We start from the raw sequence: 227,853 nt of genomic DNA, 5'->3' as shown, positions 1-227,853 counted from the left end.
CTCCGCCTCGCTCAAACATCTCGCCTTGCACGGCGCGGGCGATCTCGCCGACCGCCGGGCATCATTCGCCGCCGCGATGGCCCTGCCGGACGGGGCCTTCACCCTGACCGCCCACACCATCGCCGGACGCACCCTGCTCGCCCGGCTCGGCGCGCCAACCGCAATCTGGCAATCCGGTGCCGCCCCGCTGGCCATCGAGTATCGCGACGATGCCGGGCGCGGCTCGCTCGACCTCGATGCCGATCTCACCCCGGTCGCCCTCGCCCTGCCCCGGCTCGGCTGGCGCAAATTCGCCGGACAAAAGGGCGCCGCGCGGATCGGGCTCGATCTGCGCCACGGCAGCCCGGTCGGGGTGCGCCGGATCGACGTGACCGGCCCCGCGCTCGCCCTGCACGGCATCAGCGAGGGCCGCACCCTTGCGATCAGCGCCGCACGGCTCGGCGGCACCTCGGCGGATGGCAGCCTGACCCCGCCCGCCCGTCCCGGCGCGCCGTGGCATCTGGTGCTGAACGGCCCCATGCTCGACATCGCCGCCGCGCTCAACGCCGTCAGCCCAACCCCCGCACCGCCGCCGCATGCCGCCCTGCCGCCCGGGCCGTCATCCTCCCTGCCGTGGCGAATTACCGCAGGCTTCGCCCGCCTCCGCCTTGACAAATCCCCCGCCCCGCTGCTCGGCGCGGTGCAACTCGACGCCACCGGCAACGAGGCCGATCTGCTGACCGCCCACGGCACGATCGGCACCGGCACCAAACGCACCCGCTTCGCCCTCACCCGCCCGGCGGGCGACCCCGCGATCAATCTCACCGCGAACGATGCCGGCGCCCTGTTCGCCGCCGCCGGCACCACCACGGACATCGCGGGCGGCAAGCTCCATCTCACCACAAAAACCCGGGGTGCCACCACCACAGGCCGCGCGGTGATGACCGGCTTTCGCCTGCGCCACGCCCCGGTGATGGCCAAGGTGCTGCAGGGCCTCACCCTTTACGGCGTCCCGGCGGCGCTCTCCGGGCCGGGACTCGCGATGACCAGGCTGGTCGCCCCCTTCACCGTCACCGGCCCGATCGTGCGCCTCGGCAGCGGACGCGCCCATTCCTCCTCGATCGGCTTCACCGCGACCGGCAGCATCGACCTCGCGACACGGCGCTACGACCTCTCGGGCACCATCGTCCCGGCCTATCTGCTCAATGCCCTGCTCGGCAAAATCCCGCTGGTCGGCAAGGTGTTCAGCCCCGAAAAAGGCAGCGGCCTGTTCGCCGCCCGCTACAGCGTGTCCGGCCCCTTCGCGAAACCGAAAATCTCGGTCAACCCGCTCTCGGTGCTGACCCCCGGCATCCTGCGGGAGCTTTTCGGCGACGACATGAAACGCGCCAAACCCGCCCGCAAGCCCGCCCGCAAGCCATAACGTATAGGGCATGAACCGTCCCTAATGATTGACTTGCGGCGCAGGCACCAATAGATCATCCAACGGTCACACACCTGCATAAACACCAACCGAACGGTGAACCCATGAAGCTCCTCGTCCCCGTCAAGCGCGTCGTCGATTACAACGTGAAGGTCCGGGTCAAATCCGATCATTCCGGGGTCGAACTCGCGGGCGTCAAAATGTCGATGAACCCGTTCGATGAAATCGCGGTCGAGGAAGCGGTCCGTCTCAAGGAAAAAGGCATCGCCACCGAAATCGTCGCGGTCTCGCTCGGCATCGCCGCCTGTCAGGAAACCCTGCGCACCGCCCTCGCCATGGGCGCGGATCGCGGCATTCTGGTCGAGACCGACGCGGAATTGCAGCCCCTCGCCGTCGCAAAACTGCTCAAGGCCCTGGCCGACCGCGAACAGCCCGGCCTCATCATCATGGGCAAGCAGGCGATCGATGACGACATGAACGCCACCGGCCAGATGCTCGCCGCCCTGCTCGGCTGGCCGCAAGGCACCTTCGCCAGCAAAATCGCGATCGACGGCGAAACCATCACCGTCATCCGCGAGATCGACGGGGGGCTGGAGACCATCGCCTTGACCCTCCCCGCCGTGGTCACCGCCGACCTCCGCCTTAACGAGCCGCGCTACGCCTCGCTGCCCAACATCATGAAGGCGCGCAAAAAGCCGATCGAGACCATCAAACCCGCCGATCTCGGCATCGATCCGGCCCCGCGCCTGACCACGCTCAAAGTCATGGACCCGCCGAAGCGGCAGGCCGGCATCAAGGTCGGCTCGGTCCACGAACTCGTCGAAAAACTCCGCAACGAAGCGAAGGTGATCTGATCATGTCCCAGGTTCTGGTTCTGCTCGACCACGATTCCCACGGCATCAAGCAGCCCGCCCGCAGCGCGGTCGCCGCCGCCGTCAAACTCGGCACCGTCCATGCCCTGATCGCCGGCGAAAACCTCGCCGAAGCCGCAAAGGCCGCCGCCGCGATCGAAGGCGTCGCTAAGGTTCTGGTCGCCGACAACGCCGCCTACGCAAATGCCCTCGCCGAGCCGCTGGCCGACCTGCTGGTCAAGCTCGCCCCCGATTACAGCCACATCCTCGCCGCCTCCACCGCGATCGGCAAGAACGTCATGCCCCGCGCCGCCGCCCTGCTCGACGTCCAGCCGATCAGCGACATCTCCGACGTGATCGACGCCGACACCTTCATCCGCCCGATCTACGCCGGCAACGCCCTGGCCACGGTCAAATCCTCGGACACCCGAAAACTCATCACGGTCCGCGCCGCGAGCTTCGACCCCGCCCCCGCCACCGGCGGCACCGCCCCGATCGAGGCCATCGAATCCGGCACGACCAACGACAAATCCAAATTCGTCAGCGCCGAACTCTCGAAAAGCGAGCGCCCCGAACTCACCGCCGCCCGCATCGTCATCTCCGGCGGCCGCGGCATGCAGAACGGCGATAATTTCACCAAACTGCTCGACCCGATCGCCGACCAACTCCACGCTGCGGTCGGCGCCTCGCGCGCGGCGGTCGATGCCGGGTTCGTCCCCAACGATTATCAGGTCGGCCAGACCGGAAAAATCGTCGCCCCCGACCTCTATATGGCGGTCGGCATCTCGGGCGCGATCCAGCATCTCGCGGGCATGAAGGATTCCAAAGTCATCGTCGCGATCAACAAGGATGAAGACGCACCGATCTTCCAGATCGCCGATTACGGCCTGGTCGGCGACCTCTTCACCATCCTGCCCGAACTCCAGAAGGAACTCGGCTGACATGAGCAGTCCCACGCCAATCCAGCGCGTCGGCATCCTCGGCGCGGGCGCCATGGGCAACGGCATCGCCCATGTCGCCGCCCTCGCCGGGCTCGATATCGTCCTGGTCGACACCGCCCGCCCGGTGCTCGACAAAAGCCTCGCGACAATGGCGAAAAACCTCGCCCGCCAGGTCGAAAAATCCACGATCGACGCCGCCGCGCGCGACGCCGCCCTCGCCCGCATTACCCCCTCGACCACCCACGACGCCTTCGCCACCTGCGACATCGTGATCGAAGCCGTCCCCGAACGCGAAGACATCAAACGCGCGGTCTACGCCCAGATCCTGCCCCATCTCGCGCCCCACGCCATCCTCGCCTCCAACACCTCCTCGATCTCGATCACCACCCTCGGCACCGCCAGCACCATCCCGGACCGCTTCGTCGGCATGCACTTCTTCAACCCGGTCCCGATGATGAAACTGGTCGAAATCATCAGCGGCCTCGCCACCTCCAGACCCACGCTCGACGCCGTCGAAGCCCTCGCCGCCCGCATGGGCAAAACCACCATCCTCGCCGCCGATTTCTCCGGCTTCATCGTCAACCGCATCCTGGTCCCGATGATCAACGAAGCCATCTTCGCCCTCCACGAAGGCATCGGCACCATCACCTCGATCGATCAGGGCATGAAACTCGGCGCCGCCCACCCGATGGGCCCGCTCACCCTCGCCGATTTCGTCGGCCTCGACATCGTGCTCGACGTCATGCGCGTCCTCCACCACGGCCTCGGCGACGACAAATACCGCCCCTGCCCGCTCCTGATAAACTACGTCGCCGCCGGCTGGCTCGGCCGCAAAACCGGACGCGGCTTCTACGATTATTCAAGCAATCCGCCGGTCCCAACGCGGTAGATACCGGGATATAGTTAAGGAAGTTCTTCTTTTTTGAAAAAAAGAAGCAAAAAACTTCTGTAATCTGATGCACGGGCGCACGAGGGTCACGGACCAAACGAAATCAGAGTTTTTTTGCTTCTTTTTTTGCAAAAAAAGAAGCCTTCCCTACTCCCGCCCCCGCCACTGGCTCAGCACCACGCTGCCGATGATCATCGCCCCGCCAACCACCTGCCCCACCCCGAACACCTCCCCGAACGACGCCCCGATCACCCCGGCCCACACCGGCTCCAGCGCATAGATCAAAGTGGCCCGGTTGGCCGGCACACTCCGCTGCGCCCAGTTCTGCGCCACCATGATGAACGCCGTCACCAGCCCCATCCCCAGCACCGCCAGCACCGGAAACCACGCGAAACTCACCATCGCCCCGCCCCGCACCGCCTCGGTCCCGAGCGACAGCACCGCCACCGTCACCAATTGCACCAGCGCAATCCGCCGCGGATCGGTCAACCGCGACGACCGGCTGATCAGCACGATCTCCACCGCCGCCGCAAACGCTCCGCCCAGCGTCAGCCACTGCCCCGGCCCGATCGTCACATGCCCGAGCGAAACCCCCGAAACCAGCACCAGCCCGACAAACGCAAGCACCACCCCCGCCAGCGCCACACCGCCCGGACGCCGCCGAAACACAACAAACTCCAGCAACGGCACCATCGGCACATAAAGCGCGGTCAGAAACGCCGACTCCCCGCTCGCCACCGTCTTAAGCCCCACCGCCTGCAACCCGTAGCCGAAATACAGCACCAGCCCGACCACCGCCCCGCCGATCAGCTCCCGCCGCTGAAACCCCGCCGGATGCGGCCGCACCACCAGCGCCACCACCACCGCCGCCACCCCGAACCGCAGCCCGACAAACGCATAAGGCCCGATGAAATGCAGCGCCGTCCGCGTGACCAGAAACGTCCCGCCCCACAGCACCGTCATGAACATCAACACCAGCACCGGCGACGGCAACCGCCCGCTCTCCATCCGCACACTCATGCCGCCATCAACGCGAACCCCCGCGCGCCCGCAAGCCCGCCCCCGCGCAACCCTGCTCACGCCCACGAACCCACCCGACAGATTGTTTCAAAAAAAACCGTTGCATATTCCGAAAGCATTATCTATGCGTCACAAAAATTCCACATAGAGGGCGTACAAGATGCCGTTCGACGGAACCGTCGCCCAATTGCGGGCACTGGTCGACAACGTTTTCATCCGCCCGTCCCCCCGCTGGGACCCGCGAACCCCCGAACGCGCGACCGACATACCCCGCTCCGTCACCATCCTCGCCATCGCTGGAGCCCTGATCATCACCGCCGCCGCAACCATCGGCTTCGCCCTCGCCATCGGCGCATAACCCGTCTTTATCCACCCCCCTGCATCCAATCGCGCCTCGCCCTCGTATTACCGTCACAACTCCCCGACGGAGCAATCCCTGCGCGCAACGATGCCGAAATGAACAGTCCAGACCTCACCAAACCGGATTTTTCATTCACCCTCCCCTCATCATGACTTCAACTCCCGCCCCCTTGCGCGCCCGCCGTAACCCCTAAACTGTATCAGGAACACCCATGACCAAATTCCGCACCACCCTCCTCACCGGCGCCATCACCCTCGCCATCGGCCTCGCCGCCGCCACCCCCGCCCAGGCCGCCTCCAGCTATTACCACGATTTCGGCGGCAAACCCGGCATCACCGCCCTGATCAACCAGTTCGTCGGCAACGTCGCCGCCGACAAACGCATCAACTTCTACTTCGCCCACACCAACATCCCCGCCCTCAAAGCCGCCCTCGTTGAACAGGTCTGCAACCTTGAAGGCGGCCCCTGCACCTTCGACATGAGCATGCGCGCCATCCACAAAAACATGGGCGTCACCCAAAACGCCTTCAATGCCCTCGCCGAAGACATGATCCACGCGATGGACGAACAACAAATCCCTACCGCCGCCCAGAACAACCTCCTCGCCAAACTCGCCGCGATGGAACCCGAAATCGTCACCAAATAACCCCCGCCTGACCGAAGTTTAACCCACCCCCCGGCCCGCACGCCCCATATCTGCGGTCCCGGGGGATGGGCGAAACCGCACGATCCCCAGCCAGACCTCAGGGAGATCGCGCGTGACCACCACCCCACCCCCCCTGCGCCGCCACAAGGCACAGGGGCTGTTCCGCCTGACCGTCCCAATCGCCCTCGCACTCGCCGTCCCACCCTGCGCCCACGCCTACCCCGCCCGCTCCGGCATCATCGACGGCCCGAAAGCCTGGACCCAATATCGCGGCGGCCCCACCCACAACGCCGTCTTCGCCAACCCCCACCCCACATCCACAACCACCGCCCCCAGCTTCCCGGTCGGCGGCTCGATCGCCTCGAACCCGGTCATCGTCCACGGCCGCCTCTATATCGGCAACATCACCGGCCGCACCAAAGGCAGCATCACCGCCTTCACCGTCGCCACCGGCAAACGCTTCTGGCAAACCAAAACCCCCAACCAGGTGATGTCCGACATCGTCTACGCCAACGGCATCCTCTACGCCGGCTACGGCAACAAATACTTCGACGCGCGGGATGTCCGTGGCACCGGCCACAGCGGCGTCCTCGCCCTCTCCGCCCGCACCGGCGCCATCATCTGGAATTTCCCCACCGCCGGCGAAGTCATGCCCACCCCCGTCATCGACAACGGCATGATCTACGTCGCCACCGGCGATGGCCACTTCGACGCGCTCGACGCCCGCTCCGGCCTGCTCGACTGGCACCTCCGCCTCCCGGAATGGGACAGCATGTCCTCCCCCGCCCTCGACGGCAACCGCATCTATGTCGGCGCCGACAACAGCCTCGTCGCCATCAACCTCGCCCACCGCTCCATCGCCTGGATGTTCATGGATTACGGCTCCTTCACCGATATCCCCCCCGCCGTCGGCCCGGATTCCGCAGGCAAAACCCGCATCGTCATCACCGCCGTCAAATCCGCAGGCCAACTCACCCGCGAGGAACGCGCCACCTACCACATCACCAACCAGCCGCGATTCCAGTTCATCTACGGCTTCAACACCATGGGCATCTTGCTCTGGAAAAACCTCCTCGGCGGCGGCCCCCAACAAACCGGCGACACCTCGGGAACCCCCACCATCGCCGACGGCAAAGCCTTCGTCGGCAGCCCCTACACCATGAGCGTCTACGCCTACAGCCTGAAATCCGGGCGAAAACTCTGGCAAAACCACCTCGGCACCGGAGTCAAAGGCGCCCCCGCCATCCTGAACCACAAAGTCTACGTCGCCGACATCCACGGCGACATCCACATCCTCAACGAAACCACCGGCGCCACCGAAAAAACCATCCCCCTCGCCGCCACCTCAATCTCCCCGGACGGCCCCGTCATCATCAACAACCACCTATTCGCCGCCGGCCGCAACGGCACGATCTATACGGTGAAGATCGATGGGGCGAAGTAAGGAGGAAAGGAAGCAAGCGCTTCTTTTTTGTAAAAAAGAAGCAAAAAACTTTCTAACGGCCATGTGCAGGCAGCAGCCCTGCTTTCCGTTTGATACCGATGGAAGGGGATAGGGACGTTGACCGAAAATTAGGGAGTCATGACCTGATAAGCTGATGATCATCTTGCCTTCTAAATGCAATATCTGATAGGTGGGTGAAAAATTGGAGGCTTATATTTCATGTCGGGAAATGCCGAAATTATTCTCAACGACGTGCTTGAAGCAAAGCGATCAGAGATCGCACCCGAAAAATCTCCGAACGAATACTTTGAAATTTTTACCGCTGAGCAGGCGGTGAAGGAATTTGAACTTTCATACGAAGAAATTGAAAACGGTATTGTTGACGGGGAACACGACGGTGGCGTTGACGCCATCTACACGTTCATGAATGGTGAATTGGTTGACGAAGAGATTTCATTTCAAATCCCCAAGAAGGCACCCGATGTCGAACTTATAATTATACAAAGTAAGTCTGCTAACGGATTTTCTGAATCTGCGTTAAACAATCTTATTTCTGCCTCACGTCACTTGCTATCTTTATCAGAAGAATACGGTAATTTGCCTCAATATAATAGTGAAGTGAAAGCAAAAGCGGATATTTTTAGAAAGACCTATCGACGGCTTGCCGCCAAATTTCCGACCCTCAAAATCAAATACATTTACGCAGCTAAACGATCTACAGGGGATGTCCACCAGAACCTTCGGTTAAAAGCCGATGAACTCAAGCAGGTTGCGCGATCGTTGTTCGAGGAGGCAGTAGTCGAAGTACTTTTCTGGGTAACCATTCACACCCCCCCTTTCTTGCCTCGAATGAAGCGTTAGCCAACGGCCGGTAAAATGTCGAAAGGCTGGGCTTGCTTTTCCACCCGAACCGGACTCTACGATTCTGATGCCCCGTCAGAGAATCCCCGGCCTGAAAGACATTAAACGTACTGATTTATCTGCGATGTCGCGCGTCGAGCTTGAAGAACTGACCTGGGATTTACATGAATTGGCGCGAGCGCTGGCAAACCATGCCGGCGAGGATTCAACAACCAGTTCCCGTCCGCCTTCCAGCGACAATCCCTACCGGCGTAACACCAAGAGCGGGCAAAGTTCTGAGCGCTCCGACCGGGACGACAAAACCGATGGGGGTGGTGGTTCCGCGCCGGGCGGCAACGCTTCCGCCGGCAACCCTGGACCCAAGCCGGCCGGCAAACGGCCAGGGACGAAAGGGTTTTGGCGCCGGTTGCCGATTATAGTCAGCGGTGAACTCCTGCATGCGCCGACAGCGTGCGACGCATGCCGTGCAGTTTTCGGATCTTCCACCGTCTCGCAAAGCCGCCAAGTCAGCGCTCATCTGAGCTTTGAACTCACCCGCGGCGACATGAGCCTTCATGTCGCAGCCACGAAACATTGCTATCTGGCGATACGCTGCGACTGTGGCCACGAGACCATCGCACGCCCCGCAACCGGACTGTGCTCACATGTCGAGGGGCGCCGGCGCGACCTGCTGATGAGCGAGCGCTGCCTGGTTGGCCCGATGCTCGCCACCTTCATCGCGGCGCTGTCGCTGCGTTTCCGCCTCTCGCGCGTCAAGATCGCTGAATTCCTGGCTGACTGGCTGGGCGTTGAGCTCGGGATTGCCACCATCGAACGCTGCATTCACGAATTCGGTCTGGCGAGCGAACCCGTGGTCGAGCAATTGATCGAAGATGTGCGTGCGGCTGACATCGTCCATCTCGACGAAACCCCGTGGTATCAAAAGGCAAGTCTGCTGTGGCTCTGGGTTGCGGTGACGGCAACCACGATCGTCTATCGGATCGGCAGCCGCAAGCACTGCGAATTGGCCGCGCTGATCGGCGAGGCCTTTCTGGGTTGGCTCGTCACCGACGGTTACGGTGCCTATCGCGATCATCCACGCCGCCAGAGATGTCTGGCGCACCTGATCCGTAAGGCCCGCGCGCTGGCAGAGGGGCATTACGGCGCGGGATCAGGCTTCGGCAGCGATCTGGTCCGCGATCTGCGCCGCCTGATCGAGCGCGTGCATGACGGCGACGACCCCGCCGCCATCAAGCGCCTGACCGCGAGCATCAAATGGAACTGTCAATGCAATCGCCATGAGATCGATGCGAAAGTTCGCGGGCTGGCAGGTGAAATCCTCAATGACTGGGACGCAGTGGTCGCCTTCGTCGCCGATCGGGATTTACCGCCCACCAACAATGATGCCGAACGTGCGCTCCGCCACGCGGTGATCTCGAGGCGCATCAGCTTTGGCACGCGATCCGATGAAGGGAGCCGGTTCTATGCCGCCGCGCTCAGCGTCATTGACACCTGCCGCAAGCGTGGCACTGATCCATGGGCCTATGCCTGCGCCCTCATCACCGCCGCACGAGCTAACAATCTGCTGCCCACAATCCCTGCCCAGGTAGCGGTCTGACCCGGGGGGTGTGAACGGTTACTTTTCTGGGGTGCACGAGATCTTTTAACACTTGCACAAACGCGGCCAACTCAATCCTTTAATATGAAATTCGTGCAATCTCTAAATGGGACGAGCGGATATATTTCATTAGTCAAACTATCTGATTTTTATAAATTTTTGTGCGGCGGTGGAAACGCAGTTCGGGCGGATCTTTTCGAGGCCAATGTTCGAGATTATCAAGGATCAACTGAGGTAAATGATGAAATTGAAGAGACCCTTAAAGGGAATAAGGAAGATGATTTTTGGTGGTTTAATAATGGCGTGACAATAATAGCTTCGCGAGCAAATTCGTCTGGTTCAATTATCACTGTAGAAAATCCGCAAATTGTGAATGGACTTCAAACGAGCTCTCAAATCTCTCTTTATTTTCAGGAACATCATGAGGATGACCAAAGGACAGTAATGGTTAAAGTTGTTGCGTCGGAAGATGAAGAAATACGGGATCGGATAATTAAAGCTACAAACAACCAGAATCCTGTGCTCCTTGCCTCGCTTCGGGCAACTGACAAGGTTCAGAGGGATATTGAGCACGTTCTCAAGATGAATGAATTATTTTACGATAGAAGAAAGAATTTCTACAAGAATGAGGGTAAGCCCGTAAACAAAATTGTTAGTATCAATCTCTTGGCGCAGGCAATGATGACACTTTTTAGAGGAGAGCCAGACAACGCCCGTGCCAGACCGTCATCTCTCATCAAAGATAACGATGTTTAGATTGAGCAACCTGATGTCTGGAAAATAGGGCGAGCGGGGGTCAGGCATCCTGGTAGTCCCACTTGATGTAGCCCTTGGTGTCGGCGGCCCATTTTTCATCGATTTCGACGAGGACGGCGCTGACGAGGCGTTCGAGGGAGGCTTCGTTGGGGAAGACCCTGATTTTGGTGGTGCGGCGTTTGAGTTCCTGCTGGATGCCGCGTTCCATGGGGTTGGAAGTGCGAAGCCGGCGCTGGTGGGGTTCTGGCAGTGTGAAGACGGTGAGGCCTTCGGGGATATTTCGTTCGAGCCAATCGGCGAGCTTTGGTGCGGTGTCGCGATAGGCATTGACGAGGGTTGTGAGAGCGATCTGGGCAGCGGCGAGGGAATTTGCGTTCCAGACGGTCCGGAGTTCTGCGCCGATGCGTTTGCGGATGGCGTGGTTGGGGGCGTGGTGGATGGCGTTTTGGGCGAGGTGGAACTGGCATCGTTGCCAGTGTGCGGCGCCGAAGACGGCGCGGCGTGCGGCGTGCAATCCGGCATGGTCATCGGAGACGATGAATTCGACGCCTCGCAGGCCACGCTGATGGAGGCTTTCGAGGAAGGCACGCCAATGGACTTCGGCCTCGGAAAGGGCGACCGAGACGCCGAGGACACGGCGGCGTTCATCGGGTCCGATGCCGATGGCCGAGAGCACGGCGGCATCGCGGACGACGCCATTATCGCGCATTTTTTCATATCTGGCGTCGAGGATGAGGTAGCGGATCTCGGCGAGGGGTCGGGTGCGCCAGGCGGCGAGTTCGTCATCGAGCAGCTTGCTGGCGCGGCTGACCTGAGCGGAGGAGAGGCTTTCGATGCCGAATTCGCGCATGACGGCCTCGACGTCGCGGGTGGAGACGCCTTTGATGTACATTTCGGCGACGGCGACCATGACGGCGCGGACCGAGCGTCGGCCGCGTTCGAGGGACTGTGGGTAGAAGGGTTCGCCCACGTGACCGGCGGTTTTGGGGACATCGACGGTGATCGACCCGGCCGGGGTATCGATCCGCTTGGGCTTGTAGCCATTGGCGTAACCCTGACGATCGGGGTTGCGCTCGTAGTGACTGGCGTGGAGGAAGCGTTCGCGCTCGATCTGCATGGCGAGTTCGAAGGTCCTGGCAAATACCGTGGCGATATCGCCTGCGCCGTTTTCGATCAGATGTTCCAAAAGTGCCTCGATAATCGTATCCTTTTTGGCGTCCATTCATCGGTCTCCATGTTGGTGTGAACAACTGCATGGAATACCAGAATGAACAGCCCTTGCCGGGGCATGCCCCGGCAAGGGCACCAACTCCCAACCCAAAATGAATTTCCAGACGTCAGGTTACACCACCGATGTTTATAAATCCCTGTTCTCAGGTGATTTCGATTTGGATGCGTATGTAGTCGCCGCCAATGCAATTAGAAGGGTGGAGACTGCCTTACGAGAAAGTAATGGATTAACGGCGAGAGACAAGAACAATATTAGATTTTATGTTTTATACTGGTTAATTGCCTACGAGGCCCAATCAATAGCACTCACACATCAGAAAGTGGCCTCGTTGAAGGGTAAAATTTCAGATGAGAGCATAATTTCAGCAATTTCGTGCGTGAAGGAACTCTTTTTCAAGAATGGGAATACCGATCAGATGGCGAAAGGGCCAAAATTTAAAGAGATAATTAAAAACGCAGTGAAGGATAGAATTTCGCTGACTCATACTACTCATCGGGATAGCCCGTAGCCAAACCGTGCCCAGCACCGCCGGGAGCGCGATCGCCTGAGGTGCCATGAAACAAATCAGCACCATCAACGGCGCGAGCGAACATGGCGCCCGCCAATGGATCAGCGCCGAAAGAACCAGCGCCACGACGCCCGACCCGGCCAGAAACACGCCCTTCCGCCCCAGCGCCAATACCGCAACGCCTTGGCCGCCGGATCAGGCTCCGTCCTGATCGGAGGATGACAAATTGCACGAAACGTGGTGTTTCTCACATCGTGATCCGATCGAGACACCCGGTCATCTCAGGCAGGTGTATGATGAAGAAAGCGTACCCCTATATAAATAGTGCCGCTCTGATCCTGTTATCGGGCATGACGGTCTCGCGAGCCGGGGTCTTCTACCATATCATCGGCGTCGGCTTCATCATCAGCGCAGCATTGATAACCATCGGCACCGTGATGTCGTCCGTCCGGAAACCTGACAGCGCAGCAGGATATCAGCCGTAAAGCAACGCACCCCCAGGAAAACCGGGCTATATCGAATCAACCGCAGTCAGGCGGTGCGAATTCCGCCGGGTTCGAACCGCCGGGCGATCGGGTCATGATGCCCCGCGAGGGCACAAAAATCATCATCGAGCCCATCACCAAACCCGCCGCCCTCATCGAGATGCTCGCCGCATGGCAACGGCAACCACCGCTCGAACCGCAAGACCAGTTCCCCGAAATCGAGGATCGCCCCGCCACGCCGGAAACCATCTTCTGAGCGGTTATCCACCTCCCAAAATTCCCTCTTTCTCACCCCCCGCCTGACATGCTGTTATGCGGGCGTGACAGAAACCCCCACCCTTTCCCTGACCGACCGTTTCGCCGCCATCATCCGCGGTCTCCGCAACGATGTCTGCACGCGCGGTTTTCAGACCGGCCTGAACCAGCTCCTGCTCGCCCTTATCTCCACCCGCCTCACCCGCATCATCGAGCGCTTCGCCGCCATCGTCAGCCGCGACCGCGCCAACCCCGCCCAACCCGCCGAAACCCCCTCACGCAAACCCCGCCCCACGCCGAAACGCGAGCCCGCGCCCTTGCGCCTGCCCTATCATTTCGCGTGGCTCCTCCGCCTCGTCCCGCCCACCATCACCCAGGGCAACGCCGCCGTGAATGGTCGCATCGGCATCCAATCCCTGCTCGACGACCCCGAACTCCTCGCCCTGATCGCCCGCAACCGCGCCGCCGGCCGCCTGTTCCGCCCGCTCTGCCACATGCTCGGCATCCAGCCCCCACCCCTCCTGCGCCGCCCGAAACGCCCGCGCACCCCAAACCCAGCCCCGCCCGATCCAAACCTGACCGACCCCACTCCACCCATCAACCAGCCCCGGCGCCGCAGCCCCCGCGCCGCACCCCGCCCCTCACCCTTCCCATCCAAACCGCGCACCCCGCCCGCCTGGGACCAGCAACTCGCCCTCCACCAAATCCTCGCCACCCGCGATTTTCAGTTCTGACCCCCAACACCCACCCGCGCCCACTTCATTACGATATCATAACAAAATCGGCATGGTTTCACAGCCCCGCCCGCCAGATCACCACCCGCGCCGCCCCATGCTCCCGCACCGCCAGCACATCGATCCCTTCCAGCCCCTCCTCGCCCCGCCCGAATTCCGCGACGATCAAAGCCCCCGGCGCAATCCATCCCGCCGCCCCCAGCGCCGCCACCGCCAGCGGCACCAGCCCCTTGCCATAAGGTGGATCGAGAAACACCAGCTCATGCGCCGTCCCGCGCGGCGGCATCAGCGCATCGCACCCGAACACCGAAGCCACCCCGCCCGCCTTGCACGCCGCGATATTCGCCGCAATCACCGCCAGCGCCGCCCGATCCCGCTCGATGAACCCGGCCCGCGCCGCCCCGCGTGACAGCGCCTCCAGCCCCAGCGCCCCCGACCCGGCGAACACATCGAGCACCGCCCGCCCCTCGACCGCCCGCTCCGCCCACGGCGCATGCATCAGCATATCGAACACCGCCTGCCGCACCCGCCCGGCAGTCGGCCGTGTCGTCTCTCCCCCCGGCGCCGCCAGCACCCGCCCGCGCCACGCCCCGGCAATGATGCGCGGGGCGGTCTTCATTTATCCCTTGGCAATTGCTCGCGCAGCACCTTGCCGGTAATCTCCGCCACCGCCCCGCGCTCCAGGCTGCCAAGCTGAAACGGCCCATACGCCACCCGGATCAACCGCGTCGTCTCCAGCCCCAGCGCCGCCATCACCCGGCGGATCTCGCGGTTCTTGCCCTCGGTAATACTCACCGACAGCCACGCATTGGCCCCCTTCGCGGAATCGACCTCGGCGGTGATCGGCCCGTACCGCACGTCATCCACCACAATCCCCTGCTTCAGCGCCGCGAGCTTGTCGGAATCGACCATGCCGTACACCCGCACCCGGTAGCGCCGGTGCCACCCGGTGGTCGGCAATTCGAGCCGCCGCGCCATCGCGCCATCGTTGGTCAGCAGCAGCAACCCCTCGCTGTTCAGGTCGAGCCGCCCGACACTCACCACCCGCGGCATATCAGCCGGCAGCTTCTCGAACACGGTGGGCCGCCCCTCGGGATCGCGATGCGTGGTCAGCAGCCCGTCCGGCTTGTGATACCGCCACAACCGCGTCCGCGCCGGCTCCCCCACCGGATTGCCATCGACCAGAATGACATCCCCGGCGGCAACGAAGGTGGCGGGGTGCGCAACGATCACCCCGTTATGAACCACCCGCCCCTCGCCGATCATCCGCTCGGCATCCCGCCGGCTCGCAACCCCGGCCCGCGCGAGATACTTCGCAATCCGCTCGCCCTGCCCGTCCTTCGCCTGATACAACCCCTTCTCGGTCATGCCGCCGCCCCCACCAGCGCGGCGAGGATGCGCCCATCCCCCGGATCGATCAGAAATTCCGGATGCCACTGCACCCCGAGGCAGAACCGGTGAGCCTGCGACTCCACCCCCTCGATCACCCCGTCCGGCGCACGCGCATTCACCACCAGCGCGGCACCCGCCTCGCGCACCGCCTGATGATGCGATGAATTCACCCGCATCGTGGCCACCCCCACGATCCCGGCGAGCCTGCTTCCCGCGACGATCGCAATCTCATGCCCCGCCTCATCGCGCGGGTTCGGCTGCTCATGCGCGAGCGCCCCGGCCACCTCATCGGGAATATGCTGGATCAGCGTGCCCCCCAGCGCCACCGCGAGCAACTGCTCCCCGCCGCAGATCCCCAGCACCGGCATGTCCCGCGCCAGCGCCCCGCGCAGCAGCGCGATCTCCGCCGCCGTCCGCCCCGGCTTGAGCGCGACACTCTCATGCCGCCCCGAAGCCCCGTACAGCGCCGGGTCGACATCGAACGCCCCGCCGGTCACCACCAGCGCATCGATGGTATCGAGGTAGTCCCCCGCCAGCTCCGCCAGGTGCGGCAGCGCCACCGGCACCCCCCCGGCATCGGCCAGCGCGTCCATATAGTTCTGCCGGATCGCATGCCAGGGAAATTTCGAATAACCGCCCGGTGCCTCGGCATCCAGGGTCAGGCCGATGATCGGGCGCTTTGTCATATCCGGAGCTAGACCTGTTGCCGAGGTCAAGGCAAGAGAGCGCATGACCCCGATGGAGCGCGCCCTGATCGAAGCGGCCAGCGCAGCCGCGCGCGGCGAGATCCCGGTCGGCGCCGTGGTGACCGATGCCGATGGCGCAATCCTCGCCGCCTGCGGCAACGAGGTCGAAGCGCGGTCCGACCCCACCGCCCATGCGGAGATCCTCGCCCTCCGTGCCGCCGCCGCGCGGCGAGGTGGGAAATTTCTGCCGGGTTGCACCCTCACCGTCACGCTGGAACCCTGCCCGCTCTGCGCCGCGGCGATCTCCCTGTTCCGGATCGATCGTCTGATGTTCGGCGCCTACGACCCCAAATCCGGCGGCATCGAGCACGGGCCTCGGGTTCTGGCCCATCCCACCTGCCATCACCGCCCCGACATCGTGGGCGGCGTCGCCGAGCGGGAGTGCGCCGAGCTGATCACCGGCTTCTTTAAAAATCTTCGCAACCCGGCAAATTCTGCCGGGCGTTAACCGGATACTTACCTTCATCGGTCATTCTGCCCCTGCGACAAAATCGTCGCGATAGCAGGATGAACCCATGCCGCTCTCCACCCCGCCGCACGGACCCCGCAAAGCCGGGTTTCGCGCCTGATGAACAAGCTGCTCGAAAACCTGCGCGCGCTCGGCCCGGTCAAACTCGGTGCCATGGCCGCCGTCGCCGTCGCGGTCACCGCCCTGATGACGATGCTCGCTCTGGTCGGCGGCCCGAGCCCGAACGCCACCCTCTATGCCGGCCTCGGCCTCAAGGACGCCGGCAACATCGCCACCGCGCTCACCACCGCCCATATCCGCTACGCCCTCGCAGGCGATGGCCACACCATCATGGTCGAACCGGCGGCGCTCGACCGCGCCCGCCTGCTGCTCGCCCAGCACGACCTCCCCGCCGGCAGTTCGAGCGGCTTTGCCATCTTCGATCACCAGAACCCCCTCACCGGCTCGGACTTCCTCGACCGGATCGATGAAACCCGCGCGATCGACGGCGAACTCGAACGCACGATCGACCTGATCCACGGCATCCGGTCCTCGCGCGTCCAGGTCGTGCTGCCACGCCAGGACGATTTCAGCCTGCGCGCCGCCCCGGCCCAGGCCAGCGTCATGCTCTCCCTCGCCGGCGCCGCCCCGCTCGACCGCGAAAGCATCGATGCGATCCTCAACCTCGTGGCCTCCGCCGTCCCCGGCCTCAAGCCGAACAACATCTCGATCGCCGATGACCGGGGCGACCTGCTCGCCCAGGCCGGCCGCAGCGACGGCGCGATGCTCGACGCCCGCGATGCCCGCCTCAAACGCGATACCGAGCGCCACCTCACCGATCAGGTCCGCTCGATGCTCGATGCCGCCCTCGGTGCCGATCAGGTCAAGGTGGTCACCTCGGTCTCGATGAATTTCGACCGCACCGCCCAGACCGCGACCAGCTTCGACCCCAACGGCCAGGTCGTGCGCAGCCAGCAGCAGAGCCGCACCCAGTCCGATCGCACCACCAACCGCGACAACACCGTCTCGGTCGCCAACAATCTCCCCGGCGGCACCTCCGCCAAGGCGACCCCGCAGCGGACCGACAAGGAAACCAAATCGGACCAGACCACCAATTACGAAATCAGCCAGACGGTGAAGCACACCATCCACGCGACCCCCGAAATCACCCGGATCAGCATTGCGGTCATGCTCGCCGATGTCGCGAGCAAGGGACCGAAGGGTCAGCTGATCGACCGGCCACGCTCGGCGGCGACGATCGCCCGGATCAAAACCCTGGTCGAATCCGCCATCGGCTACGACAAGGCGCGGGGCGACGTGGTTGATGTCCAGTCGATGCCCTTCGCCGCGCCCGGCACCGGCCTCGCGATGCCGCACCGCACGCTGATCGAGCGCGTCATGGCCAGCGGCCTCGTGCTCCCGCTGCTGCGCCTCATCATTCTGGGACTGGTCGGACTCGCTGCCCTCCTGATCGTCTTCCGCCCGATGGTGCGCCGGATCACCGAGCACAAGGAAGCCACGACCCCGGCGCTGGGCGCCGAGGGCCAAACCATGCTCGCCGCCCCCGGCATTGAGCCGGTGGACAGCCCGATCCGCGCCATCGTCGACCTGATCGACCGCAGCCCCGAGGACAGCGTTGCCGTGATCCGTGGCTGGCTCAGCCGGGAGGAAGCGCGGTGAGCGAAGCGATCAGCCAACTTTCCGGCGCCCAGCGTACCGCCATCCTGATGCTCGCCCTCGGCGACGAATACGGCGGCAAGCTGATGGCGATGCTCAAGGACGATGAAATCCGCGAGGTCTCGCGCGCCATGGTCGGCCTCGGCAAGATCGGGCCGGATGTGGTCGACCAGCTCTGCGCGGAATTCGCGTCGAGTCTCGGGCGCACCAGCGCGGTCTCCGGCTCGGCGGAGGCGACCGAGCGGATGCTCCGCGCCATGCTGCCCTCCGAAATGGTCAACCAGATCCTCGAAGACCTGTACGGCCCGGCCGGGCGCAACATCTGGGACAAGCTGGCCAAGGTGAACGAATCCGTCCTTGCCGACTACCTCTGCCACGAACACCCCCAGACCGCCTCGATGGTGCTCTCGCGCCTCGCCGCCGACCATACCGCCCGCGTCATCGCCCTGCTGCCCGAGCCGCTCGCGATCGAGATCGTCGAACGGATGCTGACCCTCGGGGGCGTGCAGCGCGAGGCGGTCGATGATGTCGAACGCACGTTGCGGGCCGATTTCATGGCCAATCTCGCCTCCAGCGCCCAGCGCGATCCGCACGAAAAAATGGCCGAAATCTTCAATGCGTTCGACCGCAACGTGGAATCCCGCCTGATCGCCGCCCTCGAAGCCCGCAACGAGGAGGCCGCGCAGCGGATCAAGTCGCTGATGTTCACCTTCGACGACCTCGTCCGCCTCGCGCCCCAGGATGTCCAGACCCTGCTTCGCGCCGTGGAAAAGGAACGCCTGCCGATCGCGCTCAAGGGCGGGTCGGACCGCATCCGCGAGCTATTCATGCGCAACCTGTCGGAGCGCGCCGGAAAGATGCTGCGCGACGACATCGAGGCCCTCGGGCCGGTCCGCCTGCGCGACGTGGATGCAGCACAGCTCGCCATCGTCGCGACGGCGAAAGACCTCGCCGCCCAGGGCGAAATCGAAATCGGTACAGGAAAGGAAGACGACCTTGTCATCTGAACTAACGAACCCGACGGATCTCGCGGCCCAGCCCCGCACCCTCGCGGAACTGCCGCTCGCCGCCTCGCCCGGACGGGCAGGCACCGAGGACACGCCGCCGCGCACCCCGCGCGATCTCGAAGCGGTCTATGATATTCCGGTCCTGGTCAGCGCCGTGCTCGGCCGTTCGACCATGCAGGTCAGCCAGCTGCTCAAGCTCGGCCGGGGGGCGGTGGTCGAACTGGACCGCAAGGTCGGCGACCCGATCGATATTTTCGTCAACAACCGCCTGATCGCCCGCGGCGAGGTGGTGATGATCGACGATGTCAAGCTCGGCATCACCATGACCGAAATCGTCAAATCCGACCGTGGCGGCTGAGCGGCAGCCATGCGCATTCTCATCATCGGATCGCTGCTGGGGGAACTGGGCATCGCCGCCCGCATCGCCGCATCGCGCGGTGCGGTGCTCGATCAGGCCGATACGGTCGATATCGCAATGCGCGTCCTGCGCCAGGATGCACGGATCGACCTGATCATCTGCGACGTCAGCCGCGACCTCGCTCGGCTCATGCGCCAGCTCGCCGCCGAGCGCTTCACCATCGCGGTCGTGGCCGCCGGCGCGGAGGACGATGGAGACGCCGCAGTCGCCGCGATCAGTGCCGGTGCGCGGGACTATCTGCCGCTGCCGCCCGATGCCGAACTGATCGCCGCCATGCTCGCCGCCGTCTCGCTCGATCGCCCGCCCGCCCTCGTGGCGCGCGACCCGGCAATGACCGCCCTGCTCGCGCGGGCCGAACAGGTCGCGCAATCGACCGCCTCGATCCTGATCACCGGCGAGAGCGGCACCGGCAAGGAAGTGCTTGCCCGGTTCATCCACCAGGCCTCGCGCCGGGCGCGCGGCCCGTTCATCGCGCTCAACTGTGCGGCGATTCCCGAATCACTGCTCGAATCCGAATTGTTCGGCCATGAGAAAGGCGCGTTCTCGGGAGCCATCGCGCGGCGAACCGGAAAGTTCGAGGCCGCGCATCAGGGCACGCTGCTGCTCGATGAACTGGCCGAAATGGATATCCGCCTCCAGGCGAAACTGCTGCGCGCCCTGCAGGAGCGCGTGATCGACCGGGTGGGCGGCGAGCGTCCCGTCCCGGTCGACGTCCGCATCCTGGCCGCGACCAACCGCGATCTGCTTCGCGCGGTCGATGCCGGCACGTTCCGCGAGGATCTGTATTTCCGGCTGAACGTCGTGACATTGCAGATCCCCGCCCTGCGCGACCGGCCCGGCGACATAGCACCGCTCGCGCGGCACTTCGTCGATCATTTCGCGCGCCTCAACGAGGTTGGCCCGAAACATCTCACCGAGGGCGCGATCGCGCGGCTGATCGAGCAACCCTGGCGCGGCAACGTCCGCGAACTCGAAAACGCGATGCACCGCGCTGTCCTGCTCACGTCGGGCTGCGCGATCGGCGCCGAGGATATCGGCGCGCTCACGCGACAGGGCCACACCGCTGTCAGCCCGAACGCAGCGGAGAGCCCGATGCCCGATGCGCGGATCGGCTCGCTGGTCGGGCAACGGATGGTCGATGTCGAACAGCGGTTGATTCTCGAAACGCTCCACCATTGTCTCGGCAACCGCACCCACGCCGCGACCATCCTCGGCATCTCGATCCGCGCCCTGCGCAACAAGCTGCGCGACTACGCCGCCCATGGCGCGGCGATCCCCGCCCCGCATAACGGCGTCGCGGCATGAGTGCCAGCATCAGCCGCGATACCGTGATTGCGCAGATGAAACGGTTCCGGCCGGGTTCGGATATCGGCCTCGCCTTTGCGGTGGTCTGCATCATCACCGTGCTGATCGTGCCGCTGCCGCCATTCCTGCTCGATGTCGGACTGTCGCTTTCGTTCACCATCGCAATCCTCGTGCTGATGGTCGCCCTGTTCATCCGCAAGCCGGTCGATTTCACCAGCTTCCCCACCGTGCTGCTGCTCACCACCCTGCTGCGGTTGTCGCTCGATGTCGCCTCGACCCGGCAGATCCTGTCGCACGGCAGTGAAGGCGTCGATGCCGCCGGCCATGTCATCGCCGCGTTCGGCGGGTTCCTGATGGGCGGTGATCTGCTGATCGGGCTGATCGTGTTCGCGATCTTGCTCGTGGTCAATTTCATCGTGATCACCAAGGGCTCGACCCGCATCGCCGAGGTCGCGGCCCGCTTCACGCTCGATGCGATCCCCGGCAAGCAGATGGCGATCGACGCGGAGATGAGCTCCGGCGCGATCAACGAAGCCACGGCCCGGCGCAAGCGCCACGAGCTCGAACAGGAAAGCGGGTTCTACGGCGCGATGGACGGTGCCGCCAAATTCGTGCGCGGCGATGCGATCGCGGCGCTGATCATCACCTCGATCAACATCGTCGGCGGGTTCGTGATCGGCGTGGTGCAGAAGGGGATGAGCATCCACGATGCCGCCTCGGCCTTCACCACGCTGTCGATCGGTGAGGGCCTGGTCTCGCAGATCCCTTCGCTGCTCGTTTCGGTGGCGGCGGGGATCGTGGTGACCAAGGGATCGGGCGAGGGCAGTGCCGATACCGCGCTGGTCGCCCAGCTCAGCCGCTCGCCCAAGCCACTCGGCATCGTCGCGGCGGCAGCCCTCGCCCTCGCGCTGGTGCCCGGCCTGCCCTTCATACCGTTCGCGATGCTCGCCGGCCTTGCCGGCTGGGCCTCGTGGTACCGGTGGAACCATCCGCCGGCGGCGGAAACCCTGCCTGAGACGGCAGTGGAAGTCGCTGCCGAACCGCCGATCACCGATGCGCTGAAGATCGACCAGATCAGGCTCGAACTCGGCTACGGGCTGCTGGTGCTGGCCGGTGGCGACACGCCGCGCCTGACCGAGCAGATCAAATCCCTGCGCCGGGCGATCGCCGGCGAAATGGGCTTCATCCTCCCGGCGGTCCGCATTCAGGACAACATGCAGCTCGCCGCCGATTCCTATTCGATCCGGATCAAGGAGATCGAGGCGGGTTCGGGCAAGCTGCGCGCGACGCAGCTGCTCGCCATGACCGCGAACGGCGCGCTGCCGGACCTGCCGGGCGAGCGGACCACCGAACCTGCGTTCGGCCTGCCCGCGATCTGGATCGATCCGTCGGAGCGCGAGCAGGCGCGGGCGAAGGGCTGCACCGTGGTCGATCCCGCCAGCGTGCTCACCACCCACCTGACCGAAATCGTCAAGGACAACATGGCGGAAATGCTCTCGTTTGCCGAAACCCAGAAACTGCTCGACGAGTTGCCGCGCGAGCAGCAGCGCCTGGTGACCGAGCTGATCCCCAGCCAGCTGACGGTGGGCGGGGTGCAGCGGGTGTTGCAGTCGCTTCTCGCCGAACGGGTTTCGATCCGCGATCTGCCGACCATTCTGGAGGGAATCCACGAGGCGTGCGCGATGCAGACACGCGGCATCCCCGCGATCGCCGCCCATGTGCGGATGCGGATGGCCCGGCAGTTGACCGATGCGCATATCGGCCCGCGCGGCTATCTGCCGCTCGTGGTGGTCGGGCCGGAATGGGAGGCGGAGCTGAACGAGGCGCTGGTCGGCCCGCCGGATCAGCGCCAGCTCGCCTTGCCGCCGGGACGGCTCTCGGACCTCATGCGCCGGATCACCCAGGTATTCGAACCGATCGCCGCCGAGGGCGAAACCCCTGTCCTGCTCACCAGCCCGGCGCTTCGGGCGCATCTGCGCGCCATCATCGAGCGGATGCAGCCCGCGACGCCGGTACTTGCCCAGACCGAAGTGTTTCCGCGTGCGCGGATCAGAACCCTTGGAGCCCTGTAGATGAAAATAAAGCTGATCCGCGCCGCCACGATGCGCGCGGCCCTGACCGAGGCCCACCGGCTGATGGGGCCGGATGCCCTGATCCTGGAGAGCCGGAAAGTCGGCGTCGGGATCGAGATCTCCGTCGCGGTCGATCCCGAGGAGACGCTCGATCATCGCGAGCAATGGCATGAGGCACTCGCCTTCCACCGGGTGCCGGCGGACCTGGCCGGGCGATTGCGGCGGGTGCCGCCGGACCGGGCGGTCGCGGACACGTTCCGGTTCGGCGCGGTCGATTTCAACCGGCCGTTATTGCTGGTCGGGCCTCCGGGTGCCGGCAAGACCATGACCACGGTGAAGCTCGCGACCCGGCTGGTGCTCGACGGGATCAGGCCGACGGTGATCAACGCCGATCAGAACCGTGCCGGTGCCTCGGCGCAGCTTGCCGCGCTCTGCCGGATTTTGCGCGCTGATTTCATCGATACCGCGACCCACGAGGCGGGTGGATCACGGGCGCGGCGGCGGCGACCGACCAGCGCGACCTTGATCGACCTGCCGGGGATGGACCCTTTCGACGATCAGGAAATGACCACGCTTCGCCACATGATCGATCAGGTGCAGGGCGTCGCGGCGCTGGTGATGCCTGCGGGGCTGGACGCGCAGGACAGCGCCGAGATGGCCGAGCGGTTTCACGCCGCCGGAGCCACCATGCTGATCCCGACCCGGCTAGACCTGACCCGCCGGCTCGGCGGCATGGTCGCCGCCGCCGCCGCCGCCCCGCTCGTCTTCAGCCATGCCGGCACCTCGGGACGGATCACCGAGGCGCTGGAACCGATGACGCCGCAGTTTCTCGCCCGCCGCCTGCTCGACCACAACCGGCCGGCGGGTCATGCCCATGCAGCGTGAGATGGGCGGTGCGACAGCGGACCCCTCATTCATCGCGACCCTGGTCGGCACAGAGGATGCGGGACCGGCTCCCGCATCGGGGCCGCAGCCGCGCCGGGTCGCTCTGGCGTCCGGCAAAGGCGGCGTCGGCAAGACCTGGCTGAGCCTGACCCTCGCACAGGCGCTCAGCCATCGCCGCAAGCGCGTGCTGGTGTTCGACGCCGATTTCGGGCTCGCCAATGCCGACATCCAGATCGGCCACCTGCCCCGGCAGGATCTGGGTGCGGTGATCCGCGACGGGGCCGACCTCGCGCAATGCATCGTCCCGATCGAGAGCGGCGGTTTCGATCTGATCGCCGGGCGCTCGGGCTCAGGGGCGCTGGCCGGGGTGTCGGCCACGATGATCGCGGATGTGCTGGCACGGCTCGCCAAGGTGGCGGCGGGGTATGACTGGGTGCTGTTCGATCTCGGCACCGGGGTCGATGCCGCGACACGCCAGATCGCGGCCCATGCCGACATCGTGGCATTGATCACGACCGAGGACCCTTCGAGCCTGACCGACGCCTATGCCGTGCTCAAACTGCTCAAGCGCGATCGCAGCGCGGCGGGCCTCACGGTCGATGCGCGGATCGTGGTCAATCAGGCGCGGTCGGATACCGCCGGGCGGCGGGCGCATGCGGCGCTGGCGCGGGCGGCGCGCGGGTTCCTCCGGATCGACCCGCCGCTGCTCGGCATTATCGGGCTGGACGAACGGGTGGCCGATGCGATCCGCAGCCAGCAATTGCTGATCGGGCAGTTTCCCAATTCCGACGCCGCAACCAGCGTCGCCGCCATCGCCCGCCGCCTGGTGGGACGGTGAGGCGGGAGATCAGCCGGAGTTGGAGGGCGCCGGGTCTGCCTGCGCGCGCGCGAGCGGATGATGCGCCTCGACCAGCTTCTGCAGGCGCTCGGCGAGGATATGGGTGTAGATCTGGGTGGTGGAGATATCGGCGTGGCCGAGCAGCATCTGCAGGCTGCGCAGATCCGCGCCACGCGCGAGCAGATGCGAGGCGAAGGAATGGCGCAGCACGTGGGGCGAGACGCGATCGGCCTCGATCCCGGCGCGGCGGGCGATGCGCTTGAGCAGCAGGGCGAATCCCTGCCGGGTCATGGCGGTGTCGGGGGTCTGGCCGGGAAACAGATAGCGTGTGCCCCGGACATGGCCGTCCCGCAGGGTCGCGGCGGCGGTTCGCGCGGCGGTGGACAGAGGCACGATGCGCTCGCGCCCGCCCTTGCCTTTGATCAGGAGCATCACGGCATCGTCGGACAGGGCGCTGGCGGGCAGAGCGAGCATTTCCGAGATCCGCATGCCCGAGGCGTAGAGGATTTCGAGGCCGGCGCGGGCGATCTGGCCCTGCCGCCCCTCGACCTCGCCGGAAGCGGCGAGCATGGCGTCGACCTCGGCCTCACTCAGGAAGCGCGGCAGGGAGCCGGGCAGGCGCGGGGCATTCGACAGCGCGGTGGGGTCGTCGGCCCGTTGGCCGTTGCGCAGAAGGAAGCGCTGGAACTGGCGCAGCGAGGAGAGCCGCCGCGCCTGGGTGCGCGCGGCGAGGCCGCGGGCGGCGATATCGGTGAGGAAGGCGGCGACGACATCCGGGTTGGCGGTCGCGGGGGCGGCACCATGGGCCGCGCAGAAAGCGGCGAATTCCGCGAGATCGGCCTGATAGGCCATGATGGTGTTGCGCGCGGCGCCACGCTCGGCAGCCATCGATTCCAGAAATGCCTCGATATGTCGCTCTATCGCCATCTGCCGAGTGTGGTAAGCCGCGCGGACCATGCTCGACAAGTCCGACAGCCCCCGGAACGATCAGGCCGATGCCGCAAGGCCCGGTGAGCGGCGCAGCATCGTGCTGGTCGGGCTGATGGGGGCGGGCAAATCCGCGATCGGCAAGCGGCTCGCGGCACGGCTGGACCTGCCGTTCCACGATTCCGACCATGAGATCGAGGCGGCGGCGGGGCTGAGTGTCGCGGATATTTTTGAGCGCCACGGCGAGGCGCATTTCCGCGCCGGCGAGCGGCGGGTGATCGCGCGGTTGCTCTCGGGCGGGCCGATCGTGCTGGCGACCGGCGGCGGCGCGTTCATGGATGCGGCGACCCGTGCCCTGGTGGCGGCGCGCGGAATTTCGGTATGGCTGCGCGCGCCGGTGCCGGTGCTGCTGCGCCGCGTCGCCGGGCGAACCCACCGGCCCTTGCTCAACGCCGGCGATCCCGCCGAGATCCTGCACCGGCTTTCGGCACTGCGCGCGCCGGTCTATGCCGGGGCGGACATCATTATCGACAGTTCCGAGGACCCGCCCGAAATGACCACCGACATGACAATGGCCGCACTCGAACGCTTCGCCCCGCCACGAACCATCCGGGTCGATCTGCCCGGCGAGGCGTATGACGTGGTGATCGGGCGCGGCATTCTGTCCGGTGCGGGGGCGCGGCTGGCTACGGTGCTGCCGCAGCGCCGCGTGATCGTGGTGACGGATGAAACGGTGGCCGCAGCGCATCACGCAACACTCGCCGCCTCGCTCGACGATGCCGGGATGGCGCATGAAACGCTGGTGGTGCCGCCGGGCGAAGGTTCGAAATCGCTCGCCCGGTTCGCGGCGCTGATCGAGGATGTTCTGGCACTCAAGCCGGAGCGCCAGACCGCGATCGTGGCGCTCGGCGGCGGGGTGATCGGCGATCTGGCCGGGTTCGCGGCGGCGGCGGCGCTGCGGGGGCTGCCCTTCGCGCAGATCCCGACCTCGCTGCTCGCCCAGGTGGATTCGAGCGTCGGCGGCAAGACCGGGATCAATTCGCGCCATGGCAAGAACCTGATCGGCGCGTTTCATCAGCCGCGCCTCGTGATCATCGACAGCGAGACGCTGGCGACCCTGCCGCGCCGTGAAATCGCGGCGGGGTATGCCGAGATCGTCAAGGCCGGGCTGATCGCCGATGCCGATTTATATGAGTGGTGCGAAGCCAACGGCGCGGCCATGCTGGCGGGCGACCGGGCGTTGCAGGAAACCGCGATCGCCAGGGCGGTCGCGTTCAAGGCCGGGGTGGTGGCGGCCGATCCGCACGAGACCGCAAAGGCCGATGGGCGCGCCCTGCTCAATCTCGGCCATAGTTTCGCCCATACCTTCGAGGCCGAGACCGGGTATGGCGCGGCGCTGCTGCATGGCGAGGCGGTGGCGATCGGGCTGGTCTGCGCCTTCGACCTCTCGGCGCGGCTCGGGCATTGCGATGGGGCGATCGCCGGGCGCGTGGCGGCGCATCTGGCGGCGGTCGGGCTGCCGCACCGGATCGCGGGATGGCCGGCGGAGGCTCTGCTTGCGCACATGCAGCGCGACAAGAAGATGCGCGACGGCAAACTCTCCTTCGTGCTGGCGCGCGGCATCGGTGCCGCCTTCACCAGCCGGGAGGTTCCGGAACGTGCCGTGCAGGAAACGCTGATCTCGTGCGGCGCGGGTTGAGTATAATCGCGGCATGTACACCCCGCCCGCCTTTGCCGAGGACGATGCCGGTATTCTGGCCGGGATCATGCAGGCGGCACGGCTGCCGATCCTGATTTCGGCCGGAACCGGGGGGATCGAGGCGACGCATCTGCCGCTGACATGGCAGAACGCGCCGGCCCCGCATGGCCGCCTGATCGGGCATCTGGCGCGGGGCAATCCGCAGTGGCGCGCGCTGCGCGAGGGTGCTGCGGCGATGGCGGTGTTTCAGGCCCATGATTTCTATGTGTCGCCGAACTGGTATCAGACCAAACGCGAGACCGGCAAAGTGGTGCCGACCTGGAATTACGAGGCGGTGCATGCCTACGGCACGGTCGAGATCATCGAGGAGGCGGCGCGGCTGCACGCCATCGTCGCGGCGTTGACCGACCGGCACGAGGCGCGGCAGACGCGGCCCTGGAAAGTGGACGACGCGCCGGATGATTACGTCACTTCGCAGCTCAAGGGGATCGTGGGCGTGGTGATGATGATCGAGCGGCTGATCGGCAAGCGCAAGCTCAGCCAGAATCGCCCGGAAGCCGACCGGCGCGGCGTGGTCGCGGGGCTCGATGCGGCGGGCGATGCGGTTGCGGCCGATCTGATGCGGGGGCTCGAATCAGCGGTGGATCGACCTGCCCCAGAACCCAGCCCTCGACCGCGCGGATGACCGGGTCGGGCGGCATGCCGTCCGGCGCGCCGCGGATGACCCGGATGACCGACAGGACGCCGAGCAGGCTGTCGAACCGGTCCTCACCGTCGGGGGTCGCGCCGAAACCCTGGGTGATCCCGGCGGCCAGTGCGGGTTCCGGCGTGGCGTCGAGCGCGTGCATGACCGCCATGATCGGGCCGGACAGGGACGCGCGATCGGACTGGCGGCGCTTGCTGCGGGGGCGTTGCAGGCCGAGCTGGACCAGCGCTTCGGCGGGATAGGTTTCTGCGAGGGCGACGGTGCCGGGGGCGAGCAGCGCGTTGAACGACCCCTCATAGGGCCAGATGGCGACCGGCTGCTTCTGCACGAAGGCGGGGAGCAGGCAATCGCGCCACGCGGCGAGGGCGGCTTTGCCGCACTGGTTGGCCCCCATGGTCCAGAACAGCGCGGCGCCGGCAGGGCGGTTGGCGGTGCGCAGGTCGACGGCGCGATGCAGGGCGCTCGTGTCCGCGAGGCCGAGAGCGGTGGCGAGGCGGGCCATCTGACCGGCACCGGCAACGCTGGAGCGCGGGTAGAATGGACGGTCGAGGCTGACATCGTCGATCGTGCGGCAGGGCTCGAACAGCGGCAGATCGGGGTGGAGGCCGCGCAGCCAGTCGGGGAAACTCGTGATGCCGATTTTTGCGGCATAGGCGCGCGGCAGGCCGAGCGGGAAATCGACCCCGAGGGCGACGGGTGCGCCGTTCGCCGCCGCGCGGAGGCGGGCGATCAGGGTCTGCGGTTCGGCGACCGGCTCGGGGGCGGCGAGATGCCAGCTTCCATCAATGCCGCGTGCCGTGGTGATCCAGCGTTTGCGGGGATCGACGCTCCAATCCGCATGTGCGGCCAAGGACCCGGCGTTTTGTAATATTGCAGACATGGACCGGTTGTTCATTGATCGTTAATTATTATTTCGGATAAGGAGACATGAACCGGATGGAACCACGCTATCGCCCGCTTGCCCAGGCCCTGCATTGGCTGATCGCGCTCACGGTGATCGGGCTTTTGATCGTCGGGCTGCTGCTGCATTACGATGTGCTGCCCAAATCTCTCCGCCCGACGACGGCGATGCTCCATATGAGTTTCGGGCTGATCATTCTGGCCTTGATGGTGCTGCGCGTGGCGGTTCGGCTGAGCGGGCAAGCCCCGCCATTGCCCGGCAGCGTGTCGCCCGCGATCCGCATGGCGTCGGGGACGACGCAAATTCTGTTCTATGTGCTGCTGTTCGCGATGCCGGTATTCGGGGTGCTGTTCGTCGAGGCTCATGGCGGCAAGGTGCCGTTTTTCGGATTGTTCGATCTGCCGACGCTGGTGAGCAAGAGCAGGACGATCCACAGCGATTTCGCATTCCTGCATTTCTGGGGTGGGATTACCCTGCTCGTGCTGCTGGTGCTGCATGTCGGCGGTGCGATCCGCCACCAGATGCGCGGGGAGCGGATTCTGATTCGGATGATGCCGCGCCGGTCACGCTGAGGGGATCTGTTGCGATAACCGCCCCCCGGTGCGGAGCGGTTCGATCCGTTGCGCCCGGCCATCGGGTCCGGTCTCGATCACCGCGCCGCAGATCGTGGCGTCGCCATCCGCCGGGTGGAGGCGCTCGCCCGGCATCTTGCGGGTGAAGCGCGCGATCGCCGGGGCTTTGCCCATGCCGATCACGCTGTCGTAATCGCCGCACATGCCGACATCCGACATATAGGCGGTGCCGCCGGGCAGGACCTGATGATCGGCGGTGGGGCAATGGGTGTGGGTGCCCAGCACGGCGCTCACCGCGCCATCGAAAGCGTGGGCGAAGGCCATTTTCTCACTGGTCGCCTCGCCATGAAAATCGACCAGGATCGCCGCGTGGGTCACGCCGAGCCGGGCGCGCGCGAGGATGGTTTCGGTGGCGCGGAACGGGCAGTCCATCGGGTCCATGAACAGGCGGCCCATCACCTGCACGATCAGGATACGCCGGCCGTTGGCGAGCGTGATATCGACCGCGCCCTCGCCCGGCGTGCCGGGGGGATAGTTCAGCGGGCGGATCAGGCGTTTCTGCCGGGCGATGTAGGGGATGATCTCCTTGCGGTCCCAGGAATGATTGCCGAGCGTGATGGCATCGGCGCCGGCGGCAAAAATCGCATCCGCCATATCCGGCGCGAGGCCGAAACCGTGCGAGGCGTTTTCGGCGTTGACGATCGCGACGTCGATCTTGAGGTCGCGCCGCAGACCCGGCAGGGCCGCGACCACGGCATCCCGCCCGGTCCGACCCATCACATCGCCCAGAAACAAAATCCGCATGACCGCTCCTTGTCCGCCGTCGCGGTAAGCGGTCCGGCGGGTTTGGGCAAGCGCGGGGTCAGGTGGATTCGAGGACGTGCAGGACGCGGTTCGCGATGAGGTCTTTAGAGCGGGCCGCGAAGGCGGCCATGTGCGGGGTCGCGGCGTGGGCGGCAAGCGCCTCCCTCGTCGTCCAGGTTTCGATCACGACGTAGCTGTCGGGTCCGATGGAGGCGTTGCTGATCGGGTGGTCGGTATCGATGGCGGGGAGGTATTGCAGGCAGCCTTCCTCGGCATGCACTTGGGGCAGGACGGCGCGGAAGGCCTCGAGCAGTTCGGCGCGCTTGCCGGGTTTGGCGGTGATGGTGGCGAGGACGTGGATCATGGCGGCTCCGGTTCAGTGATCGGCGCTGGCGCGGTCGAGCGTTGCGATGTCGGCGGGGGTGAGGCGGAGGGTTGCCGCCCTGATCAGATCGTCGAGCTGGGTCGTGCTGGTCGCGCTCGCGATCGGTGCGGTGATGCTGGGCCGGGCGATGAGCCAGGCGACGGCGACCTGCGCCGGGTTGGCGCGGTGGCTGGCCGCAATGTCGTCGAGGGCGGCGAGAACCCGCCTTCCTTTCGGGTCGAGGTATTTTTTGACCCCCTCGCCGCGCGGGCTGGCGGCGAAATCGGCCTCGTTGCGGTACTTGCCGGTGAGAAACCCGGCGGCGAGAGCGAAGTAGTTGATCACGCCGAGATTTTCCGCAACGCAGAGCGGTTCGAGCTCGGCTTCGTAGGCCGGGCGTTCGAGCAGATTATAGTGCGGCTGGAGCGATTCGTAGCGCGGCAGGCCGAGGCGCGCGCTGGTTGCGAGGGCGTCCCTGAGGCGGGGTGCGGTGTAGTTCGAGGCCCCGATGGCGCGGACCTTGCCCTGTTCGATCAGGCCGGCGAAGGCGGTGAGGGTCTCTTCGAGCGGGGTTTCGGCCTCGTCGGCATGGGCCTGGTAGAGGTCGATCACGTCGGTCCGCAGGCGTTTCAGCGAGGCGACGACGGCGGCTTCGATGGTCGGTTTCGAGAGTTTTTTACCGTCCGCGCCGGTCATCATGCCGACCTTGGTGGCGATGATGAGTTTGTCGCGCCCGCCGCGCTGGGCGAGATAGTTGCCGATCACGGTTTCGGATTCACCGCCCTGATGGCCGGGGACCCAGGAGGAATACATGTCGGCGGTATCGATCGCGGTGAGGCCGGCAGCGATCATGTGATCGAGCAGACGGAACGAGGTGGGTTCGTCGGCGGTCCAGCCAAACACGTTGCCGCCGAACATGATCGGCGGCAGGGACAGGCCGGAATTGCCGAGTTGCTTGTGGTTCATGCTGGGTACCCCGATTGTTGTGTGCGCAACATGGTCAGGCACGCGGGTCACGGCAAGCCGGGGTCATTCCGGCTATTCGACCAGACGGATCGGCGCCAGATCGGGCCAGCGGTCGATCGGGTCGGGGTTTTCGGAAGGGGCGGTGCCGCCGAAATGGCGGATGATGCCGGCGACGGCGTTGAGCGCGGTGGTGACCGCCCCTTCGGCCCAGCCGGCGGTCCAGGAGATGTCATCGCCCGCAAGGAAGATGCCGCGATGCGCCTCCGGCAGGTCCGACTGGATGAAATGGCTGAACAGGCGGCGCTGGTAGCGGTAGTGCCCGGGCAGGTTGGCCTTGAACGCGCCCATGAAATTGGGATCGGATTCCCATGAGACCGTGATCGGCGCGCCGATGATATGCCGGGCGATATCGAGCGTGGGGTAGATCTGGCGCAGGCTGTGCAGCATCAGGCGGACCCGGTCGTCGAGCGGCAGAGCAAGCCATTTCAGCGCATCGTCGCTCCAGGTGTAGGATAGGCAGATCACCCCGGGTTTGTCGGCCCCGTTGTCGAGCAGGTAGGTGCCGCGGGTGAGGCGGTCCGACAGGGTCATGCTCAGCGCGTGCTCGCCGCTCGCGGGGTCGATATCGCGCCAGAACGGGCGATCGACCATGACGAATGTTTTCGAGGATTGCATGTAATGGGTGCGTTCCATCGCCATCCAGAGATCGTGATGGAACAGGGATTCGGCGCAGTCGATCCGGGCGGAGAGCAGCCAGACCTGACAGGTGACGATGACGGCGTCGTATTCGGCGGTGGTGCCGTAACGGTCGGTGATCGCGAATTTTCGCGCGGTGCCGGGCGCGATTTTCGCGACGCCGGGTTTCGGCACGTGGTTGTGCAGCGAGGCGAGCGAGGTGCCCCGGGGCCAATGGGACATGGTTTCGGGCGCGAGCGACCAGAGGCGGCGGGGCAGTTGTTCGACGCCGCCGACCACGAGCCGGTGCTCGTCATCCGCACCGGTTGCGACGACGCGGAGAATTTCGAGGATCGAATTGGGGAAGTCGGTATCCCAGCCGCCGGTGCCGAAACCGACCTGACCGAACACTTCGCGGGCGCGAAAGCCGAGCTCGCGGAAGGAGCGGGATTTGGCGATGAAGCCGGAGAAACTCTCCTCGTCGAGGTTTTCGACCAGATGATGCCAGAGGCGGCGGATGGTCGCGGTGTCGCGATGGCGGATCGCGGTGGTGAGTTCGGTGTAATGGGCACCTTCCTCCAGTGCTTCGGCCCAGGCGCGTTCGACTTCGGTGAAGAGTTTGGGAAGATCGTCCTTGGTGCGGGCGTAGTGCCGGATCCCGGCAAGCTCGATCACGGTGGATGGCGTGTCCGGCGCCAGGGGGTTGGGGAAACCGACGGTTTCGATACCGACCTTGTCGAAATAGTGGAACAGGGCGCGGGAGGAGGGTGGAAACCGCATCGCGCCGAGTTCGGCATAGGCCCCTGCCCCGTCCTTGAACGGTTCGGAGCGCAGGCGACCGCCGATCCGGTCGCTTTCATACAGGACCGGCTTGAGACCGAGCTTCATCAGCTCGTGGCCCGCGACGATGCCGGCGATTCCCGCACCGATGATCGCGATTTCGGTGCCGTGCGCGGCGGCGGGAAGCTGACCGAGACCGGCCCGGTGGGACAGGAACTCATCATAGGCGAAGGGGAAATCGGGGCCGAACATGGTGACCGGCGCGATCATGTCGCGAGGCTCCGGTAGAGAGGCGCGCGGCGATCGGCCAGGAGCGGATCGCGGGCACGGATTTCGGCCTGATGCGCGGGATCGATCGTGGCCGTGATCAGCGCGGGACCGTCGGCAGCCTTGGCGAGCACCGCGCCATCCGGCCCGCAGATCGAGGATTTGCCGATATAGGCGAGCCCGTCCTCGCTGCCGCAATGGTTGGCGTAGGCGATGAACACCTGATTTTCATAGGCGCGGGTCGGGATCAGGTGATCGGCCACGATATCGTAGGGCGGCATCAGCGCGGTCGGGACCAGAACGAGGTCGGCCCCGGCGATGGCGAGGGCGCGGGCGGTTTCGGGGAATTCGATGTCGTAGCAGATCGCGAGACCGAGCTTCAGGCCGCGCCAGGAAACGACCGAGAAGCGATCGCCCCGGAGGCTGAACATGGCGCGGTCGAGCGCGCCGAACAGATGAATTTTCCGGTAGATCAGGAGGATGTCGCCGGTGGCATCGATCAGGGCGGCACTGTTGGCGATGTGTTCATCCGCGCGTTCGGGAAAGCCGAGGCAGATCGCGGTGCCGTGGGCGCGGGCGATGGCGCGGAGGCGATCGAACGTTTCATCGTCCGGCGTCATCGCGAGGCTGCGGGCGCGGGCGGCGCCGAGATTGTAGCCGGTGCAGAACAATTCGGGCAGGACGAGCAGGTCCGCCTGCGCGGCGCGGGCCCGGCGCGCGGTGGCATCGAGCAGGTCCAGCGCCGCTGCGGGATCGGCGAAACATCCCGCCGTCTGGCTGATCGCGATGGTCAGGGTCATGGGCAAGGCATAGGAGCAGGCCGGGGCGGAGGCAACGCCCCCGCCGGCCACGGATCGGTTCGGCAGCGTCACATCGCGTTGAGGACGAGATGCGCGCCGCGCCGGCTGACGGCACCCATGCGCGCACCGTGGCTGCCCGAGGCCATGATGATGTCGCCGGGGGCGATCAGGTCGCCGGCTTCGGCGAAATAGGTCTCGCCATCGAGCGCGGCCAGTTGTTCCTCGCCGGCGCGATAATGCCAGAGGGTGAAGCCGTTCGCGTAGGCGAGGACGGAAAGGTTGCGCAGGTTGAATGCCATGTAGGTCTCCTTGGGATTGCGGGTGGAATTTCGCTCGTTTCTAAGAACTTAGTCCTAGCGTGGGGAAAATTTTTTCGGGTGCCGGGTCAGGCCCGAGGTCGAAGCCGGCGACGATGCCCTGCCGGCGGAGCGTGTAATCGAGCACGAACATCGCCTGCTGCCACTGGTGCCAGTCGCTGCGGTCGGCGCGGCGGGGCCGGGGTGGCGGGCGGCCGCGATCGCCCCAGCGGCGCAGAACCTCGGCGTGGACCACATCGATCCGGCCCGCGCGATAAAGGCGCTGGAGGCAGACGAGGATGGTTTCGGGCCGGCAGGGTGCGGCAGCTTCGAGCGGCGAGGGTTTTCCGGCGCGTCGTGCGGCGAGACAGGCGGCGGTCCAGAGCCAGGCGCGCTCCGCCGAGGTGAATGGTTTGATTTCGTTCGGTAATTCCGCTGAACGGGCGGCGCCGATATCGAAGGGCATGGGGAACTCCGTGTGAACATAACAAGAACAAGTTAACCGGAGGTTGTGGGCTACGCAAGCGAAAAACGGAGTTTGTTCCTAAAAAATACTTCCCAAGATGGCAGAATCCGTTAAGAACAAGCGGATGCGACACGAAGATATCTGGCGGGCGATCGATACACTGGCGGCGGAACGGGGGTTGTCCACCTCGGGTCTGGCCAAGCGGGCGGGACTCGACCCGACCAGTTTCAACCCCTCGAAACGCCGGACCAACGAGGGCAAGCTGCGCTGGCCGTCGACCGAGAGCATCGCCAAGGTGCTGATCGCGACCGGGGCGGGGATCGATGCCTTCGCCGGGCTGGTGCAGGGGGCGCGGGCTTTGTCGCCGCCGCGCGCGGGAGCGCGGCGGGTGCCGGTGATCGGGCTGGCGCAGGCGGGGCAGGACGGGTTTTTCGACGATGGCGGCTATCCGACCGGGGGTGGCTGGGATCATGTCGCGTTGCCGCGCACCGAGGCGGCTTTGGCCGACGATCCGCACGCGTTCGGCCTGACGATCCATGGCGAATCGATGGAGCCGGTGTATCGCGAGGGGGACATCATTGTTGTGTCGCCCGCCGCCCCGGTGCGGACCGGTGACCGGGTGGTGGCGCGCACGGCGGAGGGCGAGGTGATGGCCAAGGTGCTGACGCGGCGCAGCGTCAAGCGGATCGAGTTGAGCAGTTTCAACCCCGAGCACCCGATGCGGAGTTTCGCCCCCGAGCAGATCGTCGCGATCCACCGGATCGTGTGGGCGACGCAGTAGAGGCGCGACGCGGCGGGGGATTGCGCCGGACCGGCGTTTCGGTATGCAGGCGCCATGCGATTGCCGATGCGCCATCTTCTGGGGATCGAGACTCTGCACCCGCGCGATATCTCGGCGTTGCTCGATCTGGCGGAAAGCTATGCGCTGCTCAACCGCTCCGGCAAGACCCGGCGGGACGTGCTGCGGGGGCGGACGCTGATCAATCTGTTCTTCGAGGATTCGACCCGGACCCGCACCAGTTTCGAACTTGCGGGCAAGCGGCTGGGCGCGGATGTGATCAACATGTCGGTCTCGACCTCGTCGGTCTCCAAGGGCGAGACCCTGCTCGATACGGCGGCGACGCTGAATGCGATGAATTGCGATCTGCTGGTGGTGCGCCACAAGGCCTCGGGCGCGCCGGCATTGCTGGCGCAGAAGGTGGATGCCGCGGTGATCAATGCCGGGGATGGCATGCACGAGCACCCGACCCAGGCGCTGCTCGATGCGCTGACGATCCGCCGCCACAAGGGAACGCTGGAAGGCCTGACCATCGCGATCTGCGGCGATATCGCGCATTCGCGGGTGGCGCGCTCGAACATATTGCTGCTGACCGCGATGGGCAGCAGGGTGCGGGTGGTCGGGCCGCCGACGCTGATCCCGTCGGGGATCGAGCAGTTCGGGGTGAGCGTGTTTCACGATATGCGCGAGGGGTTGCGCGACGCCGATATTGTTATGGCGCTGCGGTTGCAGACCGAGCGGATGAGCGGCGGAATGATCCCGAGCGCGCGGGAGTTTTTCAGCTTCTACGGGCTGGATGCCGCGAAGCTGGCATTCGCGAAGCCGGACGCGCTGGTGATGCATCCGGGGCCGATGAACCGGGGTGTCGAAATCGACAGCCAGGTGGCCGATGACGTCACGCGCTCGGTAATCCGCGAACAGGTCGAGATGGGGGTGGCGGTGCGGATGGCGGTGCTCGATGTGCTGGCGCGGACGGCGCTGCGCAATGCGTGACACGCTGATCATCGGCGCGCGGATCATCGATCCGGCCTCCGGGCACGATGCGGTGGGCGATTGCCTGCTGCGCGGCGGGACGATCGCGGATTTCGGGGCGGGGCTCGGGCGGCCCGAGGGTGCGGCGATCGTGGAGGGTGCGGATTGCGTGCTGTGTCCGGGGTTGGTGGATGTGCGCGCCTCGCTCGGCGAACCGGGGTTCGAGTATCGCGAGACGATCGGCTCGGCGGCGCTGGCGGCGAGCGCGGGCGGGATCACCACGATCGCGGTGCTGCCGGACAACGCGCCGCCGACCGACGATCCGGCGCTGGTGCGGGCACTCGCGGGTGCGGGCGAGGCGACCGGGCGGATCACCATCGCGCCCTATGGGGCGGCGACGCGCGGGTGCAGGGGCGAGAGCATCGCGGAATACGGGCTGCTGCGGGCGGCGGGGGCGATCGCGTTTTCCGACGGGGCGCGGGCGATCGGGTCAGCCGGGTTGATGCGGCGGGCACTGTCGTATGCGCGCGGGTTCGGGGCGATGATCGTGCAGCATCCCGAGGAGCCGAGCCTGGCCGCCGGCGGGGCGGCGACCTCGGGGGCGCGGGCGACGCTGATGGGGTTGCCGGGGATACCGGTATGCGCCGAAGCGATGATGGTGGCGCGCGATATCATGCTGGTGGAATTGACCGGCGGGGCGGTGCATTTCGCGCATGTCTCGACCGGGGCGGCGCTGGCGCTGATCCGGGCGGCGAAATCGCGCGGGCTGGCGGTGAGTTGCGATACCGCGCCGCCCTATTTCGATCTGAACGAAACCGCGATCGGCGATTTCCGGAGCTACGCCAAGCTGTCGCCGCCGTTGCGGACCGAGGACGACCGGCTGGCGGTGGTGGCGGCGCTGGCGGATGGCACGATCGATGCCGTCGCTTCGGATCATCAGCCGCGCGATGCCGATGACAAGCGCCTGCCGTTTGCCGAGGCGGCGCCGGGCGGTGCGGGGCTCGCGACCTTGCTCGCGATCACGCTGGCGCAGGTGCAGTCCGGTGCGTTGGGGCTGAATACGGCGCTGTCGCTGCTGACCGATCGTCCGGCGCGGCGGTTCGGGCTGGGGGCGGGGCGGATCGCGAAGGGAAGGCCTGCCGATCTGTGCCTGTTCGCGCCGGACCGCTCCTGGCGGATCGAGGCGGGCCGGCTGCCGGGCAAGGCGCAGAACACGCCGTTCGACGGGCGGGCGGTCGAGGGCGTGGTGGTCGGGACCTGGAAAGCCGGTGTGAGGGTGTTCGGATGATCGTTCTGGCGGCATTGGCGGGTTATCTGCTGGGGGCGGTGCCGTTCGGGCTGATCCTGACCCGCGCCGCCGGGCTCGGCGATGTGCGCAAGATCGGCTCGGGCAATATCGGGGCGACCAATGTGCTGCGGACCGGGCGGAAAGGGCTGGCGGCGCTCACGCTGGTGCTCGACGCGCTGAAGGGCGTGGTCGCGGTGTTGCTGATGCACAATGAAGGGCGCTGGCTGGTGGTGATCGCCGGGTTGTTCGCGGTGATCGGCCATCTGTATCCGGTGTGGCTGCGCTTCAAGGGCGGCAAGGGGGTTGCGGTCGGACTCGGTGTGTTGCTGGCGCAGGCCTTCGTGGTCGGTCTGATCGCCTGCGCGGTCTGGCTCGGCATGGCGGTGTGGCGGAAATATTCCTCGCTCGCGGCATTGACCGCGTTTGCCACTGCGCCGGTCGTGGCGCTGATACTGGGCGATGGGCCGGTGGCGCTCGGGGCGGTCGTGATCGCGGCGTTGGTGGTTTACAAGCATCGCGCCAATATCGCGCGGCTGCGTGCCGGGACCGAACCGCGGATCAAGCTCGGGGCGTGATCGACCGGGTCGCCCTGCTGCGGCTGATCCGCACCGAGGGGGTCGGGCCGCAAACCTACCGGCGCCTGCGGGCGCGGTTCGACACGCCGGAAGAGGCGCTGGCCGCGATCCCGGCGCTGGCGCGGGCCGGCGGGCGGGCGAAGGCGCCGTTCGTGCCGAACGCCGGGGATGTCCGGCGCGAGATCGACCGGTTCGATACGCTTGGCGCGACGTTGCTGTTTTTGGGCGAGCCGGATTATCCGAAGCTGCTGGCGCTGCTGCCGGATGCGCCGCCGATGATCGCGGTGCTCGGCGATGTCGCCATTCTGCACAAACCCATCGTCGCGGTGGTCGGGGCGCGCAATGCCTCGGTCAATGGCTGCCGCGTTGCCGCCGATATTGCGGCGGAGCTTGCGGCGTCCGGACGGCCGATCGCCTCCGGCCTCGCGCGCGGGATCGACGCGGCGGCGCATGTCGCGGCGTTGCGCACCGGCACCACGATTGCGGCGATCCCCGGCGGGTTGGACGTGGTCTATCCGCCCGAGCACAAGGCGCTCCAGGCGGAGATCGCCGAGCGCGGCGTGCTGATCGCGGAAGCACCGCCGGGGACCGCGCCGATGGCGCGGCATTTTCCCAAGCGCAACCGCATCATCGCCGGGCTCGCCCTCGGGGTCGTGGTGATCGAGGCCGCCCTCCGCTCGGGCAGCCTGATCACCGCGCGCTATGCGCTGGATTACGGGCGCGAGTTGTTCGCGGTACCGGGCTCGCCGCTCGATGCGCGGGCGCGCGGCACCAACGATCTGATCCGGCAGGGCGCGCATCTGACGGAATCCGCCGGGGACGTGCTGATGAACCTGCCGGACCGGCCCGGCGCGCTGTTCGCCGATACGCGGATCGCCCCGGCCCCGCCCGGCTTCGCTGAACCGGTAGCTCTGCTCGAATCCGGCGCATCGGAGCTGGATCGGGCGCGGCGCGACATCCCCAGGTTGTTATCCGCCAGTCCGGTCCCGGTTGACGAATTGGCGCTGCACTGCCAGTTCTCCCCGTCCGCCCTGGTTGCCGTGCTGATGGAACTGGAACTCGCCGGACGGATCGAGACTTTGCCTGGCAATAAAATCGGGCTGCTCCTCGCCCCCTGAACTGGAAAAATCTTCCGAGATGAACGCAATCGTCGTCGTCGAATCACCGGCCAAGGCCAAGACGATCAACAAATATCTCGGCGACGGGTTCACCGTGCTGGCCTCGTTCGGCCATGTCCGTGACCTGCCGGCGCGGGACGGTTCGGTGCGCCCGGACGAGGATTTCGCGATGTCCTGGGAAGAGGATGCGCGGGGCGACAAGCAGGTGGCGGCGATTGCCAAGGCGCTCAAGGGCGCCGACACCCTGTATCTGGCGACCGACCCGGATCGGGAAGGCGAGGCGATTTCCTGGCACGTGCGGGCGATGCTGGAGGCGCGGCATTCGCTGAAGGGCAAGATCGTCCGGCGGATCACCTTCAACGAGATCACCAAATCGGCGGTCCAGGCCGCGATGCGGGCACCGCGCGAACTCGATACCCCGCTGATCGAGGCGTATCTGGCGCGCCGGGCGCTGGATTATCTGGTGGGGTTCACCCTCTCGCCGGTGCTGTGGCGCAAGCTGCCCGGCAGCAAGTCGGCGGGGCGGGTGCAGTCGGTCGCGCTGCGGCTGATCTGCGAGCGGGAAGCCGAGATCGAGGTTTTCCGCAATCGCGAATACTGGACGATCGAGGCCGGATTCACCACGCCGGGCGGGGCTCCGTTCCATGCCCGGCTGACCCATCTGAACGGCAGGAAGCTCGATCAGTTCGATCTGCCGAACGAGGCGGCGGCAATGGCCGCGAAGGCTGCGGTCGAGCGCGGCGCGTTTTCGGTCGTCGCGGTCGAAAAAAAGCGCACGCGGCGCAATCCGCCGCCACCCTTCACCACCTCGACGCTCCAGCAGGATGCCTCGCGCAAGCTGCACATGACGGCGCAGCAGATCATGCGGACGGCGCAGCAGCTTTACGAGGGGGTCGAGATCGGCGGCGAAACCGTGGGTCTGATCACCTACATGCGGACCGATGGCGTGCAGATGGCGCGCGAGGCGATCAATGCGGTGCGCAGCCAGATCGGCACGGCGTTCGGGACCGAATATCTCCCCGCCGCGCCGCGCGAATACCAGACCAAGGCCAAGAATGCGCAGGAAGCCCATGAGGCGATCCGCCCGACCGATTTCACCCTGACGCCGGAGCGCGCGGCGCGCCACCTCAATAACGAGCAGGCACGGCTGTATGAGCTGATCTACAAGCGCGCTCTCGCCTCGCAGATGCAATCGGCGGAGCTCGACCAGACCAGCGTCGATATCGGCGACGGGTCCGGCACGGTGTTGCGCGCCACCGGCTCGATCCTCGCGTTCGACGGGTTTTTGAAACTCTATCGCGAGGAACTTGAGGACAACGCTGAGGACGAGGACTCCCGGCTGTTGCCGCCGATGGTCAAATCCGACCCGCTGAACCGGGGCAAGGTGACGGCGGATCAGCATTTCACCCAGCCGCCGCCGCGCTATTCCGAGGCGACACTGGTCAAGAAAATGGAGGAGTTGGGGATCGGGCGGCCTTCGACCTATGCCTCGATCCTGACCGTGCTGCGCGAGCGGAATTACGTGCGGATGGACGCGCGGCGGTTCATTCCCGAGGATCGCGGCCGGCTGGTCACCGCGTTTCTGGTGAGTTTCTTTGGCCGTTATGTCGAGACCGGGTTTTCCGCGGCGCTGGAGGAAAAACTCGACGAGGTCTCGGACGGCAAGCTCGACTGGCGCCGGGTGATGCGGGATTTCTGGGTCGATTTCTCGAACGCGATCGACCAGACCAGGGATTTGAAGATCGGCGATGTCATCGATGCGCTCGATGAGGAGTTGGGGCCGCATTTTTTCCCCGCGCGCGAGGACGGCACCGACCCGCGTGTGTGCCAGGCCTGCGGCACCGGGCGGCTGGGCCTGAAGCTGGGCCGCTACGGTTCGTTCATCGGCTGCTCGAATTATCCGGAGTGCCAGTACACCCGCAAACTCGCGATCGACGGCGCCGAGGACGGCGGCGATACGCTGCGCGACGGCATGAAGGTGCTGGGCGAAAACGCCGATGGCATTCCGGTCACGCTGCGGCGCGGGCCTTATGGCCTGTATATCCAGCTCGGCGAACCCGATCCGGAGGACAAGAAGGCCAAGCCGCGCCGGGCGGCGCTGCCCAAGGGCGTCACCGGCGATGATCTGACGCTGGAACAGGCGCTCGGCCTGCTGTCATTGCCCCGTGTGGTCGGGGTGCACCCCGAGACCAAGGCGGAAATCCAGGCCGGGATCGGCCGGTTCGGTCCCTATGTGAAGATGGGGCCGATTTTCGCCTCGCTCGATAAGGACGACGATGTTCTCGCGGTCGGTCTGAACCGGGCGGTGATGGTGCTGGCCAAAAAGCAGGAAGGCATTCGCGAGCTGGGGCCGCATCCGAAAGGCGGCGATCCGGTGATGGTGCGCAAGGGGCGGTTCGGGCCTTATGCGCAGCACGGCAAGACCGTGGCCAACCTGCCGCGCGGTACCGAACTCGATACGATCACCCTCGATGAAGCGATCGCCCTGCTCGCCGAGAAGGGCAAGACTTTGGCACCGAAGGGCAAAAAGGGCGGCAAGGCACCGGCGCGGAAACCGGCCGCCGAGGGGGGGGCACCGGCCAAAGCGGCGGCCCGCCCGAAACCCACGGCAAAACCCAAGGCCGCGCTCAAAGCGAAAGCGAAGCCCGAACCCAAAGCCGCGAAAGGCTGACCCTGCGATCGAGCCGCTGGCGGCTCGATCGGGTCGGGTGGATCGGCTGCTGGTTCAGCGCTTGCAGAACGTGCCGATCTGCGGGCCGCCGTTCAGGCAGCCGTTGGATTCGACGGCGAATACCTGGGTCTGGTTGTTGTTCATCACCACAACCTGATGGTTTTCGAGCTTGTAGGTGCCCTGGGTGGTGGTTCCGGCGACCTGGACCTGAACCTCGGTTGCGGAGATGAAATCGAGGGTCGCGCCGACGATCGGGCTGGTCGATTGCGCGACATAGGTGCCGCTCATGTGCCGGCCGCAGGCGGCGAGCGCCAGGGTCATCAGCAGGGCAACCGGCAGGATCGATAGTTTCATAAGCGATTCTCTTTCAGGACAGGGGGAGTACGCAACGGGCGGCCAACCCGCCCGGCAGACGGCTCACATGGGCATTCACGGTTTGGTGAAAAAGGGGCGCTCAGCCGAGATGGTGTTCGACGGCGGCGGCCATGGTGCCGGCGGCGCGGAGGATCATGGTCCGATTATCGGCCTTGACCTCCATCGACCGGACCATCAGCGGCCTGGGATCGCCGATGCGGTCGAGTTCGCCGCGCATATAGATGATCAGATCGCTGACCTTGTGGACCGAGCCGATGAACACGTAGCGTGCGCCAAGCTGCCGGGCGGCGGCGATGACGCAACTGCGGCAGGTCGAGGGATGCTGGTAATCGTGGGCGATCGCGGCGATCCGGCGGCGGCTTGCCGGGCTGTCGATCACCGTGACCTTGCCATCGGCCGCGATCACCTGCGCCATGCGCGCCGCCCCCTCGGCGAGCCAGCGCTTCTGGTCGGCGACCACGAAGGCGCGATGGTCGGCCGAGGTGTCGAACAGGTCGAACGCCTCGATCACCAGTCCCGGTCGCGCCGGGGGTGGTGCCGCGATGGCACTGGTGCCGGTACCCGCGCCGATCAGCGCCGTTATCGCGCCGGCCAGCACCCAGCGCAGAGGTTTCGTGATCGGCATGACGTCACCCACCCGTGATTGTATCGCGAAGGCGAGGCTAGGCGGCACCGGGCAGTACGGCAAGCCTTCATTCGAAAGGGTCGAACGACGATGACGCAGCGGTGAACAAGGCGGCTTCGGCCTCCCGGCGGCGCAGCAGGCCGGGCAGCACCACGCCACCGGCGTAATCCCAGCGCACGAACTGCGCGGCGGCACCGGCATAGTCGCCCTGATTGAGCAAGGTCAGCAGGGTCGAGCGTTCGAAATTGCCCGCTCCGACATTGTAGACGAAATCGGCCAGAGCGGCCTGCTGGTTGACGTCGAGCGGAACGGTGACCACGGCGTTGACCTCGTCGAGCGCGCTGGTGAGGTCTCGCTCCACCATCGCCAGCGCCTGATCCCGGGTGACCGGCGCGGTATCGGCGCTGACCGGATTGCCCCAGGCATCGACGGTCGAGCCATAGCCGATCGACCACACGCCGCCGGGGTCGCGATAGGGTTCGGCGCTGAACCCCTCGAACGGTTCGACCAACTGGGTGGCGGCGAGCTGGAGCGGGTCGGACGAGAGCGGAAAATCCATGGAACAAGCCTCCTTACGATGAGAAATCGACTTGCCACGAGGCCGGGGGGGTGAGAAACCTCCAATGCAACCTGTGAGTGCATCAAATGATCGAACATGATCGCGCGCCGCTGGACGCGTTCAGGATGGCGGCGATGACGGCGGACCTCGTCAGCTTCGATCTGTTCGACACGCTGGTGCAGCGGGCGGTGTGGCGGCCGGAGGATCTGTTCGCGCTGGTGGCAGCCTCGATGACGCCGCCTGCGGATCGTTGGTTTGCGGCGGCGCGCGGTGCCGCCGAGGCATCGGTGCGGCGGCAGGCGGGTGGGCGGGAGATCACCCTTGCCGCGATCTACGACGTCATGCGGCGCGAGGCCCCGCCGGGGTTCGACCCCGATGCGGCGATGGCGCGGGAGGTCGCGCTGGAGATCGAGGGTGTGGCGGCGGACCCGCTGGTCGCCGAGGTGTTTCGCGCCGTGGTTGCGGCGGGACGGCGCGTTGTGATCGTGTCGGATATGTATCTGCCGCGCGCGGCGATCGAGGCGATGCTCGAACGGGCGGGAGTGGTCGGGCATCGGCGGCTGTATCTGTCGAGCGACACCGGCCTCACCAAGGCAGGCGGGACGGTGTGGCCCGCGATCCGCACGGATTTCGGATTGGACCGGGAGGCGCGGATCGTTCATTGCGGCGATCATCCGGTCGCGGACGGCACCATGGCGCGGCGGCACGGCGTCACGCCGTTTCTGCTGACCCCGCCCGATCGGCGCGGGGCCGCAACCCGCTATCCGCCGACCGGCGACGCTGTGGCCGACCTGCCGCATGGGTTGCTGCGCCGTGCACTGGCCGCCGATCGGGGCGATCCGTACTGGCTGACCCTTGCCTATCTGGTCGTGGCCCCCGCCGCGATCGGGATGGCCGGGATGATCCATGCCAAAGCGCGGGCCGAACACCGCCGCGTGTTTTTTCTGGCGCGCGACGGGATGGTGTTTCAGAAGGCCTACGAGGCGGCGTGGCGCGGCGCGGATATGCCGGAATCATCCTATGTCTGGTCGTCCCGGCGCTGCCTCAACCTCGCATCGATCACGACGCTGGAGGCGGCGGATCTGGATTTTCTGACCTCGGGCGTCAGCGAACTCAGGGTGGCGGATTATCTGCGGCGCGCCGATCTCGACCCGGGGGCCGACGAAGTCGCTGCAGCGCTGCGGCGGCAGGGGGTGAATGAGGCGACCAGAGTGACCGGGGCCGGGCCACGCGCGGCGTTGCGGGCGGTCTTCGCCGATCTGTCCGGCGCGATCGCGGCGCGCGCGGCGATCGAGCGACGGGATCTGCTGGTGCATCTCGATGCGCTCGGGCTGTTCGACGTGAAATCGCTGGTGGTCGATCTCGGCTGGCACGGCTCGCTGCAACGCGCTTTGCTGCGCTTGGGCGCGGCGGCGCGGGGGCAGGCGCCGGATATGGCAGGGGTGTATCTCGGCACCAGCTCGGCGCGGGTGAAGGGTTTGGCCGCCGAAGGGTTTCTGTTCACCGACGGAGCCCCGGCAGCGGCGGTGGCGGCGACGGTCGGCCGGTCCTACGAGGTGCTCGAATTACTGTTCTCGGCCCCGGAATCCGGGATCAGCCACATCGCCTGCCGCGATGGCGTGGCCTTTCCTGTGCGGATCGAGCAGGCGGAGGAAGCGCCGCGCCTTGCGATCGCCGCACTGATCCATGAGGCGGTGATCGATGTCGCGCGCGCGATGCGACCGTATCTCCGCCCCGAGCACGTTGCGATGCTGCGGGGTATCGCCTTGTCCCGGTTGAGCGCCCTGCTCGAAAACCCTGACCGGCACGATGCGGCGCACTTTGCGTTGGTGCCGCATGCCGAGGGGTTCGGCGTTTCCTCCTACCGGCCGATCGTGCCGCCATCCTCGCGCCTGCCGCTCGCGGCGGCGCGGGCGGCGCGCACCGCCTTCTGGCCCGCCGGGTTCATGGCACGGCTCGACCCCGGCTCGCGCTTCGCCGTGCGCGCGATCAACAGGGTGCATCGGCGGATCAGCGCCACAGCGTGATCACCAGACCGCCGGCGCAAATCAGGCCGCCGCCGATCATCAGCGGCAAATCGGGGCGGATGCCGTAGCCGAACCGGTTGACCAGCTGGGCGACGATGAAGAACAGCACGACATAGACGCCGAGCACCCGCCCGAAATCCCACGGGGCGAGATTGACCACGATGCCGTAGATGGCGAGCACGAGGGTGCCTCCGATCAGCCACCAGAGCCGCGCCGGTCCCGACGCGTGCAACCCGTTGCGCATCAGCGCATCGCCGGTGACCTCAAGCGTGGCTGCGACCGCGAGCAGCAGCAGGATGACGGCAAGCCTCATCCGGCATTCGTGATGATGTCGAGCGCGGCCTGCAGCATGTAGGAGGCGGCGGCGGCATCGACCCGGGCGGCGCGCTTGCCGCGTGAGACATCGGCTTCGATCATCGCGCGGTTGACCGCCGCCGAGGACAGGCGTTCGTCCATCATCGCGGCGGGCAGGCCGGTTGCGAAGGTGATCGCGTGGGCCCAGTCGCGCGCGGCCTGGGCGGCGGGGCCGAGTGTGCCGTCCATCGACAACGGCAGGCCGATCACCAGCGCGGTGGCACCCTCCTTGGCCGCGATCTCGCGGAGGGTCTGCGCCATTTCGGCGAGTTTGCCGCGCTTCATGGCGCCGTAGGGCGACGCGAGGCGGCGGCTGACGTCGGAGAGGGCGATGCCGACGATGCGGGAGCCGGGATCGAGCCCGATCAGGCGGGCGTTGCGCGGCATTGCTGCCACCAGGTCGGTCAGGTTGAACAGTGTCATGGTCGCGTTTATGATCCAGACCGCACAGAAACCCAAGGGATGCCCATGTCGCTCGACCCCGCGACGGTTCGCCGTATCGCGAAACTCGCCCGTATCCGCCTCGATGACGAGGAGGTGCCGCGCCTCGAAGGCGAACTCAATGCGATACTCGGTTATGTCGAGCAATTATCCGAGGTGAATGTCGATGGCGTGCAGCCGCTGTCGGGCGGCGCGCAGATGGCGATGCGGCTGCGCGAGGACGCGGTGACCGACGGGAACTATCCCGAAAAAATCCTGGCCAACGCGCCGGACCGGATCGGCAATTTCTTTGCGGTCCCGAAGGTGGTGGAATGAGCATGCTGGATCTGAGCATCGCCGACGCGCTCGATGCGCTGGCGGCACGGAAAATTTCGGCGGTCGAGCTGACCGAGGCGCATATCGGCGCGGTCGAGGCGCTCAATCCCCGGCTCAACGCATTCATCACGATGACGCCGGATGCGGCACGCGCGCAGGCGCGGGAGGCCGATGCCGCGCGGGCGGCGGGCGATGCCCCTGCCCTGTCGGGAATCCCGATCGCGATGAAGGATCTGTTCTGCACCGAGGGCGTGCGGACCACGGCGGGATCGAACATTCTGGGCCCGTTCGTGCCGCCCTACGAGAGCACGGTTTCGGCGAAATTGAAGGCGGCGGGCGCGGTGATGCTCGGCAAGGCCAATCTCGACGAGTTCGCCATGGGCTCATCGAACATCACCTCGGCCTATGGCGCGGTGGAAAACCCCTGGCAGCGCGCGGATGGGGCGAAACTCGTCCCCGGCGGCTCCTCCGGCGGTTCAGCGGCGGCGGTGGCGGCGCGGATGGCGATGGGCGCGACCGGGACCGATACCGGCGGCTCGATCCGCCAGCCGGCGGCGTTCACCGGCATTGCCGGGATCAAGCCGACCTATGGCCGGTGTTCGCGCTTCGGCATCGTCGCGTTCGCCTCCTCGCTCGATCAGGCGGGGCCGATGGCGCGCACGGTCGAGGATTGCGCGATCATGCTCGGTGCGATGAGCGGGTTCGACGAGCGCGACAGCACCTCTGCCGATCGCCCGGTACCGGATTTCCGGGCGGCCTGCGCGCGCGGGGTCAAAGGGTTGCGGATCGGAATTCCGAGCGAATACCGGGTCGAGGGCATGGCACCGGAGATCGAAAACCTCTGGCAGGCGGGCATCGACTGGCTCCGGCAACAGGGGGCCGAAATCGTCGATGTATCGCTGCCGCACACAAGATACGGCCTGCCGGTCTATTACATCGTGGCACCGGCCGAGGCGTCCTCGAACCTTGCGCGCTATGACGGTGTGCGGTTCGGCGCGCGGGTGGAGGGCGAGGATCTGATCGACCTTTATGAACGCACCCGCGCCGCCGGGTTCGGGGCCGAGGTCAAGCGGCGAATCATGATCGGCACCTACGTCCTCTCGGCGGGATATTACGACGCCTATTATCTGCGGGCGCAGAAAGTCCGTGCCCTGATGCTGCGCGATTTCGATGAGGCGTTCGCGACGGTCGATGCGATCCTGACGCCGACCGCGCCCTCGGCGGCGTTTGCGATCGGCGAGAAAATGGACGATCCGGTAACGATGTATCTCAACGACGTGTTCACCGTGCCCTCGAACCTCGCCGGGGTTCCCGCCATGTCGGTCCCGGCGGGGCTTGATGCGCGGGGTCTGCCGCTCGGGCTGCAGGTGATCGGGCGACACTTCGACGAGGAAACCGTCTTTGCGGTAGCCGCCGCGCTGGAACGCGCCGCTGGGTTCACCGCGCGGCCTTTGGTGCGGGCGGGAGCGGCGTCATGAGCTACACGATCGAGGGGGCGACCGGGCCGTGGGAGTTGGTGATCGGGCTCGAAGTCCACGCCCAGGTGATTTCCAACTCGAAACTGTTCAGCGGGGCGGCGACCGATTTCGGCAGCGCGCCGAACACCCAGGTCAGTTTCGTCGATGCCGGATTTCCCGGCATGCTGCCGGTGATCAACCGCGAATGCGTGGCCCAGGCGGTGCGGACCGGGCTGGGGTTGAACGCGCAGATCAATCTGGTCTCGCGGTTCGACCGCAAGAACTACTTCTATGCCGATCTGCCGCAGGGCTATCAGATCAGCCAGTATGAGCACCCCATCGTCGGCATGGGCACAATCGATATCGAGCTGGAATCGGGCGAAACCCGCTCGATCGGCATCACCCGGCTGCATCTGGAGCAGGATGCCGGCAAGAGCATGCACGATCAGCACGCGAGCAAATCGCTGATCGACCTCAACCGCTCGGGCGTCGCGCTGATGGAGATCGTGAGCGAGCCGGACATGCGCACACCGGAGGAAGCGGGCGCGTATATCCGCAAGTTGCGGACGATCCTGCGCTATCTTGGCACCTGCGATGGCAACATGGATGAAGGTTCGATGCGCGCCGACGTCAATGTCTCGGTGCGCAAGGCGGGTGAGGCCTTCCGCACGCGCTGCGAGATCAAGAACGTCAATTCGATCCGCTTCGTGATGCAGGCGATCGAGGCCGAGGCGCGGCGGCAGGTGGAAATCTGGGAGTCGGGCGGCGAGGTTATGCAGGAAACCCGGCTGTTCGATCCGGCGCGCGGCGAAACCCGCTCGATGCGCAGCAAGGAAGATGCCCATGACTACCGGTATTTCCCCGAGCCGGATTTATTGCCGCTGGTGCTCGACGAGGCATGGGTCGCGACGCTGAAAACCCGGCTGCCCGAACTGCCGGATGCGAAGCGCGCCCGGTTGATGCAGGATTACGGAATTTCGCGCTACGAATCCGCGATTTTCGTGATGGAACAGGTCACCGCCGATTTCTTCGAAACCGTCGCCAAGGGCCGCGATGCCAAGCAGGTCGCGAACTGGATGCTGGGGGATTTTTTCGCGGCCCTCAACCGGACCGGACGCAGCATCGAGAACAGTCCGGTGAGTGCGGCCAATCTCGGCGCGCTGCTCGATCTGATCAAGGACGGCACGATCAACGGCAAGATCGCCAAGGACGTGCTCGAACTCATGGTCGAGACCGGCGAGGAACCGGCAGCCATCGTCGAGGCGCGCGGCTTGCGCCAGGTGACCGATACCGGAGCGATCGATGCGGCAATCGATGCGGTACTCGCCGCCAATCCCGACAAGCTTGCGGAATACCGATCGGGCAAGGATAAACTGTTCGGGTTTTTCGTGGGGCAGGTGATGAAGGCGATGGCGGGCAAGGGCAACCCGGCGTTAGTGAACGAGGCGTTGAAGGCCAAGATCGGCGCGCCGTCCTCATGATTTCCATGCTGCGGCGTTTTCTGCTGGCGGCGATCCTGCTGACACCGTTTGCGGCATCGGCCGCGCAACCGGTGGTGCGGGTGACCGGTCTGGTGCCGCCGCTGGCTTTCACGATGAAGGATGCGAGCACCGGCAAGACCGTCACCGCGGCCGATTTCCACGGCAAGGTGGTGATGCTGTATTTCGGCTACACCAACTGTCCGGATGTCTGCCCCGATACGCTCTACAAACTTCACCAGATCTATCTGAAACTCGGTGCGGCTGCGGCGAATACGGTGTTCCTGTTCGTCACGGTCGACCCCGCGCGCGACACCTTGCCGGTGCTGAAAAAATATCTCGCTCTGTTCGACCCGCATTTCGTCGGGCTGCGCGGCAGTGCCAATCAGGTCTATCAACTGACACGGCGTTATCGTGTGGTGGCATCCGTGCATCCCTCGCCGGACCCGGAAAAATATCAGGTCGTGCATTCGGCGTTGATCTATGTTTTCGGACCGCACGGCAATGCGCGCTTCATCATCCCCGATCTCGGGCTGAACCAGCACCCGGATTATGCTGCGCTCACCAGCGATCTCGCCAAGCTCGGCACCACACCCCAGAAGCGCGGGCTGCTGACATGGCTGGCGCGCCTCGGCTGATCTTCAGCGACAGCAAGTTTTTGCTTCTTTTTTACAAAAAAGAAGCCCTTCCTGACTTCAAACCCGATCCGTCTCGACCAGATGGCGCAAATCCCGGGTAATCCCGGCGATATCCGGCGCTTTCGCGGACAGTCCGGCGCAGATGAACTCCGCCTTGCCGTGCCGGTTGAACACATAGGCGGCGGCGGTGTGGGTGACGGTATAATTCGCCGGGTTCGACGAGGGATGCACCGAGAACCCGGCGTGGTATCGCGAGGCCAGTGCCTGTAGTTCCGCGTGTGTGCCGCGCAGGCCGACGAATTCCGGCGTGTGATAGAGGCCGATATATTTCGCGAGGACCGGCAGCGTATCGCGCAGCGGATCGACCGTGACGAACAGGAACCGGACATCCCCGGCTTTCGCGCCCAGCGATTTCAGGATCTTGGTCATCTCGTACAGGGTCAGCGGGCATACATCGGGGCAATTGGTGTAGCCGAAATAGAGCATTACGATCTTGCCGCGATAATCCGCCGCCGTGACGGTTTTGCCGGTTTCGGCATCGGTCATGGTGAAGGCGAGGTCGGGCAGATGCCCGCGCATATCGATATCCTGCGGGTCGAGTTTCCATTTCTGGTGACAGGCGGCGAGCAGCGCCAGACTGCCGCCACCGGCAACGCCCGCGAGCAGGCGACGGCGGTTGGTCATGGCGTGCCCGCAGGCAAGGTGGCCAGATAGGCAGCGACAGCCGCGCGTTCCGGACCGGTCAGGGCGTGGGCGATATTTTTCATGACGTAGTTATCCCCCATCCGGCCCGCCGCGATCGCGTGAAAGGCGGCCAGTGTCGTCGCCACCGGCAGTCCGGCGATGCGGGGCGCGCCGATCGACCGATTGCCGGCAAGGTCAGGACCGTGACAGGCCATGCAGGGAAGAACGCCATTGGCCGTGCCCTGAGCGACGATGGTGGCCCCTGATGGCGATCCGGGGTTCGGGGCGGCGGCACAGATCACGAGCGCGGTGCCCGCCAGCAGGATCGCGCGGATCATCGACCGGCCGGTTTGCCGTCCGCACCGTAAACCTTGAACGGAACAGCGAGGGCGGGCGCATTCTGGAACGAGAGGGTGACGGTCACGGTCTCACCGGGCTTCATCTTCGGTTGCATGCACATGATATGGTAGGCGCCCGGGGAGAAGCTGAACGATCCGTGCGCCGGTATCGTGACGTGATCTACCATCACCATCCGGTCGACACCACTGCGGTTCACGCTCTTGTGCAGCATCGCCATACCGCAGGCCGGGGTCTGCACCGCGTCGAGCACCACAGATTTCGCCCCTTCATTGTGCAGGATCACGAAGCCACCCGCCGGGATCTGCGGCAACAGGTAGCGAAACCATCCGGTGCTCGCCGTGATCGGGCCCGGCGCCGCCAGAGCGAGGCACGGTGCCAGCAGACCCACACCGATGAGCCCGGCACGGCGGGCGAAACAACGCGTCATTCCATTTCCACCACGAAATCGCTCCCTCATTGCAACGCCAGCACATGCCCGTTGCTGGTCGCCAGAATCACGCCGCCCGATGTGCCGGTGCCGACGACCGGATCGGTGACCACCGATCGGCTGGTATAATGCCATTTGAGCGTGCCGGTCGATGCCGCGTAGGCGGCCACGGCATGATCGCCGATTTTCAGCACGATATCGTTACGCCACGGCATCGGGCGGGAGAACGGCGTGCCACCCAACGGGGCATGCCAGATCCTTTTGCCGGTCGCCGCGTTCACGGCGAGCAACTCGCCGGCTCGATCCGCCACGATCACCGCTTTGCCGTGCACCAGCGGTGCGGCGGTGGCATAATCGGCCATGACGTGCTGCCACAGGACATGACCGGTCTTGAGATCGAGCGCATAGAGTATGCGGTCGTTGGAAACGGCATAGACCCGGCCACGATCGATCACGACCGGATGATCGATCGCGCCACTGGTGGCAAAACTCCAGGCGGGTTTCCCGGTTGCCGCGTCATAGGCATGCACGGTGCCGCCCCGATTGCCGGCGATCACCAGGCCATCACCCACGACCGGCGCGCTGACGAACGCGTATCCGGTGTGTGCGGTCCAGCGCGGGGCACCGGTTTTCGCATCGAGCGCGTACAGATCGTGATTGGCCGAGCCGAACACGACCAGCCCCGCCGTGGTCACGGGCGAGGTGAGGCGCGCACCATCCCCCTTGAACTGCCAGATCCGGCGGGACGGCATGGCGCCGACCGGCGCGAAGGCATACAGGCTGTGCCCGTCGGTCTGCGCGAAAACCAGCCCGTCGCCGACATGCGCGTCATGGCTGCACATGCATTCGGGCGGCTTGTTGCGGGTATATTGCCAGACCAGCGCCCCGGTTCTGGCATCGAGCGCCCGCATGAAATGGGTATCGCCGATATCGGACGCGACGAACACCTGCGTCTGACCCACGGTGGGTGAAATCGTGATGGCGCCGCTGGTTGCGTACCGCCATATGATGTGACCGGATTTCGCATCGAGCGCGAACACGTTGGGGCCGGTACTCTGCGTGCTCGTCACGTAGATTTGTCCGCCACCGATCCGGGGCGTCGCATAGACCGGCTTGGCGAGATCGGCTGACCACATGACATTGGGCACCGTCGAGGCCAGTGCCACGCACGGTATCAGGCTCAGGCCAGCCAAAGCGTAAATCCATCGTAAGCCGGGTAATCGTGGGCTGGACATCGGATCGTTCCTTGCGAAGGGTTCCGGAATAGGTGCGGCGGCACCGCGCGATGCCTTCATTTTCCATCGGTTAAACCTTACCATGTGTCAAGGATACCGGCTTGACCCGCGGCGGTCCCTCGCCCATGCCGCTCAGCCATGAAGCCAGCGACCCAAGCCACGATCATCATCCTTGCCGCCCTGCTGATCCGATTGCTGTTCGCCGCCGCGATGGGGCTCGGCATCGACGAAAGCTACATGGTCTCGGCGGCACATACCTATCAGCTGTCATATTTCGACCATCCGCCGATCTCGTGGTTCATGGAACTCACGATCCAGCGACTGACCGGGCTGCACTCACCCTTCATCGTGCGGTTGCCGTTCGTGCTGCTGTTCGCGGGAACCGGCGCGCTGATGTATGGGCTGACCAACCGCCTGTTCGGGGCCCGTGCGGCGGTGTGGGCAGTGGCGGCGTTGAACATCTCGCCGGTCTTCGCCATCGCGTTCGGCACCTGGGTGTTGCCGGACGGGCCGCTGGATTTCTTTCTGGTCGCCGCCGCCTGGGCGCTGGCGCGCGCCGTGGGCGTGGCCCGACCGGACCATGACGCCGAACCCGAACCGGAATTCTGGCCGCTCGCGGGTTTGCTCGCGGGTCTCGCGATGGATTCTAAATACAATGCGGTATTGAACCTGCTCGGTGCGCTCGCATTCCTGATCTTCGATGCGCGGGGCCGCCGCGCGCTCGCCAGCGCCGGTCCCTGGGTCGCCTGCCTCATCGCGCTCGTGGTCTTTTCGCCGGTGCTGATCTGGAATGCGCTGAACCACTGGGCCTCGTTCGGCTATCAGGGGGCGCGGGCCACCGGGTTCGGCATCCACCCGCTGCGGCCCTTCATCGTCTGGCTGGGCGAGGCGGTGTTCATCGCCCCCTGGATTTTCGTGCCGATGATCGCCCTGCTGATCGGCGGGTTCCGGCGCCATGCGGAGCGCCGGGCCCGGTTTCTGTCCTGGCTTGCGGTCATCCCGATCGTGCTGTTCTCCGCGATCGCGTTCTGGTCCTCGCGCAAGATCCTGTTTCACTGGGCCGCGCCGGGTTACCTGATGCTGTTCCCCGCTCTGGGGGACTGGGCATCGCGCGCGACGGAGCGGGCGCGGCGACGCCTTGCCATGGTGGTGTGGGCCACGGCGGCAGTGCTGACCGCTTCGGTGATCTTCATCGGCGCGGAGTTGAACTTCGGTATCGTGCCCGGTTTCAACCGGCTGTTCGGGCTCGGACACTCGCCGGAGTTGCAGGTGATCGACTGGCGGAGCTTCCGCACCGCGCTGATCCGGCGCGGCGATCTGGCGAAGCCGGACATGGCGGTGGCGGCGCTGCGCTGGTTCGATGCCGGCAAGATCGCCTATGCGCTCGGCCCCGATGTGCCGGTGACCGTATTCGAGGGCGACAAGCATGAATTCGGCATCACCACCCCGCCGCAATCGCTGATCGGGGACGATATCCTGATTGCCGCGATGCCGGGTGACGAGGCGGATATCATGAAGCGCTACGCCCCCCGTTTCCGTACCATCACGGTCGCGAAACCGATCGATATCACCCATCATGGCCGCGTCCTGCTGCAGATTCCGATGCTGCTGGGGCACGATCTGCAATCCTGGCCGACACCGGAGGGGTGATCGACGTTTCGCTTGATCGGGCATTCGTCCTGCCCATCTATTACGATATGTTACCCGATCTTGCACCCGACCACGCGCTGTTCCTCGATATGGACGGCACCCTGCTCGACTTCGCGCCGACTCCCGCCGAGGTGATCGTGCCGCCCGGCCTGCCCGCCCTGCTCGCGGATCTGGCGGCGCAACGCGAGGGCGCCATGGCGATTTTGTCGGGCCGGACCATGGCGGATATCGACGGCGTGACCGGAACCATTCTTCCGGCGGGAGCCGAGCACGGATTTCTGTGCCGGGACGCGGCGGGCGTGATCCACCGCCCGATCACGATTTCGGCCAACCGCCCCGAGTGGCGCGCGGCGCTGCACGACGCCGCCGTTCGCATGCCGGGCGTGGCGATCGAGGAAAAAACCTACACGCTGGTCGCCCATTTTCGCCGTGCGCCGGAACAGGGCCCCGCGTTGCGCATGCTGATCGAGCATTTCATCGAGGGCGAGCCCGATATCGAAATCCTGCCGGCGAACATGGCGTGGGAAATCCGCCCGGTCGGCGCCGGCAAGGGTCGGGCGCTCGACTGGTTCATGCAGCAGGCCCCGTTCAGGGGCCGCGTGCCGGTGTTCGTGGGCGACGATACGACCGACGAAGCCGCCATCGACGCGGCCAACGCACGCGGCGGGTTCGGATTGCACGTCCATCGCGATTTCGACGGCACCACCGCATCGGTCCGCGCGTGGCTCGCCCGTGCGGTGAAGGGGGTGCTGCGATGAGCCGCCTCGTCATCGTTTCGAACCGCGTGTCCCTGCCGACCGAGCGCGGCGCGAAAGCCGGTGGTCTCGCAGTGGCGCTCGCCGAGGCGATGACGCCGGGTTCCCTCTGGTTCGGCTGGTCCGGCAAGCGTGCGACGGCGACCTCCGAGACCGCGACAATCGCCGAACATGGCGGCCTGACCTACGCCACGATCGATCTGAGCGAGGCGGATTACCGGCGCTATTATGTCGGGTTTTCCAACGGCGCGCTCTGGCCGCTGCTGCACTACCGCACCGGCCTGCTGGATTTCAAACGCGATGATTACGAAGGCTACCTCACGGTCAACGAGGCGTTCGCCGACCGCCTGAAACCCCTCCTGCGGCCGGATGACATCATCTGGATCCACGACTACCAGTTGCTCACTCTGCCCGAGGCGCTCCGCCGGCGCGGGGTGACCAACCGGATCGGATTTTTCCTGCACGTCCCGTTCGTGCCGCCCGCCGTGCTGCATGTGCTGCCCTCGGCTGCGGTTCTGGTGCGCGCCCTCGCCGCCGCCGACCTGATCGGGTTCCAGACCCATGGCGACCGGATGAACTTCCTCGAATCCGCCGCCTCCTGCATGGGCGTGCGGCCCGAACCCGACCACAGCTTCATCCATAACGGCCATCGCACCGAAACCACCGTCACCCCGATCGGGATCGACGCCGACGGGTTCACCCGCACCGCGCGACGTGCCGCCGGCATGGCCGAGACCAAGCGGCTGATCGAAAGCCTGGTCGGCCGCGCCCTGATCATCGGGGTCGATCGGCTCGACTATACCAAGGGCCTGCCGCAACGCTTCGATGCCTTCGGCCAGTTGCTGCACCGTTACCCCGAACATCTGCGCCGGATCAGCCTGCTCCAGATCGCCGCCCGCTCGCGCGAGGATGTCGATCGTTACCAGTCACTCCGGCGCGAACTCGACCGCAAGGCCGGTGACATCAACGGCGCCTATTCCGATTTCGACTGGACGCCGCTGCGCTACATGACCCGCACGGTCAATCGCAGCACCATCGCGGGGTTCTACCGCCTCGCCCGCATCGCTCTGGTCACGCCGCTGCGCGACGGGATGAACCTGGTCGCCAAGGAATTCATCGCGGCCCAGGACGCCGCCGATCCCGGCGTGCTGGTGCTCTCGCGTTTCGCCGGAGCCGCCGAGGAACTCACCGAGGCACTGATCGTCAACCCCTACGATGCCGATGCGGTGGCCGATGCCATGCATGCCGGGCTGGTCATGCCGCTTGAGGAACGCAAGGCGCGGCATACCGCCCTGCTCGGCAAAGTGCGCCGCACCACCGCCGCCTCGTTCTGCCGCGACTTTCTAGCCCGGCTCAAGGCGATCGAAATCGACGCCTGACAGCGCGGCCCGCATATGATCGGGCACCGCCGCAACCGCCGTCACGAGCGGGTCAAGCGGCAGCATCAGCCGCCGCGCCAGCAGACACAGCCCCCTCCCCGCCTTGCCATAGACCGGATCGCCGATGATCGGATGCCCCATCCCAGCACAATGCACCCGCAGCTGATGGGTTCGCCCGGTCCGGGGCGATAATTCCAGCACCGCCCGCCCCTGCGCCGCCGCAATCACCCGCCAGTCGGTCACCGCCGGTTGCCCGCCCGGCCCGCCGACCATGCGCCAGCCGGTCGGGTCGGTCTGCTTGCGCAACGGCACCGCGATCGTTCCCCCCGAAGCCTTCGGCACGCCCTGCACCACCGCCCAATAGATCTTGCGCACCGCGTGGGCCGCGAACGCCTTCTGCAAGGCAATCAGCGTCGTCTTGCGCCGCGCGATGGCGAGGCATCCCGCCGTATCGGCATCGAGCCGATGCGCGAGCCACGGCCCGTCATGCCCGCGCCGCCATTGCGGAAAGAAATCCTCGACACTGGAACCCCCGCGCGGCCCGGCATGACAGGCGAGGCCCGCCGGTTTGTCGATGATCAGGAGGTGGGTCGACTGGTAGAGGATGGGGGGGATCATGGTGGCGAGGGGCAAGACAGAAAGCGCTTCTTTTTTGTAAAAAAGAAGCAAAAAACTTTTTGCAGTTGGGCCGCAGGGGGTTTCAATGCCGCAGTCCCAAAGGAGCAAAGTTTTGGAGCAAAGTTGTTTTGCTTCTTTTTTTCAAGAAAAGAAGTCTTACCCGTCCCGCCTCACATCCGCTTGACAGTATAAACCTCTTCCAACACCGCAACGATCGCATTGCCATGCTCCGCATCGCGCGCCTCGATCATGATTTCCAGATGAGCCGCCTGCACCGTCGGCGAGGCGAACAGGCGCTGATGCACCACTTCGATAATATTGCCGCCATGATTGCCGATCCGTGCCGAAATATCCGCGAGCACGCCCGGACGGTCCGGGATTTCCATCAGAATCTTGAGAATCCGCCCGTCGCGGAGCAGGTTGCGCAGCAATGTGTTCGCGAGGGTGCGGGTATCGATATTGCCGCCGCAGATCGGCAGAGCGACGGTCTTGCCCGCGAACCGGTCGGGATAGGTCAGCACCGCCGCCAGCCCCGCCGCGCCCGCGCCTTCGGCGACAAGTTTGCCGCCTTCGATCAACAGCGCGATCGCCTGTTCGACCGCGGATTCCGGCACCACCAGCATTTCGGTGCCAAGCTCCCGCAGGATGGCGAGTGGCCGCTGACCGATGTCGCGAACCGCAATTCCTTCGGCGATCGTGGCCCCGCCGACCGTGATCGGCTGTCCGGCCAGCGCCTGAGCAAAGCCCGAATAGGCCTCGACCTCGACGCCGAGCACTGCAAGCCCGGGCCGCCTCGCCTTCGCCGCAGTGGCGCAGCCCGCAAGAAATCCCCCGCCGCCGGTCGGCACCACCAGCATGTCCAGATCCGGCGCATCCGCCAGGATTTCGAGCGCCATGGTCCCCTGCCCCGCGATCACCGCCGGATCGTCATAGGGATGAACGAACACGAGACCTTCGGCAGCCGCCAGTTCATGTGCATGATCCGCCGCCTCGGCGAGGGTTTCGCCGTGAAGCACCACGCGCGCGGCCCAGGCACGCGTGCGCATCACTTTGGTGGTCGGGGTGAAACGCGGCATCACGATGGTCGCGGCGATCCCCGCCAGTTGCGCGTGCCGGGCGACCGCCTGGGCGTGATTTCCCGCCGACATCGCAATCACGCCGCGCGCGCGCTCAGCCTCGGTCAGCAACGCGATCCGGTTGGCCGCACCACGCTCCTTGAACGCGCCGGTTGCCTGCAGATTTTCCAGTTTCAACAGCACCCGCGCCCCGGTCGCGCGCGAGAGCGCATCCGAATACACCAGCGGCGTGCGCTGCACCGCCCCGGCGATGCGGTCCGCCGCCGCCTCGATATCCTCGATCGTGACCAAAACCCTAGCCGAACCGGACGGTGATGATCTCGTAACTCCGGTCGCCGCCCGGTGCCGGCACCGAAACCGTATCACCCGGCTTCTTGCCGATCAGCGATTTCGCAAGCGGCGAGGTCACCGAGAGCCGGCCCTGCTTGATATCCGCCTCGTGCAGCCCGACGATCTGATACCGCACCTGCTTTTCGGTCTCTTCATCGATCAGCTCGACCTGCGCGCCGAACTTGATGGTGTCCCCTGTCAAGGTCGCCGGATCGATCACTTCGGCGGCGGAAATGATTTCCTCCAGCTCGGCGATCCGGCCCTCGATGAACGATTGCCGCTCCCGGGCCGAATGATACTCCGCGTTTTCCGACAGATCGCCATGGCTCCGGGCTTCGGCAATCGCGCGGATGATCGCGGGGCGCTCCTCGGATTTGAGGTGGCGCAACTCCGTTTCGAGATTGGTCAGTCCGGGCCCGGTCATCGGGAATTTTTGCACGGCGATTCCTTAAAGTCTTTTAAACAGCAGGCAGTTGGCATAAATGCGCGCACCGCGACCGGAAAGTTCCAGCCACGGCACCAGTCAGCTCGGTTGGATAAAATACGACTGAAGCGGCGCAACTTCAAGACTCCCCGCCGCCAAGGCTGCTATGGCGTGGGATGCCGCCCGCGCCCCCGCGATGGTGGTGAAGTGCGGCACTCCATGCGTCAGCGCCGAGCGGCGAATGTCGAAACTATCCGCCACGGTCTGCGCGCCCGATGCCGTGTTGATCACGAGCTGCACCTCGCCCGAGCGGATCGCATCGACGCAGTGTGGCCGGCCTTCCAGCACCTTGTTCACCGCCCGCGCCGCAATTCCGGCGTCCGACAGATGCGCCGCCGTCCCCCGCGTCGCCAAGATGGCGAACCCGAGATCGACGAAGCGCCGCGCAATTGAAACGATCGCCGCCTTGTCGCCATCCCGCACCGAGAGCAGCACCGTCCCCGCGCGCGGCAGCTTCACCCCGGCGCCGAGCTGCGCCTTGGCGAAGGCGCGCGCGAAACTCGCATCCAGCCCCATCACCTCGCCGGTGGATTTCATCTCCGGCCCGAGCAGCACATCGACGCCGGAAAACCGCGCGAACGGAAACACCGCCTCTTTCACCGCGACATGGCTGCGCATGATGGTGTCATCGAGGCCGAACGACGCCAGCGCCTCGCCCGCCATCACCCGCGCGCCGATCTTGGCCACCGGCACCCCGGTCGCCTTCGCCACGAACGGCACGGTGCGCGATGCGCGCGGGTTGACCTCCAGCACATAGACATTCTCACCCCCCGCCTGGTTGAGCTGAATCGCGAACTGCACGTTCATCAGCCCGACCACGTTCAGCGCCTTGGCCATCGCCTCGGTCTCCGAGCGCAATTCCGCCACCACGGCGGGCGACAGCGAATAGGGCGGCAGCGAGCACGCGCTGTCGCCGGAATGAATCCCGGCCTCCTCGATATGCTCCATCACCCCCGCGACATACACGGTCTGACGATCGGCGATGCAATCGACATCCACCTCGATCGCATCGTTCAGATACCGATCGATCAGCACCGGATTGGTGCCCGAAACGATCACCGCCTCGCGCATATACCGCCGCAGATTGGGCAGATCATACACAATCTCCATCGCCCGCCCGCCGAGCACGTAGCTTGGCCGGATCACCACCGGAAACCCGATTTTCTCGACGATCGCCTCAGCCTGCTCCGCCGAGCGCGCAATGCCGTTTTCCGGCTGACGCAACCCGAGCGATTTCAGCAAAACCTGGAACCTCTCACGATCTTCGGCAACATCGATCGCATCGGCAGACGTCCCCAAAATCGGAATTCCGGCATCCTCCAGCGCCTGGCTCAGCTTCAGCGGCGTCTGCCCACCATACTGCACGATGCAGCCGAGCACCGTGCCGTTCTGCTGCTCGCGCCGGATCAGCGCAATCACATCCTCGGCGAACAGCGGCTCGAAATACAGCCGGTCCGACGTATCGTAATCGGTCGAAACCGTTTCGGGATTGCAATTGACGATGATGGTCTCATACCCCGCCTCGCGCAGCGCATAGGCGGCATGGACGCAGCAATAATCGAACTCGATCCCCTGCCCGATCCGGTTCGGCCCGCCCCCCAGAATGACGATCTTCCGCCGGTCGGTCGGGTCGGCTTCGCAATGCGGCACGCCGAACCCGCCCTCATACGTCGCATACATATACGAGGTGGCGGAGGCGAACTCGCCCGCCGTGCTGTCGATCCGCCGATACACCGGCACCACGCCGAGGGCGGCGCGTTCCGCCGCAATCGATGTCTCCGCGCGTTCCGTCAATTGTGCCAGCCGCTTGTCGGAAAATCCCAGCGCCTTGACCGCCCGCAGGCCAATCGCGTCCTCCGGCAGACCCTCGCTCGCAATCCTGCGCTCCACCGCGACGATTTCCGCCATCTGCTCCAGAAACCACGGATCGAATTTCGACGTCGCGTGAATATCCGCAATCGACAGCCCGGCCCGCAACGCCTGTGCCGCGATCAGCAACCGATCCGGACGCGGCGTCGAAAGCGCGGCGCGGAACGCATCATGCGTGCCATCCCCCGGCGCCTCGACCTCATCGAGCCCGGACAACCCGGTCTCCAGACTGCGCAACCCCTTCTGCAACGCCTCGGCAAAACTCCGCCCGATCGCCATGGCCTCACCGACCGACTTCATCGCCGTGGTCAGCAACGCCGGCGTGCCCGGAAACTTCTCGAAGGTGAAACGCGGGATCTTGATCACCACGTAATCGATCGTCGGCTCGAAACTCGCCGGCGTCACCTGCGTGATATCGTTGCGCAACTCATCCAGCGTATATCCCACCGCCAGTTTCGCCGCGATCTTCGCGATCGGAAACCCCGTCGCCTTCGAAGCCAAAGCGGACGAACGCGAGACCCGTGGGTTCATCTCGATCACCACCATCCGCCCATCCGCCGGATTGACGCCGAACTGCACGTTCGACCCGCCGGTATCCACCCCGATCCTGCGCAGACACGCAATCGAGGCATCCCGCATGATCTGGAATTCCCGGTCGGTCAGCGTCAGCGCCGGCGCCACCGTCACGGAATCACCCGTATGCACGCCCATCGGATCGATATTCTCGATCGAACACACGATGATGCAATTATCCGCCGCGTCGCGCACCACCTCCATCTCGTATTCTTTCCACCCGAGCACGCTCTCCTCGATCAACACCTCGGTGGTCGGCGACGCATCGAGGCCGCTGGTGACGATTTCCAGAAACTCCTCGCGGTTGAACGCAATTCCGCCCCCCGTGCCACCCAGCGTGAACGAGGGCCGGATCACCGCCGGCAACCCCACCAGTTCCAGCGCCGCCCATGCCTCCTCGATCGAATGGGCGATTGCACTCTTCGGCCCCTCGATCCCGATCTCGGCCATCGCATCGCGAAACTTCAGCCGATCCTCCGCCCGGTCGATCACATCGGCCTTGGCACCGATCAACTCGACCCCGTGCTTGTCCAGCACCCCCGATTTCGCCAGCGCCATCGCGGTATTCAACGCCGTCTGTCCGCCCATGGTCGGCAACAACGCATCGGGCCGCTCCCTGATGATGATCTTCTCGACCATCTCCGGCGTGATCGGCTCGATATACGTCGCATCCGCCAGATCGGGATCGGTCATGATCGTCGCCGGATTCGAATTGACCAGCACAACCCGATACCCCTCCTCGCGCAACGCCTTGCACGCCTGCGCCCCAGAATAATCGAACTCGCAGGCCTGACCGATCACGATCGGACCGGCACCGATGATCAGAATGGATTTCAGGTCAGTGCGCTTGGGCATGGTTAGTCCTTGAGTTAGACGATGAAGATAAGCAGCAGGGCTCTGCCCTGCACCCGCTGGGGCCTTAGGCCCCAGACCCCATTAGTTTGAGGATATTTCAACTCATCATGGAACGAACAAATCGAATTACCGGCCCCAATTTTTCAATGACATTAGAGGCGGCTAATTTTACTACTTCACTTGCAATTTGGGTAACTAGAAATCTGATGGTCTTATTATTCTGTGCAATTTCAATAAAACTAGATACGTGTAGCCGCGGACCTAAAATCAGATCTCTAATGTAATCAATTTCTTTGGAGACTTGCATACGCTCTTCTCGATTTGCAAATAAACTGTTCGACTTTTTAATTTCATCTGATAAAATAGCAAGTGCTTGCTCCGCTTCTTTAACTTCCTGTAGATTTTGATCAATGGTCAGAAACTGTTTTACATCAAGAACTTTGCTCGAATTAATTAACGAATACGCGAATTCGGCACCATCGGGCGTAAACTCCCACCAAGCCGACCTCCCTTCGTCGTCAAACTCCTTAGTTATCAGGCCTATTTTTTCAAAGCTCTTTAGTTTAGCTTTTATAATCGCTGGACTGAAATCACCAATATTGTACGAAGTCAAGTGAGATGCAATTATGGCATCAAGATTTTGTTCTTTAGTAAAAATTGTTAGGGCTTTAAAAACTTCACGTTCAAGAGATGTTAACTCATAATTTGGCTCGCCGGTCTCTTCATCATATAATGGTGACATGGTTTGCCTTTATGACAGTATTTCTTATGGTATATCTAACGTTACAAGAACGCAGAACTTAGGTATCATCACGAATAGGCAGCTAAACCGCGTATCTACGGCAACGAATGCAAAAATGTCCGTAACAAAATTCATGATCAAGTTATACAAAGTTTACCCGGTTATACACAAATCTCCGTATAACCCCGTAAACTCCCTATACTTCCTCCATCATCGCCGTGAATCGCCCGAACAAATGCCCCGCATCGGACGGTCCCGGACTCGCCTCCGGGTGATACTGCACTGAAAAACAACGCTTCCCGACGCACGCAATCCCCTCGTTCGAACCATCGAACAGGCTCCGATGCGTCACCACAACGCCTTCCGGCAAGGAGGCCTCATCAACCGCAAACCCATGATTCTGGCTGGTGATCTCAACCTTGCCGGTCGCAATCTCCTGCACCGGTTGATTAGCCCCCCGATGCCCGCGCGCCAGCTTGTACGTCGTCCCCCCCAGCGCATGGGCGAGCAACTGATGCCCGAGGCAAATACCAAACAGCGGCACCCCGGCATCGAGCACGCCACAGATCGCCGGTACCGCATAAGCCGCCGTCGCCGCCGGATCGCCCGGACCGTTCGACAAAAACACCCCATCCGGCCGATGGCGTAGAATATCCTCGGCGGAGGCCGTCGCCGGCACCACGATCACCCGGCACCCCGCGCTCGCCAGATTGCGGAAAATATTGCGCTTCGCCCCGAAATCGACCGCCACCACGGTATGGCGCGGTGCGGACTGCCGGCCGAACCCCTGCACCCGGTCCCAGACCGTCTCGGTCCACTCGTAACTCTGGGTGCACGAGACCTCACGCGCCAGATCCATCCCGGCCAGACCCGGCCACGCCCGCGCCCGCGCAACCAGCGCATCGAGATCGAACTGGCCATCCTGTGGAAACGCGATCAACGCGTTCGGCGGCCCGTCATCGCGGATCGCGCGGGTCAATCCCCTGGTATCGACCCCGGCAATCCCGACCAGCCCCATGCGCTGGCACCAGCGCGCCAGCCCTTCCGCCGCCCGCCAGCTCGACGGTACCGTGATGTCCCGGTTGATCACCAGCCCGCGCGCAAAGGCGGTAGTCGCCTCGACATCGGCCCCGTTCGCCCCAACATTGCCGATATGCGGAAAGGTGAAGGTGATGATCTGCCCGGCAAACGACGGATCGGTCAGGGTTTCCTGATACCCGGTCATCCCGGTCGAAAAACACAGTTCCGCTGGCATCCCGTCGCTGAATGCCCCGAAGCCGCGGCCCCAGAACACCCGCCCATCACCCAGTACCAGCGCCGCCGTCGCCGCCTCGGGCCGCGCGGACACTGCATCGGGTGCCGAGCCGCCCGGCAGATCGTGCAAGGTCAACCCGGTCGCCGCCAGCACCGCGGGCCAGTGACGGGCCGGAATCGCACCGGCACTGCGCCATTTGCGGACCGCCTCGGTCGAAACCATGGTAAGCCGGGCTGCGGCCTCGGCCCCGCCCAGACGATCGATCAGTTCAGCAATGGATTTTGGCATGATTTTGCGGTAGTGCCGGAAATTAAATCCGGGATCAACCGAAAAATGTCCCGACGATGCTATGCCGGAATTTATTTCCGGACCCTGAAAGGATATTGCGATGAGTGAATTACGTGCCCGCCTTCAGGCCGACCTCAAAACCGCCATGCTCGCCCGGCAGGCTTTGACCGTCTCCACACTGCGCATGGCCGCCGCCAAACTGCGCATGGCCGCCGCCAAACTGAAGGATACCGACATCGCAGCCCGCCCGAAAGGCATCGAGGCGGTGCCGGATGACGAGATCATTGCGATGCTGCGCGGCATGGTCAAAACCCGCCGCGAGTCGGAATCCCAATACCGCCAAGGCAACCGCCCCGACCTCGCGGACCAGGAAGCCGCCGAAATCGCCATTCTCGAAACCTACCTGCCCCAGACCCTGCACGGCTCGGCGCTCGATGCCGCGATCGATCGGGCCATCGCGGCGAGCGGTGCCGCCTCGGCGAGGGACATGGGCAAAGTCATCGCCGCGCTGAAATCGGCTCACGGCACCGCACTCGACATGGCCTCCGCCTCGGCGGCGGTGAAGGCGAAACTCGCCGCCCTATGAGCCTGCCGCCCAATTTTCTCGATGAACTGCGCGCCCGCACCCCGCTGGCCCCGCTGATCGCGCGCAAGGTCCGGCTGGCGCGTTCCGGCCGCGACCAGAAGGGGTGCTGCCCGTTCCACAACGAGAAATCGCCGTCGTTTTATGTCTATGACGATCATTATCATTGTTTCGGCTGTGGCGCGCATGGCGATGCGATCAGTTTCGTCATGCAGAACGATGGGGCGGGCTTCATGGAAGCCGTCGAGCGCCTTGCCGCCGAAGCCGGGATGCAGGTGCCCAAGCCCACCCCCCAGGCCGCCGAGGCCGAGCGGCGCGAGGCCGATCTGTCCGAGGTTCTGGCCGCCGCCGCCGCCGAATATCGCCGCCTGCTTCGCCTGCCGCAGGGCGCGTCTGCTCTCGCCTATCTGCGCGGGCGGGGGCTGAGTGACGCGACGATCGAGCAGTTCGGTCTCGGCTGGTCCGGCGAAGGGCGGGGGGTGATCACCGAGGCGCTTGGCCGCCAGGGCATCACGCCGGGCCGGATGATCGAGGCCGGGCTGCTGAAAGCCACCGAGCGCGGTCCGGTCGATTATTTTTTCGCCCGCGTGATGTTCCCGATCCGCGACCGCAGGGGCCGGATCATCAGTTTCGGTGGCCGGGTGCTCGGCGACGGCCAGCCGAAATATCTCAACGGCCCCGAGACCGACCTGTTTTCCAAACGTCAGACCCTCTACGGCATCGATCTCGCGCGATCCGCCGTGCGCAGCGGCGCCACTCTCATCGTGGTCGAAGGGTATATGGATGTCATCGCCCTGCATCAGGCCGGATTTTCCGGTGCGGTCGCCCCGCTGGGCACCGCGCTGACCGAGCAGCACCTCGCCGAATTATGGCGGATCTCGCCTCGCCCGCTCCTGTGTTTCGATGGCGATGCCGCGGGGCGGCGGGCGGCGTTGCGTTCGACCGAACTGGCGATCAGGGCGCTCGCGCCGGATCGCGGTCTCGCGGTTCTGGCGCTGCCCGACCGGGACGACCCCGACAGTCTGATCCGCCGCGAGGGCGCGCAGGCGTTCAAGGCGCGGATCGAGACGGTTCCGCACCTCGCGCAGACCCTGTTCGACATGCTGGCCGACGGGGCCGATCGGGCGACGCCCGAGGGTAGGGCCGCGTTCCGCAAACGCCTCGAAGCCGTGGCCCGCAGTATCGAGGACAAGTCACTGGCAGGGGAATACCGCGCGGCCATGATCGATCGCCTGTATGCCGAGCGACGCCAGGGATTCCAGAAAGCCGGTCCGGGCAAATCATCGCGCCAGAAATCCCCCCATGTTTCGCTTCCGCGACCGGCGATCGACACCGAAACGACGGTCGGGCGCCGCGCACGGCTGCTCACCGCAATTTTACTTTGCTATCCATCGATGTTGCCCGATCTAGAAGAAGCATTCGGTCTGCTCACCCTTCCCGATGATTGCGCACGGCTGCGCGATTCGATGTCCGAGTGGTTTCATGGTGCCGAGGCCCTTGACTCTGCCGATCTGCTCAACCATTTGACTTCGTCGGGTCTTCGAGATGTGGCGGATCGGGTGATATCGCTCTTTCCGCAGCACACCCCCGAGACCGACCCGGCTGCGATGGCCGAGTTGGAAGCATCTTGGTACGGGATTTACGGGCTCATGAACCTTGGCTGGTTGCGCGAACAATGCGCCGAGCAGAGCCGACGCTGGCAAGAGGAGCCGGAACCCGAAGTCTGGAATCGCCTGGTTTCGCTGACGCGCGCCCTGAAACGGGCCGAACGCGGCGAAGCCGACAGCGATGCCGTTTTTTAACCGAATGATCTGCGATTTATCTCTCGCCTTGGAGACTGATGCATAATGGCTCTGAAACCCGCCGCCGCCGAAACCGCCGTTCCTGAAGCCGAAGCCGACAGCCCCACCCTCGATATCCAATCGGCGGCGTTCAAGCGGCTGATCGCGAAGTGCAAGGAACGCGGCTACATCACGTTCGATGAACTCAACGCCGTGCTGCCCTCGGACCAGAACAGCTCCGAGCAGATCGAGGACGTGATGGCGACGCTCAGCGAAATGGGCATCCAGGTCGTCGAGGGCGAGGAAGCCGAAGAAACCGAAGCCGCGCCTGCCGCCGAAAAGGAAGAGGAAGCCGCCGAGGCCGACGAGGAGACCCCGGCCGGCAATATCAGCGAATCGAGCGGCAGCCGCACCGACGATCCGGTGCGGATGTATCTGCGCGAGATGGGCACGGTGGAATTGCTGTCGCGCGAGGGCGAAATTGCCATCGCCAAGCGGATCGAGGCCGGGCGCGACATGATGATCGGCGGGCTGTGCGAAAGCCCGCTGACCTTCCGCGCGATCATTTCGTGGCATGAGGCGCTCAAGGACGGCAAGATGCTGCTGCGCGACGTGATCGACCTCGAAGCGACCCAGGGCGGCGGCGATGCGGGGTTCAATCCTTCGGCCCCCGTGGTCGAGGAGGTCGATGACGAGGAGGAGTCCGAAGGCAGCGGCATGTCGCTTTCCGCGGTCGAGGAAAAGCTCAAGCCGGAAGTGTTCGAGACCTTCACGGAGATCGAGAAGCTCTACGAGAAGTTCATGAAGCTCCAGCACAAGCGGCTGGACGCACTGAACGCCGGCGAGGAGGCGAGCACGCGCTCGGAAAAGACCTACGAGAAGCTGCGCGACGAACTGGTCGCGAAGGTGCAGCAGGTGCGGCTCCATGCCAACCGGATCGAGGAGCTGGTCATTCAGCTCAAGGAACTGAACCAGCGGATGAACGGGCTGGAAGGCCAGATGATGCGGCTGGCGGAGAGCTGCAAAGTGCCGCGCGACGAGTTCCTCAAGGCCTATCGCGGGCGGGAGATGGACCCCGGCTGGCTCGATGACGTGGCGAAACTGCCGGGCAAGGGCTGGAAGCTGTTCGTGCCGCGCTTCGGCACCCAGATTACCGATCTGCGAGCGCAGATCGGGCGGATCGCCGCCGAGGCGCAACTGCCGATCGAGGAATTCCGCCGGGTCTATTCCACCGTTTCGCGCGGCGAGCGCGATTCGACGCGGGCGAAGAAGGAAATGATCGAGGCCAATCTGCGCCTCGTGATTTCGATTGCCAAAAAATACACCAATCGCGGCCTGCAGTTTCTCGACCTGATCCAGGAGGGCAATATCGGGCTGATGAAGGCGGTCGATAAATTCGAGTATCGCCGTGGCTACAAGTTCAGCACCTACGCGACCTGGTGGATCCGCCAGGCGATCACCCGCAGCATTGCCGATCAGGCGCGGACGATCCGGATTCCGGTGCATATGATCGAGACGATCAACAAGCTGGTCCGTACCTCGCGCCAGATGCTCCACGAGATCGGGCGCGAGCCGACTCCGGAGGAACTCGCCGAAAAGCTCGGTATGCCGCTCGAAAAAGTCCGCAAGGTGCTCAAGATCGCCAAGGAGCCGATCAGCCTCGAAACCCCGATCGGCGACGAGGAGGACAGTCATCTCGGTGATTTCATCGAGGACAAGAATGCGATCATTCCGCTCGATGCCGCAGTTCATGCCAATCTGCGGGAGGCGGCGACGCGGGTGCTGTCGTCGCTGACGCCGCGTGAGGAACGCGTGCTGCGGATGCGCTTCGGGATCGGCATGAATACCGATCATACCCTTGAAGAGGTCGGCCAGCAGTTCAACGTGACGCGCGAGCGGATTCGCCAGATCGAGGCCAAGGCGCTCCGCAAGCTTAAACATCCCTCGCGCAGCCGCAAGCTGCGGAGCTTTCTCGAAGACTGAGGGCGCGCCATGCTCGATTATGCCCAGGCACGACCCGGTGAGGCGGTGGACCGCACGATCGTGACGGTGACGTTCATGCGGCTCGATCGCAAGCCGCCGGTGGTGTGGGCGCCATTGCCCGAGGGGGCGGCGATCGAGCTGGTTCGCCCGATCGATGTGGCGCGGTATCGCGACCTTTACGATCGGGTCGGGCAGAACTGGCTGTGGTGGCTGCGGCGGATGATGCCGGACGATATGCTGGCGCGGCTGCTCGCCGATCCGGCGGTGGCCATTTATGTTCTGACGCTCGATGGCGTCGAGGCGGGGTTTTTCGAGCTCGATGCCACCTCGTGGCCCGATGTGAATTTGAGTTATTTCGGGTTGCTGCCCTGGGCGATCGGCAAGGGGGTCGGGTTTTCGTTGCTCGGTGCCGCGATCGAGCGGGTGTTTGCCGGGCCGGTGCGGGGGATGACAGTGAATACCTGCACGGCGGATCATGCCCGGGCCTTGCCGAATTATCAGCGGGCGGGATTTCGCATTATCCGCCAGATCAACGAGGTGTGGGATATTCCGCGCCGGTTGGGGTTCGTGGTGCCGGAACGGTTGCTCACCCGAGCTGGATGACGGCGGCGCCGCAGGCGACGATGCCGATGGCGAGGAGGCCGCGCCGGCCGGGATTTTCACCGAGGAACCACCACGCGAACAGAACGCCGAACAGCAGCGCGGTTTCGCGCAGGGCGGCGATGCTGCCGATGGTGGTCTGGGTCATTGCCCACAGGGCGAGGGCGTAGGAGGTGACCGAGCAGGCGCCGCCGCCGAGGCCGCGCAAGATCAGGGCTTTGGGGCCGAGGCGGAACAGGCGGCCGAGGCGGAATTTCAGCAGGATGAGGGCCGATGGGATTGCGGGGAGGACGAAGGTCCAGAGCGCATAGGAAATCGGCGCGTGGGAGAGGCGGGCGCCGTAACCGTCGTTCAAGGTGTAGCCGGCGATGATGGCCGCGTTGGCGAGGGCGAACAGGACCGCGCGGCGTTCGCCGGGTTCGCCGCGCGGCTGGGCGAGGAGGATGACGCCGGCGGAGATGGCGAGCAGGCCGATCCAGCCATGCCAGCCGAGGCGTTCGCCGAAGGCCAGGGCGGCAACGGCGGCGGTGAGGGCTGGGGCGGTGCCGCGCATGATCGGGTAGGCAAGGCTGACGGCACCGGCGGTGTAGGCTTCGGCGATGAGATAATAATAGAGCAGATGGAAGGCGGCGGAGACCGCGAGATGGGACCAGGAGGCGCGCGCCGGTACTGCCAGAAAGGGCAGGAAGATCGCGCCGCACAGTGCGGCCCCGAGGAGAACCGCGACGGTTGCCGCCCGACGGTCCGCCCCGCCGCGGATGCCGACATTCCAGGCGGCGTGGAGGGCCGCACCGATCAGGACTGCGCCCAATGCCTCGACGGGGATTGCGGCGTGGATCATCAGAGGCGCGGGCGCGGCATGGCGGGACGATATCAGAGCGGGTGGGGCGGGTGAAGCGAATGCTTGCGATCCCTGCTATTCGTTTTGTTATCGTAACGATATGGGCGTGCGAAAGCGTGGGTGTGGGGCGTGATTTTTGATTTTCCGGCGGGGGTGCGGCGGCGGAACGGCGTTCGACCGGGATGCGGTGAGGAGGGTGCGCGGGACTGTGGGGAGCGTGGTTGCGCGGGGTGGGGAACGGCACGCGCGGTTTCCCCTGCCCGACACTGCGCGGCGGGGAAATCGGCGCGGGGGTGCGTGAGATGGGGTTGTCGTTGCTGGCACGGTAGGCTGCGAGGCGGCGGCAGGTGAGGTTGAGCACGCCGGTCGTCAGGTTGCCGTCAGGGTATTGCGCCGCGAGAACCGCGAGGAGTCCTTCGAGGATCTCGATGATCCGGCCGATCACATCGGCATGGGTAAGAGGGTGAGACGGCGCATTGCTGGACACGCACCCTATTCATCACAGGGGGTGGGGGGTGAGAAAGCGTAGTGAAGGGAAGAAGGGCTACTTTTTTGAAAAAAAGTAGCAAAAAACTTTTGTTAGTTGGGGCACGGGTGTTTCAGAGGGCACGGGCTCAGATTCAGAGAGTTTTTTGGTTCTTTTTTGCAAAAAAGAACCCTTTTTTCCCTTGCCTTACCCTCCCTCAATTGCTTCCCTCCCCGCAATAACGCAGGGCCTCGTTAGAAGGAGTTAATATGATGTGGGGATGGCTTCAGCGCGTCAGGCGGAGGTTGCACAAAGTGGCAGGCCGGGATGAGCGCAAGGAGCGTGATCTCGCTTGGTTGGAGCGGAATGAGTTGCGGCGGGTGTTGCCGCGTTATGCGATCGGGCGGGGGAGTTATGGCAATCCTTCGGTTCAGTTCGAGGATGAGGGGGGTGTGCTGGTGGTCGGGCAGTTCTGTTCGATTGCGGAAGGGGTGCAGATATTGCTGGGGGGCGAGCATCGGGCCGATTGGGTGACGACGTATCCGTTCAATGTGAGGCTGCGTTCGGCCTGGGGGATTGCGGGGCATCCGCGATCGAAGGGGGATGTGGTGATCGGGCATGATGTGTGGGTGGGGATGGATGTTGTGATCATGTCCGGCGTGACGATCGGCAATGGGGCGGTGATCGGGGCGCGGGCGGTGGTGACGCGGGATGTGCCGGCTTATGGGATTGTGGCGGGGAACCCGGCGCGGCTGGTGCGGTATCGGTTCGAGGCGGAGACGATTGCGCGGTTGCAGGCGCTGGCGTGGTGGGATTGGCCGGATGAGCGGATCGAGCGGTTCGTGCCGCTGATGTTGAGCGGGGATGTGGCGGGGTTTTTGCGGGCGGCGGGGGGATAGGGTTTCGGGATACCCTTCCCCCGGCGCTGTGGGGTTAGAAGACCAGCCCGAATTCCATGGTGGCGACGACCTGGTTGGTGCCTTGCCCGGCATTGCCGAAGCCGGCGGCGGGGGTGCCCTGGTCGAGCAGGTGGACGTAGCCCATGTTGAGCCGGGCGTAGAGGTTGCGGTGCTGCCAGGTGGGGGCGATGGCGAGGCCGACGAGCTGGGCGTTGGGGGCGACGAACCAGGCATCCTGCGCGGCGGAGCCTTTGCTGGTGGCGTATTCGACCCAGGCACCGAGCGAATAGGGCGATTTGGCGAATTGGTAGTCGGCGAAGACGGCGGTTGCGAAGTTGCTGGTGGTTTTGGGGATATCGTCCGACACGCCGCCGGAGGTGGCGAATTCGTAGCGGTGGAGGGGTTTGGCGTATTGGTATTGGGCTTCCGGGGTGAGCGAGAGGCCGCCGTGGCTCCATGTGTACCATGCGCCGATCAGGTTGGAATTGACGGCAGCCAACTGGCCCTGACCGCCGACGCCGTTGGCGCCGCCTGCGCTTTCACCGCCGCTGCCGTAGGCGAAGGCGTTGGGGCCGGTGACGCCGAGGGCGACGCCGCCGTAGAGGTTCAGGCTGTTGCTGGCGTCGAAAGTCTCGGTGAGGAGGAATTGGAGGTAGTTGAACACGCCGGTGTCGTAGCCGTCGCCGAAGACGATGGTGCCGCTGAATTTGCCGTGGTTGTAGACGGCGGAGATGCCGCGGCTTTCGCTGTTCTGGACGGCGGCGATGACGGTGCGCAGGGCGACCGGGTTGTTCCAGGCGAAGGCCGATTCGTAGCCTTCGACCGAGTTGACCTGCCCGACCGAGATGTTGAAGGCTTTGCTCGGGGCGAGGGTGATGAAGGCGGCGCGGATGGGGCCGGTGGTGTAGGCGTTGCCGTTGATTTCCTTGGGCCGATTGGTGCCGAGGTTGATGTTGGTATATTCGGCGGCCTGCAGGGTGAACTGGATGAGTCCGGTGGGCTTGCGCATCTCGATCATGAAATCGTCGATTTCCGCGCCGACCGATTTGGTGCCGGCGACGCTTTGGCCGGAGTCGGTGGCGGTGCCGGATTGGCCGTAAAAATAGCCATCGATGCCGGCGGAGATTTGCAGGGGACCGAGGGGGCCGCCATCGATGTTCTGCCAGGACGGGCCGTTGAGGGCGGCGGCGGTTGCGGGGTGGAGCATGAGGAGGGCGGCGCCGGTCGCCATGAGGGTTGCGAGGCGCGGGCCTGAGGTGGTTTTTTGCATGTGAAGCTTCCTGTTTCGATATTCCTCGGCGGCTATATCGATGGGGTGGGGTCACAGGAAGGTGAGAGGGGGTTGGTGGGGGTGGGATTTACAGGTTTTTACATGTGGCGGGGACGATGGCGATGGACGCGGGTCGAGGTCATGCCGGATGCGATCTTGGAGACGGCGGCGGGGGTTTGAGGCTGGGGGTTTTCCGTAACGGGGAGGCTTCGAGGTTTTTGAGGAGTTGGGCCGGCGGCGTGGCGATCCGTTGCGTGATGGCGGGATCAGCGGATTGGACGCATTGGTCGGATGAGATTGTTGGGCTTCGCAAGGGCTCTGCCCAACCTACGCTTGCTGGACATGTATCGGGTTGTGAAGAGATGGACGTTGGACGAGGACCGGTTGCTCCTATTTTTTTTATGTCGTTAGAGGCCGGACGCCGATATTGCCGCATAACGCTTCGGATGTCATAATCAATAAATGAGCCAGCGACCAAGGGGGACAACGCTTGCAGAATTTTTACCCCTCGGAACCGCTGAGCGCAAACTACTAACTGCTGTTGCGGCCGGTGAGATTGCGCAATTTGAAACCGCGCTTCCTATATTATCTGACGAAACGAATACTATTCGTGCCGAATACATAAGATTTCTTGCAGTTGGCGGCGATGAAAATACTCCCATTCATGAGAAGGGAATCTGTATTTCTGGTGGCTGTATCATAGGGCTTCTTGACCTCCAATGTACATCAATAAATTTTGGCATTTTATTGCTAAACTGCCGCATATTTGAAGAAATTATTCTTAATGATTCGACTGTCGTTGGACTGTTGAATTTTCAAGGAAGTAGTATAGCGGGATTGAAAGCTGATAGAATCAGGTGCTCTGCTGGCCTGTTCCTGCGCAATGGTTTCCTTTCGAGGGGAGAAGTCCGTCTATTAGGCGCACATATAGTCGGCGACTTTAACTGCCGACACGGATTTTTTATCGAAGGTCCAACCGGCATTTCGATCAACGCTGACGGAATTGACGTTAGCGGTTCTATATATTTTGATGATGGTTTCGTTGCTGCAGGTGCTGTCCGGCTCCTAAGTGCCAAGATTGGTGGAAGTGTTTCCTGCAGACGGGGTGTTTTTAATAATCAATTAGCTATGGACGGAATTAATGTTAGGCGTAACGTCGATATCGACCAAGAATTTGTGGCAGCAGGAGAAGTAAGATTACTAGGGGCTCATATTCAAGGTGATTTGTCTTGCAGACTTGGTTTTTTTAAATCCGCGGGTATTGCGCTAAATTGCCAGTCCATGCGTGTCAACGGAATTTTGTTCTTGGATGAAATACGCGTGCCGAACGGCATCATTTTTTTGGGCCAAGCGGCTGTACGCACATTTTCAGACGATAATAATTCCGCGACGACCCAAAGAATCATTGATGGATTTACCTATTCCACACTTGAAAGTCCCCGATCCTCGGACGCTGATGCATGCATCAGGTGGCTTGAGACACAAATTGTCGTTGACAATCCGCAAATTAATTTAGCGACGACTTTTAGACCTCAACCATGGCTGTGTCTTACCCAACTTCGACACTTTGCCCTTCACGCGCGTGAAAAAGTCGCAGAATTCCGCGAGTTTTTGAACGGCCAGACAAAATGTGGTGCTAAACACGTGAGGTTGGCAGGAATAGGTTGATGATTTTTTCTTGACTCATGCCGATTCGGCATGGTGCTCTGCCTTATCGTAGGTCAGCAGCCATGTTCATCCGTGTCAAGAAGATCGGTCAGTACGAGTATCTCTACCTTGTCCAGAACGTCCGCGAGGGTGGTCGCCACGTTCAGAAGGTCATCAGCACGCTTGGTCGGCGCGACGATGTCGAAAACTCTGGCTTGCTCGATGGCCTGATCGCGTCGGCCGCCAGACATTCGCGGCGGTCGATCGTGCTGTCGCGGTTCTACCGGGGCGAATTGGCAGAACTGCGACGACGCAGTATCGGCCCCGATCTGGTGTTCGGCCGACTTTGGCAGGAAACGGGGTGTGCCGGGAGTCTACGCCAGCACCTCGCTGATCGGCATTTCGGCTTTGATGTCGAGCGCGCAGTCTATCTCACCGTCCTGCATCGGCTGATGGTATCGGGATCCGACCGCCGTGCCGCGTCATGGCGGGAAACCATCGAGGTGCCCGGCGCAGACGGGATCACCCTCGATCACGCCTACAAGGCGATGGCCTGGCTCGGTGAGCCGATCGCCCCGGTCACACCGGATGATGCCCGGGAGAGATACCAGGCGGAGGTGATCGAGGAGGCGCTGTACGCACATCGACGAGCGTTGTTCGGCGCGGCGGTCGTCGCATTCTTCGACACCACCTCGCTGTATTTCGAAGGGCGTGGTGGTGCGACACTCGGGCAACGCGGTCACTCGAAGGATTATCGCCCGCAACTCAATCAGGTCGTGCTGGGGATCGTGCTCGACGAGAACGATCGGCCGATCACCTCGTTCCTGTGGCCAGGCAACACGACCGATGTCACCACGCTGCTCCCCGTGGTCGAACGGCTGCGATCGCGCTTCGGCATCAACCGCGCCTGCGTCGTCGCGGATCGCGGCATGATCAGCGCGGCGACGATCGCCCAACTCGAGGCGCAGGGTATCGACTACATCCTCGGGGCCCGCGAACGGTCCAGCAAGGAGATCCGCGACACGGTTCTGAATGATGACGGGGTCAGCGTGCCGCTGATCATCCCGCGTCAGAAAGGGGCAACCGAATTGGCCGTGAAGGAGGTGAAGATCGCCGGTCGCCGCTACATCGTCTGCCGCAATCCCGAGGAGGCGCGCAAAGATGCTGAAACACGTGCCAAGCTGCTGAGCGATCTCACCCGCAAATTATCCCAGGGTGACAAGGCCCTCGTCGGCAACAGCGGGTATCGACGGTTCCTTGTCGCTCCCGACGGCGCCGGCTTTGCCATCGATCCGGCAAAGGTCGAGGCAGACGCTGCCTTCGACGGGCTGTTCGTGCTGAGAACCAACATGAAGCTCTCGCCGCTCGCGGTGGTCCTGCGTTATCGCCAGCTCCTCTCGGTCGAGCAAAGCTTCCTGGCCAGCAAGACCTTGATGGCTACCCGCCCGGTTTACCACCGCACCGACGCTGCGATCCGCGGGCATATTTTCTGCACGTTTCTCGCCCTCATTCTCCGGCATGAACTGCTTGCGCGTCTCGCGAAACGCAAAGACCCCATGCCAGAATGGCAGCAGATCATCGATGACCTCGCCGATCTCAGCGTCGTCGACGTCGAACAGGACGGTCGTCGAGCCCGGCTTCGAACTGCCCCACGCGCCAGCATCGATCCCGTCTGCCGTGCCGTCGGGTTGAGCCTGCCACCCGTGTTCCAGGAGATGCCATCATCCAAATCACGTGAACCCGCCACCTGAATTCCTGTGGTGCCTAAAACTCAAAACGGCCTCTATCCCGTTGTAATATCACTTTATTTTTTTCGTCACTGTGGAAGTTGGGTCTTAGGAACGTTTTGCGGACATCTGGGCACTATGAAGTTGCTCGCGAAATTGGCATTGGATTTGAGCGCCGCAAACGGCAGTGCGGTTTGATCGGTGGAACCTCGAAGACGTCGGCTTGGTGGTGTCCTCGTCCGATCTGGCCGGCTGCCCGATTTATCTATCGGGGATTATCCGAGGTACTTCATTCCTTGCCTATCCGGTTGTCACCCACACCCACTAAATGTGGGGTGGGCCCATTCCCCGGAATACAGCCCGTCAAAGGTCGGAGCGGCTGCCCCGCCCGCGATTGCGAGCAGCGAGCGGAACGCGTTGAAGGGATAGAAGCGTCGATTGAACCGAAATGTGAATTCGTTGAGGTAGGCTTGTAGATGCTTGGCGCTGACCCCGTGATGGATGCCGTCGATCCAGGTCTTCAGATTGGCGAAAACCAAGTGAATGATCGGCAGGAATTCTTCCGCGACCTCCGGGTCAGCGCATTCAGCAATTGCGTGGTGGTCGAATCCCCGCTTTCCGAGGCTAGTGTATCCGCTCCATTCGTCGGTGACGATCAGCGATCCAGGAGCGACGGCCTTTTCGATGAATCCACAGAGCGAATGAGCGCTACGGTCGGGGACGACAGCGAGACGAACACGTCCCGCGTAGCGACCGTCTTTACGTCTGTCGAGTTTGGTTCCCGGCTTGCGGTGGCGCACCTCTACGGCGCAAGAGACGAGAACCTTGTGATGGACGCCCCGGCCTGCGCCACGGGTTCGTCCTCCGACCCAGGTTTCATCCACTTCAACATGTTCTTGCGGCTTGCCGCCAATCTTATCGCGCTCGGGGCGCACCATCCCAGCGCGCAGCTTATGAAGGATGCCGAAGGCCGTCTCATAGCGCGAAAGGCCGAGTTGCCGCTGAAATTGGACCGCCGACATTCCTGGCGTTTGACTGGCGATCAAATAAGCCGCCCAGAACCAGATCGACAACGGTGTGTGGCTGCGCTCCATAACGGTCCCGGCCATCAGGCCAACGTCTTTGCGACAGGCTCGGCAGCGCAGCACGCCGGGGCGCGCCGCGAAACGGAATGGTTCGCCGATAACGCCGCACCACGGGCAGGCAAACCCATCACTCCACCGGGCCTTTTCGAGATAATCGGCGCACGCCGCGTCGTCGGGGAAAATGCGCTGGAATTCCGGCAGAGACTGGGGGAAAGGCAGATCTTCACGAGCCAAGGTATTCATGGCTGGAACTAGATCTAGTGGGTGTGGGTGTCAAACGGATAGGCAAGCTTCATTCTTGCTACGGCGGTCTGGTTGATTATGGCTATCGACCACTTAAACTAGTATTTATTTCAATTTTTGTCTGGCTGATCTGCACCGGGTTTTACTATGTCGGGGCGAATAACGGCGCCTTTGCACCGAGCGATCCGATCGTCTTTCAGAATCCGGCCTATGCGTCCTGCCGTCCGCCGCTGGATAAAAATCCTGTCTGGACGCGGTGCAAGTCACTGCCGCCGGAATATACGGAGTTTTTCCCACCTATGTACTCGCTCAACGTATTGTTGCCCGTAGGAGACCTAGGCCAAGAGTCAAGTTGGGGGCCGATGACGCCGAGGGTTGTCGAGGCGGATGGGTTTCGAATGAACCTGGGGCTAATCATGCAAATATGTGTTTGGTTTGAGACGTTATTTGGTTGGGGTGCAAGTCTTATTCTGGTGGCGGTTATATCGGGATTGACCAAGCGCGACGATTAATAATTTTTGCTTCATTTTATAAAACACGTTCTTGCTTGAGTATTACAAAAGGAAGGCGGATTACGCTTGCTTTTCCGCCCTACGGTTGTTGCATTATTGAAAGTTTTTGCTTCTTTTTGCAAAAAGAAGTCTTTTGCTTTTTCTTGATTTTGAGCCGGAATCAGCGCCGCGGTCATGCGGGGATCAGGGCGCGGGCGACGATTTCTGGTTCGCGGGCTATGACGCGCAGGTAGGCCATGGCGGGGGCGTCGGGTTGTTTGCGGTTTTGTTCCCAGTCGCGCAGGGTGCCGATCGGGATTTGGTAGCGGGCGGCGAATTCGGTTTGGGTGATGCCGAGGCGCTGGCGGATCAGGCGGGTGATGGCGGCGGCGGTTTGGGCGGCGGAGAGGATCGGGGCGGCATCCGGGTTGGTGGCGATTTCCCGGGCGATATCGTTGTCGGTCTTGGCGTCCTGCGCGGGCCAATCGATGGCGCGCAGTGATGTTTCGATCAGGTCTTGGGTGACTTTTACGATAGCCATAGGCGTTGCTCCTGGCGGCTCGCCTTGCGAACCGAGATGATCCTATAGGTTTCGCCGCGCATCGTGGTGGTGCAGACAAAGAGACGGCCGGCGATCAATCCGAAGGCGTTGACGCGGGTTTCGCCGTAGTTCTGTCGATCGTCGATCGTTTTGCCCACGGCGTTTTCGAGGATGACGGCACCAAGGGCGAGCGATATGCCGTGTTTGGCGATATTTGCCGCGTCCTTGGCATCGTCGAACTCGATATCCATTGTGACTTATACGGCTTATCCGTAGAACAAGCAAGGTGAGACGCGGGACGCGCGGTCGGATCGATGGGTTGCCGCCGATCCGACATCGCGAAGGGAGATGAGGCAGGCTGGTTTGTTACACTGAAAAATACTTTGCTTTCGGGTTGAGCACGACGATGGCGCTGGTGGATTGTTCGGGGTGGAGTTGGTGTTCGTCGGAGAGGGAGACGCCGATGCGGTCTGCGGCGAGCAGTTTGAGGAGCTGGGACTGGTCTTCGAGGTTCGGGCAGGCGGGGTAGCCGAAGCTGTAGCGGGAGCCTCGGTAGGATTGGGCGAGCATTTTTTCGATGTCGCGGTCGTCTTCCGATGCGAAGCCGCATTCGGCGCGGATGCGTTTGTGGGTGTGTTCGGCCATGGCTTCGGCCATTTCGACTGAGAGGCCGTGCAGGTACAGGTAATCCTGGTAGCGGTTGTCTTCGAACCATTCGCGGGCGATTTCGGAGGATTTCTGGCCCATGGTGACGATTTGCAGGGCAATGACGTCGCGTTCGGGGTCTTCGATGTCGCGGAAGAAGTCGGCGATGCAGTCGCCGTCTTCGCGGGGTTGGCGCGGGAGGGTGAAGCGGGCGATTTCGGTGGTGCCGTCGGGCTCGAACAATATGAGGTCGTTGCCCTGGCCGGCGGCTTTCCAGTAGCCGTAGATCGCCTGGGGCTTGAGGATGTCCTGGGCTTCGCAGAGGGCGAGCATGCGCTTCATGATCGGGCGGAGTTCCTGGCGGGCCCAGCCGAGGAATTCGTCGAGGGATTTGCCCTGTTTGCGGAAGCCCCATTGGAACTGGAACAGCGAGCGTTCGTTGATGAAGGGGACCAGGGCTTTGGCCGGGGTTTCGATGACGCGGGCCCCCCAGAAGGGCGGGGTGGGGATTGCGAGGTTTTCGGTCAGGCGGCGGCGGCGGAGTTGGGCCGCGTTGATGTCGACCGGGGCGAAACCGCGGGTGTCGGCCTGGCCGAGTTTGCGTTTGGTGTTGCGGGATTTGCCTTTGCGTTTGGCTTGCAGGGCGGCGAGGTAATCGTCGAACGCGTTGCCGGTGACTTTGTCCATCAGATGCAGGCCGTCGAATGCATCGCGGGCGTAGGCGACGCGGCCGCCGGCGTAGGCGGCGACGCAATCATCCTCGACGTAGTTGCGGGTGAGCGCGGCACCGCCGAGCAGGACCGGGATTTCGAGGCCCTGGCGGGTCATTTCCTCAAGGTTTTCGCGCATTATGACGGTGGATTTGACTAACAATCCGGACATGCCGATGGCGTGGGCGCGGTGTTCCTTTGCGGCGGCGACCATGTCGGCCAGGGGGACTTTGATGCCGAGATTGACGACGCGGTAGCCGTTGTTGGTGAGGATGATGTCCACGAGGTTCTTGCCGATGTCGTGGACGTCGCCCTTGACGGTGGCGAGGACGATGGTGCCTTTTTCCTGGCCGGCGACGCGTTCCATTTTCGGCTCCAGATAGGCGACCGAGGCTTTCATGGTTTCGGCGGATTGCAGGACGAAGGGGAGCTGCATTTTGCCGGCGCCGAACAGCTCGCCGACAACTTTCATGCCGTCGAGCAGGATGTTGTTGATGATGTCGAGCGGTTTGTGGGTTTGCAGGGCATCGTCGAGTTCGTCGGTCAGGCCTTTGCGGTCGCCGTCGATGATGCGGTCCTTGAGGCGGCCTTCCACGGTTTCGGCGCGGGTTTTTTTGGTCGCCTGGGCGGCTTTGCGGTCGGCGAACATGGCGAGGAGTTTTTGCAGCGGGTCGTAGTCTTCGCGGCGGCGGTCGTAGATGAGGTCTTCCATGACCTCGATTTCTTCGGGCGAGATCTGGTGCAGGGGGCGGATTTTACTGACGTGGACGATGGCGCCGGTCATGCCGGCCTTCACCGCGAGGTCGAGGAAGACCGAGTTGAGGACGGCGCGGGCGGCGGGGTTGAGGCCGAAGGAGATGTTGGAGAGGCCGAGGATGATCTGGATGTCGGGGAATTCGTCGCGGATCAGCTTGATGCCTTCGAGGGTCCATTGGCCGAGTTTGCGGTCGTCCTCGTTGCCCGTCGCGATGGTGAGGGTGAGCGGGTCGATCAGGAGGTCCGACTGGGGCAGGCCGTATTCGCCGGCCATGGCGACGAGGCGGCGGGCGATTTCGAGTTTGCGTTCGGGTTCCTTGGCCATGCCGACTTCATCGATGGTCAGCGCGATGACGGCGGCACCGAATTTTTTGGCGAGGGCGAGGCGTTCGCGGGCGATGTGTTCGCCGTCCTCGAAATTGATCGAGTTGATGATGGGTTTGCCGCCGTGGAGTTTGAGCGCGGCTTCGATGACCGGGGTTTCGGTGGAGTCGATCACTAACGGCGCGTTTACCGAAGATGTGAATCTTGTGATGACCTCGTTCATTTCGAAAAGCTCGTCGCGGCCGACGAAGGCGGTGCAGATGTCGAGCGCGTTGGAGGCTTCGGCGACCTGTTCGCGGCCCATGGCGACGCAGCCATCCCAGTCGCCGTGTTCCTGGAGTTCGCGCCATTTTTTCGAGCCGTTGGCGTTGCAGCGCTCGCCGATCGAGAAATAGGAGTTTTCCTGGCGGAGCGGGGTGGTGCCGTAGAGGCTCGCGACCGAGGGGACCCAGTGGGATGTGCGTGCGACCGGGGTGGGGCGGGGGTTGCCCAATCGGGTCAGCATGGCGTTGAGGGCTTCGATATGGGGGATCGAGGTGCCGCAGCAGCCGCCGACCAGGTTGATGCCGTCTTCGAGGACGAAGCGTTCCATCCAGGAGGCGAGTTCGGCGGCGCCGAGCGGGTAATGCGTGGCGCCGTCGACCAGTTCGGGCAGGCCGGCATTGGGCTGGATCGAGATCAGGCCGGGCCAGTTTTGCGAGAGGTAGCGGACGTGTTCGGCCATTTCCTGCGGGCCGGTGGCGCAGTTCAGGCCGATCAGGGGGATGTCGAGCGCGTGGATGACGGTGCTGGCGGCGGCGATGTCGGGGCCGACCAGCAGGGTGCCGGTGGTCTCGACGGTGACCTGGACGAAGATGGGGATGTCGCGCTTGAGTTCGGCGCGGGCGAGTTTGGCGCCGTTGACGGCGGCCTTGATTTGCAGCGTGTCCTGGCAGGTTTCGATCAATATCGCATCGACCCCGCCATCGATCAGGCCGCGGCATTGCTCGGCGAGGGCGGCTTCCAAGGGATCGTAAGCGATGTTGCCGAGGCTGGGGAGTTTGGTTCCCGGTCCGACGCTGCCGAGGACGTAGCGGGTGCGGCCATCGGCGAAGGTTTCGGCGGCTTCGCGCGCGAGTTCGGCGGCGGTGCGGTTGATCTCGCGGGCGCGGCTGCCGAGCTGGAATTCCTCGAGCGTGATCGGCGAGCCGCCGAAGCTGTTGGTTTCCACCATGTCGGCGCCGGCTTCGAAATAGCTGCGGTGGATTTCGCGGATCAGGTCCGGGCGGGAGAGGTTGAGGATTTCGGTGCAGTTTTCCTTGTCCCAATAGTCGCGCTCAACATCGAGGGTGAGCGCCTGGACGCGTGCGCCCATGCCGCCGTCGCAGAGCAGGACACGGTGGCGCAGGGCTTCGAGCAGAGGGAGTTTGGTCATGATGTCTCGTAATATAGGAAGAGGCGAACATTTCCAATCGGCGATGAACAGGGAGGGTGGGATGCGGATCGGGGTGGTGGTTGGCGGGGCGGTGACGCCGGGGGATGCGGTGCTGGTGGCGGGGGATGCGGCGGTGACGGAGGGGGTGGCGTGCGAGCGGTTCCGGCTGGCGGCGAACCCGTTGCACGGCATCGGGTGCGCGTGCTGCGCGCCGCGCGGGCCGGCGGCGGAGGCGCTGGGGCGGCTGTTTCTGGCGCGGGCGCGCGGGGTGGTGCCGTGGTTTTCCCGGGTCGTGGTTGTCGCGGATACGACGGGGGTGGCGGCGGTGCGGGCGGCGCTGGTGGGGGATGCGGTGACGATGGCGCGGTTTTTCGAGACGGACCCGCCCGCTGAGGGGGGCCGCTAACCAGTCCACCTGACTGACCGGTAGTTAGTTATGTTGACATTCTGATAGTGTTCCCGTATCGTTCCTCCCGTAACCTGGGAGATGAGCGATGGGCGAGCGACGCAACTGGACTGAGACGGCTGACAATACGATCCGGCAGATGCGGGCCGGGGGGGCGACGTGGGCGGCGATCGGGGATGTGCTCGGGCTGTCGCGCAATACGATCATCGAGCGGGGGCGGCGGATTCAGGCGGTGGGCGGGCCGGTGCCGGTGCGCAAGCCGGTGCGGCTGCCGGAGGATGATCCGAACCGCGAGCCGCTGCGGGCGGGGCATCCGATTTCGTGGGGGATACTGACGCGCGGGACGGTGCTGGAGGGGGTGGCGTTCGTGCCGCTGGCCGATGAGGGCGGGGAGTGCGCGCGATGAATGTGGTGCGGGCGCAGTCGGTCGGGGCGGTGTTGGGGTCGGGGGTGACGATGCGGGCGGCGATCCGCCCCTGCCCTGCCGTGAGCCAGGCGGATCGGCCGGCGGCGGCGCTGATCGCGCGGCTGGAGGAGGCCGGGACGACCCTGCTGGCGATGCCTAATACCGGGTATTCGCCGCATCTGCGGGTGACGCGCTACGAGGTGGTGCACAGCGCGCTCGATGCCTACGGGTGGGAACCGGCGCGGGTGCGCGCGGCACACCCTTCCGGGGCGGCGATCGACCGGATGGACGAGGCGCTGGGGTGGCTCGCGATCATTCCCGAGGAGCGGTTCGTGCTGCGGCGGATATTGGGGGCGCGGGCGCTGACCCATCCGCTGACCGGGCGGTATCTGTTCCCGTGGCGGCGGCTGGGCAGCGTGCTGGGGGCCGATCATAAATCGGTGCAGCGCTGGCACAGGGATGGGGTGGCGATTATTTTGTCGGGGCTTGGGTAGGGTTGGGCAAGAATGAAAATTCTAATGAGTGTCCCTAAAAAGCTTAAACTTTCTTTTTTGCCAGAGCCGAAGCCCTCCGGCGTTCGTGTCGATTCCCATTTTTCGTACTTTTGTAGGGGGTTCGCTTCTGGTTGGGTATTGGCTTTTCTTTCAAATTTAGTATTTTTTTATATTTTTTCTGCTCTTCATTGAGTTTTGATAATTCGGATTGAATCTCAGCGTCCGTCGATGTCTTCGCTTGAATTTCGTGTACTATGGTTGTGAGGGCATTTAATTGTGCCGCCGTAACCATTCACACCCCCCCTTTCTTGCCTCGAATGAAGCGTTAGCCAACGGCCGGTAAAATGTCGAAAGGCTGGGCTTGCTTTTCCACCCGAACCGGACTCTACGATTCTGATGCCCCGTCAGAGAATCCCCGGCCTGAAAGACATTAAACGTACTGATTTATCTGCGATGTCGCGCGTCGAGCTTGAAGAACTGACCTGGGATTTACATGAATTGGCGCGAGCGCTGGCAAACCATGCCGGCGAGGATTCAACAACCAGTTCCCGTCCGCCTTCCAGCGACAATCCCTACCGGCGTAACACCAAGAGCGGGCAAAGTTCTGAGCGCTCCGACCGGGACGACAAAACCGATGGGGGTGGTGGTTCCGCGCCGGGCGGCAACGCTTCCGCCGGCAACCCTGGACCCAAGCCGGCCGGCAAACGGCCAGGGACGAAAGGGTTTTGGCGCCGGTTGCCGATTATAGTCAGCGGTGAACTCCTGCATGCGCCGACAGCGTGCGACGCATGCCGTGCAGTTTTCGGATCTTCCACCGTCTCGCAAAGCCGCCAAGTCAGCGCTCATCTGAGCTTTGAACTCACCCGCGGCGACATGAGCCTTCATGTCGCAGCCACGAAACATTGCTATCTGGCGATACGCTGCGACTGTGGCCACGAGACCATCGCACGCCCCGCAACCGGACTGTGCTCACATGTCGAGGGGCGCCGGCGCGACCTGCTGATGAGCGAGCGCTGCCTGGTTGGCCCGATGCTCGCCACCTTCATCGCGGCGCTGTCGCTGCGTTTCCGCCTCTCGCGCGTCAAGATCGCTGAATTCCTGGCTGACTGGCTGGGCGTTGAGCTCGGGATTGCCACCATCGAACGCTGCATTCACGAATTCGGTCTGGCGAGCGAACCCGTGGTCGAGCAATTGATCGAAGATGTGCGTGCGGCTGACATCGTCCATCTCGACGAAACCCCGTGGTATCAAAAGGCAAGTCTGCTGTGGCTCTGGGTTGCGGTGACGGCAACCACGATCGTCTATCGGATCGGCAGCCGCAAGCACTGCGAATTGGCCGCGCTGATCGGCGAGGCCTTTCTGGGTTGGCTCGTCACCGACGGTTACGGTGCCTATCGCGATCATCCACGCCGCCAGAGATGTCTGGCGCACCTGATCCGTAAGGCCCGCGCGCTGGCAGAGGGGCATTACGGCGCGGGATCAGGCTTCGGCAGCGATCTGGTCCGCGATCTGCGCCGCCTGATCGAGCGCGTGCATGACGGCGACGACCCCGCCGCCATCAAGCGCCTGACCGCGAGCATCAAATGGAACTGTCAATGCAATCGCCATGAGATCGATGCGAAAGTTCGCGGGCTGGCAGGTGAAATCCTCAATGACTGGGACGCAGTGGTCGCCTTCGTCGCCGATCGGGATTTACCGCCCACCAACAATGATGCCGAACGTGCGCTCCGCCACGCGGTGATCTCGAGGCGCATCAGCTTTGGCACGCGATCCGATGAAGGGAGCCGGTTCTATGCCGCCGCGCTCAGCGTCATTGACACCTGCCGCAAGCGTGGCACTGATCCATGGGCCTATGCCTGCGCCCTCATCACCGCCGCACGAGCTAACAATCTGCTGCCCACAATCCCTGCCCAGGTAGCGGTCTGACCCGGGGGGTGTGAACGGTTACGTGCCGCCTGCATGGCCATAGTTTCTACGTTGACACGATTCGAGGAACCCATATCGCAATACTGAAGATATAAGCTTATAATTGCAACCAAAAGAGCGGGAATACCCCATTTTAACGCAACGCTTATAATATTTGCAAATGATGGATCAATTTCATTTGCTTTTTCGGTCGCTTCATCAGCGGTAATTTGTCCATTTTTTGCTTGCTCAGCAATATTCTTGAATTTGTTGATGTTGATTGCATTGCTCGCTCGGAACGCGGAAACAGCGTCGCCAATGAAATCGTATGTGCCATCAACAGAATTAGCTAATTTGCCGCACTGGGGGCACGGCTCCCTACAGTTTTCGATTGTAACATTTGTCGAATTTACGAACCGCATTGCACGCGACCGAAACTCTAGACCGCACGACGGGCATCTCATAATTATAGACATCCACGCATTTTAGCGGTCGGCTACCGGATGCGTAAAGAGCTTCGAGCCACCCTTCTTGCCCAACGTCGCGCGGCGGGTTAAGGCGCGCCATCATTTTTGTAGATCGAGTGGGTATTCATGAAGCAGCAGGCGAATCTCATCCGCGCTGGCCAGGTCATCGAGCATGACGGCAATCGCTGGACCGTGCTCAAGCAGCAGATCATCACGCCGGGCAAGGGTGGCGCGTTCATTCAGGTCGAGATGCGCAATCTCAAGACCGGCAACAAGACCAACGAACGCTGGCGCACCGCCGATACCGTCGAGCGGTTGATGACGGATAATCGTGACTACACCTATTCCTACACCGATGGCGACAATCTGGTGCTGATGGACGGCGAGACCTTCGAGCAGTTTCTGGTGCCGGCGGATCTGCTCGGCGATCAGTTGCCGTTTTTGCAGGATAACATGCCGGTGGTGGTCGATCTGGTCGAGGGCGATCCGGTCGGGGTGCATCTGCCCGCGACGGTGACGCTCGAAATCGTCGAGGCCGATCCGGTGGTGAAGGGGCAGACCGCCTCGTCGTCCTACAAGCCGGCGAAGCTCGCCAACGGGGTCAAGACCATGGTGCCGCCCTTCGTCGAGGCCGGCGAGCGGGTGGTGGTGCGGACCGAGGACGCCAGCTACGTCGAACGGGCCAAGGGCTGACCCGGCGCGCTGCCCTGTAGCGGGGCGGCGCGGAAAGCTTCGCGGTGGATCGCGGTGTGGGCGATGCCGTCGGCGGTGATGTAGCCGCGATACATGCCCGATGAGTTGAAATTCAGGGTGGGGGCGCCGGTTGCCCCCAGAGCGATCAGGCCGCCATCGCCGCCGTGTTCGGCGAGGCTGGCGATGACATCGGCTGCCGCCATGTCGATCGGTTCGCCCTTGTAGCGCATCCGGGCCGAGATTTCGGCGGCGGCGGTGTAGCGGATGAAAACCTCGCCGGTGCCGGTGCAACTGATCGCGCAGAGATCGTCGGCGTAGGTGCCGCCCCCGATGATCGGGGTGTCGCCGACCCGCCCGCTGCGTTTGCCGGTCATGCCGCCGGTCGAGGTGGCGGCGGCGAGATGGCCGGTGGCGTCGCGCGCCACGGCGCCGACCGTGCCGTGGCGATCGGCGTCCGACCTTGTATCGGGCGCGCCGGAGGCGCGGCGGGCGAGTTCGCGGTCGAGAGCGGCGCGGCGGTTCGGGGTTTCGAACCAGGCGGGGGATTCGAATGCGAGACCGGCATCGCGCGCGACGCGGTGGGCACCTTCGCCGATCATCAGCAGATGGGAAGTGGTTTCCATCACCGCGCGGGCGGCGCGGACCGGGTTGCGCGGGCCGCAGATGCCGGCGACCGCGCCGGCCCGGCGATCGGCGCCGTTCATGATCGCCGCATCCATCTCGATCGTGCCGGCATCGGTCAGGACCGCGCCGTGACCGGCGTTGAACAGGGGATCGTTTTCGAGCGCGCAGACCGCTTCGGTGACGGCATCGAGCGCCGCGCCACCGGATTGGAGGACCCGCCAGCCGGCGGCGAGGGCGCGGCGGAGGCCGTCGTGGCGGGCGGTGGTCATGGCTTCGGTGAGGTCGGCGGCGCGCATGGTGCCGGCGCCGCCGTGGATCGCGATCGATATGCTCATGAAAACCTCCTTGATCGGGGCGCGGCCGTGGTTGCCGCTTGCGGCATGCTGCGCCACAATGAGGCGGCGAAATCAATGGGGGGAGCGACATGGCTGACGATCTGCTGGTCACGCATGAGGGCGCGGTGCGGGTGCTGACACTCAACCGTCCCGACAAGCTCAATGCGTTGAACCCGGCGCTGCATGAGGCGCTGGCTGGCGCGTTCGCGGCGATCGAGGCGGACGAGACGGTGCGGGCGGTGTTGCTGACCGGGGCGGGGCGCGGGTTCTGTGCCGGGGCGGATCTTGGCCAGAATATTGGCGGGGAGATGCGGGATCTCGGCGCGTCGATCGATGCGCATTACAATCCGCTGGTGCGGCGGATGCGCGGGCTGGGCAAGCCGGTGGTAGCCGCGGTGAACGGGGTGGCGGCGGGCGCGGGAGCCAATCTGGCGCTGGCGGCGGATATCGTGGTCGCCTGCGACTCCGCGACGTTCACGCAGGCGTTCATCCGGATCGGGCTGATGCCGGATGCGGGGGGGACGTTTTTTCTGCCGCATCTGGTGGGCGATGCGCGGGCGCGGGGGCTCGCGATGCTGGGCGAGACCGTGACGGCGCGCGAGGCGGCGGCGATGGGGATGATCTGGCGCTGCCTGCCGGATGCGGGATTTGCCGAAGCGGCGCTGGCGCTGGCGGCGACGCTGGCGGCGAAACCGGCGCAGGCGATCGCGGCGATGAAGGTGGCGTTCAACGCGGCGTTCACCAATGGGCTCGATGCGCAGCTCGACCTTGAGCGGGATTTGCAGCGTGGTCTGGGGCGGACGGCGGATTTTGCCGAAGGGGTGCGGGCTTTTGCCGAGAAGCGCCCTGCCCGCTTCAACGGCGGATCGTGAGCGGCGCGATCAGGCCCAGGGCCAGAGCGAGAGCGCCGAGGCCCGCGAAGATCGCGCGGGCACCGATGCCGGCATGGAGCAGCGCGGTGAGGAGCAGGCTGGCCGCGAGCATGGCGGCCGCGGAGATGATGTTGGTGCCGGCAACCGCGCGGGCGCGGGCGTTGGAGGCGGACCAGGCCTGAACCGCGGCGAAGCTCGGCACCGCGATCAGCCCGCCGCTCGCCGAGATGACGAACAGCACGGCGAGCATGGCGATGAAATGCGCCGGTGTCGCGAGGGAGGCAACCGCGAGCGCGCCGATGCCGACCATGATGGTACCGAGGCGGGCGGGCTTGAGGGAGATGGTGCCGTGCATCATTTTGGCAGCGAGGAAACTGCCCGCGCCGATGCCGATGCAGAAGATGGTGAGGCCGAGGGTGACCGCGTCCGGGCCGCGATGGAAGGCGGTTTTGGTGATCACCGGGAGCAGGGTGAGGCTGATGATCCCGGCGAACCAGAACCAGGTGTTGACCAGGGCGGCGTTCCAGAGATCGCGCGTGCTGCGGAGAACCCGGATCAGGTCGCGCGCGGCGGTGTAGGGGTTGGCGTTCAGCCGGAGGTTCGGCTGGGCGGCGCCGGGACGCGGGATGAGGGCGGCGGCGCCGAAAGCGAGCAGGGCGAAGCCCATGACGATGATGCCGAGCACGAGTGGCGCCCGGGCCCCGAGCAGGCCACCCACGGCGGTGCCGAGCAGGATGGCGGCGAAGGTTGCGAAATCGACCAGGGCATTGGCGAGCGGGAGCTGGGGGGTGGGCAGCAGGTCGGGCAGCAGGCCGTATTTCACCGGGCCGAACAGCGAGGCGAGGATGCCGAAGGCGAGCAGGGCGGCGAACAGGATCGGGATGGATTGCAGCAGGAACCCGGCGACGGCGAGGCCGGCGGCGGCGATTTCGACCAGTTTCACCCTTGTGGCGACGCCTGCCTTGTCGAACCGGTCGGCGAGTTGGCCGGAAATGCCGGAGACGAACAGCGAGGGGCCGACGAAAGCGGCACCGGCGAGGGCGACGAGGGCGGACTGGCCGTGCAGCCGGTAGAGGATGAGCACCGCGAGGGCGGTTTTGAGGAAATTGTCGTTGAAGGCGGCGAAGGCCTGACACCAGAACAACGGCGCGAAGCGACGGCTCAGGAACAGGGAGATCGGGCCTTCGCGCGGCGCGACGGTCAGTTTATTCCCCGGGGGCTTTGAGGTCGAGCGCGAGGGCGTGCAGGCCGGATTTGAATTCGGCATCGAGCGCTTCGTGGACCGCGCGGGAGCGGGCAACGCGGGTCTGCCCGGCGAACCGGGCGGAGACCATGGCGAGGCGGTAATGGGTTTCGCCGACATCGGGCGCGTGGCCGACCTGTTCCATGCGGTGGGCGTGTTTGGCGTGTTTGTGGCTGTCGTCCTTCAGTTCGAGCGCCTCGGGGGCGAATTCTGCGGTGAGGATGGCGTGGATGCGTTCGGTGCGTGTGGTCATGGGTGGAATGTGCGCTGATCGCGGATGGTTGCCAAGTCGGCGGCAAAGGGCAAATTAGGGGTCATGCCGACGCCGCCGTTTTCCCGATCGACCCGCCGCGTGCGCGCCTTTGCGCCCGACCCCGATGCGCCGGGGCGCGAATGCGATATTCCCGACTGCCACAAGGCGGGGGATTACCGCGCGCCGAAATCGCGCGATCATCTGCGGGATTATTACTGGTTCTGCCTCGATCATGTGCGGGCGTACAATTCCGGGTGGGATTATTACAAGGGCATGAGCCCGGGCGAGATCGAGGCCAATCTGCGCTCGGATACCGGGTGGCAGCGCCCGACCTGGCCGCTCGGGCGGAATGGCGGGATCGGCGAGGCGCTGGAGGCGGAACTGGCGGCGTTCGCCGGGATCGGGCGGGCGCGGGCGACGCCGGAGCCGGAACGGGCACCGCCGGAGATACGCGAGGCGCTGGCGGTGCTGGGGCTGGACTGGCCGGTTTCACGCGATGCGGCGCGGTCGCGCTACAAGGAACTCGCCAAGCGGCATCATCCCGATGCCAATGGCGGGGACAAGCAATCCGAGGAACGGTTGAAGACGATCAACCTCGCTTACGCGGCGCTGCGCGGGCATCTGCCGGTCGAGGCGCCGGCGGGGGTTTGACGCGGCAAGCGGCGCGTTTGCGCGGGCGCAGTGTTACATGTTTGCAACATGACATAATTTAGCGACGACGTCCAAATTCGTGATTATTGCGATTGTTACTTAAAACTCCTTTTGTTTTCATAGTCTTATTCCATTGCCACGATGATAGTGCAGCATCGATGGCCCGAACATTTTGATTGCATATGCATGCGTTTCGGCGAATGTGCGGGATGTCGCCTGGACATTGTGAGCCACCCACGATTCACCAGCCGGGCGATGATCAGGGGAGGGTTTGATGAATCGTTCGAGACTCATGGCCGGTGTTGCGGTCGCTGTTTTCGCCATGTCGGGCAGCGCTTACGCCACTGACGGGTATTTCCAGACCGGTTATGGCCAGCAGGTGGTCGCGATGGGCGGGGCATCCGACGGTGTCGTGACCGGTGCGATGGGCGGGGCGGATAATCCGGCCAGCATTTCGTTTGCCGGGGAGAGCTTTTCGATCGGCGGGACGTTTTTCGTGCCGCATCGCAGCGCCAGCCGGATCGGGAATGCCTATGGGCTGAACGGGGCGACGACCAGCAAGGACGATAATTTCCTGCTGCCCGATATCGGGTTCAACGCGCCGATCAATGATAACTGGTCGTTCGGGATCACGATTTACGGCAATGGCGGGCTGAACACGGATTATCCGGACGGAACGCTGAAATGCCCGAACCCGGTGACCGGGGCGGTCGGGCCGGGGAATCTTCTGTGCGGGTCGGGGCATCTCGGGGTCAACCTTGAACAGTTGATCATCGCACCGTCGCTTTCGTACAAGATCGCGCCGAATTTTGCCGTCGCGGTGTCGCCGCAGATCGTTTACCAGATGTTTTCGGCGGAAGGGCTGCAGCCGTTCCAGCCGCTGTCGATCCATCCCAATTCGGTGACCGATCGCGGGGGTGACGGCTCGCTCGGGATCGGCGTGAAGGTCGGTGTATTCTGGCAGGTGACGCCGCAGCTCTCGTTGGGCGCGACCTATTCGCCGCAGGCGGACATGGAGCGGTTCAAGAAATATGCCGGGCTGTTCGCGGGGAATGGCGAGTTCAACGTGCCCGCGAATTATTCGGTCGGGTTCGGGTATCATGTGACGCCGCAATTCCTGGTGGCGGCGGATTACCAGCGGATTTTCTATGCCAATGTGCCCGCGATCGGAAATCAGAGCTTCGCGCAGGCACCGCTGGGCTCGCCCAACGGGCCGGGGTTCGGCTGGCGGAGCATCAATGTCTATAAGGTCGGGGTGAAATACGCGGTGACGCCCGCGATCACGGTGATGGGCGGCTATACCCATTCGCAGAATCCGGTGACGTCCCAGAACGTGACGTTCAATATTCTGGCACCCGGCGTGGTGGAGAACCAGGCTTCGGCGGGGTTGACCTATCATTTGACGCCGCAGAACGACGTGACCGTGACGTATTTCCATGCGTTCAACAACACGGTGAGCGGGCCGACCAGCCCGTTGCTGCCGGGTGGCGGGACCGACAAGATTTCGCTGGAGGAAAACTCCATCGGCATCGGGTTCCTGCATCATTTCGGGGCACCGGCATCTGTTGCGGCACCGGCACCTGAGCCGGTTCCGGTTGCGGCCCCTGCCCCGGCACCGGCGCGGACCTATCTGGTGTTCTTCAACTGGAACAAGGCCGATCTGACGCCGCGGGCGACGCAGATCGTCGCGGAAGCCGCCGATGCCTCGCGGACCACGCATGTGACGCGCCTGAACGTCAACGGGTATACCGATACCTCGGGCAGCCCGGGCTATAATATGAAGCTGTCCTACCGGCGCGCGGATAACGTGGCAGCGCAGCTGGTGAGCGACGGGGTGGCGAAAAGCGACATCGTGATCAAGGGGTTCGGCGAGACGCATCTGCTGGTGCCGACCGGGCCCGGTGTGCGCGAGCCGCAGAACCGGCGCGTCGAGATCATTCTGCACTGAACTGGCTGCACTGAACTGATCTGATCTGCGGGATGCGGCTGGTGCCGCATCCCGGTTGCACCACAAGACCCGCAAAAGGGTCGTTTTTCAGGGAGTTTGAAATGGAGAGATCACACCTCGTGACGGGTGCCGCCTTGTTTATGGCCGGTGCCATGGGCGTTGCCGCCGCGCAGGGCACGGCGCCTGCGGCAATGGCGGCGAAGCCGGTGTTCATGTCGCCGCAATGGGCGACGCAGCTTTGCACCGCCTGGAACCGGACACCGCAACTGACCAAGGGGCTGGGCGGCGGCTGGGCGCAAAATACCGGGGCCAAGCGCTACAAGATCATCACGCTGTCGGATTCGATCTGCAAGGTGAGCGCGCCGATCGAACTGAAGATCGCGCCGAAGAACGGGTTGGCGGAATGCATCTATGGCGGGGCGCTGACCGCGACATCGCTCGACTATAGCCATGATTATTCGATGTGGGCGACGACGGCGAACTGGATGGACATGGGCTCGCCAATGACCGCGATGATGTTCGGGCGGCTCAATTTCAAAGGGCCGAAGCTGGAGGCGATGCGGAATATGGGGCCGTTCGGCGGATTCCTGCATCTGGTGCCGACGGTGCCGGCGAGTTTCAAATACTGCCCGCCGAAGGGGCCGGGACTGCCGAACTGACGGCGACGATGAGGTGAGGCTGCGGGGGCGGGCGCGACAAGCCCGCCCCTTCGGTTTATGATGCCGGGATGGCCGGTACCCACGAGGTTCTGAATCAGGCGGGCGAGCCACCCGATTACGACGCGTTCGGGCGGGATGCGGCGCTGGGTTCGGCGGTCGCGGCGTTCGGGGCGGGCTGGGCGTTGGCGGATTTGACCCGATGCGGGGGGCGGATCGGCTCGGGGCATATACGGGCGCGGGCGTATGAGGCCAACCGCTACACGCCGGAATTGCGGGGCTTCGACCGGTTCGGCAACCGGATCGACGAGGTCGCCTATCATCCGGCGTGGCACGAATTGATGGGAATGATCCGCGCGGATGGGTATCATGCGCTGGCGTGGACCGCCGGGCGGCCGGGCGCGCAGGTGGCGCGGGCGGCAGTGGCTTATTTATGGGGTCAGGGCGAGCCGGGCGTGTGCTGTCCGCAGGCGATGACCTATGCTTCCTTCGCGGCGCTGCGCCATGCGCCGGAGGTGATGGCGCGGTTTCGCGCGGGGGTTCTGTCATCGGGGTATGATCCGCGACCGGCGCCGCCGGGGGAGAAGCTGGCACTGAGCGTCGGTATGGCGATGACCGAGAAGCAGGGCGGTTCGGATCTGCGGCAGACCCAGACGGTGGCGCGGCCGCTGGGAGGGCGGTGGGCGATCACCGGGCATAAATGGTTCTTTTCGGTCCCCGCGAGCGATCTGTTTCTGACGCTGGCACGGACCGGGGCGGGGGTGAGCTGTTTTCTGGCGCAGGGCTGGCGCGATGACGGGGCGCGCAACGGGGTGATGATCCAGCGGCTCAAGGAGAAATGCGGCAATCGGTCGAACGCATCCGCCGAGGTCGAGTTCGACGGGCTGGAGGCGGTGATGATCGGCGAGGATGGGCGGGGGATTCCGACCATTATCGAGATGGCGCATCTGACCCGGCTGGAATGCGCGATCGGGGCGGCGGCGCTGATGCGGCACGCGACGTCGCTCGCGGTGTTTCATGCGACGCGGCGGCGGGCGTTTCAGCGGGCGCTGGTGGATCAGCCGGTGATGCGAGCGGTGCTCGCGGATATGGCGCTGGAGGCCGAGGCGGCACTGTGGCTGGCGATGCGGGCGGCGGCTGCGGTGGATGCGGCGGGCACCGAGGCGAGCGAGGCGGCGCTGGCGCGGGTGATCGTGCCGGTTGCGAAATACTGGAACGGCAAGCGGGCGCCGGGGTTGGTGGCGGAGGCGCTGGAGTGCCACGGGGGCAATGGGTTCATCGAGGAGCATCCGATCGCGCGGCTCTATCGCGAGGCGCCGCTGAACGGGCTGTGGGAGGGGGCGGGGACGATCATCTGCCTTGATGTGCTGCGCGCGCTCGGGCGGACGCCGGGGGCAGGTGAGGCGCTGATGGCGGCGCTGGCGCCGGGGCGTGGGGTGGATCGGGCGCTCGATGAGATGATTGCGGCGATCGGGGCGGCGGTGGGCGCACCGGTCGATGAGGTGCGGGCGCGCGGGTTGGTCGAGCAGATCGCGCTGGCGCTGAGTGCGACGCTGATGGTGGTTCATGCGCCGAGGGTGGCGGAGGCGTTCATCCGGGCGCGGATCGGGGGGCGGGGACTTGCTTATGGCGCGCTGCCGCCCGATGTGCCGCTCGGCGATATTCTGCGCCGTGCGGCGATCATTCCGACCGATTGAGGATCAAGCGATGAGCCAAGCCGAGATTGCCGATTACGGCGCCACCCGGGATGGGGTGATGGTGCGCCGGATGGTGCTGCGCAATGCGCGGGGGATGAGCGTCGGCGTGCTCGATTATGGCGGGGTGATCACGGATGTGAACGTGCCGGACCGCAATGGCGTGATGGGCAATGTGGTGCTCGGGTGCAGCAATATCGGGGATTATCAGACGAAGAGCTCGTATTTCGGGGCGCTGCTCGGGCGGTATGCCAACCGGATTGCGGGGGCGAAATTCAGCCTGGATGGCGAGGTGTTTCATCTGCCCGCGAATAACGGGGCGAATACCCTGCATGGCGGGCCGAAGACCGGGGCGACGCCGAATTTCGCGCATCGCGTGTGGGAGATCGTGCGCGCCGAGGCGCAGGCGGTGACGCTGCGGCTGGTAAGTGCGGATGGCGATAACGGGTTTCCGGGGACGTTGACCGTCGAGGTCACCTATACGCTGGGGGCGGAGGATGCGTTGCGGATCGATTACGCCGCGCGGGTCGAGGGGCGGGCGACGGTGCTCAATTTGTCCAACCACACTTATTTCAATCTGGCGGGATCGGGCAGCGCGCTGGATCATGAGGTGATGATCCCGGCGGGGCATTTTCTGCCGACCGATGCGGCGCAGATTCCGACCGGGATTCTGCTTTCGGTGGCGGGAACGCCGATGGATTTTCGCACGCCTCAGGTGGCGGGGGCGCGGATACGGGATGAATTCGAGCAGATCGTGCTGGCGGGCGGGTATGATCACTGCTTCGTGCTCGACAAGCCGGGGGCGGCGATGGGACTGGCGGCACAAGTGCGGGATGCGGGTTCGGGGCGGGTGCTGACGATCGAGACCGACCAGCCTGCGGTGCAGTTTTATACCGGGAACAAGCTGGATGGGACGATACCGGGCAGCCATGGCGCGTTGATCCGGGCAGGTGACGGGATGGCGTTCGAGACCCAGCATTTTCCCGATGCGCCGAACCGGCCACATTTTCCCTCGACGCGGCTCGATCCCGGGGAGGAATTCCGCTCGACCACGATCTGGCGGTTCGGCATCAGTGCCTGAGAACATGACGGGAACAAATAGTTAATAAATCCTTTCCTGATGCGTTGCTGTTCTGTTCTCTTCATGCAAAACTTATACTCGACGAGTCGCGATTCGGCGATTAGAGTAACTTCGCGTTAAAGTTGCGTTTCCCACACGCTTGAGGAGTTGATTGATGGAAAAGAACAAGGCTCTCGACGCCGCCCTGGTGCAGATCGAGCGGGCGTTCGGCAAGGGCTCGATCATGCGGATGGGGGCGCGGCCGGGGAATGAGGAAATCGATACGATTCCGTCGGGTTCGCTTGGGCTGGACCTTGCGCTCGGGATCGGCGGGTTTCCGCGCGGGCGGGTGATCGAAATCTACGGGCCGGAATCCTCGGGCAAGACGACTTTGGCGCTCCATGCCATCGCCGAAGCCCAGAAACGCGGCGGTACCTGCGCCTTCATCGATGCGGAGCACGCGCTCGATCCGATCTATGCCCGGAAACTCGGCGTCGATGTCGATAACCTGTTGATTTCGCAGCCGGATACCGGCGAACAGGGGTTGGAGATCGCCGATACGCTGGTGCGCTCCGGCGCGATCGACGTGTTGGTGATCGATTCGGTCGCGGCCCTCGTGCCGCGCGCGGAACTGGAGGGCGAGATGGGGGATTCGCATGTCGGGCTCCACGCGCGGTTGATGAGCCAGGCACTGCGGAAACTGACCGGGTCGATCTCGCGCTCGAAGACCATGATGATCTTTCTCAACCAGATCCGGTTGAAGATCGGGGTGATGTTCGGCAATCCGGAAACCACGACCGGCGGCAACGCGTTGAAATTCTATGCCTCGGTCCGCATGGAAATCCGCCGGATCGGCGCGATCAAGGATCGTGAGGAAGTCACCGGTAATCAGACCCGCGTGAAAGTGGTGAAAAACAAACTCGCGCCGCCGTTCCGGCAGGTCGAATTCGATATCATGTACGGCGAAGGCATATCGAAGGTCGGGGAACTCATCGATCTCGGCGTGAAGGCGGGAATCGTCGAGAAATCCGGCGCCTGGTTCAGCTATGACAGCGTGCGCGTGGGTCAGGGACGGGAAAACGCCAAGCAGTTCCTGCGCGATCACCCGGATATGGCCGCCGCCATCGAAAAACGCATCCGCGAGCAGGCCGCCGTGGTCGAAAAAGCCATGATGGTCGCACCGACCGAGACCGAGACGGCTGAGGCGGCTGAGTGAGGCAAGGCCGGGGGGCGCTGCCCCTAGAACCCTTTAGTTTGGGCTGAGGGATTCCAAAGGCTCCGCCTTTGGCGGGGTCGAGGGGCAGCGCCCCTCGCCTTCCTTACCCCACCCGCCCCACCTTCGGAGTATCCGATGAGCCGATCATTGACGTTTGTTCTGGGAGGCGCGCGGTCGGGCAAGAGCCGGTATGGTGAGGGGGTGATTGGCGGTTTGGCATCGCCGTGGTGGTATGTGGCGACGGCGCAGGCGTTCGACGATGAGATGCGCGAGCGGATTGCGGTGCATCGGGCGCGGCGGGATGAGCGGTGGCGGACGGTGGAGGCGCCGGTGGAACTGGCGGCGGCGTTGGCGGCGGCGGGGGATGCGCCCGTGCTGGTGGATTGCCTGACGTTGTGGCTGACCAATCTGATGCTGGGGGATTTCGACATCGAGGCGGCGTTTGGCGGGTTGGAGGCGGCGCTAGCGGCGCGGCTTGCGGCGACGGTGCTGGTGGCGAGCGAGGTCGGGTTGGGGATCGTGCCGGAGACTGCATTGGGGCGCCGGTTTCGGGATGCGGCGGGGGTGTTGCATCAGCGCGTGGCGGCGCGGGCGGATCGGGTGGTTTTCATGGTGGCGGGATTGCCGCTGGTGGTGAAGTGAGGGCGGCATGAGCGAGGACGAGGTGCGGCATCGGGAGAAGATGGCGAAGCGCAAGGCCGTGCAGGATGAGGAGGTGGCGGGCAAGACGATCGAGAAAGGTTTGTTGATCGTCAATACCGGCAAGGGCAAGGGTAAATCGACCGCGGCGTTCGGGCTGGCGTTGCGGATGCTGGGATATGGGCGGCGGGTGGCGGTGGTGCAGTTCATCAAGGGGGCGTGGGCGAGTGGCGAGCGGGCGGCGCTGGCGCGGTTCGGCGAGATGATCGAGTTTCACACCATGGGCGAAGGGTTCACCTGGGAGACGCAGGATCGGGCGCGGGATGTGGCCTCGTGCCGGCGTGCGTGGGAGGTGGCGGCGGGGTTGCTGGCACGGGACGATATTGCGCTGGTGATTTTCGATGAGCTGAACATCGCGCTGCGTTATGATTATCTGGCGGTCGATGAGGTGCTGGCGGCGATTGCGGCGCGGCCCGCGGCGATGCACGTGGTGGTGACCGGGCGGAATGCGAAGCCGGAGATGGTTGCGGCAGCGGATCTGGTGACCGAGATGGCTGCGGTGAAGCATCATTTCGCCTCCGGGGTGAAGGCGCAGGAGGGTATCGAATTCTGATGGCTTTACGCGGCGGTGCGTCTCTGATGTTTCAGGGCACCGGATCGAGCGTGGGGAAATCGACGCTGGTGGCCGGCCTCGCGCGGGCGCTGACGCGCCGCGGGCTGCTGGTGTTGCCGTTCAAGCCGCAGAACATGTCCAACAATGCGGCGGTGACGCCGGAGGGTGGCGAGATCGGGCGGGCGCAGGCGTTGCAGGCGCTGGCGTGCGGGGTCGATCCGCATGTGGATATGAATCCGGTGTTGCTGAAGCCGCAGAGCGAGGTGGGGTCGCAGGTGATCGTGCAGGGGCGGGTGTTCGGCACGGCGCGGGCGCGGGACTATCAGGCGATGAAGCCGCAATTGCTGCCGTATGTGATGGAGAGTTTCGCGCGGCTGCGGGGGCGGGCGGATATCGTTCTGGTCGAGGGGGCGGGCAGTGCATCCGAGGTGAACCTGCGGGCGAACGACATTGCCAATATGGGATTTGCCCGTGCGGGCGACGTGCCGGTCGTGGTGATCGGGGATATCGACCGGGGCGGGGTGATTGCCAGCCTGGTCGGGACGCAGGTGGTGCTCGATCCGGCGGATGCCGCATGCATCGTGGGGTTCATCGTGAACCGGATGCGGGGCGATGCGGGGTTGTTCGCCGAGGGGATGGCGCTGATCGCGGCGCGGACCGGGTGGCGCGCGCTTGGGTTGGTGCCGCATTTCGAGCGGGTGCGGGCGTTGCCGGCGGAGGATGCGGCGGATCTGGCTGCGCGGATGGCACCGGTGCGGGCGGGGAAAGCGCTGCGGATTGCGGTGCCGGTGCTGCCGTATATCGCGAATTTCGACGATCTCGATCCGTTGTTCGGGGAGAGCGAGGTCGAGCTGACATTTCTGCGGGACGGGGCGGCGCTGCCGGTGGCGACCGACCTCGTGGTGCTGGCCGGATCGAAGGCGACGATTGCGGATCTGGCGGCGTTGCGGGCGTTCGGGTGGGAGGCGGATATTCTGGCGCATGTCCGGCGCGGGGGACATGTGCTTGGCCTGTGCGGCGGGTATCAGATGCTGGGGCGGCGGATTGCCGATCCCGACGGGATCGAGGTCGTGGCATCGGAGGTGGCGGGGCTCGGATTGCTCGATATCGAGACCGTGCTGACCGGGGACAAGCGGTTGACGGCGGTGCGCGGCAGGCTGGTGGGCGCGGATGATGCGGTGGTCGCGGGGTATGAAATGCATGGCGGGCGCAGTTTCGGGCCGGGGGTGGGCGCACCCTTCGTTCGGTTCGACGATGGCCGGGTCGATGGGGCGCGATCGGGCGATGGGCTGGTGAGCGGGACTTATGTGCACGGGCTGTTCGGTGCTGATGGCGCGCGGGCGGCGATGCTGCGGCGGTTCGGAGCGGTGGCGGGGGCGCGGGATCATCGGCGCGAGATCGAGGATGCGCTCGATGCGCTGGCGGATCATCTGGAGGCGCATGTCGATATCGCGGGTTTGCTTACGCTCGCCAGATGATCAGGGTGAGGAGCCAGAGCAGGAGGATTTGCAGGATTGTGGCGCGGCGGAACAAGGCGAGGGCGCGGGCGATGTCGTCGGCGGTGGCGTCCGGCGTGCCGCTGCCCATCCAGGCATCGTCGATGGTGACCGTGCCGTAGGTGCGCGGGCCGGCGAGGCGCAGGCCGAGGGCACCGGCCATGGCGGCCTCGGGCCAGCCGGCGTTGGGCGAGCGGTGGCTCGCGGCGTCGCGGCGGACCGCGCGGAGGGCGGCGGCGGCATCGGTGCCGGGATGCAGGGCGGCGGCGGCGATGATGAGGAGGGCGGCGAGGCGCGAGGCGGGGAGGTTGATGAGATCGTCGAACCGCGCGGCGGCCCAGCCGAAGGCTTCGTGGCGCGGGGTGCGATGGCCGATCATGCTGTCGGCGGTGTTGGCGGCCTTGTAGGCGGCGAGTCCGGGCAGGCCGAGCAGGGCGCACCACAGGATCGGGGCGATCACGCCATCGGAAAAGTTTTCCGCGAGGCTTTCGATCGCGGCGCGGGCGACGCCGGCATGATCGAGGCTTTCGGGGGCGCGGCCGACGATGTGGGAAACGGCGGCGCGGCCATCGGCGAGGCTGCGGGCGAGGCCGCGTTCGACGGCGCGGACATGGGTGGCGAGGCTGCGCGAGGCGAGCAGGGCGCTGGCGAGCAGAGCGATCAGGAGCAGGGCGAGGGCGCGGGGCAGCAGGACGAGGCTGGCGGCCTGAAGGACGGCGGCGGGCAGGATGGCGGCGAGCAGGATCAGGATGAGGGCGAAGGCACCCATGAGGCGGCGGGTTGCGGGCGGGGCGGAGGGGTGGTTCAGGCGGTGATCGAGCCGGGCGATCAGGCTGCCGATCCAGATCACGGGATGGCCGATCAGGCGGAAGATCGGGTCGGGGTAGCCGGTGATCGCCTCGATGGTGAGGGAGAGCGCCGCGAGCGGCACGGTGATCGGTAATATCATGGACAGGGGCGGCGGGGACGAGGAGATGGGGTCATTGGGCGGTGATAACACATCGGGCGCCGAGGGGATCGGCGGGGCGATACTGCATGGCGGCCGGCTTGAGGCGGCGGCGATGCGGTATCCGGCGGCGCGGTTGCCGTGGATCGATCTGTCGACCGGGATCAATCCGGTGGGGTATCCGGTGCCCGAATTGCCGCCGTCCTGTTTCGCCCGGCTGCCGGAGGTGGAGGCGGTGCTGCGGCTCGAAGCGGTGGCGGCGCGCGCCTATGGCGTGGCGGATGCGGCGATGGTGGCGGCGGCGCCGGGGACGCAGAGTCTGATCGATCTGCTGCCAAGGTTGATTGCGGCGCGGCGCGTTGCGGTGGTGGGGCCGACCTACGCCGAACATGCGGCGTCCTGGGCGCGGGCGGGGCGTGTGGTGCGCGAGATTTCCGCGCTCGACGAGGCGGGGGATGCCGAGGTGGTGGTGGTGTGCCAGCCGAACAATCCGGATGGGCGGGTCGTGCCGCGCGGGGCGTTGATGGCGCTCGCCGATGCGATGGCGGTGCGCGGCGGCTGGCTGGTGGTGGATGAGGCGTTCGCCGATCTGGCCGATGGGGTGGGGTTGGCCCCTGCCCTGCCGCATCCGGCGATCGTGGTGCTGCGCTCGTTCGGCAAGACCTATGGACTGGCGGGGGTGCGGCTCGGGTTCGCGCTTGCGGCACCCGCAATGGTCGGGCGGGTGCGGGCGGCGCTCGGGCCCTGGGCGGTTTCCGGGCCGGCGATTGCGGTGGGGACGCTGGCGCTGGGGGATCGGGCCTGGCTTGCGGCGTCGCGGGAGGCGCTTGGGCGCGGGGTGGCGCGGCTGGATGCGATGTTGGAACGCGCTGGGTTCGATATCATCGGCGGGACGCTGCTGTTCCGGCTGGCGGCATCGGAGACGGCGGGACGGTGGTTCGAGCATCTGGCGGCGCAGGGGATACTGGTGCGGGGGTTCGAGCGGCAGACGGCGTGGCTGCGGTTCGGGATTCCGGCAGATACCGGCGAATGGAACCGGTTGGATGACGCATTGCAGCAATACAAGGGTTGAATCATGAACAATTGTTCGTGATGACGGGCAGTTGCCAAAATATTCTCCTTCATGAATAACAGGTGGAGGACTAGTTCACTTGTATCGGTATCAGAACCGCGACTTTGGTTTCGGCGTCGGTATTTCGTGATAATCTGCTCTTGCTGTGTAAATATTTGTAAATTGGAGGAAGTGTCTATGGACAAGCCAAGATATCTGCCGCTGCCGCGGTCTGGTCTCGCATGTTCTGCGATTGTGCTTGCGCTGGTGATGTCGAGCACGGGGATCGGGTATGCCGCAAGCGGCAGCCATCCGGACAAGGACAGCACGACGCCGAAGCCGACATTGGGGACTTCGCAGGGCACCACCCCGTCAGCCGCCGCCAACAAGCAGGAGGCGGCGCTCGATCCGAACAATCCCTATGCGCGGCTTTACATTCCGCAGAACGCGCCGACCGGGGCGGATGCGCAGATCCCGCCGGATGGCTGGACTCATGCGTACGGCAAGCCTTCGCACAATGCCGCGTTTCCGGTGCCTGCCAGCGCGCCGGCCTGGATCAGGAACGGGGTGAAGTGGAATTTTCCCGAAGCGCGGGCGTGGCCGCTTTCCGACAATGAGCCTTACGGGGCGAAGATTTACGGAATTCGCGAGGCGCTGCCGGTGCAGACCCAGTTTTATGGCAATGCGCTCGGCGTGGCGTTCGCCAAGGGCGTGGTCTATGCTGAGAGCGACGACATGTTCGCCTATGCGATCAATGCCCAGACCGGCAAGCTGATCTGGCGCACCAGCCCGGTGGGCAACTACCTGATGGGCAATCCGGTTGTCGTGAAGAAGCTGGTCTATCTTTCGGCGGGCAGCGTGAGCTTCAATTTCGCCAATGTGGTGGCGTTCAAGAACGACCCCTCGAAGGCGGCGCGCGGGCTCGATATTTCGTATAACGGGGTTTATGCGGTGAGTCGCAAGACCGGCAAGCTGAAATGGTATTTCGCGACGCGCGGCGAAGCGATGCCGACGCCGGCCTATGACAATGGCAAGCTGTTCATCACGACCGGCACCGGCAACGCCTATGCGATCGACGCCGAGACCGGCAAGCAGGTGTGGAAGAACCACCTCGGCGGGATTGCCAACATGTCGAGCCCGGCGGTTTACAAGGGCCATGTATTCGTTGCGATGTCGGTGAAGCCGTATCTCTACAGCCTCGATGCCAAGACCGGGAAAGTGGCCTGGAAGGGCACGATTCCGAAGGCGGCCAATACCGGGATGGGCGATGTTTCGCCCGTTGTTTCCGACGGTGTGGTGGTGCAGGACGCGGTTTCCGACGTGCGGACGACCAACGGCAAGGGCACGATGAACACCACCGTGCGCGCCTGGAACGCGAAGACCGGCAAGGTGTTGTGGACCGACAAGATGGGCCGGGGGCCGAAAGTTCCGGCGTTCAAGGGCGGTGTGCCGATGGTGCATGACGGCGTGGTTTATGTCGGCAGCCCGGTGACTTCGGATTATGTTGCGCTCAACCTCAAGACCGGCAAGCAGCTCTGGCGCTGGAATGTGCCGAATGCGGGTCCGGCGGGTGCGGCGCGCGGGGCGCCGACCTATTACAAGGGCACGCTCTATGTCTCGACCGGGCCGAGCGTTTACGCGCTCGATCCCAAGACGGGCAAGGAGATCCACAGCGTGCACGTTGGGGGGCGGTTCGGGATCGTGAGCCCGGCGATCATTGGTGGGACGGTGTTTCTCGGCAATTCGTGGGATTGGGTGAACGCGCTGCCGCTGCACGACATCAATCCGAACTACAAGGGCTGAGCCTACCCACCCCGCGCCCTGCGGAAGGGTCTGGACGGATGATATGATATGTCATATCATCCGTTCGGATCATTTCGGGGCGTGGGGTATGGCGGATTTTCGGGCGGCGCTGGTGCTGGCGGTTTTGGTGGCGGGCACTGGGTGTGCTCTGGCCTCCGGGCCGATCAAGGATGGGCCGATCAGGGCGGTCGGGATTGAGAATGAATATGCCAATGTGATCCAGCAGATCGGCCGGCGGTATGTTGCGGCCAGTGCGATCGAATCCAATCCCAACACCGATCCGCATAGTTTCGAGGCGAGCCCGCGCGTCGCGCAGCAGATCGCGGGAGCGGCGCTGGTGGTCGAAAACGGCGTGGGGTACGATAGCTGGGCGGACAAGATCATTGCCGCGGCACCCGATCCGCACCGCGTCGTGATCAATGTGCAGCATCTGCTGGGTCTGCCGAATGCCACGCCGAATCCGCATTTATGGTATGCTCCGACCACGATGCCGGTGGTCGCGAAGGCGGTGGCGGCGGCGCTGGGGCGGATGGCGCCGGGGCATGCGGCGTATTTCGAGGCGAATGTGGCGAGGTTCGATGCGTCGCTGAAGCCGTGGTATGCGGCGATTGCCGCGTTCAAGGCGCGGTATGGCGGCACGCCGGTGGCGGTGACCGAGCCGGTCGGGGATTATATGCTTGAGGCGGCGGGGGCGGATATCGAGACGCCGTTCAGCCTTCAGGCCGCGATCATGAACGGGACCGATCCCTCGCCGCAGGATGTCGCGACGCAGAATGCGCTGTTCAACGCGCATAAGGTCAAGGTGTTCGTCTATAACCAGCAGGTGACCGACCCGCTGACCGCCTCGTTTCTGGACCTGGCGCGGAAAGATCATATCCCGGTCGTGGGGGTCTATGAGACGATGCCGACACCGGGGTATGACTATCAGTCATGGATGCTGGCGGAAGTTCAGGCCCTGCAACGGGCGGTGACGGCGGGGATTTCAACCCAGTCGTTGCTGGGCGGCAAGTGAAGGGTTCTTTTTTTGCGCTCCTCAGGTCAGGAGGCGACGGCCATAGAGCGCCCATGACCCGAACCAGCGAAAGTTTTTTGTTACTTTTTTCAAAAAAGTAGGTCTTCCTTAACCATGCTCAACGTAAACTCCCTCTCGGTCAGTTTTTCGGGCCGCAAAGTGCTCGATCAGGTCGGGTTCAGCCTGCCGCAGGGGTCGTTCTGCGGGCTGATCGGCTCGAACGGTTCGGGCAAGACGACCTTGTTGCGGAGTATTCTCGGCCTGGTGAAGCCTGAGGGTGGCACGGTGGCGACCGGTGGGGGCGAGGTTGGATATGTGCCGCAGAAGATCCAGCTCGATCCGTTCATGCCGCTGCGGGCACGGGATGTGGTGGCGCTGGGGATGGACGGGCACCGGTTCGGGTTGCCGCTGCCCTCACTTGCGCGACGGCGCGCGGTGGATGCGATGCTGGCGGCGGTGGATGCGACCGGTTTTGCCGACCGGCGGGTGGGGGATTTGTCGGGCGGGCAGCAGCAGCGGATCATGATCGCGCATGCGCTGGTGCGCGGGCCGAAGCTGCTGTTGCTGGACGAGCCGCTCGCCAATCTCGATCTGCGCAGCGTGGCGGAAGTGGTGGCGCTGTTGCACCGGTTGTCGTTCGAGCAGCGGATCACGGTGTTGCTGTCGGCGCACGACATGAACCCGCTGCTGCCGGTGATGGACCGGATCGTGTATCTCGCCAACGGGCGCTCGGTGAGCGGCAGCGTGGGTGAGGTTGTGCGGGGTTCGGTGTTGAGCCGGCTGTATGGCTATCATATCGACGTGATCAGCGTACATGGGCGGGTTCTGGTGGTGGCTGCCGGGGGCGAGAACGGGCTGGATGCGGATATCGCCTGTGCGCCGGTGCATGTGGCGCAGATCCCCTGAATGCGGCTGAGGGAGGGCGGATGATCGGGGGTGGATTTTTCGGCAATGGGCCGGTGCAGGTGGCGCTGCTGATCGGCGGCGGGGCGGCGGTGGTTTCAGCGGTGGTGGGGGTGTTCACCGTGATGCGCGGGCAGTCTTTCGCGGGGCATGCGCTGGCGGATATCAGCAGTGCCGGCGGCTCGGCCTCGCTGCTGCTCGGCATTCCGGCTCTGGCGGGATTTCTGGCGATGGCGGCACTGGGCGCGGGCGGGATGGAGATGATCGGCGCGCGGCAGATCCGCGAGCGGGATCTGGTCACCGGCATCGTGCTCGGGGCGGGGCTCGGGTTGACCGCGCTGTTCCTGTACCTCGATATCAGCACGACGAGTGCGAGCGGGGCGGCGAATACCGTGATGTTCGGCTCGATGTTCGCGATCGCACCTGGCACCGTTCCGTTTGCGCTGGGTGTGGGGGCGCTGGCGCTGGCGGTGAGCGTGGTGTTGTACCGGCCCCTGCTGCTGATTGCGATCGATCCCGATCTGGCGGCGATCCGGGGTGTTAACGCGCGGCTGCTGGGGCTGCTGCATCTGCTGGTGCTGGCGGTTGCGGTGGCACTGTCGGCCATGACGATCGGGGCGATTCTTTCGACGGCGCTGCTGATCGGGCCGGCGGCGGCGGCGCTGCGGGTGGCGACGCGGCCGGTCTGGGCGATCGTTCTGGCGGTGACGATCGGTCTGGTCGCGACCTGGGGCGGAATCGCGCTGGCCTATGACAGTTTCTACTGGACGCCCGGGCATGGCTGGCCGGTGAGTTTTTTCGTGGTGGTGATCGTGGTTGCGAGTTATGCGGCGGCCGGGCCGGTCGGCGGCGCGCTGGCCAGGCGGCGCGCGACCGCCCTGCCCGCTCCGGTCTCCGGTTTCGAGCCGGGCGGCTAAGATGTTTTCCAGCTTCATGGTCAATACCTGGATCGTCGCTTCGATCGTCGCGGCGACGGCGGGGCTGGTCGGGTTTTTCGTCGTGGTGCGCGGCTCGTCCTTTGCGGCGCATGCGCTGCCGCTGAGCACGTTTCCGGGTGCGGCGGCGGCGGCGTGGCTCGGGATCAACGAGATCGCGGGGCTGGTGATATTCGCCCTGCTCGGGGTGATCGGGATCGATGCGCTCAGCAGGCGTGGCCGGCCGGAAGTGGCGACGGCGCTGACGCTGGTGTTGCTGCTGGGGCTGGGGACGCTGTTTCTCAGCCAGACCGCGGAATATTCGCAGGAGGTCTATGGCCTGCTGTTCGGGCAGATCCTGGGGATCGGGGCACGGGATATCGCGCCGATCGCCGTGGTCTGTGCGCTGGCCGCCGGGGCGATCGTGCTGCTATTCCGCCCGTTGCTGCTCGGCTCGGTCTCGCGGGAGCTGGCGCAGGCGCGCGGGGCGGCACCGGGACGGCTCGATCTCGCGTTTCTGATCATTCTCGCGATGGCCTCGGCGGTGGCGCTGCCGGTGGTGGGGGCGCTGCTGGTGTTCAGCCTGATGGTGGGGCCGGCTTCGGCGGCGCGGAACCTGACCGATCGGCCGGGACTTGCGCTTGGGCTTTCGGTGATGCTGTCGCTGATCATCGGGTGGGCGGCGATTGCGCTTTCCTATGTCACCAACTGGCCGGTCGGGTTTTTCGTCGGCGGGTTCGGGGCGGTGGCTTATGCGCTCGGCCGGTCGGGGCTGCGGTTCGGGGTGGTCGGGTCCGTGAGGGCCTGATCAGGCGGCGCGGGTCAGGCCGCGGCGCAAATGGCGCACAGGCCGGTGACTTCGACGATGATCGATTCCGGTTTGAAGCCGAGTGCGCTGGCGGCGGCTTCGAGGGCGTGGACCACGGCGTGATCGTCCCGCTCGGCGACCGCGCCGCAGCGACGGCAGATATAGAACTGGGCGGCGTGGTCGTGATGATCGGCCTCGATGCAGGGGATGAAGGCGCTGAGGCTTTCGACCTTGTGGATCAGATCGTTCGCGAGCAGGAATTCGAGGGCGCGGTAGATGGTGGCGGGGGTCGCGGCCTTGTGGGTGGCGCGGAACCGGTCGAGTAATTCGTAGGCGGTGACCGGCTTGTTCGCTTCGAGGATCAGGCCGAACACGGCGCGGCGCTGGGCGGTGAACTGGGTGCCGCGCCGGGTGCAGGCGGCGGCGGCATGGTCGAGCCGCTGGTCGATCCGGGGATTGGGGCGCGGGCCGATCATGGTGAGTTCATCGCCCGAAAACGGTCACGCGCCGTGATATCTGTCATCATTCACGTATAAGTCAGTGTGGCGGCGCTTGCGAATCGGCCATTGCATCTGTGGCGGGGTGGGCAATGTCTGCCATTGCGTGCCGAATATGATCGGCCCGGCCAACTAAAAAAACGCCGCCCCGAAGGACGGCGTTTCTCTGATACGATGATCGTCAGTCTCAGTTTTCGCCCTGAGCCTGCTGGTTGCGGCGACGGATCGCGGCACCCAGGATGTCGCCGAGCGAGGCACCCGAATCCGACGAACCGAAATCGGCCATCGCCTGCTTGTCCTCGTCGATCTCCTTGCCCTTGACCGTGAGCTGCAGCTTGCGCGAGGCGCGGTCGACTGCGGTGATCTTGGCGTCGATCTTTTCGCCGACGGCGAATTTATCGGGGCGCTGATCGCCTTTGTCGCGGGCCAGTTCGGCACGGCGGATGAAGCCGGTCAGAACGTCGTCCACCTTCACTTCGAGCCCGTTGGTCTGGACCGCGGTGATGACACAGGTGACGATCATGCCTTTGTGGACCCGATCGAGCACGCCGGCGGCGGGGTCTTCCTCGAGTTGCTTCACGCCGAGGCTGATGCGCTCTTTCTCGACATCGACATCGAGCACCTTGGCCTTGACGATATCGCCCTTGTTGAACTTCGCCATCGCCAGTTCGCCCGGCTCGTCCCACGAGAGGTCGGACATGTGGACCATGCCGTCGATTTCCGGGGCGAGGCCGATGAACAGGCCGAACTCGGTCATGTTGCGGATCTCGCCTTCGACCAGCGAGCCCACGGGATGTTCGTCCATGAACTGTTCCCACGGGTTGCGCGAGACCTGTTTGAGGCCGAGCGAAATCCGCCGCTTGCTGGCATCGACGTCGAGCACCATGACCTCGACTTCCTGGCTGGTCGCCACGATCTTGCCGGGGTGGGCGTTCTTTTTGGTCCAGGACATTTCGGAAACGTGGACCAGGCCTTCGACGCCCGGTTCGAGCTCCACGAACGCACCGTAATCGGTGATGTTGGTGACGCGGCCGGTGACCTTGATGCCGGGCGGATATTTGACGTCAACGCCTTCCCACGGATCGGTCTCAAGCTGCTTCATGCCGAGGCTGATGCGCTGGGTGTCCGAATTGAAGCGGATCACCTGCACGCGGACCGGCTGACCGATGGTCAGCGCCTCGGCCGGGTGGTTGATCCGGCGCCATGCGATATCGGTCACGTGGAGCAGGCCATCGACGCCGCCGAGATCGACGAACGCACCGTAATCGGTGATGTTCTTGACCACGCCGTCGAGGATCTGGCCTTCCTTGAGGCCCTGGATCAGCTCCGAACGCTGTTCGGCGCGGGTCTCTTCGAGGACCGCGCGGCGGGAGACGACGATGTTGCCGCGCGCGCGATCCATTTTCAGGATCTGGAACGGCTGGGACATGCCCATCAGCGGGGTAACGTCGCGCACCGGCCGGATATCGACCTGGCTGCCCGGCAGGAACGCGGTCGCGCCGCCGAGATCGACGGTGAACCCGCCCTTGACGCGGCCATGGATGATGCCGTTGACGCGGGTCTGTGCCTCATGCGCGCGTTCGAGCGCGGTCCATGCTTCCTCGCGGCGGGCCTTTTCACGGGAGAGGACGATCGAGCCATCCTTGTCCTCGTAGCGTTCGATGAAGAGGTCGAACACATCGCCCGGCTTGACTTCCTGGCCGCCGAATTCCTTGAGCGGAACCCGGCCTTCGCTCTTGAGACCGACATCGACCACGACGAATTCGTCGTCGATGCGGGAGACGCGGCCTGACACCACCGAGCCTTCGAAGCCGGTGTTGCTGCCGAGCGTGCTGTCGAGCAGCGCGGCGAAATCGTCAGTGCCGGTGTATTGGTCTGCGCCGTGCTGGCGCGCAACGGTTGCGATTGAACCCATGAAGCGGTTTAAATCCTTGAAACGAGACCACTTGCGCGGCCGGTTTGGTATGCGGGCGATGAAGCCTCGACTGCCCGGGGGACCGGGTGGATTGCTGGGCGTTCCGGTAGTGGGAACGAGCCGCGGACAGAACGCCCGCAGCTGATGGGAGAGATACGCACATCCGCAGCAAGGCGCAAGCGCCGCGGGCCGATTTCCGGCGGTTCCGGCAGGGTTTTTCACGCGGTTTGCGATGTTCAGGGGGTTTTCCCGCGCGGGACCGGCGCAGAGGCTTCGCGCCACCGAATCACATGCTATAAGCCCGGCCCGATGACGCACGCGCACCCCCAGACGATTCCGCCCGCTTCGCACCCCGCAATCGGGTCGCCCCGAGGCCAGTCTGCCCCATGCCAGTCTGCGCCATGCCAGTCTGGCCGAGGCCGGTCTCCCCGCTGGATGAGTCTTGCCTTGCTCGTGCCCCTGGCGCTGGGCGGCTGCGGGCTGTTCGGCGGGTCGGCCCATACCGGCAAGGGCGGCAAGGGCAAGGAAGCCAAGCCGCTCGCGTCGGCCGGGACACTCTATTCCAACGGGCTCGCCTATCTGCAGAAGGGCGAGAACAAGAAAGCGTCCGAGGCGTTCAACGCGGTCGAGACCAATTACCCCTATTCGACCTGGGCGACCCATGCGGAATTGCTGCATGGCTATGCCGAATTCCGCCGGCAGAATTTCGATTCCGCGGTGGGGGCGCTCAACCGCTTCATCGAATTGCATCCGGCAAGCCCCGATGCGGCCTATGCGTATTATCTGAAGGCGCTCTGCTTCTATGAGCAGATCGAGGGCGTGCATCACGACCAGACCTTCACGCTCGAAGCAGTGCAGGCGCTGCAGGATGTGGTCACCCGCTTCCCCGACAGTGCCTATGCGCGGGATGCCAGGGTGAAACTGCGGCTGGCGCAGAACCGGCTCGCCGGGCATGAAATGGCGATCGGGCGGTTCTATGAGCGGCAGAACCTGTATCCTGCCGCGATCCATCAGTTTCAGATCGTGATCCAGCAATATCAGACCACGACCTTCGTGCCCGAGGCGCTGGAGCGGCTGGTGGAATGCGATCTCGACCTCGGGCTGGTGCCGGAGGCGCGGCGAGCGGCGGCGGTGCTGGGGTATAATTATCCTGGCTCGCACTGGTACAAGCTCGCCTACGACAAGCTCGGCGTGCATCATCTACTGAACGGGGCCACCCCACCGCGTAAATCCGGCGGGTTCCTGTTCGGGCTGCTCTGAGCCGCGCGCCGCGGTCATGATCACCGCGCTGTCGATCCGCGATGTCGTGCTGATCGACCGGCTCGATCTCGGGTTCGATGGCGGGCTGGCGGCGTTCACCGGCGAGACCGGGGCGGGCAAGTCGATCCTGCTCGATGCGCTCGGCCTGGCGCTGGGGGCGCGAGCCGATGCCGGGCTGATCCGTACCGAGGCGGCGCAGGCGGTGGTGACCGCCTCGTTCGCGGTGGCGGCGGACCATCCGGCGCAGCGATTGCTGGAGGATCACGGGATCGAGGCGGGGGACGAGATCCTGCTGCGGCGGATCGTGGCGCGGGATGGGCGTTCGCGCGCGCTGATCAACGATCAGCCGGTGGGTGTGGCGCTGTTGCGGCGCGTGGCGGATCTGTTGATCGAAATTCAGGGGCAGCACGCGCAGATCGGCCTGTCGGACCCGGCGACCCAGCGCGCGATGCTCGATGATTACGGCGTCGATCGGGCGCTGCGTGATACCGTGGCTTCGCTGCACGGCTCCTGGCAGGCGGCCGAGGCGGCGCGGACGGATGCTGAGATTGCACTGACCGAGGCGCTGCGCGACGAGGATTTCCTGCGCCATGCCGTCGATGAACTCGCCGCGCTGGCGCCGCGCGAGGGCGAGGAGGATGAACTCGCGGCCGCGCGTCAGTTGATGCAGGGGGCGGAGCGCCGGGCCGAGGCGATCGGCACCGCGCTGGGCGAGCTGGCGCCGCGCGAGCGGCGGTCGAACGGGCCGGGGGCAATGTTGCGGAGTGCGGCACGGGCGCTGGGGCGGATTGCGGCGGCGGAGCAGGGAATGGTGATCGGCCAGGCGCTCACCGCGATCGAACGGGCCGAGGAGGCGCTGGCCGAGGCCGAGACGCTGCTGTCCCGCGCGGCGCACGAGGTGGAGGGCGACCCGCGCGGGTTGGAGGCGATCGAGGAGCGGTTGTTCGCGCTGCGGGCCATGGCGCGCAAGCATGGTGTCGTGCCGGCTGAGCTTCCTGCCTTGCTGGAACGCTTCATCGCGCGGCTTGCCACGCTCGATGCCGGCACCGCTTCGTTGCAGCGGTGCGCGGCGGCAGCGGCGGCGGCGCGGGGTGAATACGTGGTGGCGGCAACGGCGCTGAGCGCGGCGCGGGACCGGGCGGCGGCGCGGCTGGCGCGTGCGGTCGGGCAGGAATTGCCGCCGTTGAAGCTGGACCGGGCGAAGTTCAGCGTCGAGCGGATCGGCCTGCCGGAGGCGCAATGGGGCGTGCGCGGGGCGGATGCGGTGCGGTTTCTGATCGCGACCAACCCCGGTGATGCGCCCGGTGCGCTCGACCGGGTGGCTTCGGGCGGCGAGTTGTCGCGCCTGCTGCTGGCGCTGAACGTGGTTCTGGCCGGGGAATCGCCGGTCGGCACGCTGATTTTCGACGAGGTGGATAGCGGCATCGGCGGGGCGACCGCGGCGGCGGTGGGTGAACGGCTCGCGCGGATCGCGCAGACCACGCAGGTGCTGGTGGTGACGCATTCGCCGCAGGTGGCGGCGCGGGCGGCGACGCATTTTCAGGTCGCGAAATCGGTGGGGCGCAGCCGGGCGCAGACGCTGGTGCACCGGCTGGATGCGGCGGCACGGCGCGAGGAGATTGCCCGGATGCTGGCTGGCGAAATGGTCACCGATGCGGCGCGCGAGGCAGCGGCGAGCCTGCTGGGGGGCACATGAGCGAGGCGCGGCGGCAGGAACTGGCCGAACTGCTGGCGGCGGCGGACCTCGCGTATCATCGCGACGACCAGCCGATCATGGACGATGCTGCTTATGATGCGTTGAAGCGCGAGGCGGCGGCGCTGGGGGTGGCCCCGGAGACCGTGGGAGCCGCGCCTGCGGCAGGCTTCGAGAAGGTGCGGCATCGCCAGCCGATGCTCTCGCTCGACAATGTGTTCGACCCCGGCGAATTTGAGGCATTCTGCACGCGGATCCGGCGGTTTCTCAATCTCGGTGCGGCGCCGCTGCGCTTCGTGGCCGAGCCGAAGATCGACGGTCTTTCGATTTCGCTGACCTATCAGGATCGGGTGTTCGTGCGTGGGGCGACGCGGGGGGACGGGGCGGTGGGCGAGGATGTCACCGCCAATCTGCGCACACTCGATGAGTTGCCGCTCAATCTGCCCGATGATGCGCCCGATTTCATCGAGATACGCGGCGAGGTTTATATGACCAAGCCGGATTTTCTTGCGCTGAACCAGGGTTTGCAGGCGCAGGGGTCGGCGCGGCAATTCGCCAACCCGCGCAATGCGGCGGCGGGGAGCCTGCGGCAGCTCGATGCCCGGGTGACGGCGTCGCGCCGGTTGTCGTTGTTCGCTTATGCGCGCGGCGAGGCCAGCGCGCCGGTTGCGATGACCCATGCGGATTATCTGGCGACGCTCGAACGCTGGGGATTCCGGGTCAATCCGCTGGCGCGCATGGTGAGCGAGGCCGAGGCGGAAGCGTTTCAGCAGGAAATGGCGGCACAACGGGCGGGGCTTGATTACGATATCGACGGGGTGGTGTTCAAGCTGGACGATCTGGCGTTGCAGGACCGGCTCGGCTTCGTCGGGCGGGCGCCGCGCTGGGCGGTGGCGTGGAAGTTTCCGGCCGAACGGGCGATCAGCGTGCTGCGTGCGATCACGATTCAGGTCGGGCGGACCGGGGCATTGACCCCGCGTGCGACGCTGGAGCCGGTGAATGTCGGCGGGGTTCTGGTCAGTCACGCGACGCTGCACAATGAGGACGAAATCGCGCGCAAGGATATACGGGTGGGCGATACGGTGGAATTGCAGCGGGCGGGGGATGTGATTCCGCAGATCGTTGCGGTGCTGGCGGATCATCGGCCGTCAGAGTCGGTGGCGTTCGTGTTTCCGGATCATTGTCCGGTCTGCGGTTCGTTGGCGATCCGGCCCGCCGGGGAGGTGGTGCGGCGGTGTACCGGCGGGTTGATCTGTGCGGCGCAGGTCGTGGAGCGGCTGATCCATTTCTGTTCGCGCGGGGCGTTCGATATCGAAGGCATGGGCGACAAGACGGTTGAGGCGTTTCACGCGCGCGGCTGGCTCGCTACCGCTGCGGACGTCTTCGATCTGCCGGGCCGGGCCGATGAGATCGCGGCGCTGGAGGGGTGGGGTGCGACCTCGGCGCGGAAACTGGCGGCGGCGATCGAGGCACGGCGGCGCGTTCCGCTTGCGCGCTTCATCTACGCGCTTGGAATCCGGCGGGTGGGCGAGGCAAATGCCCGGCTGCTGGCGCGGCATTATACATCTTATCCGAACTGGCGGGCGCAGATGGAGGCGGCGGGGGAAATCGGCTCGGATGCGCGGCTGGAGCTGGGGTCGATCAGCGGGATCGGTCCGTCGATCGCCGAGGAACTCGCCGGGTTTTTCGCCGAGCCGCATAATCGCGGACAATTGGATCGGCTGGTGGCGCGGCTCACAATCGAGGATGAGGTCGCGGCGGCGGCGGCGGGGCCGCTTTCGGGCAGGACGATCGTGTTCACCGGAACACTCACTGCCATGACCCGCCCGGAAGCCAAGGCGCGGGCAGAAGCGCTGGGGGCCAAGGTGACGGAGACGGTGTCACGCAAGACCGATTACGTGGTGGTCGGGGAGGATGCCGGGTCGAAGGCGGTTAAGGCGGCGGCGCTGGGCATTGCGGTGCTGAGCGAGGCCGCATTCCGTGAGATGGCGGGTTTCGATCCGTAGGTGCCGGTGGTTCAGTGGCGAAGGATGCGTTCGAGTGCTGCGGCCTGTTCGGGCCATTGCGGCAGGCTGCGCGCGTGGTTCCAGGCGATGGCGCCCATTTCGGCGCGCAGGGCCGGGCTGAAGATCAGGCGGCGCAGCGCCTTCGAGAACTGGGCGACATCGTCGACCGGGGCGACGATTCCGGCACCGACCACGACCAGATCGCCGGCGGCCCCGCCATCGGTGATCGCGACCGGAAGGCCACGGGCCATGGCTTCGGCGATCGCCATGCCGAAGCCTTCGAAACGGGTGGCAGATGCGAACAGGTCGGTTCGCGCCCATAGCGCGGCGAGTTCGGCACCGGCGGCGGCACCATGGCGCTCGACCCGATCGGTGAGACCCAGCCGGTCGATCAGATCGACGATTTCGGCGGCATAGGCGGGATCGCGCGGCTCGCCCGCGAGGATCAGGTGCCAGTTGAGATCGGGCAGCAGCGCGAGGGCGCGCAGCAGCACATCGTAACCCTTGCGGTAGGTCAGGGTGCCGAGGCTGAGGATGGTGCAGGGAGCACCGAAGGGTGCATCGGCGTCGATCGCGACCTGGGGCTGATGATCGGTGCCGGGGACCAGCACGTGGATCCTGCTCGCCAGCACGCCGAATTCGCTCGACAGCCGCTCCGCGATCGGGGTGCTCGCCGCGATGACACCGCGAAATTTTGGCAGCATCGTTGTTTCGAGTTGCTTGAGCTGATTGCGCCGCGCTTCCGGCGTGCCGGGTTCCAGCGCGGTCGGGTGGTGGATCAGGGCCAGCGCACCGCGCGCCTGAAGGCCGGGCAGCGCGGCCAGAGCCAGTTCGAAGGCGGAACCTTCGACGAGGATGGCTGCCGCGTCATCGAACCGGTCCGCCAGTGCGGCCTTCGCCGGTGTTTCCAGCGCGATCACCTCAGCCTCGCCACCCATATCCTGCCATGCGGCGAGCAGGCGACGGTGATAGAACGAGGCACCGGATACCGCTTCGAACGGGGCGGCCGTGATCAGAACGAGACGCATGGTGTCGGGAATGCCATAGCCTGCCGCCGGTGACCAGCGCGGCCGGCGTGGCCGGGTCATGCACGGACGGCAAGCGCCATTGGAGTCGTGGCTCGGCCATAGCCGGTGCTGCCGCTCCGCCCGCGATAAGGAGTGCCGTCGGGGCACGGTTCGAGCGCCTGGACGATGGTGGAGATGACGCGTTGCTGGGTGCCGATCGCCTGCTGGAGCAACATCCGGTTTTGGTCGATCGCGCGGTCGAGCCGCCGTCGGACGCCGGCAAATCGGGCATGGTCGCGACCGGCTTTCGCAGAGACCTCACTGGCGCAGACTTCGACCGTCCCGATGGCCGCGCGCTTGCGGGCGGCGAGGTCGCCGCTGGCCCGGAAATCGGAGCGCGACAGGGCCAGATTTTCCTCTTCGAGGATTTCAGCCAGCGCGGCCAGAGCGGTGAGGATGGCAGGGTCGGGTTTCGGGGCGGGAGTCATCGCGTGGTTCCTGTCGGTGTCGTTGCGTGCATGGTCAGTTTGGGCGTCGCGGCGGACGAAGCGGCCTTCGGTGCGGCGAGCGCTGATTCGATCATCGGTTTGAGGCCGAGACCACCGCGCGCTTCCATCGATTTCGCGATCGCATCGATCAGGAAGGGCTGGAAATGCTTTTCGACCGACCCGCCGCCGAAGGGGGCATCTGCCTTGCCCATGGTGGCGAAGATCGGTTTGAGGAAGGCCGCGATCGCCATCGATTCGAATTTGTCGGCGGTCGCTGCGGCAGATCCCGCTGTTGTCGGCATCAACTTGGGGGCCTGCGCCGTTGGCACTATCGGGACTGGCAGGATCGTGCCGCTCATTGGACGATCAACTGGGCCTGCAGCGCGCCGGCCGCCTTGATCGCCTGGAGGATGCTGATCATGTCGTGCGGGGCGACGCCGAGGGCATTCAGGCCGGAGACCAACTGCCTGAGGCTGACGCTGCCGTGAAGAATGTCCATTTTCTTGCCTTTGCCCTTGTTGACCGAAATCGTTGTCTGCGCGGTCGAGACGGTTCGCCCGTTCGAGAACGGGGCAGGCTGGCTGACCACCGGCGTATTGGTGACCTGCACCGTCAGATTGCCCTGAGCGATCGCGACCGTGCTGATCCGGACATCCGCTCCCATGACGATGGTACCTGTCGCTTCATCGACCACGACGGTTGCCGGGGACGAGGGTTGTACCCGGAGATCCTCGATATCGGCGAGATCCTGCACCACGTTGCGGCCTTTGAGATCGAGGGTGATGGTGCGGGGATCGTCCATCGTTGCGATACCGGGACCGAGATCGGCATTGATCGCCTCGGCGATTCGCTCGGCGGTGGTGAAATCCGGGTTGCGCAATTCGAGCTTCGGCGTGGTTTCGGAAGCGAGGTTGAAATTCACCGATCGTTCGACGATGGCGCCGTTGGTGATGCGCCCGACCGTGGGCACGCCTTGGGTGAAGGTCGAATTCGCACCGCTCGCCTTGATCGCGCCGGTGACGAGCGACCCCTGCGCGACGGCGTAGACCTGACCATCCGCACCCAGCAGAGGCGTGACCAGGAGGGTGCCGCCGGTCAGGTCCTTGGCGTCTCCGAGGGCCGAGACCGTGACATCGATCTGTTCGCCGCTGTGCGAGAAGGCGGGAAGGTTGGCCGTGACCATCACGGCGGCGACATCCTTGGTCTGCAGGCTCGCGGCTTGATCCTCGGTGTTGACGCCGAGCCGTTCGAGCATGCCGATCAGGGATTGGCGCGTGAAGATCGCGTTGTTCAGCGAATCGCCGGTGCCGTTGAGCCCGACCACGAGCCCGTAGCCGATCAACTGGTTATCCCGGATGCCCTGGATATCCGTGATATCCTTGATGCGCACCTGCGCGCTGGCAGGGGCGCAGGCGGCGAGGATGCTGCCGCACAGCAGGGCCATGATCAGGATGATCCGGCTGAACGACCCGTTTTGGGGCGATGAGGGAGAGATTTTTTTGCTCACGGGCGAAGTATCGCAGGCAAAAGTTAACACTTTGCAGCTAAAGCTCGGAAATCGTCGATTGCGGTCGGGAAAATTCTGTCTCGGATCTGATCGTCGTTCCGGCTAGTCGAAGGAAAGGTAGAACAGCATGACCCGCATCACCGGCCTTGGCCGCATATCGGCGATCCGCAACGCCAAGGGGACTGCACAGGCGGTCGCGGGCGGATTTCGGGTGGCTGAAGGGGGGTCGGCCCTGCCGCTGGCCGCGACCAGCCCGCTCGGCGGGCTGCTGGCGGTGCAGGAAGTCTTCGGCAGCCAGACACGCGATCGGGCGGCGCAACTCTCGGGCGAAACGGTGCTCGGCGCCCTCGGCGGGTTGCAGGCCGCATCGATGGCCGGGAATGATGGGCAGGCGCTGGCGCACCTGCACGACGCGGTGGGGGCGATGATCGAGCCGGACGATCCCGCGTTGCGCCGGATCATCGGCGCGATCCGGCTGCGCGCGCGGGTGGAACTGGCACGGTATCGGGCGATCGGCGCTCCGGTGTGACGGCTCGGTGAATTGAGCGTCACCGGGCCTTGGCGAGGGCTTTGGGTGAAGCTATAAGCCGGCCCAGCGTGCGGCCCAAGGCGATCTCCTGATGGCCGGCTCGCAAGAGGAGCTCATTCTCATGTTGATTACGCTCGCCCCGGATTACGTTCCGAGCGAAGACGAAGAGTTCATGAACCCGATGCAGATCGAATACTTCCGCCAGAGACTGTTACGGTGGCGGCATGATCTGCTGATGGAAGCCAACGGGACTTTGGCGAGTCTTTCGGAAGGCGGAATACTTGAGCCGGATATTACCGACCGCGCGAGTGTCGAGACCGACCGGGCGCTGGAATTGAGGACGCGCGACCGTGCCCGCAAGCTGATCGGCAAAATCGATCAGGCGACAGCGCGAATCGAGAACGGCACTTACGGGTATTGCGAGGAAACCGGCGAGCCGATCGGGCTCAAACGCCTGATGGCGCGACCGATCGCCACGTTGTCGATCGAAGCGCAGGAACGCCACGAACGCCAGGAGCGGGTTCAGCGCGACGACTGAACCGGCCCGCTCATTCCGCGCGCGGGATGAGCAGGGTTGCGGTGGTGCCCTGGCCTTCACGGGTTTCGAACACGAGGTCGCCGCCCGATTGCATGGCGAATCCGAACACGGTGGCGAGGCCGAGGCCGCTGGATTTGACGTTAACCTTGGTGGAAAAAAACGGCTCGCAGGCGCGGGAAGCTACATGCGTGGTCATGCCGGTGCCGTGATCGATCACGCTGATCGCGACGTAATCACCGGGGATCGCCACTTTGTTGTGGGTCGGGCGTTCGTGGCGGACATTCGCGGCGTGCAGCTGGATGCGGCCCTGATTGTCCATCGCGTCACGCGCGTTGAAGGCGAGGTTGAGCAGCGCGATTTCGAGCTGATCCTGATCGCAATGGATCTGCCAGATATCCTCGGGGCACTCGGTGGCGACGAGGATATGCGGGCCGATTGCATGGCGGATCAGTTCGGCGGCATCGGCGAGGAACGGGGCCGGTTCGATCGCCACCGGCATGACCTGCTGGCGGCCGGAAAAGCCGAGCAGGCGCTGGGTCAACCCCGCCGCCCGGCGGGAGGCGCTGCGCGCACCTTCGAGGTAGGACGCCGCGGATGCATGGTCGTTCTGCGCGAGGCGAACCGCGACCATGTCGAGGTTGCCGATGATGCCGGCGAGCAGATTGTTGAAGTCATGCGCAAGGCCACCGGCAAATTCGCTCAGGGCGAGCATCTTTTCGAACTGGCCCAACGCCACGCCCCCGGGCAGATCGCTGTGGCGGGCGACATCAGAATCCATGGGGCGCCGAGCCGGACTTCGAGGCGACGGGGCGAGCGCATCCCTGGTTGACGGGTGGTTTGAAAATCACGTCAGGCGGTCTCCGCAGATGAATGGAACAAGATCACAGTATTCCGTAACGAGGACGAAACTGAAATGTTGTTCTCGAATTAAATTTTGGTGATCCGCAAACGTAACTACAAGGGGGTCTTGATCCCCGGATGAGGCGCGACCCTTCAAATGTGAAGAGCGCGCCCGTCCACGGCCAGCGCCGCCTCCTTGACTGCTTCGTTCAGGGTGGGATGAGCGTGGCTGGTGCGGGCGACATCTTCGGCGGAGGCACCGAATTCGATGGCCATCACCAGTTCGGCGATGATCGTGCCGGCGTCCGGCCCGATGATGTGGGCGCCGAGCAAACGGTCGGTCGCCTTGTCGGACAGGAGTTTCACGAAACCGTCGGTATCGCCCATGGCCCGCGCGCGGCCATTGGCCATGAATGGGAATTTGCCCACTTTATAAGCAATTCCGGCGGCTTTCAGTTCCTCCTCGGTCTGGCCAACCGAGGCGATTTCCGGCCATGTGTAGACCACGCCCGGGATGGCGCCGTAATTGACGTGACCCGCCTGCCCGGCGAGAATTTCAGCGAGGGCGACGCCTTCCTCCTCGGCCTTGTGGGCGAGCATGGGGCCTGCGATCACATCGCCGATGGCGTAGATGCCCTTCACGTTGGTCGCGAAATGCGCGTCGGTCACGACCCGTCCGCGCGCGTCCGTGCTCACCCCGATCGCGTCGAGTCCGAGATTTTCGGTATGGGCGCGCCGACCGATCGCCACCAGCACGACGTCCGCAGTGAGGGTCTCGGCCGTGCCGCCTGCTGCGGGTTCGAGAGTGAGGGCGACGCGTTCACCGGCGGTGTCCGCCTTGGTTACCTTGGTGCCGAGGCGGAATTTCATGCCGGATTTGGTCAGGATTTTCTGGAAGGCGGCCGCGATTTCGCCATCCATCGTCGGGACGAGCCGGTCGAGGAACTCCACGACCGTTACTTCGGCTCCAAGACGGCGCCAGACGCTGCCGAGTTCGAGCCCGATATAGCCGCCACCGATGACGACGAGGTGCTGCGGCACCTGCGCGAGCGCGATGGCGCCGGTTGAGGTGACGATGCGGGTTTCATCGATCGCGACGCCGGGCAGCGGCACGCTCTCGCTGCCGGTGGCGATGACGATGGACCTCGCGGTGTAGCTTTCGGTGCCGACCGTGATGGTATCCGCCGTCTTGAAGCGGGCTTCGCCCTTGAGCCAGGTGACTTTGTTTTTTTTGAAAAGGAATTCGACGCCCCTGGTGTTCGCGGTGACGACTTCGTCCTTGTGGCCCATCATTTTGGGCAGGTCGAAACGGACATCCCCGGCGATCACGCCATGTGCGGCGAAATCGTGCCGGACGGCGTGATAATTCTCGGATGATTGCAGCAACGCCTTGGACGGGATGCACCCGACATTGAGGCAGGTGCCGCCGAGGGTCGCGCGTTTTTCGACGCAGGCGACCTTCATGCCGAGTTGCGCGGCACGGATGGCACAGACATAGCCGCCGGGGCCGGCGCCGATGACGATGAGGTCGAACTGGTCAGACATGGGGCGGTCCTTCAAGGAAGATGTTCTTTTTTGTAAAAAAGAACCAAAAAACTTTCATGTTATCTATTCGCGCCCCGGCATCGCCTGATCCAACCGCGACCGGCCGGGAGCTTGCCTTCTAGATTTCCAGCATCAACCGGCGCGGATCCTCGATACTTTCCTTCACCCGCACGAGGAACGACACGGCTTCGCGCCCGTCGATGATCCGGTGATCGTAGGAGACCGCGAGATACATCATCGGACGGATTTCGACCTTGCCGCCGATCGCCATCGGGCGGTCCTGGATTTTGTGCATGCCCATGATGGCCGACTGGGGCGGGTTGAGGATCGGGGTCGACATCAGCGAACCGAATACGCCGCCATTGGTGATCGAGAAGGTTCCGCCGGACAACTCGTCGAGCTTCAAGGCGCCGTCCCGGGCGCGCTTGCCGAAATCGCTGATGGCGGCTTCGATTTGAGGAAAGCTCATCTGGTCGGCATCGCGCAGCACCGGGACGACGAGGCCGTTGGGGCTCGATACCGCGATGCCCATGTTGACGAAATTTTTATAGACGATGTCATCGCCGTCGATTTCGGCATTGACCGCCGGAAACTCGCGCAGGGCCGCGACGCAAGCCTTGACGAAAAAGCTCATGAAGCCGAGGCGGACACCCTTGTGCTTCTTTTCGAACGCGTCCTTGTACTCGGCGCGCAACGCCATGACGGCGCTCATGTCGACCTCGTTGAAGGTCGTCAGCATGGCCGCGTTGTTCTGGGCTTCCTTGAGCCGGGCGGCGATGGTGCGGCGCAGCCGGGTCATTTTCACCCGTTCCTCGCGGACATCATCGGTACGGGGCGGCTTGGGGGTCGCAGGGGCGGCTGCGGGTTTCGGCTTTTCGAGGACGCTGAGCACGTCGCCCTTGGTGATCCTGCCATCCTTGCCCGAGCCGGTGCCGATCTGGGCGGGTTCGAGCTGTTGCTCGGTCATCAGCTTCTGCGCGGCGGGAAGCGGCGCGTGGCCGCTGCGGGCGACCGGGCCGGATGGCGAAGGTGGTGGGTTGACGCCCGCTGTGGGAATGGCTGCAGGCTTGGCCTCCGGCGGCGCGGCGCTCGCGGTTCCACCGGCGACGATGGTGCCGAGCAGGGCACCGACCTCGACCTCGGCCCCCTCATCAGCCGCGATCGCCTCAATCGTCCCGGCTTCGGGCGCGTTGACTTCCACCGTCACCTTGTCGGTTTCCAGTTCCACGAGCGCTTCGTCGCGCTCGACCCGTTCGCCGACCTTCCTGATCCAGCGCGCGACGGTTGCCGTGGTCACGCTTTCGCCCAGAGTGGGAACCTTGATTTCGGTGGACATGTATGACCTTTTTACTGTCTCAGTTTCAACTGTCTCAGTTTCAGATGCCGAGCGCCTGCTTGACCAGCGCCGCCTGTTCGGCCGCGTGGGTACGTGCCAACCCGGTCGCCGGGCTCGCCGCCGATTTCCGCCCGACATAGGCCGGGCGCTTTGCCGTCATCGTCCCCCCCGTGCACTCGAGCACCTGCTCGATCCGCCGGTCGAGGAAATGCCAGGCCCCCATATTCTCGGGCTCCTCCTGGCACCAGATGATTTCGGCATTGGTGTAGCTCTCGATCGCCGCCTTCAGGGCCTTTTTGGGGAACGGATAAAATTGTTCGAGCCGGACGATCGCGACATCGGTCATGCCGCGGTCGCGCCGTTCCGCCAGCAGATCGTAATAGACCTTGCCGGCGCACAGCACCACACGCCGGATCTGTTCGGCAGGCGCGATCGGGTCGATTTCGGCGATGACGGTGCGGAACGCCGAACCGTTGCTCATTTCATCGAGGGTGGAGACCGCGAGCTTGTGGCGCAGCAGCGATTTCGGGGTCATGATGATCAGCGGCTTGCGGAAATTGCGCTTGATCTGACGGCGCAGGGCGTGAAAATAATTCGCCGGGGTCGTGATGTTGCAGACCGACATGTTGTTTTCGGCGCAGAGTTGCAGGAACCGCTCGGGACGGGCCGAGGAGTGTTCCGGCCCCTGCCCTTCGTAACCATGCGGCAGCAGCAGCGTGAGGCCCGACATGCGGAGCCATTTGCTTTCGCCGGCCGCGATGAACTGGTCGATGATCACCTGCGCGCCGTTGGCGAAATCGCCGAACTGGCCTTCCCACAGCACGAGGGTACGCGGGTCGGCCACCGAGTAGCCGTATTCGAAACCGAGCACGCCGGCCTCGGACAGCAGGGAGTTGAAGATCTCGATCCGGGCCTGATCGTCGCGCACGTTGTTGAGCGGAACGTATTCGTTCTGGTTGACCTGATCGATCAGGACGGCGTGGCGCTGACTGAAGGTACCACGCTGGCAATCCTCGCCGGACAGGCGAACCCGGTGGCCTTCGAGCAGGAGCGAGCCGAACCCGAGCGCCTCGCCGGTCGCCCAGTCGATCCCGGTGCCGGACTCGATCATGTCGCGCTTGGTGTCGAGCTGGCGGGCGATTTTGGGGTTGAGATCGAAGTTTTCCGGCGGGGTAGACAGCGCCCGCCCGATCTCGCGCAGGGTTTCGAGCGGGATCGCGGTGGGTTCCTCGGTCTCGCCCTCTTCATCGCGGGAGGCGTTGAGGCCGGCCCAATGACCTTCGAGCCAGTCCGCCTTGTTCGGCTTGTAGCCGTTGGCCTGCTGATAGGCGGCTTCGAGCGTTGCGACGAAATCCTGATGCATCCGGTCGGACTCGGCGATGCTCAGCGTGCCCTCGGCGGCGAGCCGGTCGGCGTAGAGGTTGCGGGTGGTCTTGAGCGCCCGGATCGCCTGATACATCAGCGGCTGGGTGAAGGCGGGTTCGTCGGTCTCGTTATGGCCGTGGCGGCGGTAGCAGACGAGGTCGATCACGACGTCCACCGCGAATTTCTGGCGGAATTCGGTGGCCAGACGCGCGACGAACACCACGGCTTCGGGATCGTCGCCATTGACGTGGAAGATCGGCGACTGGACCGATTTGGCAACATCGGTGCAGTACATGCCGGAATAGGCGTGTGCCGGGAGCGTGGTGAAGCCGATCTGGTTGTTGACCACGATGTGAATGGTCCCGCCGGTGCGGTAGCCGATGAGTTGGCTCATCGCGAGGGTTTCGTACACGAGGCCCTGGCCGGCGAAGGCAGCGTCCCCGTGCATCAGAATGCCCATGACCGAGCGGCGGTCCCGGGTGTCGCCGGCGCTGTCCTGCCGGGCGCGGACCTTGCCGGCCACGACCGGATCGACCGCTTCGAGGTGGGAGGGATTGGGTTGCAGCGAGAGATGGACCTGATGCCCCGCGATCATCACATCGGTCGATGTGCCGAGGTGGTATTTGACGTCGCCGGAGCCCTGGACGGCATCGGGCTTGAAGCTCTCGCCGCCGAATTCGGAGAACAGCGCGGTAAACGGCTTTTTCACGATGTTGACCAGCGTGTTCAGCCGGCCCCGATGGGGCATGCCGATCACGATTTCGGCGACACCCGCCCGCGCGCCCGTTTCGATGATGGCCTGCAGGGCCGGGATGGTGCTCTCGCCGCCTTCGAGACCGAATCGCTTGGTGCCGACGTAGCGGCGCTGGCAGAAGGTTTCGAACCCTTCGGCTTCGGTCAGATGCTGGAGAATGGTGCGCTTCTCGGACGCGGAGAACGCGCCGCGCCATGGGGCACCCTCGATCCGGCGCTGGATCCAGGATTTCTGCTCGGGGTCCTGGATATGCATGAACTCGACGCCGATCTTGCCGCAATAGCTCTGGCGCAGGATCGCGATGATCTCCCGCATCGTCGCGGTTTCGCGACCGAGCACCATATCGATGAAGATCGGGCGATCGAGATCGGCTTCGGTGAAGCCGTAGCTGGCCGGGTCGAGCTCGGGGTGATGGCCGGGCTTTTTCAGGCCGAGCGGATCGAGATCGGCTTCGAGATGGCCGCGGACGCGATAGGCGCGGATGAACATCAGGGCGCGGAGGGAATCGATCGTTGCCTGGCGGGAGACCGGTGGCTGCGGCGTGGTGCTGGCCGGGCTCGCGCGATCGAAATCGGTCGGGCGCGGTGCCCAGGACGCTCCGACGGCATCGGTCAGGACCGATCGGGTGTCATCGCCGAGCGAGGCGAACAGGGACGCGAAATCGGGATCGACACTCTCAGGTGCGGAAACCCATTTCGCGTAGAGATTGGCGATGAAGGCCGCGTTGCCGCCGTTCATCGCCGTTGCCAGAATATCCACACCAGCCATATCAGAAATCCTTCGGCCGCGACCGGCCCGGCAATAGTCACCCCTGGCGCTCAAGGGCGGGTTTCACAATAGATCAGACTGACATAGTGCACTTTCTCTTGGCGGTGCACCGTAACCGCAACGGGCTGGAATGCTTTCGGCGCATGAATGCCTCCCCTAGGATTGCAAAGCCTTCACCATCGTGCTGCCCAGCGATGCCGGACTGTCCGCGACATGGATTCCGGCGCGTTTCATCGCGTCGATCTTCGCGCCTGCAGTGTCCCGCCCGCCGGAAATCACGGCACCGGCATGGCCCATGCGACGGCCCGGCGGGGCGGTGACGCCCGCGATGAAACCGACCACCGGCTTTTTCACGCTGTGCCGCGCCAGGAATTCCGCCGCTTCGATCTCGCTCTGCCCACCGATTTCCCCGATCATGATCATCGCTTCGGTTTCATCATCGCGCAGAAACATTTCCAGAACGTCAATGAAATCGAGTCCCTTGACCGGATCGCCGCCGATTCCGACGCAGGTGGACTGGCCGAGCCCGGCCGTAGTGGTCTGGGCGACCGCCTCGTAGGTCAGTGTCCCGGAACGCGAGACGATGCCGATCTTGCCGCGCCGGTGGATGTGACCGGGCATGATGCCGATTTTGCAGGCATCCGGAGTGATGACGCCCGGGCAGTTCGGCCCGACCAGGATCGATTTCGAGCCGGTCAGCGCCCGATGCACCCGCACCATGTCGAGCACCGGAATCCCTTCGGTGATGCACACGATCAGACGGATTTCGGCGTCGATCGCTTCGAGGATCGCATCGGCGGCGAAGGGCGGCGGCACATAGATCGCGCTGGCATCGGCGTCGGTTGCGTGCTTCGCCTCGGCGACGGTGTCGAACACCGGCAGATCGAGATGCCGGCTGCCGCCTTTGCCCGGCGTCACCCCGCCCACCACTTTGGTGCCGTAGGCGATCGCCTGCTCGGAGTGGAACGTGCCCTGCGCCCCGGTGAAGCCCTGGGTGATCACGCGGGTTTCGGCATTGACGAGAATGGCCATTATGCGGCCTCCTTCACGGCGGCGACGATTTTCTGGGCGGCATCCGCCAGATTGTTGGCGGCGATGATCGGCAGGCCGGATTTGCCGAGAATATCCTTGCCGAGCTGCACGTTGGTGCCTTCGAGCCGGACCACGAGCGGCACCGAGAGCGAAACTTCGCGCGCCGCCGCCACCACGCCCTCGGCGATCACGTCGCAGCGCATGATGCCGCCGAAAATATTGACCAGAATCCCCTCGACGTTCGGATCGGACAGGATAATCTTGAATGCGGCGGTGACCCGCTCCTTGGTCGCGCCGCCGCCGACATCGAGGAAATTGGCCGGCTCGGCGCCATAGAGCTTGATGATGTCCATGGTCGCCATCGCCAGGCCGGCGCCGTTGACCATGCAGCCGATCGATCCTTCGAGGGCGACGTAGTTCAGGCTGTGCTTCGCGGCTTCGAGTTCCTTGGGGTCCTCCTCGGCCTCGTCGCGCAGTTTTTCGAGATCGGGATGGCGGAACAGGGCATTGTCGTCGAAGCTCACCTTGGCATCGAGCGCCACGATCTCGCCCGCGCCGGTCACCACCAGCGGGTTGATTTCGACGATCGCGCAATCGAGGGCGATGAACGCCTTGTACATGGCGCTGACGAATTTCGCGAAGGATTTCTGCTGGGCCGCATCGAGCCCGAGGCCGAAGGCGAGCTTGCGGGCGTGAAAGCCCGAGATGCCGCTGGCGGGATCGACCGCGACGCGGATGATTTTTTCCGGATGGTGCTCGGCGACCTCCTCGATCTCCATGCCGCCTTCGGTGGAAGCCATGATCACGATTTCGGATTTCGCGCGGTCGACCAGCAGCGACAAATAGAGTTCGCGCTTGATGTCGCATCCCGCCTCGACATAGACGCGGCGGACGACGCGGCCCTGCGGGCCGGTCTGCCGGGTGATCAGGGTGTGGCCCAGCATGGCTTCGGCGGCGGCACCGACCTCCGCGGTCGATTTCGCGATCCGGACCCCGCCCTTGCCCTGCGGATCGTCCTTGAAATGGCCCGCACCGCGGCCCCCGGCATGGATCTGGGATTTCACGACATAGACCGGACCGGGCAGTTTCGCGGCTGCCTGGGCCGCTTCCTCGCCGCTCCAGGCAATATAGCCGTCGAGCACCGCGACGCCATAGGATTTCAACAGTTCCTTGGCCTGATATTCATGTATGTTCATGGGATTCCTGTACGGTGGTCATTGGCCTGTCATCAAAAAACATTCGCGCTTTACTATGCTTGCTCATGTCCTGGACCCGTCGGAAAGCGGCCTAGACCAAGCCGCGACGCCGCGCAACCGCCTTGGTCATGTCAGGTGACTGAGGGCGAAATAGGCCTCGCTGCGCATTTCCTCGAGTCGCGAAACCGTGCGCTCGAAAATCGATGCGCCCTCCCCGGCGGTGTACAGCGCCGCAGGTTCCGCTGCCGCCGAGGCATAGAGTTTGACCCGATGTTCATAGAGCGCGTCGATCAGGGTGATGAACCGGCGCGCCTCGTCGAAATTATCGGGCGACAAGGCGGGAATCGCATCGATCAGTACGGTTTCGTAGTGGGTCGCGAGCGCCAGATAATCGCCCGACCCGAGATTCTGTGCACACAGAGCCGCGAAATCGAAGCGGGCGACCCCGTTGGCGGCACACGGCACCGGCAGTTTGCGCCCGAACACGGTCAGGCTTTCGGGCTGGGGTGTCGCCCCGTCGGTGAGGCGGGCGAACACATCGTCGAGCGCGCGCTCGGCCATCCCGTTGGCCGGAACATACCAGTTACGCACGCCGCGCACCCGTTCGCGCCGATAATCGCGCCCGCCATCGAGCACCAGCACGTCGAGATGGCGCTTGAGCAGGGCGATGAACGGGGCGAAGCTCTCGTAGCCGGGTTTGTCGCGGTAGAGATCGTCCGGCAGGGTGTTCGATGTCGCGACGATGACGACGGCGCGGCTGAACAATGCCTCGAACAGCCGCGCCAGGATCATCGCATCGCCGATATCGTGGACCTGGAACTCATCGAAGCACAAAAGAGCCGACTGATCGGCAATCATGCCGGCCAGAGCGGTCAGCGCATCGGTTCCGGGATGATCGGTGCGCATCCGGTGCAGGGTCGCGTGGGCTTCCTGCATGAACTCGTCGAAATGGACCCGCCGCTTGCGCGGAACGTCCGCCGCGTCGAAAAACATGTCCATCAGCATCGACTTGCCGCGCCCGACATCTCCCACGAGGTAGAGGCCCGAGGGATAATCCTCCGGCACTTCATCGACGCGCTTTTTGTTGAGCAGGCGACCGAGCCAGCCATTTGGCGGGGCCTTGGGATGCGGGTCGTAGCCGCGCAACCGCCCCCATAATTCATGCAACCGCTCCGCCGCCCGCCGCTGTACCGGGTCGGGCTGGATCACACCTTCGTCGATCCGGGCACGGTAGGCCGACATCACATCGGTCTGCGGCCGCTCTGTGACATGAACGAGCATGAGGTGCGGGGCTACTGCAATTCATACCGCAGCGCAACATGCGCCGGGGTCATGGCCGTTGGTTGCCGGGCGGGGGGATCGCGGTTAAGCCCTGTCGAGGTTCTGGTTCCAGCATACGAGGGATGGCGAATTTGTTCGATCTGCGTCGCACGGCTCCGCTTGCGCTTGGCTTGTTGTTATCCGGCTGCGGGGTGACCCAGGGGATCTTCGGCGGCGGCCATCCCAAACTCGGCGAACCAACGCCGGCGAAACCCGTCATCGGGTTCGCGGTGGCCCCGGTGCCGCAGGCGGCGCTCGCGGCGCGGCGTATCCTCGCGGAAGGCGGCAATGCGGCCGATGCGGCGACGGCGGCGGGGTTCGCCCTCGCGGTCACCCTGCCGTCGCGCGCCGGTCTCGGCGGCGGTGGCGCCTGCCTGATCGATCTGCCGAAATCCGATGGCGGCACCGGCATCGCCACGTCTCTGCTGTTCCCGCCCGGCGCGCCTCCGGGCGGCAATGCATCGGCATCACGTCCGGCGGCGGTGCCGCAGATGGCGCGCGGCCTGATCGCGATGCAGGCGCGCTACGGGCGGCTGCCGCTGGCGACCGACCTCGCCCCCGCCGAAGCGATGGCGGGCGGCGGCGTTGCGGTGTCCCGCGCTCTCGCCGCCGATCTCGGCGTGGTCGGCACGGCCTTGGTCGCCGATCCCGCCGCGCGGGCGGTGTTCGCCGGTCCATCCGGCCAGATGCTCGCCGCCGGCGACGTGATGCACCAGCCCGACCTCGCGGCGACGCTGACGCAATTGCAGTCGAGCGGCGTGCTCGGCTTGTATCGGGGCCGGCTTGCCGAAAAATTCGTCGCCGGGGCCGATGAGGCGGGCGGGGGGCTGACCATGGCTGATCTGGCCGCCCTGAAGCCGCAATATGCCCGACCGGTGACCCTGGAGCGGTTCGGCTATCACATGGATTTCATCCCCGATGCCGGAGGGCTCGGCGCGGCAGCCGGGATCGAGGCGCTGGCCGCCGATCCAGCGGCGCTCGCGCAAGCGGAACAGAGCGCGCTCGCCGCTGCCCAGGCCGCACGCCACGGCGCTGCGATGGACCGGCTGCCGGCCTCCGCGAGTTTCGCGACTCTGGATTCGCGAGGTGGGGTGGTCGGCTGCGCCACCACGATGAACAATCTGTTCGGCACCGGGCGGATCGCACCGGGCACCGGCATTTTGCTGGCGGCATCGCCCACCGGCATCACCCCGCCCTTGCTTGCCGCAGGACTCGCGACACGCGACGGCAAATTCCGCGCGATCGCGACCGGGTCCGGCCAGCAGGGCGCGGCCATGGCGGTCGCCGCCGGGCTGGCGAATGCGGTGCGGAGCGACGAGCCGATGCCTCAGCCGGTTCCGGCACCGGGACGGGCGAACGTGATCGGCTGCGCCGGCCTGCTGCCGGGCGCACCGAAAACCTGCGCCGCCGCGGCGGACCCGCGCGGGTTCGGCCTCGCGATCGGATCGAACTAGCCGCGTCATGGCGCTGAAAGCCGGCGTGGGGGCGCGGGTGCCGCCGTTCCTGGTGATGGATGTCATCGCGGCGGCGAATGCGCTGGCGGCGAGTCCGGCGGCGGCGGACCGGCGGGTGATCCGCATGGAGGTCGGCCAACCGGCGGAAGGCGCGCCGGAGCTGGTGCGTGAAGCCGTCACCCGTTCCCTCGCGAGCGGAGTTCCCCTTGGCTACACCGAGGCGCGGGGTCGCGAGGATCTGCGCTCGCGCATCGTCACCCATTACGCCGACTGGTACGGGCTCGCGGTCGATGCTGGCCGGATCGCGATCACCGCAGGGGCCTCGGCGGGTTTTCCGCTCGCCTTTCTCGCGGCGTTCGAACCGGGCGACACCATCGCGTTGACGATCCCCTGTTATCCGCCCTACCTCAATATCATGACAGCGCTGGGCCTGCGCCCGCAATTGCTGCCGGCGACCGCCGCGAACGGATTTCAGCCGACCGTCGCGATGCTTGAGGCGCTGGACCCGCCACCGGATGGGTTGCTGATCGCCTCCCCTGCCAACCCGACCGGCTCGATGCTGGCACCGGATGATCTCGCCGCCCTCGCGCGCTACTGCCACAACGCGGGCATCCGCCTGATCAGTGACGAGATCTATCACGGGCTGACCTTCGGCAAACCGGCGGCGACGGCGGCGAGTTACAGCCCTTCCGCCATCGTGATCAATTCGTTCTCGAAGTATTTTTCGATGACCGGCTGGCGGATCGGCTGGATGGTACTCCCCGAGGATCTGATCCGCCCGGTCGAATGCCTCGCCCAGAATTTTTTCATCTGTGCGCCGCATATCTCGCAGATCGGCGCGCTCGCGGCGTTCGACTGCCATGACGAATTGCAGGCCCGCCGGGAGCGGTTCTCGCGCTCGCGCGAAATCCTGCTCGAAGCCCTGCCGCGCGCCGGGATCGACCGGATTTCCCCGGCGGATGGCGCGTTCTATCTCTATGCCGATATCGGGGCCAGGGGCTGGAACAGCACCGCGTATTGCCGCCATCTGCTCTACGATCATCATGTCGCGGCGACTCCCGGCCATGATTTCGACCCGGCGCACGGGGAGGATTTCGTCCGGTTTTCCTATTGCGCGAGCGAGGCCGATATCACCGAAGCCGTGGCGCGGATCTGCCGCTGAGCCCCGGCGGGAGATCGATCCCCGTCGCCTGATCGCCGACCCGGTGGCGACCCGTTGGGCAACGATCATACGATCTGACTTATAATGTCTATTTCCGCTGTGGCGCGGGCGCGATCGCCCATAGACCATGCGCATGGCGCCGCTCAAAGCGCTCATCAATAAAACGGCGACATATCGCTGCGTCTCTACAGGAAACCCGTTACCCGGCTCGTCGATCGAACACGGCTTCAACGGGATGAGAAAGGGAATTCATGTCCAATAACGCGACCAGCAACGCCATCGATGCCTGGCTGCCGCCGGGCCGCCTGCTGACCCTCGGCCTGCAGCACGTGCTGGTGATGTATGCCGGTGCCGTCGCGGTGCCGCTGATCATTGCGGGCGTTGCGCATCTGAGCACGGCTCAGACCGGATATCTGATCAGTGCGGACATGTTCTGCTGCGGCATCGGCTCGCTGCTTCAATCGGTCGGGCTCGGCCCGTTCGGCATCCGCATGCCGGTGATCATGGCGGTGACCTTTGCCGCTGTCGGGCCGATGATCGTGATGGTCGGCGATCCGGCGCTCGGTCTGCCCGGCATTTACGGGGCGACCATCGCCGCCGGTTTCATCGCCATCGGACTCGCCCCGTTCGCGAGCCGGCTGCTGCGGTTCTTCCCGCCGCTGGTGCAGGGCATCGTGATCACCGCGATCGGCTTCAATCTCATTCCGGTCGGCATCAACTGGGCGGCTGGGGGCGTCGGCAATCCGCATTACGGCGCACCGGTGTTTCTGATCGTCTCGCTCAGCGTGCTGCTGTTCATCATGGTGCTCGCGAAATACGGCAGGGGTTTCATTGCCAACATCGCGGTGCTGCTGGGGTTGATCTTCGGGTTCATCGAAGCCGTGCTGCTCGGGCGGGTGTCGCTGCACGGCATCGGCAAGGTCGGCTGGTTCGGGGTGATCACACCGTTCCATTTCGGGCTGCCGACGTTTCATCCGGTCGCCATCGCCACCATGGTGGTGGTCATGATGGTCACGTTCATCGAGTCGAGCGGCATGTTCATGGCACTCGGGATGATCGTGGACAAACCTGTCAATGACAAGGATATCCGCCGCGGGCTTCTGGTGGACGGATTGGCGACCGTCATCGGCGGCACGTTCAATTCGTTTCCCCATACCTCGTTCTCGCAGAATATCGGGCTGGTCGGGATCACCGGGGTGCGCAGCCGCTGGGTGTGCGCGACCGCCGGGGCGATTCTGCTGGCGCTCGGGCTGATTCCGAAAATGTCGTTCATCATCGCGTCGATCCCGCAATTTGTGCTCGGCGGCGCGGGGATCGTGATGTTCGGCATGGTGATGGCGACCGGCATCCGGATTCTGCATACGGTCGATTTCGAAAAACACCAGCATAATTCCTACATCGTCGCGATCAGCCTGGGCATCTCGATGATCCCGGTGGTCGCCGGGAAATTTTTTCATGCCGTGCCGATCGGGCTGCAACCCTTCGTCCAGAGCGGGATTTTTCTGGCGGCGATCTCAGCCGTGCTGAGCAATCTGTGGTTCAACGGAGCACCGCGCGGGCCGCGCCCGGCCGGGCACGAAGCCGCGGGCCATGCCGGCGTACCGGCTGCCGAACCCGCCGTCACTCCGCTGCCCTGATCGTCCCGTTCAGCCCTCATCATCGAGAAAGCCAGATCATGATCGTCTTTCATCAGCGGCATCCCCGCGCCCTTGCGCTCGCTGCCGCCCTTGTCGGCATCCTGCCCGCGATCGCTTCCGCCCAGACCACGCCGCAGACCACGCCGCAGTCCGAAGTCGGACCGCTCCACGCCATCGCGGCGGCGGAACAGAGCCTGCACCAGTCGGGTATCGACATCACCGGCTATTACGAAGGTAATCTCTACGCCAACGTTAGCGGTGGCATGAAACGCGCCAATGTCTATTTCAGCGATCTCGCCTTCGGGGCGAATTTCGACCTCGCGAAGCTCGCCGACATCCCGGGCGCCACCATCGATTTCTCGATCGACTCCAGGTTCGGCGGCTTTCCGCAGGGGGTGAACGACCTCACCGGCAGTTCGGTCGGCTTCCTCGGGGGCGCCGGGCCGGACAATCATACCCGGCTGACCCAGCTTACCTTCGGCCAGAAACTTGCCGGAGGGGCGTTCTCCTACGTCGTCGGCCGGACCACGTTGGCGAATTACTTCGGAACCTCCTCGCTGTATTGCCAGTTCGAATCCTCGCTGTGCAGCAATCTGGTTCCGTTCAACTGGTCTGCCGACAGCAACGAGCCGTTCTACCCGATCGCGGTCTGGGGCGGAGAAATGGAGCTTGACCCGACGCCGCGGACCTACATGAAACTCGGCGTTTCGGAATCCAACCCGAGCCAGTATGGCGGCGGCGGCTTTCCGTGGAACGATGGCTGGTCGTTCCAGGGTGCCACCGGAGCGTTCGTACCGGTCGAATTCGGTTACACCACAGAGGCCGATGGCAGCTCGATGCCGGGGCGCTACGATGTCGGGTTCTATTACGACAGCTCCGACTTCGCCGATGCCCGGTACACCGCAACAGGCGGCAAACTGGCGTTCGCCGGTGGCAATCCAGCGCTCGACGGCGCGCAGAGCGTCATCTATCTGCAGGCGCAGCAGGTCTTGTGGCGGGATGGCGCGGCCCGGCGGCTCTGGGGGTTCGCGGCCGGTCAGTTCGCGGTCGAGGGCCACGCTCCGGTCACTGCCTATTACCAGATCGGCGCGGTGATGCAGGGCACGTTTCCCGGCCGGCCCCATGATACCGCGGGGATTTCGGCGGCCTATTACGTGTTCAATCCGCGCGTGACCGGTGCGCTCGACGATACGATCGCGGCGCATGGCGGGGCCGAACATATGTCTAACACCGAGGAGATCTTCGAGGCCAATTACGGCATCGCGTTGTGGCACGGCATCGCGCTGAAACCCTATATCGATGTGACGCTGAACCCCGACCAGTTCCTGTTCGACATTCCGGTGCCGAACCCGAACATCCGCCACGCGGTCGCGGTTGGCACCCAGCTGAATTTCGGCTTCTGAGATGCGCCGCTGGATCAAAACGCCGCTGGGCGGCATGCCGCAGGGCGCGGAGGCCGGGCTCGTCATCGAAGACGCCATCATCGCCGAACTCATCGCGCCCGGCGAGGTTCCGGCAGCACCGGTCGATGAAGTCTTCGATGCGTCCCGTCACGTGGTGCTGCCCGGACTGATCAACACGCATCATCATTTCTACCAGACCCTGACCCGCGCCTTCGCCCCCGCCCTCGATAAAAAACTGTTCGACTGGCTGGTCGCGCTCTATCCGGTATGGGCGAGGATCACCCCGCATGCCTTCCGCCTCGCCTGCCGGATCGCGCTGGCCGAACTTATGCTCTCGGGCTGCACCACCGCCTCGGATCATCACTATCTGTTCCCCGCGAGCCTGCCTGATGCGATCGATATCGAAATGGAGGAAGCCGCCGCACTCGGCATGCGGGTGGTGCTGTGCCGGGGCTCGATGGATCTCTCGGAGGAGGATGGCGGCCTGCCGCCGAAATCGGTCACCCAGCGGATCGACGTCATCCTCGCCGACGGCGAACGCCTCGTGCAGCGCTGGCATCGGCGCGGCCCGGGCGCGATGACCCAGGTGGCACTCGCCCCCTGTTCGCCATTCTCGGTCTCGGCGGATCTGATGCGCGAGACTGCCCGTCAGGCCACGGCACTCGGCGTCCGGCTCCATACCCATCTTGCCGAAACCGAGGATGAAAACGAATTCTGCCTCGCCCGGTTCGGCAAGCGCCCGCTCGATTACGTCGAGGAACTCGGCTGGCTGACCGACCACACCTGGTTCGCCCACGGCATCCATTTCACCGCCGCCGAACAGGAGCGCATGGGCCGCGCCGGAATGGGTGTCGCGCATTGCCCGACCTCGAACATGCTGCTCGGCTCGGGCCTGTGCCCGGTCTGTGCGATGGAGCGGCGCGGCGTCGCCATGGGGCTCGGGGTCGATGGCTCGGCCTCGAATGACGGTTCGAACATGATCCAGGAATTGCGCCAGGCCCTGCTGCTGCAACGCGCGCGCGGCGGCATCGGTGCCGCCGGATTCGCCGACCCGATCCGCTGGGCAACCGAAGGCTCGGCGAACTGCCTCGGGCGGCCCGATCTCGGGCGGCTCGCACCGGGGATGCAGGCCGATCTCGCGCTGTTCACCCTCGATGAAACCCGCTTCTCCGGCGCGGGCGATCCGCTTGCCGCCCTGATCGTCTGCGGCGCCCACCGGGCCGACCGGGTGATGATCGGCGGGCAATGGCGGGTGATAGATGGGGCGATCCCCGGACTCGACCTTGCCGGGCTGATCGCGGACCACCGTAAGGCGGCGCGGCAGGTGCAATCGGCGATCTGAACGCCCGCGATCAGCGGATCAGGATCGCCCGGAAATCATTGACATTGGTGCGGGTCGGGCCGGTCACGATCAGATCGTCGAGCCGGCTGAACACACCATATCCGTCATTATCGATCAGCGCCGCCACCGGATCGATCCCGGCGGCGCGGGCGCGGGTCAGTGTGTCGGGATCGAGGCGCGCGCCGGCATTATCCTCGGTACCGTCGATCCCGTCGGTATCGCCTGCGACGGCGTAGATCCGGGGGTTGCCGTCGAGCGCGACGGCGAGGGCGAGCAGGAATTCGGCGTTGCGCCCGCCCCGTCCCTTGCCGCGCACCGTCACCGTGGTTTCGCCCCCCGAGAGCAGGATGCAGGGGGGCGATGCCGGATGACCACGCTCGGCGCAGCTGCGGGCGAGCCCGGCCATCACCCGCGCGACTTCGCAGGCTTCGCCTTCGATCGCATCGCCGAGAATGAGCGGCGTGACCCCGGCCTCGCGCGCGATGGCGGCGGCGGCTTCGAGCGAGCGGAACGGCGTTGCGATCATCACCGTGCGGGCGCGGTCGAACGCGGGATGCCCCGGCTTGGGGGTTTCGGAGGCCGGGTCGGCCAGCCAGGCGGCAACGGCAGGCGGCGGCTCGATCGCGTAGCGGCGCAGGATCGCGCTGGCCTCGGCGCTGGTGGTGGCATCCGGCACGGTCGGGCCGGAGCCGATCACCGAAGGATCGTCCCCCGGCACGTCCGAGATCAGCAGCGTCACGATCTCGGCAGGTGCGGCGGCGGCGGCAAGGCGGCCACCCTTGATCGCCGAAAGGTGCTTGCGCACGCAATTCATGTCGTGAATCCCGGCACCGCTGCGCAACAGCGCGCGATTGACCGCCTGCTTCGCCGCAAGGTCGATCCCGGGCGCGGGGAGCGCGAGCAGGGCCGACGCTCCGCCCGACATCAGGCAGAGCACCAGATCGTCCGCAGTGAGACCCGCGACCATCGCGAGCATCCGCGACGCCGCACGCTGCCCGGCATCGTCGGGCACTGGATGCGCGGCTTCGACCACCTCGATCCGCGCGAGCGGACCGACGCCGTGGCCGTAGCGGGTGACCACGAGGCCTTCGAGCCTGCTCGACTCCGGCCAGTGCCGTTCGACCGCCGCCGCCATCGCCGCCGCCGCCTTTCCGGCACCGATCACGATGGTGCGGCCTTTCGGCGGGGGCGGCAGATGCGGCGGCAGGCAATGGCCCGGTAACGCCGCCTCGATCGCGGCGGCGAACATCCGCTCCAGTACGTCGGGCCCGACCGGCGCCATGACGCGCCTCAGACCGCGCCGATCTCGTGATTGGCGAGGCGTTCGAGCACCCGGACCATGCCGGAATGATCCCATGCCGCACCACCGGCGGCGCTCGCCGCGTTGAACAACTCCTGGCACGTCGCGGTATTCGGCAGGCTGACCCCGAGTGCGCGCGCGCCGGACAAAGCGAGGTTGAGGTCCTTCTGGTGCAATTCGATCCGGAATCCCGGCGTGACGTTGCGGGCGATCATGCGTTCGCCATGAACCTCCAGCACCCGCGAATTGGCAAAGCCGCCCATCAGCGCCGCGCGCACCCGCGCCGGATCGGCCCCCGCCTTGGACGCGAACACCAGCGCCTCACCCACCGCCTCGATGGTCAGGGCGACGATGATCTGATTGGCGACCTTGGTGGTCTGGCCATCGCCATTGCCGCCGACCAAGGTGATGTTCCTGCCCATTTTTTCGAAAATCGGCCGCACCGTCTCGAAGGTCTTTTCCGGGCCGCCGACCATGATGGTCAGGCTCGCCGCCTTGGCCCCGACCTCGCCGCCGGAGACCGGCGCATCGAGGTAGTCGCACCCAAGGTCGTTGATTCGTTTTGCGAATGCCTTGGTCTCGATCGGCGAAATCGAGCTCATATCGACCACGATCTTGCCCGGAGCGAGCCCGGCGGCCACGCCGGAATCGCCGAACAGCACGGTTTCGACATCGGGCGTGTCGGGGACCATGGTGATGATGATCTCCGCTGCGGCGGCGAGCGCTTTGGCGTCGTCGCAGGGTTTCGCCCCTTTCGCGATCAGCGCGGCGCTTTGGCGGCTGGATTTGAGAACATGCAGTTCATGGCCGGCGGCGAGCAGATGCTCCGCCATCGGTTTACCCATGATGCCGAGGCCGATGAACCCGATTTTACTCACGCGCCATGCTCCTTGCGATAAAGGTCGATCCAGCCGAGACCCGCTTCGGTCGTGGTGGCGGGCTTGTATTCGCAGCCGATCCAGCCATCGTAACCCAGCTCGTCGATCCGGCGAAACAGATAGGCGTAGTTGATTTCGCCGGTGCCGGGCTCGTGGCGGCCGGGATTGTCGGCGAGTTGCAGATGGCCGATCCGGGCGAAATGGGTCTCGATGCTGCGGGCGAGATCGCCCTCCATCACCTGCGAATGATAGATGTCGTATTGGAGGCGCAGGTTCGGCGCGCCGACATCCGCGATGATCGCGAGCGCCTGCGCGCTGCGATTGACGAAAAACCCCGGAATATCGCGCGTGTTGACCGGCTCCAGCAGAAGCATCAGGCCGGCTTTGTCGAGTTCGGCAGCCGCGAATTTCAGGTTCTCGATCAGGGTGGCGCGGGCGATGTCGGCGCTCTCCGTTGCCACGATCCCCGCCAGGCAATTGACCTTGGGGCAGCCGAGTGCCGTGGCGTAGTCGATCGCCCGCGCGACCCCGGCGCGGAATTCGTCGCGCCGCGCGGGATCGCAAGCAATGCCGCGCTCGCCGCCTTCCCAGTTGCCCGCCGGAAGATTGTGCAGGATCAGGCTGAGACCGTTATCGGTGAGCGCCGATTTCAGTGCGTCCTTGCCGAAGGCATAGGGGAACAGAAACTCCACGGCATCGAATCCCGCTTTGCGCGCGGCGGCGAACCGGTCGAGGAAGGGTAGTTCGGTGAACAACATGGTCAGATTGGCGGCAAAGCGGGGCATGGGATCTCCGTGCTGGTTGGTCGCGGGCGCTCAGGATTTTGCGGTGGTTTCGAGCGGTCTCGGGTCGGTCCGCCCCATCTCCTGGCTCGAACGCAGCGACAGATTGGGATCGAGGCAGAGGATTTCCTCGAACTCGTTGACCGCATCCACCTCGGTACCCATCGCGATGTTGGTGACCCGTTCGAGGATGAATTCGAGCACCACCGGCACCTTGAACTCGTCCATCAGCGCATGGGCGCGGGCGAAGGCGTCCTTGAACTCGTTGGGGCTTTTCACCCGTATCGCCTTGCAGCCGAGCCCTTCGGCCACCGCGACGTGATCGACACCGTAGCCCCGCACATCGTCCTGATCGGGACCGGCATTGATGTTGTCGAAGGCGAGGCTCACCTCGAAATCCATCTGGAAGCCGCGTTGCGCCTGACGGATCAGGCCGAGATAGGAATTGTTCACCACGACATGCAGATAGGGCAGCTTGTGCTGCGCGCCCACCGCGAGTTCCTCCAGCATGAACTGGAAATCGTAATCGCCGGAGAGGGCCACGATGGTCTTGTCCGGCAGGGCGGCGCGCACGCCGAGCGCCGCAGGCAGGGTCCAGCCGAGCGGGCCGGCCTGACCGCAATTGATCCAGTTGCGCGGCTGATACACCCGCAGGAACTGCGCCCCGGCAATCTGCGACAGGCCGATCGTGGTGACATAACAGGTATCTCGCGGCAGAATCTCATTCATCTCCTGATAGACCCGCTGCGGCTTGAGCGGCACCTGATCGAAATGCGATTTGCGCAGCATGACCGATTTGCGGTGCGCGCAATCACCGGCCCAGTCCGTGCGGTCCGGCAGCTTGCCCTGCGCCTTCAGATCGCGCGCCACCGCGATGAACTGGTCCAGCGCCGCCCCGGCATCGGACACGATGCCGAAATCCGGGCCGAACACCCGGCCGATCTGGGTCGGCTCGATATCGACATGGACGAATTTCCGCCCCTTGGTGTAGGTTTCGACCGAGCCGGTATGGCGGTTGGCCCAGCGGTTGCCGATGCCGAGGACGAAATCGGACTCAAGGAAATTGGCATTGCCGTAGCGGTGCGAGGTCTGCAGCCCGACCATGCCGGCCATCAGCGGATGATCGTCTGGGATCGTGCCCCAGCCCATCAGCGTCGGGATCACCGGAACACCGGTGAGTTCGGCGAATTCCACCAGCCGGTTCGCGGCATCGGCATTGATGATCCCGCCCCCTGCGACGATCAGCGGACGCTGGGATGCGTTGAGCATCGCGATCGCCTTTTCCGCCTGCCGCCGCGAGGCCGCCGGACGGTGGACCGGCAGAGGCTCGTAGGTCTCGTCATCGAATTCGATCTCGGCCATCTGCACGTCGATCGGCAGGTCGATCAGCACGGGTCCGGGCCGGCCCGAGCGCATGATGTGGAAGGCCTGCTGGAACACCATCGGCACCAGCGCCGGTTCCCGCACGCAGACCGCCCATTTCGTCACCGCCTTGGCGATGGTCTCGATATCGACCGCCTGGAAATCCTCCTTGAACAGCTTGGCTCGGGGCGCCTGGCCGGTGATGCACAGAATCGGGATGGAATCCGCCTGCGCCGCGTACAGCCCGGTGATCATGTCGGTTCCCGCCGGACCCGACGTACCGATGCAGATGCCGATATTGCCGGGTGCGGCCCGCGAATAGCCATCGGCCATGTGCGACGCGCCCTCGACATGGCGGGCGAGGATGTGGCGGATGCCGCCATCCGCCTTCAATGCCGCATAAAGCGGGTTGATCGCCGCACCGGGTACGCCGAACGCGGTATCGACCCCCTCGCGCCGCAGCACACGCACCGCCGCCTCGATCGCTCTCATTCTTGCCATGACCGTTTTCCACCCTTGTCGTTCGTCTCGTCCCGCAACCTCGCGCGCCGAGTCCCGATTTGCAACATCGTTTTCACGATACGGAATCGACGGGGAATAACGAAACAGGATCAATAGGTTAAATTGTTCCATCCCGTGGTGGCGCCCGGAGGATGCCACCATCATAAGCGGCGGCTTATACGATCAATTTCGCCTCCGCATGCCGATTGTTCTTGATTACCCTGGCACTCGCGTGCCCCAATCGGGTCATGCGCGAACACCGTCAACAGACGCAGGGCATGATGCAGCAGCGTATCAAATTCCATTTCGACGGCCGCATCGTCGCGGTCGATGATCAGCCGATCACCCGCACCGTGCTGGAATGGCTCCGCGCCTCCGCCCACCGGACCGGCACCAAGGAAGGTTGCGCCGAAGGGGATTGCGGTGCCTGCACCGTCATCGTGGCGGAACGCGCCGGGCCGGATGCCCCATCTTCAGCTATGCGGACATCCGGCATTCGGGCCGGTGGCCTGATCCTGCGCCCGATCAACGCCTGCATCCGCTTCCTGCCGACCCTGCACGGCAAGGCGCTGCTGACCGTCGAGGATCTTAGCCGCATGACCAGCGCGCCGCTCCACCCGGTCCAGCAGGCGATGGTCGATTGCCACGCGTCGCAATGCGGCTTCTGCACGCCGGGCTTCGTGATGTCGCTGTTCGCGCTCTACGTGAACCACATGACGGCGGGCACCAGGCCGGACCGTGCCGCGCTGGCCGATGGGCTCGCCGGAAATCTCTGTCGCTGTACCGGCTACCGCCCGATCCTCGATGCCGGCGAGCGCATGTTCACCCTGCCCCCTGCCCTGCTCGATACCGCCCCCATCGAAGCGTCTCTCGACCGGATCGCGGCGGAAACGCCGGAGATCTTCACCTATGCGGCCTCCGGCACCCCGACCGTCGCGACCGGACCCTCTCGCATCGACCATTTCACCGCACCCCGCACCGTCGCCGCCCTCGCCACGCTCTATGCCCGAACCCCCGGATCGCGCCTGCTGGCCGGTGCCACGGATATCGGGCTGTGGGTCAACAAGCAGTTCCGCGATGTCGGCGATCTGCTCTATCTCGGCGATGTCGCGGACCTGCGCATGATCGAACACGATGGCGACACGCTGCGGATCGGCGCCGGCGTGCCGCTCGAAGATGCCTGGGGCGCACTGATCGCGCTGATCCCGGACGTCAGGGAAATGGCGGTGCGGTTTGCCGGCCCGCCGGTGCGCCACGCCGGAACCATGGGCGGCAACATCGCCAACGGCTCGCCGATCGGCGATACCGCGCCGGTGCTCATGGCGCTCGATGCACGCCTGATCCTCCAGCACGACGAGGAAACCCGGTCGCTCCCGTTGAGCACGTTCTATCACGACTACATGCGCAACGATCTCGCCCCCGGCGAGTTTCTCCGCGCGATCGAAATTCCGCTCCCCGCCCCCGGCACGCTGATCCGCGCCTATAAAGTATCGAAGCGGTTCGATTGCGATATCTCCGCCCTCAGCTGCGGTCTCGCCGTGGTGCTGGAAGGCGGCACCGTCCGCCACATCCGCATCGCATTCGGTGGCATGGCAGCCACGGTCCGGCGTGCCCGGAAGACCGAGGCGATCCTTCAGGATGCGCCATGGTCCGAGGAAAGTGTTCGCGCCGCCATGGCGGCGCTGGAACAGGAGTTCGCACCCCTATCCGATCTGCGGGCATCGAGCGCCTACCGCATGCGCGCGGCGCGCAATCTGCTCTGGCGCTTCTGGCTGGAAACTCGGCCCGAGCGAAGCAGGCCCCCGTCGGCCACCCGCGTGCGGCAGTTCACCCTGGCAGGTGCGGCATGAACCGGGATGTCCGTACCCTGCGTCAGCCGGGATTTGCCGGCCATATCCCCCTCGCGCTCGGTGCGGCGGAAGCGGAAGCGATGGCGGCGGGCAATCGGGTCGGCATCAGTCCCGCCCATGAATCGGCCCATCTGCATGTCGCCGGGGCCGCGCCCTATACCGATGACATCCCCGAACTCGCCGGCACGCTGCATGCCGCACTCGGCCTGTCCCCGGTCGCGGCGGGAACATTGCTCGGAATCGATCGCGACGCCTTGTGCGCCATGCCCGGCGTGGTCGCGGTCTTCACCGCCGCGGACATTCCCGGAGCCAATGATTGCGGGCCGGTCTTCCATGACGACCCGGTGCTCGCCGAGAGCGATCTGCGTTATCTCGGCCAGCCGATCGCCCTGATCGTCGCGACCGGGCGCGACCTCGCACGGCGCGCGGCGGCGCGGATCAAGGACTTCCTGACCATCGAACCCGCCTCCCCGGTGCTGACCGCGCGGGAGGCCTTTGCGCGCGGGGATTCGCTGCTGCCGCCCACGCACCTCGTGCGCGAAACCGCGCCGGGCGCGCTGGATCTGGCCCTGCGAACCGCGCCCCATCGCCTCGATGGCCCGTTCAGCCTCGGCGGGCAGGAGCAATTCTATCTGGAGGGGCAGATTTCCTACGCGCTGCCGACCGAAAACCAGGGAATGCGGGTCCATTGCTCGACCCAGCACCCCAGCGAGATGCAGCATCTGATCGCGCATGTCCTCGGCTGGCGCAGCCATCAGGTGCTGGTCGAATGCCGGCGGATGGGCGGCGGGTTCGGCGGCAAGGAATCGCAATCCGCCCTGTTCGCCTGCGCTGCGGCACTCGCCGCGGCGCGGCTCGGTCAGCCGGTCAAGTTGCGGCTCGACCGCGACGATGATTTCCTGATCACCGGCCGCCGCCATCCGTTCGACTACGACTATCAGGTGGGGTTCGACGATGCCGGGCGCATCCTCGCGCTCGATGCCACGCTGATCGCCAATGGCGGCCACTCCGCCGATCTGTCGAGTGCGGTCATGACCCGCGCGCTCTGCCATCTCGACAATGCCTATTATTTGCCGGAAGTCGCGATCCACGGCTTCATCGCGCGGACCAACACCCAGAGCAACACCGCATTCCGTGGCTTCGGCGGCCCGCAGGGAGCGCTGCTGATCGAGATCATCATGGACCGGATCGCACGCACTCTCGGCCACGATCCGCTCGCGGTGCGCCGCGCCAATCTCTACGGCACCCACACCCGCAACGTCACACCCTACGGCCAGACGGTCGAGGACAACGTGATCGCCCCGATCATCGCCGATCTCGCCCTTAGCGCGGCATACGACCGGCGGCGTGCTGACATCGCAGCGTTCAACCGCGACAATGACGTGCTGAAAAAAGGCATCGCCCTGACCCCGGTGAAATTCGGCATCTCGTTCAACGTGCCGCATCTCAATCAGGCCGGCGCGCTCGTCCATGTCTATGTCGATGGCAGCGTGCTGGTGAACCATGGCGGCACCGAGATGGGTCAGGGTTTGAACACCAAGGTGGCGCAGGTCGTGGCCGATGCGCTCGGCATCGGCTTCGACGCGGTGCGGTGCAGCGCGACCGATACCTCGAAAGTCGCCAACACCTCGGCCACCGCGGCTTCGACCGGGGCCGATCTCAACGGCATGGCGGCGCGCGACGCGGCATTGACCATCCGCAACCGGCTCGCGGACTTCGCCGCCGCGCGCCATGGCGGCACGCCGGACGCCGTGAAATTCATCAACGATCAGGTGATCATCGGCACCACGGCGATGGACTTCACCGCACTGGTCCGCCAGGCCTATGAAGCGCGGGTCCAGCTCTGGAGCGACGGGTTCTACGCCACGCCGAAAGTGCACTGGGACCCCAAGGCGCTGAAAGGCCGCCCGTTTTATTATTTCGCCTACGGTGCGGCGGTCAGCGAGGTGATCATCGACACGCTGACCGGCGAGTTTTCGCTGCTGCGCGCCGATATCCTGCACGATGCCGGGCGCTCGCTGAACCCCGCGATCGATATCGGCCAGATCGAGGGCGGGTTCATCCAGAGCATGGGCTGGCTGACCACCGAGGAGCTGGTCTGGCACCCGGCGACGGGCCGCCTGCTGACCCATGCGCCGAGCACCTATAAAATCCCGACCGCGAACGACTGCCCGGATGCGCTGCACACGCGGCTGTTCGACAATCCAAATGCCGAGGCGACCATCCATCGCTCGAAAGCGGTGGGCGAACCGCCGATGCTGCTGGCATTCTCGGTCCTGCTCGCGATCAGGGATGCAATCGCGGCCTGCGGCGGCACCGACGCCGATCCGCCATTGCGCGCCCCGGCGACCCCGGAGGCGATCCTCGATGCGATCGTCGCAGTTCAGGGCGGCGCGCCGTGAGTCTGGCGGTGCCGTCAGGCGTCTGCGTCGAAATCCGCACCGTGCTCGGCTCCGCCCCGCGCGAGCCGGGCGCGCTGATGCTGGTGCGGGCGGACGGGATCGAAGGCACCATCGGCGGCGGCCAGCTCGAATTCGTCGCCATCGAACGGGCCCGCGCCCTGCTGGCAGTCTGGCACCGGCACGGTACCCCGCGCGATGACATCACCGAAACCCGCGCGCTCGGCCCGCATCTCGGCCAATGCTGCGGCGGGGTGGTGGTTCTGGCCTACCGCCCGTGGTTCGAAGCCGTGCTGCCGCCGCCGCACCCACGGTTTCACCTGCAACTGCATGGCGCGGGGCATGTCGGGCGCGCGCTGGTCCGCATCCTTGCCGCAATTCCCTGCACGATCGACTGGATCGACAGCCGTGTCGACGCCTTTCCGCCCGCGCAAGGCGACACCGTTGCACGGATCGAACCGCATATCACCGACGACCCGGTCGCCCGGGTCGGTCGCGCCCCGCCCCGCAGCCTGTTCCTGGTGATGACCCACAGTCACGCGCTGGACGCCGCGATCACCGGCACCGCCCTCGCACGCGGCGATGCCGGCTATGTCGGCCTGATCGGCTCGGCGACCAAGCGCGCCCGTTTCGAACATCGCTGGCGGCATCAGAGGCTTTCCGATGAGGCGATCGGGTCTCTGATCTGCCCGGTCGGCCTCCCCGGCATCGCGGGCAAACAACCCGAAATCCTCGCGGTCGCGATCGCGGCGCAACTGCTCAGCCATGCTCCCACACCCGATTCCGCGCGTAATCCCTCGATGCCGAGCACCTCGCACGCGTGCAGCGGCTGCGGGCCCGACCTGATCTGCCCGGCGCACGGGCATTGATCATACGCGCCCGCTTATGACCATCATTTGCGCTGCCGGCGGGCGCGCCGATGGCTCAATCTGATCGCGCCTACCAAGGGAGACGCTCATGACCGGCCTGACCACCCATATTCTCGACACCGCCAAAGGCCGCCCCGCGCCGGGCATCACGGTGCGGCTGTACCAAGCCGCCGCGCACCAACCGCTCGCCGAAGCGGTGACCGATGCGAGCGGTCGCGCCCTGCTGGTGGCCGACGACGCGGACATCCTGCGTGCCGGTATTTACGAACTGACCTTCGCGGTGGGGCCGTATTTCGGAATCAACGAGGCCGAACCTGCGTTTCTCGACGACATCGTCCTGCGTTTCGGCATCGATCCGGCGCAGCCCCACTACCACATCCCGCTCCTGGTCTCGCCCTGGAGCTACACAACCTACCGCGGAAGCTGACCCAAATGCTGACATATCTGACCGGCTGGGCGATGGCCCTGCTGATCTGGCTCCATGTGATCGCCGCGATCGCGTGGATCGGCGAATCGTTCTATTTCGTCATGCTCGACAACAGCCTGCACCCGCCTCACGAAGACGAGTCGAAGCGCCGCGGCGTGTTCGGCGAGATGTGGTCGGTCCATGGCGGCGGGTTCTATCACGCGCAGAAATACCTGGTCTCGCCACCGAAAATGCCGGACGATCTGCACTGGTCGAAATGGAAATCCTACGCCACCTGGCTCTCGGGTTTCTCGCTGCTGACCGTGATGTATCTGCTCCAGCCGGGCACCTACCTGATCGATCCCTCGATCGCGCATCTGACTCCGCTCGCCGCAGCCGGCGCGGTGATCGCCTTCCTCGCGGTGGGCTGGATCGTCTATGACGCGGCATGCCGCCTGCTGGGCGGGAACGATCTGGTCCTCGGCGTGGTGATCGCGATTTTCGTTGCCATCGCCTGCTATGTTTCGACCCATCTGTTCGCACCGCAACCGGCCTTCCTGATCGTGGGCGCGATGCTCGGCACCATCATGACCGCCAACGTGTTCTTCATGATCATCCCCGGCCAGCGCAAGATGGTCGAAGCCCTCGCGCGCGGCGAAACCCCGGACCCGCTGCCCGGCAAGCGCGGCAAGCAACGCTCGGTACACAACACCTATTTCACCCTGCCGGTCGTCTTCGCGATGCTCAGCAGCCATTTCGGCATGCTCTATGCGGGGTCGGCCAGCTGGATCAATCTCTGGCTCGCGATGATCGCGGGCGCGCTGATCCGCCAGTATTTCGTCCTGCGCCACACCGGCAGGCAGGATTGGAAACTGCCTGCGGTCGCGGCGGGTCTGTTCCTCGTCGTCATCATCCTGGTCGCCCCGGCGGGGATCACCCGCCCGGCGCGCGCCGCCGATGGCCCGGTGGTCAAAACCGCTGCCATCATGCCGATCATCGAAGAGCGCTGCTCGAAATGCCATTCCGCTCACCCGACCCTGATGGCGAGCGCCCCCGCCGGTCTGATGTTCGACACTCCGGCGGAGGTGCACCAGCACGCCGGGCTGATCTATCAGCAGGCGGTCCAGGCCAAATCGATGCCGCCCGGCAACATCACCCATATCACCGGGGCCGAACGCGCCCGGATTGCGGCATGGTACCGGAGCGGCGCGCAATGAACGCGGCGCAGACCGAAGCGGACGCGCTGATCGACCGGCTCAACCGCATGAACCGCGCCGATTTCATCGACACGCTTGCCGATATCTACGAGCATTCGCCCTGGGTCGCCGAACAGGCGGCCTCATTGCGCCCCTTCGAAACAACCGAGGCGATGGCCGCAACGATGCAGACCATCGTGCATCGCGCCAGCGCTGAGACGCAAATGGAGCTGCTGCGTGCGCACCCCGAACTCGGCCGGGGCGGCAACCTCACCACCCACTCCAACAGCGAACAGCGTTACGCAGGGTTCGACCGGCTGACCCCCGACATCGCGGAGACTCTCGCCGCACTCAACCGCGCCTACCGGGCGAAATTCGGCTTTCCCTTCATCGTCGCGGTGCGCGGTCAGAAAGATTCGCTCGCGATCATCGCCCAGATCGAACGCCGCCTCGCGAACGACCCGGATACCGAAGCCGCAACCGCGATCGATGAAGTCGGCAAAATCGCGCGCTTCCGGCTGGACCGGCTGAGCCAACCGGAGCGCTGAACCAACGACGCCCGGAAATTCAAAAGAACAGGAAACCAACCAAGGAAACGTCACCATGAAATCCAACGATCTGCTTACCGTGGAATCGAAGGGCATCGCACGGGTCGAACCCGAGGAAGCACACGGAACCCCCCGCGCCCTGTTCGGATTATGGGCCGCGGTCAACGTCGAATTCGCGACCATCACCACCGGCGCGATCGCGACCGGCGTGTTCGGACTATCCGCGCGCGATGCCATCCTCGCCATCGTGCTCGCCAACCTGATAGGCTGCACCTTGCTCGCCTTGTTCTCGACCTACGGCGTCGAATACGGACTGCCGCAGATGATCCAGTGTCAGGAATGGTTCGGCAAGCCGGGCAACCGCTTCCTGTCCTTCCTCAACTTCCTCAGCGGATTTTCCTGGTTCGCGGTCAATACCGTGATCGGCAGCTACGCACTGCACGCGACCATCGGTGTTGCAATCGATCCCGCGATCGTCGCGCTGACCGTCGTGCAGGTCTTCATCGCCCTGATCGGGCATGATTTCATCGTCGCCGCCGAACGCTGGTTTTTCTATTTCCTGATCGCGGTCTTCGCCATCCTCACCGTTCTGTCCTGGCTCAACATCACCCACGCGCCGCTGCCCAACCCGAAGAGCCTTGCCGAAGTCGGCGGGGCCTCCGGCGCGTTCCTGCTGACCGTCTCGATCATGCTCTCCTGGCTCGGCGGCTGGATCATGTATTCGTCGGACTACACCCGCTACCTGTGCTATCGCGACAACCGGCCGCAAATGAAACGCCGCGTCTTCATCAACACCTTCCTCGGTGCCTTTATCTCCTGCGTCTGGCTGGAATGTCTCGGCGCGTTCATCGGGGCCACGGTCCAGTTGAATTCCCCGTCCGATCTGTTTACCGCCTGGATTCCGGCGTGGTTCCGGCCCCTGCTGATCGTCGCGGTCATCATCGGCACGGTGAGCCCCAATATCCTCAACATCTATTCCGCCTCGCTCTCCGCCCTCGCCACCGGCATCCGGCTCAAACAATATCAGGCTGCCCTGCTCACCGGCGCGGTCGGTCTCGCCCTCGCGCTGTTCGGCCACGATAATTTCTACAAGCATTACGAGCTGCTGCTGTTCTTTCTCGGCTACGTCATTTTCCCGCGCGTGCCGGTGATGATCATCGGGCATTTCTGGCCCCGCCGCGCCCGCTGGCCGGGACTCGCGGTCGGGCATCTCGGCTTCGCCGCCTGGCTGATCGGGGTCGTGTGCAGCGTGCCGTTCTTCAACCAGTATCCGCTCTTCGTCGGCTCCTTCGCCCGCGCCTGGCCGCAATGCGGTGACATCTCGTTCTTCGTCGGTGCTGCGGCCACCACCCTCGCCTATCTGGCGCTCACCGCACCACGCCACGCCGCCGCCCACGCCGAACTGCCCTCCAGCGCATCCCCCACCTATGAATGACCCCATGATCTCGGCATTGCGCGGCCCGTCCCTGAGCTATTTCGCCAACCCGTTCGACGATCAGGGATCGATCTGCCACCGCTACGAGGCCGATACCCTCATCCTGATCGAAGACGGCATCATCACCCATGCGGGCGCCTACGACCCGGCGCTGGTGCCGCATGGCATCGTCCCGGATCATTACCCGGACGGGCTGATCCTGCCCGGCTTCATCGATGCTCATGTCCACTACCCGCAAATGCCGTTGATCGCCGCGCATGGACGGCAATTGCTCGAATGGCTCGACCATTACGTGTTCCCCACCGAGGCGCGCTATCACGATATCGATTTCGCCCGCCTGATCGCCCGCCGCTTCCTGCGCGAGGAACTCCGTGCCGGGGTCACCACCCCGATCACCTACTGCACGGTCCATCCGGAATCGGTCGATGCCTATTTCGAGGAGGCCGCGCGGCTCGGCCTGCGCACCGGCGCGGGCAAGGTGCTGATGGATCGCAATGCACCCGAAAATCTGCGCGACACCGCCCGGACCGGCTACGACCAGTCGAGGCGCCTCGCCGCACGCTGGCACGGCCAGGACCGGTTGTTCTACGTGGTCACCCCCCGCTTCGCTCCCACCAGCACCGAGGAACAGCTCGACCTCGCCGGCACCCTGCTGCGCGAGGGCGATGGCCTCTACATGCAGACCCATCTTGCGGAAAATCAGGCCGAACTCGCCTGGGTGCAACGCCTGTTCCCCGCCAGCCGCGACTATCTCGACGTCTATGACCGGTTCGGTCTGGTCGGGCCGCGCTGCCTGTTCGGCCATGCAATCCATCTCAACGAACGCGAATGGGCGCGGCTCGCCGAAGCCGGAGCCACCATCGTCCACTGCCCGACCTCGAACCTCTTTCTCGGTTCGGGCCTGTTCAACCTGAAACGCGCGCTGGTCTCGGCCAATCCGGTCCGCACCGCGCTCGGCTCGGATATCGGGGCCGGAACCAGCGTCTCGCCCTTTGCCACCCTTGGCGAAGCCTATAAAATTGCGCAATTGCGCGGCGAGGTGCTCACGGCGCATCAGGCCTTCTACCTCGCCACCCTCGGCTCGGCCCGGGCGATCAGTCAGGATGACCATATCGGCAGTATCGAACCCGGCAAGGAGGCCGATCTCGTGGTGCTCGATCCCCGGGCGACCCCCCTGCTCGCCGAGCGCCAGAGCCACGCCGAAACACTGGAGGACCAGCTGTTCATCATGATGACGTTGGGTGATGACCGTCTGGTCCGGGCAACCTATGTCGCCGGACGCAAGCGGCACGATCGGGACAATGCCGGAGACCTCTCATGACCGCCCTCGCCTCCTATCCGCGCGACATGACCGGCTATGGCCGCACCCCGCCGGACCCGCAATGGCCAGACGGCGCGCGGATCTGTGTGCAGTTCGTGGTGAATTACGAGGAGGGCGGCGAAAACAACATCTTGCACGGCGATGCCGCCTCGGAAGCCTTCCTTTCGGAAATTCCCGGTGCCGCCCCATGGCCCGGCGCACGCCACTGGAACATGGAATCGGTCTATGAATACGGCGCTCGCGCCGGGTTCTGGCGGCTCTGGCGCCTGTTCACCGCGCGCGCCCTGCCGGTCACGGTCTATGGTGTCGCAACCGCGCTCCAGCGCGCTCCCGAACAGGTCGCTGCGATGCGCGAGGCCGGCTGGGAAATCGCCTCGCACGGCCTGAAATGGATCGACTACCGCGACATCCCGCGCGAGACCGAAGCCGCCGACCTCGCCCGTGCGATCGCCCTGCATACCGAAATCACTGGTGCCGCGCCCAAGGGCTTCTACCTCGGCCGCTGCTCGATGAACACGCGGGACATCGTGATGGCGCAAGGCGGTTTCGCCTATTCATCGGACAGCTACGCCGACGACCTGCCCTATTACGTGGCGGGACCACGCGGCCCGCATCTGGTGATCCCCTACACACTCGATTCCAACGACATGCGCTTCGCGACCATCGCGGGCTTTTCCTCCGGCGATGATTTCTTCGCCTATCTGCGCGACGGTTTCGACTGCCTCTATCGCGAAGGTAAGGAGGGTGCGGCCAAAATGCTCAATATCGGCCTGCATTGCCGCCTCGCGGGGCGCCCCGGCCGCACCGAAGCCCTCGCCCGCTTCATCGACCACATTACCGCTCACCCCGATGTCTGGATCACCCGGCGCATCGACATCGCCGATCACTGGCGGCGCGTGCACCCGCCTGCGGGTTGAAACCGCGCCGCTACATCGCATCCGCGATCAGCCCGATCAGCCACTGCACCTCGTCGGACAGATGCGACCGCGCATGCCACAGCACATAATACTGCACCGGCGGAAACGCGATCGGTGATTCCAGGATGTCGAGCGGCAGGATCCGCGCATGATAGGCCGCGAACCGCCGGGTCGTGGTGAACATCAGGTCGGTCCTGAGCAACAGCGACGGCGCGAGGCTGAAATAGGGCACCATCACCGCAACCTCGCGCTTGAGCCGCGCGCGCGCCAGATAGGCTTCGATCGGCCCGCGCTGCATCGACGAATAGGGCGTCGGCGCGACATGCGCGGCCCCCAGATAGTCGGCTTCGCTGATCGATCGCCCGGCCAGCCGGTGGGTCTTGGCGACGAGGCAGACCACATTGTCGGTAAACAGATCCCGCCGCTGCAACCGCGCCGGCACGTCCGGCCAGTTGCCGATCACGAGGTCGAACTGCCCCTCCTCCAGCGCGGTCTCGAAATTCAACTCCGCCGAGAGCGGATATAATTCGAGCCCCGCATTGGGTGCCAGCCGCCGGAACCGTTCGACCAGTCGCGGCACGAACAGGATATTCAGGTAATCCGGCGAGCCGACCCGAAACCGCCGGATCGACACCTCCGGATCGAACGCCGCCTGTTGCAGGGCGATCCGGCTGATCTCCCGCAGGGCGATCATGGTCGGCTCCAGCAGCGCCGCCCCCCGCTCGGTCGGCACCATGCCGTTCCGCCCCCGCACCAGCAGCGGATCGCCGATGATCGCCCGCAGCCGCTTCAGCGCCGCGCTGATCGCGGGTTGGGACTGGTTGAGCCGCACCGCCGTGCGCGTGACGCTGCCCTCGACCAGCAACGTATGCAGGACGCGCAGCAGATAGATATCGATCGGATCGCGATACGCCGCCATCGCCAACCGATACCGGCTTCATGCCCTTGCGCCAAGCGCGAAAGATGGGGCGCCAAGCGCGAAAGGCGGGGCGCCAGGCGCACAACCGGCAGCGCTGCTGCTACCCCGCGAAATCCGACGGCAGATCGATCTCATAGGATTGCGGAAAATGAAACTCTTCGAGATTGATGCCCGCACCGCCGCGATCCACGATAATGAAATCCTGCACCGCCCCAACCGGCGTCAACACCCCGTGCCACGTATTCCGCCGATAATTGATCCCCTGACCCGGCGCGGTAATGAAAGCCTGCGGCATCGCCGGCCCCGCCGCCCCGTCATGACAGACCACAACGAGAAATGGCCGGGGCGAGAGCGGAATGAAAGCCTGACTGCCCAGCGGATGCCGCTCGACCATCCCCAGCGCCAGCGGCAGCGCATAAGGTTGGGACCGTGCCACCGAAATCACCACCCGCGCCTCCGGCCCGATCGCCTCCGCGGTCGCGAGTGCATGATACCGCTCGCACTGGCCACCATTGATCAGGTAATGCGCCGCGCCCGCAGGATCGATCACCTCGCCGAACGGGGCGAACCCCTCGCGCGTCAGCGGGCGCGCGACAATCCGGCTCACGGCCTTGAGCCGAACGGGCCGCCCAGCTTCGGATGCCGGTTGACATCCTTGTAGAGCAGATAACGGAAATTACCCGGCCCGCCCGCATAGCAGGCCTGGGGGCAGAAGGCGCGCAGCCACATGAAATCCCCGGCCTCGACCTCGACCCAGTCCTGATTGAGCCGATAGACCGCCTTGCCTTCGAGTACATACAACCCGTGCTCCATCACATGGGTCTCGGCGAACGGAATGACCGCACCGGGCTGCAGGGTCACGATCGTCACATGCATGTCGTGGCGCAGATCCGCCGGATCGACGAACCGCGTCGTCGCCCAGCGCCCCTCGGTGCCGGGCATCGGGGTCGGCGCGATCATGCGCTCATCGGCAAACAAGACCGGCGGTGCGTCGAGCCCCTCGACCTTGTCGTAATCCTTCCGGATCCAGTGAAACACCGCCTTGTCCCCACTCGTATTCCGCACGGTCCATCCGCTGGACGGCGGCAGGAAGGCAAAGGCGCCCGGCTGCAAAACCTCGGTCCGCCCCGCGACGGTGACGGCGATACAGCCTTCGACGACGAACAAGGCGGCTTCCGCCCCGTCATCCGGTTCGGGCCGGTCGCTGCCGCCGCCGGGCGCGAGTTCGACGATGTATTGCGCGAACGTCTCGGCGAACCCGCTCAAAGGCCGCGCGATGATCCAGACCCGCGCCCGATCCCAGAACGGCAGGGCGCTCGTCACGATATCCTGCATCACCCCCTTCGGAATGACTGCATACGCCGTCGTGAATACTGCGCGCCCGGTCAAGAGATCAGTCTGGGGCGATAATCCGCCGTGCGGCGCATAATAACTGCTGAGTGCCATGGTTGAGCATCCATCGGTCTGGGTGGGGACGCTGTCGTCCTAAGCGCGCCAGCCCATAGCGACAAGCCGGACCAACCGGGACGCAGCCTCCGCCCGAACGCATCGGCTCGGGTCGGCTCGGCTCTGGGCCCTCCTACAACAGCTTCGCTTCGAACGGCGGCAGATAATCCGGCGCTTCGAATTCGATCACCCATAAATCGGGATCGAAGCGGCGCTGCTTGCCGACATATTCATCGGCCCGCGCCTCATCGACCGGATCGGGCCCGGTCGCACGCAACCACGCCGGCTGCCCCGCCCCGTCACGGGTCTGGCTGAGCGCCACAATGCCCATCCGCCCGCGCAACAGCACCAGCACCCCCCCGGCATCGGCATCGCCGCGATGGATCACCATGCCGGGCCGCCCATCCGCCCCACCCATCCGCAGCGCCGCCTGCACCCAGATCCCCGCCTTGACCCGCGCCTCACTCACGCACTTGACCTATCGACGCACGGGACAAACTCTGTCCATAATGATGTCCTGAACATGGGGAAAATTTCATGCGCGTGATCCGCTCCATCCCTGCCTTCGCCGCCGCCCTCGCCGGATTGCTCGCAACCCTGCCGATCGCCCATGCCGCGCCGAAACTCCAGAAAGTCACCTTCGGGCTCGACTGGGTCGCCGAGGCCGAATACGGCGGCTATTATCAGGCGGTCGCAACCGGCATCTACAAAAAATACGGGCTCAATGTCACCATCCGCGAGGGCGGGCCCGAGGTCAACAACGCCCAGCTCCTGCTCGCCGGCAAACTGAATTTCGACATCACCTCGAACGGGTTTCTCGCGTTCAATTTCGTCAAGGAACACATCCCCTTCATCGCGGTCGCCGCAATGTTCCAGAAAGACCCCGACATCCTGCTCGCCCATCGCAGCACCGGCGAGACCAGTTTCGCCGCCCTCAAGGGCAAGCCCATCGCGGTCTCGTCCGATACACGGGCAAGTTGGTGGCTGTTCCTCGCCCATAAATACCACTACAGCGACAGCCAGCTCCGCCCCTACGATTTCAACCTCGCCCCGTTCTTCACCAACAAGAACCTAGCGGTGCAGGGCTTCCTGACCTCCGAGCCGTTTCTGGTGAAACAGAAGACCGGCCACTACCCGGTGGTCCTGCGCCTCGACAAGGCCGGGTTCGACGGCTACGCCCAACTCGTCGCGACCTCGAAAAAACTCGTGGCCTCCGACCCGTCTCTGGTCCAGCGCTTCATCGCCGCTTCTGCTGCCGGCTGGAAATCCTATCTCGACGGCAACCCCGCCCCCGCCTTCGCCCTGATCCGCAAAGCCAATCCGGACATGACGATGCCGCTCCTGAAATACGGCTACGACACCCTCAAAAAAGACGGCATCGTCGAATCGGGCGACACCAAAACCCTCGGCATCGGCGCCATGACCAACGCGCGCTGGAAAGGCTTCTACGACCAGATGCGCGATGCCGGCATGTACCCCGCCCATTTCGACTACAAGGCCGCGTACACATTGCAATTCGTCGATCACAAGGGCGCCGCCAAACCCTGACATGCTCAGCCTGAACGGTGCCGGACGGCGTTTCGACAACGGCACCGTCGCTCTCGAAGACATCACCATGACGATCGGCGCCGGCGAATTCGTCGTCCTGCTCGGCCCCTCCGGTTGCGGTAAATCCACCCTGCTCCGCCTGCTCGCCGGCCTCGACACCCCCGATACCGGCACACTGGCCTGGGACCACGGCACCAAGCCCGGCCCCGGCGATATCGGCTTCGTCTTTCAGGACGCGACCCTCCTGCCGTGGGCGACCACCGAACAGAACGTCCATCTCCCGCTCCGCCTCGCCGGAACCAGCCTCGAAGCCGCACGCCCCCTGATCCGCGAAACACTCGCCCGCCTCGGCCTCGCCGGATTCGAACAGGCGAGGCCCGCCGCCTTGTCCGGGGGGATGCGGATGCGTGTCTCGATCGCCCGCGCCCTGGTTTCCCGGCCGAAACTGCTGCTGATGGACGAACCCTTCGCCGCCCTCGACGAATTCACCCGTCACCGCCTGCAGGACGATCTTCACGCCCTCTGGCGCGAGGCCCGCACCACGGTGGTGTTCGTCACCCACTCGATCTACGAAGCCGCCTACCTCGCCTCGCGCATCCTGATCATGACCCCCCGCCCCGGCCGGATCGCCGCCGAAATCACCTGCGCCCTGCCGGAAGCCGCCGATCGCCGGATCGACCCCGCCTATGCTGCCCTGACCACGCAGGTCACCGAAACCCTCCGCGCGGTGATGCCATGAACCCAAGCCTCGAACGCGCCGCCCCGATCGCCTTCGGCCTGCTCGGACTCCTGCTCTGGCAGGGCGCGGTCAGCCTTCTGCACGTCCCGTCCTACGTCCTGCCCGGCCCGATCGCGATCGTCGCCGCCTTCTGGTCAGACCGGCTCTCCCTGCTGATCTCGCTGCTCTCGACCATCGGCATCACCGCCGCCGCCCTGCTCGCCGCCGCCAGCCTCGGCATGATCCTCGCCCTCGCCATGGCGGCAAGCCGCCTCGCCCGCGCCGCGATCCAGCCCTGGGCGGTGGTGCTGCAGGTCACCCCGGTGGTCGCCATCGCACCGCTGATCATCATCTGGGTCGATCAGCAATTCGCCGCCCTCGTGGTCTGCGCCACCATCGTCGCTTTCTTCCCGGTGCTCTCGAACACTGCCGCCGGCCTTGCCGCGACCCCGCCCGAACTCGCCGATCTGTTCCGCCTCAACGGGGCCAGCCGCAGCCAGACCCTGTTCCTGCTCCGCCTGCCCGCCGCCCTGCCCTATTTCCTTGCCGGTCTGCGGATCGCCGGCACCCTCGCTCTGGTCGGAGCCGTGGTCGCCGAATTCGTCGCGAGTTCCGGCGGTTTCGCCTCCGGTCTCGCCGGGCGCATCCTCGAAGCCGGCTACCGGCTCGAAATCCCTCGCATGTTCGCCGCCCTCACCCTGCTCGCCATCGCCGGAATCCTGATCTACGCGGCGCTCGGCTGGTTCGAACGCGCCCTATTGCGGCGCTACGGCGCCGCATCCTGATACGCCCTTGCGGCGCTACGATGCCGCCCCTTGAATCCCGCGATCCGCTCTGGCACAGGCGGTCCATGACCCGCAAAATGACCGATGCCCAGCTCGAATACGAACGCAAACGCGCCGCCAAGGCGAACAAGAGCCTCGATCAATGGCTCAAGGACAAGGCGAAGGCCGAGCTGAAAGCCGCCCCGCCCAAACCCGATATCGTCAAAAAACCCGGCTTGCTCAAGCGCCTGATCGAGCGCGGCAACCAGCCGATCGCCCCGAAGAAGTAGCGACGGACCTCGCGCCTCAATCCACCGCGCTGATATCCGGCGCGCTCGGATTCTTCATCCCCACGATGTGGTAGCCGCAATCCACATGATGGATCTCGCCGGTCACCCCGCGTGACAGATCGGACAGCAGATACAAGCCCGACGCGCCGACCTCCTCAAGCCCGACATTGCGCTCCAGCGGCGAATTATACTGGTTCCATTTCAGAATGTAGCTGAAATCGCCGATCCCGGAGGCCGCCAGCGTCTTGATCGGCCCGGCCGATATCCCGTTCACCCGGATCGCGCTCGCCCCGAAATCGGCGGCCAGATAGCGCACCGAGGATTCCAGCGCGGCCTTGGCCACACCCATCACGTTGTAATGCGGCGTCACCCGCTCGGCCCCGAGATAGGTCAGCGTCACCATCGAGCCACCATGCTTCATCATCGCCCCGGCCCGCTGGGCCGCCGCAGTGAACGAATAGCAGGAAATATCCATCGCCTGTAAAAACGCCTCGCGCGGCGTATCGGCGTAGCGCCCGCGCAGATACTGCTTGTCGGCGAACCCGATCGCGTGGACCAAAAAATCGATCTCGCCCCACCGCGCCCCGATCGCATCGAACGCGGTATCGAGCGCCGCATCGTCCGTCACGTCGCACGGGATCACGAGGTCGGATTCGACCGATTCCGCCAGCGGGCGGATGCGCTTCTCCAGCGCCTCGCCCTGATAGGTGAACGCGAGTTCGCCGCCCTGCGCCGCCACCGCCTGCGCGATCGCCCAGGCGATCGAGCGGTTGTTCGCCACACCCATGATCACCCCGCGCCTGCCGCGCATCAGATTACCGGTCAATGGAAGGGTCTGAACGGATTCCTGCATCATAAACGCTCCAATCGGATCACGGCACGCGCCGCGCCACGGGGTGGTGGCACAAGGCGGCATGACCTATCAAGTATGGTGAGCCGAACCAGAGAGCAACCGATGATCGATATCACTGCCAATCCGTTCGATATATTCGCCATCTGGATGGCGGATGCCGAAGCCACCGAGCCGAACGATCCCAACGCCATGACCGTGGCAACCTCCACCCCGGCGGGCCACCCCTCCGCCCGGATCGTGCTCCTGAAGTCCTGGGATCGCAACGGTTTCGTGTTCTACACCAATCTCGAAAGCCGCAAATCCGGCGAGATCGCGGCCAATCCCCATGTCGCCCTGCTGTTTCACTGGAAATCCCGCCGCCGCCAGATCCGCATCGAAGGCACCGCCGCACAGGTCGGCGATGCCGAGGCGGACGCCTATTTCCAGACCCGCCCCCGTCCATCACGAATTGGTGCGTGGGCCTCCGACCAGTCCCGCCCCCTGCCCGACCGCGCTTTGCTCGAACAACGCCTCGCTGCCGCCACCGCGCGCTACGCCGAAGGCGATGTGCCGCGCCCGCCCCACTGGTCCGGCTGGCAGGTCACCCCCACCGCCATCGAGTTCTGGGAGGACCGCGAATACCGCCTGCACGACCGCGCCCGGTTCACCCGCACCGGCACAAGGATTGGCACTGAATGGACCGCAACGAGGCTCTACCCATGAGCCTCACCCTCCTGATCCGCAACGCCACCCTGCCCGATCGCCGGACCGGCATCGATATCGGCATTGCCGGAACCCGCATCGTGGCGATCGAACGCGCCATCGCCGCCGAGGCGGCCACCATCATCGATGCCGCGGGCGATCTGGTCAGCTCGCCCTTCGTCGATGCCCATCTCCATCTCGACTCCACCCTCTCGCTCGGACTGCCTCGCCTCAACCGCAGCGGCACCCTGCTCGAAGGCATCGCGCTCTGGGGCGAACTCAAGCCGGGCCTCACGGTCGAGGCGATCCACCAGCGCGCCCGTCGCCTCTGCACCTGGTCGATCGCCCAGGGGATCGGCGCGATCCGCTCGCATGTCGATATCTGCGACGACCGGTTGCTGGCGGTCGAGGCGCTGGTCGCGTTGCGCACCGAAATGGCGCCCTACCTCACCCTCCAGCTGGTCGCCTTCCCCCAGGACGGCTTCCTGCGATACCCGAACTCGCGCGACAATCTCGAACGCGCCCTGGCGATGGGCGTCGATGTGATCGGCGGCATCCCCCATTTCGAACGCACCATGGCCGATGGCGCGGAAAGCGTGCGCCAGCTCATGACGATCGCCGCCGAGCGCGGCCTGATGGTGGATATGCATTGCGACGAAAGTGACGACCCGCTCTCGCGGCACATCGAAACCCTGGCGAGCGAAACCGTGCGGCACGGCATGCAGGGCCGGGTCGCCGGCTCGCACCTGACCTCGATGCACTCGATGGACAATTACTATGTCAGCAAACTCATCCCGCTAATCGCCGAGGCCGGGGTTTCGGCCATCGCCAACCCGCTGATCAACATCACCCTGCAGGGACGGCACGACAGCTACCCCAGGCGCCGGGGCATGACGCGGGTGCCGGAACTCATGGCAGCCGGGGTGAATGTCGCCTTCGGCCATGATTGCGTGATGGACCCGTGGTATCCGCTCGGCAGCCACGACATGCTGGAGGTCGCCGGCATGGGGCTGCATGTCGCGCAAATGACCGGGGTGGACGCAATGCGCGCCTGCTTCGATGCCGTGACCGTGAACGCCGCGCGCGCGATCGGGCTCGACGGCTACGGGCTCGCCGTCGGCAACCGGGCCGATCTCGTGATGCTCGATGCCGGCGATCCGGTCGAAGCGATCCGCCTGCGGGCCGCGAGACGCATGGTGATCCACGGCGGCCGGATCGTCGCCGAAGCCCCGGCCCGGCACAGCACTGTTACACTGGGTCACGAAACGTCCAAAATCGACTGGCGCCAGCCGCATTGATGCCATGATATCGGCTGACCATGTAACGATCGAATAACCGTAAGGATAACGCCGATGCCCAATAATCGTCTTTCGCGCCGCGTGATCTGGCTTGGCAGCATCGCGCTCGCGGGCTCCGTTCTGGCAGGCATTGCCGGGCCGGTGCCGCAGGCCTCGGCTCAGAGCATTTCATTGAACTTCAGTTTCGGCTCCCCGGGCTACAATGTCGGGTACTGGGCACCGCCGCCCTATTATCGCCGCTACTATTCGCAGTCTCTCTACGCACAATATATCATGTGGTATTATTACCCTTCGCAATATTACCAGTATTACTATGCGCCGCCGCCGCCGCCGCCGCCCGGCATTCCCCGCCCGCCGCGCCCGCCCTACGGCGCTCCCCCGCCGCCGCCGCCCGACAGGTTCTTCTCCGGTCTGCGGATCGGACGGCCCGGCCGCTACCCCGGTGCGCCGCATTATCGTCCGGGTGGCCCGATTCCGCACTGGCGTCCGGCCTTCGTGCCCCCCGGCGGACATCCAGGTCCGCATGGCGGCTACCAGCATGGTCCGATGCAACATGGGCCGATGCACGGTCCCCAAGGCGGATTCCAGCATGGCGGTCCGCAGGGACACGGTCCGCAGGGTGGACCACCCCGGGGCGGACCCCAGGGACACGGACCGCAAGGACCCGGCCCGCAGGGGCGTGGGCCCCAAGGGCATGGGCCTCAGGGACACGGGCCACAAGGTCATGGTCCACAAGGACATGGTGGTCCCCAAGGCGGTCCCCAAGGCGGCCCCGGTGGCCCCGGTGGCCCCGGTGGCCCCGGTGGCCAGCATCCATGACGATTCGCGCCGTCGAGGGGTCGCGCCTGCATAAGTGATATCCTGACCGATCATGCGGCCCTGCCTATGCAGGCGTCGCATGATCGGCGATTATGCCAGCATGTCTGCCTCATCGATCGCCGACCGACCAGCGCGCAGCGCCGGAGGGCCCGCCAAAGTCGCGCTGGTGCCAATGACCTTCGGCCTCGGCCTCGGCCTCGGCATGGGCTCCTTTACCGGCGGTGCGCTTCAGAGCATCTACCCCTACGTCGCCGGCACGCTCGCGACCAGCAGCGATCATGCACTCTGGACCCTCACGTATTTCCTCGTCCACTGGGCGCTCGGCATCGCGTTGATGCCGTGGTTCTCCAAAAAATTCGGCCTCAAACGCTTGTTCATCCTCGCGATGATCACCCTCGCCGCAAGCTGCTTCATGGCGATCGTGGTCAAATCGCTCATGCTGATGCTGATCGCACGATCGATCCAGGGGATCTCGGCGGGCATCCTCGTCCCGCTGGTCCAGACCCTGCTGCTGACCAACTACCCCAAACGCCACCAGACGCTGGCAACCGCGCTCTGGAGCAACATCATGCTGATCCCGTTCTTCCTCGGCCCGGCATTCGGCGGCTGGCTCGCGACCAACTACTCATGGCTCGATATCTTCTGGCTCGCGATCCCGATGTGCGCCGTCGCGGTCGCCTTGGTCCAGATCTCGCTCCCCGCCGACAAACCGACATCCCGCCCGCCCAAATTCGACATCGTCGGCCTGATCCTGCTCTGGCCGGGGCTGATCGCCCTGCAGATCGTGCTCGACCAGGGCGAACAATTCGGCTGGTTCCGCTCGGTCTTCATCAGCCACGTCGCCCTGCTCGCCGCCGTGCTTCTCGTGCTGTTCGTGATCTGGGAATTGTTCGAACCGGTGCCGCTGCTCCAACTGCGCTACCTCGCCCGGCGCAATTTCGGCTTCGGCCTGCTGCTCCTCTGCCTCGGCTGGTCGATCTTCGTGGGCTGGAGTTCGATCCTGCCGCTCTGGTCGGAAACCGACCTCGGCTATAACGGCTGGTGGGGCGGCGTGCTGCTGGTCCCGCTCGCCGCGACCGCCATCCCGATGGCGGCGATGATGAGCCGGTTGACGAAATTATTCAGCCTGCGCCTGCTCGCCGTCTTCTGCTTCCTGATCTACGCCAGCGCCTATGCGCTCGCCTTCTTCGACCCCGAAGTCGGGCTGAGCGCAACCGTCATCAGCGAACTGATCCAGGGTATCGCGGTCGGCATGCTGTTCGTGCCCCTCACCATGATCGTCCTGTCGGACGCGGCACCCGAAGAACTCGCGATCGCCTCCACCACGTCGAACTTCATCCGGGTCTCCAGCGCCAATCTCGGCGTGACCTTGCTGACCACGCTATGGCAGCGCGAAACCGCCCATATCCAGGACAACATGCGCGGCGACATGCCCCACGCCGCCACCCAGGCCTGGATCGACCGGATGCAGCACCACGGCCTCTCGCACGACAGCGTCATCGCTTTGCTCGACCATCAGGCCCATATCGTCGCCGAAACCTGGAGCCTCGACAACGCCCTCCGCCTCTCGGCCTATCTGTGCGTCGGTGCCGCGCTGATGGCGCTGGTGCTGCTGCGGGCACCGCGACGGCAGTAGCGACGACGTTTCGAGATCAGTCTAATCCTTGAACTTGATCAGGCGGCTCACCTGGATGTCCGAGATGAAAATGACGCCGGAGTGCTGGCTGAAGAACGGATTGAACCCTTCGATGAGGGGCTGAACCAGTTCCTCGGGAACCGCGGTGATCAGCATGACGAGGACGGAGTCTTCATTGAACATCACGTGACCCTCGTGGAAGCCGTGACTGCCTTTGCCCGAGAGGTGATTGACGATGGTGTAGCCTTTGACGTTCGCCCGGTCGAGCAGGTCGGTCGCGAAGGCGAGGTGTTCGCCCTCGAGGATGATTTCGAGTTTCTTCAGGGTGCTGAGCTGGAAATTGTTCATGCCGTGATCGGTTCCCCGGTTGCGAGAGATTGAATTGTTCTGGTGTCGAGCCTCTGGTCGCGCCATTCGCCGCCTTCGAGGTAAAGGCTGAGGAGATCACCCTCGGTATCGACGATGAGCAGGCGGATCCACCCATTCTGGACCAGCCGCCTCACCGCCACAACGCCCTCCACGGCGGCGCGGGCATGCGCGACGGGTGCGTCGATCACCGCAATCAGCCGGATCGGGTCGTGATAGGGGCGGCCATCACGCAGGACGGTCTGCGCCGGCAGGCCGGTGCGCAGATCGCCCAGATTACCGGTCATAACCCCGAAGCGCCCGGCCACGTTATGATAGACTTTGCTGCCGCTGCCATAGGCTTCGTTATCGACCGCGGAAAAATAATGCTCCATGTTGATCCATTGCCCGACCACCAACGGACCCGTGATGATCGATTCCAGCAGCCGCCGTTTCGGATCGATCCGCCAGTCATAGGAGTGAAGGAACGCGCGACCGTCGAATTTCAGCTTCTGGGTCAGGTGGCGCCGGCCGATGATGAAGTAAGTGTTGCGCGAGAGACCCCATTCGGGGCGTACCTGCGACCAGTCGACCGCGTTGCGCAGGGCCATGCGCCGCGCCGCGCCGGTGCCGGGCCGCTTCGCCGTCTCGGGCAGGAGGGTGGCGATGCGTTCCTGGGCGCAGAGACGGCTCGCGGCGGTCAACCCCTTGTTGAGACGATCGAGGTAAAGCAGGTGGGCTGGCGGAATGAGTTCGCGATCGGTCAGGGTGATATCATCGGTGACCGTGTTGTGCAGGGCACCGATGAAAACGACGTCTTCGGGAATGTCGATGCCCTGTTCGCGCAGGCGACGGCGGACATCGACCTTGTTGGCCATCTGCGCGAGGACGCGGGCATTGTGGCTGCCGCTGGCACCGCCGCAGGCCCCGCAGTCCAACGCCGACTCATAGGGGTTGTTGTCCGACACGCTGGCATGGCCGACGAGCAGGACGAAGCGCGAAAACCCTTCGGTCAGCCCGATCGAGCGCAGCGCCTGACCGACGAAATGGGCCTGTTCGCCGAGCGTGAACCCGATCCGGCCGAGGCGTTCGAGCTGAAGCCGGCTGAACTGGCGGTTGATCCGGTAGGCGCGGCGCAGACGCTCGATGAAGGCGTCGAGGCCGGGCGGATCGAGCCCGAGGCTAACAGCGAGGGCCTGGTCAGGGTCGAGACGGCGCAACGCGGCTTCACGCAGATCGCGCACGATTTCATCGGGGATGCGTTCGGGCGGCAGGCCGAGCTCGTGCTGGATCGCCTTGACGATGATTTCCCGCTGCACCGCACGCAGGATCGAATCGGCCTGTTCACGGCTGAGCTTGTCCAGCAGCAGCCGCGTGGGCGCCGGGTCGGCGAACAACTTGCCGCGCCAGCGCTGATACGCAACCGGCGCCATCGTCTTGCCGATCAGGTCGAACCCGAACAGCAGCCCGATCGCTTCGACGGTCGCAAACGGCGTCAGAATGGAGTTCTTCAACTCGTGCAGCGCCTCGGCGAGAACACCCGCGACCGTCTCATCCATCGGCTCGCTCACGTGCATTTCCAGCACGAGGTTGCGCGGCGTGACAATGGCCGGGCAGAGATGCGCCTCGTTACCTTTGCCGAGTTCGAGCAGGCTGATCGGCACGCCGAAAAACCCCGCGATGCCGAAGGTCTGGTAATCGCCGATGGTCTCGAAATGACGGCGGATGCGCTCGGAGCGGGTATCGATACAGAACAGCGCCTGCGCGAACGGGCGCTTCTCCCGCGGTTTGGGGCTGCCGGTGTCGATGCCCCGGCCGAATTGCCCGATCGCGTGGGATTCCATCGCGCGCAGCCAGATCATCCCCTCCCCGGCTTCGAACGCGCGCAGCGCGGTGAGCAGCTTGGAGAAGGCGGGTTCATCAAGATTTTGAAGGGCCGGCGTGATCCCGGCGGCATCGCCCCAGGTTTTCAACGCGCCGGCGGATCGCTGCGCTTCGTCCGCCCGCAGAAGCCGGGTGTACCGGTCGAACAGCCGCCGGATGTCCGGCGTGTCGCCGCGCAGAATGGTGTCGTGAATGCGATGCGCGAGTTCGGGCAGCACGTTGCCGGAATGGTATTGCAGGCGAAGAAACACCTCGTAGGGGCGCTGATCGAGCATCGTCGCGAGTTCAGGCGCGGTGGCCGGCATCCCGGGCTGATGCTCCTCCTTCAGGAGCGCAAGCACCAGAGCTTCGCGCACCGCCAGAAAATCGACCAGATCGGCAGGGTATTGCTGCGCCCAGTAATAGTTCCTTGCGTTCTGACGCCAGCGGATGAAGCCGGCCCAGCCGTGCAGGCGCGCCAGTTCGCGAGTGAAATTGCCGACCCAGTGTTCCTCCGGCACGCCCTGAGCGCGCATGGCGCGCGCAATCATGCCTTCCGGGGTCTCGATGCCCTGGAGAACCTTGTCGATGTGCAGGCCGCGCAGGAACATCTTGAGATTGTGCCGCGAGAGACGGCTCCAGGCCCGGAAGAACCCCTGCTCGCGCCCGGGCATCGCCATGGTCGACTGGCCTTCGTCAAAAAAATCGAGGCAGCTCTTGATCAGCAGATCGTCGAGGGTTGCGCTGATCTGGGTGCCGTAGAGCGCATCGATCGCCTCGCATAGCGGCGTGTCGCCACCCAGTTGCGCCTGCATCCGGCCGATCAGGGTCCATTTATCGACCAGGGTATCGGCAATGGCGTCGCCCCGCAGCGCGGACCGAATGCAGGCGGGCGTCGCGATCTCGACCGGGAGAGCGATGGGGTCGGCAACGCCGGTAAGCAGGCGGTGGAAGGCCCGCTCCCAATCGATCCCGGGCGGCAGATCGTGGCTCGCTACGAACGTGCGGATCTGGCGGCGGAGTTCCTCATCATCGATCGCCCCTTCGGCCACGTATCGCTGATATTCGCGCCGCTTGAGAAAACCGCGCGCGTGGAACAGAGTTTCACCCCGCGCGACGGCGTCCTCGAAAGCGAGGCCTTCGAGACCATGAAGCGGGTTGTGATGGATGAAATTGCGCATCGGCCAGAAAAACGCGATCGGCTCGCCGGCGACATAGACCATGGCGCGCAGTTTGAGAGTATCGGCCAGAGGTAGGGTCATGGTTCATCCTGTCCCATTTCGGTCATCGACTCCTGATCATAGGGCGGCAAGGCTCGCATTGCTGAGCCCCAGCGCCAGCACGCAGATGACCAGGAAAAAAAGCGCAAGGGCCATGCTCGTGGCGCGTTCGAGATCGGCGATCCGGCGGGGCAATGTCCACCTTCTGGTAATGAACCCTTCGAGCAGGCGAAGCGCCGTCCATGACCAGAGCAGCCAGACCGCGCAAATCCCCACCGCCATGCCGGGGGCAGCGGTGTGAAGAATGCCGAGAACGGCAAAGAAGGACGGAAATGGCGGCGTGGCGACGGCGGCCAACACGCCGACGACCAGGAAGCCCGCGAGTCGTGGCGCGACGTCGGGCAGGCCGTGGTTCAATCCGGCATAAGCGACGCCGACCCGGCGCCCGAGCAGCGCATTGACCAGCATCGGCGCGAGAAGGCTGAGCGAGAATTCCAGACCCAGCAGACGCATGCCCGCCAGATCATACCGCGCCCCCCAGCCGACCCACAGCAGCGACCAAGCCGAGACCGCGATGAAGGCGATCCAGCGGTCGAGTTCCTGCACGCTCAATGCACGCCAGGCGTATAACAGGGCGGTGAGCAGCGCCCAGATCCGCAGTGCCGGCGATGGCGCGGCAAAACTCGCGAGCATCAGGCCGATCTGCGGCCAGAGCAGGATGGCCAAAGCGCGGAGGCTCAGGTCGCGGACCCGGCAGAACAGCAGAACGAAGAGCGCACTGAGAGGAAACAGCGGCAGGAAAACCGCGGCAGGCAGGGCGGCGATCAGTGACATCTCACACCCACCGCAGCCACAGATTGACCCGACGGGAGGCGCTGAGCACGCCGCGTGAGGCGGCGGCGTACAGATCGGCGATATAGAACTCCCGCGAGATCAGAGCGTAGTAGATCAGCCAGGATCGCGTGGTGCGATCATCGCTTTCCTTGTCCTGATGGGTGGCACGGTAGGCAAGAATCCACCCCGCGACGATGACGAGTGTCACAAGGACGACGACACCGTCGAACGCGACCGGGCTGATCGCGGCGGCGCTGAAAATCGCGCGGCGGAACGCGGCATCCGGGTAAAGGAACAGGTCGAACGCGTGGCTGATGAAGGTGTATCCCAGCACGATCACCACGAGCGAAATGACCGCGAGGCTGACCATCCGCCACGGGTTTTCCGAATCCATCCGATGGATCGAGAACAGCAACTGCGCGCCGGTGATCCAGCCGAAGAACAGCAGCACGATCGCCCCCTGCTCGGCGAGGATTCCGGCGCCGACCAGCCAGTGCGCGATCAGCAGGATGCCGGCGGGCACCGCCAGCGTGATCAGCGCCATCAATTGCCAGGGCTGGCGATAGGCGGTGGGGCGGCGTTCGACGACGAAGGTATACAACTCGCTCTTCGGCACGCCGTCATCCGCGCGGGCCTGGTTGATGGCACTGCCGGAACTGAGGAACAGCGTCGCCTTGAACAGTCCGTGCGCGATCAGATGAAAGATCGCGAGGGAAAACGCGCCGACACCGCATTCCATGATCATGAAGCCCATCTGGCCCATCGTGGAATAGCCCAGTGATTTCTTGATGTCGTTCTGCGCGAGCATCAGCAGCGAACCGGCAATCGCGGTGACCAGACCGACCACGAAAACCCAATGCAGAACCACACCGGCGGCGACGAAGACGGGCGCGAAACGGTTGATGATGAAGGCCCCGGCATTGACGATACCGGCATGCATCAGCGCCGAAACCGGGGTGGGCCCGTCCATCGTGTAGGGCAGCCAGTTATGGAGCAGGAACTGCGCGGAGCGGGCAAACGCGGACAGAGCCACCAGCGCCGCGACGGTTTCGGCCACCGGCAGCCCGCCGGCAAGGGTCATGGTCGGGTCGGCGGCGACCTTCGCGAAGACCACCGCCATCGACCACGAACCGTAGAGCCGGTGCAGGATGAGCGCGGCGAGGACCAGAGGCAGATCGCCGAAACGGTAGGTGATGAAGGTCCAGAACCCGTAGCGATAGGCCGATGGGCTGGCAAGTCGATGATCGAGCAGCCAGAACAGCACGAGGCCGATGAGGTTCCAGGCAATGACCAAGGTAAGCAGATCGGCGGCGCAGACCATCAGCAGCAGGCACACCACCATGAGATCGAGCAAGGCAAAAAAACGCGCATAACCCGATTCCTCAGCCATATAGCGGCGGGAATAGACATGGACGATCAGACCGATTCCCGAAATCACCGCCGCCATCAGCACGGCCAGCGGATCGAACTGAACGCTGCCCCATACCGGGTTGAGGTGCAGCACGCCGTTCGGCACGCCATCGAGGCTGGCGGCGAGCAGGAACAGCGCGATCGCGAAAACCGCGACGTTGAAGCCAATGCTTATTGCCGCCGAGCGACGGCCGAATTGACCGAACCCGACAATGCCCGCTGAAATCAGGGGGAGGATAATCAGTAGAAAGACCAGACGTTCCATATTTATTATTTGCCCTTGACTTTTTTGATATCAGTGCAAGCGGTTCGTTGTTGACCTCATATCGCGCGGATTTTGATTGTGTGGGCGGATGCCGGATCGGAAGCTGCCCGTCCTATATGCGAGAACGAAAAAAAATAAAATTAATAATTTTTTGCGTGACCATTCAGTGACATGAATGAACCGGCGACATTCAGCGTTTTGCCTTCGCCCTGGTTTTGCGGCCCGGCAAGGCGGGCAGCACCGCCTGCGCGGCTTCGGTGAGGATGAACGTCTTGAGCGACTGGGCGGCGACGCTGAAGCGTTTGCCCTGACGATGAACCAGATACCAATGGCGTTCGAGCGGGAAGTCGACGAGGTCGACAATGGCGAGTCGGCCCAGCTTCAATTCCATTTCCAGCGTGTGAAGTGATACGACGCCGAGGCCGAGCCCGGCCATCACCGCGTGCTTGATCGCCTCGTTGCTGCTCATTTCCATCGAATTCTGCAGGCGCCATCCGCTTTTCATCAGGAATCGCTCAAATGCGTCCCGCGTGCCGGAACCGGGTTCGCGGATGATGAACCGTTCCCTGACCACCCGCTCGATCGGCACGTCCTTCATCGTGGCCAGCGCATGATCCGGCGCGGCGACCACGACCAGCGGATTGGGCATGAATGACTGGGCGACGAGGTTCGCACCATCGGGAGGGACGCCCATGATCGCCATATCCGGCGCGTTGTCGGCCAGTTGTTTCAGCACCGCGTCGCGGTTGGTCACATCGAGGTTGACGGTGATGCCGGGGTGGTGGGAGCAGAACCGCGCCAGCAGATAAGGCGAGAAATATTCCGCCGTGCTGACCACCGCGACATTGAGGACCCCGTGGTGCAAACCCTTGATATCATCGAGAAGATTCTCGAATTCATCGATGCGCTGGGAAATGTCGCGGCTGAACGCCACCAGTTCCCGCCCGACCTCGGTGGGCGAAATCTTGCGGCCGATATGCTCGAACAAAGGAGTCCCGATCCTCAGGAATCCCCCCATTTTCCATAGGTCCAGGTATTGCGCCGATTCGCTGCGATTCTCTACCAAGCGTTGGAATGCATGGATGAGGGTGGATCATGGGAATTGCAGCATCGAAAAAGCGTGATGGTGGGCGGTTGAAGGACATCCGCGCATTCATTGACGAGTTGTATGCCCACGATCTCCACGCCAAACGCGTTGACTCCCTGTCTGCTGCGACACTGGGCGTGATGACCGGCGCGTCGCTCGCCGTCGCGATGATCGGTCAGGCGTTGGCACAGGCGCGCGGGCTGGTGACCAAGCACGCGATCAAGCAGGTTGATCGCATGCTCAGTAACGAGAGTATCGACGTCTGGGAAAGCTTCGCCCGTTGGGTACCGCATCTGGTGGGTTCGCAGACCGACATCGTCGTTGCCATGGACTGGACGGATTTCGACGGCGACGATCAGGCAACGTTGGCGCTCAACCTGGTGAGCAAGCATGGCCGGGCGATGCCTCTGTTGTGGCTGTCGATGTGGAAAGAGGAATTGAAAGATCAGCGCAACGCCATCGAGGATACTTGCCTGCGCCGCCTGTCGGAGGTTGTCCCGCCCGGCTGCCGCGTGACCATCCTGGCCGACCGCGGCTTCGGTGACCACAAGCTGTTCGCGTATCTTACGGAGCTTGGCTTTGCCTATATCATTCGCTTCCGCGGCAACATCCATGTCACCGATGCCGCAGGCGAGACGCGAACCGCGGCGGACTGGGTCGGCAAATCGGGCCGGGCGCGCAAACTGCGTGGTGCGCGCGTCACCGCCTCGCACGCCTATCAGGTCGGTGCCGTGGTGTGCGTACATGCGCGTGACATGAAGGAGCCGTGGTGCCTGGCGAGCAGTGACGCCGTGGCGTCTGCAGGGACATTGATCAAGCAATATTCCCGGCGCTGGACGATCGAACCCAGCTTCAGGGACGTCAAGGATTTGCGTTTTGGGATGGGGATGGCTGAGATCCGCATCGCCGAACCAGAGCGGCGCGATCGGCTGCTGCTCATCAGCGCGTTTGCGATGGCGCTGCTGACCATGCTCGGGACGGCAGGCGAGAGCCTGGGAATGGATCGACAGCTCAAGTCCAACACTTCGAAGACCCGCTCACACTCGTTGTTCCGTCAGGGGTGCATGCTCTATGAATTGATCCCGAACATGCCGAAGCACCGGCTACTGCCCCTGATGCGGCGGTTCACGGAAATGCTGCGCAGCAGCGGCATATTCGGCAATTCCATGCCGGCTACGTAATGAGGGGATGAGTGAGGTCCCGATCTGGTCTTCGAGCTGCTTGATCTGGTTGGAGACGGCGGGCTGGGTCAGATGGAGTTCTTCGGCAGTGCGGGTAAAACTGCCGGTGCGCGCGACGGCTTCGAACAGCTTGAGCTGGCGCAGGGTGAAATTGCGTCGGCGAGGGGTCTTGATGCGGGACTTGGGCTCAGTATTCATAAAAAGTGATTACTCGCATAAGAATTCCATATTTTCCATGATCATCTTTACCCTGTATGAGGCGATCAGGTTACTCAAAAAACAAAAGTCTGCCCCGCCCCAGGTTGAGAGAAAACGGTCCGTCGCGTGTTCACCCATCCATGTTTCTGAAGGTACGTCGCCTAAGATGTTCGCCGTGGCCTGTCAAAGCCGGCAGGCCCATCGTCGCGTTTAACAATGTTTTTGCTATCATAGGGAGATTGAAATGAGCGGAAAGAAATACAGTGCGGGGGTCAAGGAATACCGACACACGTATTGGACACCGGACTACACGCCACTCGATACGGATATCCTGGCCTGCTTCAAAATCACCCCGCAGGCCGGTGTCGATCGTGAAGAAGCCGCAGCGGCGGTCGCGGCGGAATCCTCGACCGGCACATGGACCACGGTGTGGACCGACCTGCTGACCGACCTCGATTATTACAAGGGCCGCTCCTACCGCATCGAAGACGTGCCGGGCGACGATACCTGTTTCTATGCCTTCATCGCCTACCCGATCGATCTGTTCGAAGAAGGTTCGGTGGTCAACGTGTTCACCTCGCTGGTGGGCAACGTGTTCGGCTTCAAGGCCGTGCGCGCCCTGCGGCTCGAGGACGTGCGATTCCCGATCGCCTACGTGAAAACCTGCGGCGGTCCGCCGTGCGGCATTCAGGTCGAGCGCGACAAGCTCAACAAATACGGCCGTCCGATGCTGGGCTGCACGATCAAGCCGAAGCTCGGCCTGTCCGCCAAAAATTATGGCCGCGCGGTCTACGAAGCCCTGCGCGGCGGCCTCGACTTCACCAAGGACGACGAAAACGTCAACAGCCAGCCCTTCATGCGCTGGCGCGAGCGTTTCGATTTCGTGATGGAAGCAATCCACAAATCCGAAGCAGAGACCGGCGAGCGCAAGGGTCACTACCTGAACGTGACCGCGCCGACGCCCGAGGAAATGTACAAGCGTGCCGAATACGCCAAGGAAATCGGCGCGCCGATCATCATGCACGACTACATCACCGGCGGCTTCACCGCCAATACCGGTCTTGCCAACTGGTGCCGCAACAACGGCATTCTTCTGCACATCCATCGCGCGATGCATGCCGTGGTCGACCGCAATCCCCACCACGGCATCCATTTCCGGGTGCTGACGAAAATCCTGCGTCTCTCCGGCGGCGATCACCTGCACACCGGCACCGTGGTCGGCAAGCTCGAAGGCGATCGCGCCTCGACGCTCGGCTGGATCGACCTGCTGCGTGAATCCTTCGTCGCGGAAGACCGCTCGCGCGGCATCTTCTTCGATCAGGATTGGGGATCGATGCCGGGCGCCTTCGCGGTCGCCTCGGGCGGTATCCACGTGTGGCACATGCCCTCGCTGGTCACCATCTTCGGCGACGATTCGGTCCTGCAGTTCGGCGGCGGCACCCTCGGCCACCCCTGGGGCAATGCCGGCGGCGCGCACGCCAACCGCGTCGCGGTCGAAGCCTGCGTTCAGGCGCGCAACGAAGGGCGTGATCTGGAACGCGAAGGCAAGGACATTCTCACCGCCGCCGCCGCGCATTCTCCCGAGCTCAAGATCGCCATGGAAACCTGGAAAGAAATCAAGTTCGAATTCGACACGGTGGACAAGCTCGACGTCACCAACCGATAGTCGCCGCTTGCCGGCATCGTTCGTTCGATCGGTGCCGGCTGGTCCTCCTTTCAGCTTTACAAGGCCAGCTTCAGAAGGCCAGCTTTACAAGGAATATCATCATGTCCGTTCAAGCCTACAATTCCTCACTGAAATACGAGACCTTCTCCTACCTCCCGCCGATGACCCCGGAACAGGTGCGCCGCCAGGTGGCCTACACGATCGCCCAGGGCTGGAATCCCGCCGTCGAGCACACCGAGCGCGGCACCCCCGCCCATGTCAGCTACTGGTACATGTGGAAACTGCCGTTGTTCGGCGAGCAATCGGTCGACGCCGTCATGGCCGAAATCGAAGCCTGCCACCGCGCCTATCCGGATCACCTGGTTCGCTACGTCGCCTACGACAACTATGCCCAGAGCCAGGGACTTTCGTTCGTCGTCTATCGCTGATCGGGCCGATACCGGTCCACGATGAACGACGCTGCTACGAAGACATGAAACGTCGAGGTGATTGCCATGACAGCCGCCCATAAACCAGCAGGCGCGACCCTTTCGGGACGTGAAATCGCCTTGATGCGCCGCCAGGCCATGACACAACATGGCAAGGCGGGACTCAACAAGCTGGCGACCGCAACGTTCGTCTCGCCTGCCAGAGCCGCGACCACGGCGACCCGGTCAGCCTCGATGCCCAGCGCCCACATCCGGCCCGGCAGTCATGCCGCAGGCACACCGCAACACCAGCCGGCTTCCGCTCCGCCCGTCGCGCCGAAACGCGCGGCGCTGGAGCGGCGGCAGGCGTTGAGCCGGATGGGCAAGTCCGCCCTGACCGGTGCCGCGAAGCCGCAGAACGCCGAGCCGGCCCGTCACGGCCGGACCAAACCGGTGCCATCGCGTCCCGGGCAGGCCGCAGCCGCCGCACATGATTGCGGCTGCGCGACCCCATCCTCCAAAAATGACGCCCAAACCTGCGCGTGCCAGACCCCGGCAGGGCATTCAGCCGGCCACGCCGATCCCTCCATCACGCACACCTCGAACGACGCGCCGCGCCGCGAGGTCCAGCCGGTCGGCAAGGCACTCGCCCGTGCCCGCCGCGTCGCCCTTTCCCAGGACGGCAAATCCGGGATCAAGCGCGTCGAGCAAGCCACCCGAATCGCCGCCTCCCTGCCCGGGCAGGACTGGCAGATGGCCATCACCAAAGGCGCAAGCGGGCGTCAGGTCGCGATGCAGCACCGCAAGGTTCGCGCCCTGATGGGCACCTGCAACACCAACCGCGCCACCACCCGCCCCAGCGCGCATGTGCGCGTCCGTCCCGCCTTCATGGAAACGCCACCGAAGGTCGAGGAAGCCCACACCCTGTCGGGCACCGCCGTCACCGGCACCATGGTCGAGCGCAGCCGCAAAGTCACCGGCAACGAGCCGGGTTCGTGCCGCACGATCACCGGCACCGAATATATCGGCTTCGAGCAGTACGGCGAAATCTGCGACATCAAGGTCGAGCCCGGGCCGTTGAAGGTCCGTTCGAGCCAGACGGCACGGGATCTGACCGTCACGGGCACCGAGATCGGCTACGCCCGCTCGATGACCGGCAACGAGGCCGGCGCCTGCCGCGCCGTCACCGGCATCGACTACCTGCCCGCCAATATGTACGACAAATTCTGCCCGACCCGCCCATCAGCCGGGCCCGTCAAGGTCGTGAGCGAAGCGACCCCCAAGGGCAAGACCATCAGCGGCACCCTCGTCGGTCGGCCCTCGCAGGTCACCGGCGGCGAAATGGGCGCGGACCGCGCGATCACCGGCACGTCCTACGGTCGCCTCTCCGCCGATACCGCGCCGCCCAAGGTCGGCATGACCCACACCCACGCGGCGCTGCCTCTCACCGGCACCACCGTGGGGCGCGACTCCAAAGTCACCGGGGACGAACCGGGCTCATGCCGCAACGTAACGGGCAGCCAGTATCTGTCCGCCGAACATTTCAAGGATTTCTGTCGCAGCGAGGTGCCTGCACCCGCGCGCCGGATGAGCGTGATGTCCACCCCCGGCGGCCAGACGATGACCGGCAGCGATGTCGGGCGGTCCCACCACGTAACAGGCGATGAAGCCGGTTCATGCCGCGCCGTCACCGGCAACCAGTATTTCAACGCCAAGGATTTCGGCGCCCTCTGTAACACCGGCGGTCCGCGCAAGGTGGCGCGGATCGAAACCAGAGGTGGCGCGGGCATGAGCGGGACGGAGACCGCCTCAAGCCCAAAAATGTCCGGTGACGAGGCAGGTCGGTGCAGCCCCGTCACCGGAACCGACTATTTCAGCGCCGACCAGTCGGCAGCGCTGTGTGGTCCCAACGCACCCCGGATCAAACCCGTGAGCAAGGTCGGCGTCGACCTCACCCTCAACGGCAAGCAGGTGACCGGCAGCGCCTTCGGGCGGTCCGAGCAGGTCACCGGCGATGAATACGGCGCCTGCTCGCCGATCAGCGGCTCGTCCTATATCGGGCGCGGCCAGTACCAGACGTTCTGCGCCCCCGAGAGCCTCCAGGCCCAGTCGGCCCGGGTGCGCGACCGGGCGAGCATCCCCGCGACCATGGTCAGCGGCGACCGCCCCGGCGCGGGCGGCAGCACCATGACCGGCGACGAGCGCGGCACCTGCCTGACCGTGACCGGCGCGCCCTATATCGGTGCCGACAACATGGCATCCTCCTGCGCGACGCGCCCCGACACGGCAAATCGCTTTCTCTCCCGTCAACGTCCGCCCGAGCCCGACAAGCCGGCGGCGCCGACCGATTTCAGCATCCGCTCGCCTGCCCGGGTCGCCTGGGACTCCGATCGTGCCCGCGGCGATAGCGGCTCCGTCACCGGAACCGCCTACAGTGCAGTCGATCGCATCACCGGCCCCGGCAACAAGGCCGGGGGGCTGATCACCGGCACGCCGGAGTTCCGCCACCACGATTTCGCGCCGGGTGCCCGGCGCGGCACCCCGCGCGATGCCGATGCGCAGGGTGACCAGGCCCGGATCGACCTGACCAAAATCGCGAAGGCGCAACGCCTCAGCGGCGAAGCGCAAATCCACGAGCGCGTCACCGGCGATGCCTGGAAGGCCCAGAGCCGGGTTTCCGGAACCGAGGGCCGATCCAGCCTGATGCGGAACCCGTCGCAGCGCGGCAATCCGCGCGGCACGGTGATGGATGCACGCAGCCAGCCCGAAGCCGAGAAGCCGCCCGCCGCTGCCAACCTGGTAACGGGTTCGTCCGGCAATAGCGGGCGCGGGCCGCTGGTGACCGTCTCCGGCGGCGCGCGGGCGTGAGATCTGCGCGATGAACACGCGTCAACGCCGTGCTGCCCAGCAGCGCATCGTCGAGCGACCCGCCCTGCGGATCGCGCCGGCAATGCCCAACCCCGCCTGTGTCCTGGGCAGCGGGCAGCGCTGCGAGCATGCCCTGGTCGATCAGGCGTTGAACGCGGCGCTGTACGATTACGAAAGCCGGGTGAGCGCCCGGTTCGGTGCGATCGTTGATACGCTCAAGGCGATATCGGCACTTCAGTACGCGCCCGATTTCGTGCCGCGGGCACAGGCCTTGGCGGAACAGAACCTTGGTTATGCCCTGCCTGAGTCACAGCTGACCCGGACCTGGATCGCCGGACTCGACATCCGCTGGTTGCATGCCTATTGCGTGTTGCGCAGTTTCAAGTCCTCCGTCGATCACGCGGCCGTCGATAAGGCCCTGTGGTTGCCCTATGAGGCGATCGACGATCAATTTCTCCGCGATTGCGGGTTCCACACGGTCGATATCACGCCCTGCGCCGATGGCCGGCTGCAAGGTCTGCTACCCTTCGTGTTCCGCATGGCGCCGGGCCCGGAAATCATGGTCAAGGCCTATGCCGGATCGCTGTTCGATATCGAAAGCGACATGACCGACTGGGCGAAGCGCGAAATCCTGCGGCTCAGCGGCGGCCTGCCCGAAGGCTCGGAAGGCGGCAATTACCTCAAGATCGCGGTCTATCACTTCAGTACCGGCTCGCCGAAGCATCAGGGCTGCGCGGCTCACGGCAGCAACGACGCATTGGCCTGCGAAGCCGCGCTGGAGCGGCTCGCCGCGTTGCGGACGGCGATCGATGCCACCTACGGGCGCGGTGCCGCGCCCGACACGCTGCTGATCGGTCTCGACACCGATCTCGACGCCATCCGCATCCACACCCCGGATGGGGCGGGGCGGATCGATGCGACCCGGTTCATCGATGCCAGCGCGGTCTATCGCGATACCAACGGAGCCGACCCGCAAACCGCACGCGCCGCCCTGCACCGCGAAGTGATGGCCCAGGCCGAGGGCGGCATGTCCGCCGGAATGCAGGCGCTGGTGGAGCGGCTGCTCGAAGCCAATCTTTCGCAGATCGAATACGTCATCCACCATCACGCCGGGCGCTACGCGGAGCTCGGCCACGACGAGCATTTCATCTGCGCCGGTGAAGCGCCGACCAAAGTGCATGTCCGCAACATGTATTATTTCGCCCATCTCTCCACCGTCGAGGAAGGCACCGCCGACCTCGACGTCGGGATCAGGATCTTCACCGGCCTGAACCTCGCCCACGGCCTGGCGATCCCGGTGCTGGTGCACTTCACTCACGACTCGAACGTCCCCGGCGGCCGGGATCGCGCCATACTGCGCTGCCGCCGGGTCAAGGCCGCGATCGAGCAGCGCTACACCGCCCTCGCAACGCAGGGCCAGTTGCACTGCCAGATGGCGGTGAGCGACCGGAACGGCACCGAACTCTGCTGCCTCATCGAAGATCCGCCGCCCGATGCCGGGCACGGACCCAGCGCAGGACACCGGACATGAGGATCATGCGGGTCGAGAAAACCCTGGTATCCACCAACCGTCTGGAGGCATTCGGCCACCGGCCCCTGCTGGTGGTGCAGGAAAAAATCGGCGGCACGCGCAGCGTGGCGGTCGATGCGGTGGGCTGCATTCCGGGCGACTGGGTCGTGTGCGTCGGCTCCTCCGCCGCGCGCGAGGCCGCCGGGGCCAAGGATTATCCCTCCGATCTCACGATCGTCGGAATCATCGATCACTGGAAAGTGGAGGACTGACATGGAAATCATGCGCGTCATCGATGATCTCGTATGCACCCGCCGGGTTCCGGGGTTGAGCATGTCCGCGCTCAGGGTGCTGGAGAATATGCAGGGGGTCGTCGCCGTCGCGACGGACCCGGTCGGTGTGCCGTTCGGCAAATGGGTCTTCACCACCAGCGGCAGTGCGGCACGCTATGCGATGCCGGACATCGCGGTGACGACCGATCTGACGATCTGCGGCATCATCGATGATTGGTCGCCATGAAATCTAAGGGCAACCGATGCGTAAGGCGTCAGCTCGACGCCAGAACGGGGCGAATCCCGCGCGCCACAGGAGTTTACGGGGAATTTTCGGCAATATCTTTTGAGGAGTGGAAACATGGCTGAATATAACGGGATTGCCCTCGGCATGATCGAAACCCGCGGTCTGGTGCCGGCGATCGAGGCGGCGGACGCAATGACCAAAGCAGCGGAAGTGCGGCTGATCGGCCGCGAATTCGTCGGCGGCGGCTACGTCACCGTGCTGGTGCGCGGCGAGACCGGCGCGGTCAACGCCGCCGTGCGCGCCGGGGCGGATGCGTGCGAGCGCGTCGGCGACGGGCTGGTTGCCGCCCACATCATCGCCCGCGTCCATAACGAGGTCGAGGGCATCCTGCCCAAAGCGCCGACGGCCTGAGCCGCGGCTATATTTCAACGAAATCCAGAGGAGACTGAACAATGGCTGAATATATCGGAATCGCGCTCGGCATGATCGAAACCCGCGGCCTCGTCCCCGCAATCGAAGCGGCGGACGCAATGACCAAGGCGGCGGAAGTGCGACTGATCGGTCGCCAGTTCGTCGGCGGCGGCTACGTCACCGTATTGGTGCGCGGCGAGACCGGCGCAGTCAACGCCGCCGTGCGCGCCGGGGCGGATGCGTGCGAGCGCGTCGGCGACGGGCTGGTCGCAGCCCACATCATCGCCCGCGTCCATAACGAGGTCGAAGGCATCCTGCCCAAGGTCGCCACCGCCTGAGCGGCAATTTTCCAGGAAACGCAGAGGATCACAGAAATGGCTGACTATACCGGGATTGCCCTGGGCATGATCGAAACCCGCGGCCTCGTCCCCGCGATCGAAGCGGCGGACGCAATGACCAAGGCAGCGGAAGTACGGCTGATCGGCCGCCAGTTCGTCGGCGGCGGCTACGTCACCGTACTGGTGCGCGGCGAGACCGGCGCGGTCAACGCCGCCGTCCGCGCCGGGGCGGATGCGTGCGAGCGCGTCGGTGACGGGCTGGTTGCCGCCCACATCATCGCCCGCGTCCATAACGAGGTCGAGGGCATCCTGCCGAAGAAGCCGGATGCAAGCGGCGGCGGCCGCGATGGCGAGATCTCGACGGTTCGGAGCTGAGGGCACGCCCCGATGATCCGCACCGATCCGCGCACCCTCGGCTGGCTGAACCGCGCACTCAACCATGAAATGAGCGCAGTCCAGCAATATATGGCCCAACGCGTCCTCGCCCGCCTGTGGGGCGATGCCGCGTTGGCCGACCGCCTGGGAGCGGATGCGATGGAAGAACTCGATCACGCCGAACACCTCATGCGGGCGCTGATCGAGCAGGGTGTCACGCCCTCCGCCGGGGCGCTCAGGCCGCCGCGCCTGGGGCCGGATGCGGACTCGTTCGCCCACGCCAACCGCCAGATCGAGGCCGATGCGGTGCGGCTGTATCGTGAGGCTCTGGCCCATGCCCGACAGATCAGGGATCAGCACCACGAGGCGCTGTTCGCGGATCTGCTGGCGGCGGAAATGGAGCATCTGGCCGGCATCGAGGAGCAGGGATCATGACCACGCCCCCCGAGGGATGGGAAGCACGGGGACGCCCGCCGAGCTGGTTCCGCCGCTTCACCTTCGCGAAATACGCCGAGACACGCGATTTTCTCGACGGGGTGGCCGCACTCAGCGAGGAACTCGGCCTGCACCCGCAGAACATCAATTTCGCCACCACCCACGCCAACATCACGATCGAGGGCGCGGACCAGCAGGAGCCGGGCGAGGCGGAACTGGCGTTCGCGCTACGGGTCAACGCGCTGGCCGCGACGCGCGCGGGGCCGTGATGGGCACCCGGATCATCGCGATCATCAACCAGAAGGGCGGTGCCGGAAAGACCACCCTGGCAATGAACTTCGCAGCCGGTCTCGTGCAGCGCGGCTCCACCCTGGTCGTCGATCTCGATCCGCAGGGCTCGGCACGGCAATGGGCGAGTCTGGGAACCGAACCCTTCCCCGCCCCGGTCAAGCAGATCAGCGGACAATGGACCCCGCGCGGCCTGCACCGGACCTACAAGGACTGGCAATTCGTGGTGCTCGACTGTCCTCCGGCGCTCGACAGCCATGCCGCCCAGCAGGCGCTGCGCACCAGCGACATCGCGCTGATCCCCACTTTGCCGTCCCCGATCGATCTCTGGGCCAGCCTGCGTCTGCCGCAGGAAATCACCGAAGCGCGCAAGACCAACCACGCCCTGCGCGCCTTCGTCGTCCTCAACCAGATCGAGCCGAAAAGCGCGCTGTCGGCAGCGATGCGCGAAAGCCTGGCCGAATTCGGCCTGCCGGTTCTCAATGCCACCCTGCGGCGGCGTGCCGCCTACAAGACCTGCGCCCTCGAGGGACTTTCCGTCTACCAGATGGGCCGCCGCGGGCAGGATGCCGCGGCGGAAATTCAAGCGATCATCGAGGAGGTATTGCCGACATGACCACCGTAAAATCCAGACTGGCCACCAGCGTGCGGGCGGCGAAATCGCAGATCGACACGAAATCCGCGCCGGATGAAACGCCCGAACCCAAAACGAAGCCGAAGGCCGCGAGCCGGAAGCCCAAGCAGACAGCGCCGAAGACCGAGCCAAAAGCCATGCCAAAAACCGCTCACGAGCCGGCGCACAAATCCGAACCCAGGCCAAAGGCACGACACCGTCTGGCTGCGGTTCTCGAACCGGCCGGCGCACCGGCCGCGAGTGCGGGCGAGTTGTTCCCCGCCCGCGTCTGGCCGGACTGACCGGCGAGCAGTCACCACATTCTTGATACGAACAGGACCAGGGTAGCCATGAGCCTCGATCAATTCTACCGCACCTATTCCCCGCGCCAGCCGGCTTCGGCGCGCTATCCCAACCAGCGATCGATGCCGCAGCGCGCACCGGCACCCTCCCCTGCACCGGCCCCGTCCTCTGCTCCTGCCCCGTCATCTGCCCCGGCGCCCGCAGGGACCGGTTCGAACGACATTCTGGCCGCCTACCGGATCAACGAGCAACCCTACTACCGGTCAGTCGCCGATGAGGTCGAGCTGTACGAGGCGGCGTATCTGGTCCGGATGCCGATGATGCTGAAAGGGCCGACCGGCTGCGGCAAGACCCGGTTCGTCGAGCACATGGCCTGGAAACTGGGCAAGCCGCTGATCACCGTCGCCTGCAACGAGGACATGACCGCCTCCGACCTCGTCGGGCGCTTCCTGCTCGATGCCAACGGCACCCGCTGGCAGGACGGTCCGCTGGCGCTCGCGGCACGCCACGGTGCCATCTGCTACCTCGATGAGATCGTCGAGGCCCGGCAGGATACCACCGTCGTCATCCACCCGCTGACCGATGCCCGCCGGATACTCCCGCTCGACAAAAAGGGCGAGGTGATCCACGCCCATCCCGATTTCCAGGTCGTGATCTCCTACAACCCCGGCTACCAGTCCCTGATGAAGGACCTCAAGCAATCGACCAAACAGCGCTTCGGCGGGCTCGATTTCAACTACCCGGAGCACGAGGTCGAGGCCGAGATCGTCGAGCACGAATCGGGTATCGGCCGCGATATCGCGAAAAAACTGGTGCAGATCGCCGAACGCGCCCGCAATCTGAAAGGTCATGGCCTGGACGAGGGCATTTCCACCCGCATGCTGATCTATGCCGCCTCGCTGATCCAGCGCGGGGTGGACCCGCTCGCCGCCTGCCGGGTGGCGCTGGTCCGCCCGATCACGGACGACCCGGATATGCGCGACGCGCTTGATTCCGCCGTCACCACCTATCTCTGACCGAGGCCGGATTCCAGCCTGATGGCCATTCTGCTCGACGATTACCAGGACGTCATCGCCGACCTGCCGGAAGCTGCGGCGGAGGCGCTTCGCGCCGGCTGGACCGAGGTGAGCCGGGTGTTCTCCTCGCGCGGCCTCGCGAGCTATCTGCGCAGCGCCGTCGCGCTGCACCAGCTCGGGCGCGGGGAGGAACTGGTCGTCGCGTATATCGACAACATGCCCCCCGTGGCCCGCAGTCTCGGCGAGGAGGTGTTGGGCGACATCACCACGTTCCTGCTGAGCATGGCCTCGAAAACCTCGGGCCAGGTTCTCGCGCTGATCTGCGCCACCGCCCCGCTCGCCGCCGACCGCCTCGCCGATGTCGAACTGTTTCGCGGCTATCTTTCGGTGCTCGGCGTCGTGCTGGCGCAGGCCCCGCGCGGATTGCGGCCCATGCTGGAAAATCTCGACCGGCTGTTCGGCCAGCTCACCCTGGGCGGGCTGCGCCGCTGGGTGAACTGGGGCGCGCAGGCCTACAAGGCCGATTTCGACGGGCAGGCGCTCTATTTCGGCCTGAAGAGCCCCGATGCGATGGCGGTGCTCCAGCAGGAACGCAAAGGCACCCTGTTCGTCGACATCCAGCGGCGGCTCAACATCTATCTCCGCGCCATGTGGGGGCGGGATTTCTTCCTGCGCCCCACCGCCGGCGATTACGAAAATCGCGAAGGGCTGCGCGCCTATATCGAACGCTTCGTGATCCACATCGCCGACGCCTACGACGACCAGCCGATCCTCGATGCCGCGGGCGAAGTGATCACCAAGGTTCCGGCCCTCGAAGTCTATCGGGCGGTGGCCAATCACTGCGCCGCGCATCTTGCCTTCACCACCACGCCGCTGTCGCGCCAGGAACTGGTGCCGGTCCATGTCGCGGTCATCGAGATCATCGAGGATGCCCGGGTCGAGGAACTCGCCATCCGGCAGTTTCCCAACATGCGCGCCACTTGGCTCGCGCTGCACCCGCGCCCCGATGTCACCATCCCGCCCGACCGGATGGGCACGCTGTTCGCCCGCCTCGCCTATGCGCTGCTCGACCCCGGCTGGCACGATCCCCATCCCTGGGTCCAGCAAGGCGTTGCGGAATTCCGCGCCGCCGAATCGCTGGATGACAGTCAGGTCAGCTGGAACATCGGCGTCTCGCTCGTGCACGGGCTGCTCTCCGTTCCGGTGCCCGAATACGATCCGCGCCGCGACGGCCAGAGCGTCATCTACCGCGACGACAACCGTTTCGTCTGGAAGGGCGAAGCCTACGATACCGATGAAGCGCTGGCCGCAACATGGGATACCGTTCAGGTCCGCAAGAAGACCTCGCTGATGGAAATGATCAACAACCTCGATGTCGAGTTCGCCGGAGACGACGCGCAGGAGATCTGGACCCTCCCGACCGAATATATCCTCGACCAGGAAGGCGTGAGCCTCAATACGCTCGAAGGAAAGCCGCCGGTCGCCGAGCCCGTCTATTATCCCGAATGGGATTACCAGATCCAGCTCGAACGCCCGACCTGGGCCGCCGTGCTGGAGCGCCACCCGCCGGCCGGCGATCTTGCGGTGATCGACCGGATCGTCGAGGACAACAAGCCGGTCATGGCCCGGTTGCGCTTCCTGATCGAAGCCATGGCACCGCAGGGCATGCAGCGGATCCGCCACATCGAGGACGGCGACGAACTCGACCTCAACGCGGCGATCCGCGCGATGATCGACATCCGCACCGGCCAGCAACCCGACCCTCGCGTCATGATCAAATCCAAGCGCCACGTCCGCGACCTCGCGGTGACGGTGCTGCTCGACATGTCGGAATCAAGCAACGACAAGGTGCGCGGCCAGGACTACACCGTGCTCGACCTCACCCGCACCGCGACCGTGATGCTGGCCAGCGCTCTCGACCGGATCGGCGACACTTTCGCCCTGCAGGGCTTCTGCTCCGATGGCCGGCACGACGTGCATTACTACCGGTTCAAGGATTTCGATCAGCCCTATGACGATCTCGTCAAAGCCCGCCTCGCCGGCATGACCGGCGCCTATTCCACCCGCATGGGTGCCGCGCTGCGCCATGCCGGCCACCTAATCGGCCAGCAGCGCCACGCCAAAAAAATCATCTTCATGATCACTGACGGCGAACCCGCGGATAACGACATGCGCGATCCGCAATATCTGCGGCACGACACCCAGCACGCGGTCGAGGAACTGCGCCGTCAGGGCATCACCACCTACGCGATCTCGCTCGACCCGCACGCCGATCAGTACGTCTCGCGAATCTTCGGGGCGAAATACTACACCGTGGTCGATCACATCGAGCGGCTGCCCGAGCGGCTGCCATCACTCTACATGGGGCTGACGCAATAATGTCCGGGACCAGCAATGCGGACATCACCCTGCGAGCGTTCGTCTTCATCGACGCGCTGCAACCCCAGCTCGCCTCCTATCTCGCGACCTCCTCGCAAGGCTTCCTCCCCGTCCCCGGCGATGCCTGCCTGTGGATCGAGGTCGCCCCCGGCATGGCGGTCCACCGCCTCTCCGACATCGCGCTGAAAGCAACCAACGTCCACATGGGCGAACAGGTGGTCGAGCGCGCCTTCGGCTCGATGGAAATCCACTACCGCAACCAGAGCGAAGTCCTCGAAGCCGGGCGGGTGGTGTTGCGTGAACTACGCACGACGGAAGACGCGCGGATGCCCTGCCGGATCGCCTGGAAGGAAGTGATCTGCGCCATCACCCCGGACCACGCAACGCTGATCAACCGCCAGCTGCGCAAGGGCTCCATGCTCCTGCCCGGCAAATCCATGTTCATCATGGAAACCGAACCCGCCGGCTACATCGTCTACGCCGCCAACGAGGCGGAAAAAGCCGCCAACATCACGCTCGTCGATGTCCGTCCCTTCGGCACATTCGGTCGTCTCACCATGATGGGCAACGAGGCCGAAGCCAACGCGGCGCTGCAGGCCGCCGAACACGCCATCGCCACGATCAACAACAACGCAGGCCGCGTGGGCCGCTGATGCAGATCGATTCCCAGATCAAGCGCCTGCTGTTCAACACGGTGCGGGTGGATACCGAGCTCGAAGACGGCAGCAGCGGCTCGGGCACCGCCTTCATCGTCGATCACATGCACCGGACCGGCCTGCGCCAGTTCATCGTCACCAACCGCCACCTGGTCGAGAATGTGCGCCGGGGCGGACTCGTCTTCACCCAGAAGCGTGACGACCAGCCGCTGATCGGCCGGCGCTTCCATCTCGATATCGAAGATTTCTCCGCCGCCTGGTTTCCCCACCCCGATCCCGCGGTCGATCTCGCCATCGTGCCCCTCGCACCGCTCGACGCGGCCGCCCACGCGCAGGGGGTGGCGCTTTATTATCACGGCATCGACTCGCGCCTGACCCTGAGCGGGTCTGACATGCACCAGTTCGACGCGCTCGAGGAGATCCTGTTCATCGGTTATCCGAGCGGCATCTGGGATCATGTCAACCTGATGCCCATCCTGCGCCGGGGCACGACCGCAACGCCGCTCGCGCTCAACTTCGAGGGCCGGGACGAATTCCTGATCGACGCCGCCGTGTTTCCAGGATCGAGCGGCAGCCCGGTCTTCGTCGCCGAGCCCGAAAAAGGCCGCGGGCTGCGGCCCACCAAGCCGAACTACCGGTTCGCCGGCGTGATCGCCGCGGTGTTTTTCCGCGAGGAAACCAACCAGATCGTCCCGGCCCCGGTTCCCGCCGCCGCAACGGGCGCGACCTTCACCGGAGCGGAAATGGTCGATCTCGGCCTCGTCATCAAGGCAAAAGCGGTGCTCGAAATCCTCGACGCCTATTTCGTGCGGCGAGGCGACTGACGCGTCGCCGGCGCCACACGATCAGCCGCCGGCAGCCCCGGTCCGCAACGCCGCGATATTTTCCGCATAGCGGTTGGGCCCGCCGCGAAACACCGAAGAGCCGGCAACGAACACGTCCGCCCCGGCCTCGACGCAGGCGCCGATATTGTCCGGCGCAATACCCCCGTCGAGTTCGAGGCTGATATTGCGATCGCCGATCATTTCACGGACGCGGCGGATTTTCGGCAACTGGCTGGACAGGAAACTCTGACCCCCGAAACCGGGATTGACCGTCATGATCAGGACGAGATCGAGCTGATCGAGCACATAGGTCAGCGCGTCCTCATGCGTGCCGGGGCAGAGCGCAACCCCGGCCTTGCAGCCGCGCGCCTTGATCGCCTGCACCGTGCGGTCGAGGTGAGTAGTCGCCTCGGCATGAACGGTAATGATATCCGCCCCGGCATCCGCGAACGCATCGAGGTACGCATCGACCGGCGAAATCATCAGATGGCAGTCGAACGTCGCGGCGGTGTGGCGGCGCAGCGACTTGATCACCACCGGTCCGAATGTGAGGTTGGGCACGAAATGCCCGTCCATCACGTCGATATGGACCCAGTCGGCCCCGGCCTCGATAACACCGCTGGTCTCCTGCCCGAGCATGGAGAAATCGGCCGACAGGATGGATGGCGCAATAATCACCGGGCGGGTCGTGACTGTCTCAAGCATCGCTCTCTCCACTCATTCCGAACGTATCGAGGCCGCGCGGTCCTGGTCCGCGCGCCCTCGCACGATGATCGCCTCAGGCCGCTTCGCGAACCGAAAACACCGGATCGAGAGTACCGGCCGCATATTGCTTGGCCATCGACGCCAGCGAATGCGTCTTGATCCGCGAGGCCTGTCCCGCCGTGCCAAACGCTTCGAACCGCTGCTTGCACAAATCGCGCAGCGCGGCAAGGGCGGGCTTCATGAACTGGCGCGGATCGAACTCGGAGGGTTTCTCATGCCCGACCTTGCGGATCGCAGCCGCCATGGCAAGGCGGCAATCGGTGTCGATATTGACCTTGCGCACACCATGCTTGATGCCCACGAGGATCTCCTCGATCGGCACGCCCCAGGTCTGCGGCATCTTCCCGCCGTATTTGTTGAACTCTTCCTGCAGATCCTGCGGCACCGAAGACGATCCGTGCATGACCATGTGCAGTGCGGGCATCCGCTCGTTGATCGCCCGAATGACGTTCATCGCCAGGATCGCCCCATCCGGCTTGCGGGAAAACTTGTACGCGCCATGCGAGGTGCCCATCGCAACCGCCAGCGCATCGACCTTGGTCGCCTTGACGAACTGAACCGCCTGATCCGGGTCGGTCAGCAACTGGTCGTGCGAAAGCGCGCCTTCGGCCCCATGGCCGTCCTCCGCTTCGCCCATGCCGGTCTCAAGGCTGCCGAGCACGCCAAGCTCCCCCTCGACCGAAACGCCAACGCGATGCGCCATGTCCGTCACATGCTTGGTGATGCCGACATTATAGTCGTAATCCGCCGGGGTCTTGGCGTCGGCCTTGAGCGAGCCGTCCATCATGACGCTGGTATAACCGTGCTGGATCGCCGAAAGGCAGGTGCCCTCGTCATTGCCATGATCCTGATGCAGGCAGATGGGGATGCCCGGATAGGTGATCTCGGCGGCTTCGATCATCTTCGCGAGCATCACGTCGCCGGCATAGGAGCGCGCCCCGCGCGACGCCTGCAAAATCACCGGCGAATCGGTGGCCGCCGCCGCTTCCATGATCGCGATGACCTGCTCCATGTTGTTGACGTTGAACGCCGGAACGCCATAGCCGCGCTCGGCCGCATGATCCAGCAACTGACGGAGGGTAATACGTGCCATGTTAGAAACCTTTCGGAACGGAATGGAAGGCAGCAAAAGGACGGAAGGAAAGACTTCTTTTTTGTTCACTCAAGGCACGGGCAGTTTCACCACCACGAACCCAAATTAACAAAGTTTTTTTTGCTTCTTTTTTGTTCACAAAAAAGAAGGACTTACTTGAACTGAACCCGGCTCCGCTCACCGCGCCGCCCGTTTCTTCTGGTCCATCAACTGCATGATGACCGGCGTGAGAATGAGCTGCATCGCGAGATCGAACTTGTTGCCCGGCACCGCAATCGAATTGGCGCGCGACATGAAACTGCCGTGCAGCATCGAGAGCAGGTACGGGAAATCGATGCCGTGCGGGTTGCGGAACCGCACCACGACGATCGATTCATCGGCAGTCGGAATCCACCGCGCAATGAAAGGATTCGACGTATCGACGGTCGGAACCCGCTGGAAGTTGATATCGGTCTCGGTGAATTGCGGGCAGATATAATGAACATAATCCGGCATCCGGCGCAGGATGGTGTCCATCACCGCCTCGGTCGAATACTGGCGGGTCTTGCTGTCGCGATGGATCTTCTGGATCCATTCGAGATTGATCACCGGCACCACGCCGATCTTGATATCGGCGTGCTTGCCGGTATCGATATCGCCGTGTTTCACCGCCCCGTGCAGACCTTCATACAGCAGAAGGTCGGTGTGCTCGGGCAGATCCTCCCACGCCGTGAAGGTGCCAGGCTTGGCGCCGTACAGGTCGGCCTCGTTCTGGTCGTGGATATAGTGCCGATGCTTGCCCCGTCCGGTTGCGGAATAGGTCGCAAAGGTTTCCTGCAACTCGGCGAGCAGGTTGGTCTCCGGGCTGAAATGGCTGAAATGGCGGTTCCCGGCGGCCTCGGCCTCGGCCATCTTCGCCTTCATCTCCATCCGGTCATAGCGGTGGAAGGAATCCCCCTCCAGCTGCGCCGCCTCGATTTTCTCACGGCGGAAAATCTGCTCGAAGACATTGCGGACCGAGGTGGTGCCGGCACCGGAGGAGCCGGTAACGGAAATGATCGGGTGTTTGCGGCTCATGCCAGTTCATCAATCGTGCTGGTGGTTTTACGGTAGAGCGAACGGGTCTTGAACAACGGCGAATTGCTCGCTTCGCCGTGGGAATAGGCATCGGCAACGCGCAACACCTCGTCCGCCGAGCCGAACACCAGCGGACAACGCTGATGGATTTCGGTGGGAACCAAGTCGAGAATGGCATCGCGCCCATCGGTCGCCGCCGCACCGGCCTGCTCCATGATCATCGCAATCGGATTAGCCTCGTACACCAGCCGCAACCGCCCGGCGCGATAGCCTTTGCGCTGATCCGCCGGGTACAGATAAATCCCGCCGCGCACCATGATCCGGAACGCATCGCCAACCATCGAGGCGAGCCAGCGCGTGTTGAAATCCTCGCCGCGCGGGCCGTTATGGCCCTTCTTCAGCTCCATGATGTAGGTGCGGATCTCCGGGTCCCAGTGGCGCAGGTTTGAGCCGTTGATCGCATATTCGCGGGTGGTGCGCGGCACCTGAATTTCCCCGCGCGTCGCAATGAACGCGCCGGAATCGGGGTCGAGCGTGAATATCCGCGTCCCGGCACCCAAGGTCAGCACCAACGCGGTCTGCGGTCCATAGATCAGAAAACCGGCCGCGAGCTGAGTGCGGCCCGGCTGCAGGAACGGCGCCTTCGGATCATCGGCGACGCGCGAGCCTCCGGGCAAAATCGAAAAAATCGTCCCCACCGGCGCCAGCGTATCGATATTCGAAGACCCGTCGAGCGGATCGATCGCAACGGCGAGCGGCGCATGAGCATCCAACACTTCCGGCTCGTCAGCCTCCTCGGAGGCGAACACCGAAACCGGCGCGCGAGAGAGCGCTTCACGAACGATGGTATGGGTCATGGCATCGAGCGCCTTCTGCCCGTCGCCATCGATCGATTCACCCACGATGGTGCCAAGGTTCCCGGCGAGCGGTCCGCGGGCAAGAATGCGTGAAATCTGACGCCCCGCCGCCGCGATGGCATGGACCGTCTGGCTGACCGCTACCATCTGCGGCGAGCGACCGGCGGCGAAATCCAGATATGAGTCGAGTCTCAACTGTTCGGCCATATTCCATTCCCTCCCGTGAGCGCACCACCTTGAGGCTCGTGCCGGATTATCCCCGCGACGTTGGGTTCCATCGCAGAATCCGAATGTGACAGAAACTGGAATGATAAGTAAAGATAAATTTTCTATGCACTGATTTTATGAAATCTTAATCAAAGACATAAAGACAAACCGCGCCGATGGTGGCGGCGCAGCGTGTTTCAAGCACTGGAAGCCAAACGATCGGCACGACCGTGCCGATCCCATTGACTCACATGAATAAAGTCTTGTCCTGCTTCATCCCGGCATAAAGCGATCCAACCCATTTCTCGTAACCATTATAAATAACCGTCGGCACGGTTTTGTCGGTCCCGATCAACCGCTCCCGCGCCTGGCTCCATCGCAGGGTCGGATATTTCGGATTCACATTGGCCCAGAACCCGTACATGTCCGGGCTGGTCTTCTCCCAGAATGTCTCGGGCTGATCCTTGACGAACTCGATCCGCACGATCGACTTGGCCGATTTGAACCCGTATTTCCACGGCAGCACCACGCGAATCGGCGCGCCATCCTGCTTGGGCATCGGCTGGTGATACATCCCGGTTCCGATGAAGGCGAGTTCGTTATTCGCCTCGGCCATCGTCATCCCCTCGTGATACGGCCAGGGAAAAAACGGAATACTCAGCCCCGGCATCGCCTTGTGGTCGGCCAGAGTGGTGTAGCGCAGATACTTCGCGGACGAGAGCGGTTTGGCGAGCTTCACCAACTCGCTCGCCGGAAACCCCTCCCACGGCACGGTGATCGCCCAGGCCTCGACGCACCGATGCCGGTAAATCCGCGTCTCCACCTTCACCTTCTTCATCAGATCGTCGAACGAGATGGTGAACGGCTTTTCCACTAGCCCATCGATCCTGATCGTCCAGGGCTCGACCGGCAGCTTCTGCGCCGCCTGCCAGATATCCTTCGACAGGCCGAATTCATAGAAATTATTATACCGCTCGGCATTCTTCTGCGGCGTCAGCGGCCGGCCCGGATCGAAGCGCATCGCGGCCTTGGAATAACCGGGGTCCTCGATCTTCACCTCCATCGGCGTCGCCGCCCGCGCCGCGCCGATGCTGCCGAACCCGAGCGTTGCGGCGCCCATCGTTGCAATCGCGGCCCGGCGGTTGAGGCCGATATGCTCCGGCGTGGCCGCCGATTCCGGCAGATCCCAGTCCCGAATTCGCTTGATCAACATGGCAGGTCTCCTTGACCGGTATTATAGGGCGGTTTCCGATTTCCGCATTATCATGAGCGCGTGATAACCCGCGCACTCCCAACCCGATCCGAGGCCCCATGACGAACGACCCGACCGCCCGCCTGCTCGCCGTCATGGCCGCACTCCGGGATCCGGTCTCCGGCTGTCCGTGGGATCGTGAACAGGATTTCGCATCCATCGCTCCCTATACGGTCGAAGAGGCCTATGAGGTTGCGGACGCGATCATGAAAAACGATCCATCCGCCCTGCGCGCCGAACTCGGCGATCTGCTGTTCCAGGTCGTCTACCACGCCCGCCTCGCCGAAGAACGCGGCTGGTTCACCTTCGCCGACGTCGCCACCGCGATCACCAATAAAATGATCCGCCGCCACCCCCACGTCTTCGGTGCCGCCGCCCCGCGCAACACCACCGCCCAGACCACCGCCTGGGAAGCCGAAAAATCCCGCGAACGCGCCTCGGACGGCGCATCCGGCGTGCTCGACGGCATCGCCACCACCCTGCCCGCTTTGTCCCGCGCCCACAAACTCGCCTCCCGCGCCGCCCGCGTTGGCTTCGACTGGCCGAACCCCGCCGCCGTGCTCGACAAACTCGACGAGGAAATCGCCGAACTCCGCGCCGAACTCCCCGGCGCCAACCCCGACCGGATCGAAGACGAACTCGGCGACCTGTTCTTCGTTCTGGTCAACCTCGCCCGCAAACTCGACCACACCGGCGACTCCGCCCTCACCCGCGCCAACACCAAATTCGAACGCAGATTCCGGGCGGTGGAACACGCCCTCGCCGTGCAGGGACGAACACCGGATCAGGCCGGACTCGACGAAATGGAAGACCTGTGGCGGCAGGTTAAGGAGGCGGAAGGATAAAAAGGAGGAGAAGACTTCTTTTTTGTAAAAAAGAAGCAAAAAACTTTCATGAGCTGGGGCACGGGCGGTTTCACCGGCACGGACCCAGAGAAACAAAGTTTTTTTGCTTCTTTTTTTTCAAAAAAAGAAGTGCTTACCTTCCCCTCTCACTTGAACAAATCCTGCACCATCCGAACCCCCTCCGCATCGACCGTCAACGGCATATCGCCATGGCAGCAAAGGAAGGTTTCTTTTTTATAAAAAAGAAGCAAAAAACTTCTATGAGTTGAGGCACGGGCGGTTTCACCGGCACGGGCCCACAGGAGCAAAGTTTTTTTGCTTCTTTTTTTTCAAAAAAAGAAGCGCTTACCTTCCCCTCTCACTTGAACAAATCCCGCACCATCCGAAACCCCTCCGCATCGACCGTCGCAAGAAGACCGCCCTCCAGATTCGACGGATGATAGGCCGATCCATCCGGCTGGCGCACGTAGCCGCCGGCCTCGGCGGCGATCAGCGCGCCTGCCGCGTGGTCCCATGGCAAAGTCCGGCGGGACAGTGTGGCGTGCAGGTGACCCATGGCGAGGGCGCGGTAGGTATGGGCGGCGCAGCGGAAATTCGGGGTCTGTCCGAGGTTGGTGAGCCCCCGCAGCACGGCGGTGCGTTCCGGTTCCTTCATGTACTGCCACGAGATCGAGGCGATCATTGCTTCGGGCGGCGCGGGTTTCGCGACATGGAGCCGGATCCAGTCTTCGCTCCCGGCGGGATCGCGGCGGATCAGGAACGCTCCCTGCCCGGCCATGGCGACCACGGTATCGTCGCGGATCGGGTCATAGATCAATCCGGCGCGGGTCTCGTCGGCTTCGACCAGCGCGATCATGACCCCGAACAGCGGCAATCCGGCGGCGTAGTTCTGGGTGCCGTCGATCGGGTCGATCACGAACACCGGCCTTGTGCCGGAAAGAGCTTCCATCAGCCGCGGATCGGCGGCAACCGCCTCCTCACCGATGATCGCGACATCGGGGAACATCGACTGCAGCCCGGCGGTCAGCGCGCGTTCGGCAGCTTCGTCGGCCACGGTGACCGGGTCGAGCGGGCCGGATTTGGTCCGCATGTCGGCGGGGCCGATATGGCCGAACCGGGGCATGATGATCGTTTTGGCCACCCCCCGCATCAGCGCGACGATGCTCATGATGTCGGCCTCGTCGAGCTTCATGGCGCGGAGCTTTCGGCAGCCGGTGCAAAATCCCGCTCGAAGCGCGCGCGGTCCTCGGGCCGCAGGCGCACCGCGATCCTGATTTCATCATCGAAATCCTGCCGCGACAGCACCTCGCCATGGCGATAGAGCCAGGCCAGCGTCGCGCCATCGGCGGAGGGCAGGGTGTAGTGGAGCAGATGCATGGTGCTCGCCAGCCGCGCGTCGATCGCCTCGCGCAGGGCCTGCAGATTTTCACCCGAAAGCGCGGAGACCGCGATGGAATCGGTATCGGGAAGATCGCGCAGATCGGGGTCGAGCAGGTCGATCTTGTTGAGCACCTCGAAGCTGCGCCCCTGCCAACCCGCGTCGATCATCCCGGATTCGGCCATGCCGTCCAGCACCGTGATCACATCCGCCCGCTGGGCCGCGCTGTCGGGATGCGCGGCATCGCGAACGTGCAACAGAATATCGGCGGCGGCGACTTCTTCGAGCGTGGCGCGAAACGCGGCCACCAGTTCGGTCGGCAGATCGGAAATGAACCCGACCGTGTCCGACAATATCGCATGCCGCCCCGAAGGCAGCACGATCAACCTCATCGTGGGGTCGAGCGTCGCGAACAACTGGTCCTCGGCCTGCACCGCAGCACCCGTCAGCGCATTGAACAGGGTTGATTTGCCCGCATTGGTGTAGCCCACGAGCGCCACCACCGGATACGGCACCTTGCTGCGTGCAGTGCGGTGCAGAGCGCGGGTGCGGCGAACATCGTCGAGTTCGCGCTTGAGCCGGGCGATCCGGTCGGTAATGAGCCGTCGATCCGCCTCGATCTGGGTTTCGCCCGGCCCGCCGAGAAAGCCAAAGCCGCCGCGCTGGCGCTCCAGATGGGTCCAGGACCGCACGAGGCGCGAGCGCTGATAGGCGAGATGCGCAAGCTCGACCTGCAACACGCCTTCGGCGGTCCGCGCCCGCTCGCCGAAAATATCAAGGATCAACCCGGTGCGGTCGATCACCTTGCAATTCCACGCGCGTTCCAGATTGCGCTGCTGCACCGGGCTGAGCGCCGAATCGACCACCGCGACCGTCACGTCGGCCTCCGCGATCGCGTCGCCGATCCGCGCCACCTGCCCCTCGCCGAACAGGGTCGAGGGCCGCAACGCACGGATCTGCAACGTATCCTGATACGCGATCACCAGCCCGATCGAGGCCGCCAGCCCGATCGCCTCCGCCAGCCGCGCCTCCGCCTCGCGCAGACGATCGCGCCGCGACCCATGCTCCCAGGGGAGCAGAATCGCGGCGCGGATGGGCGCTGCCTGGGTCTCGACGCTCAAGACCGGCTACTCATCGTCGCGGTCCGGCTCGCCCCGGTTCATCAGGCTCAGCGTGGTCGGGTTCTGCGACGGGGTGGCCGGCGCGGTCCCTTCCGCCTTGCTCGCATCGAACAGCTGGATCGGCGCGCCCGGCATCACGGTCGAGATCGCGTGTTTGTAAACCAGTTGGGTATGCCCGTCGCGCCGGAGCAGGACGGAGAAATTGTCGAACCAGGTAATCACCCCCTGAAGCTTGACGCCGTTCACCAGAAACACGGTGACCGGCGTTTTGCTCTTGCGCACGTGATTGAGAAACACGTCCTGCACATTCTGGGATTTTTCATTGGCCACGGCGGGATCCTTTATGTTTTTGTCGCCCGGCTCGAACCGGCGCGATGGTTGCGCACTAGTCTTGCACGACGGCCGAAAACCGTCACGCCCGAAGTTTTGCGCCGCCGCTTGCGTGGCACGAAAGCGAAGGCACATCCATATTATAGAAGGAAGCCGGCACGAAACCAGACCGCATTTGTATCAAGTTGCCGAAAGTCAGGCCGCGATAAACCCGCCGCCCAGAACCCGGCTGTCCCGATAGATCACGCAAGCCTGCCCCGGCGCCGCCAGCACCGGCTCATCGAGCGTCACCGTCCCGGCGGCGGCATCGATCGTGGCGGGATGCGGCGTCTCCCGCGCGCGGAGCTTGACCGTGGCGCGGAACGGCGTCTCAGGCCGGTCGATCAACCAGTTCGGCTCGGTGAACCGCACCACCCGCCCCCCGGTCCCGCGCGGCCCGACCACAATGCGCCGGCGCTCAGGATCGATCCGCGTCACCACCTGGCCGGATGCCGCCCCGAGTCGCTTGCCCTGCCCCACCGTGTAGCGCGCAATACCCTGATGGGTGCCGAGCACGGTCCCCGCCGCGTCGACAATCTCGCCCGGCGCGGTCGCCTCCGGGCGCAACCGCCCCACGATATCGGCGTAGGAACCGGCGGGCACGAAACAGATATCCTGGCTGTCGGCCTTCTCGGCAACCGGCAGGCCCATCCGGGCGGCCTCGGCGCGAACCGCCGCCTTGTCCGGCATCGCCCCGAGCGGGAAACGCGCATAATCGAGCTGATCGCGCGTGGTCGCGAACAGAAACCACGACTGATCGCGCGCCGCATCGGCAGCAGTATGGAGTTCGGCCCCCTCCGGCCCCTGCTCGCGCCGGACATAATGACCCGTCGCCAGCGCCTCGGCCCCGAGATCGCGCGCAAGGACCAGCAGATCACCGAATTTGAGATGCTGGTTGCAGCGCACGCAGGGCACCGGCGTGGTCCCGGCGGCGTAGGAATCGGCAAAATCCCCGATCACCGCAGCCCGGAACGCCGCCTCCGCATCGATCACGTAATGGGCGATCCCGAGCCGGTCGGCGACATTGCGGGCATCATGGATATCCTGCCCGGCGCAGCACGCCCCCTTGCGGCCGGACGCAGCCCCATGATCGTAAAGCTGCAGCGTCACGCCGATCACCTCGTGCCCGGCCTCGTGCATCAGCCCGGCAACGACCGAACTGTCGACGCCGCCGGACATGGCAACGACGATCCGCATCGGCCTATCCCCCCTGGGCGTTGCGCACCCCGGCGGGCAGACGGACGACCAGCCCGTCGAGCGCGGGGGACATCACGATCTGGCAACCGAGGCGGGAGGTCTTTTCAAGGCCGAACGCAAGGTCGAGCATGTCTTCCTCATCCTCGGACGCCTTGGCGAGCTTGCCGAACCACTCCGGATCGACAATGACATGACAGGTCGAGCACGCAAGCGAGCCCTCGCACGCCCCCTCGATATCGACACCGTGCTTGTGCGCGACTTCGAGCACGGACAGCCCGTTCGGCGCATCCACGGTGCGGCGCGTCCCGTCGCGCTCGATGAAAATCATGCTCGGCATGGCAAACCCTCAAACCAGTTCGGCACCCAGCGGGCGCGATGCCGGTGACGTAGAGAAACCCTGCCGCTTGCGCAAGGCGCGGTCCGCCATACGCCGGTATGCGGCAATGAAGCGTTCGGCGGCATCATCCGGCGCATTCCACGGCAGCGAAACCCGGATCGCACATCCGGCAAGCTCCGGCCACCCCATGGCATCGATCACATGGCTGCGCGCCATCTTCCCGGACGAACAGGCCGCCCCCGCCGAAACGCAAATTTGATCGAGATCGAGCGCGATGAGCTGGGTTTCCGCCGACACCCCCGGCAGCGCCAGACAGCTCGTATTGCCCAACCGCAACGCCCCACCCCCGACCACGATGGCAGACTCCGCAACCGCAGCGGCCTCGATCGCATCGCGCATCGCCGCCAGCCGCCCGATCTCCCCCGGATCGATCGCCGCGATCGCGGCGGCAAACCCGAGGATCGCCGGCACATTCGGCGTCCCCCCGCGCCGGCCACGCTCCTGCCCCCCGCCACGCAGCATCGGCACCAGCCCCCCGGCGGCCTCCGGCGTCAGCACCAGCGCCCCGATCCCCTTGGGACCCCCGATCTTGTGCGCCGAAATCGCGACACTCGCCGCCCCGAGCCGCAGAAAATCCGCCAGCCCCCGCCCGACGGCCTGCACCGCATCGACATGCAGCAATGCCCCATGGCGCGCGCACACCGCCGCCACGGCTTCGACCGGATTGATCACCCCGGTCTCGTTATTCGCCGCCATCACGCATACCAGCGCGTCGGAATCCCCCGCCAGCAACCGATCGAGCGCGTCGAGATCGATCACCCCATCCCGCCCGACCGGCACGATCCCCGCCCCCGGCGCCGCCGCCCGAACCGCCTCATGCTCGGTCGCGCCGATCAGCACGGCCCGCGCGCCCCCGAGCCCGGAAAGCGCCAGCGCATTGGCCTCGGTCGCCCCGGACAGCAGAACCACATCCTGCGCCCGCGCCCCGCAATGCGCCGCAATCACCGCCCGCGCCGCCTCAATCCGCCCCCGCGCCGCCCGCCCCGCCGCATGGATCGAAGCCGGATTACCAACCAGATCCAGCCCCGCGATCACGGCCTCCCGCGCCGCAGGCCGCAGCGGCTCGCTGGCATTGGCGTCCAAATAAAGAGTTTCGCCCATCAACGTGGTTCGGTATCGCGCAGGCTCGGCTCCAGCGCGGGCCGCGCCACTTCACGATCCGCAACCCGCCGCTCAAGGTCGTTCATCTCGCCCCGCAGCATCTCGATCTCATGCAGCAACGGATCGAGGCACGGATCGCATGGTGTGCCATAAGGATCGAATCGCGGTTTCGGCGGCCGCGCCGCATTGCCCCGATCGACCGGACGCGCCGGTATCCCGACCACCGTGGTATTGGCCGGCACCTCGGCCACCACCACCGCATTCGCCCCGATCCGCGCATTCTCGCCAATCAGAATCGCCCCGAGCACCTTCGCCCCGGCCCCGATGATCACCCCGTTCGCCACGGTCGGATGGCGCTTGCCCTGCTCGCTCGACGTCCCGCCCAGCGTCACCTGATGATACAAATACACATCATCGCCCAATTCCGCGGTCTCGCCGATCACCACCCCCATGCCATGATCGATGATGCAGCGCCGCCCGATCGTCGCCCCGGGATGAATCTCGATCCCGGTCGCCCAGCGTCCGAAATTCGACACCAGCCGCCCGAGCAGCCGCGTCCGCCCATGCCACAACCGGTGCGCGACCCGATGGATCAGCACCGCATGCAGCCCCGGATAACACAGCAGCACTTCCAGATCCGACCGCGCCGCCGGATCGCGCTGGCGATAGGCCTCGATCATCTCACGCAAAAACATCCGGCTCATGCCATATTTCCGTAGGAATAGATGTGGGCGGTCTGTATAGACATGAGACTGACCATATATGATGCAATGACGATGGCAAATGATTAAGCGACGCTCACCGATGCGGCAGGCGAATATCGCACCGATCGGCGCCCTAGCGGATTTTTTAATTGCATTCGCCTCGCCGTTTCTCCTATGCCGTTCGCGGCACGGATTTCGACAACAGCCACGCATGAGCGGCGTTCTTAGGGAGAGTAGGTATGCAGACGAAGCTGAGCAACAATCTGCCCGGACGTCCTATATATGCGTTATTGCGAAATCGACTGACCTGAACAAACCGGGCGGCTGGTCACATCGTGTCCCCGTCCGCCCGCATGTCGCCCCCATCGCGCGACGCCGCGACCCGCTTCACCCGCACCGGTCGTGCGTCACGCTCCTGAGCCCGAGACTTGGAAAGAACTGATAAGCCAATGCCTGAAGTAACGTTTGCCGGACCCGACGGTCGCCTCGAAGGACGCTACCACCACGCCAAGGAACGCGGCGCGCCGCTCGCCCTCGTCCTGCACCCGCACCCGCTGCACGGCGGCACCATGAACAACCGCATCACCTACACGATGTATCAGGTGTTCCAGCGCCTCGGTTTTTCCGTCATGCGCTTCAATTTCCGCGGCGTCGGCCGCAGCCAGGGCAGCTACGATGGCGGCATGGGCGAAATCAACGATGCCGCCGCCGCGCTCGACTGGATGCAGGCGCTCAACCCCGGCCATGGCGGGCTGTGGATCGCCGGCTATTCGTTCGGCGCCTTCGTCGGCATGCAGCTCCTGATGCGCCGCCCCGAAGTCTCCGGCTGGATCAGCGTCGGCACCCCCGCCGCGCATTACGATTTCGGCTTCCTCGCCCCCTGCCCCTGCGGCGGCCTGATGATCCACGGCGATGCCGACGAGCTGGTCCCCGAAGCCTCGGTCCGCAAACTGGTGGACAAACTCAACACCCAGAAGGGCGTCTCGGTCGATTATCGGGTCATGGCCGGGGCCGACCACGTGTTCGCCCATCATTCCGAGGCGATCGGCGAGGCCCTCGAATCCTATGTCAGCGGCGAAATCGCCCGCAAGCACATGGCCCTCGCGGCGGACTGACCACCCCGACCCGCCACGACACGCGAAATCCTCGAAAAAACCAGCCGATCCGCTCCCGGACCGGCTGGTTTTAACCGGATGTTCAGCCTGATCTGATCTAATGCCCAAACCGTCAACTCAGGGTTCGGATCAGGGTCAGTGTGCATATCAGGTCGACGCTTCCATCGAAACGATCCGCGCCTCGCGGCCTCGAGCCCTCCCTCGCCCACCCGCGCGTTTTCGTGATCCGGGTCAGCCGTCACCTCCGGGACGCGGTCGCCCGCCTGCTCGCCGTGGCCCTCGGGGTTGGCATCCTCGCCGCCTCCAGCCTGTACTGGTGCCGGTTCGATGCCAATATCCCGACCTTCTGGCCGGCCAATGCGCTGCCCCTCGCCATCCTGCTCGCGCGCCGCCCGTCAGGATGGCGCCCGGTCGCAGCGGTCATCGCCGCCGCCATGGCAGGGAACATCCTCGCCTGTCTCGTCACCGATGCCGGATTGGCCCGAACGATCCTGCTCCCGGTGGCCAACGCCGCCGAAATCGCCGCCGCCTGTGCCGCGGCATGGGCCGGTTTCGGCCCCCGCCCACGCATCCGCCGGCTCGATGGGCTGGCGCGGGTCCTGATCTCGATCGGGCTGATCGGTCCGGCAGTCGGCGGCAGCCTGATCGCCGCCGAGGCAGCGCTCGCGGCGGACGACCCCATGGCCGGGCTGGTCTGGTTCATGGCCCACGCCCTCGGCAACATCCTGTTCACCACGGCGGGACTGGTCCTGCTCAACCGTACCGCAACACCGCTCCTGCCCCGGCGCGCCCGGCTGCGCGCAACGCTCGCGCTGGCGCTCAGCCTGGCGCTGTCGGTGCTCACCTTCCATCAGTCGAGCCTGCCGCCCCTGTTCATCATGCCGCTGGTCTTCGCCGCTCTCGCCATCATCGCCGGGCTCGAATTCACCTGCGTCGCGATCGCGCTGATCGCGCTGAGCGCCCTTTTCCGCACCGCAATGGGCCATGGCCCGATCGCGGCGATCGAGCCCTCCCACATCGGCGCGCGTATCCTGCTGCTGCAGGCCTTCCTGGCCGCCTCCTTCATTGCAGCCATCCCGATCGCGCTGCTCTTCGAGCGACACACCCGGATCATCGCGCGCCTGCGCGACCAGAAAGCCGCAATCGTCTCCCGAGCCGCCCGGTTCCAGGGGCTCGCCGAGATCGCCGCCGATACCATCGTCGTCACCCTGGTCGATGGCACGATCCTCTACGCCTCCCCCGCCGCCCAGCGCCTGATCGGCGTCACGGGCGATGCCTTGGCCGGGCGCTCGGCATTCGATCTGGTCGCCCCCGAAGATCTCGCGGCCATCCGCGCGGCCATGGCCAGTCTCGGCGGCGACACCACCGAGGTCACCGCCGAGCTGCGCCTGCGCCACCACTCGACCGCCGCACCCGTCTGGACCGAAATCAAAACCCGGATCGGTGCGCGGCGCGCCGATCAGAGCGTCGAACTGGTCAGCGTGGTGCGCGATATTTCGGCCCGCCGTGCGGCTGAAGAGCGGCGCGATGCCGATCTCCTGCGGCTCGACCGGCTGGCAAACACCGACTCCCTGACCGGTCTCGCCAACCGCCGCCGTTTCACCGCCCATCTCGAAAGCGAATGGCGCCGCGCCTATCGCGAAGGGATCGATATCGCGCTGATCCTGATCGATGTCGATCTGTTCAAGCCTTACAACGATCTCTACGGCCACCCGATGGGCGACCGCGCCCTGCAGCAGATCGCGGCGATCGTCGAAGCCAGCGCGTTGCGCGCCGCCGACCTCGCCTGCCGGATCGGCGGGGAGGAATTCGCCGTGATCCTGCCACTGACATTCCAGAGCGGTGCCCGCGCGGTCGCCGAGCGCATCCGCGACGGGATCAGGGACATCCACCTCATCCACGAAAAATCGCCATCCGGGGTGCTGTCGGTCAGTATCGGGATCGACTGCATCCGGCCCGATCAGGAAGCCGGTGCCCAATCCCTGATCGACCGCGCCGACAAGGCATTATACCGGGCAAAGCAGCGGCGGGGCAGCATCGTGATCGCAACCTGAACGCGCGCTCAGTGCCGGCGCGTCACCGCGTAATCCGCCGCCTGCATCATCAACGCGCGGACCGGATCGTCAGGCAGGTCAGCCAGACATTCCTGGGCCGAACGCGCAAATTCCCGCGCCCGCTCGATCGTCTGCCCGATCGCATCATGGCGCGCGATCAGCTCGAACGCGGTCCCGAGATCATCCTCGGATTGTTCGCCCCGCTCGATCGTGCGCTGCCAGAACGCGCGCTCCGCCGGATCACCTGCGGCGTAGGCGATCAGCACCGGGTAGGTCAGCTTGCCTTCGCGGAAATCATCCCCAACGGTCTTGCCGAGTTCATTCTGGTCCGCCGCATAATCGAGCGCGTCATCGACGAGCTGAAACGCCATGCCGAGCGCGGTGCCATACCCAGACAAGGACGCCGCCACGCTCCGATCCCGATCGGCGACCACCGCCCCCACCTCGCAGGCCGCCGCGAACAGCGCTGCGGTCTTGCCCTGAATCACCTGAAAATAGCGCGGAATATCGGTACTGAGATCGTTCTGGGTCGAGAGTTGCAGCACTTCGCCCTCGGCGATCGTGGCCGATGCGTTGCACAGGATCCGCAACACTTCGAGCGACCCGTCGGCAACCATCAGTTCGAACGCGCGGGCGAACAGAAAATCGCCCACCAGCACCGAGGCCTTGTTGCCGAACACCGCATTGGCGCTGGCCAGCCCCCGGCGCAGATCGCTTTCATCGACGACATCGTCATGCAGCAGGGTCGCGGTATGAATGAACTCGACACAGGCGGCGAGCCGCACATGCCGCTCGCCCCGGTAGCCGCACAGCCGCGCCGATGCCAGCGTCAGCAGCGGCCGCAGCCGCTTGCCGCCCGCCGCGATCAGATGGGCCGCGAGTTGCGGGATCAGTTCGACCTCGCTCGCCATCCGCGCAACGATGGTTGCGTTGGTCGCGGCGAGGTCCGCCGCCAGAAGCTGCGCGAGGCCCTGCAACGCATCGCCCTCCGCAAGGGGGCTTGCGCTATAGACATCGGGCTCGGAAGTCAGCAAGCCATCCACAATCGCGTTAACCTCGTCATGTTGCCGGTCTCTGGTCACCGGTCTTGTCTTGTCGCCGGCCAGCCCTAGCATATCGGCGCGGAGGATCGAGGGTCAAGGCGAGGAACCGACGCGAACACCGGAATGAACCGAAAGGCAGGGCACCTCCATGGAAGTCATCGCGGCATCGACCGACACGATCAGGCTGAGTTTCCTGATGGCGCTCCTGCGGGATGCGGGACTCGATCCAGTCCTGCTGGACCAGAACATCGCGGCGACCGAAGGCAATATCGGCATGTTTCCCCGCCGGATCGCGGTCGCCAGCGCCGATGCGGCCCAGGCGCGCCGGATACTTCAGGACGCCGGCGAGGCATGAGCGAGACGGCGGGATGGCTCCTCGATGGCCGCCTGCGGTACCGGCAACTGGCCACCGGCCATCGCACCGGCATCGAACCCGTGTTGCTGGCCGCGTCGATTCCGGCGCGTGATGGCGAAACCGTGATCGAAGCCGGCACCGGTGCTGGGGCCGGCCTGCTCTGCCTCGCCGCCCGGCTGCCGGGCATCTCCGGCCTCGGCGTCGAACGCGAAACGCGGCTTGCCGCGCTGGCACAACGCAATTTCGCGACCAACGATCTGCCGAACCTCACCGCGATCGCAGCGGATCTCGCCGCCCTGCCGCTGAAGCGCAGGTTCGATCACGGTTTCGCCAACCCGCCCTGGCGGTCGCCGCACGATACACCCTCACCCGACACGATCCGGCGCCGTGCCCACCACAGCACCGCCGGCCTCCTCGCGACATGGGCGCAGGCCATCGCCGCCGTGCTCAAGCCACGCGGGACCATGACCTTCATCCTTCCCGCCACCTCCCTCGATGAATGTCTCGGCGCCATGAAACAGGCCGGCTGCGGTGCACCCCGGATCATGCCGCTATGGCCCCGGACCGATCGCGCGGCCAAACTGGTCATCGTGCGGTCGACCAGGGGCGATCGCGGATCGTTGACGCTCCTGCCCGGACTGACCCTGCACGACGACACCGGATACACCCCGCGCGCCGAAGCCATTTTACGCGGCGGCGAAAGCCTCACATTCTGAACCGGACGCGCAATCCCGAGCGGTTGCCACAGGCACGGTCCCACCGCCTCATTGCGGCTTCGCGGGTTTCGGATTCGGAGCCAGGGACCGACCCGCCCGCTCGATCTCGGCAATCTGGGCCAGCGCCGTGGCAAGGTCGGTCGTCGGCGCGACGGGGGGGGATGTAACCGCCGCGAACACCACAGCCGCCTTGCCATGCGGCATCCGCGCGAGATAACGGGCGCGCAACGCCGCCAGTTTCGGACCGTCGTGCTCGCGGGATGCCGCGATGGCCGATTGCAACACCGTCTCCGCCGCCGCGTCGTCGAGCCTGCCTTCTGCCGGTATGGCCGGAACCGCCGGAATAGCGGACATGACCCGATGGATCGCAGGGTGACCCGCAATCGGGCGCTGCCCGCGCCCAAGCGTCGGCACCCAGGCCACGCCAGTCGTCCCGCCGGAACCCGACATCGGCTGCGCTGAGCCGGGCCCGATCTGCCTCGCAATCTCGGCGGCAAGCGTCAGGCGGGCGTCAGCGACCTTCGCGGCGAGGCCAGCTCCGGCGGTTGAGTCGAGCGTCTTGCGGGCCAGATGCGGATGATTTTGCGAAAGTTGCAGTCGCGCCAAAGCCGCGCCCAGCCGCGCCCGATCCTGCCCATCGGGCATTCCGCTCAGCGCACGGGCAAGCACATCCTCGGCCTGATCGGCCAGATCGAGCGCCGCCAATCTCCGCGACAGGTCCAGCACGATCGGCACTCCCGCCGCCCCCGCCGGAACCAGATCATGATTATTCTCGATCACCGAGACCGCCGCAAGAACCGGAAGTCGATCCAACGCCCCCGAGGCGATCATCCGGTCGAACAGGTGGTGTCGAAGTGCGGCAATCCGCGCGGTCCGGTGCGGGAACAGCCGAAGCGCCGTGTGCAGCCCGGTCAAGGCCTCCGGCCAGGCGCCATCCTCCGCGCGGAGACGCGCGAGGGCAAGGCGCATATCGAGCTCGTGGCGCGGACCGCGCCAGTCGTAGAGATGCTGTGCCAGCCGTGCCGCGGCATCATGCGGCGTGATCAGGCCGAGCGCGCGTTGCAGCATGGTCTCGCGAAACGCGGCAATCCCCGCGACACGCGGATCAGCACTGTCCACCAGCTTGCGATAATCCGCGATCGCATGCCGGGGATGGTGCGACGCCTGCTCGATTTCGGCACGGATCAAGTGCGTCGTCGGATCGTCCTGCATCCGGTCGGCGACGCGCTGCGCCGCCGCAAGGGCCCCGCCCCGGACCAGCGCTTCGGCCACCAGCGGATCGACCTGATGACGGACCAGCGCGGGCGCGGCTGCGAGAGGTGCCATATGGTCCGCCAGCAACGCGGCCGCCGTCTTGTCGTGCCCCTGCGCGGCTGCGGCAATACCAAGCCAGAGCGACCGCTCATCCCCGACGCCCTGCCCCTCCGGCCAATGCGCCATTGCCTTGTCGGGTCGCCCGGACAACAGATCCGCCACCGCCATCAGCGCCCCCCGCTCGGGATTGTCGATAGCGGCGGGATCGCCACCCAGCATCGCGATCAGGACGCCATGCGCCTCGGGAGCCAGATCGAGCGAAAGCATCGTCCGGGCAATCCGGACCGACTGCCGGACCCGATCGAGCGGCGGTGCGGCAGCCCATTGCCGCTGTTCGCGATCGAGCCGGTGCCGTAACGCCAGGATCGAGCCGTGGGGCAGATCGAGCCCACCGGCCTGTTCCGGCGCATCGACCCGCTGCTGGGAAACCGGCGGATCACCCACCGGCAGGGCCGCGCCATCAGCGCGCAGCACGAACCCGTCCTTGTCCGCCACCAGACCGAGATCGTCGGCCACCGGCGCGATCACCACCCCGCTCGATGCCGGGACACTGCGATACCCCGGGCCTTCAAGCCGCGCCCGCAACGCCACCGGCCCGGTCACGGTACCGACCAGCAGCGGCCGCTGCCGATCCGCATCCTCGACCGCCACCACCCGCCCGGGCACCGTGGTCGGAAACCGGATCTGCCCGTGGCGAAACAGGGCCACGACCGGCTCCGGTGCCGGCGCATCGCCGATCAGGATATGAAAGGACGTCGCAGACGCCAGAACGCCGAGGGGTTTCGCCTCAGGCAATGGTAGCCGCAGAATCGTCGCACCCGCCAGATGGACCACCTGCGCCCCCGGCACGCCGCTGACCGCGCGCAACGCCTCCAGACTGACCGGCAGATCGGCGGCAAAGACCAGAACGTCATCGCCGTCCTTGCGGAAACTCGCATACCCGATCTGCGACGGCACCTGATCTCCCGGGATCAGCACGCGAAACCAATACGAAGGCGAAGCGCGCATCGCCATATCCGCCCTGCTTGCAGGATCAGCAGGATCGGCATGAGCGGCACGCACCGCCAGCAGAACCCCCGCCGCCACCGCGAGAACCCGAATCAGGGATCGCCCCTTTCCAGTCATGGCGCCCCATCCGGCAACAGCGCGTTGGCGGGCTGCAATGCCGTAACCGGTTCCGGCTCGCCGGCCAGCCGCTCGGTAACGAGTTGCGCCTTCGGCGGCGACATATCGGCCAGAATCGCCGCGGATTTGCGGTCGTTCATCCGCCGCAGGACGTTGAATACGATCGTGGGCTCCAGCCCATCGAAAATCCTCGCCGCATCGCGGGGCTCCATCGCCCCGTAGGTCGCGACCAGGGCCGCCCATTTCGCATCGTCGCGTGCCTGATGCCGTGCCTTCAGCGCCTCCAGCCGTGCCGCCACCGGTTTGAGAGCCGCCAGCTGACGGGTGAGCGCAACACGGGTCGCATCGAGTTCCTGGCGTTCGCGGGCCAGCGCGGCGGCACGCTGATCGAGCAGACCGGCCCGCTGCTTCAAAGCGAGCAGAATTTTCGTCTCTCCGGCCTCGCTGAACGGATCGGGCTTGCACAGTGGCGGCGGCGGTGGCCGATCGGTCCAGTTGGCCACAGGATGGTAAGGCCTGGCCGGCGCGCCGGTCGATCCGGTGGTACCCGGCCCGCTCGACTGCGCGAACGCCGCCTCGATAAGCCCGACCGATTTCACCATGATCGCACAGACCAGCCCGACGATGAGCAACGGCAACAGCCGGATCGGCAGATAGGCCCGAAACCCGTTCGCGCGCCGCCCCCTCAGGCGCTCACGCCAGCCCCCGGATTCAGGACGCATCGCTCAGCATCCGCGCCAGATCGCGTTCGGTCCGGCTTTGCGGTTTTGCCGAACGACGCGGCGTCAACGAGCGCATCGGCGGCCGAACCGGCGCCGCGCGGGCGCGCTTCACCTCGACATCCGCGACCGGTACCGCCACGTCCCCGACCGACGCCGTACCCGCCGCCTGCCTCAACAGATCATCGAGCCGGCGGATCATCGCGTCCGCCGCATCGCAAGACTGCCGCAACCCCGCATCCGCCCGGCCCGCATCGGCCATCAGGCGCTCGGCAGCCGCATTCGCCGCCGAAATCGCCGCATCCATCTGCGGCAGGGCGGCCTGAAACCCCCCTTCATCGCGCCGGATGCGTTGCAGCATGGCTTCGAGCCGGCGGGCATAAACCAGAGTGGCCAGCAAGATGCCGAACAGGCCGATCTGGAAGATCCACCCGGCAACATCACGATATGTGTGGATCATCGGAAATCCCTTTCCCCTCGCATGGATCGTTTCACTGAACGATCAGTTCCTCGAACAGCACATTGCGGATCACGTTCGGTGCCGCCGCAATCCGCACCCGGTTGATCAACGCCTCGCGCAGGCGGTAGGTGCCGGAAGCCCCCTGCAACTCGCTGGGATGCATCGCCCGCAGATAGGTCTGGAATACATCGATGATGCGCGGCATATCGTGCCTGACCTCGGCAGCGGAGGCCGAGTTCGCCAATTCCAGCGTCGCCTCCAGCTTGGCATAGGAATCCCGCCCGTCCGTCACATTCAGATTGGCGACGATCTCCGGCACCTTGATGAAGACCGGCCCTGACACACGGATCGGCTTGTGCCCGCCCATCAGGCCGGACAGCGCGCCGCTGAACCAGAGCCCGCCCCCCAGCACCAGCAGCAGCGCGACCGGTGCGCCGAACAGCAGCAGCTTCGATCGCGTCTTCGCGGGAACCGTCGCCGCATCGTCGCTCGCGGGCACGGCATCGCTCTGACTCGGGCGCGGGGCAGTCGGGGTCTTGGCCATAACTCATCCTCTCGTTCTGACCGGAGTATGACCCTGAATAGTTAACAGACCATTACGTTCGCTCACCGCCTCAATGAAAATCACGGCTCTTGCGCATGATCCGTTCATGCCGCGGATGCCCCATGCGCGGTGGCAGCGGCATCTCATCGGCCGGCGCGCGCGCCACATCGAGCGTGCCGATCAGAAACGACAGATCGCTCAATCCCTCAACCACGACATGAACAACCCCCTCGGCACTCCGCTGCACCCGCCCCTCGACCAGCACCAGAACCGCCCCGATAATCACGCCCCGCAGCCCCTCCACCAGCGATGGCCAGACCACCAGATTGGCAATCCCGGTCTCATCCTCGATCGTGATGAACACGGTGCCCTTCGCACTCCCCGGCCGCTGGCGCACCACAACGACCCCCGCGACCACGATCCGCGCCCCATCCCGCGCCTCCCGCGCCGCCGCACAGCCCCGCGCCCCGGCGAGCGCCGGCGCCCCGCGCAGCAAGGCGAGCGGATGCGCCCGCAGCGAAAGCCCGGTGAGCCGGTAATCCGCCGTAACATGCTCGCCCGCGCTCATCGCCGGCAGCGCGGGCACCGCCGCCCTCGGCCCCGCCCCGGCAAACAACGGCAGATCTCCGGCCGGCATCGTCCCCACCCGCCAGAGCGCCGCCCGGCGATCGAGCCCCAGGCTGCGCAACGCCCCGGCATCGGCCAGCAGGTCGAGCGCCGATCGCGGCAGATGCGCCAGATCATCGATCGTCGCATACCAAGGCCCGGCCACGATCCGCTCCGCCCACTCGGCCCGAAACCCCTCGATCACCCGCAACCCCAACCGCAGCGCCCCGGCTTCGATCGCGCAATCCCACCCGCTCGCATTGACATCCGCCGCCCGCACCGCAACCCCATGGTCGCGGACATCGCGCACGATCTGCGCCGGCGCATAAAACCCCATCGGCTGCGAATTGAGCAATGCCGCCGCGAATTCCGCCGGATGATGGCACTTCAGCCACGCCGAGACATAAACCAGATGCGCGAAACTCGCCGCATGACTCTCGGGAAACCCATACGTCCCGAAGCCTTCGATCTGCTTGAAGCACCGCTCGGCGAAATCCCGCTCATACCCCCGCGCCACCATGCCCTCGACCATCTGGGCATGGAATTTATGGATCGTGCCGACATTGCGGAACGTCGCCATCGCGCGGCGCAGCGCATTGGCCTCCTCGGCGGTGAACCGCGCCGCCTCGATCGCAATCCGCATCGCCTGCTCCTGGAACAGCGGCACGCCGAGGGTCCGCCCCAGCACCCGCCGCAATTCGTCGGGCGGCCCGTGCGCGCCATCGGGTTCCGGAAAATCGGGCACTTCCAGCCCCTGCCGCCGCCGCAAATAGGGATGGACCATGTCGCCCTGAATCGGCCCGGGCCGCACGATCGCCACCTCGATCACCAGATCGTAGAATGTCCGCGGCTTCAACCGCGGCAGCATGTTCATCTGCGCCCGGCTCTCGACCTGAAACACCCCGAGCGAATCGCCCCGGCACAGCATATCGTAAACCACAGGGTCCTCGCGCGGCACCTCGGCCAGCCCGCCAATCCCCAGCATCGCGAAACATTTGCGAATACAGGTGAGCATGCCGAGCGCCAGCACATCGACCTTCATCATCCCCAGCGCGTCGATATCGTCCTTGTCCCATTCGATGAAACTGCGCCCCGGCATCGCAGCCGGCCCGATCGGCACGGTCTCGTCCAGCCGCGCCCGGGTCAGCACGAACCCACCGACATGCTGCGACAAATGCCGCGGCAACCCGACCAATTCGCGCGCGAGCCGCACCGCATGGCGCAGCGCCGGATCGCCCGGATCGAGCCCGGCCTCCACCACCCGCTCGTCCGGCCACAGCTCATCCCCCGGATTCCAGCTCTGCGCCGCCAGCGCCGCCGTCATCCCTTCCGAAAGCCCGAGCACCTTGCCCACCTCGCGGATCGCGCTGCGCGGCCGGAAATGGATCACCGTCGCCGCAATCGCCGCCCGGTCGCGCCCGTAGCGCCTATATATATACTGAATCACCTCCTCGCGCCGCTCATGCTCGAAATCGACATCGATGTCCGGCGGCTCGCGCCGTTCCGCCGAAACGAAGCGCTCGAACAGCAGATCGATCTCGGCGGGGTCGACCGCGGTGATCCCGAGCGCGAAACACACCGCCGAATTCGCCGCCGACCCCCGCCCCTGGCACAAAATCCCCTGGCTGTGGGCAAACCGCACGATATCGTGCACGGTCAGAAAATACCGCGCATAATCGAGCCGCGCGATCAGCCCGAGTTCCCGCTCGATGGTCCGCCCGATCGCCGGCGGCACGCCCTCGGGATAACGCCACGCCGCCCCCGCCCGCGCCAGCGCCGCCAGATGCTCATCCGGCGTCACCCAGGGGGGCACCGGCTCATCGGGATATTCGTAGCGCAGCTCATCGAGGCTGAACCCCACCACCGCGAGCAATTCCGCCTGCGCCGCAATCGCCGCCTCATAGCCCCGGAACAACCGCCGCATCTCCCCGGGCGGCTTCAGATGCCGCTCGCCATGCGGCTCCAGCCGCATCCCCGCCTCCCCGATCGCACAGCCGAACCGGATGCAGCGCATCACATCCTGCAAGTCCCGCCGCTCCGGCACATGAAACAGCGCATCGTTCACCGCGAGCAACCCCACCCCCGCCCGCCGCGCCGCATCGCCCAGCGCCGCGAGAAACGCCGCATCATCCGCACGATACCGCCGGCGCGCGGCCAGATGCACCCGCCCGCGATGATCCGCCGCCACCCGCCCGAGCGCGGCGGCAAACCCCCCATCCAGCCGGTCCGGCGGCATCACGATCAAACTCTGCCCCGCGCCATGCGCCGCCAGATCCGCCTCATGCAGCAGGCACGCCCCCTTGGCCGCCCGCGATTTGCCAAGGCTGAGCAACCGGCACAACCGCCCCCAGGCCGCCCGATCCCGCGGATAGCAGATGATATCGGGGATATCCTCGAACCCGAGCCGCGCCCCCACCAGCAGCCGCAACCGCGCCGCCTTCGCCACCCCATGCGCCCGCACCACCCCGGCCAGCGTGTTCCGGTCGGCAATCCCCAGCGCGGACAGACCCAATGCCGCCGCCTGCGCCACCATTTCCTCGGGCGACGATGCCGCCTCCAGAAAACTGAACGCACTCGCCGCCGCCAATTCGGCATAATCCATCAGAATACCCCGTGGATGAACCAGCGCGGCACGGCCTCGCCCCGATGCACCCCGGCGCGAAACACCCAGAACCGCTCGCCCGCCTCGGTTTCCACCGCATAATAATCGCGGATGCGCTCGCTCTCCGGCCGCACCGAAGCCGGCTCGTGCCGCCACCAATCCCGCGCGATCCGTTCCGGCCCGGTCGCCGCCGCGATCCGATAGGCAACATCCCGCCAGCGGATCATCCGGGGCGGATCGTCCGGCACCGGCGCCATCACCCCGATCGGCTCGGGCCGCGCGAACAGCCGCACCGGGCGCGGATCGTCCGCCATCGTCCAGCCCGCCGCCGAACCGGTCACCCTCACCCGGCGCATCGCTCGCTCGGGAATATGCGTGGCGACCGGCGCCAGCCGAAACAACGCCACCCTGCGCATCAACCGGTCGATGGTCGGCGCGTAATCGGGGGCCGCCCGGCCGGCCAGTTCCACCTGCCCCGGCGGCAGACCCGCCACCTCGCCCACCAGCGCGATCGCCTCGATCCCGAACCCCGGATCGATCTGCCGCAACCGCTCCCCCAGCAGCCGCGCAACATGCTCCCGATCCCGCGTCGGCGCGGCAAACCCGATCCGGTCGACCAGACGCCGCGCATCGACCCGGTAATACTGCGCCTCGACCCCGATCAACCCGGATTCCGCTGCCGCCAGCCGCGCGCAAAGCGCCGCCACCAGCCGCATCAACGCCGCCCGCAACTGCTCGGCGGTGAACAAAGCCTCAGGATGAAACCCGACGACCCGCCAATCGACCGGCGGGGCCAGAAAATGCAGGGCCTCGGGCGCATACCCGCGCAACCGGTCGAGCCGCAACCCCATATCGGCCCCGAACCCGGCACGGATCTCGCCCCGCGAAAGGCGCAACACCTCCCCGATCCGCCGCAACCCGAGCCGACGCAACCGCGCGATGGTCGCATCGGCAATCCGCAGCGCGGCCAAAGGCAGATCCTCGATCCGCCCCTCATCGCCCGCATCGTCCTCATTGCCTACATTGCCTTCGTGGCCTTCGTGGCTTTCATGGCCTCGTTCAGGTCCCGCCCCACCCGGCCCGTAATGCGCCAGCGCCCAGGCCGCCGCCGCGGTCCCGGCAATGGCGATCCGCGCCTCCGGCCAGACCGCGCGAAGCCGCCGCACCAACCCGGCCTCACCACCGAACAGATGCGCGCAGCCGGTGATATCGAGGAGAATGCCATCGGGCGGATCGACGGCGGCGAGCGGCGTGAACCCGTGGCACCACAGCGCCCGCTCATGCAGCAACCGCCCCTCCGCCCGCCACCCGTCCACCCGGACCGTCTCCGAACTGTCTCCGGCCATCGCCGGATCGCTGAAATTCGGAAACCAGCACGAGAGCAGACGACGATTCATGACCACCAGCCTCGATCAGAAACACCCCGGGATTGCGGCCCCGCGCATAAATCAGCTCGGCCCGCCAGCGCGTTCCCCCCTGCCGTCCCGGCCCGGACCGCGCCGCCTCGATCCGCCAGCGCGCCGCAAAGGCCGCCGAGTCGCTCGCCGCCCCGGCACGCAAAACCAGCCCCAACCCCCCACCGCAACGCGCCGCCAACGCCAGTTTCCGCGCCGCCAGCCGCGATACTGCACGCGCCACGACCACCCCGTGCATCCCGCCGCGCAACGCAATCTCCAGCGCCGCCAACCGGTCGATCTCGTCCTTCGCCTCGGCCAGAATCAACCGCGCCGGATCGATCGCGCTCTGCATCAGCCCCGGCGGATACAGATCGAGCCGATCCCCGATCCAGACGATCGGCGCCTCCCCCGCAAGCGCCATCAGCCGCACCGCAAATCCAGTAACGGCCTCACCACCCCCGACCTCATGCACCGCCCCGGCCAGCAGCCCACCAAGCCATCCGCCCACCGCCCCCGCAGGGTGCGAATCGAAATCACCAGTATTTTTCTGATGATTTTCCGAATGACGACAAGATCGCGCTGACTCCATGTTCTTATTTTGTTCTAATTTGTCTCAGAGTCAAGGAGAAATCGCGCCCTTCGGGGAAAGCAAGGAGTTTTCTTTTTTTGGTAAAAAAAGAAACAAAAAAACTTTCGATTCCTTTGGTCCGTGCCGGTGAAACCGCCGGAAACCAGATCAAAAAAGTCTTTTGCTTCTTTTTTTCAAACAAGAAGCGCTTCCCCGCTTTGCTTCCTTCACCTCACTGCCCTGTCGCGCCCCAATAACAAAACCGTCATCACCGCCACCCCCCAGATAATCCAGACTTCTTAGGCGAACCTTAATTTTTCCGGCGCAATCTCCCTCCTGCCAATACGGCACGACCCGTCCCAAAATGGTGGACCCCTCGATGGATAACACGACCAGCATCATCCTCTCGCGCATGATCACCGCCTCGCGCACGGTCGATGTCATCGCGAACAATATCGCCAACGTCTCGACCCCCGGCTACGAGGCGACCCATCTGCAATCCGCCGCCTGGATCGACCGGATGCGCGGGGTCACCGCCCCGCCCGGCGGTTCCACCCTCGCCTATACCCAGGCCACCGGCACCTGGCGGGATGCCGCTCCCGGTCCAATTCACCAGACCGGCAATCCGCTCGACCTCGCTCTGCCCAGCGGCGGCTATTTCACGGTACAGACCGCGAACGGCCCGCGTCTCACGCGGGATGGCCGCTTCGGCCTGATGCCGAACGGCACCATCGCCAACGCCTCGGGCGATGCCCTGCTCGACCCCGGCGGCCAGCCGATCACGGTCCCGCCGCAGAGCGGCGCGCTGAGCATCGCGGCGGACGGCACGATCAGCACGGCCCAGGGCATCATCGGCCAGGTCGGCGTGGTCACCGTCGCCGACCCGCAGGGCCTGACCGCCGAAGGCGGCAACCTGTTCCAGACCTCGGCCCCGCCGATCCCCGCCGCCGCGCCCAACATCGTCCAGGGCGCGCTTGAGGGATCGAACGTCCAGCCGATCCTCGAAATCACCAAAATGATGCAGGCGAGCCAGAATTTCCGCATGATCGCCCAGTTCATCACGGCGGAACAATCACGCAGCCAGTCGGCGATCAGCAAGATCCTCGGCGCCACCACCAGCTGAACCACACCCCCACTGGAGACCATGAATGCGCGCTCTCGATATCGCCGCCACCGGCATGCAGGCCCAACAGACCAATGTCGAAGTCATCGCCAACAACATCGCCAACATGACGACAACCGGCTACCAGCGCCAGCGCGTCGAATTCCAGGACCTGCTCTATCAGGACCTCCGCCGCGCCGGCTCGAACAGTTCGGACGCCGGCACCATCGTCCCCTCCGGCACCCAGATCGGCCTCGGCGTCAAAACCGCCGCGATCTACCGGATCGACCAGCAGGGCAATCTGCAACAGACCAACAACTCCCTCGACCTCGCGATTTCCGGCAATGGCTGGTTTCAGGTCACCCTCCCCTCCGGTCAGACCGCCTACACGCGGGACGGCACGTTCGGCCTCTCGCCCAACGGCGAAATCGTGACCGCCGATGGTTACGTGGTCCAACCCGGCATCCAGATCCCCTCGAACGCGACCAACGTGACCATCAACGCCTCGGGTCAGGTCCAGGTCAGCCTCTCGGGCCAGACCGCGCCGCAAACCGTCGGGCAACTCCAGCTCGCCGCCTTCCCGAACGATGCCGGGCTCGAAGCGCAGGGCGGCAACCTGTTCATCCAGACCGCCGCCTCCGGCGATCCCGTCACGGCGACCCCCAGCTCGCCGGGTTTCGGCTCAGTCCAGCAGGGGTTCGTCGAGAATTCCAACGTCAACGTCGTCAGCGAGATCACCGACCTGATCACCGCCCAGCGCGCCTACGAAATGAACAGCCAGGTCATCACCACGTCCAACCAGATGATGAACACGCTCACCCAATTGTAATCATGATGCGCAAATCCCTCCTCACGATCGCCCTCCTGACCGCCGCCGGAACCCTGGCGGCACCGCAGGCGAACGCACAACCAGCCCCGTCCGCCCCCGCCCCGTCTGCCCCCGCCCCGTCAGCCCGATCGCTGGTCTCGATCGATCGCGCCACGGTCGAGGTCAAGGACCTGTTCCGCAACGCGGGCGCGGATGCCGATGTCGTCCTCGGCCCCGGCCCCGCACCGGGCGGGCGGATCGTCGTCGGCGCGCCGCAACTGGCCGCCATCGCGACGCAATATGGCGTGGCATGGCAACCAGGCGATCAGCAGCCCCCCGTGGTGATCGAACGCCCCGGCATTCCGCTCGAACGCGACCAGATCACCCGCGCCCTGCGACCCGCGTTGATCCGGGCCGGCGCGCCACGCCACTTCACCATCACGATCGACGCCCGAAATCTGCCGATGGTACCGCCCGGCTCCGTCGCGGACATCGCGGTCAACCGCCTCAGCCTCGACCGCACCACCGGCAATTTCCGGGGCAGCCTGCTGGTGAAATCCGCAACGATGGCCGCGGTCAGCATCGATGTCGCCGGAATCGCAACCCCTGCGATCCGTGCCGTGGTCGCCGCGGAAAATCTCAACCCCGGTGAAATCCTGACCGGATCGAACGTCAAACTCGGCTGGATTCCGAGCCAGACCAGCCCGCCCCATGTCTTCACCGCCCTGACCCAGGCCATCGGCATGGAAGTCAGCCGCGCCGTCACCAGCAACACCGCCCTGAGTTCGCGCGCCGTCACCGCACCGCTCCTGATCGATCGCGGCGCCATGGTCAGGCTCGACGTGACCATGCCGGGCCTCGAAGTATCCGCCCGCGGCATCGCCATGGCCGGCGGCAGCGAAGGCAGCGTCATCGCCGTCCTCAACCCGACCTCGCGCGAGATCGTGCAGGCGGTCGTCGATGGTCCGGACAGCGCCCACGTCATCCCCGGCAGCATGCCGACCCGCCCGCGCAGCATGACGCCCTACTATAATATCGGCTCGTCCCCGCAATGACCCGCCGCTCCATGAGCCGTCCCGCCCGCCTCGCCACCCTGCTCGCCGTGAGCTCCCTGAGCGGATGCGGAACATTCTCGAATCTCGCCTATGTCGGCAAGGCCCCGCCGATGTCACCCATCACCAACCCGACCGCCGCCCCGACCTGGCGCCCGGTCTCGATGCCGATGCCCCCGCTTCACGAGGTTCCCACCGCCCCCGACAGTCTCTGGCGCCGTGGTGCCCGCGCCTTCTTCAAGGACCAGCGTGCTTCGCGGGTGGGCGATATCATCACGATCACCGTCAACATCAACGACGACGCGACCCTGAAAGACCAGACCACGCTGGGGCGGACCAGTTCGGAATCGCTCGGCGTGCCCAACCTGTTCGGCCTCGAAAGCCTCATCCCGCGCGTCCTCGGCAAGAGCGCCAATCCTTCGAGCCTGGTCTCGCTGTCCGGTGCCGGAAACTCGACCGGCACGGGCCAGATCCAGCGCAACGAAAGTGTGGCCCTGTCCCTCGCCGGCGAGATCACCCAGGTCCTGCCCGACGGCAATTTCGTCGTGGTCGCCCGCCAGGAAATGCGGGTGAACGACGAGTTGCGGGTCCTGACGGTCTCCGGCATCTGCCGGCCGCAGGATATCGCCAGCAGCAACACGATCCAGGCGAACCAGTTGGCCGAAGCCCGCATTTCCTACGGCGGCCGCGGCCTGATCAGCGGCCAGCAATCACCAAGGGTCGGCCAGCAGGTACTCGACGATCTGGTCCCGTTCTGATCCCCGGCGGAAACGACAAAGTGTCACTTCGCCAGATTCATCGTGATTTTGGTTCCATCGGAAAGCGTCAGTTGATCCACGGTCGGGCCGAACGAACAGCCGACGACATTGAGCCCGCCATAGTTGAAGTTGCTGGCCATCGGATTGAAATTATTGATCGTCAGCGAACCGCCCCCGTTGACGCTCGAAAAGCCGAGCACATCCGCAGCGCTGCCCTGATCGATCGTGACATTGCCACCCCGGAAATTGATGATCCCGTTGCCCGAAACCTGATCGATCAGCGTCGTGCCGCCGCCATCGGTGAAATTGAGCGTCCCGGTCCCGCCGCCGATCGTCATGTTGCCGCCGCCCGCCGTGATCTGATCGGCCCCGCTGCCCTGGACCAGCGAAACCGCCCCGCTGCCCGCCGCCACATCGAGCCCGCCGCTCCCGCTCGCAAGGCTCATCGCCCCCGCGCCACCGAATATCGTGCTGGTCGATGTCCCGCCGACGAAGCTGAGCGTCCCCCCCGCCGCGCTGACCACGCCGCCGCCGGCCATCGTGATCATATCGGCCCCGGTGCTCTGCACCGTATCCGCGCTCGCAAGATTGAGCACGTTCTTCGAATTTGCCGCGGTCGAGATCAGGTCGTGCCCCTTGTCGTCGGTAAGGTTCAACCCGCCGCTTCCCCCGGTGATCGTATTGAACCCGCTCTCATCGTCCAGAATAACCGGCCCCGCCCCCCCCGTGTAAGCCTGCCCCGACTGATCGAGCGTCACCACCTGGATCGAGGTTCCGCTTGGCTGGCTCGCCACACTGCCCGAAGCCGTACTGGCCTCGGCATAATTCAGCTGAATCACCTGCCCATCCACCAGGGTCAGAACCCCGCCCGATGCATTGAACGCCGCCGACCGCAAATAATCGTTATTGGCAAACCCGAGATAATTGATCGGATTATTCACGAAGGAATACCCGTTGATCACCACCGATCCGGTCGTACTCGCATTGCTGATATCGATATAATCATGCCCGGTCCCGGAATTGATCGTGGTGTTGCCGGTCCCGGTGATCACATTCCCATCGCCCGCCGTCCCCTGCAGGTTGATGAATGCCGCCCCCGCGCCGCCGAGAAACTGGAAACTCCCCGCCCCGCCGGTCACGGTGATCGCCCCACCTCCGCCGACGATCGATGTCACGCCGCTGGCACCCACCGTCACCGTCGCCGCCCCGCTCCCGCCCTCGATGGAACCCGACCCGCCAACCGAGACATCCCCGGCGATAAACCCACCCCCCGCGATACTCGTCACCACCGGGCTCGTCACCACCGGCGGCACACTGCCCCCGCCCACGCTCGGCGCCCCCGCCCCGGTCGTACTGCCCGACCCTCCGATGGAAGACGTCGCCCCCGTCACCGTGCCGAGCGCCTGCGCCTGTTCGTCAAACCACGCCGCGCTCACCGTCGCCCCGTTCACGGTCTCGATCGTCACCGTCTCGGTCGGCGAAACCTTCAGCACCACCCCGCCCGCGACAGTCTGCGCCCCCCCCACCACGGTACTGACCAGGCTCGAAAGCGCACCCCCGCTGGCATCGACCAGATCGAGCCGATCGAGCGCCGCGTTGAACCCGGAAATCGTCACCGTCCCGCTCGCCTGGGTATCGATCACGAACAGATCCTGCCCGGTCCCCGCGGTCAGCAGCGCCGTGCTGCTCGCCTGAATGTAATTCGCCCCGCCCCCGGCCACGATCGTCTCGTTGCCCGACCCCGCGAAAATATCATTCCCGTTCGGCCCGCCGAAAATCACATCGCTGCCCGACCCGCCGAACAGCAGATTGATCCCCTTCCCCCCCACCAGCGTATCCGCACCCGACCCCGCATAAATCAGCGCATTCTCCGTCGAATCCACCGGGCTGAGCACGGTCGGCGTCGTATCGGTCGAAATCGTCACATTCCCGAACGACAGCAACTGCCCGTTCGCCAACCGCGGATCGATCGAAAACTGCGGCGTCGTGCTCGCCGTCGAATTCGGACTGATATACGGCGCCCCGCTGGCCAGCAGCCACCCGAACGCCTGCATCGCCTGATACTGATAAACCCCCATCGTCGCCGCATTAGCCGCATTCATCGTACTGACCGTGATAACCCCGGCCAGAGTCTGCAACGCCAGCGCGCCATAATCCCCTTGGCTCTGCCCCCACCCGCTCCCCATACCGGAACCGGCCACATTCGAGTCGCCCGCCGCCTCATTTGCTTGCTCGATAGCCGCCCAGGTCGTGTAGAAAGGAGCGCCGCTGTTCAATCCATGGTTCGTACCCGTTACAACCGTGAGATTGTACACGATCGCATCTTTGGGATTGAAGCCCTCCGCATCAGCAAAAAACCGCCCGACATAGAAATTTGATGACCATGCTAGGTAAGTGACGGCATCCTGGATACCCATCTCAGCACCCTGAATAACCGAACTTGCAAAATAATCTTCCTGCCAGGGAGGCAAAACGCCCGAAGTTCCATATGAGCCGGGTAGGTAACCATGAGCCTGCCCTTCTTCCAAGGTCCAGGTTGGAATCATCGAAACCAGCCACGAATAGTTGGTGTTCACCATCTGGGTGAAATACGCCTTATCCGCGGACCCCGCCGGATTGGCATATGCCGCCTCCTGAAGCTCCCGCAGCGCCCATGCGGAGGCTCGAATCTGCTGGCCGTGGACCACCAGACCCTGACCATCATTGCGTGTGTTTGATGGCGGATAGGCATCCGTCTCGGCAAAGCTCGCCTGCGCATTCAACTGCTCCAGATACTGCACATTCCCCGTTTGCAGATACGCATCGAACGACAAATCCGGCATATGAGCGGGATCGGTCTGCCATCCCGTGGAACTGCTGACAACTTGGGTCAGGCCAGGATTTCCACGCGGATCGGTCCAGATCCCGGGACTATCCGCCGTGTTGAGAAACGCGCCATTGGTCGTCGGATCATAGAAATGCCAAGGCACCGAACCCGCTTCCTGCGCCTGTCCCAGCGCATAGGCCGCGGCCGTCGCGTTCTGCGAGATCAGCCAGTCCGCATTCGACTGGGTCGTCGGCCCGATATCGCCCCGGCCCCCGGGCCCTGGCATATATTGCGTGATGCCATCGGTCCCGAGCGGCGCATTCCATCCCGGTGCCGCAATTGCCGCAGCCTCACTCGATATCTGCCCACTGCCGATACCATACTGCGTATCATAATTCTGCACCGCCCCGGTCGCCTCGAGATACGGAATATTCTCCTGAATATTCAGCGCCCCCGCCGCCGGCGCGGTCCCGACCGTCGTGCTCCAATCCTGATACTGATACTGCGTCAAACTCGGCTGGCTGCTCACCACCACGCCATTCTGGGTAATGGTCGTCGAATAGGTGATCGTCCCGCCCGCATTGCTCATCGCGATATCGTTGTTGAACTGCAGATCCGCCGAAATCTTCCCATTGGCATAAGCGGTCACATCCGCCTCGATCCGCAGCGACCCCGTCACCGGAATACTGACGATCGCCTCCTGCGCCAGCGACCCGTTCAGCCACATCGTCGCGGTGCCGTTCGCCAGCGCCGCCGCAACCGCCGCCCCGATATTCACCTGCTGCGTCCCGGTTGTCCCTCCCGCGTTGGCAGTAACGGCGAGCGTCGCAGTCAACGTATAGCCATTGAGCGCCGAAGCCAGATCCGCCCCCGGTGACGCAATCCCCGCCGGCGTCCCGCCCACCGAAATCATCGCCCCCGTAGTCGAATCCGGCGGCAGCGCCGGCGCATCCACCGTCAGCACCGCCATCGCGACCGACCCATCCGGGTTGAACGTCTTCGCGTCCATCTGCACCGCATAAACCTGGCCGCCGATCGTCGCGGTCAGCGTATCCCCCGGCTGCACCGCCCCCGCCATGAAGGTCTCGCCGAAACTCGTCGGCTGCGCCGCGAGCACCGTGCTGCCGGTATTCTGCAAATTGAGCCCGACGATCTGCCCGGTCCCATCGGCCTGAGGCACAACGGGGGCGGCCGTGAATCCGGTTGGGGTAAGCGATGTTGACATGAAGGCTCCTGAAAGGTTGGAGGGCGCAAAATCAGCTTAACAGGACGAAAGCAACCCTCAGTTGCTACGAGACATTCTCAAAATGGTCTCGCAAAATCATATTACGCAAACTTATCTAAAATTTGCAACCTATGATATGTAACATTCCTGAGGCAGTTTCCAGCGATCGATCCTCGTAACAACAAGGAGACCATTTTGGCTCTGCCTCGGTTATCCCTGATTCATCCTTAAGAAACCGTTGTTATTTTCAGGAATTTTTCGCACGTCGGCATAGTCCGCGATCCCGTCCTCCGCCGAACGCCGTGCCTGGGATCGCGCGTGTGCAACTCAAAGTATCCGCTGCCACCACGCATCATTATCACGCAAAAGTTGTTTACCACCGCCGCCGCGCCCCGAATCGCCGGAACACGAAATCGCGTATCCCGTCGCGCGCCGCGCATGCATGATCGTGTCCCGACAGCAACCACACGAGCACCCGCCATGCCGCAGGTTTCTCACCCAACGCCCCCCGCGCCGAAACCCCCCAATAAGCCCGCCGCAGAACCCCGATCGCGATACCGGGCCGCACCGCATTCCTCGCCGCCAGCAACAAACTGTTCCGTACCAGATAATACGTCTTGTCCGGCGTCACCCGCCCCCCGAACGAACGCGATTCCGCGTGCCTGATTCGAACCCCGACATCGCAGAGCGACGGAATCCCCCGCCGTCGCGCCCGATAATAAAAATCCGTCTCCTCCAATTGCAGAAAAAACCGCTCATCGAACACCCCGATCATCCGAAACACCGAAACCGGAATCATCAGGCACGCCCCATAGGCAAAATCGAGCGCATAAACGCTGTCCCCCGCCCGTAACGGTGCATAACCCGACCACTGGGCCGGATCGATCTGCGCCCCCTCCGCCGGATCGAGATAATCGATCGCCGGCTGCACCAGGCATGGATGCGCCTCGCGCGATCGCCGCAGCAACGCCGTAAAACTCCCCGGCGCAATCAGCGTGTCGTTGTTCAGCAGGCACACGAAGGCCGCCCCCCGCTGCATCGCCCAGGCGATCCCCTCATTATTGCCCCCGGCCCACCCTCGATTCTCCGGCAGGGTCAGCACGGCGACATCGGCAAACCGCGCCTGCAACCGCGCCGCGATATCATCGCCCGAGCCGTTATCCACCAACAACACCCGAACCGGTGCCGCGCGATCCTCGAAAATCGAGGCCAGACACGCCATCGTGTCATCGACCCCGCGATAATGCAGAACGATCACCACAAGCGCGTCGCTGGAATTATCCTCGGGAGTCATGCCCACCCCTAGCCCGCCTAGTCCGGCAATGCGAACAGCTCCACGATCCGCCGCGCCACCGGGTCCAGCGTCTCCCCCCATTCTTGCGGCATCAGCGGCGGTGCCGCGACCACCTCGCCCCGATTAACCCGCTCGCCAGCCGCAACAATATCCGCCGTCATCGTCTCGACCGTCGGTGCCGAAGCAAGGATATTCGCCGAAATCCCCTCCAGCATCACCCTGGTCTTGGTCTCGAACGTGTTGGTCACCGAAACCCCGCCACAGGCAACCATTTCGAGCACCGGATAACTCGTGTGCGGCGACAGCATCGGGCACAGCAGCACATCCGCATCACGCAAAAACTGGCCGTAATCGGCATACCCGAACCACGGTGCCGGTCGCAGCCGATGTCCGCCCGAAAGCGCCATCTCCGGCACACCGCCCCGCCCGCCGATCGCGAGGAACTCCCACCCTTCGGCAAACACCCCACTCCTTGTCGCCTCGCGCAGCGCCGTCAGCCCCAACCCGAACAGATTCCGTGTGTTGCTCGGCCGGGCATAAAACAACAGCCGCTTCGGCCCCGGCCGCGCCGCGCCGGTGCGCGGATGAAACATCCGCCGCTCGATCGCCGGCTCGAAAACGAGTTGCTCATCCACCCGATCATCCGTGGCAAACCGCCCGATCTTCTGGCGCACAAAAAAATCGCACAGCACCCGCTCATTGAACACCGGCCAGAAATCGAGGCTCAACGTCTCCATCGCCAGCGCGTAATTGCTCGACCACGCATAAAAACTCGGCTCGAATTCCTGGATCATGTAAAAAAAACGGGGGCGCGCCAATAACGGCAGAACCCGCTTGAGTTGCTGCGCCGTCGTCCAATGCGTCGCCATGAACCGATCCCGCGCCCCGATCGCGAGCGGTGCCCGCGCATCCGCCGCCGAGACGATCGGTACCTCCGGCAGATCGCCGCCCCCCACCAGACTCGCAATATGCGCCCGAAACCACTCCCGCTCCAGTGTCGATGCCTCCACCGTCGTCACCAGCCGCACCTTCACCCCGCATCGCGCCACCCGAAAGGCGAGGTTGAGAATCGTATTCGGCCCGCCGGTCATCCCGTCCTTCGTCAGCGCGGAACTCAAAACATTCAACGCCGGCGCGCCTTCGAGCGCCGGATCGAGCCTCACATGCATCGGCATTGGGTTCATGATGTCGATCAACCGCCGCTCGAACAGCGCCGGATCGGTAAACTGCGTCAGATTATGCCCGAATTTCGCCGGATCATCCCGCAACAGCCGCAATTGGCGAACCAATTTAACCGGACGTCTCGAAAACCGCATCCACCACCGATTCATCACGTCTCCCAAGGATCACTAATACTGCGCAATTTTCAAGAGAAAATCATGAAAATCTTAAATAAATGCATTACCCGCCATTCCTTGCGAGTCTATAACTCTTCATATTTCTGAAAACTACAATGAACAGAAACCACCAGGTAAATTTCAATATTTAAAAAGTAGCGTATTTTCGCCGCTTGTCAAAAAGTCAAAATGTCGATTCGCTATTGCTGCAAGCATTGATTTGCTCGTTCCCTGTCCAGGATAAAGCCAGTCATGAGTCTCAACCGCCAGCGCATAAGTATGATCTAGCCAGCCAAGATCGCCCGAAAAGAGACCTGCTTCTCCGCCTTCAATATCGATCTTTGCGAGTAATATTTCGGACGCTCCTACCTGCTCAAGTACATGCGCGACTGTTACTGCAGGAACAATATGACCTGTTCCTTCATGTCCGACGCGGACCGCAGACCCGCTCGCTGCGGTGTCTATAATTCGCAACGAACCTAGCTCACCTGCGAGAGCGGCGGCCAACACAATCACATCATTCAATCCGACGACATTCTTCCGCAGTATTGCAAGATTTTCGGAAGACGGTTCAACCGCAACGATTAAAGCCTTTGGAAACAAACGACGCCACCATAGAACACTCATACCAACGTGTGCACCCGCATCCAAAATCAGAGGCTTGGTTCCTCTTGCCAAAATTGCCGAGTAGGTATCCATAAGTTTGTGAAAGTGGCGTGGCGCAGCAACTGCCAGATCATACTCCCGCTTGACCCAGATTTGCTGAAAGATTGCATGGTCGCGGGTGACTGCCCGTAACCAAACCTCTCCCAATTCGGGAACGATGACGGGCACAGGGATACTCCGGTTGGCGCGGTCGAAGCGAAATATTCGCCAGAATAACAGCATGCCTTGTTGAGCACCGAAGACCTTGAGATAGTTTGGCAACCAACGGATATTTACGGCGGGTGGACGGCGGTTCATCCAGCGATCCTCCTAGATTCAGTTCTTAGTTCTCCGTTGATAATAGCCTTACCTTTCCGACCATAGTATCCATCACGATACCGAACACTGCCCAGAAAATGAAACATCTTGACTTCTCGGTCACTCCCGCAGCCGGGATAGGTCGCATATGCTGGAAATGGTAACATCGAAACATTTGCCGAATTAGCTATCATGAAATTTGAAGCGCATTGTTCGGTTCCCCATTCCTGCCATCGATCTTGAAGGGACATCTTCATGTTCGTATAAAAAAACTCCAGTGAATTCAAATCACCACTACCTTTTGCAAAACCTGCAATCGCCGCGGAGCCGCGACAGTACATGAGATGATCAGCTTTTGGCCAATCGCAAAATGACCGTTCCAACGCCAACCCCACATAGTTTGATTTGGATAATCTTGCTTCGATACCGGCTGCCGCCATGGACATGACAGGTCTGTTGCCGTCCGCATACGCAAAACTGACGTTAGATTCGACCCTTTTGATTATTTCATCAATATCATTTCCGATAGTTATGGTGTCGCAATCAAGTTGAATAACAAATTCATGATCTAAACGATTTAATATATAAATTAGGCGTTCCCAACATCCGCCGCGTTGATAGCCACTTACTTCAATCTCGTCGATAATCTGTATTTCAATTCCACTAACATGATACTTTATCTTGTCCAGATCGTCCTCTTTCATATTTCGAGAAACAATTGCAACGATCTTGCCGGCACCCAGTTTTCGATAAAATGTTTTGATCGCCAGAAGGTACATAGCGATGTCTGCGTCGCCAACCATCGAAACGACGGCCCACGGAGCCGAACTCACTCTGATCGGCGGTGTCTCGAAAACACCGTGAATACTTCGTTCGAGCCGCCACCGGCCCATGCGCCGTTTCAGATTGTAAAACACGTCCTAGCCTCCAGTGAGTCGGCGAACCGGTCTCGCCAATTTCGGGTCTCCGCATCAAAATCCATGTTTTGCGATAAAATGCGGAAGCGCTTTCATTCCCCCTTTCTCACCCCCCACCCTCCGGGCGTATACAATCGCAATGCCCTGGACCCCCACCTACACCCCTCTCACCCTGAAGGAAAAACTCACCTTCACCGCGCGCAAACTGCGTGAGACCATGGCCACCCAGCACAAACTCCTCGGCATCGCCCTCCCGCTGCTCTGCCTCCTGGACGCCCGCTTCAGCAGCCTGATCAACCGCCTGCTCGACGCCATCGCCGCAACCCCCGGCCCGCTCCGCCCGCGCTCCCCGCGCCCCCAACCCGTCTCCCCGCGCGAATCCCGCCCCCCGGCATGGCTCCGCAACTGGCACACCGCAAGCCTCGGCCCGCGGCCGCCCTTGCCGCGCCGCTTCGGCATCCTCCGCCGCACCTTCGCCCATTACACGGTCAACGGCTTCATCGCCCAGATCGAACACCTCCTCACCACGCCGGACATGCAGGAGGCAATCGCCCGCAACCCGGCCATCCCCCGCATCCTCCGCCCGCTCTGCCACCTCTGCGGCATCAAACCCCCCGCCCTCCTTGCTCTGCCCAAACGTCCGCGCCGACCCCGCCCCAAACCCGCGCCCCAACCCATCCCGCCGCCCGCGCCGCCCGACCTCGACGATCGCAGCATCTGCTATTTCATCCCCAACCCCGCCAACCCCCGCAACTTCATCCCGGTCTATCCCCCCGGCTCGCCACTCCGCTACGACACCATCCGAAAACCAAAAAAATCCCGCTGAACCCCACAACTTTCGCACGCCCACATCGTTACGATATCGCAACAAATATCCGCCTTTCATTGCGCCATCCGCCCGAGAACCGCCGTCCCCAGCGTCTGCCCCTGCACGAACGCCTCCAGCTTCGGCAGCGCCGTCGCCCGTGGCCCCGCCGCCTCGAACACCATCGCAATCGGCTGGCTCGGATGCCCGAACAAATCCGCCCAGGCCAGCCGCAACCGCGTCCGCAAATTACCGTTGGTCCCCCGCCCGTCCACGAACAACGCACTGAGCGTGGTGTGGTTCATGTGCTTGGTCGTCACCAGCGTCCACAACCCCGGATCGGCGTGCGGAATCTCGACATAGTTGATGAATGCCTCCCGCGTATCCGCGAGACTCAACTTTCTGCGCGCATCGAATAGCGGCTTCGGATCGGTCCGTGGCGGAAACAGCGCGATCGTCGCGGTCACCCCATCGGCGCAGGCAAACCGCACCGCCCGTCCCCCCGCCGGAAACCGCGCCCCGCCCGCCAGCGCCGTGCAGCCCGCAGGGGCCACCGGCAACCGTACCGCCGACGCCGCCGCCTGCGCCGAAACCATCCCGGCCAACCCCACGATCACCAGCGCAAACCCCGGTATCGCCACCGCCGGCATCAAACTCGCCCGCATCGCCGGCGCCGGCTCATCCACCGCCGCAACCCCCGCCCCCGGTCGCGTCCCGTCCTGGCGGAACGGCAGCCCGAGCAGGATCAGAATGAACAGCACGATCGAAAAGAAAATATAGCCATACAGCACATGATCGGTCGCCCCCGCCTTGGCGCTCCCCAGCTCATGCCCGAGCCAGACGATCCCGAGTGCCCGAAATCCGTTGGCAATCACCGGCACCGTCACCGCCACCGCAATGAACGTCAGCCGCCGCGTCGTCGAACGAAAAATCAGCAGCGCATACAAAACACTGAACGCGATCGCCGCAATCAGAAACCGCAACCCCGCACACGCCTCCGCGATATGAAACGCCCCCTGCGCAATCTCGATCGTGTAGCCATGGGTGAAATAGGCAATCCCGAGCACCCGCAGCCCGGCATCGACGAAATCGGTCGTGAACTGCTGGAGCGCCGGCACCAGAAACCCG

Annotated in this window: 217 protein-coding genes and 3 pseudogenes (2 of these 220 only partly in view); 125 read left to right on the top strand and 95 right to left on the bottom strand. The window is 64.7% G+C overall.

The features are described from left to right. From SIL87_RS05900 to SIL87_RS05885, 4 genes are all read left to right on the top strand, one after another. On the top strand, positions 1-1,402 hold the 3' end of the coding sequence (locus SIL87_RS05900) for a YhdP family protein (RefSeq protein WP_319613271.1). The gene continues 1,787 nt to the left of window position 1, outside the view; 1,402 of the gene's 3,189 nt are visible here — the last part of the coding sequence; its start codon lies beyond the left edge, outside the window; it ends in the stop codon at positions 1,400-1,402. 104 nt (positions 1,403-1,506) lie between these two features. Then, entirely contained in the window at positions 1,507-2,256 is a 750-nt protein-coding gene (locus SIL87_RS05895) for an electron transfer flavoprotein subunit beta/FixA family protein (RefSeq protein ID WP_319613270.1), read from the top strand. Between the two features lie 2 nt (positions 2,257-2,258). Then, a complete protein-coding gene (locus tag SIL87_RS05890; protein WP_319613269.1) occupies positions 2,259-3,194 on the top strand; it encodes an FAD-binding protein in 936 nt (311 codons plus the stop codon). Between the two features lies 1 nt (position 3,195). Further along, complete coding sequence (locus SIL87_RS05885; protein ID WP_319613268.1) at positions 3,196-4,083, top strand: 3-hydroxybutyryl-CoA dehydrogenase; 888 nt, start codon at positions 3,196-3,198, stop codon at positions 4,081-4,083. A 147-nt stretch (positions 4,084-4,230) separates the two neighbouring features. Here the strand turns inward: SIL87_RS05885 and SIL87_RS05880 are convergent, their stop codons facing one another. Beyond that, the gene (locus tag SIL87_RS05880) at positions 4,231-5,103 is read right to left on the bottom strand and encodes a DMT family transporter (RefSeq protein ID WP_319613267.1); all 873 of its coding nucleotides are present in this window, start codon (positions 5,101-5,103) and stop codon (positions 4,231-4,233) included. A 160-nt stretch (positions 5,104-5,263) separates the two neighbouring features. Between SIL87_RS05880 and SIL87_RS05875 the strand changes: the two genes are divergently transcribed. The 6 genes from SIL87_RS05875 (at position 5,264) to SIL87_RS05850 (ending at position 10,768) form a co-directional block, all read left to right on the top strand. After that, the gene (locus SIL87_RS05875; protein ID WP_319613266.1) at positions 5,264-5,461 is read left to right on the top strand and encodes a hypothetical protein; all 198 of its coding nucleotides are present in this window, start codon (positions 5,264-5,266) and stop codon (positions 5,459-5,461) included. A gap of 214 nt (positions 5,462-5,675) precedes the next feature. Then, the gene (locus tag SIL87_RS05870) at positions 5,676-6,110 is read left to right on the top strand and encodes a group I truncated hemoglobin (protein ID WP_319613265.1); all 435 of its coding nucleotides are present in this window, start codon (positions 5,676-5,678) and stop codon (positions 6,108-6,110) included. Between the two features lie 112 nt (positions 6,111-6,222). Then, entirely contained in the window at positions 6,223-7,554 is a 1,332-nt protein-coding gene (locus SIL87_RS05865; RefSeq protein ID WP_319613264.1) for an outer membrane protein assembly factor BamB family protein, read from the top strand. Positions 7,555-7,773: 219 nt separating this feature from the next. After that, positions 7,774-8,415 carry a hypothetical protein gene (locus SIL87_RS05860; protein WP_319613263.1) on the top strand — a complete coding sequence of 214 codons (642 nt, stop codon included), beginning with the start codon at positions 7,774-7,776 and terminating at the stop codon, positions 8,413-8,415. Between the two features lie 544 nt (positions 8,416-8,959). Further along, entirely contained in the window at positions 8,960-10,012 is a 1,053-nt protein-coding gene (gene tnpC, locus SIL87_RS05855; protein WP_319613188.1) for an IS66 family transposase, read from the top strand. A gap of 93 nt (positions 10,013-10,105) precedes the next feature. Beyond that, positions 10,106-10,768, top strand: a complete 663-nt coding sequence (locus SIL87_RS05850) for an AIPR family protein (RefSeq protein ID WP_319613262.1) — start codon at positions 10,106-10,108, stop codon at positions 10,766-10,768. A 40-nt stretch (positions 10,769-10,808) separates the two neighbouring features. Here SIL87_RS05850 and SIL87_RS05845 read toward each other — a convergent pair whose 3' ends face one another. Continuing rightward, entirely contained in the window at positions 10,809-11,990 is a 1,182-nt protein-coding gene (locus tag SIL87_RS05845) for an IS256 family transposase (protein ID WP_319612316.1), read from the bottom strand. Positions 11,991-12,090: 100 nt separating this feature from the next. On the opposite strand from SIL87_RS05845, the gene SIL87_RS05840 reads away from it, so the two are divergent. The 5 genes from SIL87_RS05840 (at position 12,091) to SIL87_RS05820 (ending at position 13,981) form a co-directional block, all read left to right on the top strand. Then, entirely contained in the window at positions 12,091-12,507 is a 417-nt protein-coding gene (locus SIL87_RS05840; protein ID WP_319613261.1) for a hypothetical protein, read from the top strand. 46 nt (positions 12,508-12,553) lie between these two features. Continuing rightward, positions 12,554-12,718 carry a hypothetical protein gene (locus SIL87_RS05835; RefSeq protein WP_319613260.1) on the top strand — a complete coding sequence of 55 codons (165 nt, stop codon included), beginning with the start codon at positions 12,554-12,556 and terminating at the stop codon, positions 12,716-12,718. Between the two features lie 82 nt (positions 12,719-12,800). Then, positions 12,801-12,992, top strand: a complete 192-nt coding sequence (locus SIL87_RS05830; protein ID WP_319613259.1) for a hypothetical protein — start codon at positions 12,801-12,803, stop codon at positions 12,990-12,992. A 94-nt stretch (positions 12,993-13,086) separates the two neighbouring features. Next, positions 13,087-13,248 carry a hypothetical protein gene (locus tag SIL87_RS05825; protein WP_319613258.1) on the top strand — a complete coding sequence of 54 codons (162 nt, stop codon included), beginning with the start codon at positions 13,087-13,089 and terminating at the stop codon, positions 13,246-13,248. Between the two features lie 64 nt (positions 13,249-13,312). Next, positions 13,313-13,981: a hypothetical protein gene (locus SIL87_RS05820; RefSeq protein ID WP_319613257.1), complete on the top strand. Its 669-nt coding sequence runs from the start codon at positions 13,313-13,315 to the stop codon at positions 13,979-13,981. A gap of 58 nt (positions 13,982-14,039) precedes the next feature. Here the strand turns inward: SIL87_RS05820 and rsmD are convergent, their stop codons facing one another. From rsmD to SIL87_RS05805, 3 genes are read right to left on the bottom strand one after another with little or no spacing between them, the layout of a single operon-like run. Then, complete coding sequence (rsmD, locus tag SIL87_RS05815; RefSeq protein ID WP_319613256.1) at positions 14,040-14,600, bottom strand: 16S rRNA (guanine(966)-N(2))-methyltransferase RsmD; 561 nt, start codon at positions 14,598-14,600, stop codon at positions 14,040-14,042. Further along, positions 14,597-15,349 (bottom strand): pseudouridine synthase, encoded by a 753-nt coding sequence (locus tag SIL87_RS05810; RefSeq protein WP_319613255.1) that lies wholly within the window; start codon positions 15,347-15,349, stop codon positions 14,597-14,599. Before SIL87_RS05810 ends, rsmD begins: the two co-directional genes overlap by 4 nt. Then, complete coding sequence (locus SIL87_RS05805; RefSeq protein WP_319613254.1) at positions 15,346-16,059, bottom strand: gamma-glutamyl-gamma-aminobutyrate hydrolase family protein; 714 nt, start codon at positions 16,057-16,059, stop codon at positions 15,346-15,348. The genes SIL87_RS05810 and SIL87_RS05805 overlap by 4 nt, the downstream gene beginning before the upstream one ends. 52 nt (positions 16,060-16,111) lie before the next feature. Here SIL87_RS05805 and SIL87_RS05800 point away from each other — a divergent pair, with 52 nt between their 5' ends. The 8 genes from SIL87_RS05800 to SIL87_RS05765 all read left to right on the top strand — a co-directional run bounded on the left by SIL87_RS05800 (position 16,112) and on the right by SIL87_RS05765 (position 24,769). After that, on the top strand, positions 16,112-16,567 hold the full coding sequence (locus SIL87_RS05800; RefSeq protein WP_319615917.1) for a nucleoside deaminase: 456 nt from the start codon (positions 16,112-16,114) through the stop codon (positions 16,565-16,567). Between the two features lie 120 nt (positions 16,568-16,687). Continuing rightward, positions 16,688-18,247, top strand: a complete 1,560-nt coding sequence (fliF, locus tag SIL87_RS05795; RefSeq protein ID WP_319613253.1) for a flagellar basal-body MS-ring/collar protein FliF — start codon at positions 16,688-16,690, stop codon at positions 18,245-18,247. Continuing rightward, positions 18,244-19,251 (top strand): flagellar motor switch protein FliG, encoded by a 1,008-nt coding sequence (fliG, locus tag SIL87_RS05790; RefSeq protein WP_319613252.1) that lies wholly within the window; start codon positions 18,244-18,246, stop codon positions 19,249-19,251. Before fliF ends, fliG begins: the two co-directional genes overlap by 4 nt. Positions 19,252-19,300: 49 nt before the next feature. Then, positions 19,301-19,609: a flagellar motor switch protein FliN gene (fliN, locus tag SIL87_RS05785; RefSeq protein WP_319615916.1), complete on the top strand. Its 309-nt coding sequence runs from the start codon at positions 19,301-19,303 to the stop codon at positions 19,607-19,609. Positions 19,610-19,618: 9 nt separating this feature from the next. Next, positions 19,619-20,974, top strand: a complete 1,356-nt coding sequence (locus SIL87_RS05780) for a sigma-54 interaction domain-containing protein (RefSeq protein WP_319613251.1) — start codon at positions 19,619-19,621, stop codon at positions 20,972-20,974. Further along, on the top strand, positions 20,971-23,046 hold the full coding sequence (gene flhA / locus SIL87_RS05775) for a flagellar biosynthesis protein FlhA (protein WP_319613250.1): 2,076 nt from the start codon (positions 20,971-20,973) through the stop codon (positions 23,044-23,046). Before SIL87_RS05780 ends, flhA begins: the two co-directional genes overlap by 4 nt. Beyond that, complete coding sequence (locus tag SIL87_RS05770) at positions 23,047-23,931, top strand: flagellar biosynthesis protein FlhF (RefSeq protein WP_319613249.1); 885 nt, start codon at positions 23,047-23,049, stop codon at positions 23,929-23,931. Further along, entirely contained in the window at positions 23,921-24,769 is an 849-nt protein-coding gene (locus tag SIL87_RS05765) for a nucleotide-binding protein (RefSeq protein WP_319613248.1), read from the top strand. The genes SIL87_RS05770 and SIL87_RS05765 overlap by 11 nt, the downstream gene beginning before the upstream one ends. A 9-nt stretch (positions 24,770-24,778) precedes the next feature. Here SIL87_RS05765 and SIL87_RS05760 read toward each other — a convergent pair whose 3' ends face one another. Then, entirely contained in the window at positions 24,779-25,726 is a 948-nt protein-coding gene (locus SIL87_RS05760) for a tyrosine recombinase (protein ID WP_319613247.1), read from the bottom strand. Here SIL87_RS05760 and aroB point away from each other — a divergent pair. Together aroB and SIL87_RS05750 are read left to right on the top strand one after the other, a co-directional pair. After that, complete coding sequence (aroB, locus tag SIL87_RS05755; protein WP_319613246.1) at positions 25,725-27,395, top strand: 3-dehydroquinate synthase; 1,671 nt, start codon at positions 25,725-25,727, stop codon at positions 27,393-27,395. The two genes, SIL87_RS05760 and aroB, sit on opposite strands and share 2 nt — an antisense overlap. Before the next feature lie 13 nt (positions 27,396-27,408). Continuing rightward, positions 27,409-27,900 (top strand): annotated as a pseudogene (locus SIL87_RS05750) (FMN-binding negative transcriptional regulator); the annotation flags it as partial. Positions 27,901-27,931: 31 nt separating this feature from the next. On the opposite strand, the gene SIL87_RS05745 reads toward SIL87_RS05750, so the two are convergent. Then, positions 27,932-28,951: a DUF429 domain-containing protein gene (locus tag SIL87_RS05745; protein WP_405055214.1), complete on the bottom strand. Its 1,020-nt coding sequence runs from the start codon at positions 28,949-28,951 to the stop codon at positions 27,932-27,934. Between the two features lie 77 nt (positions 28,952-29,028). Here SIL87_RS05745 and SIL87_RS05740 point away from each other — a divergent pair, with 77 nt between their 5' ends. Continuing rightward, the gene (locus SIL87_RS05740) at positions 29,029-29,574 is read left to right on the top strand and encodes a cytochrome b (protein ID WP_319613244.1); all 546 of its coding nucleotides are present in this window, start codon (positions 29,029-29,031) and stop codon (positions 29,572-29,574) included. Here SIL87_RS05740 and SIL87_RS05735 read toward each other — a convergent pair. From SIL87_RS05735 to SIL87_RS05705, 7 genes are all read right to left on the bottom strand, one after another. Beyond that, the gene (locus tag SIL87_RS05735) at positions 29,566-30,378 is read right to left on the bottom strand and encodes a TIGR00282 family metallophosphoesterase (protein ID WP_319613243.1); all 813 of its coding nucleotides are present in this window, start codon (positions 30,376-30,378) and stop codon (positions 29,566-29,568) included. The two genes, SIL87_RS05740 and SIL87_RS05735, sit on opposite strands and share 9 nt — an antisense overlap. Positions 30,379-30,436: 58 nt before the next feature. Next, on the bottom strand, positions 30,437-30,742 hold the full coding sequence (locus SIL87_RS05730; protein ID WP_319613242.1) for a putative quinol monooxygenase: 306 nt from the start codon (positions 30,740-30,742) through the stop codon (positions 30,437-30,439). A 12-nt stretch (positions 30,743-30,754) separates the two neighbouring features. Next, positions 30,755-31,708 carry an aldo/keto reductase gene (locus tag SIL87_RS05725; RefSeq protein WP_319613241.1) on the bottom strand — a complete coding sequence of 318 codons (954 nt, stop codon included), beginning with the start codon at positions 31,706-31,708 and terminating at the stop codon, positions 30,755-30,757. A gap of 72 nt (positions 31,709-31,780) precedes the next feature. After that, on the bottom strand, positions 31,781-33,433 hold the full coding sequence (locus tag SIL87_RS05720) for a flavin monoamine oxidase family protein (protein ID WP_319613240.1): 1,653 nt from the start codon (positions 33,431-33,433) through the stop codon (positions 31,781-31,783). Then, positions 33,430-34,230, bottom strand: coding sequence for a carbon-nitrogen hydrolase family protein (locus tag SIL87_RS05715; RefSeq protein ID WP_319613239.1), 801 nt, complete (start codon positions 34,228-34,230; stop codon positions 33,430-33,432). Before SIL87_RS05715 ends, SIL87_RS05720 begins: the two co-directional genes overlap by 4 nt. Before the next feature lie 68 nt (positions 34,231-34,298). After that, positions 34,299-34,529 carry a hypothetical protein gene (locus SIL87_RS05710; RefSeq protein ID WP_319613237.1) on the bottom strand — a complete coding sequence of 77 codons (231 nt, stop codon included), beginning with the start codon at positions 34,527-34,529 and terminating at the stop codon, positions 34,299-34,301. 40 nt (positions 34,530-34,569) lie between these two features. Continuing rightward, positions 34,570-34,992, bottom strand: coding sequence for a hypothetical protein (locus SIL87_RS05705; protein WP_319613236.1), 423 nt, complete (start codon positions 34,990-34,992; stop codon positions 34,570-34,572). Positions 34,993-35,116: 124 nt separating this feature from the next. On the opposite strand from SIL87_RS05705, the gene SIL87_RS05700 reads away from it, so the two are divergent. Genes SIL87_RS05700 through topA form a run of 6 tightly spaced genes read left to right on the top strand, consistent with a single transcriptional unit; the run spans position 35,117 to position 42,394 of the window. Next, a complete protein-coding gene (locus SIL87_RS05700; protein ID WP_319613235.1) occupies positions 35,117-35,773 on the top strand; it encodes a S24 family peptidase in 657 nt (218 codons plus the stop codon). Between the two features lie 54 nt (positions 35,774-35,827). Then, entirely contained in the window at positions 35,828-36,763 is a 936-nt protein-coding gene (locus tag SIL87_RS05695) for an aspartate carbamoyltransferase catalytic subunit (RefSeq protein ID WP_319613234.1), read from the top strand. Next, the gene (locus SIL87_RS05690) at positions 36,756-38,030 is read left to right on the top strand and encodes a dihydroorotase (protein WP_319613233.1); all 1,275 of its coding nucleotides are present in this window, start codon (positions 36,756-36,758) and stop codon (positions 38,028-38,030) included. Before SIL87_RS05695 ends, SIL87_RS05690 begins: the two co-directional genes overlap by 8 nt. Further along, positions 38,027-38,605, top strand: coding sequence for a glycerol-3-phosphate 1-O-acyltransferase PlsY (gene plsY, locus SIL87_RS05685; RefSeq protein WP_319613232.1), 579 nt, complete (start codon positions 38,027-38,029; stop codon positions 38,603-38,605). Before SIL87_RS05690 ends, plsY begins: the two co-directional genes overlap by 4 nt. Next, the gene (dprA, locus tag SIL87_RS05680) at positions 38,602-39,723 is read left to right on the top strand and encodes a DNA-processing protein DprA (protein WP_319613231.1); all 1,122 of its coding nucleotides are present in this window, start codon (positions 38,602-38,604) and stop codon (positions 39,721-39,723) included. The genes plsY and dprA overlap by 4 nt, the downstream gene beginning before the upstream one ends. Positions 39,724-39,742: 19 nt before the next feature. Next, positions 39,743-42,394: a type I DNA topoisomerase gene (gene topA / locus SIL87_RS05675; protein ID WP_319613230.1), complete on the top strand. Its 2,652-nt coding sequence runs from the start codon at positions 39,743-39,745 to the stop codon at positions 42,392-42,394. A gap of 54 nt (positions 42,395-42,448) precedes the next feature. Here the strand turns inward: topA and SIL87_RS05670 are convergent, their stop codons facing one another. The 3 genes from SIL87_RS05670 to SIL87_RS05660 all read right to left on the bottom strand — a co-directional run bounded on the left by SIL87_RS05670 (position 42,449) and on the right by SIL87_RS05660 (position 43,953). Next, entirely contained in the window at positions 42,449-42,748 is a 300-nt protein-coding gene (locus tag SIL87_RS05670; RefSeq protein ID WP_319613229.1) for a hypothetical protein, read from the bottom strand. A 100-nt stretch (positions 42,749-42,848) separates the two neighbouring features. Beyond that, entirely contained in the window at positions 42,849-43,394 is a 546-nt protein-coding gene (locus SIL87_RS05665) for a DUF2380 domain-containing protein (protein ID WP_319613228.1), read from the bottom strand. Positions 43,395-43,461: 67 nt separating this feature from the next. After that, positions 43,462-43,953: a lysozyme gene (locus tag SIL87_RS05660; RefSeq protein ID WP_319613227.1), complete on the bottom strand. Its 492-nt coding sequence runs from the start codon at positions 43,951-43,953 to the stop codon at positions 43,462-43,464. An 86-nt stretch (positions 43,954-44,039) separates the two neighbouring features. Between SIL87_RS05660 and SIL87_RS05655 the strand changes: the two genes are divergently transcribed. Next, positions 44,040-45,980: a hypothetical protein gene (locus tag SIL87_RS05655; RefSeq protein ID WP_319613226.1), complete on the top strand. Its 1,941-nt coding sequence runs from the start codon at positions 44,040-44,042 to the stop codon at positions 45,978-45,980. Here SIL87_RS05655 and SIL87_RS05650 read toward each other — a convergent pair. Together SIL87_RS05650 and ruvX are read right to left on the bottom strand one after the other, a co-directional pair. Then, on the bottom strand, positions 45,964-46,293 hold the full coding sequence (locus tag SIL87_RS05650) for a YnfA family protein (RefSeq protein WP_319613225.1): 330 nt from the start codon (positions 46,291-46,293) through the stop codon (positions 45,964-45,966). The genes SIL87_RS05655 and SIL87_RS05650 overlap by 17 nt on opposite strands. Next, positions 46,290-46,757, bottom strand: a complete 468-nt coding sequence (gene ruvX, locus SIL87_RS05645) for a Holliday junction resolvase RuvX (RefSeq protein ID WP_319613224.1) — start codon at positions 46,755-46,757, stop codon at positions 46,290-46,292. Before ruvX ends, SIL87_RS05650 begins: the two co-directional genes overlap by 4 nt. A 45-nt stretch (positions 46,758-46,802) precedes the next feature. Here ruvX and gatC point away from each other — a divergent pair, with 45 nt between their 5' ends. The 4 genes from gatC to SIL87_RS05625 are packed head-to-tail and all read left to right on the top strand — an operon-like array spanning position 46,803 to position 50,663. Further along, positions 46,803-47,090, top strand: coding sequence for an Asp-tRNA(Asn)/Glu-tRNA(Gln) amidotransferase subunit GatC (gatC, locus tag SIL87_RS05640; RefSeq protein WP_319613223.1), 288 nt, complete (start codon positions 46,803-46,805; stop codon positions 47,088-47,090). Next, on the top strand, positions 47,087-48,568 hold the full coding sequence (gene gatA / locus SIL87_RS05635; RefSeq protein WP_319613222.1) for an Asp-tRNA(Asn)/Glu-tRNA(Gln) amidotransferase subunit GatA: 1,482 nt from the start codon (positions 47,087-47,089) through the stop codon (positions 48,566-48,568). Before gatC ends, gatA begins: the two co-directional genes overlap by 4 nt. Beyond that, positions 48,565-50,028, top strand: a complete 1,464-nt coding sequence (gene gatB, locus SIL87_RS05630) for an Asp-tRNA(Asn)/Glu-tRNA(Gln) amidotransferase subunit GatB (protein ID WP_319613221.1) — start codon at positions 48,565-48,567, stop codon at positions 50,026-50,028. Before gatA ends, gatB begins: the two co-directional genes overlap by 4 nt. Before the next feature lie 5 nt (positions 50,029-50,033). After that, positions 50,034-50,663, top strand: a complete 630-nt coding sequence (locus SIL87_RS05625) for an SCO family protein (RefSeq protein ID WP_319613220.1) — start codon at positions 50,034-50,036, stop codon at positions 50,661-50,663. A 57-nt stretch (positions 50,664-50,720) separates the two neighbouring features. Here SIL87_RS05625 and SIL87_RS05620 read toward each other — a convergent pair whose 3' ends face one another. The 4 genes from SIL87_RS05620 to SIL87_RS05605 are packed head-to-tail and all read right to left on the bottom strand — an operon-like array spanning position 50,721 to position 53,327. Beyond that, positions 50,721-51,347, bottom strand: a complete 627-nt coding sequence (locus SIL87_RS05620) for an SCO family protein (RefSeq protein WP_319613219.1) — start codon at positions 51,345-51,347, stop codon at positions 50,721-50,723. Beyond that, on the bottom strand, positions 51,344-51,685 hold the full coding sequence (locus tag SIL87_RS05615) for a c-type cytochrome (protein ID WP_319613218.1): 342 nt from the start codon (positions 51,683-51,685) through the stop codon (positions 51,344-51,346). Before SIL87_RS05615 ends, SIL87_RS05620 begins: the two co-directional genes overlap by 4 nt. After that, positions 51,682-52,134 (bottom strand): copper chaperone PCu(A)C, encoded by a 453-nt coding sequence (locus SIL87_RS05610; protein WP_319613217.1) that lies wholly within the window; start codon positions 52,132-52,134, stop codon positions 51,682-51,684. Before SIL87_RS05610 ends, SIL87_RS05615 begins: the two co-directional genes overlap by 4 nt. A gap of 26 nt (positions 52,135-52,160) precedes the next feature. Then, complete coding sequence (locus tag SIL87_RS05605; protein WP_319613216.1) at positions 52,161-53,327, bottom strand: outer membrane protein assembly factor BamB family protein; 1,167 nt, start codon at positions 53,325-53,327, stop codon at positions 52,161-52,163. 180 nt (positions 53,328-53,507) lie between these two features. On the opposite strand from SIL87_RS05605, the gene SIL87_RS05600 reads away from it, so the two are divergent. The 3 genes from SIL87_RS05600 to SIL87_RS05590 are packed head-to-tail and all read left to right on the top strand — an operon-like array spanning position 53,508 to position 57,153. Then, entirely contained in the window at positions 53,508-55,019 is a 1,512-nt protein-coding gene (locus tag SIL87_RS05600; protein WP_319613215.1) for an ArnT family glycosyltransferase, read from the top strand. Further along, positions 55,016-55,777 (top strand): trehalose-phosphatase, encoded by a 762-nt coding sequence (otsB, locus tag SIL87_RS05595; RefSeq protein ID WP_319613214.1) that lies wholly within the window; start codon positions 55,016-55,018, stop codon positions 55,775-55,777. The genes SIL87_RS05600 and otsB overlap by 4 nt, the downstream gene beginning before the upstream one ends. Beyond that, positions 55,774-57,153 carry an alpha,alpha-trehalose-phosphate synthase (UDP-forming) gene (locus SIL87_RS05590; RefSeq protein ID WP_319613213.1) on the top strand — a complete coding sequence of 460 codons (1,380 nt, stop codon included), beginning with the start codon at positions 55,774-55,776 and terminating at the stop codon, positions 57,151-57,153. The genes otsB and SIL87_RS05590 overlap by 4 nt, the downstream gene beginning before the upstream one ends. On the opposite strand, the gene SIL87_RS05585 is transcribed toward SIL87_RS05590, so the two are convergent. The 6 genes from SIL87_RS05585 to carA all read right to left on the bottom strand — a co-directional run bounded on the left by SIL87_RS05585 (position 57,118) and on the right by carA (position 65,243). Then, positions 57,118-57,786, bottom strand: coding sequence for an RluA family pseudouridine synthase (locus tag SIL87_RS05585; RefSeq protein ID WP_319613212.1), 669 nt, complete (start codon positions 57,784-57,786; stop codon positions 57,118-57,120). The two genes, SIL87_RS05590 and SIL87_RS05585, sit on opposite strands and share 36 nt — an antisense overlap. Before the next feature lie 155 nt (positions 57,787-57,941). Further along, on the bottom strand, positions 57,942-59,138 hold the full coding sequence (locus SIL87_RS05580) for a threonine ammonia-lyase (protein WP_319613211.1): 1,197 nt from the start codon (positions 59,136-59,138) through the stop codon (positions 57,942-57,944). Positions 59,139-59,142: 4 nt separating this feature from the next. Continuing rightward, positions 59,143-59,616: a transcription elongation factor GreA gene (gene greA / locus SIL87_RS05575; protein ID WP_319613210.1), complete on the bottom strand. Its 474-nt coding sequence runs from the start codon at positions 59,614-59,616 to the stop codon at positions 59,143-59,145. A gap of 84 nt (positions 59,617-59,700) precedes the next feature. After that, positions 59,701-62,958 carry a carbamoyl-phosphate synthase large subunit gene (carB, locus tag SIL87_RS05570; protein ID WP_319613209.1) on the bottom strand — a complete coding sequence of 1,086 codons (3,258 nt, stop codon included), beginning with the start codon at positions 62,956-62,958 and terminating at the stop codon, positions 59,701-59,703. Between the two features lie 97 nt (positions 62,959-63,055). After that, positions 63,056-63,700: a hypothetical protein gene (locus tag SIL87_RS05565; protein WP_319613208.1), complete on the bottom strand. Its 645-nt coding sequence runs from the start codon at positions 63,698-63,700 to the stop codon at positions 63,056-63,058. A 196-nt stretch (positions 63,701-63,896) separates the two neighbouring features. Then, positions 63,897-65,243 (bottom strand): glutamine-hydrolyzing carbamoyl-phosphate synthase small subunit, encoded by a 1,347-nt coding sequence (carA, locus tag SIL87_RS05560; RefSeq protein WP_319613207.1) that lies wholly within the window; start codon positions 65,241-65,243, stop codon positions 63,897-63,899. Between the two features lie 100 nt (positions 65,244-65,343). Here carA and SIL87_RS05555 point away from each other — a divergent pair, with 100 nt between their 5' ends. Genes SIL87_RS05555 through SIL87_RS05540 form a run of 4 tightly spaced genes read left to right on the top strand, consistent with a single transcriptional unit; the run spans position 65,344 to position 70,193 of the window. Beyond that, on the top strand, positions 65,344-65,829 hold the full coding sequence (locus tag SIL87_RS05555) for a GatB/YqeY domain-containing protein (protein ID WP_319613206.1): 486 nt from the start codon (positions 65,344-65,346) through the stop codon (positions 65,827-65,829). After that, a complete protein-coding gene (dnaG, locus tag SIL87_RS05550; RefSeq protein WP_319613205.1) occupies positions 65,826-67,628 on the top strand; it encodes a DNA primase in 1,803 nt (600 codons plus the stop codon). The genes SIL87_RS05555 and dnaG overlap by 4 nt, the downstream gene beginning before the upstream one ends. A 45-nt stretch (positions 67,629-67,673) precedes the next feature. Then, entirely contained in the window at positions 67,674-69,590 is a 1,917-nt protein-coding gene (rpoD, locus tag SIL87_RS05545) for an RNA polymerase sigma factor RpoD (protein ID WP_319613204.1), read from the top strand. A gap of 9 nt (positions 69,591-69,599) precedes the next feature. Continuing rightward, positions 69,600-70,193, top strand: coding sequence for a GNAT family N-acetyltransferase (locus SIL87_RS05540; RefSeq protein WP_319613203.1), 594 nt, complete (start codon positions 69,600-69,602; stop codon positions 70,191-70,193). Here SIL87_RS05540 and SIL87_RS05535 read toward each other — a convergent pair. Continuing rightward, positions 70,177-71,031 (bottom strand): DMT family transporter, encoded by an 855-nt coding sequence (locus SIL87_RS05535; RefSeq protein ID WP_319613202.1) that lies wholly within the window; start codon positions 71,029-71,031, stop codon positions 70,177-70,179. The two genes, SIL87_RS05540 and SIL87_RS05535, sit on opposite strands and share 17 nt — an antisense overlap. A gap of 780 nt (positions 71,032-71,811) precedes the next feature. Between SIL87_RS05535 and SIL87_RS05530 the strand changes: the two genes are divergently transcribed. Beyond that, positions 71,812-72,396 carry a CatB-related O-acetyltransferase gene (locus tag SIL87_RS05530; RefSeq protein WP_319613201.1) on the top strand — a complete coding sequence of 195 codons (585 nt, stop codon included), beginning with the start codon at positions 71,812-71,814 and terminating at the stop codon, positions 72,394-72,396. Positions 72,397-72,430: 34 nt separating this feature from the next. Here the strand turns inward: SIL87_RS05530 and SIL87_RS05525 are convergent, their stop codons facing one another. After that, positions 72,431-73,666, bottom strand: a complete 1,236-nt coding sequence (locus SIL87_RS05525; RefSeq protein WP_319613200.1) for an outer membrane beta-barrel protein — start codon at positions 73,664-73,666, stop codon at positions 72,431-72,433. Positions 73,667-74,128: 462 nt separating this feature from the next. On the opposite strand from SIL87_RS05525, the gene SIL87_RS05520 reads away from it, so the two are divergent. Together SIL87_RS05520 and SIL87_RS05515 are read left to right on the top strand one after the other, a co-directional pair. Beyond that, positions 74,129-75,334: a hypothetical protein gene (locus SIL87_RS05520; RefSeq protein WP_319613199.1), complete on the top strand. Its 1,206-nt coding sequence runs from the start codon at positions 74,129-74,131 to the stop codon at positions 75,332-75,334. A 62-nt stretch (positions 75,335-75,396) separates the two neighbouring features. Next, the gene (locus SIL87_RS05515; protein WP_319613198.1) at positions 75,397-77,064 is read left to right on the top strand and encodes an IS1634 family transposase; all 1,668 of its coding nucleotides are present in this window, start codon (positions 75,397-75,399) and stop codon (positions 77,062-77,064) included. A gap of 287 nt (positions 77,065-77,351) precedes the next feature. On the opposite strand, the gene SIL87_RS05510 is transcribed toward SIL87_RS05515, so the two are convergent. Further along, the gene (locus tag SIL87_RS05510) at positions 77,352-78,368 is read right to left on the bottom strand and encodes an IS1595 family transposase (protein ID WP_319613197.1); all 1,017 of its coding nucleotides are present in this window, start codon (positions 78,366-78,368) and stop codon (positions 77,352-77,354) included. A gap of 17 nt (positions 78,369-78,385) precedes the next feature. Between SIL87_RS05510 and SIL87_RS05505 the strand changes: the two genes are divergently transcribed. Next, positions 78,386-78,880 (top strand): hypothetical protein, encoded by a 495-nt coding sequence (locus SIL87_RS05505; RefSeq protein ID WP_319613196.1) that lies wholly within the window; start codon positions 78,386-78,388, stop codon positions 78,878-78,880. An 11-nt stretch (positions 78,881-78,891) separates the two neighbouring features. Here the strand turns inward: SIL87_RS05505 and SIL87_RS05500 are convergent, their stop codons facing one another. The 4 genes from SIL87_RS05500 to metH form a co-directional block, all read right to left on the bottom strand. Then, positions 78,892-79,056: a hypothetical protein gene (locus tag SIL87_RS05500; RefSeq protein ID WP_319613195.1), complete on the bottom strand. Its 165-nt coding sequence runs from the start codon at positions 79,054-79,056 to the stop codon at positions 78,892-78,894. Further along, positions 79,053-79,400: a helix-turn-helix domain-containing protein gene (locus tag SIL87_RS05495; RefSeq protein ID WP_319613194.1), complete on the bottom strand. Its 348-nt coding sequence runs from the start codon at positions 79,398-79,400 to the stop codon at positions 79,053-79,055. Before SIL87_RS05495 ends, SIL87_RS05500 begins: the two co-directional genes overlap by 4 nt. Next, positions 79,388-79,651, bottom strand: coding sequence for a BrnT family toxin (locus tag SIL87_RS05490; protein ID WP_319613193.1), 264 nt, complete (start codon positions 79,649-79,651; stop codon positions 79,388-79,390). Before SIL87_RS05490 ends, SIL87_RS05495 begins: the two co-directional genes overlap by 13 nt. A 115-nt stretch (positions 79,652-79,766) precedes the next feature. Continuing rightward, positions 79,767-83,249 carry a methionine synthase gene (gene metH, locus SIL87_RS05485; RefSeq protein ID WP_319613192.1) on the bottom strand — a complete coding sequence of 1,161 codons (3,483 nt, stop codon included), beginning with the start codon at positions 83,247-83,249 and terminating at the stop codon, positions 79,767-79,769. Between metH and SIL87_RS05480 the strand changes: the two genes are divergently transcribed. From SIL87_RS05480 to SIL87_RS05470, 3 genes are all read left to right on the top strand, one after another. Continuing rightward, positions 83,248-83,655 carry a P-loop NTPase family protein gene (locus SIL87_RS05480; RefSeq protein WP_319613191.1) on the top strand — a complete coding sequence of 136 codons (408 nt, stop codon included), beginning with the start codon at positions 83,248-83,250 and terminating at the stop codon, positions 83,653-83,655. The two genes, metH and SIL87_RS05480, sit on opposite strands and share 2 nt — an antisense overlap. Before the next feature lie 88 nt (positions 83,656-83,743). Continuing rightward, the gene (locus SIL87_RS05475; RefSeq protein WP_319613190.1) at positions 83,744-84,061 is read left to right on the top strand and encodes an AsnC family protein; all 318 of its coding nucleotides are present in this window, start codon (positions 83,744-83,746) and stop codon (positions 84,059-84,061) included. Next, on the top strand, positions 84,058-84,555 hold the full coding sequence (locus tag SIL87_RS05470; RefSeq protein ID WP_319615915.1) for a DUF6362 family protein: 498 nt from the start codon (positions 84,058-84,060) through the stop codon (positions 84,553-84,555). The genes SIL87_RS05475 and SIL87_RS05470 overlap by 4 nt, the downstream gene beginning before the upstream one ends. A 43-nt stretch (positions 84,556-84,598) precedes the next feature. On the opposite strand, the gene SIL87_RS05465 is transcribed toward SIL87_RS05470, so the two are convergent. Further along, positions 84,599-84,847, bottom strand: coding sequence for a hypothetical protein (locus tag SIL87_RS05465; RefSeq protein ID WP_319613189.1), 249 nt, complete (start codon positions 84,845-84,847; stop codon positions 84,599-84,601). A gap of 581 nt (positions 84,848-85,428) precedes the next feature. On the opposite strand from SIL87_RS05465, the gene tnpC (SIL87_RS05460) reads away from it, so the two are divergent. Further along, entirely contained in the window at positions 85,429-86,481 is a 1,053-nt protein-coding gene (gene tnpC / locus SIL87_RS05460; RefSeq protein ID WP_319613188.1) for an IS66 family transposase, read from the top strand. 572 nt (positions 86,482-87,053) lie between these two features. Further along, positions 87,054-87,620: an elongation factor P gene (gene efp, locus SIL87_RS05455; RefSeq protein WP_319613187.1), complete on the top strand. Its 567-nt coding sequence runs from the start codon at positions 87,054-87,056 to the stop codon at positions 87,618-87,620. Here efp and SIL87_RS05450 read toward each other — a convergent pair. Further along, positions 87,596-88,579, bottom strand: coding sequence for an isoaspartyl peptidase/L-asparaginase family protein (locus SIL87_RS05450; RefSeq protein ID WP_319613186.1), 984 nt, complete (start codon positions 88,577-88,579; stop codon positions 87,596-87,598). The genes efp and SIL87_RS05450 overlap by 25 nt on opposite strands. Before the next feature lie 89 nt (positions 88,580-88,668). On the opposite strand from SIL87_RS05450, the gene SIL87_RS05445 reads away from it, so the two are divergent. Beyond that, positions 88,669-89,451: an enoyl-CoA hydratase-related protein gene (locus tag SIL87_RS05445; protein ID WP_319613185.1), complete on the top strand. Its 783-nt coding sequence runs from the start codon at positions 88,669-88,671 to the stop codon at positions 89,449-89,451. Here the strand turns inward: SIL87_RS05445 and SIL87_RS05440 are convergent. Further along, the gene (locus tag SIL87_RS05440; protein ID WP_319613184.1) at positions 89,435-90,718 is read right to left on the bottom strand and encodes an MFS transporter; all 1,284 of its coding nucleotides are present in this window, start codon (positions 90,716-90,718) and stop codon (positions 89,435-89,437) included. The genes SIL87_RS05445 and SIL87_RS05440 overlap by 17 nt on opposite strands. Beyond that, entirely contained in the window at positions 90,657-90,947 is a 291-nt protein-coding gene (locus tag SIL87_RS05435; RefSeq protein ID WP_319613183.1) for a BolA family protein, read from the bottom strand. Before SIL87_RS05435 ends, SIL87_RS05440 begins: the two co-directional genes overlap by 62 nt. Before the next feature lie 24 nt (positions 90,948-90,971). Here SIL87_RS05435 and SIL87_RS05430 point away from each other — a divergent pair, with 24 nt between their 5' ends. From SIL87_RS05430 to SIL87_RS05385, 10 genes and pseudogenes are all read left to right on the top strand, one after another. Continuing rightward, the gene (locus SIL87_RS05430) at positions 90,972-91,598 is read left to right on the top strand and encodes a J domain-containing protein (protein WP_405055213.1); all 627 of its coding nucleotides are present in this window, start codon (positions 90,972-90,974) and stop codon (positions 91,596-91,598) included. 274 nt (positions 91,599-91,872) lie between these two features. Next, positions 91,873-93,042, top strand: a pseudogene (locus SIL87_RS05425) (OmpP1/FadL family transporter); the annotation flags it as partial. A 117-nt stretch (positions 93,043-93,159) separates the two neighbouring features. Next, a pseudogene (locus SIL87_RS05420) lies at positions 93,160-93,546 on the top strand (OmpA family protein); the annotation flags it as partial. A gap of 101 nt (positions 93,547-93,647) precedes the next feature. Next, on the top strand, positions 93,648-94,205 hold the full coding sequence (locus SIL87_RS05415; RefSeq protein WP_319613182.1) for an SCP2 sterol-binding domain-containing protein: 558 nt from the start codon (positions 93,648-93,650) through the stop codon (positions 94,203-94,205). A 68-nt stretch (positions 94,206-94,273) separates the two neighbouring features. After that, positions 94,274-95,899 carry an acyl-CoA dehydrogenase family protein gene (locus SIL87_RS05410; protein WP_319613181.1) on the top strand — a complete coding sequence of 542 codons (1,626 nt, stop codon included), beginning with the start codon at positions 94,274-94,276 and terminating at the stop codon, positions 95,897-95,899. Between the two features lie 10 nt (positions 95,900-95,909). Further along, positions 95,910-96,977, top strand: coding sequence for an aldose epimerase family protein (locus tag SIL87_RS05405; protein ID WP_319613180.1), 1,068 nt, complete (start codon positions 95,910-95,912; stop codon positions 96,975-96,977). A gap of 154 nt (positions 96,978-97,131) precedes the next feature. After that, positions 97,132-98,172, top strand: coding sequence for a recombinase RecA (recA, locus tag SIL87_RS05400; RefSeq protein ID WP_319613179.1), 1,041 nt, complete (start codon positions 97,132-97,134; stop codon positions 98,170-98,172). Positions 98,173-98,307: 135 nt separating this feature from the next. Then, entirely contained in the window at positions 98,308-98,814 is a 507-nt protein-coding gene (gene cobU, locus SIL87_RS05395; protein WP_319613178.1) for a bifunctional adenosylcobinamide kinase/adenosylcobinamide-phosphate guanylyltransferase, read from the top strand. Positions 98,815-98,821: 7 nt separating this feature from the next. Next, on the top strand, positions 98,822-99,424 hold the full coding sequence (gene cobO, locus SIL87_RS05390) for a cob(I)yrinic acid a,c-diamide adenosyltransferase (RefSeq protein WP_319613177.1): 603 nt from the start codon (positions 98,822-98,824) through the stop codon (positions 99,422-99,424). Positions 99,425-99,450: 26 nt separating this feature from the next. Next, complete coding sequence (locus SIL87_RS05385) at positions 99,451-100,902, top strand: cobyric acid synthase (RefSeq protein WP_405055212.1); 1,452 nt, start codon at positions 99,451-99,453, stop codon at positions 100,900-100,902. On the opposite strand, the gene cbiB is transcribed toward SIL87_RS05385, so the two are convergent. Then, positions 100,886-101,869, bottom strand: coding sequence for an adenosylcobinamide-phosphate synthase CbiB (gene cbiB, locus SIL87_RS05380; RefSeq protein ID WP_319613175.1), 984 nt, complete (start codon positions 101,867-101,869; stop codon positions 100,886-100,888). The two genes, SIL87_RS05385 and cbiB, sit on opposite strands and share 17 nt — an antisense overlap. Before the next feature lie 34 nt (positions 101,870-101,903). On the opposite strand from cbiB, the gene cobD reads away from it, so the two are divergent. The 6 genes from cobD (at position 101,904) to SIL87_RS05350 (ending at position 108,357) form a co-directional block, all read left to right on the top strand. Further along, on the top strand, positions 101,904-102,938 hold the full coding sequence (gene cobD / locus SIL87_RS05375; protein ID WP_319613174.1) for a threonine-phosphate decarboxylase CobD: 1,035 nt from the start codon (positions 101,904-101,906) through the stop codon (positions 102,936-102,938). Positions 102,939-103,187: 249 nt separating this feature from the next. Beyond that, complete coding sequence (locus tag SIL87_RS05370; protein ID WP_319613173.1) at positions 103,188-104,720, top strand: outer membrane protein assembly factor BamB family protein; 1,533 nt, start codon at positions 103,188-103,190, stop codon at positions 104,718-104,720. Positions 104,721-104,763: 43 nt separating this feature from the next. Beyond that, on the top strand, positions 104,764-105,732 hold the full coding sequence (locus SIL87_RS05365) for a metal ABC transporter solute-binding protein, Zn/Mn family (protein ID WP_319613172.1): 969 nt from the start codon (positions 104,764-104,766) through the stop codon (positions 105,730-105,732). A 114-nt stretch (positions 105,733-105,846) separates the two neighbouring features. After that, complete coding sequence (locus tag SIL87_RS05360) at positions 105,847-106,638, top strand: metal ABC transporter ATP-binding protein (RefSeq protein ID WP_319613171.1); 792 nt, start codon at positions 105,847-105,849, stop codon at positions 106,636-106,638. A 20-nt stretch (positions 106,639-106,658) separates the two neighbouring features. Next, complete coding sequence (locus SIL87_RS05355; RefSeq protein ID WP_319613170.1) at positions 106,659-107,552, top strand: metal ABC transporter permease; 894 nt, start codon at positions 106,659-106,661, stop codon at positions 107,550-107,552. A 1-nt stretch (position 107,553) separates the two neighbouring features. Then, positions 107,554-108,357 carry a metal ABC transporter permease gene (locus SIL87_RS05350; protein ID WP_319613169.1) on the top strand — a complete coding sequence of 268 codons (804 nt, stop codon included), beginning with the start codon at positions 107,554-107,556 and terminating at the stop codon, positions 108,355-108,357. 14 nt (positions 108,358-108,371) lie between these two features. Here SIL87_RS05350 and SIL87_RS05345 read toward each other — a convergent pair whose 3' ends face one another. Together SIL87_RS05345 and rpsA are read right to left on the bottom strand one after the other, a co-directional pair. Then, positions 108,372-108,833 carry a Fur family transcriptional regulator gene (locus tag SIL87_RS05345; protein ID WP_319613168.1) on the bottom strand — a complete coding sequence of 154 codons (462 nt, stop codon included), beginning with the start codon at positions 108,831-108,833 and terminating at the stop codon, positions 108,372-108,374. 208 nt (positions 108,834-109,041) lie between these two features. Further along, entirely contained in the window at positions 109,042-110,769 is a 1,728-nt protein-coding gene (rpsA, locus tag SIL87_RS05340) for a 30S ribosomal protein S1 (RefSeq protein WP_319613167.1), read from the bottom strand. A 447-nt stretch (positions 110,770-111,216) separates the two neighbouring features. Here rpsA and SIL87_RS05335 point away from each other — a divergent pair, with 447 nt between their 5' ends. From SIL87_RS05335 to ligA, 3 genes are read left to right on the top strand one after another with little or no spacing between them, the layout of a single operon-like run. After that, a complete protein-coding gene (locus SIL87_RS05335; protein ID WP_319613166.1) occupies positions 111,217-112,029 on the top strand; it encodes an outer membrane protein assembly factor BamD in 813 nt (270 codons plus the stop codon). Positions 112,030-112,045: 16 nt separating this feature from the next. After that, positions 112,046-113,725, top strand: coding sequence for a DNA repair protein RecN (gene recN, locus SIL87_RS05330; protein WP_319613165.1), 1,680 nt, complete (start codon positions 112,046-112,048; stop codon positions 113,723-113,725). Continuing rightward, positions 113,722-115,728 (top strand): NAD-dependent DNA ligase LigA, encoded by a 2,007-nt coding sequence (ligA, locus tag SIL87_RS05325; protein ID WP_319613164.1) that lies wholly within the window; start codon positions 113,722-113,724, stop codon positions 115,726-115,728. The genes recN and ligA overlap by 4 nt, the downstream gene beginning before the upstream one ends. An 11-nt stretch (positions 115,729-115,739) precedes the next feature. Here the strand turns inward: ligA and SIL87_RS05320 are convergent, their stop codons facing one another. Genes SIL87_RS05320 through SIL87_RS05305 form a run of 4 tightly spaced genes read right to left on the bottom strand, consistent with a single transcriptional unit; the run spans position 115,740 to position 118,667 of the window. Next, entirely contained in the window at positions 115,740-116,816 is a 1,077-nt protein-coding gene (locus SIL87_RS05320) for a glycosyltransferase family 4 protein (protein ID WP_319613163.1), read from the bottom strand. After that, the gene (locus SIL87_RS05315) at positions 116,813-117,223 is read right to left on the bottom strand and encodes a hypothetical protein (protein ID WP_319613162.1); all 411 of its coding nucleotides are present in this window, start codon (positions 117,221-117,223) and stop codon (positions 116,813-116,815) included. The genes SIL87_RS05320 and SIL87_RS05315 overlap by 4 nt, the downstream gene beginning before the upstream one ends. Continuing rightward, a complete protein-coding gene (locus SIL87_RS05310; RefSeq protein ID WP_319613161.1) occupies positions 117,220-117,525 on the bottom strand; it encodes a rod-binding protein in 306 nt (101 codons plus the stop codon). Before SIL87_RS05310 ends, SIL87_RS05315 begins: the two co-directional genes overlap by 4 nt. Before the next feature lie 53 nt (positions 117,526-117,578). Then, a complete protein-coding gene (locus SIL87_RS05305; RefSeq protein WP_319615913.1) occupies positions 117,579-118,667 on the bottom strand; it encodes a flagellar basal body P-ring protein FlgI in 1,089 nt (362 codons plus the stop codon). 190 nt (positions 118,668-118,857) lie between these two features. Here SIL87_RS05305 and SIL87_RS05300 point away from each other — a divergent pair, with 190 nt between their 5' ends. Both SIL87_RS05300 and dksA read left to right on the top strand, forming a co-directional pair. Further along, positions 118,858-119,259, top strand: a complete 402-nt coding sequence (locus SIL87_RS05300; RefSeq protein WP_319613160.1) for a flagellar assembly protein FliX — start codon at positions 118,858-118,860, stop codon at positions 119,257-119,259. A 124-nt stretch (positions 119,260-119,383) separates the two neighbouring features. After that, on the top strand, positions 119,384-119,797 hold the full coding sequence (gene dksA, locus SIL87_RS05295; protein ID WP_319615912.1) for an RNA polymerase-binding protein DksA: 414 nt from the start codon (positions 119,384-119,386) through the stop codon (positions 119,795-119,797). Positions 119,798-119,807: 10 nt separating this feature from the next. On the opposite strand, the gene SIL87_RS05290 is transcribed toward dksA, so the two are convergent. The 7 genes from SIL87_RS05290 to zapE all read right to left on the bottom strand — a co-directional run bounded on the left by SIL87_RS05290 (position 119,808) and on the right by zapE (position 129,914). Continuing rightward, a complete protein-coding gene (locus SIL87_RS05290; RefSeq protein ID WP_319613159.1) occupies positions 119,808-120,575 on the bottom strand; it encodes an ATP-binding protein in 768 nt (255 codons plus the stop codon). Between the two features lie 215 nt (positions 120,576-120,790). After that, a complete protein-coding gene (gene lpdA / locus SIL87_RS05285) occupies positions 120,791-122,182 on the bottom strand; it encodes a dihydrolipoyl dehydrogenase (protein ID WP_319613158.1) in 1,392 nt (463 codons plus the stop codon). 118 nt (positions 122,183-122,300) lie between these two features. Then, complete coding sequence (gene odhB, locus SIL87_RS05280; protein WP_319613157.1) at positions 122,301-123,518, bottom strand: 2-oxoglutarate dehydrogenase complex dihydrolipoyllysine-residue succinyltransferase; 1,218 nt, start codon at positions 123,516-123,518, stop codon at positions 122,301-122,303. A 40-nt stretch (positions 123,519-123,558) separates the two neighbouring features. Then, positions 123,559-126,405 carry a 2-oxoglutarate dehydrogenase E1 component gene (locus SIL87_RS05275; RefSeq protein WP_319613156.1) on the bottom strand — a complete coding sequence of 949 codons (2,847 nt, stop codon included), beginning with the start codon at positions 126,403-126,405 and terminating at the stop codon, positions 123,559-123,561. A gap of 156 nt (positions 126,406-126,561) precedes the next feature. After that, on the bottom strand, positions 126,562-127,437 hold the full coding sequence (gene sucD / locus SIL87_RS05270) for a succinate--CoA ligase subunit alpha (RefSeq protein WP_319613155.1): 876 nt from the start codon (positions 127,435-127,437) through the stop codon (positions 126,562-126,564). Next, positions 127,437-128,633: an ADP-forming succinate--CoA ligase subunit beta gene (sucC, locus tag SIL87_RS05265; RefSeq protein WP_319613154.1), complete on the bottom strand. Its 1,197-nt coding sequence runs from the start codon at positions 128,631-128,633 to the stop codon at positions 127,437-127,439. The genes sucD and sucC overlap by 1 nt, the downstream gene beginning before the upstream one ends. 126 nt (positions 128,634-128,759) lie before the next feature. Next, a complete protein-coding gene (zapE, locus tag SIL87_RS05260) occupies positions 128,760-129,914 on the bottom strand; it encodes a cell division protein ZapE (RefSeq protein ID WP_319613153.1) in 1,155 nt (384 codons plus the stop codon). A 122-nt stretch (positions 129,915-130,036) separates the two neighbouring features. Here zapE and SIL87_RS05255 point away from each other — a divergent pair, with 122 nt between their 5' ends. The 5 genes from SIL87_RS05255 (at position 130,037) to SIL87_RS05235 (ending at position 136,951) form a co-directional block, all read left to right on the top strand. Beyond that, entirely contained in the window at positions 130,037-131,407 is a 1,371-nt protein-coding gene (locus tag SIL87_RS05255) for a gamma-glutamyltransferase (RefSeq protein ID WP_319613152.1), read from the top strand. A 7-nt stretch (positions 131,408-131,414) separates the two neighbouring features. After that, positions 131,415-132,569 (top strand): pyridoxal phosphate-dependent aminotransferase, encoded by a 1,155-nt coding sequence (locus SIL87_RS05250; protein ID WP_319613151.1) that lies wholly within the window; start codon positions 131,415-131,417, stop codon positions 132,567-132,569. Positions 132,570-132,820: 251 nt separating this feature from the next. Then, positions 132,821-134,206 carry a nucleobase:cation symporter-2 family protein gene (locus SIL87_RS05245; RefSeq protein WP_319613150.1) on the top strand — a complete coding sequence of 462 codons (1,386 nt, stop codon included), beginning with the start codon at positions 132,821-132,823 and terminating at the stop codon, positions 134,204-134,206. A 38-nt stretch (positions 134,207-134,244) separates the two neighbouring features. After that, positions 134,245-135,609 carry a carbohydrate porin gene (locus SIL87_RS05240; protein ID WP_319613149.1) on the top strand — a complete coding sequence of 455 codons (1,365 nt, stop codon included), beginning with the start codon at positions 134,245-134,247 and terminating at the stop codon, positions 135,607-135,609. A gap of 1 nt (position 135,610) precedes the next feature. Next, on the top strand, positions 135,611-136,951 hold the full coding sequence (locus SIL87_RS05235) for an 8-oxoguanine deaminase (RefSeq protein ID WP_319613148.1): 1,341 nt from the start codon (positions 135,611-135,613) through the stop codon (positions 136,949-136,951). A gap of 10 nt (positions 136,952-136,961) precedes the next feature. On the opposite strand, the gene SIL87_RS05230 is transcribed toward SIL87_RS05235, so the two are convergent. From SIL87_RS05230 to gcl, 4 genes are read right to left on the bottom strand one after another with little or no spacing between them, the layout of a single operon-like run. After that, positions 136,962-138,233 carry a glycerate kinase type-2 family protein gene (locus SIL87_RS05230; RefSeq protein ID WP_319613147.1) on the bottom strand — a complete coding sequence of 424 codons (1,272 nt, stop codon included), beginning with the start codon at positions 138,231-138,233 and terminating at the stop codon, positions 136,962-136,964. A gap of 8 nt (positions 138,234-138,241) precedes the next feature. Next, positions 138,242-139,129, bottom strand: coding sequence for a 2-hydroxy-3-oxopropionate reductase (locus SIL87_RS05225; RefSeq protein ID WP_319613146.1), 888 nt, complete (start codon positions 139,127-139,129; stop codon positions 138,242-138,244). Continuing rightward, on the bottom strand, positions 139,126-139,914 hold the full coding sequence (gene hyi, locus SIL87_RS05220) for a hydroxypyruvate isomerase (RefSeq protein WP_319613145.1): 789 nt from the start codon (positions 139,912-139,914) through the stop codon (positions 139,126-139,128). Before hyi ends, SIL87_RS05225 begins: the two co-directional genes overlap by 4 nt. Positions 139,915-139,944: 30 nt before the next feature. After that, positions 139,945-141,774 carry a glyoxylate carboligase gene (gcl, locus tag SIL87_RS05215; RefSeq protein ID WP_319613144.1) on the bottom strand — a complete coding sequence of 610 codons (1,830 nt, stop codon included), beginning with the start codon at positions 141,772-141,774 and terminating at the stop codon, positions 139,945-139,947. 278 nt (positions 141,775-142,052) lie between these two features. Between gcl and xdhA the strand changes: the two genes are divergently transcribed. From xdhA to puuE, 9 genes are all read left to right on the top strand, one after another. Further along, the gene (xdhA, locus tag SIL87_RS05210; RefSeq protein WP_319613143.1) at positions 142,053-143,624 is read left to right on the top strand and encodes a xanthine dehydrogenase small subunit; all 1,572 of its coding nucleotides are present in this window, start codon (positions 142,053-142,055) and stop codon (positions 143,622-143,624) included. Next, the gene (gene xdhB, locus SIL87_RS05205) at positions 143,621-146,026 is read left to right on the top strand and encodes a xanthine dehydrogenase molybdopterin binding subunit (RefSeq protein WP_319613142.1); all 2,406 of its coding nucleotides are present in this window, start codon (positions 143,621-143,623) and stop codon (positions 146,024-146,026) included. Before xdhA ends, xdhB begins: the two co-directional genes overlap by 4 nt. After that, positions 146,023-146,892, top strand: coding sequence for a xanthine dehydrogenase accessory protein XdhC (gene xdhC / locus SIL87_RS05200; protein WP_319613141.1), 870 nt, complete (start codon positions 146,023-146,025; stop codon positions 146,890-146,892). The genes xdhB and xdhC overlap by 4 nt, the downstream gene beginning before the upstream one ends. 88 nt (positions 146,893-146,980) lie before the next feature. After that, entirely contained in the window at positions 146,981-147,319 is a 339-nt protein-coding gene (gene uraH, locus SIL87_RS05195) for a hydroxyisourate hydrolase (RefSeq protein WP_319613140.1), read from the top strand. A gap of 5 nt (positions 147,320-147,324) precedes the next feature. Further along, positions 147,325-148,515, top strand: coding sequence for a urate hydroxylase PuuD (locus tag SIL87_RS05190; protein WP_319613139.1), 1,191 nt, complete (start codon positions 147,325-147,327; stop codon positions 148,513-148,515). Continuing rightward, positions 148,512-149,042 carry a 2-oxo-4-hydroxy-4-carboxy-5-ureidoimidazoline decarboxylase gene (gene uraD / locus SIL87_RS05185; RefSeq protein WP_319613138.1) on the top strand — a complete coding sequence of 177 codons (531 nt, stop codon included), beginning with the start codon at positions 148,512-148,514 and terminating at the stop codon, positions 149,040-149,042. Before SIL87_RS05190 ends, uraD begins: the two co-directional genes overlap by 4 nt. 55 nt (positions 149,043-149,097) lie before the next feature. Beyond that, on the top strand, positions 149,098-150,477 hold the full coding sequence (locus tag SIL87_RS05180) for a purine-cytosine permease family protein (protein WP_319613137.1): 1,380 nt from the start codon (positions 149,098-149,100) through the stop codon (positions 150,475-150,477). Positions 150,478-150,481: 4 nt separating this feature from the next. Next, positions 150,482-151,798 (top strand): guanine deaminase, encoded by a 1,317-nt coding sequence (guaD, locus tag SIL87_RS05175; RefSeq protein ID WP_319613136.1) that lies wholly within the window; start codon positions 150,482-150,484, stop codon positions 151,796-151,798. After that, positions 151,795-152,715 (top strand): allantoinase PuuE, encoded by a 921-nt coding sequence (puuE, locus tag SIL87_RS05170; protein WP_319613135.1) that lies wholly within the window; start codon positions 151,795-151,797, stop codon positions 152,713-152,715. The genes guaD and puuE overlap by 4 nt, the downstream gene beginning before the upstream one ends. 10 nt (positions 152,716-152,725) lie before the next feature. Here the strand turns inward: puuE and SIL87_RS05165 are convergent, their stop codons facing one another. The 4 genes from SIL87_RS05165 to SIL87_RS05150 form a co-directional block, all read right to left on the bottom strand. Beyond that, on the bottom strand, positions 152,726-153,634 hold the full coding sequence (locus tag SIL87_RS05165; protein WP_319615911.1) for a LysR family transcriptional regulator: 909 nt from the start codon (positions 153,632-153,634) through the stop codon (positions 152,726-152,728). Positions 153,635-153,734: 100 nt separating this feature from the next. Further along, positions 153,735-154,241, bottom strand: a complete 507-nt coding sequence (locus SIL87_RS05160) for an ureidoglycolate lyase (protein ID WP_319613134.1) — start codon at positions 154,239-154,241, stop codon at positions 153,735-153,737. Continuing rightward, positions 154,238-155,080, bottom strand: coding sequence for a bifunctional allantoicase/(S)-ureidoglycine aminohydrolase (locus SIL87_RS05155; protein WP_319613133.1), 843 nt, complete (start codon positions 155,078-155,080; stop codon positions 154,238-154,240). The genes SIL87_RS05160 and SIL87_RS05155 overlap by 4 nt, the downstream gene beginning before the upstream one ends. 133 nt (positions 155,081-155,213) lie before the next feature. Then, on the bottom strand, positions 155,214-155,549 hold the full coding sequence (locus SIL87_RS05150) for a DUF1491 family protein (RefSeq protein ID WP_319613132.1): 336 nt from the start codon (positions 155,547-155,549) through the stop codon (positions 155,214-155,216). Positions 155,550-155,617: 68 nt separating this feature from the next. Here SIL87_RS05150 and SIL87_RS05145 point away from each other — a divergent pair, with 68 nt between their 5' ends. The 4 genes from SIL87_RS05145 (at position 155,618) to SIL87_RS05130 (ending at position 158,400) form a co-directional block, all read left to right on the top strand. Beyond that, the gene (locus tag SIL87_RS05145; RefSeq protein ID WP_319613131.1) at positions 155,618-156,628 is read left to right on the top strand and encodes an ABC transporter substrate-binding protein; all 1,011 of its coding nucleotides are present in this window, start codon (positions 155,618-155,620) and stop codon (positions 156,626-156,628) included. 1 nt (position 156,629) lies between these two features. After that, positions 156,630-157,367, top strand: a complete 738-nt coding sequence (locus SIL87_RS05140; protein ID WP_319613130.1) for an ABC transporter ATP-binding protein — start codon at positions 156,630-156,632, stop codon at positions 157,365-157,367. Continuing rightward, on the top strand, positions 157,364-158,131 hold the full coding sequence (locus tag SIL87_RS05135) for an ABC transporter permease (RefSeq protein ID WP_319613129.1): 768 nt from the start codon (positions 157,364-157,366) through the stop codon (positions 158,129-158,131). The genes SIL87_RS05140 and SIL87_RS05135 overlap by 4 nt, the downstream gene beginning before the upstream one ends. Positions 158,132-158,196: 65 nt before the next feature. Beyond that, positions 158,197-158,400: a hypothetical protein gene (locus tag SIL87_RS05130; protein WP_319613128.1), complete on the top strand. Its 204-nt coding sequence runs from the start codon at positions 158,197-158,199 to the stop codon at positions 158,398-158,400. 16 nt (positions 158,401-158,416) lie between these two features. Here the strand turns inward: SIL87_RS05130 and fabI are convergent, their stop codons facing one another. After that, on the bottom strand, positions 158,417-159,253 hold the full coding sequence (fabI, locus tag SIL87_RS05125; RefSeq protein WP_319613127.1) for an enoyl-ACP reductase FabI: 837 nt from the start codon (positions 159,251-159,253) through the stop codon (positions 158,417-158,419). Between the two features lie 102 nt (positions 159,254-159,355). Between fabI and pdxH the strand changes: the two genes are divergently transcribed. The 4 genes from pdxH to SIL87_RS05105 all read left to right on the top strand — a co-directional run bounded on the left by pdxH (position 159,356) and on the right by SIL87_RS05105 (position 163,687). Further along, positions 159,356-159,955, top strand: coding sequence for a pyridoxamine 5'-phosphate oxidase (gene pdxH, locus SIL87_RS05120; RefSeq protein ID WP_319613126.1), 600 nt, complete (start codon positions 159,356-159,358; stop codon positions 159,953-159,955). Continuing rightward, a complete protein-coding gene (locus SIL87_RS05115; RefSeq protein WP_319615909.1) occupies positions 159,952-161,232 on the top strand; it encodes an amidohydrolase family protein in 1,281 nt (426 codons plus the stop codon). Before pdxH ends, SIL87_RS05115 begins: the two co-directional genes overlap by 4 nt. Positions 161,233-161,286: 54 nt before the next feature. Further along, on the top strand, positions 161,287-162,051 hold the full coding sequence (locus tag SIL87_RS05110; protein ID WP_319613125.1) for a hypothetical protein: 765 nt from the start codon (positions 161,287-161,289) through the stop codon (positions 162,049-162,051). A 79-nt stretch (positions 162,052-162,130) separates the two neighbouring features. Next, positions 162,131-163,687: a DHA2 family efflux MFS transporter permease subunit gene (locus SIL87_RS05105; RefSeq protein ID WP_319613124.1), complete on the top strand. Its 1,557-nt coding sequence runs from the start codon at positions 162,131-162,133 to the stop codon at positions 163,685-163,687. 21 nt (positions 163,688-163,708) lie between these two features. Here the strand turns inward: SIL87_RS05105 and SIL87_RS05100 are convergent, their stop codons facing one another. The 5 genes from SIL87_RS05100 to SIL87_RS05080 form a co-directional block, all read right to left on the bottom strand. After that, positions 163,709-164,035 carry a P-II family nitrogen regulator gene (locus SIL87_RS05100; protein WP_319613123.1) on the bottom strand — a complete coding sequence of 109 codons (327 nt, stop codon included), beginning with the start codon at positions 164,033-164,035 and terminating at the stop codon, positions 163,709-163,711. Then, positions 164,032-167,157, bottom strand: coding sequence for a putative inorganic carbon transporter subunit DabA (locus SIL87_RS05095; protein WP_319613122.1), 3,126 nt, complete (start codon positions 167,155-167,157; stop codon positions 164,032-164,034). The genes SIL87_RS05100 and SIL87_RS05095 overlap by 4 nt, the downstream gene beginning before the upstream one ends. 36 nt (positions 167,158-167,193) lie before the next feature. Then, positions 167,194-167,949, bottom strand: a complete 756-nt coding sequence (locus SIL87_RS05090) for a hypothetical protein (protein WP_319613121.1) — start codon at positions 167,947-167,949, stop codon at positions 167,194-167,196. 1 nt (position 167,950) lies between these two features. Beyond that, positions 167,951-169,624, bottom strand: a complete 1,674-nt coding sequence (locus tag SIL87_RS05085; protein WP_319613120.1) for an NADH-quinone oxidoreductase subunit 5 family protein — start codon at positions 169,622-169,624, stop codon at positions 167,951-167,953. 190 nt (positions 169,625-169,814) lie between these two features. Continuing rightward, positions 169,815-170,612 carry a LysR substrate-binding domain-containing protein gene (locus SIL87_RS05080; RefSeq protein ID WP_319613119.1) on the bottom strand — a complete coding sequence of 266 codons (798 nt, stop codon included), beginning with the start codon at positions 170,610-170,612 and terminating at the stop codon, positions 169,815-169,817. Between the two features lie 107 nt (positions 170,613-170,719). Here SIL87_RS05080 and SIL87_RS05075 point away from each other — a divergent pair, with 107 nt between their 5' ends. Beyond that, the gene (locus tag SIL87_RS05075) at positions 170,720-171,892 is read left to right on the top strand and encodes an IS4 family transposase (RefSeq protein WP_319612376.1); all 1,173 of its coding nucleotides are present in this window, start codon (positions 170,720-170,722) and stop codon (positions 171,890-171,892) included. Here the strand turns inward: SIL87_RS05075 and SIL87_RS05070 are convergent. Further along, complete coding sequence (locus SIL87_RS05070) at positions 171,815-172,090, bottom strand: LysR family transcriptional regulator (protein ID WP_319613118.1); 276 nt, start codon at positions 172,088-172,090, stop codon at positions 171,815-171,817. The two genes, SIL87_RS05075 and SIL87_RS05070, sit on opposite strands and share 78 nt — an antisense overlap. A gap of 244 nt (positions 172,091-172,334) precedes the next feature. Here SIL87_RS05070 and SIL87_RS05065 point away from each other — a divergent pair, with 244 nt between their 5' ends. The 17 genes from SIL87_RS05065 to SIL87_RS04985 all read left to right on the top strand — a co-directional run bounded on the left by SIL87_RS05065 (position 172,335) and on the right by SIL87_RS04985 (position 186,698). After that, positions 172,335-173,756: a form I ribulose bisphosphate carboxylase large subunit gene (locus tag SIL87_RS05065; protein ID WP_319613117.1), complete on the top strand. Its 1,422-nt coding sequence runs from the start codon at positions 172,335-172,337 to the stop codon at positions 173,754-173,756. Positions 173,757-173,857: 101 nt separating this feature from the next. After that, positions 173,858-174,184: a ribulose bisphosphate carboxylase small subunit gene (locus tag SIL87_RS05060; RefSeq protein ID WP_319613116.1), complete on the top strand. Its 327-nt coding sequence runs from the start codon at positions 173,858-173,860 to the stop codon at positions 174,182-174,184. Between the two features lie 66 nt (positions 174,185-174,250). Continuing rightward, entirely contained in the window at positions 174,251-177,031 is a 2,781-nt protein-coding gene (locus tag SIL87_RS05055; RefSeq protein WP_319613115.1) for a CsoS2 family carboxysome shell protein, read from the top strand. A 10-nt stretch (positions 177,032-177,041) separates the two neighbouring features. Beyond that, positions 177,042-178,562, top strand: a complete 1,521-nt coding sequence (locus tag SIL87_RS05050; RefSeq protein WP_319613114.1) for a carboxysome shell carbonic anhydrase — start codon at positions 177,042-177,044, stop codon at positions 178,560-178,562. After that, positions 178,559-178,813, top strand: coding sequence for a carboxysome peptide A (locus SIL87_RS05045; protein WP_319613113.1), 255 nt, complete (start codon positions 178,559-178,561; stop codon positions 178,811-178,813). The genes SIL87_RS05050 and SIL87_RS05045 overlap by 4 nt, the downstream gene beginning before the upstream one ends. A 1-nt stretch (position 178,814) precedes the next feature. Next, positions 178,815-179,060: a carboxysome peptide B gene (locus SIL87_RS05040; RefSeq protein ID WP_319613112.1), complete on the top strand. Its 246-nt coding sequence runs from the start codon at positions 178,815-178,817 to the stop codon at positions 179,058-179,060. A 114-nt stretch (positions 179,061-179,174) separates the two neighbouring features. Then, positions 179,175-179,471, top strand: coding sequence for a BMC domain-containing protein (locus SIL87_RS05035; protein WP_319613111.1), 297 nt, complete (start codon positions 179,175-179,177; stop codon positions 179,469-179,471). Between the two features lie 41 nt (positions 179,472-179,512). Next, entirely contained in the window at positions 179,513-179,809 is a 297-nt protein-coding gene (locus SIL87_RS05030; protein ID WP_319613110.1) for a BMC domain-containing protein, read from the top strand. 36 nt (positions 179,810-179,845) lie between these two features. Continuing rightward, entirely contained in the window at positions 179,846-180,184 is a 339-nt protein-coding gene (locus tag SIL87_RS05025; protein WP_319613109.1) for a BMC domain-containing protein, read from the top strand. Between the two features lie 12 nt (positions 180,185-180,196). Continuing rightward, positions 180,197-180,619 carry a ferritin-like domain-containing protein gene (locus SIL87_RS05020; RefSeq protein WP_319613108.1) on the top strand — a complete coding sequence of 141 codons (423 nt, stop codon included), beginning with the start codon at positions 180,197-180,199 and terminating at the stop codon, positions 180,617-180,619. After that, positions 180,616-180,888, top strand: coding sequence for a hypothetical protein (locus SIL87_RS05015; protein WP_319613107.1), 273 nt, complete (start codon positions 180,616-180,618; stop codon positions 180,886-180,888). Before SIL87_RS05020 ends, SIL87_RS05015 begins: the two co-directional genes overlap by 4 nt. Further along, positions 180,888-181,523 carry a ParA family partition ATPase gene (parA, locus tag SIL87_RS05010; RefSeq protein WP_319613106.1) on the top strand — a complete coding sequence of 212 codons (636 nt, stop codon included), beginning with the start codon at positions 180,888-180,890 and terminating at the stop codon, positions 181,521-181,523. Before SIL87_RS05015 ends, parA begins: the two co-directional genes overlap by 1 nt. Next, the gene (locus SIL87_RS05005; protein WP_319613105.1) at positions 181,520-181,822 is read left to right on the top strand and encodes a hypothetical protein; all 303 of its coding nucleotides are present in this window, start codon (positions 181,520-181,522) and stop codon (positions 181,820-181,822) included. Before parA ends, SIL87_RS05005 begins: the two co-directional genes overlap by 4 nt. 48 nt (positions 181,823-181,870) lie before the next feature. Beyond that, positions 181,871-182,839, top strand: a complete 969-nt coding sequence (locus SIL87_RS05000; protein WP_319613104.1) for a CbbQ/NirQ/NorQ/GpvN family protein — start codon at positions 181,871-181,873, stop codon at positions 182,837-182,839. Positions 182,840-182,860: 21 nt separating this feature from the next. After that, entirely contained in the window at positions 182,861-185,218 is a 2,358-nt protein-coding gene (locus SIL87_RS04995; RefSeq protein ID WP_319613103.1) for a nitric oxide reductase activation protein NorD, read from the top strand. Then, positions 185,218-185,871 carry a BMC domain-containing protein gene (locus tag SIL87_RS04990; protein WP_319613102.1) on the top strand — a complete coding sequence of 218 codons (654 nt, stop codon included), beginning with the start codon at positions 185,218-185,220 and terminating at the stop codon, positions 185,869-185,871. Before SIL87_RS04995 ends, SIL87_RS04990 begins: the two co-directional genes overlap by 1 nt. Then, the gene (locus SIL87_RS04985) at positions 185,871-186,698 is read left to right on the top strand and encodes a S1 family peptidase (protein ID WP_319613101.1); all 828 of its coding nucleotides are present in this window, start codon (positions 185,871-185,873) and stop codon (positions 186,696-186,698) included. The genes SIL87_RS04990 and SIL87_RS04985 overlap by 1 nt, the downstream gene beginning before the upstream one ends. Before the next feature lie 21 nt (positions 186,699-186,719). Here the strand turns inward: SIL87_RS04985 and rpe are convergent, their stop codons facing one another. The 5 genes from rpe to msrP all read right to left on the bottom strand — a co-directional run bounded on the left by rpe (position 186,720) and on the right by msrP (position 191,889). Beyond that, positions 186,720-187,403 carry a ribulose-phosphate 3-epimerase gene (gene rpe, locus SIL87_RS04980; protein WP_319613100.1) on the bottom strand — a complete coding sequence of 228 codons (684 nt, stop codon included), beginning with the start codon at positions 187,401-187,403 and terminating at the stop codon, positions 186,720-186,722. Between the two features lie 73 nt (positions 187,404-187,476). Beyond that, positions 187,477-188,556 carry a class II fructose-bisphosphate aldolase gene (gene fba / locus SIL87_RS04975; RefSeq protein ID WP_319613099.1) on the bottom strand — a complete coding sequence of 360 codons (1,080 nt, stop codon included), beginning with the start codon at positions 188,554-188,556 and terminating at the stop codon, positions 187,477-187,479. 177 nt (positions 188,557-188,733) lie between these two features. Then, positions 188,734-189,612, bottom strand: a complete 879-nt coding sequence (locus tag SIL87_RS04970; protein ID WP_319613098.1) for a phosphoribulokinase — start codon at positions 189,610-189,612, stop codon at positions 188,734-188,736. After that, positions 189,609-190,676, bottom strand: coding sequence for a class 1 fructose-bisphosphatase (locus tag SIL87_RS04965; RefSeq protein ID WP_319613096.1), 1,068 nt, complete (start codon positions 190,674-190,676; stop codon positions 189,609-189,611). The genes SIL87_RS04970 and SIL87_RS04965 overlap by 4 nt, the downstream gene beginning before the upstream one ends. 247 nt (positions 190,677-190,923) lie before the next feature. After that, a complete protein-coding gene (gene msrP / locus SIL87_RS04960; RefSeq protein ID WP_319613095.1) occupies positions 190,924-191,889 on the bottom strand; it encodes a protein-methionine-sulfoxide reductase catalytic subunit MsrP in 966 nt (321 codons plus the stop codon). 98 nt (positions 191,890-191,987) lie between these two features. On the opposite strand from msrP, the gene mazG reads away from it, so the two are divergent. Next, on the top strand, positions 191,988-192,773 hold the full coding sequence (mazG, locus tag SIL87_RS04955) for a nucleoside triphosphate pyrophosphohydrolase (protein ID WP_319613094.1): 786 nt from the start codon (positions 191,988-191,990) through the stop codon (positions 192,771-192,773). Between the two features lie 358 nt (positions 192,774-193,131). On the opposite strand, the gene SIL87_RS04950 is transcribed toward mazG, so the two are convergent. The 7 genes from SIL87_RS04950 to cysE form a co-directional block, all read right to left on the bottom strand. Further along, positions 193,132-193,965 (bottom strand): inositol monophosphatase family protein, encoded by an 834-nt coding sequence (locus SIL87_RS04950; protein WP_319613093.1) that lies wholly within the window; start codon positions 193,963-193,965, stop codon positions 193,132-193,134. Next, positions 193,962-195,272 carry a GTPase HflX gene (hflX, locus tag SIL87_RS04945; RefSeq protein WP_319613092.1) on the bottom strand — a complete coding sequence of 437 codons (1,311 nt, stop codon included), beginning with the start codon at positions 195,270-195,272 and terminating at the stop codon, positions 193,962-193,964. Before hflX ends, SIL87_RS04950 begins: the two co-directional genes overlap by 4 nt. 6 nt (positions 195,273-195,278) lie before the next feature. After that, on the bottom strand, positions 195,279-195,602 hold the full coding sequence (gene hfq / locus SIL87_RS04940; RefSeq protein ID WP_319613091.1) for an RNA chaperone Hfq: 324 nt from the start codon (positions 195,600-195,602) through the stop codon (positions 195,279-195,281). Positions 195,603-195,797: 195 nt separating this feature from the next. Then, positions 195,798-196,838 (bottom strand): tRNA 2-thiouridine(34) synthase MnmA, encoded by a 1,041-nt coding sequence (mnmA, locus tag SIL87_RS04935; RefSeq protein WP_319613090.1) that lies wholly within the window; start codon positions 196,836-196,838, stop codon positions 195,798-195,800. Positions 196,839-196,842: 4 nt separating this feature from the next. Continuing rightward, the gene (locus SIL87_RS04930; RefSeq protein WP_319613089.1) at positions 196,843-197,175 is read right to left on the bottom strand and encodes a ferredoxin family 2Fe-2S iron-sulfur cluster binding protein; all 333 of its coding nucleotides are present in this window, start codon (positions 197,173-197,175) and stop codon (positions 196,843-196,845) included. Positions 197,176-197,184: 9 nt separating this feature from the next. Further along, positions 197,185-198,336, bottom strand: a complete 1,152-nt coding sequence (locus SIL87_RS04925; protein WP_319613088.1) for a cysteine desulfurase family protein — start codon at positions 198,334-198,336, stop codon at positions 197,185-197,187. Further along, positions 198,336-199,040 carry a serine O-acetyltransferase gene (gene cysE / locus SIL87_RS04920; protein ID WP_319613087.1) on the bottom strand — a complete coding sequence of 235 codons (705 nt, stop codon included), beginning with the start codon at positions 199,038-199,040 and terminating at the stop codon, positions 198,336-198,338. The genes SIL87_RS04925 and cysE overlap by 1 nt, the downstream gene beginning before the upstream one ends. 449 nt (positions 199,041-199,489) lie before the next feature. Between cysE and SIL87_RS04915 the strand changes: the two genes are divergently transcribed. After that, on the top strand, positions 199,490-200,155 hold the full coding sequence (locus tag SIL87_RS04915) for an alpha/beta hydrolase (protein ID WP_319613086.1): 666 nt from the start codon (positions 199,490-199,492) through the stop codon (positions 200,153-200,155). 221 nt (positions 200,156-200,376) lie between these two features. After that, on the top strand, positions 200,377-202,209 hold the full coding sequence (locus tag SIL87_RS04910; protein ID WP_319613085.1) for a sensor domain-containing diguanylate cyclase: 1,833 nt from the start codon (positions 200,377-200,379) through the stop codon (positions 202,207-202,209). 8 nt (positions 202,210-202,217) lie between these two features. On the opposite strand, the gene SIL87_RS04905 is transcribed toward SIL87_RS04910, so the two are convergent. Next, positions 202,218-203,252 carry a polyprenyl synthetase family protein gene (locus SIL87_RS04905; RefSeq protein ID WP_319613084.1) on the bottom strand — a complete coding sequence of 345 codons (1,035 nt, stop codon included), beginning with the start codon at positions 203,250-203,252 and terminating at the stop codon, positions 202,218-202,220. A 148-nt stretch (positions 203,253-203,400) separates the two neighbouring features. Here SIL87_RS04905 and SIL87_RS04900 point away from each other — a divergent pair, with 148 nt between their 5' ends. After that, positions 203,401-203,607: a putative signal transducing protein gene (locus SIL87_RS04900; RefSeq protein ID WP_319613083.1), complete on the top strand. Its 207-nt coding sequence runs from the start codon at positions 203,401-203,403 to the stop codon at positions 203,605-203,607. Continuing rightward, positions 203,604-204,323, top strand: a complete 720-nt coding sequence (locus SIL87_RS04895; RefSeq protein ID WP_319613082.1) for a tRNA1(Val) (adenine(37)-N6)-methyltransferase — start codon at positions 203,604-203,606, stop codon at positions 204,321-204,323. The genes SIL87_RS04900 and SIL87_RS04895 overlap by 4 nt, the downstream gene beginning before the upstream one ends. A gap of 48 nt (positions 204,324-204,371) precedes the next feature. Here the strand turns inward: SIL87_RS04895 and SIL87_RS04890 are convergent, their stop codons facing one another. The 7 genes from SIL87_RS04890 to SIL87_RS04860 form a co-directional block, all read right to left on the bottom strand. After that, a complete protein-coding gene (locus tag SIL87_RS04890) occupies positions 204,372-206,762 on the bottom strand; it encodes a hypothetical protein (protein WP_319613081.1) in 2,391 nt (796 codons plus the stop codon). Beyond that, on the bottom strand, positions 206,759-207,484 hold the full coding sequence (locus SIL87_RS04885) for a MotE family protein (protein ID WP_319613080.1): 726 nt from the start codon (positions 207,482-207,484) through the stop codon (positions 206,759-206,761). The genes SIL87_RS04890 and SIL87_RS04885 overlap by 4 nt, the downstream gene beginning before the upstream one ends. Further along, positions 207,474-207,941 (bottom strand): hypothetical protein, encoded by a 468-nt coding sequence (locus tag SIL87_RS04880; RefSeq protein WP_319613079.1) that lies wholly within the window; start codon positions 207,939-207,941, stop codon positions 207,474-207,476. The genes SIL87_RS04885 and SIL87_RS04880 overlap by 11 nt, the downstream gene beginning before the upstream one ends. A 31-nt stretch (positions 207,942-207,972) precedes the next feature. Then, entirely contained in the window at positions 207,973-208,485 is a 513-nt protein-coding gene (locus SIL87_RS04875) for a flagellar basal body-associated FliL family protein (protein WP_319613078.1), read from the bottom strand. A 70-nt stretch (positions 208,486-208,555) separates the two neighbouring features. After that, positions 208,556-211,693 carry an error-prone DNA polymerase gene (locus tag SIL87_RS04870; RefSeq protein ID WP_319613077.1) on the bottom strand — a complete coding sequence of 1,046 codons (3,138 nt, stop codon included), beginning with the start codon at positions 211,691-211,693 and terminating at the stop codon, positions 208,556-208,558. Further along, complete coding sequence (locus SIL87_RS04865; RefSeq protein WP_319613076.1) at positions 211,693-213,090, bottom strand: hypothetical protein; 1,398 nt, start codon at positions 213,088-213,090, stop codon at positions 211,693-211,695. Before SIL87_RS04865 ends, SIL87_RS04870 begins: the two co-directional genes overlap by 1 nt. Then, complete coding sequence (locus SIL87_RS04860) at positions 212,972-213,598, bottom strand: hypothetical protein (RefSeq protein ID WP_319613075.1); 627 nt, start codon at positions 213,596-213,598, stop codon at positions 212,972-212,974. Before SIL87_RS04860 ends, SIL87_RS04865 begins: the two co-directional genes overlap by 119 nt. Positions 213,599-214,037: 439 nt before the next feature. On the opposite strand from SIL87_RS04860, the gene SIL87_RS04855 reads away from it, so the two are divergent. From SIL87_RS04855 to flgH, 4 genes are read left to right on the top strand one after another with little or no spacing between them, the layout of a single operon-like run. After that, positions 214,038-214,781, top strand: coding sequence for a flagellar hook-basal body complex protein (locus SIL87_RS04855; protein ID WP_319613074.1), 744 nt, complete (start codon positions 214,038-214,040; stop codon positions 214,779-214,781). A 25-nt stretch (positions 214,782-214,806) separates the two neighbouring features. Further along, positions 214,807-215,589 carry a flagellar basal-body rod protein FlgG gene (flgG, locus tag SIL87_RS04850; protein ID WP_319613073.1) on the top strand — a complete coding sequence of 261 codons (783 nt, stop codon included), beginning with the start codon at positions 214,807-214,809 and terminating at the stop codon, positions 215,587-215,589. Positions 215,590-215,591: 2 nt separating this feature from the next. Continuing rightward, positions 215,592-216,623 carry a flagellar basal body P-ring formation chaperone FlgA gene (gene flgA / locus SIL87_RS04845; protein ID WP_319613072.1) on the top strand — a complete coding sequence of 344 codons (1,032 nt, stop codon included), beginning with the start codon at positions 215,592-215,594 and terminating at the stop codon, positions 216,621-216,623. Between the two features lie 11 nt (positions 216,624-216,634). Further along, positions 216,635-217,378 carry a flagellar basal body L-ring protein FlgH gene (flgH, locus tag SIL87_RS04840; protein WP_319613071.1) on the top strand — a complete coding sequence of 248 codons (744 nt, stop codon included), beginning with the start codon at positions 216,635-216,637 and terminating at the stop codon, positions 217,376-217,378. A 23-nt stretch (positions 217,379-217,401) separates the two neighbouring features. Here flgH and SIL87_RS04835 read toward each other — a convergent pair whose 3' ends face one another. The 5 genes from SIL87_RS04835 to SIL87_RS04815 form a co-directional block, all read right to left on the bottom strand. Next, a complete protein-coding gene (locus SIL87_RS04835; RefSeq protein ID WP_319613070.1) occupies positions 217,402-221,409 on the bottom strand; it encodes a beta strand repeat-containing protein in 4,008 nt (1,335 codons plus the stop codon). A gap of 373 nt (positions 221,410-221,782) precedes the next feature. Then, entirely contained in the window at positions 221,783-222,703 is a 921-nt protein-coding gene (locus SIL87_RS04830) for a glycosyltransferase family 2 protein (protein ID WP_319613069.1), read from the bottom strand. A 17-nt stretch (positions 222,704-222,720) separates the two neighbouring features. Further along, positions 222,721-223,980, bottom strand: coding sequence for a rhamnosyltransferase WsaF family glycosyltransferase (locus SIL87_RS04825; protein ID WP_319613068.1), 1,260 nt, complete (start codon positions 223,978-223,980; stop codon positions 222,721-222,723). A 201-nt stretch (positions 223,981-224,181) separates the two neighbouring features. Continuing rightward, a complete protein-coding gene (locus SIL87_RS04820) occupies positions 224,182-225,003 on the bottom strand; it encodes an FkbM family methyltransferase (protein WP_319613067.1) in 822 nt (273 codons plus the stop codon). Beyond that, the gene (locus tag SIL87_RS04815; RefSeq protein WP_319613066.1) at positions 225,000-225,920 is read right to left on the bottom strand and encodes a hypothetical protein; all 921 of its coding nucleotides are present in this window, start codon (positions 225,918-225,920) and stop codon (positions 225,000-225,002) included. The genes SIL87_RS04820 and SIL87_RS04815 overlap by 4 nt, the downstream gene beginning before the upstream one ends. Before the next feature lie 139 nt (positions 225,921-226,059). Here SIL87_RS04815 and SIL87_RS04810 point away from each other — a divergent pair, with 139 nt between their 5' ends. Further along, complete coding sequence (locus SIL87_RS04810) at positions 226,060-226,746, top strand: hypothetical protein (RefSeq protein ID WP_319613065.1); 687 nt, start codon at positions 226,060-226,062, stop codon at positions 226,744-226,746. Between the two features lie 56 nt (positions 226,747-226,802). Here the strand turns inward: SIL87_RS04810 and xrtA are convergent, their stop codons facing one another. After that, positions 226,803-227,853: the 3' portion of an exosortase A gene (gene xrtA / locus SIL87_RS04805; RefSeq protein WP_319613064.1), read on the bottom strand. The gene runs 434 nt beyond the window's last position; only the last 1,051 of its 1,485 coding nucleotides appear in the window; the start codon falls outside the window, past its right edge; the stop codon is at positions 226,803-226,805.

It is taken from the genome of Acidiphilium acidophilum, assembly GCF_033842475.1.
GTDB lineage: Bacteria > Pseudomonadota > Alphaproteobacteria > Acetobacterales > Acetobacteraceae > Acidiphilium > Acidiphilium acidophilum.
The sequence above is the reverse complement of the archived record's forward strand: the minus strand, read 5'-3'. Positions and strand labels throughout refer to the sequence as shown.

Coding starts and splice junctions, on each gene's coding strand:
- SIL87_RS05055 (WP_319613115.1), top strand. CDS start 174,251: ATGACAGCCGCCCATAAACCAGCAGGCGCGACCCTTTCGGGACGTGAA.
- SIL87_RS05780 (WP_319613251.1), top strand. CDS start 19,619: ATGCGCATTCTCATCATCGGATCGCTGCTGGGGGAACTGGGCATCGCC.
- SIL87_RS05290 (WP_319613159.1), bottom strand. CDS start 120,575: ATGGATTCTGATGTCGCCCGCCACAGCGATCTGCCCGGGGGCGTGGCG.
- SIL87_RS05535 (WP_319613202.1), bottom strand. CDS start 71,031: ATGATCCACGCCGCAATCCCCGTCGAGGCATTGGGCGCAGTCCTGATC.
- SIL87_RS05555 (WP_319613206.1), top strand. CDS start 65,344: ATGAGTGAATTACGTGCCCGCCTTCAGGCCGACCTCAAAACCGCCATG.
- rpsA (WP_319613167.1), bottom strand. CDS start 110,769: ATGGGTTCAATCGCAACCGTTGCGCGCCAGCACGGCGCAGACCAATAC.
- cobO (WP_319613177.1), top strand. CDS start 98,822: ATGAGCGAGGACGAGGTGCGGCATCGGGAGAAGATGGCGAAGCGCAAG.
- SIL87_RS05365 (WP_319613172.1), top strand. CDS start 104,764: ATGATATGTCATATCATCCGTTCGGATCATTTCGGGGCGTGGGGTATG.
- SIL87_RS04885 (WP_319613080.1), bottom strand. CDS start 207,484: ATGCGTCCTGAATCCGGGGGCTGGCGTGAGCGCCTGAGGGGGCGGCGC.
- ruvX (WP_319613224.1), bottom strand. CDS start 46,757: ATGACACTGTTCAACCTGACCGACCTGGTGGCAGCAATGCCGCGCAAC.
- SIL87_RS05620 (WP_319613219.1), bottom strand. CDS start 51,347: ATGACCAACCGCCGTCGCCTGCTCGCGGGCGTTGCCGGTGGCGGCAGT.
- SIL87_RS05540 (WP_319613203.1), top strand. CDS start 69,600: ATGCTCGATTATGCCCAGGCACGACCCGGTGAGGCGGTGGACCGCACG.
- SIL87_RS05110 (WP_319613125.1), top strand. CDS start 161,287: ATGCCCAATAATCGTCTTTCGCGCCGCGTGATCTGGCTTGGCAGCATC.
- SIL87_RS05520 (WP_319613199.1), top strand. CDS start 74,129: ATGAGCCAGCGACCAAGGGGGACAACGCTTGCAGAATTTTTACCCCTC.
- aroB (WP_319613246.1), top strand. CDS start 25,725: ATGCTCGACAAGTCCGACAGCCCCCGGAACGATCAGGCCGATGCCGCA.
- SIL87_RS05810 (WP_319613255.1), bottom strand. CDS start 15,349: ATGACCGAGAAGGGGTTGTATCAGGCGAAGGACGGGCAGGGCGAGCGG.
- SIL87_RS05025 (WP_319613109.1), top strand. CDS start 179,846: ATGGCTGACTATACCGGGATTGCCCTGGGCATGATCGAAACCCGCGGC.
- SIL87_RS05105 (WP_319613124.1), top strand. CDS start 162,131: ATGATCGGCGATTATGCCAGCATGTCTGCCTCATCGATCGCCGACCGA.
- SIL87_RS05000 (WP_319613104.1), top strand. CDS start 181,871: ATGAGCCTCGATCAATTCTACCGCACCTATTCCCCGCGCCAGCCGGCT.
- SIL87_RS04880 (WP_319613079.1), bottom strand. CDS start 207,941: ATGATCCACACATATCGTGATGTTGCCGGGTGGATCTTCCAGATCGGC.
- rpe (WP_319613100.1), bottom strand. CDS start 187,403: ATGCTTGAGACAGTCACGACCCGCCCGGTGATTATTGCGCCATCCATC.
- SIL87_RS05095 (WP_319613122.1), bottom strand. CDS start 167,157: ATGACCCTACCTCTGGCCGATACTCTCAAACTGCGCGCCATGGTCTAT.
- SIL87_RS05065 (WP_319613117.1), top strand. CDS start 172,335: ATGAGCGGAAAGAAATACAGTGCGGGGGTCAAGGAATACCGACACACG.
- SIL87_RS05435 (WP_319613183.1), bottom strand. CDS start 90,947: ATGACCACACGCACCGAACGCATCCACGCCATCCTCACCGCAGAATTC.
- SIL87_RS05860 (WP_319613263.1), top strand. CDS start 7,774: ATGTCGGGAAATGCCGAAATTATTCTCAACGACGTGCTTGAAGCAAAG.
- SIL87_RS05625 (WP_319613220.1), top strand. CDS start 50,034: ATGCTGCGGCGTTTTCTGCTGGCGGCGATCCTGCTGACACCGTTTGCG.
- SIL87_RS04900 (WP_319613083.1), top strand. CDS start 203,401: ATGGAAGTCATCGCGGCATCGACCGACACGATCAGGCTGAGTTTCCTG.
- SIL87_RS05515 (WP_319613198.1), top strand. CDS start 75,397: ATGTTCATCCGTGTCAAGAAGATCGGTCAGTACGAGTATCTCTACCTT.
- SIL87_RS05870 (WP_319613265.1), top strand. CDS start 5,676: ATGACCAAATTCCGCACCACCCTCCTCACCGGCGCCATCACCCTCGCC.
- SIL87_RS05720 (WP_319613240.1), bottom strand. CDS start 33,433: ATGATCGCGCCGGTCACCATGTTCGGCCCCGATTTCCCCTTCGCCTAT.
- mazG (WP_319613094.1), top strand. CDS start 191,988: ATGACGAACGACCCGACCGCCCGCCTGCTCGCCGTCATGGCCGCACTC.
- fabI (WP_319613127.1), bottom strand. CDS start 159,253: ATGCAGGAATCCGTTCAGACCCTTCCATTGACCGGTAATCTGATGCGC.
- SIL87_RS05410 (WP_319613181.1), top strand. CDS start 94,274: ATGGCCGGTACCCACGAGGTTCTGAATCAGGCGGGCGAGCCACCCGAT.
- SIL87_RS05450 (WP_319613186.1), bottom strand. CDS start 88,579: ATGAGCATATCGATCGCGATCCACGGCGGCGCCGGCACCATGCGCGCC.
- SIL87_RS05655 (WP_319613226.1), top strand. CDS start 44,040: ATGATCGAACATGATCGCGCGCCGCTGGACGCGTTCAGGATGGCGGCG.
- SIL87_RS05355 (WP_319613170.1), top strand. CDS start 106,659: ATGATCGGGGGTGGATTTTTCGGCAATGGGCCGGTGCAGGTGGCGCTG.
- tnpC (WP_319613188.1), top strand. CDS start 85,429: ATGAGCCTTCATGTCGCAGCCACGAAACATTGCTATCTGGCGATACGC.
- SIL87_RS04915 (WP_319613086.1), top strand. CDS start 199,490: ATGCCTGAAGTAACGTTTGCCGGACCCGACGGTCGCCTCGAAGGACGC.
- flgH (WP_319613071.1), top strand. CDS start 216,635: ATGAGCCGTCCCGCCCGCCTCGCCACCCTGCTCGCCGTGAGCTCCCTG.
- SIL87_RS05040 (WP_319613112.1), top strand. CDS start 178,815: ATGGAAATCATGCGCGTCATCGATGATCTCGTATGCACCCGCCGGGTT.
- SIL87_RS05255 (WP_319613152.1), top strand. CDS start 130,037: ATGGCGAATTTGTTCGATCTGCGTCGCACGGCTCCGCTTGCGCTTGGC.
- SIL87_RS05800 (WP_319615917.1), top strand. CDS start 16,112: ATGGAGCGCGCCCTGATCGAAGCGGCCAGCGCAGCCGCGCGCGGCGAG.
- SIL87_RS05030 (WP_319613110.1), top strand. CDS start 179,513: ATGGCTGAATATATCGGAATCGCGCTCGGCATGATCGAAACCCGCGGC.
- SIL87_RS05650 (WP_319613225.1), bottom strand. CDS start 46,293: ATGAGGCTTGCCGTCATCCTGCTGCTGCTCGCGGTCGCAGCCACGCTT.
- SIL87_RS05405 (WP_319613180.1), top strand. CDS start 95,910: ATGAGCCAAGCCGAGATTGCCGATTACGGCGCCACCCGGGATGGGGTG.
- SIL87_RS05765 (WP_319613248.1), top strand. CDS start 23,921: ATGCAGCGTGAGATGGGCGGTGCGACAGCGGACCCCTCATTCATCGCG.
- mnmA (WP_319613090.1), bottom strand. CDS start 196,838: ATGCGGATCGTCGTTGCCATGTCCGGCGGCGTCGACAGTTCGGTCGTT.
- flhA (WP_319613250.1), top strand. CDS start 20,971: ATGAGTGCCAGCATCAGCCGCGATACCGTGATTGCGCAGATGAAACGG.
- SIL87_RS05835 (WP_319613260.1), top strand. CDS start 12,554: ATGAAACAAATCAGCACCATCAACGGCGCGAGCGAACATGGCGCCCGC.
- carA (WP_319613207.1), bottom strand. CDS start 65,243: ATGCCAAAATCCATTGCTGAACTGATCGATCGTCTGGGCGGGGCCGAG.
- SIL87_RS04810 (WP_319613065.1), top strand. CDS start 226,060: ATGCCCTGGACCCCCACCTACACCCCTCTCACCCTGAAGGAAAAACTC.
- SIL87_RS05445 (WP_319613185.1), top strand. CDS start 88,669: ATGGCTGACGATCTGCTGGTCACGCATGAGGGCGCGGTGCGGGTGCTG.
- SIL87_RS04925 (WP_319613088.1), bottom strand. CDS start 198,336: ATGGGCGAAACTCTTTATTTGGACGCCAATGCCAGCGAGCCGCTGCGG.
- lpdA (WP_319613158.1), bottom strand. CDS start 122,182: ATGTCTGACCAGTTCGACCTCATCGTCATCGGCGCCGGCCCCGGCGGC.
- sucC (WP_319613154.1), bottom strand. CDS start 128,633: ATGAACATACATGAATATCAGGCCAAGGAACTGTTGAAATCCTATGGC.
- SIL87_RS05730 (WP_319613242.1), bottom strand. CDS start 30,742: ATGATCCACGTCCTCGCCACCATCACCGCCAAACCCGGCAAGCGCGCC.
- SIL87_RS05885 (WP_319613268.1), top strand. CDS start 3,196: ATGAGCAGTCCCACGCCAATCCAGCGCGTCGGCATCCTCGGCGCGGGC.
- fba (WP_319613099.1), bottom strand. CDS start 188,556: ATGGCACGTATTACCCTCCGTCAGTTGCTGGATCATGCGGCCGAGCGC.
- SIL87_RS05440 (WP_319613184.1), bottom strand. CDS start 90,718: ATGCCGAATTCAAATCCGGCCTGCACGCCCTCGCGCTCGACCTCAAAG.
- gatC (WP_319613223.1), top strand. CDS start 46,803: ATGTCGCTCGACCCCGCGACGGTTCGCCGTATCGCGAAACTCGCCCGT.
- SIL87_RS05510 (WP_319613197.1), bottom strand. CDS start 78,368: ATGAATACCTTGGCTCGTGAAGATCTGCCTTTCCCCCAGTCTCTGCCG.
- SIL87_RS05315 (WP_319613162.1), bottom strand. CDS start 117,223: ATGACTCCCGCCCCGAAACCCGACCCTGCCATCCTCACCGCTCTGGCC.
- sucD (WP_319613155.1), bottom strand. CDS start 127,437: ATGGCCATTCTCGTCAATGCCGAAACCCGCGTGATCACCCAGGGCTTC.
- SIL87_RS05830 (WP_319613259.1), top strand. CDS start 12,801: ATGATGAAGAAAGCGTACCCCTATATAAATAGTGCCGCTCTGATCCTG.
- gatB (WP_319613221.1), top strand. CDS start 48,565: ATGAGCTACACGATCGAGGGGGCGACCGGGCCGTGGGAGTTGGTGATC.
- SIL87_RS05740 (WP_319613244.1), top strand. CDS start 29,029: ATGAACCGGATGGAACCACGCTATCGCCCGCTTGCCCAGGCCCTGCAT.
- SIL87_RS04820 (WP_319613067.1), bottom strand. CDS start 225,003: ATGAACCGCCGTCCACCCGCCGTAAATATCCGTTGGTTGCCAAACTAT.
- SIL87_RS04865 (WP_319613076.1), bottom strand. CDS start 213,090: ATGAATCGTCGTCTGCTCTCGTGCTGGTTTCCGAATTTCAGCGATCCG.
- SIL87_RS05735 (WP_319613243.1), bottom strand. CDS start 30,378: ATGCGGATTTTGTTTCTGGGCGATGTGATGGGTCGGACCGGGCGGGAT.
- cbiB (WP_319613175.1), bottom strand. CDS start 101,869: ATGATATTACCGATCACCGTGCCGCTCGCGGCGCTCTCCCTCACCATC.
- SIL87_RS05665 (WP_319613228.1), bottom strand. CDS start 43,394: ATGCCGATCACGAAACCTCTGCGCTGGGTGCTGGCCGGCGCGATAACG.
- SIL87_RS05415 (WP_319613182.1), top strand. CDS start 93,648: ATGGAGAGATCACACCTCGTGACGGGTGCCGCCTTGTTTATGGCCGGT.
- SIL87_RS05465 (WP_319613189.1), bottom strand. CDS start 84,847: ATGGTTACGGCGGCACAATTAAATGCCCTCACAACCATAGTACACGAA.
- SIL87_RS05165 (WP_319615911.1), bottom strand. CDS start 153,634: ATGGCGGCGTATCGCGATCCGATCGATATCTATCTGCTGCGCGTCCTG.
- puuE (WP_319613135.1), top strand. CDS start 151,795: ATGACCGCCCTCGCCTCCTATCCGCGCGACATGACCGGCTATGGCCGC.
- parA (WP_319613106.1), top strand. CDS start 180,888: ATGGGCACCCGGATCATCGCGATCATCAACCAGAAGGGCGGTGCCGGA.
- tnpC (WP_319613188.1), top strand. CDS start 8,960: ATGAGCCTTCATGTCGCAGCCACGAAACATTGCTATCTGGCGATACGC.
- SIL87_RS05840 (WP_319613261.1), top strand. CDS start 12,091: ATGAATTTCCAGACGTCAGGTTACACCACCGATGTTTATAAATCCCTG.
- rpoD (WP_319613204.1), top strand. CDS start 67,674: ATGGCTCTGAAACCCGCCGCCGCCGAAACCGCCGTTCCTGAAGCCGAA.
- SIL87_RS05060 (WP_319613116.1), top strand. CDS start 173,858: ATGTCCGTTCAAGCCTACAATTCCTCACTGAAATACGAGACCTTCTCC.
- fliF (WP_319613253.1), top strand. CDS start 16,688: ATGAACAAGCTGCTCGAAAACCTGCGCGCGCTCGGCCCGGTCAAACTC.
- cysE (WP_319613087.1), bottom strand. CDS start 199,040: ATGAGCCGGATGTTTTTGCGTGAGATGATCGAGGCCTATCGCCAGCGC.
- SIL87_RS05245 (WP_319613150.1), top strand. CDS start 132,821: ATGTCCAATAACGCGACCAGCAACGCCATCGATGCCTGGCTGCCGCCG.
- SIL87_RS05235 (WP_319613148.1), top strand. CDS start 135,611: ATGCGCCGCTGGATCAAAACGCCGCTGGGCGGCATGCCGCAGGGCGCG.
- SIL87_RS05705 (WP_319613236.1), bottom strand. CDS start 34,992: ATGCCCTTCGATATCGGCGCCGCCCGTTCAGCGGAATTACCGAACGAA.
- SIL87_RS05495 (WP_319613194.1), bottom strand. CDS start 79,400: ATGGCTATCGTAAAAGTCACCCAAGACCTGATCGAAACATCACTGCGC.
- SIL87_RS05005 (WP_319613105.1), top strand. CDS start 181,520: ATGACCACCGTAAAATCCAGACTGGCCACCAGCGTGCGGGCGGCGAAA.
- SIL87_RS05350 (WP_319613169.1), top strand. CDS start 107,554: ATGTTTTCCAGCTTCATGGTCAATACCTGGATCGTCGCTTCGATCGTC.
- SIL87_RS05305 (WP_319615913.1), bottom strand. CDS start 118,667: ATGGCCCTGCTGTGCGGCAGCATCCTCGCCGCCTGCGCCCCTGCCAGC.
- SIL87_RS05805 (WP_319613254.1), bottom strand. CDS start 16,059: ATGACAAAGCGCCCGATCATCGGCCTGACCCTGGATGCCGAGGCACCG.
- SIL87_RS05180 (WP_319613137.1), top strand. CDS start 149,098: ATGAAATCCAACGATCTGCTTACCGTGGAATCGAAGGGCATCGCACGG.
- metH (WP_319613192.1), bottom strand. CDS start 83,249: ATGACCAAACTCCCTCTGCTCGAAGCCCTGCGCCACCGTGTCCTGCTC.
- SIL87_RS04985 (WP_319613101.1), top strand. CDS start 185,871: ATGCAGATCGATTCCCAGATCAAGCGCCTGCTGTTCAACACGGTGCGG.
- plsY (WP_319613232.1), top strand. CDS start 38,027: ATGATCGTTCTGGCGGCATTGGCGGGTTATCTGCTGGGGGCGGTGCCG.
- zapE (WP_319613153.1), bottom strand. CDS start 129,914: ATGCTCGTTCATGTCACAGAGCGGCCGCAGACCGATGTGATGTCGGCC.
- guaD (WP_319613136.1), top strand. CDS start 150,482: ATGATCTCGGCATTGCGCGGCCCGTCCCTGAGCTATTTCGCCAACCCG.
- SIL87_RS05300 (WP_319613160.1), top strand. CDS start 118,858: ATGACCCGCATCACCGGCCTTGGCCGCATATCGGCGATCCGCAACGCC.
- SIL87_RS05710 (WP_319613237.1), bottom strand. CDS start 34,529: ATGGCATTCAACCTGCGCAACCTTTCCGTCCTCGCCTACGCGAACGGC.
- SIL87_RS04875 (WP_319613078.1), bottom strand. CDS start 208,485: ATGGCCAAGACCCCGACTGCCCCGCGCCCGAGTCAGAGCGATGCCGTG.
- SIL87_RS05275 (WP_319613156.1), bottom strand. CDS start 126,405: ATGGCTGGTGTGGATATTCTGGCAACGGCGATGAACGGCGGCAACGCG.
- SIL87_RS04965 (WP_319613096.1), bottom strand. CDS start 190,676: ATGGCCGAACAGTTGAGACTCGACTCATATCTGGATTTCGCCGCCGGT.
- SIL87_RS05130 (WP_319613128.1), top strand. CDS start 158,197: ATGACCCGCAAAATGACCGATGCCCAGCTCGAATACGAACGCAAACGC.
- odhB (WP_319613157.1), bottom strand. CDS start 123,518: ATGTCCACCGAAATCAAGGTTCCCACTCTGGGCGAAAGCGTGACCACG.
- SIL87_RS05360 (WP_319613171.1), top strand. CDS start 105,847: ATGCTCAACGTAAACTCCCTCTCGGTCAGTTTTTCGGGCCGCAAAGTG.
- SIL87_RS04870 (WP_319613077.1), bottom strand. CDS start 211,693: ATGGATTATGCCGAATTGGCGGCGGCGAGTGCGTTCAGTTTTCTGGAG.
- SIL87_RS05135 (WP_319613129.1), top strand. CDS start 157,364: ATGAACCCAAGCCTCGAACGCGCCGCCCCGATCGCCTTCGGCCTGCTC.
- dnaG (WP_319613205.1), top strand. CDS start 65,826: ATGAGCCTGCCGCCCAATTTTCTCGATGAACTGCGCGCCCGCACCCCG.
- SIL87_RS05470 (WP_319615915.1), top strand. CDS start 84,058: ATGAATGTGGTGCGGGCGCAGTCGGTCGGGGCGGTGTTGGGGTCGGGG.
- hyi (WP_319613145.1), bottom strand. CDS start 139,914: ATGCCCCGCTTTGCCGCCAATCTGACCATGTTGTTCACCGAACTACCC.
- SIL87_RS05240 (WP_319613149.1), top strand. CDS start 134,245: ATGATCGTCTTTCATCAGCGGCATCCCCGCGCCCTTGCGCTCGCTGCC.
- carB (WP_319613209.1), bottom strand. CDS start 62,958: ATGCCCAAGCGCACTGACCTGAAATCCATTCTGATCATCGGTGCCGGT.
- SIL87_RS05880 (WP_319613267.1), bottom strand. CDS start 5,103: ATGAGTGTGCGGATGGAGAGCGGGCGGTTGCCGTCGCCGGTGCTGGTG.
- xdhB (WP_319613142.1), top strand. CDS start 143,621: ATGAACCGGGATGTCCGTACCCTGCGTCAGCCGGGATTTGCCGGCCAT.
- SIL87_RS05670 (WP_319613229.1), bottom strand. CDS start 42,748: ATGAAACTATCGATCCTGCCGGTTGCCCTGCTGATGACCCTGGCGCTC.
- pdxH (WP_319613126.1), top strand. CDS start 159,356: ATGATCGATATCACTGCCAATCCGTTCGATATATTCGCCATCTGGATG.
- SIL87_RS04990 (WP_319613102.1), top strand. CDS start 185,218: ATGTCCGGGACCAGCAATGCGGACATCACCCTGCGAGCGTTCGTCTTC.
- SIL87_RS05715 (WP_319613239.1), bottom strand. CDS start 34,230: ATGACCCTGACCATCGCGATCAGCCAGACGGCGGGATGTTTCGCCGAT.
- SIL87_RS05525 (WP_319613200.1), bottom strand. CDS start 73,666: ATGCAAAAAACCACCTCAGGCCCGCGCCTCGCAACCCTCATGGCGACC.
- SIL87_RS05565 (WP_319613208.1), bottom strand. CDS start 63,700: ATGTCACCATTATATGATGAAGAGACCGGCGAGCCAAATTATGAGTTA.
- SIL87_RS05500 (WP_319613195.1), bottom strand. CDS start 79,056: ATGACCGCGGCGCTGATTCCGGCTCAAAATCAAGAAAAAGCAAAAGAC.
- ligA (WP_319613164.1), top strand. CDS start 113,722: ATGAGCGAGGCGCGGCGGCAGGAACTGGCCGAACTGCTGGCGGCGGCG.
- SIL87_RS05725 (WP_319613241.1), bottom strand. CDS start 31,708: ATGAACCACAAGCAACTCGGCAATTCCGGCCTGTCCCTGCCGCCGATC.
- efp (WP_319613187.1), top strand. CDS start 87,054: ATGAAGCAGCAGGCGAATCTCATCCGCGCTGGCCAGGTCATCGAGCAT.
- uraH (WP_319613140.1), top strand. CDS start 146,981: ATGACCGGCCTGACCACCCATATTCTCGACACCGCCAAAGGCCGCCCC.
- recN (WP_319613165.1), top strand. CDS start 112,046: ATGATCACCGCGCTGTCGATCCGCGATGTCGTGCTGATCGACCGGCTC.
- SIL87_RS05480 (WP_319613191.1), top strand. CDS start 83,248: ATGATGTCTCGTAATATAGGAAGAGGCGAACATTTCCAATCGGCGATG.
- SIL87_RS05190 (WP_319613139.1), top strand. CDS start 147,325: ATGCTGACATATCTGACCGGCTGGGCGATGGCCCTGCTGATCTGGCTC.
- flgG (WP_319613073.1), top strand. CDS start 214,807: ATGCGCGCTCTCGATATCGCCGCCACCGGCATGCAGGCCCAACAGACC.
- xdhA (WP_319613143.1), top strand. CDS start 142,053: ATGATGCAGCAGCGTATCAAATTCCATTTCGACGGCCGCATCGTCGCG.
- SIL87_RS05490 (WP_319613193.1), bottom strand. CDS start 79,651: ATGGATATCGAGTTCGACGATGCCAAGGACGCGGCAAATATCGCCAAA.
- gcl (WP_319613144.1), bottom strand. CDS start 141,774: ATGGCAAGAATGAGAGCGATCGAGGCGGCGGTGCGTGTGCTGCGGCGC.
- SIL87_RS04830 (WP_319613069.1), bottom strand. CDS start 222,703: ATGACTCCCGAGGATAATTCCAGCGACGCGCTTGTGGTGATCGTTCTG.
- SIL87_RS05115 (WP_319615909.1), top strand. CDS start 159,952: ATGAGCCTCACCCTCCTGATCCGCAACGCCACCCTGCCCGATCGCCGG.
- SIL87_RS05475 (WP_319613190.1), top strand. CDS start 83,744: ATGGGCGAGCGACGCAACTGGACTGAGACGGCTGACAATACGATCCGG.
- SIL87_RS04950 (WP_319613093.1), bottom strand. CDS start 193,965: ATGAAGCTCGACGAGGCCGACATCATGAGCATCGTCGCGCTGATGCGG.
- SIL87_RS05695 (WP_319613234.1), top strand. CDS start 35,828: ATGCGATTGCCGATGCGCCATCTTCTGGGGATCGAGACTCTGCACCCG.
- SIL87_RS05430 (WP_405055213.1), top strand. CDS start 90,972: ATGGTTGCCAAGTCGGCGGCAAAGGGCAAATTAGGGGTCATGCCGACG.
- SIL87_RS05875 (WP_319613266.1), top strand. CDS start 5,264: ATGCCGTTCGACGGAACCGTCGCCCAATTGCGGGCACTGGTCGACAAC.
- SIL87_RS05230 (WP_319613147.1), bottom strand. CDS start 138,233: ATGGCGCCGGTCGGGCCCGACGTACTGGAGCGGATGTTCGCCGCCGCG.
- SIL87_RS04855 (WP_319613074.1), top strand. CDS start 214,038: ATGGATAACACGACCAGCATCATCCTCTCGCGCATGATCACCGCCTCG.
- SIL87_RS04995 (WP_319613103.1), top strand. CDS start 182,861: ATGGCCATTCTGCTCGACGATTACCAGGACGTCATCGCCGACCTGCCG.
- SIL87_RS05045 (WP_319613113.1), top strand. CDS start 178,559: ATGAGGATCATGCGGGTCGAGAAAACCCTGGTATCCACCAACCGTCTG.
- SIL87_RS05370 (WP_319613173.1), top strand. CDS start 103,188: ATGTCGAGCACGGGGATCGGGTATGCCGCAAGCGGCAGCCATCCGGAC.
- SIL87_RS05770 (WP_319613249.1), top strand. CDS start 23,047: ATGAAAATAAAGCTGATCCGCGCCGCCACGATGCGCGCGGCCCTGACC.
- SIL87_RS05590 (WP_319613213.1), top strand. CDS start 55,774: ATGAGCCGCCTCGTCATCGTTTCGAACCGCGTGTCCCTGCCGACCGAG.
- SIL87_RS05090 (WP_319613121.1), bottom strand. CDS start 167,949: ATGTCACTGATCGCCGCCCTGCCTGCCGCGGTTTTCCTGCCGCTGTTT.
- SIL87_RS05020 (WP_319613108.1), top strand. CDS start 180,197: ATGATCCGCACCGATCCGCGCACCCTCGGCTGGCTGAACCGCGCACTC.
- SIL87_RS05050 (WP_319613114.1), top strand. CDS start 177,042: ATGAACACGCGTCAACGCCGTGCTGCCCAGCAGCGCATCGTCGAGCGA.
- SIL87_RS04895 (WP_319613082.1), top strand. CDS start 203,604: ATGAGCGAGACGGCGGGATGGCTCCTCGATGGCCGCCTGCGGTACCGG.
- SIL87_RS05140 (WP_319613130.1), top strand. CDS start 156,630: ATGCTCAGCCTGAACGGTGCCGGACGGCGTTTCGACAACGGCACCGTC.
- SIL87_RS05310 (WP_319613161.1), bottom strand. CDS start 117,525: ATGCCGACAACAGCGGGATCTGCCGCAGCGACCGCCGACAAATTCGAA.
- SIL87_RS05250 (WP_319613151.1), top strand. CDS start 131,415: ATGGCGCTGAAAGCCGGCGTGGGGGCGCGGGTGCCGCCGTTCCTGGTG.
- SIL87_RS05615 (WP_319613218.1), bottom strand. CDS start 51,685: ATGATCCGCGCGATCCTGCTGGCGGGCACCGCGCTCGTGATCTGTGCC.
- SIL87_RS05690 (WP_319613233.1), top strand. CDS start 36,756: ATGCGTGACACGCTGATCATCGGCGCGCGGATCATCGATCCGGCCTCC.
- SIL87_RS05085 (WP_319613120.1), bottom strand. CDS start 169,624: ATGGAACGTCTGGTCTTTCTACTGATTATCCTCCCCCTGATTTCAGCG.
- SIL87_RS04890 (WP_319613081.1), bottom strand. CDS start 206,762: ATGACTGGAAAGGGGCGATCCCTGATTCGGGTTCTCGCGGTGGCGGCG.
- SIL87_RS05600 (WP_319613215.1), top strand. CDS start 53,508: ATGAAGCCAGCGACCCAAGCCACGATCATCATCCTTGCCGCCCTGCTG.
- topA (WP_319613230.1), top strand. CDS start 39,743: ATGAACGCAATCGTCGTCGTCGAATCACCGGCCAAGGCCAAGACGATC.
- SIL87_RS04835 (WP_319613070.1), bottom strand. CDS start 221,409: ATGTCAACATCGCTTACCCCAACCGGATTCACGGCCGCCCCCGTTGTG.
- SIL87_RS05100 (WP_319613123.1), bottom strand. CDS start 164,035: ATGAACAATTTCCAGCTCAGCACCCTGAAGAAACTCGAAATCATCCTC.
- SIL87_RS05660 (WP_319613227.1), bottom strand. CDS start 43,953: ATGGATTTTCCGCTCTCGTCCGACCCGCTCCAGCTCGCCGCCACCCAG.
- SIL87_RS05610 (WP_319613217.1), bottom strand. CDS start 52,134: ATGACGCGTTGTTTCGCCCGCCGTGCCGGGCTCATCGGTGTGGGTCTG.
- SIL87_RS05035 (WP_319613111.1), top strand. CDS start 179,175: ATGGCTGAATATAACGGGATTGCCCTCGGCATGATCGAAACCCGCGGT.
- SIL87_RS05015 (WP_319613107.1), top strand. CDS start 180,616: ATGACCACGCCCCCCGAGGGATGGGAAGCACGGGGACGCCCGCCGAGC.
- SIL87_RS05385 (WP_405055212.1), top strand. CDS start 99,451: ATGTTTCAGGGCACCGGATCGAGCGTGGGGAAATCGACGCTGGTGGCC.
- flgA (WP_319613072.1), top strand. CDS start 215,592: ATGATGCGCAAATCCCTCCTCACGATCGCCCTCCTGACCGCCGCCGGA.
- SIL87_RS04970 (WP_319613098.1), bottom strand. CDS start 189,612: ATGAGCCGCAAACACCCGATCATTTCCGTTACCGGCTCCTCCGGTGCC.
- SIL87_RS05320 (WP_319613163.1), bottom strand. CDS start 116,816: ATGACCCGGCCACGCCGGCCGCGCTGGTCACCGGCGGCAGGCTATGGC.
- cobU (WP_319613178.1), top strand. CDS start 98,308: ATGAGCCGATCATTGACGTTTGTTCTGGGAGGCGCGCGGTCGGGCAAG.
- recA (WP_319613179.1), top strand. CDS start 97,132: ATGGAAAAGAACAAGGCTCTCGACGCCGCCCTGGTGCAGATCGAGCGG.
- gatA (WP_319613222.1), top strand. CDS start 47,087: ATGAGCATGCTGGATCTGAGCATCGCCGACGCGCTCGATGCGCTGGCG.
- SIL87_RS05070 (WP_319613118.1), bottom strand. CDS start 172,090: ATGAATACTGAGCCCAAGTCCCGCATCAAGACCCCTCGCCGACGCAAT.
- uraD (WP_319613138.1), top strand. CDS start 148,512: ATGAACGCGGCGCAGACCGAAGCGGACGCGCTGATCGACCGGCTCAAC.
- SIL87_RS05345 (WP_319613168.1), bottom strand. CDS start 108,833: ATGATCGGCCCGCGCCCCAATCCCCGGATCGACCAGCGGCTCGACCAT.
- rsmD (WP_319613256.1), bottom strand. CDS start 14,600: ATGAAGACCGCCCCGCGCATCATTGCCGGGGCGTGGCGCGGGCGGGTG.
- SIL87_RS05760 (WP_319613247.1), bottom strand. CDS start 25,726: ATGGTCCGCGCGGCTTACCACACTCGGCAGATGGCGATAGAGCGACAT.
- SIL87_RS05845 (WP_319612316.1), bottom strand. CDS start 11,990: ATGGACGCCAAAAAGGATACGATTATCGAGGCACTTTTGGAACATCTG.
- SIL87_RS05895 (WP_319613270.1), top strand. CDS start 1,507: ATGAAGCTCCTCGTCCCCGTCAAGCGCGTCGTCGATTACAACGTGAAG.
- SIL87_RS05700 (WP_319613235.1), top strand. CDS start 35,117: ATGCGACACGAAGATATCTGGCGGGCGATCGATACACTGGCGGCGGAA.
- SIL87_RS05155 (WP_319613133.1), bottom strand. CDS start 155,080: ATGGCACTCAGCAGTTATTATGCGCCGCACGGCGGATTATCGCCCCAG.
- SIL87_RS05145 (WP_319613131.1), top strand. CDS start 155,618: ATGCGCGTGATCCGCTCCATCCCTGCCTTCGCCGCCGCCCTCGCCGGA.
- SIL87_RS05825 (WP_319613258.1), top strand. CDS start 13,087: ATGATGCCCCGCGAGGGCACAAAAATCATCATCGAGCCCATCACCAAA.
- msrP (WP_319613095.1), bottom strand. CDS start 191,889: ATGTTGATCAAGCGAATTCGGGACTGGGATCTGCCGGAATCGGCGGCC.
- SIL87_RS04930 (WP_319613089.1), bottom strand. CDS start 197,175: ATGCCGAGCATGATTTTCATCGAGCGCGACGGGACGCGCCGCACCGTG.
- SIL87_RS05075 (WP_319612376.1), top strand. CDS start 170,720: ATGGGAATTGCAGCATCGAAAAAGCGTGATGGTGGGCGGTTGAAGGAC.
- SIL87_RS05890 (WP_319613269.1), top strand. CDS start 2,259: ATGTCCCAGGTTCTGGTTCTGCTCGACCACGATTCCCACGGCATCAAG.